At 56.7% G+C, this 222683-nt stretch carries 245 protein-coding genes, 4 tRNA genes and 1 other RNA gene (2 of these 250 only partly in view); 104 read left to right on the forward strand and 146 right to left on the reverse strand.

Features of this window, described 5'->3' with window-relative positions:
- Positions 1–728, forward strand: partial view of an aminotransferase class V-fold PLP-dependent enzyme gene (locus tag WG622_RS01405; protein WP_339401960.1) — the 3' portion only. Its footprint begins 448 nt before the window's first position; only the last 728 of its 1176 coding nucleotides appear in the window; the start codon falls outside the window, past its left edge; it ends in the stop codon at positions 726–728.
- Between the two features lie 92 nt (positions 729–820).
- Here the strand turns inward: WG622_RS01405 and grxD are convergent, their stop codons facing one another.
- The 6 genes from grxD to WG622_RS01435 all read right to left on the reverse strand — a co-directional run bounded on the left by grxD (position 821) and on the right by WG622_RS01435 (position 5647).
- Positions 821–1183, reverse strand: coding sequence for a Grx4 family monothiol glutaredoxin (grxD, locus tag WG622_RS01410; protein ID WP_209356139.1), 363 nt, complete (start codon positions 1181–1183; stop codon positions 821–823).
- A gap of 18 nt (positions 1184–1201) precedes the next feature.
- Entirely contained in the window at positions 1202–1489 is a 288-nt protein-coding gene (locus WG622_RS01415; RefSeq protein ID WP_339401961.1) for a hypothetical protein, read from the reverse strand.
- Between the two features lies 1 nt (position 1490).
- Entirely contained in the window at positions 1491–1721 is a 231-nt protein-coding gene (locus tag WG622_RS01420; RefSeq protein WP_339401962.1) for a BolA/IbaG family iron-sulfur metabolism protein, read from the reverse strand.
- A gap of 31 nt (positions 1722–1752) precedes the next feature.
- A complete protein-coding gene (locus WG622_RS01425; protein WP_339401963.1) occupies positions 1753–2289 on the reverse strand; it encodes a hypothetical protein in 537 nt (178 codons plus the stop codon).
- Positions 2290–2319: 30 nt separating this feature from the next.
- Positions 2320–4479: a phosphoribosylformylglycinamidine synthase subunit PurL gene (purL, locus tag WG622_RS01430; protein WP_339401964.1), complete on the reverse strand. Its 2160-nt coding sequence runs from the start codon at positions 4477–4479 to the stop codon at positions 2320–2322.
- Between the two features lie 262 nt (positions 4480–4741).
- Positions 4742–5647 carry a LysR family transcriptional regulator gene (locus tag WG622_RS01435; RefSeq protein ID WP_339401965.1) on the reverse strand — a complete coding sequence of 302 codons (906 nt, stop codon included), beginning with the start codon at positions 5645–5647 and terminating at the stop codon, positions 4742–4744.
- Between the two features lie 177 nt (positions 5648–5824).
- Here WG622_RS01435 and WG622_RS01440 point away from each other — a divergent pair, with 177 nt between their 5' ends.
- The 10 genes from WG622_RS01440 to WG622_RS01485 all read left to right on the forward strand — a co-directional run bounded on the left by WG622_RS01440 (position 5825) and on the right by WG622_RS01485 (position 17243).
- Positions 5825–9241 carry an indolepyruvate ferredoxin oxidoreductase family protein gene (locus WG622_RS01440; RefSeq protein WP_339401966.1) on the forward strand — a complete coding sequence of 1139 codons (3417 nt, stop codon included), beginning with the start codon at positions 5825–5827 and terminating at the stop codon, positions 9239–9241.
- A gap of 122 nt (positions 9242–9363) precedes the next feature.
- Positions 9364–10242 carry a lysophospholipid acyltransferase family protein gene (locus tag WG622_RS01445; protein ID WP_209356146.1) on the forward strand — a complete coding sequence of 293 codons (879 nt, stop codon included), beginning with the start codon at positions 9364–9366 and terminating at the stop codon, positions 10240–10242.
- A 27-nt stretch (positions 10243–10269) separates the two neighbouring features.
- On the forward strand, positions 10270–11082 hold the full coding sequence (locus WG622_RS01450; RefSeq protein ID WP_339401967.1) for a glutamate racemase: 813 nt from the start codon (positions 10270–10272) through the stop codon (positions 11080–11082).
- An 86-nt stretch (positions 11083–11168) separates the two neighbouring features.
- The gene (gene argC, locus WG622_RS01455; RefSeq protein WP_339401968.1) at positions 11169–12197 is read left to right on the forward strand and encodes an N-acetyl-gamma-glutamyl-phosphate reductase; all 1029 of its coding nucleotides are present in this window, start codon (positions 11169–11171) and stop codon (positions 12195–12197) included.
- A 19-nt stretch (positions 12198–12216) separates the two neighbouring features.
- A complete protein-coding gene (gene ccmE / locus WG622_RS01460; protein WP_339401969.1) occupies positions 12217–12660 on the forward strand; it encodes a cytochrome c maturation protein CcmE in 444 nt (147 codons plus the stop codon).
- Positions 12661–12747: 87 nt separating this feature from the next.
- On the forward strand, positions 12748–13356 hold the full coding sequence (locus tag WG622_RS01465; RefSeq protein ID WP_339401970.1) for a holin-associated N-acetylmuramidase: 609 nt from the start codon (positions 12748–12750) through the stop codon (positions 13354–13356).
- Positions 13347–13880 carry a holin family protein gene (locus tag WG622_RS01470; protein WP_339401971.1) on the forward strand — a complete coding sequence of 178 codons (534 nt, stop codon included), beginning with the start codon at positions 13347–13349 and terminating at the stop codon, positions 13878–13880. The genes WG622_RS01465 and WG622_RS01470 overlap by 10 nt, the downstream gene beginning before the upstream one ends.
- Before the next feature lie 82 nt (positions 13881–13962).
- Positions 13963–15930, forward strand: a complete 1968-nt coding sequence (locus tag WG622_RS01475; protein WP_339401972.1) for a heme lyase CcmF/NrfE family subunit — start codon at positions 13963–13965, stop codon at positions 15928–15930.
- A complete protein-coding gene (locus WG622_RS01480) occupies positions 15927–16379 on the forward strand; it encodes a cytochrome c-type biogenesis protein (RefSeq protein WP_339401973.1) in 453 nt (150 codons plus the stop codon). Before WG622_RS01475 ends, WG622_RS01480 begins: the two co-directional genes overlap by 4 nt.
- A gap of 72 nt (positions 16380–16451) precedes the next feature.
- On the forward strand, positions 16452–17243 hold the full coding sequence (locus WG622_RS01485; protein ID WP_339401974.1) for an enoyl-CoA hydratase-related protein: 792 nt from the start codon (positions 16452–16454) through the stop codon (positions 17241–17243).
- Between the two features lie 83 nt (positions 17244–17326).
- Here WG622_RS01485 and WG622_RS01490 read toward each other — a convergent pair whose 3' ends face one another.
- The 3 genes from WG622_RS01490 to gltX form a co-directional block, all read right to left on the reverse strand.
- Complete coding sequence (locus tag WG622_RS01490) at positions 17327–17827, reverse strand: DUF2087 domain-containing protein (RefSeq protein WP_339401975.1); 501 nt, start codon at positions 17825–17827, stop codon at positions 17327–17329.
- Between the two features lie 229 nt (positions 17828–18056).
- Positions 18057–19352: a citrate synthase gene (gltA, locus tag WG622_RS01495; RefSeq protein WP_209356156.1), complete on the reverse strand. Its 1296-nt coding sequence runs from the start codon at positions 19350–19352 to the stop codon at positions 18057–18059.
- Positions 19353–19432: 80 nt separating this feature from the next.
- Positions 19433–20833 carry a glutamate--tRNA ligase gene (gltX, locus tag WG622_RS01500; RefSeq protein WP_339401976.1) on the reverse strand — a complete coding sequence of 467 codons (1401 nt, stop codon included), beginning with the start codon at positions 20831–20833 and terminating at the stop codon, positions 19433–19435.
- A gap of 78 nt (positions 20834–20911) precedes the next feature.
- Here gltX and WG622_RS01505 point away from each other — a divergent pair, with 78 nt between their 5' ends.
- The gene (locus tag WG622_RS01505) at positions 20912–22954 is read left to right on the forward strand and encodes a ComEC/Rec2 family competence protein (protein ID WP_339401977.1); all 2043 of its coding nucleotides are present in this window, start codon (positions 20912–20914) and stop codon (positions 22952–22954) included.
- Here the strand turns inward: WG622_RS01505 and lexA are convergent.
- The 7 genes from lexA to WG622_RS01540 all read right to left on the reverse strand — a co-directional run bounded on the left by lexA (position 22948) and on the right by WG622_RS01540 (position 28464).
- A complete protein-coding gene (gene lexA / locus WG622_RS01510; protein WP_339401978.1) occupies positions 22948–23631 on the reverse strand; it encodes a transcriptional repressor LexA in 684 nt (227 codons plus the stop codon). The genes WG622_RS01505 and lexA overlap by 7 nt on opposite strands.
- A 94-nt stretch (positions 23632–23725) precedes the next feature.
- On the reverse strand, positions 23726–24901 hold the full coding sequence (locus WG622_RS01515) for a molybdopterin molybdotransferase MoeA (RefSeq protein ID WP_339401979.1): 1176 nt from the start codon (positions 24899–24901) through the stop codon (positions 23726–23728).
- Positions 24898–25380 (reverse strand): cyclic pyranopterin monophosphate synthase MoaC, encoded by a 483-nt coding sequence (gene moaC, locus WG622_RS01520; RefSeq protein ID WP_339401980.1) that lies wholly within the window; start codon positions 25378–25380, stop codon positions 24898–24900. The genes WG622_RS01515 and moaC overlap by 4 nt, the downstream gene beginning before the upstream one ends.
- A 3-nt stretch (positions 25381–25383) precedes the next feature.
- Positions 25384–26193 carry an indole-3-glycerol phosphate synthase TrpC gene (gene trpC / locus WG622_RS01525; protein WP_339401981.1) on the reverse strand — a complete coding sequence of 270 codons (810 nt, stop codon included), beginning with the start codon at positions 26191–26193 and terminating at the stop codon, positions 25384–25386.
- On the reverse strand, positions 26190–26864 hold the full coding sequence (locus WG622_RS01530) for a uracil-DNA glycosylase (RefSeq protein WP_339401982.1): 675 nt from the start codon (positions 26862–26864) through the stop codon (positions 26190–26192). The genes trpC and WG622_RS01530 overlap by 4 nt, the downstream gene beginning before the upstream one ends.
- Complete coding sequence (trpD, locus tag WG622_RS01535) at positions 26864–27886, reverse strand: anthranilate phosphoribosyltransferase (protein ID WP_339401983.1); 1023 nt, start codon at positions 27884–27886, stop codon at positions 26864–26866. Before trpD ends, WG622_RS01530 begins: the two co-directional genes overlap by 1 nt.
- Positions 27883–28464, reverse strand: coding sequence for an anthranilate synthase component II (locus WG622_RS01540; RefSeq protein ID WP_339401984.1), 582 nt, complete (start codon positions 28462–28464; stop codon positions 27883–27885). The genes trpD and WG622_RS01540 overlap by 4 nt, the downstream gene beginning before the upstream one ends.
- A 164-nt stretch (positions 28465–28628) precedes the next feature.
- Between WG622_RS01540 and WG622_RS01545 the strand changes: the two genes are divergently transcribed.
- The gene (locus tag WG622_RS01545) at positions 28629–30038 is read left to right on the forward strand and encodes a divergent polysaccharide deacetylase family protein (RefSeq protein WP_339401985.1); all 1410 of its coding nucleotides are present in this window, start codon (positions 28629–28631) and stop codon (positions 30036–30038) included.
- A gap of 51 nt (positions 30039–30089) precedes the next feature.
- Here WG622_RS01545 and trpE read toward each other — a convergent pair whose 3' ends face one another.
- The 6 genes from trpE to fabI all read right to left on the reverse strand — a co-directional run bounded on the left by trpE (position 30090) and on the right by fabI (position 36926).
- A complete protein-coding gene (gene trpE, locus WG622_RS01550) occupies positions 30090–31601 on the reverse strand; it encodes an anthranilate synthase component I (protein ID WP_339401987.1) in 1512 nt (503 codons plus the stop codon).
- A 15-nt stretch (positions 31602–31616) separates the two neighbouring features.
- Positions 31617–33461, reverse strand: coding sequence for a peptidylprolyl isomerase (locus tag WG622_RS01555; RefSeq protein ID WP_339401988.1), 1845 nt, complete (start codon positions 33459–33461; stop codon positions 31617–31619).
- Positions 33462–33563: 102 nt separating this feature from the next.
- On the reverse strand, positions 33564–34748 hold the full coding sequence (locus tag WG622_RS01560; protein ID WP_339401989.1) for an aminotransferase: 1185 nt from the start codon (positions 34746–34748) through the stop codon (positions 33564–33566).
- Positions 34749–34754: 6 nt separating this feature from the next.
- Positions 34755–35273, reverse strand: coding sequence for a xanthine phosphoribosyltransferase (gene gpt, locus WG622_RS01565; protein ID WP_209356168.1), 519 nt, complete (start codon positions 35271–35273; stop codon positions 34755–34757).
- 101 nt (positions 35274–35374) lie between these two features.
- Complete coding sequence (locus WG622_RS01570) at positions 35375–35983, reverse strand: LysE family translocator (RefSeq protein WP_339401990.1); 609 nt, start codon at positions 35981–35983, stop codon at positions 35375–35377.
- A 124-nt stretch (positions 35984–36107) separates the two neighbouring features.
- The gene (fabI, locus tag WG622_RS01575; protein ID WP_209356170.1) at positions 36108–36926 is read right to left on the reverse strand and encodes an enoyl-ACP reductase FabI; all 819 of its coding nucleotides are present in this window, start codon (positions 36924–36926) and stop codon (positions 36108–36110) included.
- A 122-nt stretch (positions 36927–37048) separates the two neighbouring features.
- Here fabI and pdxH point away from each other — a divergent pair, with 122 nt between their 5' ends.
- The 5 genes from pdxH (at position 37049) to WG622_RS01600 (ending at position 43193) form a co-directional block, all read left to right on the forward strand.
- A complete protein-coding gene (gene pdxH / locus WG622_RS01580; protein WP_339401991.1) occupies positions 37049–37654 on the forward strand; it encodes a pyridoxamine 5'-phosphate oxidase in 606 nt (201 codons plus the stop codon).
- 122 nt (positions 37655–37776) lie between these two features.
- Positions 37777–38295 carry a cold-shock protein gene (locus WG622_RS01585; protein ID WP_339401992.1) on the forward strand — a complete coding sequence of 173 codons (519 nt, stop codon included), beginning with the start codon at positions 37777–37779 and terminating at the stop codon, positions 38293–38295.
- Between the two features lie 3 nt (positions 38296–38298).
- The gene (locus WG622_RS01590; RefSeq protein ID WP_339401993.1) at positions 38299–38793 is read left to right on the forward strand and encodes a DUF192 domain-containing protein; all 495 of its coding nucleotides are present in this window, start codon (positions 38299–38301) and stop codon (positions 38791–38793) included.
- Positions 38794–38881: 88 nt separating this feature from the next.
- A tRNA-Pro gene (locus WG622_RS01595) sits at positions 38882–38958 on the forward strand.
- Between the two features lie 602 nt (positions 38959–39560).
- Positions 39561–43193 (forward strand): vitamin B12-dependent ribonucleotide reductase, encoded by a 3633-nt coding sequence (locus WG622_RS01600; RefSeq protein ID WP_339401994.1) that lies wholly within the window; start codon positions 39561–39563, stop codon positions 43191–43193.
- 192 nt (positions 43194–43385) lie between these two features.
- On the opposite strand, the gene WG622_RS01605 is transcribed toward WG622_RS01600, so the two are convergent.
- From WG622_RS01605 to soxR, 3 genes are all read right to left on the reverse strand, one after another.
- Entirely contained in the window at positions 43386–44927 is a 1542-nt protein-coding gene (locus WG622_RS01605) for a trimethylamine methyltransferase family protein (RefSeq protein WP_339401995.1), read from the reverse strand.
- A gap of 235 nt (positions 44928–45162) precedes the next feature.
- Positions 45163–46332 (reverse strand): pyridoxal phosphate-dependent aminotransferase, encoded by a 1170-nt coding sequence (locus tag WG622_RS01610; RefSeq protein WP_339401996.1) that lies wholly within the window; start codon positions 46330–46332, stop codon positions 45163–45165.
- Positions 46333–46408: 76 nt separating this feature from the next.
- Positions 46409–46858 (reverse strand): redox-sensitive transcriptional activator SoxR, encoded by a 450-nt coding sequence (gene soxR / locus WG622_RS01615; protein WP_339402676.1) that lies wholly within the window; start codon positions 46856–46858, stop codon positions 46409–46411.
- A gap of 95 nt (positions 46859–46953) precedes the next feature.
- Between soxR and WG622_RS01620 the strand changes: the two genes are divergently transcribed.
- The 4 genes from WG622_RS01620 to WG622_RS01635 all read left to right on the forward strand — a co-directional run bounded on the left by WG622_RS01620 (position 46954) and on the right by WG622_RS01635 (position 51352).
- Complete coding sequence (locus WG622_RS01620; RefSeq protein WP_339401997.1) at positions 46954–47328, forward strand: VOC family protein; 375 nt, start codon at positions 46954–46956, stop codon at positions 47326–47328.
- Positions 47329–47565: 237 nt separating this feature from the next.
- Positions 47566–48960, forward strand: coding sequence for a cysteine--tRNA ligase (gene cysS, locus WG622_RS01625; protein WP_339401998.1), 1395 nt, complete (start codon positions 47566–47568; stop codon positions 48958–48960).
- Complete coding sequence (gene cimA / locus WG622_RS01630) at positions 48960–50582, forward strand: citramalate synthase (protein WP_339401999.1); 1623 nt, start codon at positions 48960–48962, stop codon at positions 50580–50582. Before cysS ends, cimA begins: the two co-directional genes overlap by 1 nt.
- An 8-nt stretch (positions 50583–50590) precedes the next feature.
- On the forward strand, positions 50591–51352 hold the full coding sequence (locus WG622_RS01635) for a squalene/phytoene synthase family protein (protein ID WP_339402000.1): 762 nt from the start codon (positions 50591–50593) through the stop codon (positions 51350–51352).
- On the opposite strand, the gene WG622_RS01640 is transcribed toward WG622_RS01635, so the two are convergent.
- Positions 51347–52009, reverse strand: a complete 663-nt coding sequence (locus WG622_RS01640; protein WP_339402001.1) for a helix-turn-helix transcriptional regulator — start codon at positions 52007–52009, stop codon at positions 51347–51349. The genes WG622_RS01635 and WG622_RS01640 overlap by 6 nt on opposite strands.
- A gap of 200 nt (positions 52010–52209) precedes the next feature.
- Between WG622_RS01640 and tatA the strand changes: the two genes are divergently transcribed.
- From tatA to WG622_RS01665, 5 genes are read left to right on the forward strand one after another with little or no spacing between them, the layout of a single operon-like run.
- A complete protein-coding gene (gene tatA / locus WG622_RS01645; protein WP_209356181.1) occupies positions 52210–52422 on the forward strand; it encodes a twin-arginine translocase TatA/TatE family subunit in 213 nt (70 codons plus the stop codon).
- Positions 52423–52446: 24 nt separating this feature from the next.
- Positions 52447–52935: a Sec-independent protein translocase subunit TatA/TatB gene (locus WG622_RS01650; protein WP_209356182.1), complete on the forward strand. Its 489-nt coding sequence runs from the start codon at positions 52447–52449 to the stop codon at positions 52933–52935.
- The gene (gene tatC, locus WG622_RS01655; protein ID WP_339402002.1) at positions 52936–53832 is read left to right on the forward strand and encodes a twin-arginine translocase subunit TatC; all 897 of its coding nucleotides are present in this window, start codon (positions 52936–52938) and stop codon (positions 53830–53832) included.
- Positions 53822–54661 (forward strand): ATP-binding protein, encoded by an 840-nt coding sequence (locus WG622_RS01660; RefSeq protein ID WP_339402677.1) that lies wholly within the window; start codon positions 53822–53824, stop codon positions 54659–54661. The genes tatC and WG622_RS01660 overlap by 11 nt, the downstream gene beginning before the upstream one ends.
- 17 nt (positions 54662–54678) lie before the next feature.
- A complete protein-coding gene (locus tag WG622_RS01665) occupies positions 54679–55539 on the forward strand; it encodes an alpha/beta fold hydrolase (RefSeq protein ID WP_339402003.1) in 861 nt (286 codons plus the stop codon).
- Positions 55540–55572: 33 nt separating this feature from the next.
- Here WG622_RS01665 and WG622_RS01670 read toward each other — a convergent pair whose 3' ends face one another.
- The 5 genes from WG622_RS01670 to purF all read right to left on the reverse strand — a co-directional run bounded on the left by WG622_RS01670 (position 55573) and on the right by purF (position 60605).
- Positions 55573–56763 carry a LysM peptidoglycan-binding domain-containing protein gene (locus WG622_RS01670; RefSeq protein WP_339402004.1) on the reverse strand — a complete coding sequence of 397 codons (1191 nt, stop codon included), beginning with the start codon at positions 56761–56763 and terminating at the stop codon, positions 55573–55575.
- 130 nt (positions 56764–56893) lie between these two features.
- Positions 56894–57544 carry a protein-L-isoaspartate(D-aspartate) O-methyltransferase gene (locus WG622_RS01675; RefSeq protein ID WP_339402005.1) on the reverse strand — a complete coding sequence of 217 codons (651 nt, stop codon included), beginning with the start codon at positions 57542–57544 and terminating at the stop codon, positions 56894–56896.
- Positions 57541–58323, reverse strand: coding sequence for a 5'/3'-nucleotidase SurE (surE, locus tag WG622_RS01680; protein WP_339402006.1), 783 nt, complete (start codon positions 58321–58323; stop codon positions 57541–57543). The genes WG622_RS01675 and surE overlap by 4 nt, the downstream gene beginning before the upstream one ends.
- Positions 58324–58406: 83 nt before the next feature.
- Positions 58407–59054 (reverse strand): SDR family NAD(P)-dependent oxidoreductase, encoded by a 648-nt coding sequence (locus WG622_RS01685; protein WP_339402007.1) that lies wholly within the window; start codon positions 59052–59054, stop codon positions 58407–58409.
- 33 nt (positions 59055–59087) lie between these two features.
- Positions 59088–60605 carry an amidophosphoribosyltransferase gene (gene purF / locus WG622_RS01690; RefSeq protein WP_339402008.1) on the reverse strand — a complete coding sequence of 506 codons (1518 nt, stop codon included), beginning with the start codon at positions 60603–60605 and terminating at the stop codon, positions 59088–59090.
- A 264-nt stretch (positions 60606–60869) separates the two neighbouring features.
- Here purF and WG622_RS01695 point away from each other — a divergent pair, with 264 nt between their 5' ends.
- The gene (locus WG622_RS01695) at positions 60870–61349 is read left to right on the forward strand and encodes an AAC(3)-I family aminoglycoside N-acetyltransferase (RefSeq protein ID WP_339402009.1); all 480 of its coding nucleotides are present in this window, start codon (positions 60870–60872) and stop codon (positions 61347–61349) included.
- Positions 61350–61358: 9 nt separating this feature from the next.
- On the opposite strand, the gene WG622_RS01700 is transcribed toward WG622_RS01695, so the two are convergent.
- From WG622_RS01700 to WG622_RS01765, 14 genes are all read right to left on the reverse strand, one after another.
- Positions 61359–61910 (reverse strand): CvpA family protein, encoded by a 552-nt coding sequence (locus tag WG622_RS01700; protein WP_339402010.1) that lies wholly within the window; start codon positions 61908–61910, stop codon positions 61359–61361.
- Between the two features lie 33 nt (positions 61911–61943).
- Entirely contained in the window at positions 61944–63311 is a 1368-nt protein-coding gene (gene radA / locus WG622_RS01705; RefSeq protein WP_339402011.1) for a DNA repair protein RadA, read from the reverse strand.
- Positions 63312–63397: 86 nt separating this feature from the next.
- On the reverse strand, positions 63398–63709 hold the full coding sequence (locus WG622_RS01710; RefSeq protein ID WP_339402012.1) for a hypothetical protein: 312 nt from the start codon (positions 63707–63709) through the stop codon (positions 63398–63400).
- An 11-nt stretch (positions 63710–63720) separates the two neighbouring features.
- Entirely contained in the window at positions 63721–64152 is a 432-nt protein-coding gene (locus WG622_RS01715) for a paraquat-inducible protein A (RefSeq protein WP_339402013.1), read from the reverse strand.
- 3 nt (positions 64153–64155) lie between these two features.
- Positions 64156–64914, reverse strand: a complete 759-nt coding sequence (locus WG622_RS01720; RefSeq protein ID WP_339402014.1) for an ABC transporter ATP-binding protein — start codon at positions 64912–64914, stop codon at positions 64156–64158.
- Entirely contained in the window at positions 64911–65693 is a 783-nt protein-coding gene (locus tag WG622_RS01725) for an MlaE family ABC transporter permease (protein WP_339402015.1), read from the reverse strand. The genes WG622_RS01720 and WG622_RS01725 overlap by 4 nt, the downstream gene beginning before the upstream one ends.
- Positions 65690–66724 carry an alanine racemase gene (gene alr, locus WG622_RS01730; RefSeq protein ID WP_339402016.1) on the reverse strand — a complete coding sequence of 345 codons (1035 nt, stop codon included), beginning with the start codon at positions 66722–66724 and terminating at the stop codon, positions 65690–65692. Before alr ends, WG622_RS01725 begins: the two co-directional genes overlap by 4 nt.
- A gap of 95 nt (positions 66725–66819) precedes the next feature.
- Positions 66820–67779, reverse strand: coding sequence for a hypothetical protein (locus WG622_RS01735; RefSeq protein ID WP_339402017.1), 960 nt, complete (start codon positions 67777–67779; stop codon positions 66820–66822).
- A complete protein-coding gene (locus WG622_RS01740) occupies positions 67779–69260 on the reverse strand; it encodes a replicative DNA helicase (protein ID WP_209356199.1) in 1482 nt (493 codons plus the stop codon). Before WG622_RS01740 ends, WG622_RS01735 begins: the two co-directional genes overlap by 1 nt.
- Before the next feature lie 275 nt (positions 69261–69535).
- Positions 69536–70216: an orotate phosphoribosyltransferase gene (locus WG622_RS01745; protein ID WP_339402018.1), complete on the reverse strand. Its 681-nt coding sequence runs from the start codon at positions 70214–70216 to the stop codon at positions 69536–69538.
- 76 nt (positions 70217–70292) lie between these two features.
- Positions 70293–71333 carry a dihydroorotase gene (pyrC, locus tag WG622_RS01750; protein WP_339402019.1) on the reverse strand — a complete coding sequence of 347 codons (1041 nt, stop codon included), beginning with the start codon at positions 71331–71333 and terminating at the stop codon, positions 70293–70295.
- An 86-nt stretch (positions 71334–71419) separates the two neighbouring features.
- Positions 71420–71800, reverse strand: coding sequence for a DUF1761 domain-containing protein (locus WG622_RS01755; RefSeq protein ID WP_339402020.1), 381 nt, complete (start codon positions 71798–71800; stop codon positions 71420–71422).
- A gap of 9 nt (positions 71801–71809) precedes the next feature.
- Positions 71810–72250, reverse strand: a complete 441-nt coding sequence (locus tag WG622_RS01760) for an SRPBCC family protein (protein WP_339402021.1) — start codon at positions 72248–72250, stop codon at positions 71810–71812.
- Positions 72237–72587 (reverse strand): ArsR/SmtB family transcription factor, encoded by a 351-nt coding sequence (locus WG622_RS01765; RefSeq protein WP_209356204.1) that lies wholly within the window; start codon positions 72585–72587, stop codon positions 72237–72239. Before WG622_RS01765 ends, WG622_RS01760 begins: the two co-directional genes overlap by 14 nt.
- 95 nt (positions 72588–72682) lie before the next feature.
- Here WG622_RS01765 and WG622_RS01770 point away from each other — a divergent pair, with 95 nt between their 5' ends.
- On the forward strand, positions 72683–73081 hold the full coding sequence (locus WG622_RS01770; protein WP_339402022.1) for a hypothetical protein: 399 nt from the start codon (positions 72683–72685) through the stop codon (positions 73079–73081).
- A 47-nt stretch (positions 73082–73128) separates the two neighbouring features.
- On the opposite strand, the gene infC is transcribed toward WG622_RS01770, so the two are convergent.
- Complete coding sequence (gene infC / locus WG622_RS01775) at positions 73129–73683, reverse strand: translation initiation factor IF-3 (protein WP_339402678.1); 555 nt, start codon at positions 73681–73683, stop codon at positions 73129–73131.
- Between the two features lie 185 nt (positions 73684–73868).
- On the opposite strand from infC, the gene WG622_RS01780 reads away from it, so the two are divergent.
- On the forward strand, positions 73869–74207 hold the full coding sequence (locus WG622_RS01780) for a hypothetical protein (RefSeq protein WP_339402023.1): 339 nt from the start codon (positions 73869–73871) through the stop codon (positions 74205–74207).
- A gap of 68 nt (positions 74208–74275) precedes the next feature.
- Here the strand turns inward: WG622_RS01780 and WG622_RS01785 are convergent, their stop codons facing one another.
- The 5 genes from WG622_RS01785 to WG622_RS01805 all read right to left on the reverse strand — a co-directional run bounded on the left by WG622_RS01785 (position 74276) and on the right by WG622_RS01805 (position 78415).
- Positions 74276–75136, reverse strand: coding sequence for a ferredoxin--NADP reductase (locus WG622_RS01785; RefSeq protein ID WP_339402679.1), 861 nt, complete (start codon positions 75134–75136; stop codon positions 74276–74278).
- A gap of 107 nt (positions 75137–75243) precedes the next feature.
- Positions 75244–75660 (reverse strand): DUF934 domain-containing protein, encoded by a 417-nt coding sequence (locus tag WG622_RS01790; RefSeq protein ID WP_339402024.1) that lies wholly within the window; start codon positions 75658–75660, stop codon positions 75244–75246.
- Positions 75657–76439, reverse strand: coding sequence for a phosphoadenylyl-sulfate reductase (locus WG622_RS01795; RefSeq protein ID WP_339402025.1), 783 nt, complete (start codon positions 76437–76439; stop codon positions 75657–75659). The genes WG622_RS01790 and WG622_RS01795 overlap by 4 nt, the downstream gene beginning before the upstream one ends.
- 2 nt (positions 76440–76441) lie before the next feature.
- Positions 76442–78109, reverse strand: coding sequence for a nitrite/sulfite reductase (locus tag WG622_RS01800; protein ID WP_339402026.1), 1668 nt, complete (start codon positions 78107–78109; stop codon positions 76442–76444).
- Positions 78110–78112: 3 nt separating this feature from the next.
- Positions 78113–78415: a DUF2849 domain-containing protein gene (locus WG622_RS01805; RefSeq protein ID WP_339402027.1), complete on the reverse strand. Its 303-nt coding sequence runs from the start codon at positions 78413–78415 to the stop codon at positions 78113–78115.
- 222 nt (positions 78416–78637) lie between these two features.
- On the opposite strand from WG622_RS01805, the gene WG622_RS01810 reads away from it, so the two are divergent.
- Positions 78638–79099 carry an Lrp/AsnC family transcriptional regulator gene (locus WG622_RS01810; protein WP_339402028.1) on the forward strand — a complete coding sequence of 154 codons (462 nt, stop codon included), beginning with the start codon at positions 78638–78640 and terminating at the stop codon, positions 79097–79099.
- A 21-nt stretch (positions 79100–79120) separates the two neighbouring features.
- On the opposite strand, the gene WG622_RS01815 is transcribed toward WG622_RS01810, so the two are convergent.
- The 7 genes from WG622_RS01815 to WG622_RS01845 form a co-directional block, all read right to left on the reverse strand.
- Positions 79121–80302, reverse strand: a complete 1182-nt coding sequence (locus tag WG622_RS01815) for a cytochrome P450 (RefSeq protein WP_339402029.1) — start codon at positions 80300–80302, stop codon at positions 79121–79123.
- Between the two features lie 5 nt (positions 80303–80307).
- On the reverse strand, positions 80308–81045 hold the full coding sequence (gene tpiA / locus WG622_RS01820) for a triose-phosphate isomerase (protein ID WP_339402030.1): 738 nt from the start codon (positions 81043–81045) through the stop codon (positions 80308–80310).
- A 102-nt stretch (positions 81046–81147) separates the two neighbouring features.
- A complete protein-coding gene (locus WG622_RS01825; RefSeq protein ID WP_339402031.1) occupies positions 81148–81498 on the reverse strand; it encodes a HesB/IscA family protein in 351 nt (116 codons plus the stop codon).
- Positions 81499–81520: 22 nt separating this feature from the next.
- Positions 81521–82252: a DUF3307 domain-containing protein gene (locus WG622_RS01830; RefSeq protein ID WP_339402032.1), complete on the reverse strand. Its 732-nt coding sequence runs from the start codon at positions 82250–82252 to the stop codon at positions 81521–81523.
- Positions 82245–82883: a hypothetical protein gene (locus WG622_RS01835; protein WP_339402033.1), complete on the reverse strand. Its 639-nt coding sequence runs from the start codon at positions 82881–82883 to the stop codon at positions 82245–82247. Before WG622_RS01835 ends, WG622_RS01830 begins: the two co-directional genes overlap by 8 nt.
- Positions 82884–83019: 136 nt before the next feature.
- Positions 83020–84219, reverse strand: a complete 1200-nt coding sequence (locus tag WG622_RS01840; RefSeq protein ID WP_339402034.1) for a glycerophosphodiester phosphodiesterase family protein — start codon at positions 84217–84219, stop codon at positions 83020–83022.
- Positions 84220–84336: 117 nt separating this feature from the next.
- Complete coding sequence (locus tag WG622_RS01845) at positions 84337–84699, reverse strand: SUF system Fe-S cluster assembly protein (RefSeq protein WP_209356218.1); 363 nt, start codon at positions 84697–84699, stop codon at positions 84337–84339.
- A 175-nt stretch (positions 84700–84874) separates the two neighbouring features.
- On the opposite strand from WG622_RS01845, the gene tgt reads away from it, so the two are divergent.
- Together tgt and lon are read left to right on the forward strand one after the other, a co-directional pair.
- Positions 84875–86005 carry a tRNA guanosine(34) transglycosylase Tgt gene (tgt, locus tag WG622_RS01850; protein ID WP_339402035.1) on the forward strand — a complete coding sequence of 377 codons (1131 nt, stop codon included), beginning with the start codon at positions 84875–84877 and terminating at the stop codon, positions 86003–86005.
- 218 nt (positions 86006–86223) lie between these two features.
- Positions 86224–88629, forward strand: coding sequence for an endopeptidase La (gene lon, locus WG622_RS01855; RefSeq protein ID WP_339402036.1), 2406 nt, complete (start codon positions 86224–86226; stop codon positions 88627–88629).
- 64 nt (positions 88630–88693) lie between these two features.
- On the opposite strand, the gene WG622_RS01860 is transcribed toward lon, so the two are convergent.
- Positions 88694–88903, reverse strand: a complete 210-nt coding sequence (locus WG622_RS01860; RefSeq protein ID WP_339402037.1) for a hypothetical protein — start codon at positions 88901–88903, stop codon at positions 88694–88696.
- Between the two features lie 174 nt (positions 88904–89077).
- On the opposite strand from WG622_RS01860, the gene glnE reads away from it, so the two are divergent.
- Genes glnE through WG622_RS01880 form a run of 4 tightly spaced genes read left to right on the forward strand, consistent with a single transcriptional unit; the run spans position 89078 to position 93897 of the window.
- Positions 89078–91879, forward strand: a complete 2802-nt coding sequence (glnE, locus tag WG622_RS01865) for a bifunctional [glutamate--ammonia ligase]-adenylyl-L-tyrosine phosphorylase/[glutamate--ammonia-ligase] adenylyltransferase (protein WP_339402038.1) — start codon at positions 89078–89080, stop codon at positions 91877–91879.
- A complete protein-coding gene (locus WG622_RS01870; protein WP_339402039.1) occupies positions 91866–92129 on the forward strand; it encodes a hypothetical protein in 264 nt (87 codons plus the stop codon). Before glnE ends, WG622_RS01870 begins: the two co-directional genes overlap by 14 nt.
- A 41-nt stretch (positions 92130–92170) precedes the next feature.
- A complete protein-coding gene (locus tag WG622_RS01875; RefSeq protein WP_339402040.1) occupies positions 92171–93361 on the forward strand; it encodes an RSP_2647 family RNA methyltransferase in 1191 nt (396 codons plus the stop codon).
- On the forward strand, positions 93358–93897 hold the full coding sequence (locus tag WG622_RS01880; protein ID WP_339402041.1) for an RSP_2648 family PIN domain-containing protein: 540 nt from the start codon (positions 93358–93360) through the stop codon (positions 93895–93897). The genes WG622_RS01875 and WG622_RS01880 overlap by 4 nt, the downstream gene beginning before the upstream one ends.
- Here the strand turns inward: WG622_RS01880 and WG622_RS01885 are convergent.
- From WG622_RS01885 to WG622_RS01910, 6 genes are all read right to left on the reverse strand, one after another.
- Positions 93894–94580, reverse strand: coding sequence for a M48 family metallopeptidase (locus WG622_RS01885; protein WP_339402042.1), 687 nt, complete (start codon positions 94578–94580; stop codon positions 93894–93896). The two genes, WG622_RS01880 and WG622_RS01885, sit on opposite strands and share 4 nt — an antisense overlap.
- 26 nt (positions 94581–94606) lie before the next feature.
- Entirely contained in the window at positions 94607–95212 is a 606-nt protein-coding gene (locus WG622_RS01890) for a DedA family protein (protein ID WP_339402043.1), read from the reverse strand.
- Between the two features lie 138 nt (positions 95213–95350).
- Positions 95351–96538: a vWA domain-containing protein gene (locus tag WG622_RS01895; protein ID WP_339402044.1), complete on the reverse strand. Its 1188-nt coding sequence runs from the start codon at positions 96536–96538 to the stop codon at positions 95351–95353.
- A 3-nt stretch (positions 96539–96541) separates the two neighbouring features.
- Entirely contained in the window at positions 96542–96709 is a 168-nt protein-coding gene (locus WG622_RS01900; RefSeq protein ID WP_209356228.1) for an apolipoprotein acyltransferase, read from the reverse strand.
- A gap of 6 nt (positions 96710–96715) precedes the next feature.
- On the reverse strand, positions 96716–98080 hold the full coding sequence (locus tag WG622_RS01905; protein WP_339402045.1) for a DUF2927 domain-containing protein: 1365 nt from the start codon (positions 98078–98080) through the stop codon (positions 96716–96718).
- A gap of 6 nt (positions 98081–98086) precedes the next feature.
- On the reverse strand, positions 98087–98926 hold the full coding sequence (locus WG622_RS01910; protein WP_339402046.1) for an AAA family ATPase: 840 nt from the start codon (positions 98924–98926) through the stop codon (positions 98087–98089).
- Between the two features lie 180 nt (positions 98927–99106).
- On the opposite strand from WG622_RS01910, the gene dksA reads away from it, so the two are divergent.
- Positions 99107–99529, forward strand: coding sequence for an RNA polymerase-binding protein DksA (gene dksA, locus WG622_RS01915; RefSeq protein ID WP_209356231.1), 423 nt, complete (start codon positions 99107–99109; stop codon positions 99527–99529).
- A gap of 71 nt (positions 99530–99600) precedes the next feature.
- Complete coding sequence (locus tag WG622_RS01920) at positions 99601–100773, forward strand: FAD-dependent monooxygenase (RefSeq protein WP_339402047.1); 1173 nt, start codon at positions 99601–99603, stop codon at positions 100771–100773.
- Here WG622_RS01920 and xth read toward each other — a convergent pair.
- Both xth and WG622_RS01930 read right to left on the reverse strand, forming a co-directional pair.
- Positions 100770–101549, reverse strand: a complete 780-nt coding sequence (gene xth / locus WG622_RS01925) for an exodeoxyribonuclease III (RefSeq protein WP_339402048.1) — start codon at positions 101547–101549, stop codon at positions 100770–100772. The genes WG622_RS01920 and xth overlap by 4 nt on opposite strands.
- Positions 101550–101588: 39 nt before the next feature.
- A complete protein-coding gene (locus WG622_RS01930) occupies positions 101589–101912 on the reverse strand; it encodes a HesB/IscA family protein (RefSeq protein ID WP_339402049.1) in 324 nt (107 codons plus the stop codon).
- Between the two features lie 100 nt (positions 101913–102012).
- Between WG622_RS01930 and WG622_RS01935 the strand changes: the two genes are divergently transcribed.
- Entirely contained in the window at positions 102013–103167 is a 1155-nt protein-coding gene (locus tag WG622_RS01935) for a deoxyguanosinetriphosphate triphosphohydrolase (RefSeq protein ID WP_339402051.1), read from the forward strand.
- Here WG622_RS01935 and WG622_RS01940 read toward each other — a convergent pair.
- Positions 103151–103525, reverse strand: a complete 375-nt coding sequence (locus WG622_RS01940) for a VOC family protein (protein WP_339402052.1) — start codon at positions 103523–103525, stop codon at positions 103151–103153. The two genes, WG622_RS01935 and WG622_RS01940, sit on opposite strands and share 17 nt — an antisense overlap.
- A 153-nt stretch (positions 103526–103678) precedes the next feature.
- Here WG622_RS01940 and argS point away from each other — a divergent pair, with 153 nt between their 5' ends.
- The 6 genes from argS to WG622_RS01970 are packed head-to-tail and all read left to right on the forward strand — an operon-like array spanning position 103679 to position 109075.
- Positions 103679–105424 carry an arginine--tRNA ligase gene (gene argS / locus WG622_RS01945; protein ID WP_339402053.1) on the forward strand — a complete coding sequence of 582 codons (1746 nt, stop codon included), beginning with the start codon at positions 103679–103681 and terminating at the stop codon, positions 105422–105424.
- 48 nt (positions 105425–105472) lie between these two features.
- Entirely contained in the window at positions 105473–106396 is a 924-nt protein-coding gene (locus tag WG622_RS01950) for an SPOR domain-containing protein (protein WP_339402054.1), read from the forward strand.
- Positions 106393–107385, forward strand: a complete 993-nt coding sequence (gene nagZ, locus WG622_RS01955; protein WP_339402055.1) for a beta-N-acetylhexosaminidase — start codon at positions 106393–106395, stop codon at positions 107383–107385. The genes WG622_RS01950 and nagZ overlap by 4 nt, the downstream gene beginning before the upstream one ends.
- 3 nt (positions 107386–107388) lie before the next feature.
- Positions 107389–108177: a segregation and condensation protein A gene (locus tag WG622_RS01960; protein WP_339402056.1), complete on the forward strand. Its 789-nt coding sequence runs from the start codon at positions 107389–107391 to the stop codon at positions 108175–108177.
- Position 108178: 1 nt separating this feature from the next.
- Entirely contained in the window at positions 108179–108850 is a 672-nt protein-coding gene (gene scpB, locus WG622_RS01965) for an SMC-Scp complex subunit ScpB (RefSeq protein WP_339402057.1), read from the forward strand.
- Positions 108851–108910: 60 nt separating this feature from the next.
- Complete coding sequence (locus WG622_RS01970) at positions 108911–109075, forward strand: hypothetical protein (RefSeq protein ID WP_209356241.1); 165 nt, start codon at positions 108911–108913, stop codon at positions 109073–109075.
- Here WG622_RS01970 and WG622_RS01975 read toward each other — a convergent pair whose 3' ends face one another.
- The 8 genes from WG622_RS01975 to WG622_RS02010 all read right to left on the reverse strand — a co-directional run bounded on the left by WG622_RS01975 (position 109076) and on the right by WG622_RS02010 (position 114466).
- Positions 109076–110155 (reverse strand): 2'-deoxycytidine 5'-triphosphate deaminase, encoded by a 1080-nt coding sequence (locus tag WG622_RS01975; protein WP_339402058.1) that lies wholly within the window; start codon positions 110153–110155, stop codon positions 109076–109078.
- A gap of 56 nt (positions 110156–110211) precedes the next feature.
- Positions 110212–110288, reverse strand: a tRNA-Pro gene (locus WG622_RS01980).
- Between the two features lie 62 nt (positions 110289–110350).
- Positions 110351–111037 carry a MerR family transcriptional regulator gene (locus tag WG622_RS01985; RefSeq protein WP_339402059.1) on the reverse strand — a complete coding sequence of 229 codons (687 nt, stop codon included), beginning with the start codon at positions 111035–111037 and terminating at the stop codon, positions 110351–110353.
- 11 nt (positions 111038–111048) lie between these two features.
- Entirely contained in the window at positions 111049–111351 is a 303-nt protein-coding gene (gene ihfA / locus WG622_RS01990; protein WP_209356244.1) for an integration host factor subunit alpha, read from the reverse strand.
- 114 nt (positions 111352–111465) lie between these two features.
- Positions 111466–112437, reverse strand: a complete 972-nt coding sequence (locus tag WG622_RS01995; protein ID WP_339402060.1) for a beta-ketoacyl-ACP synthase III — start codon at positions 112435–112437, stop codon at positions 111466–111468.
- A gap of 3 nt (positions 112438–112440) precedes the next feature.
- On the reverse strand, positions 112441–113541 hold the full coding sequence (gene plsX, locus WG622_RS02000) for a phosphate acyltransferase PlsX (RefSeq protein WP_339402061.1): 1101 nt from the start codon (positions 113539–113541) through the stop codon (positions 112441–112443).
- 22 nt (positions 113542–113563) lie between these two features.
- On the reverse strand, positions 113564–113770 hold the full coding sequence (rpmF, locus tag WG622_RS02005) for a 50S ribosomal protein L32 (protein ID WP_209356247.1): 207 nt from the start codon (positions 113768–113770) through the stop codon (positions 113564–113566).
- 141 nt (positions 113771–113911) lie between these two features.
- Complete coding sequence (locus WG622_RS02010; RefSeq protein ID WP_339402062.1) at positions 113912–114466, reverse strand: YceD family protein; 555 nt, start codon at positions 114464–114466, stop codon at positions 113912–113914.
- An 86-nt stretch (positions 114467–114552) separates the two neighbouring features.
- Here WG622_RS02010 and WG622_RS02015 point away from each other — a divergent pair, with 86 nt between their 5' ends.
- The 3 genes from WG622_RS02015 (at position 114553) to WG622_RS02025 (ending at position 117651) form a co-directional block, all read left to right on the forward strand.
- The gene (locus WG622_RS02015; protein WP_209356249.1) at positions 114553–115002 is read left to right on the forward strand and encodes an outer membrane protein assembly factor BamE; all 450 of its coding nucleotides are present in this window, start codon (positions 114553–114555) and stop codon (positions 115000–115002) included.
- Between the two features lie 70 nt (positions 115003–115072).
- Positions 115073–115804, forward strand: a complete 732-nt coding sequence (locus WG622_RS02020) for a GNAT family N-acetyltransferase (protein WP_339402063.1) — start codon at positions 115073–115075, stop codon at positions 115802–115804.
- A gap of 41 nt (positions 115805–115845) precedes the next feature.
- Positions 115846–117651: an ABC-F family ATP-binding cassette domain-containing protein gene (locus WG622_RS02025; RefSeq protein ID WP_339402064.1), complete on the forward strand. Its 1806-nt coding sequence runs from the start codon at positions 115846–115848 to the stop codon at positions 117649–117651.
- Positions 117652–117702: 51 nt separating this feature from the next.
- Here WG622_RS02025 and WG622_RS02030 read toward each other — a convergent pair whose 3' ends face one another.
- Together WG622_RS02030 and tyrS are read right to left on the reverse strand one after the other, a co-directional pair.
- Positions 117703–118458 (reverse strand): SDR family NAD(P)-dependent oxidoreductase, encoded by a 756-nt coding sequence (locus WG622_RS02030; RefSeq protein ID WP_339402065.1) that lies wholly within the window; start codon positions 118456–118458, stop codon positions 117703–117705.
- 132 nt (positions 118459–118590) lie between these two features.
- Positions 118591–119841 carry a tyrosine--tRNA ligase gene (gene tyrS, locus WG622_RS02035; RefSeq protein ID WP_339402066.1) on the reverse strand — a complete coding sequence of 417 codons (1251 nt, stop codon included), beginning with the start codon at positions 119839–119841 and terminating at the stop codon, positions 118591–118593.
- 61 nt (positions 119842–119902) lie between these two features.
- On the opposite strand from tyrS, the gene WG622_RS02040 reads away from it, so the two are divergent.
- Complete coding sequence (locus WG622_RS02040; protein ID WP_339402067.1) at positions 119903–121009, forward strand: anhydro-N-acetylmuramic acid kinase; 1107 nt, start codon at positions 119903–119905, stop codon at positions 121007–121009.
- Between the two features lie 78 nt (positions 121010–121087).
- On the opposite strand, the gene WG622_RS02045 is transcribed toward WG622_RS02040, so the two are convergent.
- The 3 genes from WG622_RS02045 to eno all read right to left on the reverse strand — a co-directional run bounded on the left by WG622_RS02045 (position 121088) and on the right by eno (position 123486).
- Positions 121088–121510, reverse strand: coding sequence for a cupin domain-containing protein (locus WG622_RS02045; RefSeq protein ID WP_339402068.1), 423 nt, complete (start codon positions 121508–121510; stop codon positions 121088–121090).
- On the reverse strand, positions 121507–122097 hold the full coding sequence (locus WG622_RS02050; protein ID WP_339402069.1) for a GNAT family N-acetyltransferase: 591 nt from the start codon (positions 122095–122097) through the stop codon (positions 121507–121509). Before WG622_RS02050 ends, WG622_RS02045 begins: the two co-directional genes overlap by 4 nt.
- 111 nt (positions 122098–122208) lie before the next feature.
- Positions 122209–123486 (reverse strand): phosphopyruvate hydratase, encoded by a 1278-nt coding sequence (eno, locus tag WG622_RS02055; protein ID WP_339402070.1) that lies wholly within the window; start codon positions 123484–123486, stop codon positions 122209–122211.
- Between the two features lie 331 nt (positions 123487–123817).
- On the opposite strand from eno, the gene WG622_RS02060 reads away from it, so the two are divergent.
- Positions 123818–124885: a PAS domain-containing sensor histidine kinase gene (locus WG622_RS02060; RefSeq protein ID WP_209356258.1), complete on the forward strand. Its 1068-nt coding sequence runs from the start codon at positions 123818–123820 to the stop codon at positions 124883–124885.
- Between the two features lie 15 nt (positions 124886–124900).
- On the opposite strand, the gene WG622_RS02065 is transcribed toward WG622_RS02060, so the two are convergent.
- Both WG622_RS02065 and WG622_RS02070 read right to left on the reverse strand, forming a co-directional pair.
- Positions 124901–125767 (reverse strand): DMT family transporter, encoded by an 867-nt coding sequence (locus WG622_RS02065; protein ID WP_303965061.1) that lies wholly within the window; start codon positions 125765–125767, stop codon positions 124901–124903.
- Positions 125768–125770: 3 nt separating this feature from the next.
- The gene (locus WG622_RS02070) at positions 125771–126190 is read right to left on the reverse strand and encodes a Fur family transcriptional regulator (RefSeq protein WP_303965064.1); all 420 of its coding nucleotides are present in this window, start codon (positions 126188–126190) and stop codon (positions 125771–125773) included.
- A gap of 289 nt (positions 126191–126479) precedes the next feature.
- Here WG622_RS02070 and WG622_RS02075 point away from each other — a divergent pair, with 289 nt between their 5' ends.
- Positions 126480–128063 carry a DEAD/DEAH box helicase gene (locus WG622_RS02075; protein WP_438838799.1) on the forward strand — a complete coding sequence of 528 codons (1584 nt, stop codon included), beginning with the start codon at positions 126480–126482 and terminating at the stop codon, positions 128061–128063.
- Here WG622_RS02075 and WG622_RS02080 read toward each other — a convergent pair.
- The 5 genes from WG622_RS02080 to mazG all read right to left on the reverse strand — a co-directional run bounded on the left by WG622_RS02080 (position 128060) and on the right by mazG (position 133421).
- Positions 128060–128902 carry a PhzF family phenazine biosynthesis protein gene (locus tag WG622_RS02080; protein WP_339402071.1) on the reverse strand — a complete coding sequence of 281 codons (843 nt, stop codon included), beginning with the start codon at positions 128900–128902 and terminating at the stop codon, positions 128060–128062. The two genes, WG622_RS02075 and WG622_RS02080, sit on opposite strands and share 4 nt — an antisense overlap.
- A gap of 74 nt (positions 128903–128976) precedes the next feature.
- Positions 128977–130383, reverse strand: a complete 1407-nt coding sequence (locus tag WG622_RS02085; protein ID WP_339402680.1) for a protein adenylyltransferase SelO — start codon at positions 130381–130383, stop codon at positions 128977–128979.
- 37 nt (positions 130384–130420) lie between these two features.
- The gene (locus tag WG622_RS02090; RefSeq protein WP_339402072.1) at positions 130421–131365 is read right to left on the reverse strand and encodes a nucleoside hydrolase; all 945 of its coding nucleotides are present in this window, start codon (positions 131363–131365) and stop codon (positions 130421–130423) included.
- A 138-nt stretch (positions 131366–131503) separates the two neighbouring features.
- The gene (locus tag WG622_RS02095; protein ID WP_339402073.1) at positions 131504–132514 is read right to left on the reverse strand and encodes a Fe(3+) ABC transporter substrate-binding protein; all 1011 of its coding nucleotides are present in this window, start codon (positions 132512–132514) and stop codon (positions 131504–131506) included.
- An 85-nt stretch (positions 132515–132599) separates the two neighbouring features.
- Positions 132600–133421 carry a nucleoside triphosphate pyrophosphohydrolase gene (gene mazG, locus WG622_RS02100; protein WP_339402074.1) on the reverse strand — a complete coding sequence of 274 codons (822 nt, stop codon included), beginning with the start codon at positions 133419–133421 and terminating at the stop codon, positions 132600–132602.
- A gap of 62 nt (positions 133422–133483) precedes the next feature.
- On the opposite strand from mazG, the gene WG622_RS02105 reads away from it, so the two are divergent.
- Positions 133484–134647: a M20 aminoacylase family protein gene (locus WG622_RS02105; protein ID WP_339402075.1), complete on the forward strand. Its 1164-nt coding sequence runs from the start codon at positions 133484–133486 to the stop codon at positions 134645–134647.
- A 77-nt stretch (positions 134648–134724) separates the two neighbouring features.
- Positions 134725–135129 carry a DUF1499 domain-containing protein gene (locus tag WG622_RS02110; protein WP_339402076.1) on the forward strand — a complete coding sequence of 135 codons (405 nt, stop codon included), beginning with the start codon at positions 134725–134727 and terminating at the stop codon, positions 135127–135129.
- On the opposite strand, the gene WG622_RS19280 is transcribed toward WG622_RS02110, so the two are convergent.
- Positions 135067–135381, reverse strand: a complete 315-nt coding sequence (locus tag WG622_RS19280; RefSeq protein WP_438838803.1) for a hypothetical protein — start codon at positions 135379–135381, stop codon at positions 135067–135069. The genes WG622_RS02110 and WG622_RS19280 overlap by 63 nt on opposite strands.
- A 61-nt stretch (positions 135382–135442) precedes the next feature.
- Here WG622_RS19280 and prfA point away from each other — a divergent pair, with 61 nt between their 5' ends.
- From prfA to WG622_RS02125, 3 genes are all read left to right on the forward strand, one after another.
- Entirely contained in the window at positions 135443–136498 is a 1056-nt protein-coding gene (prfA, locus tag WG622_RS02115; protein ID WP_209356270.1) for a peptide chain release factor 1, read from the forward strand.
- Entirely contained in the window at positions 136495–137328 is an 834-nt protein-coding gene (gene prmC, locus WG622_RS02120; RefSeq protein ID WP_339402077.1) for a peptide chain release factor N(5)-glutamine methyltransferase, read from the forward strand. Before prfA ends, prmC begins: the two co-directional genes overlap by 4 nt.
- A gap of 215 nt (positions 137329–137543) precedes the next feature.
- Complete coding sequence (locus WG622_RS02125; RefSeq protein WP_339402078.1) at positions 137544–138095, forward strand: DUF4167 domain-containing protein; 552 nt, start codon at positions 137544–137546, stop codon at positions 138093–138095.
- Between the two features lie 24 nt (positions 138096–138119).
- Here WG622_RS02125 and rsmA read toward each other — a convergent pair whose 3' ends face one another.
- The 6 genes from rsmA to lptF are packed head-to-tail and all read right to left on the reverse strand — an operon-like array spanning position 138120 to position 145640.
- Complete coding sequence (rsmA, locus tag WG622_RS02130) at positions 138120–138962, reverse strand: 16S rRNA (adenine(1518)-N(6)/adenine(1519)-N(6))-dimethyltransferase RsmA (RefSeq protein ID WP_339402079.1); 843 nt, start codon at positions 138960–138962, stop codon at positions 138120–138122.
- Positions 138963–138983: 21 nt separating this feature from the next.
- Positions 138984–139979 carry a 4-hydroxythreonine-4-phosphate dehydrogenase PdxA gene (gene pdxA, locus WG622_RS02135; protein ID WP_339402080.1) on the reverse strand — a complete coding sequence of 332 codons (996 nt, stop codon included), beginning with the start codon at positions 139977–139979 and terminating at the stop codon, positions 138984–138986.
- Positions 139976–141187: a peptidylprolyl isomerase gene (locus WG622_RS02140; RefSeq protein WP_339402081.1), complete on the reverse strand. Its 1212-nt coding sequence runs from the start codon at positions 141185–141187 to the stop codon at positions 139976–139978. The genes pdxA and WG622_RS02140 overlap by 4 nt, the downstream gene beginning before the upstream one ends.
- A 25-nt stretch (positions 141188–141212) precedes the next feature.
- The gene (locus tag WG622_RS02145; RefSeq protein ID WP_339402082.1) at positions 141213–143369 is read right to left on the reverse strand and encodes an LPS-assembly protein LptD; all 2157 of its coding nucleotides are present in this window, start codon (positions 143367–143369) and stop codon (positions 141213–141215) included.
- Positions 143370–143397: 28 nt separating this feature from the next.
- Positions 143398–144495: an LPS export ABC transporter permease LptG gene (gene lptG / locus WG622_RS02150; RefSeq protein ID WP_339402083.1), complete on the reverse strand. Its 1098-nt coding sequence runs from the start codon at positions 144493–144495 to the stop codon at positions 143398–143400.
- The gene (gene lptF, locus WG622_RS02155) at positions 144492–145640 is read right to left on the reverse strand and encodes an LPS export ABC transporter permease LptF (RefSeq protein ID WP_339402084.1); all 1149 of its coding nucleotides are present in this window, start codon (positions 145638–145640) and stop codon (positions 144492–144494) included. The genes lptG and lptF overlap by 4 nt, the downstream gene beginning before the upstream one ends.
- A 128-nt stretch (positions 145641–145768) precedes the next feature.
- Here lptF and WG622_RS02160 point away from each other — a divergent pair, with 128 nt between their 5' ends.
- Both WG622_RS02160 and WG622_RS02165 read left to right on the forward strand, forming a co-directional pair.
- A complete protein-coding gene (locus tag WG622_RS02160; RefSeq protein WP_339402085.1) occupies positions 145769–147232 on the forward strand; it encodes a leucyl aminopeptidase in 1464 nt (487 codons plus the stop codon).
- A gap of 3 nt (positions 147233–147235) precedes the next feature.
- Positions 147236–147703, forward strand: coding sequence for a DNA polymerase III subunit chi (locus WG622_RS02165; RefSeq protein WP_339402086.1), 468 nt, complete (start codon positions 147236–147238; stop codon positions 147701–147703).
- Positions 147704–147712: 9 nt separating this feature from the next.
- On the opposite strand, the gene WG622_RS02170 is transcribed toward WG622_RS02165, so the two are convergent.
- The 4 genes from WG622_RS02170 to WG622_RS02185 are packed head-to-tail and all read right to left on the reverse strand — an operon-like array spanning position 147713 to position 151211.
- Complete coding sequence (locus WG622_RS02170; protein ID WP_209356280.1) at positions 147713–148294, reverse strand: retropepsin-like aspartic protease family protein; 582 nt, start codon at positions 148292–148294, stop codon at positions 147713–147715.
- A gap of 44 nt (positions 148295–148338) precedes the next feature.
- The gene (locus WG622_RS02175; protein ID WP_209356281.1) at positions 148339–148953 is read right to left on the reverse strand and encodes a MarC family protein; all 615 of its coding nucleotides are present in this window, start codon (positions 148951–148953) and stop codon (positions 148339–148341) included.
- An 11-nt stretch (positions 148954–148964) separates the two neighbouring features.
- Positions 148965–150812: an ABC-F family ATP-binding cassette domain-containing protein gene (locus tag WG622_RS02180; RefSeq protein ID WP_339402087.1), complete on the reverse strand. Its 1848-nt coding sequence runs from the start codon at positions 150810–150812 to the stop codon at positions 148965–148967.
- A gap of 42 nt (positions 150813–150854) precedes the next feature.
- Positions 150855–151211 (reverse strand): winged helix-turn-helix transcriptional regulator, encoded by a 357-nt coding sequence (locus tag WG622_RS02185; protein WP_209356283.1) that lies wholly within the window; start codon positions 151209–151211, stop codon positions 150855–150857.
- 189 nt (positions 151212–151400) lie between these two features.
- On the opposite strand from WG622_RS02185, the gene ndk reads away from it, so the two are divergent.
- A complete protein-coding gene (ndk, locus tag WG622_RS02190; RefSeq protein ID WP_209356284.1) occupies positions 151401–151823 on the forward strand; it encodes a nucleoside-diphosphate kinase in 423 nt (140 codons plus the stop codon).
- Between the two features lie 57 nt (positions 151824–151880).
- Here ndk and WG622_RS02195 read toward each other — a convergent pair whose 3' ends face one another.
- The 7 genes from WG622_RS02195 to WG622_RS02225 form a co-directional block, all read right to left on the reverse strand.
- Positions 151881–152582, reverse strand: coding sequence for a hypothetical protein (locus tag WG622_RS02195; protein WP_339402088.1), 702 nt, complete (start codon positions 152580–152582; stop codon positions 151881–151883).
- A gap of 75 nt (positions 152583–152657) precedes the next feature.
- On the reverse strand, positions 152658–152996 hold the full coding sequence (locus WG622_RS02200) for a TfoX/Sxy family DNA transformation protein (RefSeq protein WP_339402089.1): 339 nt from the start codon (positions 152994–152996) through the stop codon (positions 152658–152660).
- 409 nt (positions 152997–153405) lie between these two features.
- Positions 153406–154746 carry a branched-chain amino acid ABC transporter permease gene (locus WG622_RS02205; protein WP_339402090.1) on the reverse strand — a complete coding sequence of 447 codons (1341 nt, stop codon included), beginning with the start codon at positions 154744–154746 and terminating at the stop codon, positions 153406–153408.
- Complete coding sequence (locus WG622_RS02210; RefSeq protein ID WP_209356292.1) at positions 154743–155753, reverse strand: branched-chain amino acid ABC transporter permease; 1011 nt, start codon at positions 155751–155753, stop codon at positions 154743–154745. Before WG622_RS02210 ends, WG622_RS02205 begins: the two co-directional genes overlap by 4 nt.
- Before the next feature lie 3 nt (positions 155754–155756).
- The gene (locus WG622_RS02215) at positions 155757–156470 is read right to left on the reverse strand and encodes an ABC transporter ATP-binding protein (protein ID WP_339402091.1); all 714 of its coding nucleotides are present in this window, start codon (positions 156468–156470) and stop codon (positions 155757–155759) included.
- Complete coding sequence (locus tag WG622_RS02220) at positions 156467–157249, reverse strand: ABC transporter ATP-binding protein (RefSeq protein ID WP_339402092.1); 783 nt, start codon at positions 157247–157249, stop codon at positions 156467–156469. Before WG622_RS02220 ends, WG622_RS02215 begins: the two co-directional genes overlap by 4 nt.
- Positions 157250–157334: 85 nt before the next feature.
- Positions 157335–158537, reverse strand: coding sequence for an ABC transporter substrate-binding protein (locus WG622_RS02225; RefSeq protein ID WP_339402093.1), 1203 nt, complete (start codon positions 158535–158537; stop codon positions 157335–157337).
- Positions 158538–159084: 547 nt separating this feature from the next.
- Between WG622_RS02225 and WG622_RS02230 the strand changes: the two genes are divergently transcribed.
- The gene (locus WG622_RS02230) at positions 159085–160200 is read left to right on the forward strand and encodes a PQQ-dependent sugar dehydrogenase (RefSeq protein WP_339402094.1); all 1116 of its coding nucleotides are present in this window, start codon (positions 159085–159087) and stop codon (positions 160198–160200) included.
- On the opposite strand, the gene WG622_RS02235 is transcribed toward WG622_RS02230, so the two are convergent.
- The gene (locus WG622_RS02235; RefSeq protein WP_339402095.1) at positions 160197–161201 is read right to left on the reverse strand and encodes a GlxA family transcriptional regulator; all 1005 of its coding nucleotides are present in this window, start codon (positions 161199–161201) and stop codon (positions 160197–160199) included. The two genes, WG622_RS02230 and WG622_RS02235, sit on opposite strands and share 4 nt — an antisense overlap.
- Positions 161202–161356: 155 nt before the next feature.
- Between WG622_RS02235 and WG622_RS02240 the strand changes: the two genes are divergently transcribed.
- The 11 genes from WG622_RS02240 (at position 161357) to phoB (ending at position 172361) form a co-directional block, all read left to right on the forward strand.
- Positions 161357–162727: a class II 3-deoxy-7-phosphoheptulonate synthase gene (locus WG622_RS02240; RefSeq protein ID WP_339402096.1), complete on the forward strand. Its 1371-nt coding sequence runs from the start codon at positions 161357–161359 to the stop codon at positions 162725–162727.
- Positions 162728–162855: 128 nt separating this feature from the next.
- Positions 162856–163746, forward strand: a complete 891-nt coding sequence (locus WG622_RS02245) for a YicC/YloC family endoribonuclease (RefSeq protein WP_339402097.1) — start codon at positions 162856–162858, stop codon at positions 163744–163746.
- Positions 163747–163748: 2 nt separating this feature from the next.
- Positions 163749–164393 (forward strand): guanylate kinase, encoded by a 645-nt coding sequence (gene gmk / locus WG622_RS02250; protein WP_339402681.1) that lies wholly within the window; start codon positions 163749–163751, stop codon positions 164391–164393.
- On the forward strand, positions 164390–164911 hold the full coding sequence (locus tag WG622_RS02255) for a gamma carbonic anhydrase family protein (RefSeq protein ID WP_339402098.1): 522 nt from the start codon (positions 164390–164392) through the stop codon (positions 164909–164911). Before gmk ends, WG622_RS02255 begins: the two co-directional genes overlap by 4 nt.
- Before the next feature lie 85 nt (positions 164912–164996).
- Complete coding sequence (locus tag WG622_RS02260; RefSeq protein ID WP_339402099.1) at positions 164997–166025, forward strand: sensor histidine kinase; 1029 nt, start codon at positions 164997–164999, stop codon at positions 166023–166025.
- A 139-nt stretch (positions 166026–166164) separates the two neighbouring features.
- Complete coding sequence (locus WG622_RS02265; RefSeq protein ID WP_339402100.1) at positions 166165–167202, forward strand: substrate-binding domain-containing protein; 1038 nt, start codon at positions 166165–166167, stop codon at positions 167200–167202.
- 95 nt (positions 167203–167297) lie between these two features.
- Positions 167298–168770, forward strand: a complete 1473-nt coding sequence (pstC, locus tag WG622_RS02270; RefSeq protein WP_339402101.1) for a phosphate ABC transporter permease subunit PstC — start codon at positions 167298–167300, stop codon at positions 168768–168770.
- The gene (gene pstA / locus WG622_RS02275; protein WP_339402102.1) at positions 168767–170110 is read left to right on the forward strand and encodes a phosphate ABC transporter permease PstA; all 1344 of its coding nucleotides are present in this window, start codon (positions 168767–168769) and stop codon (positions 170108–170110) included. Before pstC ends, pstA begins: the two co-directional genes overlap by 4 nt.
- 23 nt (positions 170111–170133) lie before the next feature.
- The gene (gene pstB, locus WG622_RS02280; RefSeq protein ID WP_209356305.1) at positions 170134–170931 is read left to right on the forward strand and encodes a phosphate ABC transporter ATP-binding protein PstB; all 798 of its coding nucleotides are present in this window, start codon (positions 170134–170136) and stop codon (positions 170929–170931) included.
- A gap of 5 nt (positions 170932–170936) precedes the next feature.
- Positions 170937–171656: a phosphate signaling complex protein PhoU gene (gene phoU / locus WG622_RS02285; protein ID WP_209356306.1), complete on the forward strand. Its 720-nt coding sequence runs from the start codon at positions 170937–170939 to the stop codon at positions 171654–171656.
- A 15-nt stretch (positions 171657–171671) separates the two neighbouring features.
- Complete coding sequence (gene phoB / locus WG622_RS02290; protein WP_339402103.1) at positions 171672–172361, forward strand: phosphate regulon transcriptional regulator PhoB; 690 nt, start codon at positions 171672–171674, stop codon at positions 172359–172361.
- A 53-nt stretch (positions 172362–172414) separates the two neighbouring features.
- On the opposite strand, the gene WG622_RS02295 is transcribed toward phoB, so the two are convergent.
- Both WG622_RS02295 and WG622_RS02300 read right to left on the reverse strand, forming a co-directional pair.
- Positions 172415–172491: transfer RNA gene (locus WG622_RS02295), tRNA-Ile, on the reverse strand.
- A gap of 64 nt (positions 172492–172555) precedes the next feature.
- Positions 172556–173233, reverse strand: a complete 678-nt coding sequence (locus WG622_RS02300) for a phosphatase domain-containing putative toxin (RefSeq protein WP_339402104.1) — start codon at positions 173231–173233, stop codon at positions 172556–172558.
- A 153-nt stretch (positions 173234–173386) separates the two neighbouring features.
- Between WG622_RS02300 and purM the strand changes: the two genes are divergently transcribed.
- The 3 genes from purM to rnd all read left to right on the forward strand — a co-directional run bounded on the left by purM (position 173387) and on the right by rnd (position 176270).
- Positions 173387–174433, forward strand: a complete 1047-nt coding sequence (gene purM / locus WG622_RS02305; protein ID WP_339402105.1) for a phosphoribosylformylglycinamidine cyclo-ligase — start codon at positions 173387–173389, stop codon at positions 174431–174433.
- Positions 174430–175014: a phosphoribosylglycinamide formyltransferase gene (purN, locus tag WG622_RS02310; RefSeq protein ID WP_339402106.1), complete on the forward strand. Its 585-nt coding sequence runs from the start codon at positions 174430–174432 to the stop codon at positions 175012–175014. Before purM ends, purN begins: the two co-directional genes overlap by 4 nt.
- Positions 175015–175112: 98 nt before the next feature.
- Entirely contained in the window at positions 175113–176270 is a 1158-nt protein-coding gene (gene rnd / locus WG622_RS02315) for a ribonuclease D (protein WP_339402107.1), read from the forward strand.
- A 6-nt stretch (positions 176271–176276) separates the two neighbouring features.
- Here the strand turns inward: rnd and WG622_RS02320 are convergent, their stop codons facing one another.
- On the reverse strand, positions 176277–176783 hold the full coding sequence (locus WG622_RS02320; protein WP_339402108.1) for a hypothetical protein: 507 nt from the start codon (positions 176781–176783) through the stop codon (positions 176277–176279).
- A gap of 126 nt (positions 176784–176909) precedes the next feature.
- Between WG622_RS02320 and WG622_RS02325 the strand changes: the two genes are divergently transcribed.
- A complete protein-coding gene (locus WG622_RS02325; protein ID WP_339402109.1) occupies positions 176910–177317 on the forward strand; it encodes a SufE family protein in 408 nt (135 codons plus the stop codon).
- Between the two features lie 53 nt (positions 177318–177370).
- On the opposite strand, the gene WG622_RS02330 is transcribed toward WG622_RS02325, so the two are convergent.
- The 10 genes from WG622_RS02330 to WG622_RS02375 form a co-directional block, all read right to left on the reverse strand.
- Positions 177371–177589 (reverse strand): ribbon-helix-helix domain-containing protein, encoded by a 219-nt coding sequence (locus tag WG622_RS02330; RefSeq protein ID WP_339402110.1) that lies wholly within the window; start codon positions 177587–177589, stop codon positions 177371–177373.
- Positions 177586–177762: a DUF4169 family protein gene (locus tag WG622_RS02335; protein ID WP_339402111.1), complete on the reverse strand. Its 177-nt coding sequence runs from the start codon at positions 177760–177762 to the stop codon at positions 177586–177588. Before WG622_RS02335 ends, WG622_RS02330 begins: the two co-directional genes overlap by 4 nt.
- The gene (gene fumC / locus WG622_RS02340) at positions 177762–179156 is read right to left on the reverse strand and encodes a class II fumarate hydratase (protein WP_339402112.1); all 1395 of its coding nucleotides are present in this window, start codon (positions 179154–179156) and stop codon (positions 177762–177764) included. The genes WG622_RS02335 and fumC overlap by 1 nt, the downstream gene beginning before the upstream one ends.
- Positions 179157–179296: 140 nt before the next feature.
- The gene (locus tag WG622_RS02345) at positions 179297–179857 is read right to left on the reverse strand and encodes a class I SAM-dependent methyltransferase (RefSeq protein WP_339402113.1); all 561 of its coding nucleotides are present in this window, start codon (positions 179855–179857) and stop codon (positions 179297–179299) included.
- An 86-nt stretch (positions 179858–179943) separates the two neighbouring features.
- Complete coding sequence (locus WG622_RS02350) at positions 179944–180438, reverse strand: SspB family protein (RefSeq protein ID WP_339402114.1); 495 nt, start codon at positions 180436–180438, stop codon at positions 179944–179946.
- Between the two features lie 79 nt (positions 180439–180517).
- Complete coding sequence (gene chrA, locus WG622_RS02355) at positions 180518–181786, reverse strand: chromate efflux transporter (RefSeq protein ID WP_339402115.1); 1269 nt, start codon at positions 181784–181786, stop codon at positions 180518–180520.
- Positions 181758–182561, reverse strand: coding sequence for a chromate resistance protein ChrB domain-containing protein (locus WG622_RS02360; RefSeq protein ID WP_339402116.1), 804 nt, complete (start codon positions 182559–182561; stop codon positions 181758–181760). Before WG622_RS02360 ends, chrA begins: the two co-directional genes overlap by 29 nt.
- A 119-nt stretch (positions 182562–182680) precedes the next feature.
- Positions 182681–183035: a transfer-messenger RNA gene (gene ssrA / locus WG622_RS02365) on the reverse strand.
- A gap of 50 nt (positions 183036–183085) precedes the next feature.
- Positions 183086–183310, reverse strand: a complete 225-nt coding sequence (locus WG622_RS02370) for a hypothetical protein (protein ID WP_339402117.1) — start codon at positions 183308–183310, stop codon at positions 183086–183088.
- Positions 183311–183344: 34 nt separating this feature from the next.
- On the reverse strand, positions 183345–184082 hold the full coding sequence (locus WG622_RS02375) for a FadR/GntR family transcriptional regulator (RefSeq protein WP_339402118.1): 738 nt from the start codon (positions 184080–184082) through the stop codon (positions 183345–183347).
- A 104-nt stretch (positions 184083–184186) separates the two neighbouring features.
- Between WG622_RS02375 and WG622_RS02380 the strand changes: the two genes are divergently transcribed.
- The 10 genes from WG622_RS02380 to WG622_RS02425 all read left to right on the forward strand — a co-directional run bounded on the left by WG622_RS02380 (position 184187) and on the right by WG622_RS02425 (position 193128).
- A complete protein-coding gene (locus tag WG622_RS02380) occupies positions 184187–184969 on the forward strand; it encodes a DUF2182 domain-containing protein (protein ID WP_339402119.1) in 783 nt (260 codons plus the stop codon).
- A 3-nt stretch (positions 184970–184972) separates the two neighbouring features.
- On the forward strand, positions 184973–185677 hold the full coding sequence (locus tag WG622_RS02385; protein ID WP_209356323.1) for a DUF1326 domain-containing protein: 705 nt from the start codon (positions 184973–184975) through the stop codon (positions 185675–185677).
- A 40-nt stretch (positions 185678–185717) separates the two neighbouring features.
- On the forward strand, positions 185718–186821 hold the full coding sequence (locus tag WG622_RS02390) for a dimethylsulfoniopropionate demethylase (RefSeq protein WP_339402120.1): 1104 nt from the start codon (positions 185718–185720) through the stop codon (positions 186819–186821).
- Between the two features lie 12 nt (positions 186822–186833).
- Positions 186834–187826: an acryloyl-CoA reductase gene (gene acuI / locus WG622_RS02395; RefSeq protein WP_339402121.1), complete on the forward strand. Its 993-nt coding sequence runs from the start codon at positions 186834–186836 to the stop codon at positions 187824–187826.
- 73 nt (positions 187827–187899) lie between these two features.
- Positions 187900–188313, forward strand: coding sequence for an HIT family protein (locus WG622_RS02400; RefSeq protein ID WP_339402122.1), 414 nt, complete (start codon positions 187900–187902; stop codon positions 188311–188313).
- Positions 188314–188325: 12 nt separating this feature from the next.
- Positions 188326–189558: an aminotransferase class V-fold PLP-dependent enzyme gene (locus WG622_RS02405; RefSeq protein ID WP_339402123.1), complete on the forward strand. Its 1233-nt coding sequence runs from the start codon at positions 188326–188328 to the stop codon at positions 189556–189558.
- A gap of 64 nt (positions 189559–189622) precedes the next feature.
- Positions 189623–190063, forward strand: coding sequence for a TrgA family protein (locus WG622_RS02410; protein ID WP_339402124.1), 441 nt, complete (start codon positions 189623–189625; stop codon positions 190061–190063).
- Positions 190064–190066: 3 nt separating this feature from the next.
- Positions 190067–191182, forward strand: a complete 1116-nt coding sequence (locus WG622_RS02415; RefSeq protein WP_339402125.1) for an NUDIX domain-containing protein — start codon at positions 190067–190069, stop codon at positions 191180–191182.
- A gap of 73 nt (positions 191183–191255) precedes the next feature.
- Positions 191256–192290 carry a cysteine synthase A gene (locus tag WG622_RS02420; RefSeq protein ID WP_339402126.1) on the forward strand — a complete coding sequence of 345 codons (1035 nt, stop codon included), beginning with the start codon at positions 191256–191258 and terminating at the stop codon, positions 192288–192290.
- A gap of 118 nt (positions 192291–192408) precedes the next feature.
- Positions 192409–193128: an alanyl-tRNA editing protein gene (locus WG622_RS02425; protein ID WP_339402127.1), complete on the forward strand. Its 720-nt coding sequence runs from the start codon at positions 192409–192411 to the stop codon at positions 193126–193128.
- A gap of 13 nt (positions 193129–193141) precedes the next feature.
- On the opposite strand, the gene WG622_RS02430 is transcribed toward WG622_RS02425, so the two are convergent.
- Positions 193142–193231: transfer RNA gene (locus WG622_RS02430), tRNA-Ser, on the reverse strand.
- 125 nt (positions 193232–193356) lie between these two features.
- On the opposite strand from WG622_RS02430, the gene WG622_RS02435 reads away from it, so the two are divergent.
- Positions 193357–194193, forward strand: a complete 837-nt coding sequence (locus WG622_RS02435; protein WP_339402128.1) for a DUF2059 domain-containing protein — start codon at positions 193357–193359, stop codon at positions 194191–194193.
- Between the two features lie 84 nt (positions 194194–194277).
- Here WG622_RS02435 and WG622_RS02440 read toward each other — a convergent pair whose 3' ends face one another.
- The gene (locus tag WG622_RS02440) at positions 194278–195126 is read right to left on the reverse strand and encodes an alpha/beta fold hydrolase (protein WP_339402129.1); all 849 of its coding nucleotides are present in this window, start codon (positions 195124–195126) and stop codon (positions 194278–194280) included.
- A gap of 93 nt (positions 195127–195219) precedes the next feature.
- Between WG622_RS02440 and WG622_RS02445 the strand changes: the two genes are divergently transcribed.
- From WG622_RS02445 to WG622_RS02480, 8 genes are all read left to right on the forward strand, one after another.
- Entirely contained in the window at positions 195220–196095 is an 876-nt protein-coding gene (locus WG622_RS02445) for a LysR family transcriptional regulator (RefSeq protein ID WP_339402130.1), read from the forward strand.
- 289 nt (positions 196096–196384) lie between these two features.
- Positions 196385–197029, forward strand: coding sequence for a 50S ribosomal protein L21 (locus tag WG622_RS02450; protein WP_339402131.1), 645 nt, complete (start codon positions 196385–196387; stop codon positions 197027–197029).
- 23 nt (positions 197030–197052) lie between these two features.
- Positions 197053–197322, forward strand: coding sequence for a 50S ribosomal protein L27 (gene rpmA / locus WG622_RS02455; protein ID WP_209356334.1), 270 nt, complete (start codon positions 197053–197055; stop codon positions 197320–197322).
- A gap of 79 nt (positions 197323–197401) precedes the next feature.
- Positions 197402–198007: a LysE family translocator gene (locus tag WG622_RS02460; protein ID WP_209356335.1), complete on the forward strand. Its 606-nt coding sequence runs from the start codon at positions 197402–197404 to the stop codon at positions 198005–198007.
- On the forward strand, positions 198004–198543 hold the full coding sequence (locus WG622_RS02465) for a GNAT family N-acetyltransferase (RefSeq protein ID WP_339402132.1): 540 nt from the start codon (positions 198004–198006) through the stop codon (positions 198541–198543). The genes WG622_RS02460 and WG622_RS02465 overlap by 4 nt, the downstream gene beginning before the upstream one ends.
- A gap of 62 nt (positions 198544–198605) precedes the next feature.
- A complete protein-coding gene (gene obgE, locus WG622_RS02470; protein ID WP_339402133.1) occupies positions 198606–199643 on the forward strand; it encodes a GTPase ObgE in 1038 nt (345 codons plus the stop codon).
- Positions 199631–200737: a glutamate 5-kinase gene (gene proB, locus WG622_RS02475; protein WP_339402134.1), complete on the forward strand. Its 1107-nt coding sequence runs from the start codon at positions 199631–199633 to the stop codon at positions 200735–200737. Before obgE ends, proB begins: the two co-directional genes overlap by 13 nt.
- 70 nt (positions 200738–200807) lie before the next feature.
- Positions 200808–202073 (forward strand): glutamate-5-semialdehyde dehydrogenase, encoded by a 1266-nt coding sequence (locus tag WG622_RS02480; protein WP_339402135.1) that lies wholly within the window; start codon positions 200808–200810, stop codon positions 202071–202073.
- A 5-nt stretch (positions 202074–202078) separates the two neighbouring features.
- Here WG622_RS02480 and WG622_RS02485 read toward each other — a convergent pair whose 3' ends face one another.
- The gene (locus WG622_RS02485; protein WP_339402136.1) at positions 202079–202666 is read right to left on the reverse strand and encodes a histidine phosphotransferase family protein; all 588 of its coding nucleotides are present in this window, start codon (positions 202664–202666) and stop codon (positions 202079–202081) included.
- 27 nt (positions 202667–202693) lie between these two features.
- Between WG622_RS02485 and WG622_RS02490 the strand changes: the two genes are divergently transcribed.
- From WG622_RS02490 to tsf, 5 genes are all read left to right on the forward strand, one after another.
- Entirely contained in the window at positions 202694–202876 is a 183-nt protein-coding gene (locus WG622_RS02490) for a DUF3553 domain-containing protein (RefSeq protein WP_209356341.1), read from the forward strand.
- A gap of 133 nt (positions 202877–203009) precedes the next feature.
- The gene (gene olsB / locus WG622_RS02495; RefSeq protein WP_339402137.1) at positions 203010–203789 is read left to right on the forward strand and encodes an L-ornithine N(alpha)-acyltransferase; all 780 of its coding nucleotides are present in this window, start codon (positions 203010–203012) and stop codon (positions 203787–203789) included.
- Positions 203786–204634 (forward strand): lyso-ornithine lipid O-acyltransferase, encoded by an 849-nt coding sequence (gene olsA / locus WG622_RS02500; protein ID WP_438838828.1) that lies wholly within the window; start codon positions 203786–203788, stop codon positions 204632–204634. Before olsB ends, olsA begins: the two co-directional genes overlap by 4 nt.
- A 176-nt stretch (positions 204635–204810) precedes the next feature.
- A complete protein-coding gene (rpsB, locus tag WG622_RS02505) occupies positions 204811–205593 on the forward strand; it encodes a 30S ribosomal protein S2 (RefSeq protein ID WP_339402138.1) in 783 nt (260 codons plus the stop codon).
- A gap of 66 nt (positions 205594–205659) precedes the next feature.
- The gene (tsf, locus tag WG622_RS02510; RefSeq protein WP_339402139.1) at positions 205660–206535 is read left to right on the forward strand and encodes a translation elongation factor Ts; all 876 of its coding nucleotides are present in this window, start codon (positions 205660–205662) and stop codon (positions 206533–206535) included.
- Positions 206536–206872: 337 nt separating this feature from the next.
- On the opposite strand, the gene WG622_RS02515 is transcribed toward tsf, so the two are convergent.
- Both WG622_RS02515 and aroQ read right to left on the reverse strand, forming a co-directional pair.
- The gene (locus WG622_RS02515) at positions 206873–207634 is read right to left on the reverse strand and encodes a LuxR family transcriptional regulator (RefSeq protein WP_339402140.1); all 762 of its coding nucleotides are present in this window, start codon (positions 207632–207634) and stop codon (positions 206873–206875) included.
- A 4-nt stretch (positions 207635–207638) separates the two neighbouring features.
- Positions 207639–208076, reverse strand: a complete 438-nt coding sequence (aroQ, locus tag WG622_RS02520; RefSeq protein WP_339402141.1) for a type II 3-dehydroquinate dehydratase — start codon at positions 208074–208076, stop codon at positions 207639–207641.
- 361 nt (positions 208077–208437) lie between these two features.
- Here aroQ and WG622_RS19210 point away from each other — a divergent pair, with 361 nt between their 5' ends.
- Positions 208438–208764 carry a LuxR C-terminal-related transcriptional regulator gene (locus WG622_RS19210; protein ID WP_369077066.1) on the forward strand — a complete coding sequence of 109 codons (327 nt, stop codon included), beginning with the start codon at positions 208438–208440 and terminating at the stop codon, positions 208762–208764.
- Here the strand turns inward: WG622_RS19210 and WG622_RS02530 are convergent.
- From WG622_RS02530 to panD, 20 genes are all read right to left on the reverse strand, one after another.
- A complete protein-coding gene (locus WG622_RS02530) occupies positions 208751–208939 on the reverse strand; it encodes a Pam3-gp28 family putative phage holin (protein WP_339402143.1) in 189 nt (62 codons plus the stop codon). The two genes, WG622_RS19210 and WG622_RS02530, sit on opposite strands and share 14 nt — an antisense overlap.
- On the reverse strand, positions 208936–209073 hold the full coding sequence (locus WG622_RS02535; RefSeq protein WP_339402144.1) for a hypothetical protein: 138 nt from the start codon (positions 209071–209073) through the stop codon (positions 208936–208938). The genes WG622_RS02530 and WG622_RS02535 overlap by 4 nt, the downstream gene beginning before the upstream one ends.
- Positions 209070–209249 carry a hypothetical protein gene (locus tag WG622_RS02540; RefSeq protein ID WP_339402145.1) on the reverse strand — a complete coding sequence of 60 codons (180 nt, stop codon included), beginning with the start codon at positions 209247–209249 and terminating at the stop codon, positions 209070–209072. The genes WG622_RS02535 and WG622_RS02540 overlap by 4 nt, the downstream gene beginning before the upstream one ends.
- Positions 209249–210082, reverse strand: coding sequence for a transglycosylase SLT domain-containing protein (locus tag WG622_RS02545; protein ID WP_339402146.1), 834 nt, complete (start codon positions 210080–210082; stop codon positions 209249–209251). Before WG622_RS02545 ends, WG622_RS02540 begins: the two co-directional genes overlap by 1 nt.
- Positions 210075–212153 (reverse strand): hypothetical protein, encoded by a 2079-nt coding sequence (locus tag WG622_RS02550; protein ID WP_339402147.1) that lies wholly within the window; start codon positions 212151–212153, stop codon positions 210075–210077. The genes WG622_RS02545 and WG622_RS02550 overlap by 8 nt, the downstream gene beginning before the upstream one ends.
- Complete coding sequence (locus tag WG622_RS02555; RefSeq protein WP_339402148.1) at positions 212150–212731, reverse strand: hypothetical protein; 582 nt, start codon at positions 212729–212731, stop codon at positions 212150–212152. The genes WG622_RS02550 and WG622_RS02555 overlap by 4 nt, the downstream gene beginning before the upstream one ends.
- Positions 212728–213081 carry a hypothetical protein gene (locus WG622_RS02560; protein WP_339402149.1) on the reverse strand — a complete coding sequence of 118 codons (354 nt, stop codon included), beginning with the start codon at positions 213079–213081 and terminating at the stop codon, positions 212728–212730. Before WG622_RS02560 ends, WG622_RS02555 begins: the two co-directional genes overlap by 4 nt.
- Positions 213078–213488, reverse strand: a complete 411-nt coding sequence (locus tag WG622_RS02565; protein WP_339402150.1) for a hypothetical protein — start codon at positions 213486–213488, stop codon at positions 213078–213080. Before WG622_RS02565 ends, WG622_RS02560 begins: the two co-directional genes overlap by 4 nt.
- Before the next feature lie 159 nt (positions 213489–213647).
- Entirely contained in the window at positions 213648–214028 is a 381-nt protein-coding gene (locus WG622_RS02570) for a hypothetical protein (RefSeq protein ID WP_339402151.1), read from the reverse strand.
- Positions 214029–214085: 57 nt separating this feature from the next.
- Complete coding sequence (locus tag WG622_RS02575; protein WP_339402152.1) at positions 214086–214892, reverse strand: major capsid protein P2; 807 nt, start codon at positions 214890–214892, stop codon at positions 214086–214088.
- Between the two features lie 15 nt (positions 214893–214907).
- A complete protein-coding gene (locus WG622_RS02580) occupies positions 214908–215036 on the reverse strand; it encodes a hypothetical protein (RefSeq protein WP_339402153.1) in 129 nt (42 codons plus the stop codon).
- A gap of 240 nt (positions 215037–215276) precedes the next feature.
- Positions 215277–215915: a hypothetical protein gene (locus WG622_RS02585; protein ID WP_339402154.1), complete on the reverse strand. Its 639-nt coding sequence runs from the start codon at positions 215913–215915 to the stop codon at positions 215277–215279.
- The gene (locus WG622_RS02590; protein ID WP_339402155.1) at positions 215912–216493 is read right to left on the reverse strand and encodes a hypothetical protein; all 582 of its coding nucleotides are present in this window, start codon (positions 216491–216493) and stop codon (positions 215912–215914) included. The genes WG622_RS02585 and WG622_RS02590 overlap by 4 nt, the downstream gene beginning before the upstream one ends.
- Positions 216402–216731: a recombinase zinc ribbon domain-containing protein gene (locus WG622_RS02595; RefSeq protein ID WP_339402156.1), complete on the reverse strand. Its 330-nt coding sequence runs from the start codon at positions 216729–216731 to the stop codon at positions 216402–216404. Before WG622_RS02595 ends, WG622_RS02590 begins: the two co-directional genes overlap by 92 nt.
- The gene (locus WG622_RS02600) at positions 216724–216918 is read right to left on the reverse strand and encodes a hypothetical protein (protein WP_339402157.1); all 195 of its coding nucleotides are present in this window, start codon (positions 216916–216918) and stop codon (positions 216724–216726) included. Before WG622_RS02600 ends, WG622_RS02595 begins: the two co-directional genes overlap by 8 nt.
- Positions 216870–218060, reverse strand: coding sequence for a hypothetical protein (locus WG622_RS02605; protein ID WP_339402158.1), 1191 nt, complete (start codon positions 218058–218060; stop codon positions 216870–216872). Before WG622_RS02605 ends, WG622_RS02600 begins: the two co-directional genes overlap by 49 nt.
- Positions 218061–218139: 79 nt before the next feature.
- Positions 218140–218532 carry a hypothetical protein gene (locus WG622_RS02610; protein WP_339402159.1) on the reverse strand — a complete coding sequence of 131 codons (393 nt, stop codon included), beginning with the start codon at positions 218530–218532 and terminating at the stop codon, positions 218140–218142.
- Positions 218532–218915: a hypothetical protein gene (locus WG622_RS02615; RefSeq protein ID WP_339402160.1), complete on the reverse strand. Its 384-nt coding sequence runs from the start codon at positions 218913–218915 to the stop codon at positions 218532–218534. Before WG622_RS02615 ends, WG622_RS02610 begins: the two co-directional genes overlap by 1 nt.
- Positions 218912–219280, reverse strand: a complete 369-nt coding sequence (locus WG622_RS02620) for a hypothetical protein (protein WP_339402161.1) — start codon at positions 219278–219280, stop codon at positions 218912–218914. Before WG622_RS02620 ends, WG622_RS02615 begins: the two co-directional genes overlap by 4 nt.
- Before the next feature lie 490 nt (positions 219281–219770).
- Positions 219771–220214: an aspartate 1-decarboxylase gene (gene panD, locus WG622_RS02625; RefSeq protein WP_339402162.1), complete on the reverse strand. Its 444-nt coding sequence runs from the start codon at positions 220212–220214 to the stop codon at positions 219771–219773.
- Positions 220215–220542: 328 nt separating this feature from the next.
- On the opposite strand from panD, the gene WG622_RS02630 reads away from it, so the two are divergent.
- The 3 genes from WG622_RS02630 to WG622_RS02640 all read left to right on the forward strand — a co-directional run bounded on the left by WG622_RS02630 (position 220543) and on the right by WG622_RS02640 (position 222380).
- Entirely contained in the window at positions 220543–220962 is a 420-nt protein-coding gene (locus tag WG622_RS02630; protein ID WP_209356349.1) for a DUF2852 domain-containing protein, read from the forward strand.
- Between the two features lie 78 nt (positions 220963–221040).
- Positions 221041–221490: an RDD family protein gene (locus tag WG622_RS02635; protein ID WP_339402163.1), complete on the forward strand. Its 450-nt coding sequence runs from the start codon at positions 221041–221043 to the stop codon at positions 221488–221490.
- Positions 221491–221561: 71 nt separating this feature from the next.
- Positions 221562–222380, forward strand: a complete 819-nt coding sequence (locus tag WG622_RS02640; protein WP_339402164.1) for an arginyltransferase — start codon at positions 221562–221564, stop codon at positions 222378–222380.
- Positions 222381–222447: 67 nt separating this feature from the next.
- Here WG622_RS02640 and WG622_RS02645 read toward each other — a convergent pair whose 3' ends face one another.
- A protein-coding gene (locus tag WG622_RS02645) for a TRAP transporter large permease (protein ID WP_339402165.1) crosses the window boundary here: on the reverse strand, positions 222448–222683 show its 3' end. Its footprint extends 2119 nt past the window's final position; the window shows 236 of its 2355 coding nt (coding positions 2120–2355); the start codon falls outside the window, past its right edge; it ends in the stop codon at positions 222448–222450.

Consider the following 222683-nt stretch of genomic DNA (forward strand, 5'->3'; position numbering starts at 1 on the left):
ATGTCGGTGTCGTCGCGATTACTTGGATTCCTACGAACGGTGGCTTGGTGAACCCAGCCGCAGAAGTCGGACGGATCGCAAAAGCCCATGGCGTTCCTTATCTACTCGATGCGTGCCAAGCGGCGGGACAGATGCGGATAGACGTAGAAGAGCTTGGGTGCGATTTTCTGTCAGCTACGGGCCGGAAATACCTTCGTGGACCGCGCGGGACTGGGTTTCTCTACGTGAAAGACAAGTGGCTCGACACCTTGGAACCCGCGATGATCGACCACTTCGGAGCGCCTTGGGTGGCCCGAGACCGGTATGAACTGCGTGACGATGCACGGCGATTTGAAACTTGGGAAAACTCCTACGCACTACGGGCTGGGCTTGGAGCGGCAATAGACTACGCCGACCAGATTGGCATCGACCAAATCCAAGATCGCGTCACTCTGCTGGCTGATGAAGCGAGACGGGCTCTGTCGGAAGTGTCATCTGTGGAAGTCCAGGATTTGGGCCAGGCGCCATGCGGCATCGTGAGCTTTTCGATTGATGGTCACGACGCTGGGCTAATCGTCAAGAAAATGGCTGAGGCAGGTTATGCCATAGGGGCATCTTCGCCTTCCAGCACTCGCATCGACGCGGAGCGCCGCAATTTGCCAACGCTTCTGCGCATAGCGCCTCATTACTACAACACAGAATCCGAAGTGCGGGGCGCTATAGAGCGCCTTGCTTCGCTCATCCGCTAAAGCGGCCTTTGAAAAGAAAAAGCTCCCGACGCAGAGTCGAGAGCTCTTTGGTTTTTCGGCCGAATTGTACGCTGTACGCGCAATCTCCAAGCTTACGCGTTCGCCGCGCGGATCTTATCCGCCATCTCTTTGTCAAACCCAACGCCATTGGCTTCAAACATCGTGTCGAGCTCACCAGACAACGTCATCTCGGTGATGATGTCACAGCCGCCCACGAACTCGCCTTTGACGTAGAGTTGTGGGATGGTTGGCCAGTCAGAGTAATCCTTGATGCCCTGACGGATCTCGTCGTCTGCCAGCACGTTCACGTCGGTATAGTCCACGCCCATGTAGTTCAGAACGCCCGCCACACGGGAAGAAAATCCGCATTGGGGCATCTCTTTGGTGCCTTTCATGTACAGCACCACGTCGTTGGCTTTGACGGTCTCATCAATGCGGGTCTTTGCGTCAGTCATGTCTTTCTCCGATCGTTTTCACGATGTTTCGTCTTTGGGGCCGTAAAGGCGATGATAGTCACGCGCGTAATCTGCGTCGTCTTTAAAGGTCTTGACCGAGCGGTCGGTGGCCTCGGCAAAGCTGCCGTGCCAGGTGTTGCCCCGGTCGAGCGATTGGTTGCGGCGGTGGGCGGCGTCGACGACCTTCATGTCGGTGGCCTCCATGCCCAGTTCGACCTCGCGGTCTTTAAACTGCGGTTGGCGTGTGGCGAGTGGCCGGCGCGGGCCGGGAACAAACAGCGATATGATCCGCCGCCACAGGGCCATTTTAGTCAGGCGCCTTTGTGGTCAGGGCCAAAGCATGCAACGCGCCGCTGTCGATGGCGGATTTCACGGTGGCATTCACCGCGCGTTGTTGGGCCACGCGGGATTGGCCGCGAAAGCTCTCGTCGATCACTTCGGCCGCGAAATGCGCGCCATCGTCGCCTTGCACAGTGATCTGAGCGTTTGGAAATCCTTCGCGGATCAGGGCTTCGATGTCAAAGGCGAGAATGGCCATGCGGGCTCCTATTTGGTGTTTGAGATGTAACTTAGGTCGCGGCCCGTAGGGCTGCAAGAGCCTTTGGATCGTCAAACAGCGATTGAAAGGCGGGAAGGGCGGTGTAGTAGAGGTCAAAGGCCCCGTCGGTCTCAAGAGCTGTGAGGGTGGAAAGGGTCCAGCCGTCTTCGGGCTCGGTGAAGCCAGCCTTGAGCATGTTCACGAGGTGGAGCTGTTCGTCCCCCAGTGGCATGAGTTCGAGGTATTTCAGGATTTCCAGCGATTGATGCAGGCGGCGCAGAAGGCGGAAGACCTCCATCATTTCGGGCAAGAGTTCGGGATGCGTGCGCCAGTCGGTGCCGCCGAAAACCCCTTGTACCGTATGTTGTCCCGCGCCGAGGCAGTCAAATTTGATGCATCCGGTGAAACCCGCTTTGGCGAGGTCGTCGTGGATCGCGCAGGAAAATTTCTGGGGATCAAGGTTAGGGCAGGCGACGCCCGCCGGTTTGTCGAGCGCAAAGTCAGTGCCGCGATCAAAATGCAGCGCCACACAGCAAAGCGAGCTGCAGGCGCTGCAGTCTGTTTTCATGTCCGGGTAGGCGAAATCCCGGGGCATGGATCAGGCGACGGCGGCAGCAAAGCTGCTGCGGAAGGTCGCCGCCAGATCGGCCAGAGGCGCCTCGGAAGAGCCCATGCGGACCTTGTCGCCGGTGAATTTGCCGACCGATTGCAGGGTCACGCCGGCCTGGCCTGCGGCGACCATGAGGGCTTCGGCCTGATCGAAATTACAGGCGATCAGATAGCGGGCTTGGTCCTCGCCGAAATAGGTCGCGGTGTTTGCGTCATCCAGATGGACGCCGACGCCCGCGGTTTCCGCCATCTCAAAGGCCGCCAGCGCGAGGCCGCCGTCCGAGAGATCGGTGCAGGCTTTGATCATCTCGCGGTTGGCGCGGATGAAATCGCCGTTTTTCTTTTCCTCAGCCAGATCGACCGCAGGGGCGTCGCCTTCTTCGCGGTTAAAGACTTCGGCGAGCAGCGCTGATTGGCCCAGATGCCCGTTTGTCGCGCCAACAACCAAGGCCACGTGACCTTCGCGGGCTTCGCCGATGATTTCTTCTTCGCCCGCGTGAACAAGGCCAACTGCGCCGATGGTTGGCGTTGGCAGGATGCCTTTGCCGTCGGTCTCGTTGTATAGGCTCACGTTGCCCGAGACGATTGGCATGTCGAGTGCCGCAACCGCCTCGCCGATGCCTTTGATCGCGCCGACGAATTGTCCCATGATTTCAGGCTTTTCCGGGTTGCCGAAGTTCATGTTGTCGGTGGTCGCCAGAGGGGTTGCGCCGACGGCGGTCAGGTTGCGATAGGCTTCGGCGACGGCCTGTTTGCCGCCCTCTACAGGGTTGGCTTTGACATAACGCGGGGTCACGTCTGAGGTGAAAGCGAGCTTCTTGTCGGTGCCATGTACGCGCAAGAGACCAGACCCAACGCCCGGGCCACGGGCTGTGTCGGCCATGACCATAGAGTCATATTGATCATAGACCCACTGCTTGCCCGCGTAGTTCGGGCTGGAGATCAGTGCCTTGAGGCCATCAATTGGGTCAATCTCTGGCACGTCGGCCAGAGGCTCAGCCGCGGGTGTCTCGACCCATGGGCGGTCGTATTCCGGCGCGGTGGAGGAGAGTTTGGAGAGCGGCAGGTCGGCTTTGACTTCGCCGTTGTGCATGATCAGGAAGCGGTCTTCTTCGATGGTTTCGCCGACGATGGCGAAGTCGAGGTCCCATTTTTCAAAGACGGCGCGCGCCTCAGCCTCGAGCTCTGGTTTCAGAACCATCAGCATGCGTTCTTGGGATTCCGACAGCATCATTTCGTAGGCTGTCATGTTTTCCTCGCGCTGGGGCACGTCTTCGAGGTTGAGCTTCACGCCCAAGCCGCCCTTGTCGCCCATTTCCACGGCAGAGCAGGTCAGACCGGCTGCGCCCATGTCTTGGATTGAGATCACGGCGCCGGTGGCCATCAGCTCGAGCGTCGCTTCCATTAGGCGTTTTTCGGTGAAAGGGTCGCCGACCTGAACGGTGGGACGTTTTTCCTCGATGGTGTCGTCGAATTCAGCCGAGGCCATGGTCGCGCCACCCACGCCGTCACGGCCGGTTTTCGCGCCAAGGTAAACGACCGGCATGCCGACGCCGGATGCTGCGGAGTAGAAAATCTTGTCAGCATCCGCCAAGCCCGCCGCGAAGGCGTTCACAAGGCAGTTGCCGTTATAGGCTGGGTGGAAGCGCACTTCGCCGCCCACAGTCGGGACACCGAAACAGTTGCCATAGCCGCCGACGCCTTCAACCACGCCATTGACCAGCTGTTTTGTCTTTGGATGAGAGGTTTCACCAAAGGACAGGGAGTTCATCGCCGCGATCGGACGCGCGCCCATAGTAAAGACATCGCGCAGAATGCCACCAACACCGGTCGCAGCACCCTGATAGGGTTCGATGTAGGAGGGGTGGTTGTGGCTCTCCATCTTGAAGATCACGGCTTGGCCGTCGCCAATATCAATAACACCCGCGTTTTCGCCCGGGCCACAGATCACCTGAGGGCCTTCGGTCGGCAGTGTGCGCAGCCATTTCTTGGAGGATTTATAAGAGCAATGCTCGTTCCACATCGCCGAGAAAATGCCCATTTCGGTGAAGTTTGGTTCGCGGCCCAGAATGTTGATCACTTCGGCATATTCGTCCTTGGTGAAACCGTGGTTTGCGATGACCTCATCGGTGATGACTGGATCTTGCATTCTCTGTCCTTAGGGCTGGTGGCTGGCGTTGCGCGCTCTTTACGCCATGGGTGCCCAAAGGGGAAGGCCTAAGCGTCTCGCGCGTTATGCCAAAAAAAAGGGCCGAGCAAACAAGCTCGGCCTAAGTCCAACAGGGAGGTATGAAGATGATGAGCGAATAAGCAATCATCGCCTTCGAGAGATGAAATAAGCAGCAGCGTGTTAACTTTCAAGAAAAACCATGCTGCGCCTGCAGCAAAGCTGATATGCGCCTAGTGCATACCTAGAGGTTTCCTTGTTCTTTCATGTGTTTACGGCTGATCGCGATCTCTTCTTGTACAAAGTCACGGAAGGCTTGAATGCGCTTGGAATGCCGTAGTTCCTCTGGATAAGCCAGATAAACAGGGATTTCCTGACTCTGCACCTCGGGCAGGACCCGCACCAGATCAGGGGATTCCTCGACGATATAGTCGGGCAACGATCCGATGCCGAGGTCATGTAACACCGCTTGCAGAACGCCATAATAGTTGTTCACGTTCAGGCGGGACTGAATATTGTTGGTCAAAAGTGACTGGATCATCACCGCGCCGGCCGACACCTGATCGGATCCGGGGTTTTGGCAAATCAGCCGATGGTCCGCCATATCCTGCGGCGTTTCCGGCGTGCCATGGGCATCCAGATAGGCTTGCGTTGCATAAAGCCGCATGCTCACAAACATCAGACGCTTGCGGATCAGGTCGGCCTGGCTGGGTTCCTTCATTCGGATCGCGCAATCGGCCTCGCGCATCGGCAGGTCGAGCACCCGTTCCTCAAGCATCAGATCAATATTGAGATCAGGGTATTTCTCGTAGAGCTTATGCAGTCGTGGGGCGAGCCACATGGTGCCAAACCCAAGCGTCGTGGTGACGCGCAGTTCGCCAAAAACCTCTTCTTCACTGTCGCGAATTCGGGCGGATGCCGCATCCAGCCGTTTCGCCATAGCTTTGGTCGCGTCAAACAGCAATTCGCCCTGTTCGGTCAGAATCAGACCCCGTGCGTGGCGGTGAAAGAGAATCGTATTGAGGCTTTCTTCCAGAGCGCGCACCTGTCGGCTGACCGCCGATTGAGACAAATTAAGGGTATCACCCGCGTGTGTAAGGCTGCCTGCGTCTGCTACTGCGTGAAATATTCGAAGTTTGTCCCAGTCCATATCCGCAACTTTCTATTTGCTTGCCCCATACCTAGGGGAATTTCCCGAAAAACGAAACATTGTGACGCGAGGTTTCAAAAAAACCTCACAAATAACTGTTCCAAAGGTCAGTAATTGTGACCTAACCTTGGGGTATACTCGATGTAGCAGCCAGGTGTTGGGAGGCACATAGCACGCATGAGCATCCAGAAGGTTTCCCTCAAGGACAAGTTTGATCTGTCTAAAAAACAGGTCCTGTTGAACGGTACGCAGGCATTGGTGAGACTGATGTTGACGCAAAAGGCGCGTGATACCGCCGCCGGGCTGAATACGGCGGGCTATGTGACCGGGTATCGCGGGTCTCCGCTGGGGGCTGTGGATAGCGTGATGATGCGGGCCGAGCCTGAATTGTCGGCCGCCGATGTGTTGTTTCAATCCGGTTTGAACGAAGACCTTGCGGCGACGCAACTTTGGGGCGCGCAACAGGCGGAACTGCGGGGTGAAGGCAAATTCGATGGTGTCTTTGGCCTCTGGTACGGCAAGGGGCCGGGGGTCGACAGGACCGGCGACGCAATGCGGCACGCGAATATGGCGGGCACCTCGAAGCATGGCGGCGTGCTGATGGCGATGGGGGATGACCATACGGGCGAGAGCTCGACGGTGTTGCACCAGTCCGAATGGGCTTTGGTGGATGCCTATATGCCGGTGGTGTCTCCGGCGGGTGTGCAGGAGGTGATCGATTACGGTCTTTACGGCATTGCGCTGTCGCGGTTTGCGGGCGTTTGGGTTGGTCTGAAAACCATGAAAGACACGATCGAGGCGACGTCGGTTGTTGATGGATCGCTGGACCGCGTTCAGATTGTTGAGCCAGAGTTTGATATGCCGGAAGGCGGTCTGAATATCCGACTTGGCGACACGCCGCACGCGCAGGAAGCGCGGATGATTGACTACAAACGTTTCGCGGCTGAGGCGTTTTCCCATGCGAATAAAATGGACAAACGCATCTGGGGCAAACCCGGTGCCAAGATCGGGTTTGTTGCGGCGGGTAAGAACTGGCTCGATCTAACCCACGCGATGTCTTTGCTGGGGATTGATGAGGCCGAGGCCGAGCGTCTGGGGATCACCACCTATAAGGTCGGGCAGGTCTTTCCGTTGGATATGAAGGGCTTTCACGATTGGGCCGAGGGGCTTGATCTGATCGTTATCGTTGAAGAAAAGCGCAAGCTGATCGAAGTGCAGGTCAAAGAAGCGATCTTTGATGACCGTCGCGGCCGTCGGGTTTATGGCTGGTATAAGGGCGGTGCTGGCACGCTGCACCGCGAAGAGCTGTTCCCGACGCGGGATGCGCTTAATCCCATCATGATCGCGCAAAAGATTGGCGAGATCCTTGTGGAAGAGGGACGTGACACAGAAGCCGTGAAAAACGGTATCGCGCTGTTGGACGAAGCGCAACGCGCTGATAACGCCGAGGATATCACCGCGCGCATCCCGCATTTCTGCTCGGGCTGCCCGCATAATTCTTCGACCAAAGTGCCTGATGGCAGCCGCGCCTATGCGGGGATTGGCTGTCACTATATGGTGCAATGGATGGACCGCGAGACATCTGGGTTCACCCATATGGGGGCCGAGGGCGCGAATTGGATCGGCGAGGCTCCGTTTTCTAATCGAGACCATGTTTTCCAAAACTTGGGGGACGGCACCTATAACCACTCGGGCGTTCAGGCAATCCGGGCGGCTTTGGCGGCGGGTACGAATATCACCTACAAGATCCTCTACAATGACGCGGTCGCGATGACCGGTGGGCAGTCCAATGATGGTGGGCTGGATGCACCGAAAATCACGCGGGAATTGCTGGCGATGGGTGTCGAAGATGTGGTCGTCGTCTATGACGAAAAAGAGGATGTCGTGCAGAGCGCGTTTCCCTCCGGCGTCCCATTCCATGAGCGTGCAGAGTTGATGCAGGTTCAGGAAAGACTGAGCAAAACCAAGGGCGTATCGGCGATTGTTTATGTGCAGACCTGCGCGGCTGAAAAACGGCGTCGGCGCAAGCGCGGGACCTTTCCCGACATCGACAAACGGGTGTTTATCAACACCGATGTTTGCGAAGGCTGCGGCGATTGCGGGGTGCAGTCCAACTGTATCTCCATCGTGCCGGTCGAAACAGAACTAGGCCGCAAACGGGCGATTGATCAATCCAACTGCAACAAAGACTTTTCATGTGTGAATGGTTTCTGCCCGTCTTTCGTGACGCTTAAGGGTGCGAAAGTTCGGAAGGAAGCGGCCAAGGATGTGACCTTGCCGGATATGCCGGAACCAGAGATCGCCCCGATCAAATCCACCCATAATGTGGTCATCACAGGCGTCGGCGGCACGGGCGTCGTCACCATCGGCGCTGTGCTTGCCCAAGCCGCACAGATCGACGGAAAAGCAGCAGGCATGATGGAAATGGCGGGCCTCGCACAGAAAGGCGGCGCGGTGCATATTCATTGCCGTCTGGCCGAGACCCCCGAGGCGATCAGCGCGATCCGCGTGGCGACCGGGGAATGTGACGCTTTGATCGGCGGAGACCTCGTGGTCAGCGCTGGCGCTAAGACACTCGGATTGACGGCAGCAGGACGGACGGGCGCTGTGGTGAACAGCCACGAGATCATCACTGGCGAATTCACCCGCAATACCGAATTCTCCATCCCAACCGACCGACTGACCGTCGCCCTTGAGGCGCGGCTGCGCGAGGGGTTGGCGCTGTTTAACGCGTCGGAACTGGCGCGGGTGATCATGGGGGACTCGATTTATTCAAACATGATGATCTTTGGCGCGGCCTGGCAAAAGGGCCTCGTGCCGATCAGCCGCGATGCGATCCTTGCGGCGATTGAGCTGAACGGAGCGGCCGTCGAACGCAACAAACGTGCGTTCGAGCTGGGCCGTTGGGCGGTGCTCTATCCCGAAGATGCCCGCGCGATGATGACGCCGAATGTGGTGGAACTGCCCAAGACTTTGGACGAGAAAATCGCCATGCGGGCCGATCACCTGACGAAGTACCAGAACAAACGTCTGGCCAAGAAGTACCGCAAGATGGTGGACGGCATTGAGGACGCGCGTCTGAAAGAGGCCGTGGCAAAAGGCTATCATAAGCTCTTGTCTTATAAGGACGAATATGAAGTTGCGCGTCTGCATCTGAGCACGATGGAGAAGGCCGCAGCACAGTTCGAGGACGGCTTTGAGATGACGTTTCACCTCGCGCCACCGATGATTTCAAAGGAGGGCCCCAATGGCCGCCCCGAGAAACGTGAGTTCGGCCCAGGCATGATCCGCTGGTTCAAACTGCTCGCGCGTATGAAGGGCCTGCGCGGCACCGCACTCGATATCTTTGGCCACACCGAAGAGCGTAAAATGGAGCGTGCGCTGATTAAGCAATATGAGGCCGATATGGCGGAAATCCTGCCCGCCAATCGCGCCACAGCGAGCGATGAGGCCGTCGCCCTTGCCGAACTGCCGTTGCAAATCCGTGGTTTTGGACCGGCAAAAGCCGCCAATGAAGCCAAGGCAGCCAAGCGGCGCGAAGAGATTTTGGCGGCCATCCGCATGTCCAAAACGCACAAAGCGGCGGCAGAATAGGCAAATAGCTGCGGTCAATTGTCATGATTGCGTTACCAGCCTGTCATAAAGACTTTGAAACCTTGGTGCTTGCCCTTATGTAAGCGCCAACTTCGCCAAACAGCCTTTAGGACAGACCTCTCATGGCCAGCAATCGCGCCATCGTTCGGGATATCAGCTACGCCCATTCCGCCGCCACCAAAGGCGGGCGGGCCTTTATTCGTGTGTTGGAAAACACCACGGGTCGGCTGCGTCTGATCAAGCGGGCCAAGGGTTATGAGGATGAGGTCGCGAACGGCCGCGATTTCTGGCAGGTCATGGTGGAACGCTATGGTCTCAGCCTTGAGGTTTCAGGCGGGTCTTTGGATAATATCCCCAAAGAGGGGCCGCTTCTGCTCATCGCGAACCATCCCTACGGCATTCTGGATGGGTTAATGATGGGGCATATCCTGTCAGAGGTGCGCGGCGATTTCCGCATTCTGGCGCATCAGGTGTTCCGCAAGGCCGAGGATCTCAATCGCATTATCCTGCCGATCAGCTTTGATGAAACCAAAGAGGCCATGAAGCTGAACCTGCAGACCCGCAAAGAGGCGGTAAACTACCTGAGCCAAGGCGGCGCGATTGGTATTTTCCCGGGCGGCACGGTGAGCACAGCCGAAAAGCCATTTGGCGAACCGATGGATCCGGGCTGGCGCGGTTTTACCGCGCGGATGGTGGCTAAATCCGATGCCGCTGTGGTGCCCGTATTCTTTGACGGAACGACCTCGCGGCTGTTTCAGGTGGCGAGCCATCTGCATTACACCTTGCGCATGGGTTTCCTCATTCGCGAATTCAAAAAGCGCGTCGACAGGCCGGTGCAGGTGGTGATCGGCAAACCGATTGCGCGCGAAGAGCTCGATAAGCGGCGCCAAGACACCAAAGCGCTCATGGACTTCCTGCGGCAGGAAACCTATGCTCTGTCTCCAAAGCCTGTTGACGCTGACGCCTATGGCTTTGAGTTTGAAGAGAAATACAAGGCGTAAAGCCGGTTTCACGAGGATCGCGAGAGCATGGCGGTAGGAATTTTCGATAGTGGCCTAGGGGGTCTGACGGTCTTGGATGCTGTGTCCAAGGCGCTGCCGGATGTGCCGTTTGTGTATTATGGCGACAACGCGCATGCGCCTTACGGGGTGCGGGATGCGGATGATATCTATAACCTAACCACTGCCGCGTTGGAGCGCATGTGGGAAGAGGGCTGTGATCTGGTGATCCTTGCCTGCAATACTGCGAGTGCTGCGGCCTTGCGGCGGATGCAGGAAAGCTTTCTGCCGACTGATAAGCGCGCCTTGGGAGTCTTCGTTCCTTTGATCGAAGCCCTGACCGAGCGGCAATGGGGCGACAATTCCCCGCCGCGTGAGGTGGCTGTGAAACATGTGGCGCTCTTTGCGACGCCTGCGACGGTCTCTAGCCGGGCGTTTCAACGCGAGTTGGCGTTCCGCGCGATTGGCGTGGACGTAGAGGCGCAGGCCTGTGGCGGCGTTGTCGATGCCATCGAGGACGGCGATATGATCCTAGCGGATGCGCTGGTGCGCAGCCATGTGGACGCATTGATGCGCAAAATGCCCACACCAGAGGCCGCGATTTTGGGCTGTACCCATTATCCGCTGATGGAAGATATCTTTCAGGACGCTTTGGGGCCGGATGTTAAGGTCTATAGCCAGGCAAATCTCGTGGCAGCGAGCCTTGGAGACTATCTCAAGCGCCATCCAAACATGCGTGGCGCAGGGGAAGAGAGCAAATTCCTCACGACCGGCGATCCGGCCCGCGTGTCTGCCCGCGCAACACAGTTTTTGCGACGAAAGATCGAGTTTTCCGCTGCTTGATCCCGCGCGTCGCTGCGCTTAAAACCCCATGAAATTCACGCGTGCGCCCATATGGGCTGCCGCGACCTATGAGAAAGAGGTCTCACATGACCCATAAAATCGCAATTCTTGGTGCCTCTGGCTACACAGGTGCCGAACTCATTCGGATTATCGCCACCCATCCCAGCATGGAGATCGTGGCGCTGGCCGCCAATTCCAAGGCGGGCAAATCTATGGCCGAGGTCTTTCCACACCTGCGTCATCTGGAGCTGCCAGATTTGATCAAGATCGATGAGATTGATTTTGACAATGTGGATCTGGTGTTCTGCGGTCTGCCACATGCGACCAGCCAGAAGGTTATCAAGGCGCTGCCAAGCAACGTCAAAGTCGTTGATTTGTCAGCGGATTTCCGGCTGCGGGACCCCGAAGAATACGCCAAATGGTACGGCGGTCAACATGATGCGGTCGATCTGCAAGGCGAGGCGGTCTATGGTCTCACTGAGTTCTACCGCGAAGAGATCAAGAACGCTCGGCTGGTTGCGGGCACGGGCTGTAACGCGGCGACGGGTCAATTCCTGTTGCGGCCATTGATTGCGGCGGGTGTGATTGATCTGGACCAGATCATTCTCGACCTGAAGTGCGCGGTGTCCGGCGCCGGGCGGTCTTTGAAAGAAAACCTGCTGCATGCAGAACTCTCTGAGGGCTACAACGCCTATGCGGTCGGCGGCACGCACCGGCATCTGGGCGAATTTGATCAGGAATTCAGCGCCATCGCAGGTCGCGAGGTGAAAATCCAGTTCACGCCGCATCTGCTGCCGGTCAACCGGGGCATTCTCGCGACGGGCTATGTGCAGGGCGACGCGCAAGCGGTTTATGACACGATGGTCGCAGCCTACAAGGACGAGCCCTTCATCGAAGTGCTGCCCTTTGGCGAGACCCCATCGACGCATCATGTGCGCGGATCGAACTTTTGCCACATCGGCGTGACCAAGGATCGGATCGACGGGCGGGTGATACTTGTTGCCGCACTCGACAATTTGACCAAGGGCTCCTCTGGACAAGCGGTTCAGAACGCCAATCTTATGCTAGGAGAGGCGGAGACCGCCGGGCTGATGCTCGCGCCGTGCTTCCCGTAAACCAGCGCAGGAGGGCCGCATGAAGGGCCTCAAAAAACAGAGACGCATTCAGATCATCATCGCCGCTATGGTGGCTTTGGTGGTCTCGACGGGCTTGATTGGCTACGCGATGCGGGATGGGATTAACTTTTTCCGCTCGCCCAGTCAGGTGGTCGAAGAACCTCCTGCACCCAATGAGGTGTTCCGTATTGGCGGGCTGGTCGAAGAAGGCACGCTGGTGCGCGGTCAGGGTGATACGGTTACGTTTTCTGTAACCGATGGCGGGGCGTCAGTGCCTGTGAGTTTTGCGGGCGTGCTGCCGGATCTATTTGCGGAAAACCAAGGTATGGTCGGGCAGGGCCGCTACATTGACGGCGTCTTTCAAGCCTCTGAAATTCTTGCGAAACACGATGAGACCTATATGCCCAAAGAGGTCGTGGATGCTCTGAAAGAACAGGGCGTTTACAAAGGTGAAGACAGCTAAGCGCGTTGCGAATGCGACGCGCGGGTGGCTTATGCCGGATTAGGGTCTGAGGCGCAGGCTCCTTGCAAATTAAATTGCGAGGTGGCCATGGACGTCAGACAAATTGCCAAAGAGATCGTGGGTCGCGAAGGCGGCTATGTGAACGACCCCGATGACCCCGGCGGGGCCACGAAATACGGGGTGACCATCGGCACGATGCGACGTCTCGGGCTAGATCTGGACGGAGACGGGCAGGTCACGACCCGTGACGTCAAGGCTCTGACCCAAGCGCAGGCGGTCGAGATCTTTGTGCGCGACTATTTCGAGGCCCTTCGGATCAACGAACTCCCTCCGGTGCTGCAGGCCTCGGTTTTTGACATGTATGTTAACGCGGGTGGGAATGCCGTGCGTATTCTGCAGCGTCTGCTCAATGATATGGGACAGGCGGTGTCGGTGGACGGGGGCATTGGTCCGCAAACGCTTGAGGCCTGTGAGGCAGCCGCCGCCCTTGCGCCGGATCATCTGGCGGATGCTTATGGGATCGCACGGCGGAACTATTATTTTCGGATCGCGGATGAGACGCCAAAACTGCGCAAATTCGCGCGGACTAAGGCGGGCAAAAAGGGCGGCTGGATCAAACGGGCCGAGGAGTTCATCTCGCCGCGCTATCACCTGAGCCCGCGTGAATTTGACCGTCCGGTGGCGACATGGGCGTAGTGGGGCGGATCTTGGATCTTGTGTTTGGCGGAGGCCGCAATGTGGTGGCCGAGACCGCCGAGGTGTTTCGTCAGAACGCCGAGAAGGGCGCCGCCAGGGAGCATGATCTGCGGGGCGCAACCTTGGCGCAGTTTGGCGGAGAATTTCGGCAAACCAACCGCGGCGGGTTTGATCGTGTTATGGATGGGATCAACCGTTTGCCGCGGCCTTTGATGGCTTTGGGCTGCATCGGTCTCTTTGTCGCAACCATGGTGGATCCGCTTTGGTTTGCCGCGCGGATGCAGGGAATTGCCCTGGTGCCTGAGCCGCTGTGGTGGTTACTAGGCGTTGTCGTCAGCTTTTATTTCGGTGCGCGGCATCAGGCGAAAGGGCAGCAATTTCAACGTGATATAGCGCAGGGGTTGGCGCAATCCGCACAGGTTGTGGACGCGATTTCACAGATCGAAAGGCTTGCGGTTGAGAACCACACCCCAGACCACGAGATAAATCCAGCCCTTGCAGACTGGAAACGCTCCCAAAGCTAACGTGCCAATCGGTCGCGCGACATCTGCGCCCTTGTCGGGAATTTGAATTGGCGCGGGCTTCGGCGGGTTCTATATCTGGCCCATGATAGTAGAACTCGGCCACTTCGCTTTGATTCTCGCAGCCGTCACGGCTGTGGTGCAATCCATCGTCCCCCTTATCGGCGCGCACAAGCGTTGGAGCGGCTGGATGGCCATGGGCGACACCGCAGCGATGCTGCAATTCGTGCTGACGGCTGCGGCCTTTGCCGCGCTCACCTATGCCTTTGTGGTCAGCGATTTCTCGGTGCGATTGGTTTACGCGAACTCGCATACACTCAAGCCGATGATCTACAAGATTTCTGGCGTTTGGGGGAACCACGAGGGCTCGCTATTGCTGTGGGTTCTGATCCTGACTCTGTTTGGGGCCTGTCTGGCGTGGTTTGGGGGCAACCTGCCGCCGACGTTGAAAGCCCGCGCCTTGGCGGTTCAGGCCTCAATCGCCGTGGCTTTCTTTGCATTCATGCTGCTGACCTCAAACCCGTTTGTCCGCATGGAGATGGTTCCCTTTAATGGCCAAGACCTGAACCCGTTGTTGCAGGACGTGGGCCTCGCGCTGCACCCGCCGTTTTTGTATCTGGGCTATGTGGGGCTTTCGATGGCGTTTTCTTTTGCCGTTGCTGCCTTGATCGAAGGCCGCGTGGACGCGGCTTGGGCGCGGTGGGTTCGGCCTTGGACTTTGGCCGCTTGGATTTTCCTAACCATCGGTATCGCGCTTGGGTCCTGGTGGGCCTATTACGAGCTGGGTTGGGGCGGGTTCTGGTTCTGGGATCCGGTGGAAAACGCGTCTTTCATGCCTTGGCTTTTGGCGGCGGCGTTGTTGCATTCCGCCATTGTTGTTGAGAAGCGTGAAAGCTTGAAAGCCTGGACGATCCTCCTGGCAATCCTGGCTTTTGGATTCAGCCTGATTGGGACGTTTATCGTGCGGTCTGGCGTTTTGACCTCTGTGCATGCCTTCGCCAATGATCCCGAGCGGGGCGTCTTTATCCTTATCATTCTGGCGGTCTTCTTGGGAGGCGCTCTGACGCTCTTCGCGGCCCGCGCCGCCGTGCTTGAAGCCAAGGGCGTCTTTGGCATGGTCAGCCGGGAAGGCATGCTCGTGGTGAACAACATTCTCTTGGCTGTGGCCTGTTTCGTGGTATTTATCGGCACGATCTGGCCTTTGGTGGCTGAGCTGTTCTTTGATCGCAAACTCTCGGTTGGGCCTCCGTTCTTTAACATGGCTTTCACGCCCTTTATGGTGGCCCTTGGGGCGCTCTTGCCGATTGGGGCGATGACGCCTTGGAAGCGGGGTAAGCTCGGGCGCATTTCGCGGCCTCTGGTGCCTGCTTTGGTTCTCGCCATCGCATTGGCTGGTCTTGTCTGGGCCATGCAGACGGAGAGAACGCTGCTGGGGCCCATCGGGCTGTTGCTGGCAAGCTGGATGGTCTTTGGCGCGATCTTTGATCTTTGGACGCGTACAGGGCGAGGAGACCGCAACGCGCGGCTGCGTCGTTTACGCAATTTGCCCGGTGCAGATTGGGGCAAGGCGATTGCTCATGGCGGGCTTGGGATCACCATGTTTGGGATTGCGGGGCTGACTGCATGGGAAGTTGAAGACATTCGCGTTGTGCAACTGGGCGAGCAGTTCTCTGTCGGGGCTTATGAAATGGTGCTGGAAGAGGTCCATGACATCGAAGGCCCGAACTATCTCGCAACCACCGGCACCGTGCGCGTGACGCGCAACGGAAATGAGGTCACTGTGCTGCACCCTGAGAAACGCATCTACCCGGTGGCGCGTATGCCCACGACTGAGGCGGCGATTGATTACCGCTTCCTGCGCGACATCTATGTGGTGCTCGGAGACCCGCAGGACGACGGCGGCTATACGGTGCGCAGCTATATCAAGCCTTTGACCAATTGGATTTGGCTGGGCTGTATTCTGATGTCTTTAGGCGGTCTGGCGAGCCTCTTTGACCGCCGCTATCGCGTGGCCTCTGGCGCGCGCAAGACCAAGGCGGTGCCTGCGGAATGAAACGTCTGATTTTCCTGCTCTGGCTCTTTGCCACACCGCTCTATGCCGTGGAACCTGACGAAGTTCTGACCGATCCAGGCCTTGAGGCGCGCGCGCGGTCTTTGTCGCAGGAGTTGCGCTGTCTGGTCTGTCGCAATGAGAGCATTGATGAAAGTAATGCAGAGGTCGCCCGAGATCTGCGCCTTTTGGTGCGGGAACGTATCATGGAAGGCGACGCGGATGACGAAGTCCTCGCCTTTGTGGTTCATCGCTACGGGGAATATGTGCTGCTGAACCCGCGGGCCGATGGCGCGAATTTGGTTCTGTGGATGGCGGGACCTGTGATGCTTTTGATCGCTTTGGGGCTGGGCTTTGGCTATGTGCGTCGCCGCAGCCGCGCCAGCACACCGGGCTTTCGTGCCCTAAGTGCGGATGAAAAGCAGCGCTTGGATGAAATCTTGAAGGAATGACGCGCGGTTGCTCTTCACAACCGCCAAACTCTTCTTATTTTGAGGCCAAACGTTAAGCGGGAAGGCCTTTTTATGGAATATCAAGAGATCGAGTTCAGTGTCCAAGACGGCTATGCGCTGATAACGCTCAACCGGCCTGACAAGATGAACGCCCTGAATGGGCAGATGCGGGCCGAAATTACGCATGCTGTGCGCGACGTTTCACAAAACCATGAAAGCCTTGGGGCGCGGGCGCTGGTGATCACCGGAGCAGGCAAAGGGTTTTGCGCAGGCCAGGATCTGGGCGGTCAGGGATCTATCGCGACGATGGATCTTGAGCGCGTGCTACGCGATGAATACACTCCGATGCTGCGTGCGATTGTGGATTGCGAAGTTCCTACGATTGCGGCCGTACATGGCGCTGCGGCGGGGGCCGGGGCAAACCTTGCTTTGATCTGCGACGTGGTGATCGCCGCGGACAGCGCATATTTCCTGCAGGCTTTTTCGCGGATTGGTTTGATCCCCGATGCTGGTGGTACCTATATGATGCCGCGTCTGGCGGGCACGGCCAAGGCCATGGGGGCTGCTCTCTTTGCGGATAAGATCTCTGCCAAACAGGCGGATGACTGGGGGCTGATTTGGGAGGCCGTGGCTGACGACGCCTTTGAGGCCCATTGGAAAGCACGGGCCGCGCATCTGGGGGCAGGGCCAAGTGGCGCGTATCGCGCACTCAAGCAGGCGTTTCGCGCGACTTGGGGAAATACATTGGAAGAACAATTGGCTCTTGAAGCGAAACTGCAGGGTAAATGCGGAAAATCTCGTGATTTCCAAGAAGGCTCTGTCGCGTTCTTTGAAAAACGCCCGGCGGTTTTTGAGGGGCGATGACGCGATTTCTTTGAAAGAAATCGACGTCGGAAACTTTCAAAGTTTCCGTTTGAAAAGGCCGTCGCTGGAGCGGCCTTTTTTGTTTAGCGTTGCATGAGGGCACGGAGAAAGAGCTGAGCTTCCTCTGTTGGTTTGCGTTCAATACGCCGATAGACTGCACCGTCGATCGTTCGTTTCATCAAACCGTTCTCGATCAAAGAGCGCCGGATCTGAACGTGATCGCCAAAGGTGGCGCGGGCTTTTAGAACCTCATTCACGTCTTTCTCTGTCAGATCCTGTTTGGCAGGCAGAAACCGCCAGATAGCCCACAAACATAGTGCCTGAACCTGAGTGCGACGTGGCCAGCCTGACATACGGCCCTCGGCGTCCATAAAGCGCAAAGCACGTTGCGTGTCTTTGCTAAGGCCACGCGGTTCAGGTTGCTGGGCCTTAAGGTGTTGGGTGTTCTTAAAGCCCGCGGCCCGCGCCACAAGGCTCATGAATTGCGCATGTCCGGGCACGGGCGCACCGTCCAAAGATTTTCGCAAGGTTTTGGTAAATGTAGATAAATCCGCAATGTAAAGCGGCGTGAGGTCTTGAGCCATAACAGCATCCTTCAGACACGTGCGTCTCGGAACCGAGGTGGTGGTCGCCCTTGCCAACTGCACGAAAGTGAAAGTGCCGTTGTGTAGCTCACAGGTTTAGCTTGGCCGAAAAGGCTGGCGACGCCTGGGTGAACTGCGGACCCAAGGCCAAACAATCAGACTTACGCCAACGCCTCAACAAAAAAGGCCGCGCGGACTGCACGGCCTTTCAGAGTGTTGTGATTTGGACTTACCGGTCTTCGATATCGGTGTAGTCGCGCTCGGTTTCGCCGAGATACAATTGGCGAGGGCGACCGATCTTGTTCTGTGGATCCGCGATCATTTCTTTCCACTGGCTGACCCAGCCCACAGTGCGGCTCAGCGCGAAAATCGGCGTGAACATCGAGGTCGGGAAGCCCATCGCCTCCAGGATAATGCCGGAATAGAAGTCCACATTCGGGAAGAGTTTCTTCTCTGCGAAATATGGATCGGCAAGGGCTGCTTGTTCCAGCTCTTTCGCAGTTGCGAGGATCGGGTTGTTTTCGACGCCCAGCAGGTCCAGCACTTCGTCTGCGGACTGTTTCATCACGGTCGCACGTGGGTCGAAGTTTTTGTAAACGCGGTGGCCAAAGCCCATCAGACGGAACGGATCGTTCTTGTCTTTCGCGCGCGCAATGAACTCAGGGATACGATCCGGAGTGCCGATCTCTTTCAGCATTTCCAGACACGCCTGGTTCGCACCACCATGGGCAGGGCCCCAGAGGCATGCGATACCTGCCGCAATACAGGCAAACGGGTTCGCGCCAGAAGAGGACGCCAGACGCACGGTCGAGGTCGATGCGTTCTGTTCGTGGTCCGCGTGCAGTGTAAAGATACGGTCCATCGCGCGGCTCAGGATCGGATCGACGTTATATTCCTCGGCAGGAACGGCAAAGCACATGTGCAGGAAGTTGGACGCGTAATCCAGATCGTTGCGTGGATAGATGAACGGCTGGCCGATCGAATATTTATAAGCCCATGCCGCAATAGTTGGCATCTTTGCGATCAGACGGTGGGACGCGATCTCGCGCTGGCGCGGGTCGGTGATGTCGGTGGAGTCATGATAGAAGGCAGACATTGCACCAGCGACACCGGTCATAATCGCCATTGGGTGCGCGTCACGACGGAAACCGCGGAAGAAGTTCACCATCTGCTCGTGCAGCATGGTGTGGCGGGTGATGGTGCTTTCGAATTTCTCAAGCTCTGCGGCAGACGGCAGCTCACCGTAGAGCAGCAGATAGCAGACCTCTAGGTAATGGGATTTACCCGCCAGTTGGTCGATCGGGTAGCCACGGTGCAACAGCTCGCCTTTGCCGCCATCAATATAGGTGATGGTGGAATCACAGGATGCTGTCGAGGTGAAACCTGGGTCATAGGTGAAGACGCCCGCTTGGCCATAAAGCTTACGGATATCAAGAACATCGGGTCCCGCAGTTGGCGAGAAGATCGGCAGGTCGTAAGACGCATCTCCAATAGTCAGCGTCGCGGATTTTGTGCTGTCGGTCATAATTTTCCCTTCCTCGGTGGGCTCCTGGGCGAAGACGCCCGGGGCTCTTTTACGTCAAAGCAAGGGTCGTTGACCTTGCCCTAGTCTGCTGCCGCGTCTTGCAACCGAGCGATGGATTCGTCCGGCCCCAACACGAGCATCATATCAAAAACACTTGGGGTCACCGCGCGTCCGGCCAAAGCCGCCCTTAGTGGGCCCGCCATCTTGCCGAATTTGATTTCCTTCGCCTCAGCAAAAGAACTGGTGACTGCCTCAAGTCCGTCTCGCGTCCAGCTAGCATTTTGCAGCTGCGGCGTCAATTCTTTCAGTATACCACGGGATACATCATCAAGATTTTTTGATGCCTTCTCATCTGGCTGAAGCGGGCGCTGTGCCGTAATAAAGTGAGCTTTTTCAAGGAGTTCCGGGAAGGTTTTGGCGCGTTCTTTCAAACAGTACATGCCCACCTGTAGTAATTCGGTTGTCGCTGCGTCAAAGGGTTGCACACCCATAACGTGTTGAAAATCAACCAATTCATGCAGCAGTGCGGCATCGTCGCTCGCGGCAATATGTTGACCGCAGATGTTTTCCAGCTTTTTGAAGTCAAACCGCGCTGGCGATTTGCCAATCCCACCCAGATCAAACCACTCTTTGGCCTGTGCATCGGTAAAGAATTCGTCATCGCCGTGGCTCCAGCCCAGTCGCGCCAGATAGTTTCGCATGCCGGCCGCCGGATAGCCCATCTTTTGGTACTCTTCCGCACCAGTCGCGCCGTGGCGTTTGGACAGTTTCTTACCATCCGGGCCAAAGATCAGCGGGATATGCGCATAGGTCGGCAGATCCCAGCCCATGGCTTCATAGATCATCATTTGACGCGCGGCGTTATTGAGGTGATCGTCACCCCGGATTACATGAGTCACGCCCATGTCGTGGTCATCCACAACGACGGCCAGCATATAAACCGGCGTGCCATCAGAGCGCAGCAGGATCATGTCATCCAACTGTTCATTGGCGATTTTCACATCACCCTGAACTTCGTCACGGATCACCGTCGTGCCGTCCTGAGGAGCTTTGATCCGCACCACATATGGCGCATCCGGATGGCTGGCTGCATCCGCATCACGCCAAGGGCTGCGATAAAGCGTGGATTTGCCTTCTTCTTTGGCTTTGTCACGGAAGGCCTGAATCTCGTCCTGTGTCGCAAAACATTTATAGGCCTTGCCCTCGGCCAAAAGCTGTAGTGCCACTTCGGCATGACGATCCGCACGTTCAAACTGGCTGATCACATCGCCATCGTGATCCAGCCCCAGCCACGCCATGCCCTGCAGGATCGCATCCGTCGCCTCAGGGGTCGAGCGCGCGCGGTCCGTGTCCTCAATCCGCAACAGGAACTTGCCGCCACGCCCGCGCGCATAAAGCCAGTTAAACAGCGCAGTGCGCGCGCCGCCGATATGCAGAAAGCCGGTCGGAGAGGGGGCGAAGCGGGTGACGACGGTGGACATAGGCGGTTTACCCTTCAGTAACCAAGAGTGGCATAGATTTTTCGAGGCCTGTCTATCGCTCAGAGGAGGGCAGAACAAGTGCTCCGGATTGCCCTGTTTTTGGAAAGAACGCTTAGGGGGCAAAGCGGGCATCTGTTTCATTGGTGTCCGGTGTTTTTGGCACTGGGGATCGGGCTCTATTTTTCGATCCGGTTTGAACCGGATCAGGCTTTGGTTTTTGGCCTCTTGGCGCTTGCGATACCGCTGTTGATCTGGGCGGCACTCGACCGAAGTGGATTTATGGCGATCCCGATAGCGCTGACGCTTGTTATCGCTGGTTTCACCCTCGCCACATGGCGCGCCCATGAGGCCGCCGCGCCGCGCTTGGATCTGCCTTACAATGGGCTTGTTGCCGGGCGGGTGATCGACATTGATCGCTCGTCATCTGATGCGCTGCGTGTGACATTGGATCAGGTTGCAATGTGGGATCTGGGCGCGCGGGCGCCTCCTGAACGGGTGCGGGTGTCCTTGCATGGCAAGGCAGAGGGGTTTCGGCCACTACCGTTGCAGCGTATCAAGATGAAGGCACGCCTTGCGCCGCCGGCTGGGCCGGTGGAACCCGGAGGCTTTGACTTTCAAAGACATGCCTGGTTTCAAAGCCTTGGGGCGCTTGGCTATACACGCGCGCTGCCTCGTGAGATCACGCCTCCTCCAGATGGCCTGTCCACTTCGTCTGTGCGATTTGCGCTGTCCGAGGGGATACGAAAACATCTGAGCGGCGACGTCGGCGCGGTTGCGGCAGCCATCACAACTGGGGATCGCAGCCATTTGCGCCAAAGCACAACCGAGCATCTGCGCACAACGAATCTCGCGCATCTCTTGGCAATATCAGGCCTGCATATGGGCTTGTTGGTCGGCGTCGTTTTCGCGGGTTTGCGGTCGGTCATGGCTTTGTGGCCCTATGTCGCCCTGCATGTTCAGGTCAAAAAATACGCGGCAGGCGGCGCATTATTGGCCGCGGCAGCCTATTTGGCTTTGTCCGGCGCAAGCATTGCGACAGAACGGGCCTTCGTGATGGCTGCGGTCGCTTTGGTTGCTGTGATGCTCGACCGTCGCGCGATTTCGATGCGGTCGGTCGCGATTGCCGCTCTGATTGTGTTGGCTTTACGCCCCGAAAGCCTCTTGTCGCCAGGGTTTCACATGTCTTTTGCTGCAACCACGGCTCTGGTCTGGGTCTTTGGGGTACTCAGGTCTCCGTCGGGTTGGCCAGTGCCGGGATGGCTTAAGCCTATCCTGGCGCTGTGTTTGACATCCTTTGTGGCAGGGGCAGCGACCGCGCCTTTCGCGGGGGCGCATTTCCATGGCTATGCAGCCTATGGTTTGCCTGCGAACCTGCTTGCGGTGCCGATCATGGGGGCTGTGGTGATGCCTGCGGCTGTGGTGGCGTTTTGTTTGGCACCTTTGGGGCTTGAGGGGGTCGCCCTCGCGGTCATGGGCTGGGGGTTGCAATGGATCCTTTGGGTGGCCGCGTTTTTCGCAGACTTAGACGGCGCGCGAAGGGCCGTTGTCGCGCCGCCGGGAGTAGTCTTGCCGCTGATCACGCTGGGTGCGCTGTTTGTGATGCTGTGGGTCGGGCGATTGAGGTCGTTTGGATTGGTCCCATTGGCTCTTGGAGGCTGGCTTTGGGTTGCGGTTGAGCGGCCCGATGTCTTGATCGATGAAAGCAGTGCTGTGGTTGGGGTGATGACGGAGGCGGGCCGGACCGTCAATAAATCTCGCGGGCAGGGGTTCGCTGTGCGTGTCTGGCTGGAGAATGACGGGGATGTCGTGGATCAACAGGGGGCGTTTGAGCGTCGTGAGGATGGACACAAAGACGCTGCCTTCGCGTATCTGGATGGCCATGCGATCTGGGTGAAGCCCGGGAAAGTGAAATCAGATCAGAGGGTTGCGTGTCGCTCTTCGGATATCCTCATCGCTTCCGAAGAGCTGCGGCATTCACTCCCGTGTCGCGTTATCACCCCAAAAACAATGGCCAAAACCGGAGCTTTGGCCATCTATGTCCGTGGGGACAGTTTGAAATTCGTGTCAGTGGCAGAGACCCGCGGCACACGCCTGTGGTCACCGCCCGGGCAGGCTCAGTAGCTGCGGATCAATCCGACCAACTTGCCCTGAACGCGCACCTTATGATCCGGCAAAACACGGGTTTCATAAGCGGGGTTCGCGGCCTCAAGCGCAATATTGCTGCCTTGGCGTTTATAGGTTTTCAGCGTGGCCTCTTCCTCTTCGATCAGAGCCACCACGATGTCGCCATCCTGAGCCACAGCCGAATCTTTGATGATCACCACATCGCCATCATTGATGCCCGCATCGATCATCGAGTCGCCTTTGACCTCAAGGGCGAAATGCTTGCCGTTAGACGAGAGCATCGAGCCCGGTACCGCCACGTGATCATGCACATGGCTGATCGCTTCAATCGGCACACCGGCGGCGATCTTGCCCATGATCGGCAGTTCCATCGCCGCAAGCCCCTTGGGCATTTCAGGCATCTTGGGTTCCGGCTTGCCGCCGTCAATCACCTGAGGCGTAAAGCCAGCGGGGGCCATGTCGTCAGGAAATTTCACAATCTCAATCGCGCGGGCGCGGTGGGCGAGGCGGCGGATAAAACCGCGTTCTTCCAAGGCTGTAATCAGACGGTGAATGCCCGATTTTGACCGCAGATCAAGCGCGTCTTTCATTTCGTCAAAACTGGGCGGCACGCCATCGCGTTGCAGCCGTTTGTGGATGAACTCCAGCAAGTCTCGTTGTTTCTTGGTCAGCATCTGCTCGCCTCCGAAAACCCTAAAGATTTGCGTTTGTTCTATATGTGTTCACGTTTTGTGTCAACCGTTTTGGATTTGTTCCGGTTTTAGGCGGTCAAATCGGGATATAGTGCAGGATGTCCCCGGCCTTTCGCGCCGGATCTTTGACAGGACGGATCGCCAAGGCGTTGGCGTCAGAAAGCACTGTCAAAAGCGCGCTGTCTTGACGGTCAAATACGGTTAGTTCGCCATTTTCAATACGTGCGCGCATGTAGTGCTCACGGATCCCGTTGGCCGCGATGTCATGCGCCAGAGGGGCCGTCAGCGCGGGCTGAGCGGCCGCGCCAAGCCCAAGCATCGCGCGGATCACAGGGGCGGCAAAGACCGTGCCACAAACCATGGCCGACACGGGGTTGCCGGGCAGGCCGATCATCATGGCACCCGAGGCAAGCCGACCCGCCATCAGGGGTTTTCCAGGGCGCATGGCGATCTTGTAGAAACTGCGTTCCATGCCCAGATCACCTGCGACTTTGCCCACAAGGTCGTGGTCTCCGACCGAGGCCCCGCCGATGGTGATGACCAGATCCACGTCGTCACAATGTGAAAAGGCCGCGCGCAGACTCGCCTCCGTGTCGCGCGCGATTGGCAAAAGACGCGCCTCGCAGCCCATATCGCGCAGCATCGCCTGCAGGCCGAAGGAGTTGGACGCGATGATTTGATCTGAGCCGGGGTTGTCTCCGGGCATGACCAGCTCGTCTCCGGTGGACATGATGGCGACGCGCGGGCGGCGAGTGACTGGGACCTCGGCGATGTTAATCGCGGCCATCAGAGCGATATCGGTGGGGCGCAAAAGGCGTGGGGCGTCAATGGTTTGACCGTCTTTGAAATCACTGCCCTTGGCACGTACGTATTTCGCTTGGTCTAAGTCCTCACCCAGAGTGATGACGTCCCCGTCAGGTGTCACGTCCTCTTGGATGACAATGCGATCCGCACCTTCAGGCACAGGCGCGCCGGTAAAGATCCGAACGGCTTGGCCGGTTTCGACGGTACCCTCAAACCCATGGCCCGCCGCAGATTCCCCGATCACCTGAAACGTCGCGCCTTCGGTGACCTCGGCGTTCTTCACCGCATAGCCATCCATAGCCGAGGACGAAAACGGTGGCTGATCGCGGCGCGCGGCCACAGGGGCGGCCAGCACGCGGCCATTGGCCTGCGCCAAAGGCACGGACTCCGCCTCAAGCGGCTTGGCCAGTGCGAAAAGATGCGCGAGCGCCTCGGGGACGGTGATCATTCGGCCTGATAGCGGCCGGATTTGCCGCCGTCCTTGAGGATCACGCGAATGCCGCCGATCTCCATCGCCTTGTCGACCGCTTTGACCATGTCATAGACGGTGAGCGCTGCGACATTGACGGCGGTCAGCGCCTCCATCTCGACACCGGTCTGGCCGGTGGTTTTCACGGTCGCCTCGATGCGGACCCCGGGCAGGGTCTCATCCAATGTGAGATCAACCGAGACTTTGGTGATCGGCAGCGGGTGACACAGCGGTATCAGCGTGGCGCATTGTTTGGCGCCCATGATGCCCGCAAGCTGCGCGACGGCCAAAACGTCGCCCTTCTTGGCGCGACCTTCTGAAACGATATCAAAGCTTTGGCGGGCCATTTTGACATAGCCCTCAGCCGTCGCGACACGCGAGGTCACCGGTTTTTCGCTGACGTCGACCATATGGGCCTCGCCCTTGGCGTCGAAATGGCTGAGCTTTGGATCAGACATGGGTCACGCTCCGGCGGGGGCTGGGTTCGCGAGCAGCTTTTGGGTCGCGGCCGTCACATCGTCCTGACGCATGAGGCTCTCGCCGATCAGGAATGTGCGGGCGTTGACCTTGGACATCTCGGCCAGGTCTTCGGGCGTGAAGAGCCCGCTTTCACAGACCACAAGCCGATCCTTTGGCACGCGAGGGGCTAGGGTGCGCGTGGTGTCGAGCGTGGTTTCAAAAGTTTTGAGATTGCGGTTGTTGATGCCCAGCAGCGGGGATTTCAGCGACATCGCGCGGTCGAGTTCCTCGCCGTCGTGGACTTCGATCAGAACATCCATCTTCCATTCAAAAGCGGCAGCTTCGAGTTCCGCGGCCTGCGCATCGCTGACCGAGGCCATGATGATCAGGATACAGTCGGCCCCCAAAGCGCGCGCCTCAGCCACCTGATAGGTGTCATACATGAAGTCCTTGCGCAGTGCGGGCAGGTCGGTTGCGTCGCGCGCCATGGTCAGGAACTCTTTTGCACCCTGGAACGACGGCGTGTCGGTCAGGACAGACAGACAGGTCGCGCCGCCCGCTTCATAGGCTTCGGCGATGTCTTCGGGATCAAAATCCGCGCGGATCAAGCCCTTGGAAGGGCTGGCCTTTTTGACTTCGGCAATCAGGCCATAGCCTTGGCGGGATGCTTTGAACAGCGCGCGCTCAAATCCGCGCACGGGGCTTGCGGCGCGCGCAGCTTCCTCGACATCGGCCAGAGATTTCGCCTTTTTGTCGGCGGCGACCTCTTCGAGCTTATAGGCCTTGATTTTATCCAGAACAGTGTCGGTCATGCGTGCGTCCAATTGATCTCTTGTTCACCTTGGTTCCTAAGCCAGTCGTTGATCCGTGAAAAGGGCTTTGATCCAAAGAACCCACGGCGGGCGGACAAAGGAGAGGGGTGGGCGGTCTCTATCATCAGATGATCGCCCGGGTGAATGTGTTTTGAGAGGGCCTGCGCCTGTTTGCCCCAGAGGACAAAGGCGGTTGGTTTTTGTGAGACTTCCGAGAGGACCTCATGGGCGAGTTGCTGCCAGCCGAGGTCTTTGTGGCCGTTGGCCTCGCCTGCGGGGACCGAGAGCACGGTGTTCAGCAAAAGCACGCCTTGGGCGGCCCAGGGGCGGAGGTCTCCGGTTCGAGGGGCTTGGCCGAGGTCGTCGACCATCTCTTTGTAGATATTGTTGAGGCTGCGGGGCAGGGGGCCCACGTCAGGTTCGACGGAAAACGACAGACCATGCGCGTGGCCGGGCGTCGGGTATGGGTCTTGGCCGAGGATCACCACGCGCACCGCATCCGGCGCGCAAGCCGCGAGGGCCGCAAAACGCTGGGGTGCGGGCGGCAAGATATCTCGCGGATCTGCGGCGATTGTCGCTTCAATTGATTGATATCGTTCCGAAAAGAACGGTAGATGCGCCCATGCCTTAGGGATCGAAGAGGAACCGGAGGGCCCGACCGAGACGCCCATCAGGCAGCCTCGGATGTGATCCGCGCTAGGGCTTCAACCTTGGATTTCGCAGCGCCGCTGTCAATGCTTTCGGCGGCCTTGGCAACGCCTTCTTTCAGATCACTGACCGCATCGGCCACCAGCAAAGCAGAGGCGGCATTCAACAATACCGCGTCTCGATAGGCGCTCGCTTCACCCGCCAAAAGCGTTCGGAAAGCGGTGGCGTTCTCTTCGGGCGTGCCGCCGACGATGGCCTCAAAGGGATGCACCGGTAGGCCTGCCTCTTCGGGGTGGAGTTCGAAATCCTTCACTGAGCCATCTGTCTCTAGCGCCGAAACCCAGCTGACGCCCGTGATGGTCAGTTCATCCGTGCCGTCCGAGCCATGCACAAGCCAGGCTTTCTCACTGCCCAAACGCCCCAGGGTCTCCGCCATCGGGCGGATCAGATCCTTGGTGAAAGCTCCGGTCAATTGGCGTTTCGCGCCCGCGGGATTGGTTAGAGGGCCGAGAATATTAAAGATTGTCCGTGTGCCGAGTTCTGTCCGCGTTGGCATCACATGCGCAATCGCCGGATGGTGCATCGGGGCCATCATAAAGCCGATACCGGCCTCATTCAGCGCCTTCTCAACAACCTCTGGGCCGACCATCACATTGATGCCCATCTGGCCCTGCAAATCAGACGTCCCTGATTTTGAGGTCAAATTCCGGTTGCCATGTTTCGCAACCGGCACGCCAGCACCGGCAACAACAAAGGCCGTAGCCGTGGAGATATTCAACGTATGTTTGCCGTCTCCGCCGGTGCCAACGATGTCCATCGCGCCCTTAGGAGCTTTCACAGCTTTGCATTTCGCGCGCATCACAGCAGCCGCGGCAGCATATTCGTCCACAGTTTCTCCACGCGTGCGCAGCGCCATCAGAAGGCCGCCGATCTGGCTGGGCGTGGCTTCACCGTTGAACAGTACTTCAAACGCGGCTTCCGCCTGCTCTTGGCTCAAAGGGCCATTGGCGGCGGCATTGATCAGAGGTTTTAGCGCGTCGCTCATGCCGGCACCTTCATCATGTCGAGGAAATTCTTCAACAGCGCGTGGCCGTGTTCCGAGGCAATTGATTCAGGGTGGAATTGCACGCCTTGAATTGGTAACTCTCGGTGCTGAAGCCCCATGATGGTGCCGTCCTCAAGCTCTGCTGTGATTTCAAGGCTGTATGGCAGGGTTTCCCGGTCAACGACCAGCGAGTGATAGCGTGTCGCGTCAAACGGCGTCGGCAGCCCCGCAAACACCCCTTTGCCTGTGTGATGCATCTTACCCATCTTGCCATGCACGATCTCATGGCAGCGCACGACATTGCCGCCAAAGGCCTGACCGATGGACTGGTGCCCCAAGCAAACGCCCATCAATGGCGTTCCGGTCTCTGCCGCAGCCTCAACCAAAGACAGGCAGATGCCCGCTTCATTCGGCGTGCAAGGCCCAGGGGACAAGAGAATCCCTGCAGGATTCATCGCCATCGCTTCTTGTGTATTGATCGCGTCGTTCCGCCAAACTTGTACGTCGGCGCCAAGTTCGCCCAAATAGTGCACAAGATTGTAGGTAAAACTGTCGTAGTTATCGATCAAAAGCAGCATGATACGGCCCGGTTACAAAGTTTCTTAAGATCGGGGTAGGAAGATCCCGCCCGGTCGCGGTATACATGGTCAGGCTTGACCCCAAGGGTCAAGGGGCGGGGCAGCTGCTTATCCAAAAAAACGGCCGAAGGGCCAAAAAACAGAGGCACGAAGGACGTAAGCGCATGATACGCGGGATTTTGGTCGGATTTCTGGGTGGCGGGGCCATTGGTCTTGTCTTTGCGGGCGTGGTGTCTCTCGTGTCGCCTTTGCCTGCGCGGATTGAACTGGAAAGTGAAGCCACGCAGGCTGTGGCGGAACCGCGTGCCAGCGTGCAGCCCGGTCTTGCCACGCCCTCAGAGGCCGATGCGCCTCTTGCAACCGATACAGTTGCGGCCGCGCCTGCTCAGTCCGATGGGGAAGGTGTGCCGGACGCAGATCGCGCCTCAGCGCCCCGACCAACGCCGTCGGACGTCGTTGTCGTGGATGGCGATCCGATCGTGGACGAGGCCTCTGCCGTTGCTGTGACAGCCCTGGAACCCGTCTTCCCGACACCTCAGGCGAATGCCATTCAAACGCCCGAAGCCGAGAGCGATACACCAGAAATCACGTTGAGGCCGGTGCAGCGCCCTCAGGTCGCAACCACGGAAACGGCAACCTTGGCCGCCCCCTCAGTTTCTGAATCGCCGAGTGCGCCGACCACGATCAACGTCCCCATCGAGACCACTCGTGCAAATCCCACGCCTACAGATCTGGGCGTTCCTGCGTCAGGACGCTCTGAAGAAGAAGACGTTCAGACGTCCCTTTTGCAACCTGCCACTGATCTCGACGAAGCCTTTCCGCAGTTGACGTCGACCCGTTTGCCCACTGTTGGGTCATCGCAGGTTGCGGCGGATGCGGCGGGGGTAGGCGACTCTAGCCCGCTGGTGCAGTTCGCTGCAAAGTTTGAACGCATCAACTCGCGGCCAATCCTGTCGGTCGTTCTGATTGACGAGGGCAAAAGCGATCTGGATCTGAGCATCCTGCGCGAGTTTCCGTTTCCTCTGAGCATTGCAGTAAACCCGGCGGCCTCTAATGCGGTGGAGCGTGCGCGCATGTTCCGCTCTATGGGGCTTGAGGTGCTTGCGGTTTTGGATCTGCCAGAGGGTGCCAAGCCCGAAGATGTCGAGGTCAATCTTGCCACGGGTCTGGCGAATCTGCCGGAAAGTGTTGCCATTCTTGAAGGCGCAGCGACTGGTCTGCAGGAAAGCCGCGAAGTTTCAGATCAGGTGATTTCTTTTGTCAGAGCTTCTGGCCATGGCTTGGTGATGCGGCCCAAGGGGCTGAATACGGCGCAGAAAATGGCGGCGCGCGACGGCGTACCGTCAGTGACTGTCTTTCGCGATATCGACAGCAAGGGCCAGACCGAGGTCGTGATGCGCCGGTTCTTGGATCAGGCGGCGTTTAAGGCGCGCCAAGAGGATGGTGTTTTGATGTTGGGCCACTTGCGCCAAGATACGCTGGCGGCTCTGGCGGTCTGGACCTTGGCGGATCGCGCCTCGACGGTCGCGTTGGCACCGGCCTCGACCTTGTTGCGCGCGCAGACCGAAGGATGAGACGGAAACTTTGAAAGTTTCCGTCGTCGATTTCTTTTAAAGAAATCGATTCTATGAGTTGCCCGATCCTTCAAAGCGCCCAGCATCCGCCGCAGCCCGCCGGATCGCGTTGGATTTATGGACGGTTTCCATAAACTCGGCTTCTGGATCGCTGTCATAGACCACGCCGCCACCTGCTTGAATATAGAGCTTCTGGTCTTTCACAATCGCGGTCCTGAGCGCGATACACATGTCCATATCGCCGCCTGCACTGAAATAGCCAACGCCACCGCCGTAGATGCCACGTTTCTCAGGTTCCAGCTCGTCGATGATCTCCATCGCGCGCACCTTGGGGGCGCCTGACACGGTGCCCGCTGGCATACCCGCGAAGAACGCGCTTAGCGCATCTTGGTCTTCATGCAGCTCTCCGACCACGTTCGAGACAATATGCATCACGTGGCTATAGCGTTCGATGATGAACTCTTCGGTCGGTTTCACAGTACCGATTTTGGCCACGCGTCCGACGTCGTTGCGGCCCAGATCGAGCAGCATCAGATGTTCTGCTAGCTCTTTTTTGTCCGCCAAAAGATCCGCCTCATTGGCACGATCTTCCTCGGGTGTTGCACCACGTGGGCGCGTGCCTGCGATGGGGCGAATGGTCACCTCATTGCCAAAGACCCGCACGAGGATCTCGGGGCTTGCTCCGACGACCTGATAGGGGCCGAAGTTGAAATAGAACATGAAGGGGCTGGGGTTCGTGCGGCGCAGGCTGCGATACAGGGAAAACGGCGCCTGCGGGAAATCATGTGTCCAGCGTTGCGCGGGCACGACCTGAAAGATGTCGCCCGCTTTGATATAGTCTTTGGCCTTCTCCACCGCGGCCATATAGCCCTCTTTGCTGAAGTTGCTGACCGGCTCGCCGACCGTCGCCTCAGAGCCCAGATCTCGGCTCGCTTGCGGCATGGCGCGTTCCAGATCGCGCATGGCATCCATCACGCGCTCAGCGGCCTGCGCATAGGCGGCCTTAGCGCTCACGCCCTCGGATACCCAAGCCGGAGACACCACGGTGACCTCGCCTTTGACGCCGTCTAGAACAGCCACCACAGAGGGGCGCATCATGCAGGCGTCAGGCAATCCCAAGGGATCAGGGTTGATATTGGGCAGATGCTCGACCAGACGGATCATGTCATAGCCCAGATAGCCAAAGAGCCCTGCTGAGGCCTGTGGCAGATCATCGGGCAAATTGATTTTGCTCTCGGCAATCAGGTCGCGAAGATTGGCCAGAGGGTCGCCCGCCTGATCCTCAAAGGCCTCGCCATCAAAGCGTGCCTGACGGTTCAGGCGGCTTGTTGTGCCGTGACATTTCCAGATCAGATCCGGCTTCATGCCGATGATGGAATAGCGCCCGCGGACTTCTCCGCCGGTGACAGATTCCAGCATAAACGCATCTTTCTGCGCGCCCGTCAGTTTCAGCATCAGGGACACAGGTGTGTCCAGATCTGCCGCCAGTCGCGCATAGACGATCTGGTTTTGACCCGCCTCATAGCCTTTGGCGAAGTCGTCGAAAGTCGTGATCAGTGCCAAGAGGTGGCCCTTACCTTATTGCAAATGGCTGTGAACAGCGTTCACGGCGTTTTGGTCGATTTGAACATCCGCATTCAGGCGGATTTGCGTGCTGTAGGCGTTCAGGATTTCTTGCGCGAAAGTCTGATTGACCTGCGTCGTCAGAATGCCGCGCAGGCTGTCTGCCTCGCCCTCCGCCAGATCGGCAGCGTTGATGGCGTCAAGTTCCACCACAGCGACGCTCTGGCCACCCGCGACGGTCGCAACGCCGCCGAGATCCATGCCAAAGACGGTTTCAACCAGCGTTGCAGGCACGTCTGGAATGAAATCACCACGGGCGATGTCGGTTTCCTGCAGCACAGTCACGCCAAGAGAGATGATGTCAGCACCCGCGGCCATCTGAGACACATAATCGGTTGCCAAGGACTGCAGTGCATCGCCAACGGCCTGCGCGCGCCATGCGGCTTCGACGTCGGCTTTCGCGTCGACAAACGGGGCCGGAGAGGCCTCGGTTTCACCATCCAAACGGATCGCAAAGATACCACCGTCTGCAAGGTTTTCGATCGCCGGAAAGTCGCTTTCGGTGACTTGGACCGCCTGTGCGCGGAATTCTTCGTAACCGGCGATGCCTTCGGACAATCCTGCGTGCCAGTTGATTGTGGCAACTTGCATTTCGGTTTCTGTCGCGAGTTCTTCGATAGTCGCGCCACCAGCGAGAAGGTCGTCGATGTCGTTGATCTGCGCATCAATCACACGGCGGGCGCGGTCGCCTGCCAGCTCCGCGCGCAGCTCGGCTTGCGCGTCCTCAAAAGAAGTGGATTGCGCGTTCAGGATGCCGTTGATGCGGTAAATGGCTGGACCAAGATCCGTATCTACAGGACCAACGGTTTGGCCGGAGGCCGCGCCGAAGACTACATCGCCCGCTGCGCCAAGGCTCTCTTTGGTGACATCACCCAGATCTACATCCGCAAGGCTCAGGCCGCGGGCCTCAACGGTTGCCTCAAAGCTCTCGGTGCCTGCTGCGATGGCGTCGATGGCCGCTTGGGCCGCCTCGGTGGATCCCATGACCAGACGTTCGACCAAGCGGCGTTCGGGTTGGTTATACTGCGCGGAGCGATCATCATAGAGCGCGCGCACGGCAGTTTCATCGACTTCGACCGTGTCGAGGATCATATCAGGCGTCAGCCAAGCGTAGGTGATGTCGCGGGTGGCGGGACGCAGGAATTGATCTGTGTTGGCGTCGTAATAGGCCTGCAGGGCGGCCTCATCCGGTGCGGCCACGGGCTCTGGCAGATTGGCCTCGGTCAGAACTGCCATCGTGAAATCACGGGTTTCACCGAGATAGCTGAGGATGGTGTCGGCATAGGTTGCCGGCATCTGAACGCCCGCCGTCACAGCGGTTTGCAGGAGGGTGGTTGCGGCCCCTTCGCGCAGGCTCTGTTCAAACTCACCTTCGTTAAGACCGGCACTGTCGAGCGTGAAGGCATAGGCTTCACGGTCAAAGTTTCCGTCCAGACCCTGGAAGGCCGGGATGCTAAGCAATTCGTCACGCACATTTTCGTCACCAATCGACAGACCCAAACGTTCTGCCTCGGCATCCAGAGCACGTTGCGTGACAAGGCGGCCCAAAACCTGCTGATTCAGACCAAAAAGCTGTGCCTGCTGAAAGGTGATTTGCTGGCCGGTTTGCTGGGACAGGTTGGTGAGCTCCTGCTGCACAGCGCGCGAGTAGGTGGTTACGGCAATGGGTTTACCGTCCACAGTGCCGACGTTGTTGATCGTGCCGCCGAGGTTGGTGATGCCAAAGCCGCCAAGGCTGAGGATCAAAAGCCCCATCAGAACCCAGACAAGCTTGTTTGAGATCGAAGATTTCTGAGACATGCGGCCCCCTTATTGGCGCGGTTTTTCTATGCTTCGCAGATGTCTACGACGCCCGTCGGGCAGGGGCAAGGGGGCAGGGCGGTTTCGGTGTTAAACCCTGTGTTATCCGGCGGAAAGCGTGCTCATGCGGGCGAACAAGACTTTGATATCGGGACGCGCCACATTGGCGAAGGCGATGCGCATTTGCTGCCCACCCGAAGGATCGCTGTCGGGCATGAACATCGTGCCGGGCAGGGCGAGGACGTGGATGTCTTTGACCATCTTCTGCGCAAGCTGGTCTGAGCGCATGTCAAACGGGTGCTTCACATAGGCGAAATAGGCGCCCACACCCATGAGCTCCCAGCCTGTGTCAGCGATCTTGTGGAAATAGTCTTCGATAGCGGCGCGGCGATCGAGGATCTCAAGCCGTTCGCCTGCGACCCAGTCGCCAAGATTTTGCATGCCCCAAAGCGCTGCGTGCTGGCCGAGTTGGTTGGGGCAAATCGCGACCGTGTCGAGGAATTTCTCAGCCTCTGCCAAGAGCGCCTCGGAGCTGAGCATCGCGCCAACGCGGTGGCCGGTCAGGCGGTAGGCTTTGGAAAAGGAATAGAGCTGGATCAGCGTTTGATCCCAGTCGGGATCTTGGAACAGATCATGCGGGGCTCCGGTGCGGGAATCAAAGTCGCGGTAGGTTTCATCCACGATGAGTTTCAGCCCATGGGCTTTCGCGAGCTCAAAGAAGGCGCGGACCAGCTCTGGCGGGTATTCCACACCGCCGGGATTGTTTGGTGTGACCAAGGCAATGGCGCTGGTTTTGTCGGTGATCAGCGCTTTCGCGTGCTCTGGATCAGGCAAAAGCGCGCCATCGGTGGCGAGCGGAATGCTGTTGATGCCCAACATGTCCAGCCACATTTTATGGTTGAAATACCAAGGGGTTGGCAGGATCACCTCATCTGCTTCAGAGCAGATTGCCGTGATCGCCGCAGCAAAGGCTTGGTTGCAGCCTGAGGTGATGGCGACTTGCGTGTCGCGGATCTCGCCTTGATAGGCGGCGCTCCATTGCGAGGCGACCTCGTGGCGCAGCTCAGGCAGGCCCAGAACTGGGCCATATAGATGTGCGTCGGGCACATTCAGCGCAGTTTCGGCGAGGAATTCGCGGAGCGGGAGCGGAGGTGGATCGACCGGGGCGGCTTGGCTGACGTTAAGGAGCGGGTGCTCTTCGCTAAAGCTAACGCCTTCCAGCCAACGGCGCGCCTCCATAACGGGCGGGGCGAAGGTGGCTTTGGTGCGTGTTATGAGCCCGCTCATCGCTGATCAGTCCGCGCCGCGGTAGGGCTGGACGTATTGCAGCGCCATATCCCATGGGAAGAAGATCCAAGTGTCTTGCGAGACGCCGGTGATGAAGGTGTCCACCTGCGGTTCACCCTGTGGTTTCGCATAGACGGTCGCGAAATGCGCCTTTGGATAGGTCTCGCGCACCAGTTCCAGTGTTTTGCCGGAATCCACCAGATCGTCGATGATCAAAATGCCTTCGCCATCGCCCATGAGGTCCGCGTCTGGCGCTTTCAGCACCTCTGCCTCACGACGTTGATCGGCTTTGCCGCCGCCAGAGTGGTAGGATTTCACAGAGATCGTATCGACCACTCGTACGTCGAGTTCGCGCGCTACGATCATCGCCGGGGCCATGCCGCCACGGGTGATCGCCACAATCGCGCGCCAGGCGCCGTCATCCGGGCCTTTGCCGTCCAAACGCCAGGCCAAAGCGCGAGAATCGCGGTGGATCTGGTCCCAGCTGATGTGAAAGCCTTTTTCGTGTGGCAGACGATCGTTCATGTGAAGCCTCTTAGATATCCCCTTGGGCCAAATGGCCGTTTGATCTGTGTTAGCGGCTTGTCTCGGAAATTACAATTTGCCCGTTTGGTTAATTTTAGCGGCTACCTGTCCAGCAAGAGCCTGACGCCCAAAGCGCCCATGACGCCCGCCGCGATCCGGTCCATGACTGTCTTGGCACGCAAGTAGCTGTCGCGCGCGGCGGGGGTTGAGAGGAGAAGGGCGAAGCCCGCGTAGCAGATGATTTCAACGATCAGGTGGTTCAGGACCACAAAGGCTTTGTCAACCAGCGTGATGTCTTGAGGAAAGATCACGAGAAGGACGGCCGAGGCAAAAAGCACGGATTTGGGGTTTGCGAGGTTCACGGATAGGCCAGAGAGAAAAGATTTCCCTTGCGTGGCCGTCGTGCCCTCGGGGTTCAGCGGGGTGCGCGCATTGCGCCAGGTTTGCACCGCGATCCAGATCAAATAGAGCGCACCCGCGATTTTTAGGGTCAGGTAGGCCCATGGAAAGAGGGTGAAGATCCCATCAAGCCCCAAAAGCGCCAGTGCTGTCCATGTGGCCGCCATGACGGCTAGGCCAAGCCCGACAGTGAAACCCTGACGAAACCCGCCAGAGAGGCTCGCCCGGATCGACATGAGCATGGCAGGGCCGGGGCTGAGGATGGCCGCCAAAAGCGTGGCGTTAAAGGCGATGATATGGGTGAATTCCATGGGCGCTCCGAAATATCGCGATTTCTTTAAAAGAAATCGATGTCGGAAACTTTAAAAGTTTCCGACTAAAAGAAAAGGCCCGAGAGGGGTCTCTCGGGCCTGAAAATTTCGGACGTGGTGGCGCTTACTTACGGCCAGTCACCGCGTCGATATCTGGGGCATCTACGGCCTTCATACCAACCACGTGATAGCCTGCATCCACATGCAGGTTCTCGCCTGTGACGCCCGAGCCCAGATCGCTCAGCAGATAAAGCGCGGAATTGCCCACATCCTCGATCGTCACATTGCGACGCAGTGGCGAGTTCAGCTCGTTCCATTTCAGAATATAGCGGAAGTCACCAATCCCTGAAGCGGCCAGTGTTTTGATTGGACCTGCAGAGATCGCATTGACGCGAATTCCGTCTTTGCCCAAATCCTCGGCCAGATATTTCACAGAAGCTTCCAGAGCCGCTTTCGCAACACCCATTACGTTATAATGCGGCATCACCTGCTCGGCACCGTAATAAGTCAAGGTCAGAGCAGAGCCACCATCCGTCATCAGCTTCTCTGCACGCTGCATGACTGAGGTAAAGCTGTAGCAGCTGATGTCCATTGTCATAAGGAAGTTGTCGCGGCTGGTGTCTACATAACGCCCGCGCAGCTCGTTCTTGTCGGAAAAGCCAATGGCGTGAACCAGAAAGTCGATCTTACCCCATTTCGCTTCGATCTCGGAGAAAGCCGCATCCACAGAAGCGGGGTCGGACACGTCACAATCAATCAGCGTGTCGACGTTCAACTGCTCGGCCAGTGGTGCAACGCGTTTCTTGAACGCTTCGCCCATATAAGAGAACGCCATCTCGGCGCCTGCATCTGCCAGAGCCTTGGCAATACCCCAGGCAATGGATTTGTCATTGGCCAAGCCCATGATCAAACCGCGCTTGCCCGCCATCAGATTATTTGACATTCGGACTACTCCGTCCCTAATTCGCTTTTATATGATCCTTTAGGCGATCAGCCAGCCTGCTTCAAGGGCAGGGAGTTGCACATGCGCCGTAAAACCCGACGCTAGGTCAAGGAGCCACCGAAATGAGTGACCGCACAGGTATTTTTGCCGGAGACAACCCGTTTGAACTGGCGCGCCAATGGCTGTCTGAGGCCGAAACAAGTGAGGTGAATGATCCCAACGCCATCGCCCTGTCGACGGTTGATGCAAGCGGTATGCCCAATGCGCGTATGGTTTTGCTGAAAGACATCGAAGATGCGGCCTTTGTGTTTTACACCAACTACGGGTCAGCAAAGGCCCAAGAGCTCGACAGCGCCGAGAAGGCTGCTTTTGTGATGCATTGGAAATCCCTGCGTCGGCAAATCCGCGTACGTGGACATGTCAGCAGGGAATCCGGACCTCAGGCGGATGACTATTTCGCGTCCCGTTCTCTCAAAAGCCGGATCGGAGCCTGGGCCAGCAAACAATCTCAGCCGCTGGGATCGCGGGCCGAGTTGCTCGCGGAGTCCGCGAAATTGTCTTTGAAATTAGGGACAAACCCCAAGCGCCCCGAATTCTGGGGCGGTTATCGCATCACGCCGATTGAAGTTGAATTCTGGGCGGATGGCGCGTTTCGATTGCATGATCGCTTCCGTTGGACGCGGAAAGATCAAGACTCTCCGTGGAGCGTTGCCCGGTTGAACCCGTAATTTATGCGCTTGTGGAAATTCTTTCCACGATTGCTTAAATCATACTTGATAGGTCTGACATTTAGCGTCATTGTATCACCGGCTCATGGGGGTGAGCTTGGAAAAACTATAGGGCTGATGTCATGCAAGATTCTGCCGCCCGTCGCGTTACGGGGCAGGTAAAATGGTTCGATCCGGTGAAAGGATTCGGGTTCGTCGTCGCTGATGAGGGCGGGCCGGATATTCTCTTGCACGCAAACGTTCTACGAAATTTCGGACAGAGTTCGATCGCTGAATCCGCCAACGTAGAGTTGGTTTTGCAGGAAACCGCGCGCGGTGTGCAGGCGACAGAGATCCTATCGATCACACCCCCAGCAGGTGCGCCTGCCAATACTTTGGCGGATTTCGAAGAGCTTTCTGATGAAGACATCGAAAAACACCCTTTGACTCCTGCGCGCGTCAAATGGTTCGACAAAAGCAAGGGCTTTGGTTTTGCCAATATCTTTGGCAATTCCGACGACGTCTTTGTGCATGTCGAAGTGCTGCGCCGCTCCGGTCTAAGCGAATTGCAACCGGGCGAAGCGCTTGCCATCCGTGTGATGGATGGTCAGCGCGGCAAAATGGCCATGCAGATCTGCGCATGGGAAGCGGTTCTGAAGTAGGCCATGCCTGTTCGCCGGACCTCTCTTTTTGGCGGCTTTGTTCTCTCAATGGGGCTTTTTAGCGCGGTTTCGGCCGCAACCGACTGTCGTGTCGACACGGCCCAATTGCGTGGCGATTGGGGCGAGGTTCGCTTTAACGTCGAAGTGGCGGACGATGCGATCGAGCGCCAGAGGGGATTGATGCATCGCCTCGAGATGCCCATGAGTGCGGGCATGCTCTTTGTGTATCACCAGACGCGGGTTGTGTCGTTCTGGATGAAGAACACGTTGATCCCTCTGGATATGATCTTTCTGGACGAGACAGGCCGCGTGGTCAAAATCCACGAACGGGCGATTCCGCGCGATCTGACCTCGATCTCAAGCGATGTGCCTGCGCGCTATGTTTTGGAAATCAATGGGGGCCTGGCGCGCGCAATCGGTATTACGGTGGGCTCAGAGCTGCGCCACCCATCTGTTCTTCAGCATCTTGCGGTTTGGCCCTGTCGCGATAGCGAATGAAAATCAAAGCCGCGCAAAAAAATCGCACTGAAATGCAGTTTTTCGCTTTTCATTCCCGAGAGCTACATTTAAAGACCACTCCACGGTCCGGGGCGTAGCGCAGTCTGGTAGCGCACCTGTTTTGGGTACAGGGGGTCGTGAGTTCGAATCTCGCCGCCCCGACCACTTCTCTCTCAGAGACAACGTTAAAAGCGCGGTTAATTTAGCCGCGATTTTGACCTGTTCTGGGGGCTGCTTTTTGGGCAGGGGCTCCTGAACGTATGAGATTTCCGTTCGCGCAAAGGTTGAATTTCGCGGCCTCGAAAAAATATCGCACATCTTGTGTTAATCGCCCGTTAACCCCTAGATATTGTGTTTTTTGTGCGTTGCTTTGGGGATATCTACAATTTTTGTTATTTTATAAGGGCTTCGGCGATGCGCTTGAATTGTGAGTTATCCACAGCCTGTCTTTGCCCCGCTACAGAATCTAGCACACCGCCCAGAATCGGAATTTGGTCAACACAATTTTTGGCGTTTTTAATCAAATAAAAGCGTTGACCCCATAGGGCTCCATACGCCAGATTGTGTGGGCGGATAAGGCGGACACTAGATATTGTGCACTCGGGGCCGCGGTAGACATAACATGATCAAGACTGGGCAGAAGCCCGGCATCGCTCGGCTAAGGCTTTGAGCGGACAGGGACGTTGTGACTTCGAGAAGACCCCGACACATGTAGGTTTGCATCCGCTTTTGAGATTGGGCAGCAGGATCGGGACTAAGGGGCGACGATGCAAATTCAAAGACGGTTCACCACAGCAGGACAAGACGCATATGCGGATCTGGAGTTTTTAACCACCACATCCGAGATCCGAAATCCGGACGGATCCATCGTCTTCAAACTGGATGATGTCGAAGTACCAACCAGCTGGAGCCAAGTGGGCTCCGACGTGATTGCGCAGAAATACTTCCGTAAAGCGGGTGTTCCGTCGAAGCTTAAAAAGGTCAAAGAAAAGGGCGTTCCAGAGTTTCTGTGGCGCTCTGTTCCCGCTGAAGGCGCGGAAATGGGGGGCGAGACCTCGTCCAAGCAGGTTTTTGACCGTCTGGCTGGCGCCTGGGCCTATTGGGGCTGGAAGGGTGGCTATTTCACCACCGAAGAAGACGCACGCGCCTATTTTGACGAGATGCGCCATATGCTGGCGACACAGCGCGCCGCACCGAACTCTCCGCAGTGGTTTAACACCGGACTGCATTGGGCCTATGGCATCGACGGTCCTGCGCAGGGGCACCATTATGTGGACTACAAGACGGGCAAGCTGACAAAGTCAAAGTCGTCCTATGAGCATCCACAGCCGCATGCCTGCTTTATCCAGTCTGTGTCTGACGATCTGGTAAATGACGGCGGCATCATGGATCTCTGGGTGCGTGAAGCGCGTCTGTTCAAATATGGCTCCGGCACCGGCACCAACTTCTCTGGCCTGCGTGGCGAGGGCGAGGCACTGTCTGGCGGTGGTAAGTCATCGGGCCTGATGGGCTTCTTGAAAATCGGCGACCGTGCAGCGGGCGCGATTAAGTCTGGCGGGACCACCCGTCGGGCGGCCAAGATGGTGATCTGTGATGCGGACCACCCGGACGTTGAGGAATTCATCAACTGGAAAGTCAAAGAGGAACAGAAAGTCGCGTCCATCGTGGCCGGTTCCAAAATGCACGAAGCCAAGCTGAACGACATCTTCGCGGCGATCCGGGGCTGGGACGGCAGCAGCGAGGACGCGGTTGATCCAAAGAAAAACGATCAGCTGAAGAGCGCGATCCGTGGCGCGAAAAAAGTCGCGATCCCAGAGACTTATGTCAAGCGCGTGCTGGATTACGCGCGTCAGGGCTACGAGAGCATCGAGTTCCCGACCTATAACACTGATTGGGATTCCGAGGCCTATGCCTCTGTCTCGGGCCAGAACTCTAACAACTCGATCCGCGTCACCGACAGCTTCCTGAAAGCTGTGCGCGAGGACAAAGATTGGGAGCTGATCCGCCGCACCGACGGCACGGTCGCGAAGACCATCAAAGCGCGCGATCTGTGGGAACAAGTCGGCCACGCCGCATGGGCCTGTGCTGACCCGGGCATCCAGTTCCACGACACGGTCAACGCATGGCACACCTGCCCAGAAGACGGTGAGATCCGGGGCTCAAACCCTTGTTCTGAATATATGTTCCTGGATGACACGGCCTGTAACCTGGCGTCTATGAACCTGCTGACGTTCTTGAAAGACGGCGAATTCCAGTCCGACGATTACGTCCACGCAACCCGCCTGTGGACCGTGACGCTGGAAATCTCTGTGATGATGGCGCAGTTCCCATCCAAAGAGATCGCGCAGCGCTCTTACGACTTCCGCACTTTGGGTCTGGGCTATGCGAACATCGGCGGCCTCTTGATGAACATGGGCTATGGTTATGACAGCGACGAAGGCCGCGCCCTTGGCGCTGCGCTGACCGCGGTGATGACTGGTGTGTCCTATGCGACTTCGGCGGAAATGGCGAAAGAGCTGGGGCCATTCCCGGGCCACGCCAAAAACGCAGACCACATGCTGCGCGTCATCCGCAACCACCGCAACGCGGCCTATGGGGCGACCGACGGCTATGAGGCACTGGAAGTGAAACCAGTCGCTCTGGATCTGGCGAATATCCCTGATGACACGCTGGGCCAACTGGCGATGGACAGCTGGGACGAGGCGCTGGCGCTGGGTGAGAAACACGGCTACCGCAACGCGCAGGTCTCTGTGATCGCGCCGACCGGCACCATCGGTCTGGTCATGGATTGTGACACGACCGGCATCGAGCCTGACTTTGCGCTGGTGAAGTTTAAGAAGCTCGCAGGCGGCGGTTATTTCAAGATCATCAACCGCTCTGTGCCGAATGCGCTGGCGAAGCTGGGCTACAAATCCTCTGAGATCGAAGAAATCATCGCCTATGCAGTCGGTCACGGATCCCTTGGCAACGCGCCAGCGATCAACCCGACCACGCTGGCTGGTCATGGGTTTGGCGCGGAGGAACTGGCGAAAATCGAAGGGTCGCTTGCGACTGCCTTTGATATCCGCTTTGTTTTCAACCACTTCACCCTTGGCGAAGAGTTTGTCACCAAGACGCTCGGCGTCCCTGCTGAAAAACTGATGGACCCAGAGTTCAACCTTCTGCGGCACCTTGGTTTCAGCAAAGCCGATATCGACGCGGTCAATGATCACGTGTGCGGCACCATGACTTTGGAAGGCGCGCCGTTCCTCAAAGAAGAGCATCTGCACATCTTTGATTGCGCCAACCCATGCGGCAAGAAGGGCAAACGCTATTTGTCTGTGGACAGCCACATCACTATGATGGCAGCAGCACAGTCGTTCATCTCCGGCGCGATTTCTAAAACGATCAACATGCCGAATGACGCCACCATCGAGGATTGCCAGAAGGCTTATGAGCTGTCCTGGTCCTTGGGTGTCAAAGCAAACGCGCTTTATCGCGATGGCTCCAAACTCTCGCAACCTCTCGCAGCGGCGCTGATTGAGGATGATGAAGAGGCCGAAGAGATCCTCGAATCCGGTACGCCACAGCAAAAAGCCGCTGTGATCGCCGAGAAGATCGTCGAGAAAGTCGTCATCAAAGAAGTCATGGCGAAAAGCCGCGAGAAGATGCCGGAACGCCGCAAGGGCTATACCCAAAAGGCAGTCGTTGGTGGGCACAAGGTCTATCTGCGGACCGGCGAATACTCCGATGGCTCTTTGGGCGAGATCTTTATCGACATGCACAAAGAGGGCGCGGGCTTCCGGGCGATGATGAACAACTTCGCCATCGCGGTGTCGGTTGGCCTGCAATACGGTGTGCCTCTGGAAGAGTTCGTCGATGCCTTCACCTTCACCAAATTCGAGCCAGCGGGCATGGTGCAGGGCAATGACAGCATCAAGAACGCGACCTCTATTCTGGACTATATCTTCCGCGAATTGGCCGTGTCTTATCTGGACCGCACCGATCTGGCGCATGTGAAACCGCAGGGTCCGGCCTTTGACGATCTGGGTCGTGGCGAAGAGGAAGGTGTCAGCAATATCAAAGAGATGAGCGGCGAAGCTGCGAACCGCTCTTTGGAAGTGCTGAAGCAGATTTCTTCAACCGGTTACCTACGCAAGCGTATGCCGCAAGAGTTGTTGGTTCTGAATGGCGGCACGGAAGCGTTGGATGCCAGTGCCGCGCTGGAAACCCTCGTGCCAGAGGTTGGCGAAGCAACCACTACGGTTGCAGCGGCCACCCCAACGATGAGTGCGCGGGACAAGGCCAAGATGCAAGGCTACGAGGGTGATCCTTGTGGCGACTGCGGCAACTACACGCTGGTGCGCAACGGCACCTGCATGAAATGCAACACCTGCGGCGCGACGTCTGGGTGCAGCTAAGACTACCTCGGGGGACGGGCGCTCTAGCCCATCCGACACCCTCGGCGGGGGGTATATCCCGCCACGATTTCTGGAGTGGATGCGTTCATTCCGAAGCGACGCTCAGGCCGCAGGCAGAAAATCAGAGCGGTACAAAGAGTGAGTCTGAGTGGCGAAACTTTTAAGGGGGGCTAAGGCCCCCCATTTTCTTTTCTACTGCGGCGGTAGATGGATTTTGAACGCTTCGCGCAGCGCGGCATCGAGCTCCGGCGGGAACGCGGCCTTAGACGGCTTTGCAAGGATCTCTTCCTTCCGCTCAATCGCCTTATTGTTCAGATCAGGCTTCCCGATCTCCGCCCATTCTTTGGGTGAAGTGCGGTCTCCAAGCGATGGATAAACATAGTCTTTTTCCATCCGACTAAGCGTTTCATCCGTGCCCAGATAGTGCCCCGGACCGCCCAAACAGACCTCTGCCATCTGATCGAGGCCGAGCGTCGCGTCATCCACCTCGATCCCACGCAAGACGCGCTGCGCGTGGCCGATCATGTCGTCCCCGAGGATGAGGCTTTCGTGGCAGAAGCCCAGCAAAGACGCGTGCATGCCAACCGATTCATAGACCATGTTCAGACCCGCGATGCCCGCAAGGACGTTGGAGCACATCTGCTCCCATCCCGCCTGCATGTCTGGCAGTTTTGCGTCGGTCATACCCGCCGCAGCGCCTCCGGGCAGGCCGTAGAAATTATGCATCTGCGCACAGCCTGCGGTCAAAAGCGCCTGTTCACCAGACCCACCCGTCATTGCGCCCGTGCGCAGGTCCAGACCGAAGGGCCAGGTGCCGAAAATCGCTGGATAGCCGGGCTTGATCGCGTTCACATAGACGAGACCGGCAAGGCATTCTGCGACAGCCTGAACGATGGCACCTGCAACAGTAGACGGCGCTGTTGCACCCGCCATGCCCGCGGACAAAAGCAGCACGGGCATTCCACCTTCGATGCATTTTTCCATAACCTGACAGGCTTCGGTGGCGAATTTCATCGGCGGCACGACAAAGCAATTCGAGTTGCTCATGAAGGGCTTGGCGCGCCAGGCCTCTTCGCTGCCCGCGATCATGTGCAGCATCTTGAGCGCGTCATCGACAAAGTCGGGTTCGGTAAAGGACGTGCCGATGTGTTTGGTCGTGCCAGAACAAGACGCGTAGATCGTATTCAGATCCATCTCGCGGTTGTCGGGAATATCGCGACAGACCATAGGGCGTTGAAGGAAATGGATATTTTCCAGTGTATCGACGATTTTCGCCGCATCATGCAGGTCTTGGACGGTGGAGTCGCGATAGTTGCGGCCCTCGACATCCACCATATTCACCGCAGCGCCTGCGGTGCCGAAATGCACGCGATTGCCCGAGAGTTTCAGGTCGTTCTCGCCATCACGGCTATAAAGTGTGATTTCGCGGCAGGCGGTTTCCAGCGCCTTTTCGACCACGTGACGCGGAAAGCGCACGCGGCCGTCGTCCCCCGCGATACAGCCGACTGACGTCAGATAGGCGACGCCGCTTTCGGGCGCATCGCACAGACCGATTTCCTCCAAAGCGCGCAGGGCGGCTTCGTGGATGCGGTCGACGTCCTGATCAGAGAGCGGTTTATAAAATCCGCCTTCCATACCAGGACGTACGGGGCGCAAGGATTTGTCCAAAGGTGCGGCCCGGCTAGCGCGGCGCGCAGCGCGTCCACCAGAGCGGCGAGGTGAGATATCGTTCATGAGTTTTCCCTGTATTTGAATGGCTTAAGTCTGGCTCATTCAAAGGGTAGGGCGACCCCGCGCAGCACGACCGCGGCGCCCACCAATGGTGCGCACGACGATATTGATTTTCCACTGACGGTTTTTCATGTGCTCCTCCTCAGGCATGAAAAACGCCAAAATCGGACCCGATCTTGGCCAAAAGCGACATGGGCTCATCTTGGGCGTCGTTTCCCGACAAATCAAGGAAAACTCTTTAAACGCGGGCCTTTGCATAGGCCAAAAGCCGCACGATGGCATCCTCGAGACGGTCATCATCGACCGTCAAGGCAATGCGCAGATGGCCCGCAGCCGCTTGGCCAAAGCTTTCGCCCGGCATCACGGCGATGAGTTCTTCGTCGAGCAACCCGTTTGCAAAGTCCTTGCCCGAGAGTCCGGTCGCTCGAACATCCAGCATCACGTACATCGCGCCCTGTGCAGGCACCAATTGCGCAACATTCTGGTTTTCAACAAGGTTTTGCACGATCCCGCGACGGCGCAGGAACGGGGCAGCCACAGCTTTTTCGAGGCTATCGCCTTGGTTCAACGCAAACTGCGCGGCGTCCTGAACAAAGCCAGTCACACCGTAGTTTGTATTGGTCACCAATTCCGTCAGCTCAGAGATCACCGCCTCAGGCGCCACGATCCAACCGATGCGGCTGCCGGTCATCGCATGGGATTTGGACAGAGAATTCACCACAATCGTGCGTTCTTCCATGCCGGGCAGGCTGCGTGGGCTGATGTGCTCTCCGTCCCAGACCTGTGTTTCGTAGACTTCATCAGAAATCAGCCAGAGGTCGAAATCCTGACAAGCTTTGGAGATGGCTGCGAGGGTTTCTGGGCTGTAAACCGCGCCGGTTGGGTTGTTGGGCGAGTTGATCAACAAAGACGTCGCGCCCTGTGCCTTGGCCGCGATATCCTCGTAGGTGGGCTGAAACCCGTTCTCGGCGCGCGCTGGAACGGCCACAGGCTCAGCCCCCACAGCGCGCAAGGTGCCGGGGTAGGTGGCGTAGTAAGGGTCAATATGCAGGGCGCGGTCTCCGGGGTTCACAGCTGCAAAATGGGACGCGAACAGGCCCGATTGCCCGCCAGGCACGATCAAGACGTTCTTTGACGTTGTCGGTACGCCAGTGCGCGCCTCAACACGTTTCGCCACGGTTTCGCGCAACGCAGGTGTGCCGGGGATGGCAGCATAGCCCGTATGACCGCCCAAAGCCGCCTGATGCATCGCCTCAAGGATCTCGCGCGACGTCCCGATGTCATGCTCGCCAATCGTCAGCATGGTCACAGGCTCTCCGGCCGCAATCATGTCGCGCGCCTTCTCAAAGATCTCCCAGCCGTTGGAGCCACCGCCATTCAGCGTCGTAATGCGATTGGAAAGTTTCATCTGAGCCCAGCCTTCCTCGGAATCAAACCTCTCGCCATGGGATCGAAATTTAACGAAAGGTCAACACATGGCGTGCTCAGTCCGGAGAATCTCCCATCAGATAACGTGGACCTGTGCCTTTGCGGCGAATACCGTCGGCGGGGTTATAAAGCGCGCAGGCCTTCATCGACAGGCAGCCACACCCAATGCAGCCGTCCAGCTTGTCGCGCAGGGCCTCCATCTGGGTGATGCGTTGATCCAGATCGCGCCGAAAGCGTTTCGAAATCCGCGCCCAATCGGCCTTGGACGGCGTGCGTCCCTCGGGCAAGCCGCGCAAGACCTCTCGGATCTGCGCAATCGTAAACCCGAGGTTCTGGGCAATCATGACAAAGGACAGGCGGCGAATGTCTGACCGATCAAACCTGCGCTGGCCCGCGTCTGTGCGAAAGGGATGCACCAGCCCTTCCTCCTCGTAGTAGCGGATAGCAGAGGTCGCGAGCCCCGTGCGCTCGCCAATCTGCCCAATTGTAAGTCCACGGTTTTTCATCTTGCTGTAAATACTCAAAAAATTGTCTATTGCCTTAAAGTATACTTGAAGAATTAATGTGGTTTCAACGTTGATTTAGGCGGAAAGGACATTTGATGAAACTCGAACACGTCAACATCACGGTCAGCGATGCGAAGGCCTCGGCTGAGGCCCTGATGGATATCTTTGACTGGCACATCCGTTGGGAAGGTGCCTCGATGGACGAAGGATACACAGTTCATGTTGGTGATCGCGAAAGTTATCTGGCTTTGTACAGCCCGGCAAAAGCGCTTGGACAGGCAAGCGAAAAATACACGGAGCAAGGCGCTCTCAACCACGTTGGGGTGGTGGTGAATGATTTGAAGGCGGTTGAGGCCAAAGTGCTGGCCGCCGGGTTCAAGCCACATTCCCACTATGACTATGAACCGGGCGAGCGGTTCTATTTCGACGGACCCGACGGTGTTGAATATGAGGTCGTAAGCTACGCCTGACCCAGAAACGCGGGCGCGCACAACCGGTCTCTTGCGCGCCCAAGTTGGTCACGCCCCGAATTACCCCTCAAGGCTTGACCCATTACGCGCGGCTGCTATGGTCGCGCGTATGAAGACCCAAAGCATCATCATTATTTGCTGCATTACCTGCTAACAGTGTTGGCGGGCCGTTCTTCTATTTCAAACCATTGATAAAGTTGCTAAGCCCGCCACGCGAAAGACGTGTGTGAGGACACTATGACCGAGATCAAGCTCTATAACTCTAAGACCCGCAAGAAAGAGGTCTTTGAGCCGATTATTCCGGATCGGGTGAGCATCTATGTCTGTGGGCCCACCGTCTATGACCGCGCCCATCTGGGCAATGCGCGCCCCGTGGTGGTGTTTGATATCCTCAACCGCCTGATGAGCCACGTCTATGGGGCCGAGAACGTCACCTATGTGCGCAATTTCACCGACGTGGATGACAAGATCAACGCGACGGCCTTGTCCCGCAAAGAGGCGGGTGCTGAGGGCACGCTCGAAGAGCTGATCGCCGAGCGCACCGAGGAAACCATTGGCTGGTATCTGGGCGATATGGCAGCCCTTGGGGCGCTAGAGCCCGATCACATGCCGCGCGCCACGCAATATATCGCGCAGATGATCGAGATGATCGAGAAACTGATCGCGGATGGCTATGCCTATGCCAAGGACAGTCATGCTCTGTTTCGAGTGCGGGAGTTTGAAAATTACGGCAAGCTCTCGGGTCGTTCGGTGGATGACATGATCGCAGGCGCGCGCGTCGAGGTTGCACCATACAAAGAAGACCCTATGGATTTCGTGCTGTGGAAGCCTTCCAGCGACGATCTTCCGGGCTGGGACAGCCCTTGGGGTCGCGGACGTCCGGGCTGGCATATCGAATGCTCGGCGATGTCCTATGAAATTCTGGGCGACAGTTTCGACATCCATGGCGGCGGCAATGACCTGCAGTTCCCCCATCATGAGAACGAGGTCGCCCAAAGCTGCTGCGCCCATCCCGAAGGCGAATTCGCGCGGGTCTGGATGCACAACGAGATGCTGCAGGTTGAGGGCAAGAAGATGTCCAAGTCCTTGGGCAACTTCTTTACCGTGCGCGATTTGCTGGAACAGGGCGTGCCGGGGGAGGTGATCCGGTTTGTGTTCCTGAGCACGCATTATCGCAAGCCGATGGATTGGACCGCGAAGAAGGCCGAAGAGGCGGCGAATACTCTGCGCAAGTGGCGTGGGCTGACCGCAGGCATCGAGCCTGCCGCCAGCCCGTCCCCAGCGGTCTTGGCGGCTGTTGCGGATGATTTGAACACGGCAGGCGCTTTGGCTGAGATGCACAAGCTAGCCAGTGCTGGGGACGCGGCAGGACTGCTTGCCTCGGGGCTGTTGTTGGGTCTGTTGGGGGATGATCTGGGTGATTGGGCGCAGGGGCCTGACGTAGATCTATCGGCTTTTGAAACACAGCTGTTTGAGGCGCGGACGGCCGCAATGGAGAGCAAAGACTTCTCGGAAGTCGACCGCTTGAAATCTGCATTCATGGAGGCGGGCCTAGAGGTGCGCATGAGCAAAACCGGTGTTAAACTGGTCCCGGGCCCGAATTTCGATGCTTCAAAACTGGAGGCGCTCTGATGACCAAAGAACGCCTCTACCTCTACGACACAACGCTCAGGGATGGTCAGCAAACCCAGGGCGTGCAGTTCTCGACCGACGAGAAAAAGCAGATCGCTCTGGCACTTGATGACCTAGGTGTAGACTTTATCGAAGGCGGCTGGCCCGGCGCCAACCCGACCGACAGCGCCTTTTTTGACGAACGCCCCGAAACCCGCGCGACCTTTACAGCCTTTGGCATGACCAAACGGGCAGGGATCTCGGCCGAAAACGACGACGTTCTGGCCGCCGTTTTGAATGCAGGCACGCCGTCGGTGTGTCTGGTCGGCAAAAGCCATGACTTCCACGTGGAAAAGGCGCTTGGGATCTCATTGGCGGAAAACACCGAAAACATCGCGAAATCCATGGCGCATATTGTGGCGCAGGGGCGCGAAGCGATGTTTGACGCCGAGCATTTCTTTGACGGCTATAAATCCAATCCGGGTTACGCCATCGAAGCCGTAAAAGCCGCCTATGACTCTGGCGCGCGTTGGGTTGTGCTCTGCGACACAAATGGCGGCGCGATGCCTGCCGAGGTGCATGCGGCGACCAAGGCGGTGATTGAAGCAGGCATCCCGGGAACCCATCTGGGCATCCATACGCATAATGACTGCGAACTGGCGATCGCGAATTCTCTGGCGGCCATCGACGCAGGCGCACGGCAGGTGCAAGGCACGCTGAATGGTCTTGGTGAACGCTGTGGTAACGCCAATCTGACCACGCTGATCCCTGTCCTGATGCTCAAAGAGCCCTATGCCTCGCTTTATGACACACAGGTCACCAAGGAAGGCCTGAAAGGACTGACGCGGGTCAGCCGGATGCTGGATGATATTCTGAACCGCATTCCCGAAAAACAAGCGGCTTTTGTGGGGGCTTCGGCCTTTGCCCATAAAGCAGGCCTGCACGCCTCAGCCATCCTCAAAGACCCCACGACCTATGAACATGTCGACCCGCAATCGGTCGGCAACGAACGCATCATCCCGATGTCAAATCAGGCCGGTCAGTCCAATCTGATCAAACGCTTGGCAGACGCGGGGATCTCGGTTGAAAAAGGCGATCCCGCCTTGGCGCGGATCCTCAACCGGATCAAAGACAAAGAAGCACAGGGTTATAGCTTTGATACTGCGCAGGCGAGCTTTGAGCTGTTGGCGCGCGAGGAACTGGGCAGCCTGCCGACCTTCTTTGAGGTCAAACGCTATAAGGTCACGGTCGAGCGGCGCAAAAACAAATATAATCAGATGGTCAGCCTGTCTGAGGCAGTTGTCGTCGTGAAAATCGGCGGCGAAAAGAAGCTCTCGGTCAGTGAATCTATGGACGAGGGCGGCTCGGACCGTGGTCCGGTGAACGCGCTGTCTAAGGCCTTGGGCAAAGACCTCGGCCCTTATCAGGCCGTGATTGATGATCTGAAACTCGTGGACTTTAAGGTACGCATCACGCAGGGCGGCACCGAGGCCGTCACGCGCGTCATCATTGACAGCGAAGACAGCAACGGGCGGCGTTGGTCGACGGTTGGCGTGTCCCCGAACATAGTCGACGCCTCCTTTGAGGCGCTCTTGGATGCGATCAACTGGAAGCTGGTCCACGACGGCGCGACTGCGGTGTGAGCAATCTGATGGCGGATATTAACGCCTGCGCCGGTCTGGTGCAGCGGGGCGATGCGGATCGTTTCGTGGCGATCATGGCCGCGCCTGTGGCCGCGCGGGCCAAGCTGTTTCCACTCTTTGCATTCAACATCGAAGTCAGCCGCGCGCCTTGGGTGACGCAGGAAAGCATGATTGCCGAGATGCGTCTGCAATGGTGGCGTGACGCGTTGGAAGAAATCCGAGACGGCGTGCAGGTGCGGCGGCATGAGGTGGTGACGCCCTTGGCGGCGGTTTTGACGCCTGAGACGGCGGAAAGCTTGGACGCACTGGTCGAGGCGCGACGGTGGGATATCTATAAAGATCCCTTTGAGGACGAGGCCGCGTTTCGCACCTATCTGGACAAGACCACTGGCAACCTGTTGGTGGCAGGGTGTCAGATGCTTGGTGCGGCGGATGAAGCCGCCGTGCGTGATGTTGCGTTTGCTCATGCTTTGGTGCGGTGGTTCCAAGCCATTCCCGAACTGGAGAACCAAGGACGGCGCCCCTTGGTGGATGGGCGTGTTGAAGCAGTGCAGGCGCTGGCGCAAGAGGCTTTGGCGCGGCGTCAGGCCGTTCGGTCGTCTCAGATCAGCAAATCGGCGCGGGCCGCGCTCTATTGCACGTGGCAAGACGTGGCACTGCTGAAGCAAGTGATCGCGGATCCGATGCTCGTGGCCGATGGTGCGCTTGGCCTTAGTGAATTTCGCAGGAAATCCAGCCTCCTGGCAGTGTCCACTTTCAACCGCCTATGACGCGCGGCGATCCAGATCCGCGAGGGTCTTGCCCGGTTCATCCACAAAAAGCCCTGGCAAAATACGCACGGTCTCGATCTGATCGACCCGAAAGGTACCAAAGTCGCTGAGGTCTTCGACCCAAGCAGTGAGGCTCCAGACGCGGCCCCAGTAATCGAGCTTAAGCGGCCTGAGATCATGCGCTGCGCCGGACACCGTGGTGATGGCGATGCGCTGTTTCGCCCGGATCGCGCCGCGCAGGTTGGTAAGGTGCTGAAAGGCATAGGCCGATTCAGCAAAGGGGTAAGCCGCGAAATTCATCGCTTTGGGCGCGGCACGATGATCCTCTGGCAGAACCGCATCGATCTTTTCGGCCAAAGAGACTGCCGCCGTCCGCAAAGCCTCATCTGACGACTGACCCGCAGCGGCCAATGTGACCAAGAGCACATCCAACTCTTCTTCCGTGAGGTTCAACGGGGGCAGGGTGATAGCAGCCCGCGCGGAATAGCCCCGACCGCGCTCGCCCTCGACCGGAATGCCGCTTGCTGCAAGCATGTCCATGTCACGATACATTGTGCGCAAAGAGACCCCGAACCGCTCTGCCAAATCCTCGGCGCGATGCAACTCTCCGTCCTTGAGAATCTCTATCAGCGCATAGAGCCGTTCGGTCCGTTTCATAGGTGATTCCTGCTACGTCTTTCGGACACATACTGACAAAAACCTGTCAATTGACAACCTATTGACAAAACCCATCGCGATTTTCCGCCAAAACCCATGAAAATTGGTGTTTTCGGGCTTTTAACCGGCGGAAACACTGCCTAACTATTGGCCCAGAAAGTTGAAACGAGGCACCAAGGCCTCTTCACAGGAGAAATACAATGTCCCTAGGTCCATGGCAGGTTCTGCTCATCGCCGTCGTCGTTCTGGTTCTTTTTGGCCGCGGCAAAATCTCGTCTCTGATGGGCGAAGTCGGCAAAGGCATCACCTCCTTCCGTCGCGGTGTCAAAGAGGGCACCGAAGAGTTGAACGCGGAACTCGAAGACGCCAAAGACGTGACCCCAGAGTCTGAAAAGACCAAAGACGACGCCTAACTTTGGCGCGAAAAGGAGCGCCGGATGTTTGACTTCGGAATGGGCGAACTGCTGATTATCGGCCTTGTTGCGCTGATTGTGGTTGGCCCAAAGGATCTTCCAGTTCTGTTTCGCCGGGTGGGGAATTTCGTCGGCAAGGCCCGCGCTATGGGGCGCGAGTTTAGCTCGGCGATGAACCAGGCAGCCGATAACAGCGGCATGGGAGACATCACCAACACGCTGAAAGCAGCCGCAAACCCTGTGAAGGGCGCTGCGGATGCTTTGGCGGAACATGCCAAGGCGGCGGCGAATTTCGATCCCGAAAGCGAGACCGGCAAACTGGCCGCGAAACGCGCCGAGGATGCGAAAAAGATCCACGACGCGACGGCCAAACGTCAGGCGGAAAACCGCGCGAAAGCCGCAGCCGAAGCCGCCGAGAAAGCACAGGCCGAGGCCAAAGCCGCTCAAGAGGCGCTTGAAGCGGTGCAGGCCAAGCAGGCCCAAGAGGCCGCAAAGACCGATAAGGACGCATAGATGACTGCGACAGACGACATGGAGGACAGCTCCGCCCCGTTGATCGAGCATCTGGCCGAACTTCGGACGCGTCTGATCCGCTCGGTGATTGCCTTTGTTGTGGGCTTCATCATTTGCTTTATCTTTGGCAAATACCTGCTGGATTTCCTGCTAATACCGATTGAGCAGACCATGCGCAATCTGGGCGATCCAAACCCGGTGATGCAGTATACAGCACCTCAGGAATACTTCTTCACCCTTGTCCGCGTGGCGATGGTTGCGGGGCTTGGTCTGTCTTTCCCTGTGATCGCGCATCAGCTCTGGCGCTTTGTGGCGCCGGGCCTCTATCGCAATGAAAAATCAGCGTTTTTGCCGTTTTTGATTGCCTCGCCTGTGTTGTTCATTTCTGGCGCAGCCTTTGCCCATTTCATCGTAACGCCCTTGGCGATGCAGTTCTTCTTGGGCTTTGCGGATGCGTCTTCTCTGGTCTCTGCCTTCTTCGTCGAAGGCGCGCCGATTGATGCGCCCATCAAAGACGACGGCATCGCGATTGTCTTCCAGGGTAAAGTCAATGAGACGCTGGATATCACGCTGAAACTGATCGTGGCCTTCGGCCTCTGCTTCCAGCTGCCGGTATTGCTGACCCTTATGGGGCAGGCAGGTCTGGTGTCGGCAGAAGGCCTTGGTAACGTGCGGAAATACGCGGTTGTCGGCATTCTGGCGCTTGCAGCTGTGGTGACACCTCCGGATGTGATCTCTCAGGTGATCCTCTTTGTGGTGGTCTATGGCCTCTATGAAGTGTCGATCATCCTCGTCAGCCGCGTTGAAAAGCGCCGCGAAGCCAAGCTGCGCGAAGAGGGCTATTATGACGACGAAGAAGAAGCCGACATCGAGCTCGACGCAGACAATGACAAATGATCCTTTAGAACGGATTGCAGCGGCGCTGGAGAGGATCTCTCCGGCGCCGCTTGCGTCTCCGGATTTTGACGCAGCCGACGCCTTTGTCTGGCATGTGGATCCAGAACGGCTGGAGCCTGTGGCCGATGTGTCTCGGGTAGATCTCTCGCTGTTGGTGGGGATCAATCGCTCGCGTGATACCTTGCTGGAAAATACCCTGCGGTTCGCCAAAGGTTTCCCTGCCAACAACGCGCTTTTGTGGGGCGCGCGGGGAATGGGGAAATCCTCACTGGTGAAGGCGGTGCATGCCGAGGTGAACGCGCAAGGCCATGCGTTGAAAATCGTGGAACTCCAACGCGAAGACCTACCCAGCGTGGCGCGTTTGTTGCAGCACCTGCGCGGTTCAAAGGCTCGGTTCCTGCTGTTTTGCGATGACCTGTCGTTTTCCCACGATGACCAGCACTATAAAAGCCTTAAGGCGGTTCTGGACGGCGGCATCGAGGGACGGCCGGACAATGTGGTGTTCTATGCCACGTCGAACCGGCGTCACCTTATGCCCCGCGATATGATCGAGAATGAGCGTGGGTCTGCGATCAACCCATCGGAGGCGGTTGAGGAAAAGGTGTCGCTGTCAGATCGCTTTGGTCTGTGGCTCGGTTTCCACCCTTGCGATCAGGATGAGTTCCTTGCGATGATCAAAGGCTATGTGGACGCCTATGGTGTCGAGATCGATGACGAGACCTTAAGGGCTGAAGCTATTGAGTGGCAGGCCACACGCGGCGGACGCTCTGGCCGTGTCGCTTGGCAGTATTTTACGGATCTGGCGGGCCGAAAGGGTGTTCAGATCTAGGACGCTTGGGGATTGCGATGTTCGAAGGGTTTCGTGAAATCAAAGCCGACGTGGGCAACGCCATCATTCATGCCCGAGTAGGAGGCGATGGTGCTCCGGTGCTGTTGCTGCACGGCTATCCGCAAACCCATGTGATGTGGCATCCCATCGCTGAGACTTTGGCCGAGACCTACCACGTCGTTGCCGCGGATCTGCGCGGCTATGGGGACTCCGTTGCTAAGGACGGTGACTTCACATTCCGAGCGATGGCTCTGGACATGGTCAAACTGATGGCCAGTCTTGGGCATTCCAGCTTCCACGTCGTCTCCCATGACCGTGGCGCGCGCACCGCACATCGGATGGCTTTTGATCACCCCGTGGCCGTCAAATCCATAGTACTGATGGATATCATCCCGACACTCGACGTCTGGCGCACGATGGATGATTGGCTTGCAAAGCGCTATTATCATTGGACATTTCTTGCGCAACCCGGAGGCATGCCCGAGCGCCTTATCAACAGTGATCCGGTCATGTTTATGAGGTCTGCGCTGATTGGGCTCTCAGGGTCTGATGTGTTCAGCCCAGAAGCAAAGGCGGAATACGAGCGGGCCGCGCGTAATCCCAGCGTGATCGCGGCTTGGTGCGGCGACTACGCGGCCGGGGCAAGTGTTGATCTGGAACATGATCGCGCAAGCCTTGGTGAGACCCGAGACATGCCCTGTCTTGTCCTCTGGGGCAGCAAAGGCGCAGTCGACCATCATTTAAACCCGGTTGAGGCTTGGACATCATGGTTCCCGAACGCAACAGGACAGGTGATAGACGCGGGCCACTTTCTTGTCGAAGAGCGCCCCAATGAAGTTTTAAAGGCCGTTCAAGACCATCTGAGAACTTTGGCGTGATCGGGCCCATGGCTAGGTCCGATTTCAACTGAGCTATTCCAGGAACGGCATCGGGTCGACGATGTCGAACCCTTTGCGCACTTCGAAATGCACGAAGTTCTTCTCGCTCGGAACCTTCGCAATGCTTTGATTACGCGACACTTTTGCGCCTTTAGATACCGAAACATCAGCGACGTTGTAGTAGACCGTCATTACGTTGTCCGCGTGGCGAATAACCACGATTGTCACGTCATCTGCATCGGTCGTGATTGCAGCAACGCTGCCGCTGGCGGCGGCTTTCACCGGGCTGCCTGCGTCCGCCGAAATGTCGATCCCGTTGTTCTTGCCCTTTTTAAAGGTGCGAATGATGCGCCCGTCGACCGGATAGCTCATCTGTGCCGAGCTGGTCGTGGTTTGTTGCAGTTTAGGTGCGACAGGTTTGCTCACTTGCTGGGACGTGGTGTCCTTTGGCAGCGGCTTGGACGCGCTAGGAGGCGTCGGCGTGCTCGAACCTTGACCGGGTTGAGACACCGTCTCATCGCGCGGCTGAGGCCTTGTGCTGGTTGCCGGTGCGCCTGGCTGCGCAGGCGGGATCAAAAGGATCTGACGCTCGCGGATGGTGAAATCATTGCTGAGGCCGTTCCATTCGGCCAGCGCACGCACCGAGACGTTATAGAGCCGCGCAATCGAAAACGCGGTCTCGCCGCGTTTCACCGTGTGGCGGATTGGTTCATAGCCGATTTGCACGTCCGATGGTCGTGTCGGGGTCGGTGCGGCCTCTAGCTCTTCGGTCTGGATATCGGCGTTGTTGATCGCATTGCCCGCAAGCGAAGAGATATCGACGTTCGAGGGTGGAAGCACCTGACCAGTGCCTCCGGTTTGCGAAGACGGTTCCGCGACACGATCTGGCAGCAAGAGAACCTCGCCGGGGCGCAAGCGGTCGTGTGTGGCCAGCGAATTGTGATCGGCCAGTTCCTCTGCTGGGATGCCCACACGGTTTGCCACATCGCGCACTGTGTCGCCGCGGCGGGCCACAGCCACCTGATAATTCGGGTAGGAGATGATGCCGCGGTTGTCTGCATCGGGGCGATCTGCCGTGACACCAAGCGCCGCCGAGGTTGTATCAAGACCAGATCCCAAGCTGCCCCGCAGGTCGAAATCCAGACCGTCCTCACAGCCCGCCAAAAGCGCCGTCACAGAGACTGCCATCAAAATCGAAGAAACTCGCCGTCTTGCCACAGCCATCTCGAAATCCTCATGAAAGTTCCGATTGCCGTTTGGGCACCGGATTATGTTTTGCCACCTTGTACCACGTCTACCTTGGATAGAGCAGGGTCATAGGGGGAAAAATCAGGGGATTTCGGCGATTTTATGCTTAATTGTCACGCGCCACGCCTTCCAAGAGCGGCACAAAGCGCACGGGGCGTAGCTCTTGGTAGTCAAATCCCGTCTCAGAGCGGGTGACTTTGATCATGCTTTGCACGGTATCTGACTGGCCAACGGGTAGCACCATGATGCCACCGACCTTGAGTTGCCCCAGAAGCGGGCCGGGGGTGTCCTCGGCAGCGGCTGTGACGATGATGCGGTCAAACGGGGCCTGATCTGGCAGGCCAAAGCTGCCGTCCGCCGTGAAAGCGGTGATATTGCCCAGATCCATTGCTTCAAAGATCGACTTGGCCTCGGCCACAAGGCGGCGGTGACGATCCACCGTATAGACGCGTCGCGCAAGCTGGCTGAGGATCGCAGCTTGATAGCCAGAACCCGTGCCGACCTCCAGAACCTTATCGCGCGGGCTTACGTCAAGCGCTTGCGTCATGAGGCCCACGACTGAGGGTTGGCTGATGGTTTGACCACAGGCAATCGGTAGGGGCATGTCCTCATAGGCGCGGTCGGTGAAGATGCCTTTGACAAAAGGGCCCCGGTCGATGGATTCCATCGCCGTTAGCACGCGCGCGTCGGTGACGCCCTTGCTGCGCAGGGCGAACATGAACCGCATCTTTTGTTCTGCGAGGTCGTCCTGGCTCATTCGATCCCCCGGAAGGTGTCGAGCATATCATGCGCGGTGTAGTCCGCGCGCATTGGGGTGACGGAAATGTAACCTTCTAGGTTCACCGCCACATCCGTTTCCGGATGCGAGGGCGCGCGTTGATCGCCGCCGGTGACCCAGAGGTATTTGCGCCGGTTGGGGCGTTCTTGCAGTTCGACACCGAAGTTCGTGCCCGCGCGACGACCTTGAGGCACGACTTTGGTTCCCTTGACCGCACCGGCTGGAACAGGCGGAAAGTTCACGTTGAAGAACAGCTTGTAAGGGTTTGAAGACTCAGCCTTTGTTGCAAGAATTTTGCGGATGATGTCCGCCCCATGCTGCGCGCTGGCCTCAAAGGGATTGTCCAGAAACGCATTGTCAGGCCCGTAGAACTGAGACAAGCCAATCGCGGGGATACCCTGCAACGCGCCTTCCAGTGCCGCGCCCAAAGTGCCTGAATAGGCTGCGTTCTCACCCGAGTTATTGCCCTTGTTCACACCCGACAGAATAAGATCCGGCGCGCCGCCTTTCATGACTTCATAGATCCCCGCAAGTACGCAATCAGCTGGGCTGCCTTCAACTGCAAAGCGGCGTTCGCCAAACTGAGTGATCATGGTGGGATGAGCGTAGCTGATGCAATGGGCGACGCCGGATTGCTCAAAAGCTGGCGCGACGGTCCAGACCTCTCCGTCGGGACCTGCGAGCTCTTTGGCGATGTCTTCCATCACAGACAGGCCTTCAGCCTGAATCCCGTCGTCATTGGTGATGAGAATACGCATGCTCCGCCCCATGTATTCGGTGTTAACCCTGTCTAGAACGCAGGGCGCATGCGGGCAACCACCCTTGACGGTGACGCGGCGATTTAGAGCAAACCTGCCGCAGTCAAAAGGCGCGCTGCCTCATCCCTCGGCGCAGTCAGCGCGCCGCGATTTTCGCCTGGGTAGAACCGCGCCCGAGTGCTGGTTGGCATGGGGTTCGGCTTCAGGATCGAGACCGTCGTGTCCGTGCTCGTGCATTCCGCCTGCCAGCTTTTCACAAGCGCGATCTGAGCAGCCTTGGTCGCGCCATATGCGCCAAAGAACTTTTCGCCCGCGCTTGCGTCATCAAAAAACACGGCCTGTGACCCCGCGCCCAACAGCGGCGAGATAAAGGGGATCAAGGTGCCCATTGCGGTCACATTGGTTGCAACGGATTTCGCCCAATCTTTCTGGTCCATATGGCTGGCCGGCGCCAGCGGGGCCGCGTGGACCGCCGTATGGATCCACAGATCCAGCTTGCCCCAACGGTCATGGATAGACCGACACAACTGCGCCATAGCGTCAGCTTCGTTCACATCCATAGGCGCGAGCGTCGCCGCACCCCCTTTGGCTTTGATCGCGTCGTCCAGATCCTCAAGACCGCCCACGGTGCGTCCGACCGCAACCACGTGATATGCTGGCGACAAAGCCTCGGCACAAGCGAAACCAAGGCCGCGGGATGCGCCGGTGATGAGGGCAATTTTATCGGTCATCGGGTCTGTATCTTTTCTAATGATATAAAGGCCTTAAGAGGCCATTGTTGCCGCGTTCCAAGACGCACCTTGCGCTGGCATATCCTTGATCTTGGCACTCACACGACCGCTTTGTTCCAACTGGTTCAGATAGTCTTCGCCAACGCCGGTGACATAGTTGCCGTCAAAGCAGGAGCAATCGAATGTCTCGATCTCTTTGTTGCCCTCATGGGCCGCCCAGATCAGGTCTTCGAGCTTTTGATAGATCAAACCATCCGCGCCAATCTCTGCACAGATTTCCTCAGTGGTTTTGTCATGGGCGATCAACTCGTGGCGTGTCGGCATGTCGATGCCATAGACATTCGGGAATTTCACCGGAGGAGAGGCAGAGGCCACATAGACCTTCTTCGCGCCGGCCTCGCGGCACATTTCCACGATCTTGTGCAAGGTGTTCCCACGCACGATGGAGTCATCGATTAACAGCACGTTGTGGCCCTCAAATTCCAGAGGCACTGCGTTCAGCTTGCGGCGCACGGATTTCTTACGCTCTGCCTGACCGGGCATAATGAAGGTCCGGCCCACATAGCGGTTTTTCACCAGACCTTCGCGATAGGGGATGCCCATGGATTTCGCGACCTCAAGCGCCACCGGACGGGCGCTGTCTGGCACTGGAATGATGCGGTCGATGTCGAAACCGGCTTCTTTGATCTGTTCTGCCAGCGTTTGCCCCATCCGCATCTGGGTTTTGTAAACGGAAATGCCGTCCAACAAAGAATCTGGCCGCGCGAGATAGACATATTCAAAGATGCAGGGCGTCAGATTGCCCTCGGCGCATTGTGACGTGTGCATCTTGCCGTCCAGATCGACAAGAATGGCCTCGCCAGCCGCCACATCCCGGATCTTTTCAAAGCCGTTGATGCCAAAAGCCACATCCTCAGACGCAAAGCAGAATTCTTCGACGCCATTGGCGTTCACACGCTTGCCGACCGACAGAGGCCGAATACCGCGCGGATCGCGGAAGGCCATGAGGCCAACGCCCGCAATCATGGTGATCACGGAATAGGCGCCCTGAACACGCTCCATTGTCATGCGTACGCCGGCAAAGATATTGCGCACGGGATCGGAATTGCCGTTCACTTTGATGCAGTCAAATATCTTATCCGCCAGAACGTTCAGCAGAATTTCAGAATCCGATGTCGTCCGCAGATGGCGGCTGTACTTCGCGGTGACTTTCTCACCTTGCTCCGCCGTATTGGTTATATTGCCATTGTGAACCAGATAGATGCCGTAAGGCGCGTTCACAAAGAAGGGCTGGGCCTCAGACGCGCTCAAAGAGCCCGCTGTCGGATAGCGCACATGGCCAATCCCAACGCGACCAGTCAGGATCTCGGCATCGCCTGCGCCAAAGACGTCTTTCACAAGACCATTGGCTTTGCGTTCGCGAAAGAATTCTCCGTTATAGGTCACCATGCCCGAGGCATCTTGACCGCGATGCTGCAACATCAGCAGCCCGTCATAAATCTCGGCGAAGACGTCATCGCTTTGGTTGGAAATGCCAAGAATGCCGCACATGAGCAGTCTCCGTTCAGAGTCGGGACGCGAGGTATGAGACCAAGCGCGCGTGTTTGGGGAGCAGATAGACGGAGTCTGTCAGGGGCCGAATGCGCGCGTCTTTAAAAGGGCGGGGCAGGTGGCAGGACAAGCTGGGCTCCGAATCCAAGGGGTTCTTGCGCATCCTATAGTTGCTTCGGTCGAGTATGTCACGAAAGTAACAATGGACAAATTGTCTATGGGTGTAAAAACTTTGGCCACAGATCAGAATGCGAGAGGCGTGACATGACGCAAGCCAAGATCCGGCAGCTAACGGCAGAGGAGCTGCCCGAGATGCGCGCGCTGAATGCGCTCTTTGCGCGCTGCTTTGATGATCCTGCGAGTTATGCGGAAAAGAAGCCCGATGATGCCTATCTGCGCGCGCTTTTGGCAAAGCCGCATGTTCTGGTGATGACTGCACATGTGAATGGGGTGCTCTGCGGTGGGTTGGTGGCCTATGAACTTGAGAAATTCGAGCAGGCGCGCAGTGAAATCTATATCTACGATCTGGCGGTGGATGCAGAGTTTCGCCGCCGGGGCGTTGCCTCGGCTTTGATCGCAAAGATCAGTGACGTTGCCGTGGCGCGCGGGGCATGGGTGAGCTTTGTGCAGGCCGACTATGAGGACGCCCCAGCGGTCGCGCTTTATGAAAAACTCGGCATACGCGAAGAGGTTCTGCACTTTGATATCCCGCCGATGGGCAAACCGGCGGGACAGAGGTCTTAGACCGAAGGTTTAGTTACAAGATCCAACCAGCTGCTCGTATTGGGTGGTGATCCAGCCCAGAGCCTGCTGAGGGTCACGGTCCTCGATCTGCTGTGTCATGCGGCTAAAGACCTGCGCCGAGCGGCTTTGATCCACCATGTCGATGCTTTGGTTGACCATGACGGTCTCATAAACAAAAAACGCGATCGCGACCAAAAGTATGCCGCGCAGGACACCAAAAATGAACCCAAGCGCCTGATCGATGCCGCCAAGGGCCGATTGCTGAACCATCGAGGCAAAAAGCGGCGTGAAGAGCGACACAATCACAAGCGCCACTGCGAAGACGGCGGCGAAGGCTGCGATCACAGCCAGTTCGCAACTATCTGCGAGATAATCTCCCAGAACCGGGATCTCTTTGACCAGCGGCTCCACTTGCGGTGCAAAGACAAAGGCGAGCACTGCGGCGAGAACCCAGCCCAAAATCGCCATGCCTTCGCGCACGAACCCGCGCGAATAGGCCAAAAGGGCCGAGAGGATGATGACGCCTGCGACAACGCCGTCGATAATTGTAAAGCCGTCCATTCTGCTTCCTGGTCTACCTGCTTCTTGAGGCGGTTACCCGGCCCCGAATATATCCCCAACGAATTGCGCCAGATCACTGAATTGATTTTGGGCCATGCCCTCAACCTTTGCAGCTTTCCCACCAACTGGCGCTATTGCAGATGTGAAACCAAGTTTTGACGCTTCTTTCAACCTATTTTCGGTCTGGGATACCGGACGCAGGGCTCCGGACAGTGAAATTTCGCCGAAAATCGCGGTTTTGGCCGGAATCGCGCTGTCTTCGCGGGCTGAAATCAGAGCCGCGGCCACCGCGAGGTCAGCGGCAGGTTCGCTGATTTTCATGCCGCCGGCGACGTTGAGGTAAACATCAAGCCCCGTGAAAGGGATGCCGCAGCGCGCTTCGAGCACGGCGAGGATCATCGCAAGACGGCTGCTGTCCCAGCCAACAACGGCGCGTCTGGGCTGGGCGTGGGGGCTGGGGGCAACGAGCGCTTGCAGCTCGACGAGAACAGGGCGGGTGCCTTCGATGCCCGCGAAGACGACGGATCCCGGCGCGGGTTCTCCGCGTTCGGCTAGAAAGAGCGCTGAGGGGTTGGTAACTTGGGAAAGGCCACGGCCTGTCATTTCAAAGACGCCGATTTCGTCGGCGGCCCCGAAACGATTTTTGACAGCGCGCAACACGCGGAACTGATGACCGCGCTCGCCTTCGAAATAAAGCACGGTGTCGACCATATGCTCGACGACTCTAGGGCCTGCGATCTGGCCTTCTTTGGTCACATGGCCCACGATCACAATCGCCATGTTTTTGCGTTTTGCAAAGGACGTGAGCTCATGGGCTGCGGCGCGGACCTGACTGACGGAACCGGGGGCGGAGCCGACGGTGTCGCTCCACATGGTTTGGATTGAGTCGATGATCGCGAGTTGCGGCTTTTCCTGATCGAGCGTCGTCAGGATATCGCGCAGGTTCGTTTCGGCGGCGAGCTGCACAGGTGCGTCCGTCAATTGGAGACGTTGCGCGCGCATGCGGACTTGGGCCGAGGCTTCTTCGCCGGAAACATATATGGTTTTCAATCCCTTGCGGGCGAATTCTGCAGCGGCTTGAAGGAGAAGTGTAGACTTGCCAATCCCGGGGTCTCCGCCCACGAGGATTGCGGAGGCAGGCACAAGGCCGCCGCCCAGAACTCGGTCGAGTTCATTGACGCCTGAAAGCGTGCGTGGTGGTGGGGTTTCCTCATGCCGCAGATCGGTCAGGGTGATCGACTTGCCTTTGGAACTGCCCAGCGTTGCGCTTGAGGGACCGGATGAGATCGGCGTGTCCTCGACGATGGTGTTCCATTCGCCGCAGCCATCGCATTTGCCGGACCATTTGGTGAAAACTGACCCGCAGGCGGTGCAGGAGAAGGTGGTTTTGCTCTTTGCCATGTTCTCGTTTTACCCCAATTTCGGATTTGGTCAATTGGGGAAACGTCGGGATGCCTCCGGCAGGGATATTTTGGGCAAGAGAAAGGTTAGGCCGTCAGCACAGCAGCGGCTGCGGCATAAAGCAGGACGAGGGCGTCGTACCAGCGTAGGCCTGTAAGGCGCACGACGCGGGCTGCAAAGAAAAGCGTGAGGATCACGCAAGCGGCGTTTGTGAGTAGGAGGAGCGGGCTGGCGGCGTCTCCGCCACGGGTGACGAAGATATGTGCGCTGACGGCGCAGCAGGCGAAGATCAGCGAGAGGGTCGAGAGACGCCCGGCTTGCTCGCTTTGCCTTCCGCGCGGGTAAGCGGCGAGGGCGACGATCAGAGGGAAGAAGGTGATGAGCAGGTCTGTGGACATGGGCGCTTTGTTCAGGGTTTTGTGAGCGCTGTCAAATGGCCGATGGCGAGGGACGCGAGGACGCAGGCGGTGAAGAGGTAGAGGCCCCAGGCGGTTTCGACGGTGGCGAGGCCGACGCCTTTGACGACTGTGATGTAGAGCGCGATCAGGAAGATGTCGGCCATGGCGAGTTTGCCGAGGAAAGTGAGGGCGGGCAGGGTCTTGGCGCTGAGAAGGTCGAAATGGATCAGGGCAAGGCCGAGGGTTTTGGCGATGGGAGCGAAGAGTGCGAAGAGGAGCACGATGAGCGCCAGCACGACGTCGGTTTGAAAGAGGCTCGCGAGGCCCGAGATGATGGAAATTTCCGAGAGGCCGAAGATCGGGAGGAGGCCTGCGCGCATCAGTGGGGCGAACCAACTGATGGGGAAGAAGATGAGGAGGGAGAGGTTGAGGGCGCGGAGCATGCGTTAACGCACCGCCTCAATCGGCCCCTCCGCGGACCCTGTGATGAACTGTTCCAAATAGGGATCGCCGCTGGCGTCCATCTCGGCCACCGGGCCGGTCCATTGGATAACCCCGTCGTGCAGCATCGCGACCTTGTCGGCAATCGCGCGCACCGACGTCATGTCGTGTGTGATCGTCATGGCGGTTGCGCCCATTTCGACAACGATCTCTCTGATCAGATCGTTGATGACGCCGGACATGATTGGGTCAAGGCCTGTGGTTGGCTCGTCAAAGAAAATGATCTCGGGTTCCGCGGCAATGGCGCGGGCAAGGCCGACGCGTTTTTGCATGCCGCCGGAGAGCTCTGACGGAAAGAGATCAGCCACATCGGGTGTCAGGCCTACGCGGCGGAGTTTTTCGATCGCAATCTCGCGCGCCTCTGCTTTGGGGCGTTTGAGCGCGCCGCGCAAAAGGCGGAAGGCGACGTTTTGCCAGACGGTGAGGCTGTCAAACAGCGCGCCGCCCTGAAAGAGCATCCCAAAGCGCGCCAGAAAGGCGTCGCGGTCAGCGCCGATGCCAGCGTGGGTGACGTCTTCGCCGTCGACGATCACCTTGCCCTGATCAGGGGTCACAAGGCCCAGAATGCTTTTGATGGTGATGGATTTCCCGGTGCCGGAGCCTCCGATGATCACCATGCTTTCGCCTTTGGGGACATGCAGATTGACGCCGCGCAGGACCTGTTTGGGACCGAAGGATTTATGGACGTTATCAAGCGTGATCATTGGCTGAAGAAGACCGATGTGAGAATGAAATTTGCGGCGAGGATTAGAACGGCGGCGGCCTGGACCGAGGACTTGGTGGCTTCGCCCACGCCCTGCGCGCCGCGGCCCGAGTTCATGCCGAAGTAACAGCCCATCGTGGCCGCGATACCTCCGAAGGCGCAGCCCTTGATAAGAGAGCTGATTATGTCAGACATTTCAAGGAAGTTGACGGTGTTCTTAATGTAACTTGCGGGGTTGAATCCAAGCTGTCCGGTGCCGACGACGAAACCGCCATAGATGCCGATGATGTCTCCGATGCCCACAAGGATCGGCACGACGATGAGAGCGGCCAGAACCCGTGGTGCCGTCAGGTATTTCATCGGATGGGTCGAGAGCGTCACCAAAGCGTCGATTTGTTCCGTGACCTTCATGGTCGCGATTTCGGCGGCGATTGAGCTGGTCACGCGCGCGGCGATCATGAGGCCCACTAGCACGGGGCCTAGTTCACGTACCATGCCGATGGCGACAATCTGCGGCACCACCGCTTCGGCCGAGAAGCGCGCGCCACCGGCGTAGATCTGAAGCGCCAAAGCGCCGCCTGTAAAGAAGGCGGTGAGGCCGACGACAGGCAAGGACAGCCAGCCGATTTGCAAGAGCGCGGTCAGGAACTCGCGGAAGTAAAACGGCGGGCGGAAGATATGGCTGATGCCTTGGGCGGCAAAGATGGCGACCTGACCGATGGTGGCCAAAACCGCCATCGTCAATTGCCCCAGATAGCGCAGCGGCGCGAGGAGGATCATGAAGAATACCGCCGTTGATAGCGTGCGCCGAGGGACGTCAGAATCTCGTAGCCGATGGTGCCTGCAGCATCGGCAAGGTGGTCAACGGTTTGGTCCTCGGTCAGGATATCCAGCTCGCGCGGGTCTTCGCCCAGATGGGTGATGTCGACGCCGATCATGTCCATCGAAATGCGTCCCACGATCGGGCAGGCGGTAGAGCCGTGAAAGAGGTTCATGTTAGGCCCCATCGCGCGGATCAGACCGTCAGCATAGCCTGCAGCGACCGTGGCAATGCGGCTGTCGCGTTCGGCAATCCACGTGTTGCCATAGCCGACGCTCTCGTTCTGGGCCACATCGCGCACCTGAATGACGGGGATCGAGACATGGGCGACCGGTTCCGCCTTTTCAAACGGCAAGCCTCCGTAAAGACCCACACCCGGGCGCGTCATGTCGAAGTGATAGTCTTTGCCCAAAAGGATGCCGCCAGTGGCAGAGAGGCTTTTCGGCGTGCTCATGCCTTCCGTCATGGCCAGAAAGCTTTCCAACTGATGGGCGTTCATCGGGTGATCCGGCTCATCGGCGCAGGCCAGATGAGACATGACCAACGTCGGGTTCTGAGGTTCCGCCAGCTCTCGCAGCGCGGCCCATTCGCCGGGTTCCATGCCAAGGCGGTTCATGCCGGTGTCGAGCTGAATGCCGAACGGATGGTCAGGCAGGGCTTCGACATGGCGCAGCATCTGGTCGATGGAATTGAGCATCGGCGTCAGATGCAGGTCGCTGATCATATCGGTGTCACCCGACATATGGCCCGAAAAGATATTGATCACAGGCCCCGGGCCAAGCGCTTGGCGCAAGGATGCGGCTTCCTCGGTCGCAGCCACAAAGAACGTGCGCGCGCCCGCGTTCGCAAGGCTGCGCGCCACGCGATCCGCGCCCAGGCCATAGCCGTCTGCCTTCACAACGGCGGCAGTTTCGCACTCTGTCATGGCGTCCAATGCGCGCCAGTTGTTGGTCAGCGCCGTGAGGTCGATGGTAAGCGTTGCTGTGGCCATATCGTGGGTCTACTCGGGCTTTGTGTCATTCTTGTCGAGGACCATAGGGCCCCTCAGGACTTCCTGCCAGAGCCCATGGCCTCAGACAACAGATTTTAGGCGGAAAGCTGATCAATCGCGAGGTCAATCGCGTGTTTGGCCTGTTCCGTGCGGATTGCGGTTTCCAGGGACGTGGGCAGTTCATAGGCCGCGTCGTCTTCTAGGTCTTTTTCGTCAAAAAGCTGTTCCATATCAGGGCAATAGGTGGCGCGGATGCTTTCGTTGTATTTCGCATGATGCGCCATGATCTCGCGCCGCAGTGCTAGCGACAGGCAGTCACCTGACCGGATCGCGCCCTGAGGTTTGATGGCGATGATTTTGCGGATGATATCGCGGGTATTGATATCAGTACCTGCGCGGCGCATGTCGCCCAGCTGCTCCGAGACCTCTCGGCTGAGCGTGGCATTGCTGGAGGGCAGGTCATAGCCCTCGGCCAATTCGCGCGACAGGCCGAGAATATGGGCGAAATCCTGTTGCACGTCGCCATTTGGGAAGTTCCGCCGCTCAAAGGGCCGAACGATGATGTTTTCTTGCCCAAAGACCTGAGAGAACTGGCGCAGCACGCGGCCATAGTAGAGGTCGATCTGTTCGCGGGCGAAATCCTCGGGGTCGCCTTGATAGCGGCCGTTTTTCACGCGCTGTTTGTACATCGCCTCGGCATATTTGTCCTGGCGTCGGATATAGGCGATGACCTTGGTCTGGCGTTTGATCCGGCGCGGGAAATGGGTGTCGAACCAAGGCGCGAGCCCACGGCGAAAGAACATTTCGGACGAGATCACATGAGTGACATCCGGCGCAGCTTTGATTTCGGCCACCATCGCCTTGGCAACCTTCTTGCCGCCGTTCTGATTGATCGCCTGCAAGACCGAATTATGCGCGATATTGGTGCGGCCTGCCGAGACATAATTCACACCCTCGACCGCGAGAGCCTCGGCTTTGTTCTTCAGAAAGCCCTGAATAGAGGTCGTCCCGGTCTTTTGCGAACCAATATGCAGGATCAGCCGGGGTTTCTCCATTAGAACTGCTGGTCCTGTTGCCACTGTTTGACGAGGTTGCCGAAGCGGGTGAATTTGGATTCAAAGCTCAGATCCACCGTGCCAATCGGGCCGTGACGCTGCTTGCCGATGATGACTTCGGCGCGACCGTGTAGGCGTTCCATTTCCTCTTGCCACATGGACATTTTCTCAAGGTCATGCTCGCCCGGACGTTCCCGTTCCTTGTAGTATTCCTCGCGGAACACGAACATCACGACGTCGGCGTCCTGTTCGATTGAACCGGATTCCCGCAAGTCTGAAAGCTGCGGGCGTTTGTCGTCGCGGCTTTCTACAGTACGAGACAACTGGGAGAGGGCGATCACCGGGATATTCAGTTCCTTGGCAATCGCTTTCATCCCCATCGAGATCTCGCCGATCTCTTGCACCCGGTTTTCGGCGGTACCGCGGCAGAGCTGCAGATAGTCGATGATCAAGAGATCCAAACCATGGGTCCGCTTCAAGCGTCGCGCGCGGGCGGCAAGCTGGGCAATCGGCAGGGCGGGCGTGTCGTCGATGAACAGGGGGCAGGCCTCGAGAGCCTTTGCGGCATCCACAAAACGACGGAATTCCTGTTCGGTCATGTCGCCTTTACGGATTTGCTCGGACGGCACTTCTGCAGCCTCAGAGAGGATCCGGGCGGCCAGCTGTTCCGAGCTCATCTCCAGCGAGTAAAACCCAACGACGCCACCTTCGATGGTCCCTTCGGTGCCATCTGGACGGATGCCCTTCTTATAGGCCTTGGCGACGTTAAAGGCGATGTTGGTCGCCAGTGAGGTTTTCCCCATCGAGGGACGACCCGCGAGGATCAAAAGGTCCGAGGGGTGCAGCCCCCCGAGCTTCTTGTCCAGATCGATCAACCCGGTGCTGACGCCGGCAAGGCCGCCATCGCGCTGATAAGCGGCGTTGGCGGTGTTGACGGCCTCGGTGACCGCTTTCAGGAAAGAGACAAAGCCGCTGTCGGTTTTGCCTTGTTCGGACAGTTTATAGAGTGCCTGTTCTGCTTGAACGATCTGCTCCTTGGGCTCTTCAGTCACGTCCATCTTGGTCGCGCGGGTCGAAATCGACTGACCCAGACCAATCAGCTCACGCCGGATCGCCATGTCATAGATCATCTGCGCATAGTCTTTGGCCGCATAGGCCGAGATCGCAGCCCCCGCGAGGCGAGCGAGGTAGGCTGGGCCGCCGAGCTCTTTGAGGCCTTCGTCATCCTCAAGAAACGCCTTGAGCGTCACCGGAGAGGCAAGGTTGTTTTTGGCAATGCGGGCGGCGGCGACCTCATAGATGCGGGAATGGACCGGATCGTAAAAGTGGCTCGCGTCAATCACCGAGGCCACGCGGTCGAAAATATCGTTGTTCGTCAGGATCGCACCGAGAAGCTGTTGTTCAGCCTCGATCGAATGCGGCATAGGATCGCCGTCTTGAGCCTCAGGGACACCCGGATTTATCGTCGTTAGCTCGTTCATGCTGCTCCCCCGGTCATTCGCGGGTCTTGTTTTTATCCGCGTGCCCCTGAGCAGAGGTGATAGCGGTTTTGAGTTGCTCATCCTATCAGGAAATCTCTGTTGATAAGAGGCCCTGAAGGATGTGGGTAAATTTCAGCGATTGCGCTGCCGGTTAGGGTTGCGCCTAGATATAGTGGCACAGCCAGCGGGATCTGCCAAATATATCTTTGTTCGGGCGCATCGAATCGGCGATTCCCTGTGAGTCGTCCACAGGCCATCCACAGGCGTTGCTGAAATTAGTCGCGCTTATTGGCCTCTTGCCAGGCGCGTGGATCGTTGAGGAATTTCTCGACCTCGGCCAGCGTTTCCTCTGGGAAAGCGCCTTGCGCGCGGGCCTCGGCTAGCACGTCCCACCATGTGCACAGATAGTGCAGTTCCACCCCATGATCGCCGAGGGTTTTCACGGTCTCGGGGAAGATGTCGTAGTAGAAAATCACGGCTGTGTGGCCACAAGAGGCCCCCGTTTCGCGGATCGCGTCCACAAAAGACAGTTTAGAGCCGCCGTCGGTGGTGAGGTCTTCGACCAAAAGGACTTTATCCTCCTCAGTCATCACGCCTTCGATGCGGGCATTGCGGCCATAGCCTTTGGGCTTTTTGCGCACATAGGTCATGGGCAGGGCGAGGCGTTCGGCCACAAAGGCAGAAAACGGGATGCCCGCGGTTTCACCTCCTGCGATATTGGTGAAGGTCTCAAAGCCTGCGTTGCGCATCACGGTGACGGACATGAAATCCATCAGAGTGCTGCGGATGCGGGGGTATGAGATCAGCTTGCGGCAGTCGATATAGCTTGGGGACGGCAGGCCGGATGCGAGGATATAGGGCTCGTCGGTGTTGAAATTCACCGCCTTGATCTCAAGCAGCATGCGCGCGGTGAGGCGGGCGATTTCCTTTTGATCGGGGAAGCTGGTTGGGATCATGGTGTTCTGTCCTTTAGCGAAGCGTTTGTGGCAGGTGCCGGGAGCCTCCGGCGGGGATATTTAGGGCAAGAGAAAGTCAGGTGACGTCCCAGTAAACTGGGAATCCTGGGTCAAAGACGGTGACGGGGCCGTCGCCGCCGTGGATCTTGTCGGGGAACTGGGTCGCGGTGTCTGATTTGGTCAGGGTGAGGGTGTCACTGTTGACGGGCAGGCCGTAGAAGGCGGGGCCATTCAGCGAGGCAAAGCCTTCGAGTTTGTCGAGCGCGCCGTCTTCCTCAAAGACATGGGCGAGGAGCGCCATGGTGTTGGTCGCGGTGAAGCAACCCGCGCAGCCGCAGCCGGTTTCTTTGGCGGCATCCACGTGGGGCGCGGAATCTGTACCGAGGAAAAAACGTGTGTCGCTCGAGGTGGCGGCCGCGCGCAAGGCGATGCGGTGCTCTTCGCGTTTGGCGACGGGCAGGCAGTAGTAATGCGGCTTGATCCCGCCCACGAGGATGTGGTTGCGGTTGATGATCAGATGGTGCGTGGTGATCGTCGCGCCAAGGTTTTTGTCGTTGGATTTAACGTAATCCGCCGCCGTCGAGGTGGTGATATGCTCCATCACAACCTTTAGATCCGGGTTTTCGCGACGAATTGGGTCAAGGACTTCGTCGATGAACACCGCCTCGCGGTCAAAGATATCGACGTGATTGTGCGTGACTTCGCCGTGCGTGCAGAGGGGAAGGCCGATCTCTGCCATCTTCGCGAGCACGGGTTTGACTTTGTTGAAGTTCGTGACGCCTGAAGCCGAGTTGGTGGTCGCGCCAGCGGGATAAAGTTTCACCGCTTTGACGAGGCCGGATGCATGGGCGGCGGCGACGTCCTCGGGATCTGTGTCCTCGGTCAGGTAGAGCGTCATCAAAGGCTCAAAGGACATATCCTCGGGCAGGGCGGCCAGAATGCGGTCGCGGTAGGCGGCGGCTTGGTCACCGCGCACGACGGGTGGCACGAGGTTGGGCATGATGATCGCGCGGGCGAAATGGCGGGCGGTTTCAGGGAGAACAGCTTCCAGCATTGCGCCATCGCGCAGGTGCAGGTGCCAGTCGTCTGGGCGGGCAATCGTCAGGCTTTGGGTCATGCCTTGGCAATTACACAAAGAGCGCCCGAGCGGGAAGAGGGTTTGGCGAGAAAAGCGCGCCTAAATTGGCGGCGCGCTTTCTTGGGTCAGAAAATGCCCTGACAGAGGATCATGATTGCGCCGGAAATCACCACATAGCCCCCGTCAATCAGGATCGCAGCGTTCGATTTCTGCGAAAACGCGTCTTGTGCCATGACCATGCCTGCAGCGGCGAGGATTGCGACGATGGCAGTCGTGAGCGCCTCGATCTGGGCGGTCATGCCGATCACGAGCGCCAAGAGGAAGAGGCCGATGACTTGCAATCCCATCGCCATCCAGGGCATCTGCTCGGGCGGCTCTGGTGAGATGCGCGAGCCGATGGCCCAGGTCTTGCCGAACATGAAAGGGCTAAAGATCGCCCAGCCTGCGAGAAAGGATGCGATGGTGCCGACGAGGATGGCAGTCCAGTTGAGAGCTTCGGTTTCCATACCCAGCCCCTATGCCGCCATGTTGTCCAGAGCAGCGAGGATCGCGCCCCAGCCCGCTTGGTGATTGTCGCGCTTTTCTTCGTCATAGAAGGTCTGGTGCGTCAGAGTCACCCGAGTGCCCTCGGCGACGGGCTCAAAATCCAGCGTGACTTCGCTTTCGGCAGGCGACCAGGCGCTTTCCCATGAAAAGATGATCTGAGAATGCGGGTCGATCTTTTTGTAAACGCCGCCGTGAGGCATATCGTCAGTCGCATCGCGCATGATCAGGTCAAAGCGGCCCCCTTCGCGGGCATCAACCTTGGCAGAGGGCAGGGACATATCTGGCCCTGGCAGCATGAATTTCTTGAGCATTTCCGGGTCAAGCCAGGCGTTGAACAGTTTCTCAGCAGGGGCTTTGATCACGCGATCAATGGACAGGCTTAGGTCCGTGCGTATCTCAGTCGTCGTCATTGGCAGTCTCCTCGTTAAAAATATCCTCAAGCGCCTCTAACCTGAGGGCCCAGATGGATCGCAACTCGGCAAACCAAAGGTCGATCTGGCGCAGGGGCGCCATATTCAGCTCGATAATATGTTCCCGCCATTCGGTGCGGCGCGTCACAAGGCCTGCGCGTTCCAGCACTTTGATGTGCTTGGACACAGCATTCAGGCTCATGTCGAAGTGCTTGGCCAAGGCGGTCACGCGTCCGGCCCCATTCTGAGCGAGCAGCGTCAGGATGGCGCGACGGGTGGGGTCGCTTGCGGCTTTCAGAACCTCTGAGAGCTGGGGATCGTCCTTTCGTTCAACCATATGGGTGAATAACATTGCGTGAGATATCAGTCAACCATTAGGTGGAATGACTGATGGTGCGTATATGGGGAGGGGGAAATGTGAGGGATTACAGGATGATCGGAGAGATTTGGGCGAGCTTTATGCGACTGCCGATGTGGGTAAAACTCTGGATGGTGCTTTGGCTCGTTCCGGTGAACTTGGTGTCTTTAGGGTTCTGGGGGCAGGTGGATCCGGTGTCTGGCATCACTGTCGCGCTTTTGGCCAATCTAGGCATGGCGTTTAACCTGCCCATCATGATGCGCGACAGGGGGATGGGCAAAGCGATGGCCTTGCCGCATCTGGTGTTCTGGACGCCTTTAGTGATTTTGATCGCTGTGGGGCTTGCCTCAGACGGCGGTGCTTCGGGCTATCGAAGCTATCTTGCTATTCTCTTAGTGACCAACCTTGTGTCGCTGGCCTTTGACTACAAAGACGCATGGGCCTGGTGGCGCGGAGATCGCGGCATCGCATAAAAAACCCGGCTCGGTGGCCGGGTTCTTCGCATTCTATTTAAAGCCGTTTACTTCGGCAGAGGTCCAACCATCATGGTCATCTGACGGCCTTCCATCTTGGGCATGTTTTCGACTTTGCCCAATTCTTTGATGTCCTCGGCCACGCGTTCCAGCAGTTCACGACCCAGGTTCTGGTGCGCCATTTCACGGCCACGGAACCGAAGCGTCACTTTGACCTTGTCGCCTTTTTCCAGGAACTTCACCACGTTGCGCATTTTGACGTCATAGTCATGCGTGTCGGTGTTCGGGCGGAACTTCACTTCTTTGACCTGAATGACGGTCTGCTTCTTCCGCGCCTCGGATTCACGCTTTTGCTGTTCGTATTTGAACTTACCATAGTCCATGATCTTGCAGACCGGCGGATTGGCGTTGGGCGAGATTTCAACGAGGTCGAGCTCGGCGTCAGCGGCCATTTGCATGGCTTTTGCAGGGTGCACCACCCCAACATTGTCACCATCTGCGCCAATCAGGCGGATTTCAGGGGCTCGGATTGCGTCGTTGACTCTTGGGCCAGTGTCGCGCTGTGGAGGCGCATTGTGTGGTCTGCGGGCTATGGTTTTGATCCTTCAATGGTTAACCGATTTGAGGCCGTAAGCTATATGCGCAGGCAGGGTGTTTCAAGCGCCTAAATCGCAGTTGATGCGGTAAATTTCCAGAGTTTCCCCCTATTTCTTTGGCCCCAATGCGCGTCTTTTGAGAGCAATCCAAGCGCTGCTTGCGCGCGGTGCAAGATAGGAAAGGATGTCTTATGAAATATATTGTTGGAATTGGGGTCGCGGCTTTGGTCGTTGTTGCGGGCTATCTTGCTCTTTCTACGCAGGAAGAGTCAGAGGAAACCATGACCATGCCAGTGACCACAACGGTGCAAGAAGCCGAGCCGGTGGTGACCGAAGAGGTTGAAGAGGTCGTAGAGACTGTAACCGAGCAAGCGCAAAGCGCTGTTGAAACCGTTCAAGAGCAAGCAGAAACCGTGGTTGAACAAGCCACGCAGGCTGCCAATGAAGCGGCGGACTCTGCTGAAGCCGCTGTAGAAGACGCCGTCGAAAATGCTGTCGGCAATGTGGTGAATAGCCTGTCTGGCAACTGACCCGAGGTGCCTCAAACGAAAAAGGCCGCCCAGATTGAGGCGGCCTTTTTTGTAACGATCCTAACTGCTTAGTCGAGGAAGGCTTTTTCCACAACGTAATGCGCGGGCTTAGAATTCGCACCTTCTTCAAGGCCGTAGGTGTTTTCAAACAGATCCTTGAGTTCCAGGTTGAACGCGAGGTTGCCGCAGATCATGGCGCGGTCGGTTTCGGGGTTCAGAGGCTCCACACCCAGATCCGCGAATGCCTCGCCCGATTTCATCAGGTCGGTGATGCGGCCCATTTTGGCGCTCTCTTCGCGGGTCGTGGTTGGGTAGTATTTGATCTTCTTCCAGAAACCCTCGCCGATCACTTCGTTCAGCAGCTCGTCGTCTTTGAGGCTTTCGATCAGCTCGCGGCCATAGGTCAACTCGCCTGCTTCGCGGCAGGTGTGCGTGATGATGACTTCGTCGAATTTCTCATAGGTTTCAGGCTCGCGCAGCAGGGATGCGAAAGGCGCGAAACCGGTGCCGGTGGCAAAGAACCAGATGCGTTTGCCCGGGATCAGCGCGTCATGCACGAGGGTGCCCACAGGTTTTGGACGCAGGATGATGTCGTCGCCCGGCTGAATATGCTGCAGCTTGGAGGTCAGAGGACCGTCCTGAACCTTGATCGAATAGAACTCCATCTCTTCGCCCCAGCTTGGGGAGGCGATGGAATAGGCGCGCAGCAGAGGTTTCTGCTTGCCGGTTTCAGGATGCGGGTCGCCCATCAGACCGATCATCACGAACTCACCAGAGCGGAAACGCAGGCTGGCCGGGCGCTCGACCTTGAAGGAAAACAGACGGTCGGTCCAATGTTTCACCTCAAGCACTTTTTGTGCGTCAGGCAGAACAGGTTTCTTTGGGGCCTCGGTGGCGGTCTCTTGGGTCACTGCGGTTTGCTCGTTCATCATAAAATAAGGGCGGTCTCGTCGCCCTTCCTCTATCAGGTCTGTGCGGTATGTGCAGCGGGAAAAGCGTCATAGCTGCTATGCAGAACGCAACTCCCGCTACGTTATCAGTCAGCGGCTTTGGCGCGCAGACGGTTTTGGTAGCCGTGCTGTTCCCAATTGGCGCGGAAGAGCCACTGGTCTTCGGGTTGGCGTTGGGCGAGTTCGTCGGAAATTTCGACTTCGTCAAAGCCTGAGCGGCGCGCCATGGCATATTGATCAGCGATGACATGGCCTCGGGCGCGCAAACGGCCCTGAAAGCCCTTCAGCCGCAGCTGACGCGCGATGGTAAAGCCACGGCCATCAGCAGCGGATGGGAAATCCACGCGGATCACATCGGCCTTTAGGTGCGCGTCCAGATCGGACAGTTCAGCGTCCGAAGGCACGTCCAGTGCTGCCACGGAATTGGCCGCTTCGCCCAAGGCCACGAAAGCCACGTTCAGGTCATCGGCCCCAAAGCCTTTGTCAGTAATTACAACACTCATGCGTCTACTCCTGTGCGCACCATGAAGCCGTCTTGGCCAACATGGATGCCGCATTCGGTTTTTGCTTGCCCGCGCCAACGGCCCGAACGGGGATCTTCGCCTTCTTTGACTGGGCTTGTGCAAGGCGCACAGCCAATCGAAGGATATCCCCGCGCAATCATCGGGTGTTTGGGCAGGCGGTTTTCTTCCATATAGGCGCGCACGTCCTCAGGCGCCCAGTGAGCCAGCGGATTGACTTTGATCCGACCGGTGAAGTCTTCGACCTCAAAGAACTCAAGCGCAGCGCGGGTGCCGGCCTGAAAACGTTTGCGGCCTGTGATCCAGCCATCATAATCACGCAACGCCTTTTGCAGCGGGCGCGTTTTGCGCAGGGCACAGCAGGCGTCTGTGTCGCGTTGATGCAGCGTGCGATAGGGATCTTCGGCCGCCAGCGTCTTTTCGCTTGCGGTGATGATCTTGAGGTTCGTCAGATGCAGACGCTCGGCCAGTTCCTGTTGATAGACCAGCGTCTCGGTGAACAGAAACTGCGTGTCCACAAAGAGCACCGGCACATTGCGATCCACCATGGCCACAAGGTGCAAAAGCGCGACGCTTTCCGCCCCAAACGAGCTGACCATCGCTACATCGCCAGCGACCTTATCGCGTAAAGCCGCCTCAAGCACCGCCGTTGCGGAATGGTGCTTGTAGCGCGCATTCAGCGCGTAGACCGTTTCCTGCAGCGGATCAGGTCCAGCCGCCGCGCCGAAACGCAGCGGGGTGATGTCGGAAGTCTGGTCCATTCTTATGCCGCAGCTTGCGCCTCTGGATAGATATAGGGTTTGAACACCGCCAGACCGAGGCGACGATAGGTTTCCAGGAAGGTCTCTTCCGGACCTTCGCGCAGCTCAAGATAGGCCATCACGATGCGCTCGACCGCAGGCACGATCTCGTCATAGGCAAAGCCCGGGCCTACACGACCGCCGACTTCGGCAGTATTTGTCGCGTCGCCGCCCAGCGTGATCTGGTAGTTTTCAACGCCTGCGCGATCCAGACCAAGGATGCCGATGTGGCCCACGTGGTGGTGACCACAGGCGTTGATGCAGCCCGAGATCTTGATTTGCAGGTGACCGATGTCGTGCTCGAGCTTCAGCTCTTCAAAGCGCGAGGAAATACCCTGCGCCACAGGAATCGAGCGCGCGGTTGCCAGCGCACAATAGTCCATGCCGGGGCAGGCGATGATATCCGAGATCAGGCCAATGTTTGCGGTTTGCAGATCATGCGCCTTCAGTTCTTCGTAAACCGCTGGCAGATCGGCCTTATGCACGTTTGGCAGGATCACGTTCTGCTCATGGGAAATGCGCAGCTCGTCATGGCCATACTTGCGTGCAATATCCGCCATTGCGCGCATTTGCGCGGCAGTCGCGTCACCCGGGGTCTCGCCGTGTTTCTTCAGCGAGATCGTCACGATCGCGTAATCCGCCTGCTTATGCGCGGTCAGGTTGGTGTCGGCCCAGCTGCGGAACATCGCGTCGTCACCATAGGCCGCGTCATAAGCGTCCGTTGGCACGTTGCGATAAGCAGGGGCCGCGAAATGGGTTTTGATTTCGTTGAAGAGTTCAACGTCAAAGCCCTGGAACGTCGGGCGGATCGCTTTGTAGCGTTCTTCCACGCGCTCGCGGATCTCTTCGATGCCATGCTCATGCACAGTGATCTTGATCCGCGCTTTGTATTTGTTGTCGCGGCGGCCCAAGAGGTTCCACACAGAGACAGTCGCCTCCAGATAGGACAGCAGATCGTCCTGGCTGACCCAGTCTTTCAGAACTTTGCCGATCATCGGCGTCCGGCCAAGGCCGCCACCGACGATAATCTGATAGCCCAGCTCGCCCGCGTCGTTGTTCACGAGGTAAACACCGATGTCATGCGCCTTCACGACCGCGCGGTCGTTTTCACGCGCGCCAGAGACGGCGATTTTGAACTTGCGGGGCAGGGCCTGGAATTCAGGGTGATCGGTGGACCACTGACGGATCAGTTCGGCCACGGGACGCGGATCGGCGATCTCATCGGCCGCAGAGCCTGCGAAATGGTCGGCCGTCACGTTGCGGATCGTATTGCCCGATGTCTGGATCGCATGCATGCTGACTTCGCCCAGAGCGTCCAGCATATCAGGAACGTCTTTCAGCTTTGGCCAGTTATACTGGATGTTCTGACGGGTAGTGAAGTGGCCGTAACCCTTGTCCCACTTTTCCGCCAGCAGCGCCAAAGTGTCCATCTGCGCGCCGTTCAGCGTGCCATAAGGGATCGCAACGCGCAGCATATAGGCGTGCAGCTGCAGATAGAGGCCGTTCATCAGACGCAGCGGACGGAATTCCTCTTCGGTCAGAGAGCCATCGATGCGGCGTTCCACCTGCGCGCGGAATTGTTTGTTACGCTCGGCCAGGAAAGCTTTGTCAAAGTCGTTATACTGATACATCTCTTACGCCTCTGCCTGCTTGCCGTGGAAATAGTTCGACGGGCCTGTGCGGCGGAACTCTTCACGGAAATGGGTGGGTTCTGGACGACCGTCATCGCCCGCTTTGGCATCTGCCAGATAGGCTCCAACGGTAACGTCTTTTTGCTGTTGCGCTTCGATCAGGCGCAGATCGGCATCTGCTTCGTCCGTCAACAAAGCGGCCTCGGCCAGATTGCGCGTCCAAGCGCCGGCGTCTGTCATATAGATGACATCGCCTTCGAGCAGATGGTTGGCCGTGATGACCTTTGGGGTAAAGGCGCGTGGCATAGTGAGCGAGCTCCTGAATACTTTTGATCGAGGCGGCGCGGTATTCCGATTTATTTCCCCTCACAAGAGGGCATTTGGAACGGTCGTCTCTTTTCGTGTTTACTTTGGCGCTAATATAGGAAATATTCCCGTCCGATCGCTAGATGGCGATGCAAATAGAAATGTTCGTTCCGTTTGGCGAGGGGTTGGCGAACAGCGTTCCGGTTTGAAGGGGAAAATAGAATGGCGTCTCGTATAGACGATATGGATCGGAAAATCCTTGATACCTTGCAAGAGGATGCCTCGCAGTCTTTGGACGAAATTGCCCGGCGTGTGGGGTCCTCTAAGACCCCGGTCTGGAACCGAATTCGCAAGCTGCGTGAGTCGGGGATCATCAAGCAAAACACGGTGATTCTGGATGCCGAGGCGCTTGGGTTTGAGGCCTGTTTCTTTGTTCTGATCCGCACGTCCGAGCATGAAGCAGCCTGGCAGGCGAAATTCCTGCAAGCCCTGCAGGATCGCCCCGAAGTTCAGGAAGCGCACCGTCTGGCAGGCGATATCGACTATATCCTGAAAGTGCGCGTCGCGAATGCGCGGGCCTATGACACTTTCTATCAGGCGCTGATTTCCGAGGTGCGTGTGCACAACGTAACCGCGCTTTTGTCGATGGAAGAGATCAAGTCGACCGCGCGTCTGCCGCTGTAACTCTTTAGTCCCTACGGTCTGTCATCGTGTCACCACGAGCTGTTGCAGCCCATGGAAGTGATAGACGTTGGCGTATTCTGGTTGTTGCGTGAGCGCGAGGTTTGGGCAGCGTTCAAAGAGGATCGGCAGGGCTATCCTTAGTTCCAGCCGCGCCAAAGGGGCTCCGACGCAAAAATGCAGCCCCGCGCCAAAGGCGGTATTGGTTTTGATCGGGCGGGACGGGTCGAATGTTTCGGGATTCTCCCAGACGGCAGGGTCTCTGTTGGCGGCACCCAGCAAGAGCGCGATCTGGTCGCCACGTTTGAAGGTCTGCCCTGCGACGTCGATGTCCTCATAGGCATAGCGCGTGAACATATGCAGGGGTGGATCAAAGCGGATGAGTTCTTCGACGGTGGCGTCTATTTTGTCCTCGGCAAGGAAGCCATGATCTGTGCCATGCTCCAGCAAGCATTTGATCGCATTTCCAAAAGTATGAACCGTCGCCTCGTGTCCTGCGTTCAATAGCAGGATGCAGGTTGTGATGAGTTCGTCGGTCGACAGCTTCTCACCGTCCTCTTCGGCGGCGATCAATTCCGTCAGCAAATCATCCCCGGGCGTTGCGCGTTTTTCGTCCACATAGGAGCGGATGAATTCAGCAAACTCGGTTGAGGCTTGTGCGGCGGCCAATTCGGTTTCATGCGTGCGGCTGGCCATATACATCGACACCATCGCATTGGACCATTTCAGCAACTGATCCGCCATGGATTCAGGCACGCCCAGCAGGCGGCAAATGATCACCACGGGAATATGGGTTGCTAAAGCGGGCAAGAGATCAAACTCACCCTCAGGAAACTGATCGATCAGCTGATGCGTCAGCTCCGTGATATCAGGTGCCAACGTCTTGATACGCCGAGAGGTAAAGGCGCGCATCACCAGACCTCGAAGGCGGGTATGGCGCGGAGGCTCCAGTTCCAGCATCGAATGGGCTTCGATTTTGTAAAACGGGACCGTGTGGGCCGCGGGTTCTGTCGCCAGTTCCGTAGGGACTTCGCGTCCGAACCTGCGATCCTTAAGAACCGCACTCACCTCTGCATGAGAAAACGCCGCCATCATGTTGTATTCATTCCAGAAATGCAGAGCCGCTTGAGCGCGTTTCTCTGCATAAAACCCGTATGGGTTCTGGACGAAATCCGGCTCTGTCGGAGACTGGCTGTCGGCGGTCATAGGGATCAGGCTGCGTCCAAAGCCGCAATGATCGCGGTGAAATCGCTGGCCTTGAGGCTTGCGCCGCCGACGAGCGCGCCGTCGACATTGGAGGTCGCAAAGATCTCGGTTGCATTGCTGGGTTTGACCGAGCCGCCATAGAGGACGCGCATGCCGGTGCCTTCAGTGCCAAAGCGGGTTTCCAGTTCTGCACGGATGAAATCATGCACTTCGGCGATTTGCTCGAGCGTTGGGATCTTGCCCGTGCCAATCGCCCAGATCGGCTCATAAGCGATGACGGTGTTCGCCGCCGTCGCCCCATCGGGCAAAGAGCCTGCGAGTTGAGTTTTGATCACGTCCAACGTCGTGCCGCCTTCGCGTTCCTCAAGGCTTTCACCAAGGCAGACCACCGCAACCAGGTCCGCACCCCAAGCCGCTTGGGTCTTGGCCGCCACGTCCGCGTCGCTTTCTCCATGATCGGCGCGGCGTTCGGAGTGGCCGAGGATCACATGGCTCGCACCCGCATCCTTGAGCATTTCGGCCGAGACATCGCCTGTGTGAGCACCGGAACTATTAGCATGGCAATCCTGCCCACCAATCGCAACCGAGCCAGCCTCAGCAACCGCGCGGGTGATCAAGGTTGCGGGAGGGCAGATCAAAACGTCAGTCTGCGTGGTCGCCACGGCGGCAATCCCGCCCAATTCACTCAGGCTCGCGCCCAGACCATTCATTTTCCAATTCCCGGCGGCCAGTTTGCGACGCATCTGCAGATCTCCTCAAAAGTCGTTGCGCGTGTTTTCAACCCTAGACCGGTGAGGGTCAAGGGTTGGCGCTAACGTATTTTGCCAGAGCAGGAGAGAAGGGGGCTACATGCCCTCAAACTTGATCGATTCACCACAGCCGCAGGCCTCAGTGACATTCGGGTTGTTGAATTTGAAGCTCGCCTCCAAAAGCGAGACCTCATAGTCGATCTGCGTGCCAAAGAGGAACATCTGCGCCATCGGCGCAATCATCACGCGGGCGCCATCCTGTTCGACGACCTCATCCATTGGGTCCTGCGTGTCGACATAATCCATCGTATATTCCATCCCCGCACAGCCGCCTTTCTTGACGCCAATGCGCAGCCCCTGATGCCCCTCGCGGTCCATCAGTTTCACGATCTGCTTTGCAGCGGCCGGGGTGAGAGTCACCGCCTGTTTGCCTGGAATGCCGAACATGATGTTCTCCTTTGCCCCTTATTTAGGGTGCCCCGGGCAGGAAGCCAAGGGGTGGAAGTTGTAATAGAATAACATGAATTGCGAGGGTCACAAGAATAGCCCAGCCGAAGGATGCAAGCGTGCCGATGATGACATATTCCGAGCGTCGGCGGTTGGTGATCTCATCGCCATCGCGCGTGGCTTCAAAGCGCAAGACAGACTTCGCCGCCACCAGAAAACCGATGCCGATGGGGTTGCCTGAAAGGATCAGGATATAGATCAAGCCGCGCTCAAGGAGGCCTATCATTTGACCACCACCGGGCAGGGAATCCTTTGAAAATTCAGAGCCATAGGGCGCCATGAGGATCCCAATCGCAAAGCCTCCAGCCCTCGTAACGTAGATCGCGCCGCTGAGGAGCAGAAGAAAATGAGAGACCCAGACGGGGGCCGCGCTCCAAAGGCCATCTGCCCAGAGGGTGGGAGCGAGGCCTGCGACGGCTGTGAGGGTGACGAGATGGGCGAGTTGGTCTGTTAGGTGGCTAGTGATTGTGGTTTTTGTGCGCGCTTTGATCGCGTCCGTTGTGATGTGGAGCGCCGCAAGAATGAAGATCGGTGCGGAGATGGATCCGGTGAAAAGGACCGCGAGGGCTAGGACAACTGCGCCGTGGTAGGCGAGTTGGGCGAACTCGTGTTTGTTCTCGGCGGTGCGTTTGGATTGAAATACGTAGTCGGCAAAAACATGGGCCGTGAGGAGGGCGGTGAGGGTTTCAATCATTCTGGTATTCCTGAAAATGAAGTGCTGAGAATAAATACGGATAACCCGCGCCATCAGAAGACTTTGTTACCGCTTGTCTACTTTTGCCCAGCTTCTTGGCGACTTTTGTAAATTTTGCGCCATTCGAGGTTACGAGCATTTGATACATTGTTGCGGATTGGGTCGCAGTCCAAGAGGCGGACATATAGTCGGCAAATGAAAGCATCGAGCAAAACTCGCGGTTACCCCAAGAGGCCAATTTCATTTCCATTACCGTGTTTTTGGCCGTTTCCAATGCAGCTCCCGAAAGCTCGAACGCTTTATCAGTGTATTCGTTGAGATTTGTGCTCTCGAGGATCGAGGTAGGACCAGTCCCTACACCTATGTACGTATCAAACTCTGGGCCATAACTTCTCAACCCCGCGCGAAACGCCAAGACGCTCCGCAAGGCATACTTCGGCTCTCGCAGAACAACTTGCCAACCATCCCCACGGTGCCGCGTGAACAGCAAGCTTCCGCCGTGCCAAGCCTCCAGATCCTTCGCGACCTCTTGCAGGCGCTCAAAGGCCATCTCCACCTTTTCAGCGCCCAGCGCGGTGGAGTTGACCAGATCCCCGGTTAGAACGGTGACGATTTGTGTGTTTTCACTCATTGCGCACCCAAAATAGGTTGCGAAATAAAAAATGCAACCAAAAAAGGTTGCTATATACAGTTCGCAACCCAAAAGGGTTGCATGCAAAACGGCCCAGCGTTTCCACTGGGCCGCGTTACGTTGTACTTTGTGAAAATTACTTACCCATGCAATTCGCGTAGTAGGTCACAGTCGCTGGCCAGTCAGAGAAGATGCCTTCGATACCAACTTCTTGCGCCAAAACATCCAGCAGCTCCATGTACATCGCGTCGTTGTTGGTGACTTCTTTGATGGTCTGGAAATACCAACCGCCACCGTTTGCCAGAGGGCCAGAGCGCTCTAGTGTCCAGGTGATCAGCTTAAGACCGGCTGCCTTGGCTTCTATAGTGTAGGCGGAAGGCACGATCTTGCCGTCTTCAACCGCGACCAGCATCCACATTGGAGGCGCAATGTAGTTCACGCCTTTTGCGTGCAGCTCAGCGAAATCATAAGGGAAGGTAGACGCGTCGTTCGGATTGAAACCTTCGATGTTGTAGGAAGCGTCCAGGAAGACGGCCTGTTTGCCGAACTCTGGCTCTGCTTTGATCCAGTAGAGCACGTCATCGAGGTTAAAGGACTGCGCCCAGACGTCGGATGCAGGGATGCCGGCTGCTTTGTATTCGTCGATCAGCGCTTGGGCGTAGTCTTCTTGGCTGTAGCCGTCAAAGGGCATCTCAACGGATGGGGACTTCAGTTCTGGGGTAAATTTCGCGCCAAGGTCTTTGAAGAGCTGGATGGACTCAGCGTGGGTCATCAGGGTGCCGGTGGTGGCGTAAAGATCGGTGCGCCAGTTCGCGGTGCCGTCCATATATTCGGCAACCGTTTCACCCATTTTGTTGGCCGCATCCATCTTGCCGTTCAGAGTTTGATACTCGGCCAGCGTGATATCAGAGGTGCGGCATTCCGCTTTGGCCGCTTCGCCATTCTTCGCGCCTTCAAATGGCGTGATGCATTTGGAGGCCAGATCGGTCGCAAGGATATTGGTGGTCGTGTGCAGGTCGTTTTGTGCGTGACGGCAGACCAGTTTCTTGTCCTTGGTAAAGGTCACGTCGCATTCCAGAATGCCTGCACCCATACGCGCCGCGGCGACGTTGGATTCAACGGTATGTTCTGGGAACAGCAAAGGCGCGCCGCGGTGGCCGATTGAGAAGTCGGATTTCGTAAATTCCATTGACGCGCAGCTTTGTAGCTTTGTTTTCAATGGGCTATCGGCCATGCGGTCGATCAGAAAATAGGGGCGCGGGCCAAGCTCGACGTCAGCAGCTGTCGCAATAACGGGCAGGGCAAGGCCTGCCGCAAGGATAAGAGAACGCAGCATCAATTCACTCCATAGTTGTGCTGCGATCAGGATCTCAGCGGCGTGTGACCGCCGCGTGAGGATTTTGTTAAATCTTCATTTAAGATTTATGGCAGTGAGGCGTCACCGAGGTAACACCTACATGAAGCCGAGCTCTAGCCGCGCTTCATCGCTCATCATATCCATGCCCCAAGGTGGCTCCCAAACAAGGTCCACGTCGACTGTGCGGATGCCGTTGACGCCCATGATGGCCTCTTGCACCCAGCCGGGCATTTCACCCGCGACTGGGCAGCCCGGAGCGGTCAGGGTCATGACGACTTTCGCGTCGTTCTCGGCGTTCAGGTCGATCGTATAGATCAGGCCAAGGTCGTAGATATTGACCGGGATTTCCGGGTCAAACACGCTGCGGCAGGCCTCGACACAGAGGTCGTGCAGCGGGTGATCGACGCTGGAGGGCTGGATCAGGGGAACGCCTTCCATAGGATGAGACGGATCGCTCATGGGATGTCCTTCATAATTCTTGACTGTTGATATAGGGAAAGAGGATCGAGGCGTCCAGAGGGGTCGATGCTTTGTCGCAGCCCGTGGGATTTGAGTATTTTTGGCAAGATGAAGCGGGCTTTGGTTGCAAAGCGCGCAGTTTCGAGCCTATGAGGCGCAAAAAAGGGTAAATGAGATGACCGCGCGTTTTGAATTTGAACTGAAGGCGACAGATGGCAAGGCTCGGACCGGGGTGATTTCGACGCCGCGGGGCGAGATCCGCACGCCGGCCTTTATGCCGGTTGGAACGGCGGCGACGGTTAAGGCGATGATGCCAGAGTCGGTGCGGGCCACGGGCGCGGATATCTTGCTTGGCAATACCTATCACCTGATGCTGCGCCCGACGGCGGAGCGGATTGATCGTCTGGGTGGCTTACACAAGTTCATGAATTGGGAGCGGCCGATCCTGACGGATTCCGGTGGGTTTCAGGTGATGAGCCTTGCTGGCTTGCGCAAGCTCACTGAGGAGGGCGTGACCTTTAAGAGCCATATTGATGGCTCTAAACACGAGTTGACGCCAGAGCGGTCGATGGAGATCCAGCGGTTGTTGGGCTCTGACATTGTCATGTGTTTTGACGAATGCCCTGCGCTGCCTGCGGATCGGGACCGGATTGCTGAGTCCATGCGCCTGTCCATGCGGTGGGCCGAGCGCAGCAAGGCGGCCTTTGGGGATCGTCCGGGCCATGCGCTCTTTGGGATTATGCAGGGTGGTTTGGAGCAAGATTTTCGTGAAGAAAGCGCCAAAGCGCTGCGCGAGATCGGCTTTGATGGCTATGCGATTGGCGGTCTGGCCGTGGGCGAAGGACAGGAAGCGATGTTTGACTGTCTGGACTATGCACCAGACATGCTGCCCGTGGACAAACCGCGCTATTTGATGGGTGTGGGCAAGCCTGACGATATCGTGGGCGCTGTGAAGCGTGGCGTGGATATGATGGATTGCGTCTTGCCAAGCCGCTCGGGACGCACTGGGCAAGCGTTTACGCGCCGGGGTGTCGTGAATATCAAAAACGCGCGTCATGCAGATGACCCGCGTCCGCTCGATGAGAACTGCAGCTGTCCCGCCTGCAGCAATTATTCCCGCGCCTATCTGCGTCATGTGTTCCGCAGCAATGAAATGATATCTGGCATGCTGCTGACATGGCACAATCTGCAGTATTTTCAGGACATCATGGGCGAAATGCGGGTTGCGATTGCCGCGGGTCGATTTGATGCCTGGGAAGAAGAGTTTCACGCGATGCGGGCGATGGGGGATATTGATCCGCTTTAACCACCCCTTAAGCAAAAACGCACACAAGCTTAAATCTGGGTAAAATAGCGCGGATCTGCTCTTGTGGTCCCCGAGCCATGACGGCATTCTGATGCAAATCGCGGCATATGTGGGTTGAAACCCCGTCCCAGCCGCACCACGTTGTTAATCCGTTGAGGAGATGACAAGTGCTGCCGCCAAGCGGGGCCAGGTCATCTTGCCAAGAACAAGGAACGATTATGCAAGAGCCACTCAATTCCTCCTATCCGGTCCTGCCGCTGCGCGACATCGTTGTGTTTCCACATATGATCGTGCCGCTGTTTGTGGGCCGTGATAAGTCGGTCCGCGCGCTTGAAGAAGTGATGCAGGACGACAAGCAAATTCTGCTCTCAAGCCAGATTGATCCAGCTGATGATGATCCAAACACCGATGGCATCTATCGCACCGGCGTGCTGGCCAATGTGCTGCAACTGCTGAAGCTGCCCGATGGCACGGTGAAAGTGCTGGTCGAGGGCCAAGCCCGCGTCACCATCACCGATTTCATTGAAAACGATGTGTTTTTTGAGGCCTCTGCCGAGTATCTGCACGAAGAAGACGGCGATCTGGCCACGATTGAGGCGCTGCTGCGCTCTGTCGGCGACGAGTTTGAGCGTTATGCCAAGGTCAAGAAAAACATCCCCGAAGAAGCGCTGAGCGCGGTTGCTGAGGCGCATGAGCCTGCGCGTCTGGCGGATCTTGTGTCTGGTCATTTGGGTGTTGAAGTCGACCAAAAGCAGGACCTTTTGGAAACGCTATCTGTGTCTGAGCGGCTGGAAAAGGTCTTTGGCCTGATGCAGGGCGAAATGTCCGTTCTGCAGGTTGAGAAAAAGATCAAAACCCGCGTCAAATCACAGATGGAGAAGACCCAGCGCGAGTATTATCTGAATGAGCAGATGAAAGCTATTCAGAAAGAACTCGGTGACGGCGAAGAGGGCGCGTCCGAGATCCAGGAACTCGAAGAAAAGATCTCAGGCGTTAAGCTTTCTAAAGAGGCCAAAGAGAAGGCCGATGCCGAGCTGAAGAAGCTCAAAAATATGTCGCCCATGTCTGCCGAGGCCACTGTCGTGCGCAACTATCTGGATTGGATGCTGTCCATTCCTTGGGGCACCAAGTCGCGCGTGAAGAAAGATCTGAACCGCGCGCAGGACGTGCTGGATGACGATCACTTTGGCCTGGAAAAGGTCAAAGAGCGGATCGTGGAATATCTGGCGGTTCAGCAGCGCTCGAAGAAACTGAAGGGCCCGATCCTGTGTTTGGTTGGCCCTCCGGGCGTTGGTAAAACCTCGCTGGGTAAGTCTGTTGCCAAGGCGACGGGCCGAGAGTTCATCCGGATTTCTCTGGGTGGCGTGCGGGATGAAAGCGAAATTCGCGGGCACCGTCGGACCTATATTGGCTCGATGCCCGGCAAGATCATTCAAGCGCTGAAAAAGGCGAAAACCACGAACCCGCTGATCCTCTTGGACGAGATCGACAAGATGGGTCAGGACTTCCGTGGCGATCCTGCGTCGGCGATGCTTGAGGTGCTGGATCCGGAACAGAACTCCACCTTTGTGGATCACTATCTGGAGGTCGAATATGACCTCTCGAATGTGATGTTCCTGACCACATCCAACAGTTACAATATGCCTGGTCCGCTGCTGGATCGGATGGAAATCATCCCCCTGGCAGGCTACACCGAGGACGAAAAGGCCGAGATCGCGCATCGTCACCTGATCCCGAAACAGGTTAAAAATCATGGGCTTAAAGAGGGTGAGTTCACTCTGGAGCCCGAGGCGCTGCAAGAGATCATCCGCACCTATACCCGCGAGGCGGGCGTGCGGAGCCTTGAGCGTGAGATCGGTAAACTGGCGCGGAAAGCTGTGACCAAGATCGTGCGCAAGGCCGAGGATGCTGTCACTGTGACGGCGGACAATTTGGACGACTTCTTGGGCGTCAAAAAGTTCCGCTATGGGCTGGCTGAACAGCACGATCAGGTGGGTGTTGTCACCGGTCTGGCCTGGACCTCGGTGGGCGGCGATCTGCTGCACATCGAAGCGCTGAAACTGCCGGGCAAGGGTCGGATGAAGACCACAGGTAAGCTTGGCGACGTGATGAAAGAATCCATCGACGCGGCGTCGTCGTATGTGCGCTCGATTGCGCCTGAGATCGGTGTGAAACCGCCTCAGTTCGAAAAATGGGACATCCACGTGCACGTGCCCGATGGTGCGACACCAAAAGATGGCCCATCAGCGGGCCTGGCGATGGTGACGTCGATTGTGTCAGTGCTGACCGGTATTCCAGTACGCAAGGACATTGCGATGACGGGCGAGGTTTCCTTGCGTGGCAATGCGATGCCGATTGGTGGTCTGAAAGAGAAACTTCTCGCGGCGCTTCGGGGCGGTATCAAAACCGTGCTGATCCCGCAGGAGAACGAAAAGGACCTCGCGGATATTCCGGACAACGTTAAGGAAGGTCTTAACATCATTCCGGTGACCCATGTGTCCGAAGTGCTGAAGCAAGCGCTCGTTGAGGTGCCTGAGCCCATCGAATGGGATGAGGCCGCCGAAGAAGCCGCTGCTACGGCGCTTAAGGCTGCGGAACCTGGGTCTGGCGCAGTCGCGCACTAATCGGATCTAAGAAATGAAAAAGGCGCGTCCGGTTGGGCGCGCCTTTTTCTTTGAAGTACAAAACTTAAAGCGGAAGCGGTGCGGTTGTCCCATTTCCACCTAGTGCAGCGCCGATCACCGACAGTATGAAGATCAGGACAAGGATGCCTTCGCCAGCAGAGCTTGCAGCGGCAGCATTGGCGATTTCAGAAGAGCTGACACCACCATTTTGAGCCCACGCAGGCAGCGCCGAAAACGCGGCGATCATTACAGTCGCTATTGTTATTTTTTTCATGGTTCCTCCCCAGGTTAACCGGCCATTAACCTCGCAATGGAGCATGCCCCCTGTCAAGTTATAGCAAAAATTGAATATTTTAATGTGACATTGGTCTATTTTTGCCACGCAGTTTCAACAAGAGGTTAGGGCTTTCGCATTGACCCCACCTCGTTAAAGCCGCAGGTTTGTCTCATGAGTTTTTCTAGTAAGATTACGCGCCTCCCGCGCGCTTTCTCTCCGGACATAGCGCAAGAGATCGAAACTCTGGCACCTTTCGCCAAAGGAGAGACCCGCGAGCTTTTGCAAGGTGCCATTGGCAGCAGCCCGTATTTGCATGCTTTGGTGGTGAAAGAGGCCGAATGGTTAGAGGGAGCGCTTGAGACCCCCGAGTCCTCGTTGGATGCGCTCTATTCGGCCTTACCAACCCAAGACACAAAAGCGCTACCTGATGCGTTGCGCCAAGCCAAACGCCGCGTGGCTCTGTTGACGGCACTTGCGGATCTTGGCGGGGTCTGGCCCTTGTTGACTGTCACGCAGGCGCTTAGTGATTTTGCGGACCTTGCATCTGATGTGGCCGTTAAGGCCATGATTTCGCAGGAAATACAGCGCGGCAAGCTGCCAGGTGCAACATTGGATGACGTCCCCAGCGCCGGGGGGCTTGTCTGTCTGGCCATGGGCAAAGTGGGAGCCGGAGAGCTGAACTACAGCTCAGACATCGACCTGATCTGCCTATTTGACGAAACCCGATACGACCGTGACGACTATCTGACCGCGCGAAGCGCCCTGGTGCGGGCGACCCGCAAAGCGATGGCCCTGCTCAGCGATCTGACCGGTGAGGGCTATGTGTTTCGCACGGATCTTAGGCTCAGGCCTGATCCGGCAGTCACGCCTGTGTGCCTCTCTATGGAGGCTGCAGAGCGCTATTACGAAAGCCTCGGACGGACGTGGGAACGGGCGGCCTATATCAAGGCCCGACCGGCCGCCGGAGATATCGCGGCAGGGCAAAAGTTTCTCGATACCTTAACGCCCTTTGTCTGGCGCAAGCATCTCGACTTTGCCGCCATTCAGGACGCCCATGATATGCGTCTGAGGATCCGCGAGCACAAAGGGTTCGGCCGCCATTGGGAGCCCGAGGGTCACAACATCAAATTGGGGCGCGGGGGGATCCGCGAGATCGAGTTCTTCACCCAAACCCGTCAATTGATTGCTGGCGGTCGGGATCCAAGTTTACGTTTGCGCGGTACATTGCCAGCTTTGGCAGCTTTGGCCGACCGCGACTGGATCCCCAAGGATGTCGCTGAACGCCTGAGCGACCACTATGTCGCGCACCGCGATCTCGAACACCGTATTCAGATGGTGCATGACGCGCAAACTCATGACATCCCGCGTACCGAAGAGGGGCTGGCTCGGGTGGCCTGTCTTTTGGGGACATCTGTGGATGCGTTGAAAGCCGATGTGAAGCAGCGCGTGGAAGAGGTTCACACGCTTACCGAAGGCTTCTTTGCACCGGATGCGTCCTCGGTGCTGCCAGATGCGCAGAAGGACCGTTTTGATCCGGCAATTATAGCCCGTTGGCGCAGCTATCCAGCCTTTCGAACCGAACGAGCTGCGGCTATTTTTGAACGTTTGAAACCAGAGCTTTTAAGCCGCTTGGATCGTGCCGCAAAACCTGACGAAGCGCTCGTGTCTTTGGACGGGTTTCTCGAAGGCCTTCCAGCCGGTGTGCAGCTCTTTTCCCTGTTTGACAGCAATCCACAACTCCTTGATCTTTTGTCAGATATTGTTGGAACAGCGCCTGCACTCGCTCGGTATTTATCACGTAACGCGTCGGTCTTTGATGCAGTGATTGGTGGTGCGTTTTTCGCAGATTGGCCAGGAGCGACCGCTTTGACCAAAGAGCTGTCAGACCAGCTTGCGCGCGAAGATGACTACGAACGCAAACTGGATACGGCGCGGCGTTGGACGAAGGAATGGCATTTTCGGATTGGGGTGCACCACCTGAGAGGGCTGATCTCGGCCGAAACGGCGGGGCGGCAATATGCGGATTTGGCCAGTGCCGTGTTGCGCGGGATCTGGCCAGAGGTCACGGCTAAATTTGCGGAAAAACACGGGCCCCAGCCCGGGCGAGGCGCAATGATCCTGGGCATGGGCTCGCTTGGGGCGGGGCGTTTGCATGCGACGTCGGATCTGGATCTGATCGCGATTTATGACGCAAACGGTGTGGACTATTCCGAGGGCCGCAAGCCCTTGGCCGCACGTACATACTATGCACGTCTGACGCAGGCTCTTGTGACCGCTTTGACTGCGCCAATGTCTGAAGGGCGTCTTTATGAGGTGGATATGCGCCTCAGGCCCTCGGGCACGCAGGGGCCAGTTGCCACGTCTGTGCAATCCTTCAAATCCTATCAGCAAGAGCAGGCCTGGACGTGGGAGCATCTGGCTTTGACACGGGCAAGGCCGGTTGCAGGCAATCCGGATTTACAACAAGAGATCGAGGATTTCCGCATAGACCTGTTGGCGCGACGGTCTGACGCCGACGCAGTCAAATCAGATGTGGCCGATATGCGTGCGCGGATTGCAGAGGCGAAATCACCAGCAGGGCTTTATGACGCCAAAATCGGGGCCGGGCGGTTGCAGGATATCGAGCTGACGGCTCAGACGGCGGCGCTTCTTGCGGGCAGCCCCGATCGCACCGTGGGGACAGCTTTGAACGCAGGTGTCGCGATTGGCTGGCTGGATGCCGCTGAATGTGCAGCGCTGACAGAGGCTTATGATGTCTGTTGGCGAATACAAACCGCTGGCAAGCTTCTGAGTGAAAAGCCGCTAGATCCAGAGGCAATTGGGGCTGGCGGTCGCAGTTTTCTGGCTCGGGAGATGGGATGCGATGACATCACCTCGGTGGAAAACCTCCTTTCGCGCAGCACATCTGGCGCGGCTGAGGTCATCGAAACGCTCCTTGGGGCGCATGAAAGGAAGGCAAATGATGGTGGATGATCCGCGCGGGCTGATCCTTGAGTCCTATCGTATTGAGGGCATCACAGAGGGCCAATGCCGCTCGATCTTTCTGGATTGGGCGCTTGGGATCCAATTGGGCGAGGATATGGTCGCCAAGATCCAGTCTTTGCTGGATCACTATGGGCCGGACAATCCTGACCATCCGATGACCGGGGTGCTGCGCGAAGGGCTGGCCAAGGGCCAAGAGCCCAAACGCCGAGGCGGACGTTCGGCGCGCGTGCCAAGCTAAAGCGGCTTTTCACGGGCCATGGGCTGGGGTAGGAGGGCGACATGACTGATCTGCCTATCCTCCGCCTGAAACCTAAAGCCAATGCACGTGCTCTGAGGCACGGCTTTCCCTGGGTCTATGCCAACGAAGCCGTCACAGACCGGCGCACCAAGAACCTTACGCCGGGGTCTTTGGCGGTTTTGGAGGATGGAGAGCGGCGTCCCTTGGGGCTGGCGACGGTTAATCCCAACAGCAAGATCATAGGACGCGTGCTGGATCGTGATTCTGAGGCGGTAATCGATAAGGCGTGGTTCTTGGCGCGGATCTCCAAGGCTTTGGATATGCGAGACCGGCTTTATGATACGCCGTTTTATCGGTTGGTCCATGCTGAGGCGGACGGGTTTCCCGGGCTGGTGATTGACCGTTTTGGCGACACATGCGTTGTGCAACCTAATGCGGCTTGGCTTGAAAGCCGTCTGGATATCTTGGCGGAGGTTCTGGCTGAGGTCGTTGGAGTTTCCAACGTTTTGAAGAACGCCTCTGGACGCGCTCGGTCCTTGGAAGGGTTGGATGACGTCAACGAGGTTTTGCTAGGCACGGCCCCAGATGCGCCCGTGCCGGTTCTTATGAACGGCGCGACCTATATGGCAGATCTGACGGGCGGGCAGAAAACCGGCCTGTTCTTTGATCAACGACCCAACCACGCCTTTGCCGCGTCCTTGTCCAAGGGCGCGCGGGTTTTGGATGTGTTTTCCCATGTCGGAGGCTTTGCGCTTGCGGCTCTGGCCGGCGGAGCAGCGCATGCGACGTCGGTGGATGGCTCTGCCGCCGCTCTTGCGCTGGCCTCAGAAGGGGCCGTCCAGACAGGGGTTGCGGATCGGTTTACAACCCGTCAGGGCGATGCCTTTGATCAACTCGAGGTTTTGGCATCCGAGGGCGCGCAATTTGATGTGGTGATCTGCGATCCGCCGGCCTTTGCTCCTTCTAAACCGGCGCTAGAAAAAGGGCTGCGTGCATATGAACGTGTTGCGCGGCTGGCAGCACCTCTGGTTGCCGAGGGCGGCTATTTGGGGCTGTGCTCCTGTTCGCATGCGGCGGAGCTGTCACTCTTCCGAAATGCCTCTGCACGTGGCATCGGACGGGCAGGGCGTCGTGGCCAGATCATTCACACAGGCTTTGCTGGCCCTGATCATCCGCTCATGCCGCAATTGGCGGAAAGTGGCTATCTCAAGTCCGTGTTCTTCCGCCTATGAAGCTGTTGCTAGACACCTGCGTGATCTACCCGACCGTGATGCGAGAGATGCTGTTGGGGGTCGCGAAAACAGGTGCCTTCACGCCGCTTTGGTCGGCGCGCATCCTAGAGGAATGGGCGCGGGCAGCCCGTAAGATCGGGCCGGACGGAGAAGCGCAGGCGCGTGCGGAAATCGCCTTGGCGAGGGCCGCCTGGCCGAGGGCCGAGGTCACCTGGCGGCCTTCGCTTGAGGCGCGTTTGTATCTACCCGATACGGCGGATATTCACGTTCTGGCCGCCGCCATTGATGGATCAGCTGACGCCATTATCACACTGAATGCAAAAGATTTTCCGAGGAATATTCTTGCTGAGGAAGGGCTTGAACGGCGCGACCCGGACAGCCTGTTGCATGAGATCTGGACGCAATCGCCAGAGGCGGTTTCCGACGTCGCTGATCGTGTCCTGACTGAGGCCAACCGCTTGTCCGGGGAAAGCTGGACCATCCGTCCGCTGTTGAAAAAAGCACGCCTGCCAAGGCTCGCCAAAGCGCTCGCCTAGGCAACGCCCCACTTCTGCTCAAGCTTCTCGATCGCAGCAATCCGCTCGACCGTTTTCGGGTGGCTCAACAGCCATGCCGGTGCAGCCCCTGCGCGCGCTCCAGTGATCTTTTCCAGTTTGTGGAAGAGGGATTTCTGCGGCTCGGTTCCGATGCCCGCTTTGGTCAGCAAGGCCGCCGCATATTCGTCGGCTTCGTATTCGTCATTGCGCGACAGGCGCGCCGCTAGAACGGTGGTTAGCATATTCGCAATCCAGGCGCCGACCCAGGGGATAAAGCGGCTTAACACCATCGCCAGCGCCGTGCGCAGAGCATTCTGACCCGAGAAATCAATCATCCGCCGCCGCGAGTGGCCCAGCGCCACATGGCCCAGCTCATGCGCAATCACAGAGGCGAGCTCTTCGCGTGTCACGTCACCGTCTAGATAGCGTTTGTAAAACCCGCGCGTGATGAAGATACGCCCATCAGGCGCGGCCAAGCCGTTAATCGGCTCGATCTCATAGATATGCACTTTGATGCGCGGCAGATCCAAGGCCGAGGCCATCTTGTCGATCAACTGTTTAAGTTGCGGATCGACAAGCTCGGTGGATTTCTCGTCCAACTCACGCGAGGTGCGCCAGGCCGAGAAGCGAAACATCGCAAAGCCATAGACCAGCGCCAGTAGGATCGGGGCAAATTTCAACATGCCTCAGATATGGGCGCGGAAAGGCTTTATGACAAGACAGCGCGGCGGCGTTTTGCGATGTTCAGGATCACGACTGTTACGGCGATCATCACCATGAAGGCACCCAAGGTCCGCAGGCTTTCCTGCGCATAGGCTGTGGCTAGCGGCAGGTTGTCGGCAAAGACAAAGCCAAGGCCCACATAGAAGGTCACCCAGATGATTTCGCCCATCACGCCCGAGGCCGTAAAAAAAACCCAGCGCATCGAGGCCGCGCCTGCTGCGAAATTCACGTAGGGGCCGAGCGGGGACACGAGCCAGCGGCTAAAGAACACGCCGGTGACCCCCCATTTATCCAGATGGTTCTGTGCCTTGCGCCATAGCTGATAGCGTTTGTAAGTGGCGTTGGCATAAGCTTCGAGGCGTCCCTTGCCGCGACGGCCCAGAAAATAGCCCGCCTGATCGCCCAATAGCGCACCAAGCAGGGTCAGAGCCCAGACTAAGGTGAAAGACAGATCGCCGGTGGCCGCCAGCGCACCTCCGGTCAACATCACCAAAGACATCGGGATTGGGATCGCAAGGCAGCTCAGGAAGGCCGTGATAAACATCAACGCCGCGCCATAGGTCACGAGAGCTTGAAGCAACGTATCAGTCATAAAACACCTCTTAACACAAAGCCCCAAGGGACCATTCCGAGGCATCAATATGGCGCATGTCCTTAAAATATCATAATTTCGCCCCAATTTTGTTGGGCGAACGGGAACAGTCGAGCGATTGCGCAAGGATTGTTGGGGCTAGCCCCGCGTGAGCTCTTTCATTCCCTTTTCCAAACCTGCGAGGGTCATCGGGACCATTTGATCTTCAAAGATCTCTTGGATCATTTTGATCGAATGGGTGTAGGGCCAATAGTTTTCCGGCACAGGGTTGATCCAGAGGTTGGACGACCACTGATCACGCGCGCGCTCTAGCCAAACCTGACCGGCCTCTTTGTTCCAATGCTCATTGGCCCCGCCGGGGTAGGCGATCTCATAGGGGCTCATGGATGCATCGCCCACGAAAATGCACTTATAGTCCGGCCCATAGGTGCGCAGCACCTCGTGAGTCGGAGTCTGATCGTTCCAGCGGCGTTTGTTGTCGCGCCAGACGCCCTCATAGAGGCAGTTGTGGAAGTAGAAATATTCCAGATGTTTGAACTCGGCGCGGGCGGCGGAAAACAGTTCTTCGACCACTTTGATATGCGGGTCCATCGAGCCGCCGACATCCAGAAACAAAAGAACTTTAACGGCATTGCGCCGCTCGGGGCGGGTTTTCACATCCAGATAGCCGTTTTCAGCCGTCGCGCGGATTGTGCCGTTCAAATCGAGCTCTTCTGTGGCCCCATCGCGGGCCCAGCGCCGCAGGCGTTTTAGCGCGACTTTGATATTGCGCGTGCCCAGTTCGACCGAGTCATCAAGGTTCTTAAACTCGCGCTTGTCCCAGACCTTAACCGCCCGCTGATGGCGGCTTTCTTTCTGGCCGATGCGGACGCCTTCGGGGTTATATCCATAGGCGCCAAAAGGGCTGGTGCCAGCCGTTCCGATCCATTTGTTGCCGCCCTGATGACGGCCTTCCTGATCCTTCAGACGCTCTTTCAGCGTCTCCATCAGTTTTTCAAAGCCACCCAAGGCCTCGATCTCTGCCTTTTCCTCTGGGCTGAGGTGCTTTTCAGCCATCTTGCGCAGCCATTCTTCGGGAATGTCGACGGCGTCTAGCACGTCCTCGGCAGAGATCTCGGACAGGCCTTCAAACGTGGCTGCAAAGGCGCGGTCGAATTTATCGAGGTTGCGCTCGTCTTTCACCATGGCCGTGCGGGCAAGGTAGTAGAACGCCTCTGTGTCGTAGGTCGCGATCCCCGTGCGCAGAGCCGCTAGAAAACTAATGTATTCGCGCAGAGACACCGGAATGCCTGCGGACCGTAGGTTTTCAAACAGCGGCTGGAACATGGCTTAGGTGATCGAGCGTTCGATGACGATGGTGATGATCACACCAAGGATGGTGAAGGCGATGCCATAGCCTGCGGTATATTGCAGCTTGTCCAGACGGTTTCCGCCACGTTTGGAGGCAGTGCGAAAACCAAGCAAGAGGCCGATGACGGCAAGAACGATGACGATCATAGGGCTTTAAAGCCTTTCATTCTGAGGGTTTAGGGCGGCAATCTCACGCAAGCGCGCCTGCACAGCCCAATCCGGGCCAAAGCCGTAGCGTGCCCAACCAAGACTGTCCAGCCGCGTGCGGCGGGCGTCTTGGGTGCGGCCGGTCATGGCAAGCGCCTCGGATTGCAGCATTAGGACCGAGGCCAGTTGCGCTGCGTTCTGGGCACGGTTTGCAGCCGCTTTTGCAGCGTTGAGACGCACGAGCGCTTTGTCGGGATTGCCGTCGGAAATATCATAGGCGGCCAGTTGGATCAGCATATGGCTTTCCTGTGGGCCACCCTTGGCCACGCCTGCATATAGCCTCGCGGCTTGTTCAAAGTGCAGTTTGGCCTGATCCAGATCATCAGCGCGCAATTGACGGGCTAGCGCATAGTGGCTGAAGGCCAAGCGATGATCACGCCAGCCCTGAGATTGGGCAAAGGCGACGGCGCGATTGGCGGCATTAAGGCGCTGATTGCTTCCAGGGGCACCCAAGGCCGTCGTGATAAGGCTTTTCCAGGTGTTGGGGGTCGTGGGTAAGGGATTGCTGGCCCGACGTTCACCTGATGGATTCAGCCGCGCAAGAACACCGCGAATGCGCGCAGAGGCCTCGGCGCGTGTCATGCCGTTCTTGATCACGGGATCATAATAGGCCCGCAGCATCAGCATATCAAAGCCGGTCAGCACCGAATGGAAATTATCGTCGTTAAAGACGCTGTCATGCAGACGGAAAAGATCGTTCAGAGGACCAAGCGCTTGGGCCAGTTCTTCGTGCAGACAATCTCGGATGTCCTGCGGGCTGGTGTCATAGGATAGAAAGATCGCGATCCGTTCGCGGTTTTGCAGGGCCGACCAATCGGTGCGATTGCTGGACCGCGCGCTGCGATAATCCACAAGGTCTGTGACATTGGGCACCACAAAGCAGGCCGCATTGGGCAGAGCGCGCCGAATGTTCCGTCGCGTCACGGCGTGGATCGTGATGTTCGCATCGCCCGAAGTGACCTGCGAAATGTCCAATCTTGCCTCTCGACGCAGGCGCGACAATAGGGCGGTGAGGTCCTGTTGCATCGTCTGAGTCGCGCGTCCTTCGATGCGCACGGTGATCGGCCCTTCGAACTTTGTCAGTCGGGGCAGGGCCCGGCCGCTCTCGAGTTGGAAACTCAGATCCAGAAAGTCGCGCGCCATGTCGGCATTGGACCGCGTGGGCGCAAAACCCGCGGTCGAGGTGAAACGCTTGATCGGCGGCAGCGTGGTTTCGGCCACAACCGCGCGCGTGGGCAGCGGCGTGTCCGTTGGCACGCTACAGGCGGTCAAAGCGAGACCGGCCAAAAGGATTAAAGAGCGCAGCACCATCCGAGCCTATCGACCCGCGCGCGCCATGAAGGCGAGGCGTTCAAACAGATGCACGTCTTGCTCGTTCTTCAAGAGCGCTCCGTGCAGTTTTGGCAGGGCATTTACGCCGTCACGTTTCAGGTCTTCGGGGCTGAGGTCTTCGGCCAAGAGCAGCTTGAGCCAGTCGATGACCTCAGACGTCGAAGGTTTCTTTTTCAAACCCTGCGTGTCGCGGATTTCATAGAATTGCGTCAGTGCCTCGGTCAGAAGAATATCTTTGATATCAGGATGATGTACCTTGATGATCTCACGCATCGTTTCTGCATCCGGGAAGCGGATATAGTGGAAAAAGCAGCGGCGCAGAAAGGCGTCAGGCAGCTCTTTTTCATTGTTCGAGGTGATGATGATGATAGGGCGATGCTTGGCTTTGATCGTCTCGCCGGTCTCATAGACATGGAACTCCATCTTATCGAGTTCCTGCAGCAGGTCGTTCGGAAACTCGATGTCGGCCTTGTCGATCTCATCAATCAAAAGCACGACTTTTTCGTCCGCCTCAAAGGCTTCCCAGAGCTTGCCTTGCTTGATGTAATTCTTCACATCATGCACGCGTTCTTCACCCAATTGGCTGTCACGCAACCGGCTCACAGCATCATATTCATAGAGGCCTTGCTGCGCCTTTGTGGTGGATTTGATGTTCCACTCAATCATCCGCGCGCCCAGGGATTGGGCCACCTGTAGCGCCAATTCAGTCTTGCCAGTGCCGGGTTCCCCCTTGACCAAAAGCGGGCGTTCCAGCGTCACAGACGCGTTGACAGCGACCTTCAGATCTTCGGTCGCGATGTAAGAGCTTGTGCCTTCAAATTTCATCTAACTGCCTGTTTGCAATGCGGTCTTGGCGGGCACACTACTGTGAACAGGTTTTACCTGCAATCGGGGTTCAAGAGGTAGTGACAATCTGAGTGCCATGAGTTACACGCCAAGCCAGAGAGGGGTCGGGCGCAGTTTGTTAATCAGTTATTTGGCGTCCGCCACGTTATGGGAGCTAAAATGAAAGCAGAAGTTTTCCTGCCGGAAGATTACTATCCAGCAGAAGATGAGCCCTTCATGAATGATCGGCAGATCGAATATTTCCGTCGCAAGCTAAATGCCTGGAAACAAGAGCTTTTGGCTGAAAGCCGCGACACCATCGAAGGTCTTCAGGACAACACACGCAACATTCCTGATATTGCGGACCGTGCCAGCGAAGAAACCGACCGCGCACTCGAGCTGCGCACGCGGGATCGCCAGCGCAAATTGGTCGCAAAGATCGACTCAGCGCTTCGCCGGATCGACGAAGGTGAATACGGATACTGCGAAAAGACCGGTGATCCGATTTCCCTGAAACGTCTGGATGCGCGTCCGATTGCGACCATGACGCTTGAGGCTCAGGAACGTCACGAGCGCCGCGAAAAGGTTCACCGCGACGATTGATCCCAAGGGATAGTGACAACAACAAAGCGCCGGGGGTTTTACCCCGGCGTTTTTCGTTTCAGAAAGGGGACATGAGTCTTTTGGGTCTGAATATTTGCGTCATTGGGGGTGGCATCGGAGGTTTGACCGCGGCCATCGCCCTGGCGCAGCGTGGCGCGCAGGTCGAGGTGCTGGAACAGGCACTCGAGATGACCGAGGTTGGGGCAGGTATTCAGATATCTCCGAATGGGATGTGCGTGCTGCGGGCCTTGGGGCTGGGCGATGAAATCCAAAACATCGGACGGTGCGCGCAGGCGGTGGAGTTGCGCGACTATCGCGCGTCGCGTTTGGTCACGCGGTTGAATCTTGATCGGTTGGGCGAAGATCAACAGTACCTCTTTTTGCATCGTGCTGATTTGATTGAGGAATTGGGGTCTGCGGCCCGCGCTGCCGGTGTTCAAATATCCTTGGACCAGAAGGTCGCAACCGTCACCGATGCTCGACCGGCCGTTGTCAGCACGGCCACTGGTTCGCAACGAAAAGCCGACCTAATCGTTGCGGCAGACGGTCTCCATTCTGTCGCGCGCAAAACCTTGAACGGCACCCTGGCTCCGTTCTTCACGCGGCAGGTGGCCTGGCGCACGATTGTAGCGAATACTATCGGTCATCCCGACGTGGCCCGTGTTCATATGGGGCCCAAGCAACATGTGGTCAGCTATCCCCTAAGGGGCGGCGATATGGTCAATCTCGTGGCCGTCGAAGAACGCGGCGAGTGGAGCGAAGAAAGCTGGGTGGCGCAGGATGACCCTGAGAATTTACTCTCGGTGTTTGGGGGCTTTTCCAAGGACGTGAAAAGCTTGATGCGCGGCGCGCAAGCCGTTGGGAAATGGGGGCTTTTCAGACATCCGGTTGCAACAAAGTGGCATAGTGATCGGCTTGCTTTGCTAGGTGACGCCGCCCATCCAACGCTCCCATTCATGGCACAAGGCGCGGTGATGGCGATCGAGGATGCCTGGGTGTTGGCTTCCTCTCTGGGCGAAACGGATAGCATAGAAGCAGGTCTCGCGGTCTATCAGGCTAAACGGCACGCGCGGGTGTCAAAAATCGTCGAGACCGCCAGCAAGAACGCCTGGCGCTATCACCTCAGTTTCCCGCCTTTGCGCTTTGCGGCCCATAGCGTCATGCGGCTTGGCGGGGCATTGGCTCCGGGGAAGATGATGTCGCAGTTTGATTGGATCTATCGTCACGATGTGACGCAATATTAGGCCGCCAGTTCGACCCAGACTGGCACGTGATCTGAGGGCTTTTCCCGCCCGCGCACCTCTTTGTCGATTTGACAATCGAGCAATAGATCCGCGCATTGCGGGCTAAGCAGAAAGTGGTCAATGCGAATGCCGTCATCGCGGTTCCAGGCACCTGCCTGATAGTCCCAGAAGGAATAATGCTCGGGCCCCAAAGTGCGCGCGCGGAAGGCTTCGGTGAACCCAAGGTTCAACAGACGGCGATAGGCCGCACGGCTTTCGGGCAGGGCGGCGGCGTCCTCGTGCCAGGCCTCGGGACGGCGGGCATCTTCGTCCTGTGGAATGATGTTGTAGTCGCCGGCCATGAGGAACGGTTCCTCAGACGCCAGCAGTTCTTCAGCGCGGGTCTGAAGCCGCGCCATCCAGCGCAGTTTGTAATCGTATTTCGGACCCGGCACAGGATTGCCATTGGGCAGATAGAGGTTGCATACGCGGATCGGCGTGTCTGCCATCACAGTTGCTTCGATCCAGCGGGCCTGCTCGTCTTCAGGCTCGCCGGGGAGGCCGCGCACAACATCCTCAAGCGGGAACTTGGACAGGATTGCGACGCCGTTGAAGCTCTTTTGTCCAAAGGTTTCAACGTTATAGCCGCGATCCTCAAACATCTCGCGTGGGAAGTTCTCGTCTATAGATTTGATTTCCTGCAAAAGCGCGACGTCGGGCTGAGACTCATCCAGCCATGCGGGCAAAGCTTCGATGCGGGCTTTGATGCCGTTGATATTAAATGTCGCGACTTTCATGGGCCCCTCATCGCTCTCAGACGAGCGCTCTTTGGTGTCTTACATAGAGAAGCTGGTGCCGCATCCGCAAGAGCTTGATGCATTCGGGTTTTCGATCACAAACCGCGCGCCGATGAGTTCCTCGGTGAAATCGATGGTCGCATTTGACAGAAAGGGCAGGGACACAGAGTCCACGACGACTTTCTCGCCATTGCCTTCAAGCACCAGATCATCCTCTGCCGGTTGATCCAGCTTGATCTCATACTGAAAGCCGGAACAGCCGCCACCTTCGACAGCCACACGCAGGGCCTGACCCTGATCGGCCGCGCCGATTTCGGCGAGTTGTTCAAATGCTCGGGGCGTTACACGCGGTGGCAGTTGCATTTTCTTACTCCTGACAGGCATTTGGGCGCTTGAGTCGCCTATGAACCTGATGCGATCTACAATATATGTCGGGCAAGAGTAGTCCACAAGGAGGCGCAACATGATCGCGCCATTTGCATCTGATCCCACTTTGGCTCGGGGTCGCGCATTTTTAGAAGAAGAAAGCGCCTTTCGGTCCTGTTTTCAGAGGGATCGTGACCGGATCATCCATTCCAGCGCCTTTCGTCGTCTGAAACATAAAACGCAGGTCTTTGTGGAGCATGAAGGCGACTACTACCGCACACGACTGACCCATTCGATCGAAGTTGCTCAGGTCGCAAGGACGATTGCGGGCGCTTTGGGGTTGAACCAAGAGCTCACCGAGGCCGTCGCCTTGGCCCATGATCTGGGTCACACGCCATTTGGGCATACCGGAGAGGATGCGCTGCATGAGTTGATGGCCCCTTATGGCGGCTTTGATCACAACGCGCAGGCGATCAAGATCGTGACGTCCCTTGAAAGGCACTATGCGGATTTTGATGGGTTGAACCTGACGTGGGAAACGCTTGAGGGCATCGCCAAGCACAATGGTCCTGTGACCGGAGACAACATCCCTTACGCGTTGGCCGATTATAATCAGACCTTTGATTTGGAACTTCACACCCACGCAAGTGCCGAAGCACAGGTTGCGGCTTTGGCGGATGACGTGGCCTATAACAACCACGATTTGCAGGATGGCCTGCGCGCGGGGCTCTTTACCGAGGCCGAGATCTGTCATTTGCCCATCATCGGAGACTGTTTTGCCGAGGTAGATCGGCTCTATCCAAAGCTCGACCGCAACCGGCGTAAACACGAGGCTCTGCGCCGTGTGTTTGGTGTCATGGTGGGGGATGTGATCGACACGTCTCGGGGGCTTTTGGCCGAAGCAGATGCCAAATCAGCGCAAGAGATCCGCGAATATGGTGCGCCGGTCATTGCGTTTTCAGAGGATGTCTGGGCGCAGATCGTCGAAATTAAATCATTTCTTTTTAAGCGCATGTATCGCGCGCCGTCGGTGGTAGAAAAGCGCATTCAGGTGACCAAAGTCGTTGAAACGCTTTTCCCGCTGTTCTTAGAGGACAAAAACCTTCTGCCCGCTCGCTGGCATTCCGACATAGAGCGCCTCAACGATGAGGTCTCGATTGCGCGCATGGTTTCCGATTACATCGCAGGGATGACGGACCGTTTCGCGCTGACGGAATATGAACGGCTAACAGGTACTAAGCTGCCTCTGTAGCCACGGCTCCGAAACAGAGTTTGTTGCCGTCGAGATCGCGCACATAGGCAGAGAAATACGGTCCACGTTGCATGACCTCGCCTTCGCAGGTGCCACCAAGTTCCAGCGCGCGGTTATAGAGCCGCGTGACCTCTTCGTTGCTGTCCAGCGTAAAGCCCAACATAGAGCCATTGCCCTTGGTCGCGGGCTCTTTGTCAAAGGGTTCCGCGACGGCAAAGGTGAAATCAGGACCTTGCCAATAGGTCATACGATCCGTCGTCATCAACTGTGTGACATCGCTTTGATCAAACAGAGCTTCGTAAAATTTGACCGAACCCGCCATATCGTTCGTGCCCAATACCAAATAGTTCAACTTCATAACGCTTGTGTCTTTCTGTGAGGAGTGAATGCGGTGACCCGCGGTGTCCGGCTCGTATAGACAAAGCGGCTGACAGAAGGCGGCAGCAGCTTGTTTCCATTGACGCGCGCCATAAGGGTGGTAAACCCGCTCGAGAGCAAAAAGGATACACCGATGAACCTCTTTTCCCAGATCCGCGAGCTGGTGATCGACAACCTGCATGCCATGCTGTCCGAGGGCTCTTTGCCCCGCGGGCTGAGCTTTGACAATGTGGCGGTTGAGCCTCCGCGTGATGCGGCCCATGGGGATATGGCGACCAATGCGGCGATGGTGCTGGCGAAACCCGCACAGATGAAGCCGCGCGATATTGCAGAGCTCTTGGTTCAGAACCTTGCGATGGACCCTCGGATTGAGTCCGCTGAGGTCGCGGGCCCAGGATTTATCAACCTTCGTCTGTCCGAAACCCTGTGGCGGGATCTGGTGAAGAACGTGCTGGAGACTGGTGCGGACTTTGGTCGGTCCGGCATGGGGCAGGGCAAGAAGGTCAACGTGGAGTATGTTTCGGCGAACCCGACCGGTCCTTTGCATGTGGGTCACACGCGGGGTGCGGTCTTTGGCGATGCCTTGGCGTCCCTGCTCGATTTCGCGGGATACGACGTTACGCGCGAATACTACATCAACGACGGCGGCGCGCAGGTCGACGTTTTGGCGCGCTCTGTCTACCTGCGGTATCTGGAGGCGCATGGTCAGGACGTGGCCTTTGAGGATGGCACCTATCCGGGGGACTATCTGGTGCCTGTCGGTCAGGCGTTGAAGGACAAGGTGGGCGACGCCTACGTCGGTCAGGACGAGAGCGTCTGGCTGGTTGAAATCCGCGAATTCGCAACAGCTGCGATGATGGATTTGATCCGCGATGACCTGAAGGCCTTGAATGTCACGATGGACAAGTTCTTCTCTGAAAAATCCTTGTATGGCACAGGGTTGATCGAAGATGCTCTTGCGTCGCTTGAGGCGAAGGGCCTGATCTATGAAGGCGTTCTTGAGCCTCCGAAAGGCAAAACGCCAGAGGATTGGGAACCTCGCGAGCAGACGCTCTTTAAATCCACAGAGCATGGCGACGACGTCGACCGTCCGGTCAAGAAATCCGATGGCGCCTGGACCTATTTCGCGCCGGATATTGCCTACCATTACGACAAGGTGCAGCGCGGCTATGACGAGCTGATCGACATCTTTGGGGCCGACCACGGAGGCTATGTCAAACGGATGAAAGCGGCTGTGTCTGCGCTGTCAGACGGGCAAACGCCGCTCGATATCAAACTGACCCAGCTCGTGAAACTCTGGAAAAACGGCGAGCCGTTCAAGATGTCCAAACGGGCCGGGAACTTTGTGACCCTACGCGACGTGGTCGAGCAGGTGGGCGCAGATGTGACCCGCTTTGTGATGCTGACCCGCAAAAACGACGCGCCGCTCGATTTCGATTTCGACAAGGTTCTCGAGCAATCCAAGGACAACCCGGTGTTTTACGTGCAATACGCCCACGCGCGGGTGTGTTCTGCGTTGAAGAAAGCGGGTGAAACCGGAGCGGCTGTCACAGATGCCGATCTGGCGTGCGCTGACCTGTCTCTGCTGTCTGATCCGGCTGAAATCGCCGTGGCCAAAAAGGTTGCCGAATGGCCGCGTCTCGTGGAAATCGCGGGGCGTACAAACGAGCCGCACCGTGTGGCCTTCTACCTCTATGAACTCGCCTCAGAGCTGCACAGCCTCTACCACATGGGCAAGGACAAGCCGGAGCTGCGCTTTGTCCAAGAGGACAACGCCCAAGCCACACAGGCGAAAATCGCGCTGGCACGGGCCGTAGCCATTGTTATTTCTGCAGGTCTTGGTATTCTGGGGGTAACTCCGGCACAAGAGATGCGTTGAATGCACAAGATGTCGGGGTGAGGCAAAGGCAAGCGAACCCCGGCGAGAATGGGCAACGACCCGCAGATCGCCGACAGAGCAGAGGCGATCATGGCGCAGATTCCGATGGATGGACCGCACTCCGACAGTGATCCCGGTGCTGTTTTGGGCACCGTGACCAACTGGGCTGGGGCTGCGATTTCTTTGGCATTGATTGTGGGCGCGGTGATGTGGGGGCATTCGCTCTTGTCGCGCGATGTATCCGGCGTGCCGGTGGTGCGCGCTTTGGATGGACCGATGCGCGAGCAGCCGGTGGATCCGGGTGGATCGCAAGCGGCGCATCAGGGGTTGTCTGTCAATCAAGTGGCCGCCGAAGGGACCGCGCAAGCGCCCGGTGATCGTTTGGTTTTGGCCCCGAATTCTGTGGATCTAACGTCCGAGGACGCGACGCTGTCGAGCGAAGCCATCGATTTGGCGGCACGCACCGCAACGCGGCAATCGTCGGGTGCTGAGATCACGGCACCAAAGCCGATTGATCTGACCGGGTTTGCGACGACCTCACCTTCTGGGAAAATCCAAAAAGATCCGATTGTGGGCGCGGGTGAGACCTATGGCCCTGTCCGAGCCGTTGCCGGTGGGCTTGGTAAATCTCTGCGTCCTCGATTGCGTCCTAGCGCGAGCGAAACCGTATCTGCGGCTCTGCCAGCAGTCCCTGCGATCAACGACGGCTCAAGCCTGCCAGCAGGCACGCGACTGGTTCAACTCGGCGCCTTTGCCAGCCCTGAAATCGCGCAGGATCAGTGGCAGAAACTGCAATCCAAATTCAGCGCCTATCTCGGTGACAAAGATCTGATTATCCAAAAGGCCGAAAGCGGTGGGAAGACCTTCTACCGTCTGCGGGCCGTAGGATTTGCCGATCTCAGCGACGCGCGCCGCCTATGTTCCGCGCTTAAGGCGCAGAACGCCGATTGCATTCCGGTCGTAACACGATGAGCCCATTTGGGACCGCGATCTTTGGCTGCTCGGGTTTCGAGCTTACTTCAGATGAGCGTGATTTCTTCAAGGAATACAATCCTTTCGGTTTTATCCTTTTCGCGCGCAATATCGACAGCGGCGATCAACTTCGCGCGCTCTGCGCTGAATTGCGCGAGACCGTTGGGCATAATGCCCCCGTCCTGATTGACCAAGAAGGTGGCCGAGTTCAGCGTCTACGCCCACCGCTCGCGCGAGACTGGCTACCACCGTTGGATCACGCCGCCGCACTCGGCGAACACGCTGAACGCGGGTTCTATCTCCGCCACCGGATCATCGCGCAGGAACTACTGTCTTATGGTATCGACACGAGCTGTGCGCCTATGCTGGATGTCGCGCAGCCGGACACGCATGAGTTCCTAAGAAACCGCTGCTACGGGACGTCGCCAGAAGTCGTGTCCGAGCTCGGTCTTGCCGCCGCGCGGGGCTTGCTGGACGCCGGTGTCCTGCCCATTGCGAAACATATTCCCGGGCACGGGCGGGCGGTACTGGACAGCCACTTTGAGCTCCCGAGAACCGGTGCAGATCGCGCAGACCTAGACATAGATTTCGCACCGTTCAAAGCGCTCAACTCCGTCCCAATGGCGATGACGGCCCATGTGGTTTACGAGGCCTATGACGATGCGCCCGCCACAACGTCAAAGCTCATGGTCGACCTCATTCGCAATGACATCGGCTTTGACGGCCTGCTCATGTGTGATGACCTGTCGATGCAGGCGTTAAGCGGTACGATGCAGGAGCGCACCATGGCCAGCCTTGATGCCGGTTGCGACGTCATACTTCACTGCAACGGAGACCTCGCCGAGATGCAAATGGTCGCCAAGGAAGCAGGCATTATGGGCGATCAGGCCACCGAACGCGCCATGCGCGCCTTGGCCGCCCGCAGACCTCGCGCAAAGGTTGACATGGCGGCCTTAACAGCCGAGCTTGACGGCCTAACGGGCAGGTAGGGCATGAGCGACGATTTCGTAACCCAACTCCAGAACGACCGCGTGGCCGAACGCGTAGCGGCGGAAACGCTTGTCGTGGATGTGGACGGGTTCGAAGGGCCTTTGGACGTCCTACTGACGCTCTCACGCACGCAAAAGGTCGACCTGCGCACGATTTCGATTCTCGAACTGGCGCGGCAATATCTGGCATTCGTCGAAAAGGCCAAACAGATGCGGATCGAGCTGGCCGCGGATTATCTGGTCATGGCCGCGTGGCTGGCATTCTTGAAATCCCGCCTCTTGTTGCCGCCAGATCCCGAAGAAGAAGGCCCCAGCGGCGAAGAATTGGCCGCGCATCTGGCCTTTCAGCTCGAGCGCCTGCAAGCCATGCGCGATTGCGCCGCGAAATTGATGGCGCGGGACCGTCTAGGCCGCGATTTCTTTGCCCGCGGCCTCACCGAGCGGGTCGAGACCAAGAAAACCATCACCTATACGGCGACGCTCTTGGATCTGATGCAGGGCTATGCGCGCATTCGCACGAAGGATGAGTTCCGCCCATTTGTGATGGATCGCGAGGCGGTGTTCACTATGGAGCAGGCGCTGGAACGCATGCGGGGAATGATAGGCTTTGCGGGCACATGGACAGATATCCTGAGCTATCTGCCTGATGGCTGGGAAAACGACCCCCAGAAACGCAGATCGGCCACGGCGGCAACTTTTGCGGCCTCGCTGGAGCTGGCCAAAGAGGGCAAAGTCGAAATTCGCCAATCCGAAACATTCGCGCCGATTGAGCTGCGCCGCCGAGAGATGTGAAATGACTGAAGACACCGACGTTCAAGAGACAGCGCCTGATATCGAAGAAAGTCTGTTCGAAGCGCCTCCGATGGGCGAACAGGAGCGTATGGTCGAGGCGATCCTTTTTGCTACCTCTGATCCCATGACCGTCGCGCAATTGAACGCACGCATGCCCCACGGCAGCGACGCGGCCGAGGCGCTTGGTCATGTAGCGAAACGCTATGAGGGCAGGGGTGTGCAGCTAAGTAAGATCGGAGATGCCTGGGCCTTTCGCACGGCCCCTGATCTTGGTTTTCTCATGCAAAATGAACAGGTTGAGACGCGTAAACTCTCGCGCGCGGCCATCGAGACCTTGGCGATCATCGCCTATCATCAGCCCGTCACACGCGCAGAAATCGAAGAGATCCGCGGCGTGTCGGTCAGCCGTGGCACGGTCGATCAACTCTTGGAAATGGAGTGGATCCGCTTTGGACGCCGCAAGATGACACCGGGACGGCCTGTTACTTTTGTGGTGACGCCGACCTTTCTGGATCACTTCGCCTTGGAAAGCGCGCGCGATTTGCCGGGGCTCAAGGAACTGCGGGCTGCAGGGCTTTTGGACAACCGTCCGCCGCCGGGTGCTGTGCCGTCTCCGGTGGAACCTGAGGACGACGACCCGGATGTGAACCAATCTGAAATGTTTGAGGAATAGCGCCCTAATCTCGTCCCATTTACCTGCTAGCTCTGGATGAAACGGCAAGGAGCTTTAGCGATGGATCGCGTTCTTCACATGATTGTCCGCATGGTCATGCGCCGCCTGATGCGTCAGGGCGTCAACAAAGGCATCGACATGATGGCGCAACGTGGGGGGCCAAAGTTCGACAAACGCCGCACCAATGATGCGGTCCGTGTCGTGCGTCGCGCCAGCCGGATGTGATCACACCGACTTGAAATGCTTGGACAATTTCAGGCCTTGCCCCTGATAGTTTGACGCGATTTCGCGGCCGTAAAGCTGTTCTGGCAGCTCAGCCATTTTCTCATAGACCAGACGTCCGACGACCTGCCCGTGCTCCAGCACAAAGGGCGCTTCGTGGCAGCGGACTTCGAGCACACCCCGAGACCCAGCACCGCCTGCTGAGGCATGTCCGAATCCGGGGTCGAAGAAGCCTGCGTAATGGACGCGGAACTCTCCGACCATCGCGAGGAAAGGCGCCATCTCTGCCGCATATTCCGGCGGAATTTGAACGGCTTCGCGGCTGACGAGGATATAGAAAGCGCCGGGATCAAGGATGATCTGGCCATTGTCACTGCGCACTTCTTCCCAATATTCCTGAGGGTCGTAGTGGCCGATGTTTTCCAGATCAATGACGCCGGTATGCGGTTTCGCGCGATAGCCGACGAGGGTGCCCTCAGCGGGCTTAAGATCGACAGAGAAGCCAAGACCTTCGTCAATCACCGCATCCACGTCCACAAGCGGGCTGTCTGCATGCAACGCGCGCAGAGCGTCGTCAGACAGAACCGATTGCCCATCACGGAACCGAATCTGATTGAGCCGCATTCCAGGGCGCACCAGAACCGAGAAAGAGCGCGGGCAGATTTCTGCGTAAAGCGGGCCACGGTAGCCCGCCGGAATTCGGTCGAATTCCGTGCCACCATCCGTGATCGTACGGGTCAACAAATCCAGACGCCCGGTTGAGGACTTCGCATTCGCAACCGCCGTGATGCCGTGGGGCAGGGCGAGGCTTTCCATCAAAGGAACCAGATAGACACAGCCCTTTTCCAGAACCGCGCCTTCCTCGGTCAGTGTGATGCGATGCATTTCGAAATCAGAGAGACGTTCTGAGACGGTGCGACCCTCACCAGCCAGAAAAGACGCGCGGACGCGATAGGCCACTGTGCCCAAACGCAGATCCAGACTGGCGGGTTGCACCTGACCTTCTGTCAAAGGACGATCAAGCGTGATCTCGCCATTTTCGATCATGGTTTCAATGGCTTGGCTCGGCAGAACTCCGGGCATGTCATCCTCCAGATACACAAAACGCCCGAGGCGAGCAGCACTCGAGCGATTTGTTTTGGTCGGGCTAGCAGGACTTGAACCTGCGACCTTCCGTCCCCCAGACGGACGCGCTACCAGGCTGCGCTATAGCCCGACGATGGTGTCGTTCATAACGGTTTTGCCCGGAGGGGCAAGACCCAAATTCCAGCTTTTCTTTCACGCAGAGGCCGCCGCTTGATCAGGAGAAATCACCGCCTGAAGCGCCTTGAGCGATTGGGCCATTTTGGCGTGATGTGCCGGGTCGATATCCTGGGTTGTCATCAGCTCGGCGATCAGCGCTTCGCGCATAGACCAGCTTTCGGCCACATCCGCCAATGGATTGCGTGGAACGGCGCTTTTGACTTCTGGCGCGGGCTCAAGAGTGATGTCCTCGAAGTCATCGTCCTCGGTCGCTGCAGCTGGCGCCTCATCAGGCGCTCCGCTCTCTTCTTCGGCCTCTTGCGGCGTCTCGCGCGCAACGATGTCAGAGATCTGCGCCTCAAGCGGATCTACCTCTGGCTTTTCAATCGCCTCAGGAAGCTCACGTGCGATTGTGGCTTCGATGGCCGCGGCTTCGGCCTCGTCGCTGTCCACTGCTTTGGACAGGGCAGAGATCTCTTTGATGCCTTTTTCGCGCAGCAGTTTCTGCACGCCTTTGATGGTCATCCCATCATCATGCAGAAGCTTCTTGATGCCGCCCAAAAGCTGCATGTCGGCCGGACGGTAATACCGCCGACCGCCAGCCCGTTTCACAGGGCGGACCTGAGAAAATTTGGATTCCCAAAACCTTAGGACGTGTGGCTGGACATCCAACCACTCGGCAACTTCGCTAATGGTGCGAAAAGCGTCTCTGGATTTGGGCATTTAAGGTCGGCTTATTTCTTGTTGCCTGCCGCGACGCGATCTTTCATCAGATGCGACGGACGGAAGGTCAGAACACGGCGCGGATTGATCGGAACTTCCTGACCGGTTTTCGGGTTGCGACCCACACGCGCAGCCTTGTCGCGCACGCTGAAGGTACCAAAAGACGAGATCTTGACCTGCTCGCCTTTGACAAGCGCGTCAGACATATAGGTCAGCACGCTTTCAACCAGCTGCGCTGAGTCATTTCGAGACAGACCGACCTCGCGGAAAACCGCTTCGCTTAGATCCATCCGTGTCAGTGTATTCTCACTCATCTTCAACCCCCGTTGTCACTTTCGGTCACATTACGTGAAGGGTTTTTTCCAAGTCAAGAACAATGACTTGGAAACAAGGGTTTAAGCAATAATCATGCGTGACGGGCAGGGATGTTACCAGCGAATGACCGCAGACCCCCAGGCCAGACCGCCTCCGATGGCCTCAGTGACGACGATATCGCCGGGTTTCATCTTGCCTTCGGCTTGCGCGACAGACATGGCCAGCGGGATCGACGCGGCGGAGGTGTTGCCGTGGTCTTGCACGGTTACAACCACACGCTCCATCGGCATATCCATCTTTTTGGCGATGCCTTTGATGATGCGGATATTGGCTTGGTGCGGGACAACCCAGTCGACGTCATCAGTCGTGATACCAACCGCATCCAGCGTCGTTTGTGTTGTTTTCGCGAGCTTTTCCACCGCGTGGCGGAAGACTTCTTTGCCCTGCATACGCAGGAAACCCGTGGTGCGCTGGGAAATCCCGCCGTCCACGTAAAGGATATCGCGATAGCGGCCGTCAGAATTCAGATCGGTCGCCAGAACCCCGCGATCCTCGGATGTGCCCGTGCCGTCTTGTGCTTCAAGGATCAGCGCACCGGCACCGTCGCCAAACAACACGCAGGTGCTGCGGTCGTTCCAATCCATGATGCGAGAGAAGGTTTCAGAGCCGATCACCAGAACGCGCTTGGCTTGACCCGAGACCACCAAAGCATTGGCGTTGGTCAGCGCAAAAACGAAGCCCGCGCAAACGGCTTGGACGTCAAAAGCGAAGCCTTTGGTCATGCCGAGGTTGTTTTGCACCATGGTGGCGGCAGACGGGAAGGTAAGGTCTGCAGTCGAGGTCGCAAGAACGATTGCGTCGATGTCGTCAGCCGTAAGCCCTGCGTTTTCCAAAGCGGCCTGCGCGGCCTTAGTGGCCAAATCTGATGTGGTTTCATCCTCGGCGGCGAAATGGCGGCGTTCAATGCCGGAGCGGCTTTTGATCCATTCGTCGGAGGTATCCAGAGTCTTTTCGAACTCTGCATTGGGTACGATACGCTCGGGCAGGTAGTGACCAACCCCTCTCACGACAGCGCGTAATGTCATGTTTTATTTTCCGTTCTTCTCGCCTGTCCCCACGTCATCTTGGGGGAGTTGCACCGTAGATGCAACCCGCGCAGCAAGCTTTTTGCTGAAACCGGATTGCGCCAGGACAAAGGCGAGTTTGATGGCGGCGGAGACGCCTGTGGCATCTGAGCTGCCATGGGATTTCACAACGGTTCCGTTGAGGCCCAAAAAGACGCCGCCGTTCACACGGCGCGGGTCGATGCGCTTGGTCAGACGGCGCAGGCTGGTGTAGGCCAGCAAAGCCGCAAAGCGGGACATTGGTGAGAATTTAAAGGCTTCGCGCAGCAGGTTGCCGATCAGGCTCGCGGTGCCTTCGCCGGTTTTCAAAGCGACATTGCCGGTGAAACCGTCGGTTACAATGATATCGGCTTTATTGCCCGGGATGTCTCCGCCTTCGACAAAGCCTACGAAGTCGAAATTGGCCTCATCGGCCTTTTCAGAAATCAGTTCATGCGCGGCTTTCAGTTCCGCGCGGCCCTTGTGCTCTTCGGTGCCCACGTTCAGCAGGCCAACACGCGGGCGATCCAGCTCCATACCGTTGCGGGCATAGGAGACACCCATCAGCGCATATTGCATCAGGTCCCGCTCGTCCGCGCGAATATCCGCGCCCACGTCGAGCATAATGTTGAACCCCTGAGGGTTGCTGGAGGGCCAAAGGATCGCAATCGCGGGGCGGTTCACACCCGGCAGTTTGCGCAGACGCACGACCGACAACATCATCAAAGCGCCGGTGTTGCCACAGGACACGCAGACATCTGCTTCGCCATTGCGTACAGAATCGACGGCAGACCACATGGATGTGTTCTTGCCCGAGCGCATCACCTGGCTGGGCTTGTCGTCCATTGTGACGACATCCGCGGCATCGCGAATCTCAACGCGGCCCGCCAAAAGCTTGCGCCGCGCCACGAGCTTTTCCAGCTCATCCTTAGGGCCGTGCAGGATAAACCCGATATCAGGGTTCTTTTTCGCAGAACGAGAAATACCGGCAACAACAGTTGCCGGCCCTCGGTCGCCACCCATGGCGTCTACGGAAATAATGGTGCGCTTTTCACCCGCGTTCTGTTCTTCACTTAACACGGACATAGCGGCCCCAAGTTCCGTTTATTTATGCCGCTTCGTCGTCCAGATCGATTTCGTCAGCCATAGCGACGACTTCGCGGTCGTCATAGTGACCGCAGGACGCACAGACGTGGTGAGGACGTTTCAGTTCACCACAGTTTGGGCATTCGTTTGGATTTGCAGCAACCAATGCGTCATGCGCGCGACGGTTGTTGCGGCGTGATTTGGATACTTTATTCTGCTGGACAGCCATGTCGCAACCTATTCAATGCTTGGGGGCCAAAGTGGCCCGATTTCTGAGCGTTCCGAGGCTTTACGATGATCGCTTGGCCAAGTCCAACGCTAAATTCCGATGAGCGCGCGAAAATAGTCAGAAATTGCCGCAACGCAAGTGTTATTTCTCGTCTTTCTGTGCAAGTTGATCCCGCAGACCGGCAAGCCCTGCAAATGGGCGGGCGTCTTCGTCTCGCATGGGGGCGATTCCCGGTTCGGAAAAGACGGATTCGGAGAGATTAGCGCCGTCCGCGCGCGGGTAAAGCGGCAGATTGAGGCCGAGTTCTTCGATGAGGACCTCAGACAAATCGATGGTGTCGCCCAGAGGATCGGCCGAATCCTCATCGGTCACTTCGTATTCCTCTTCGGTCGGCGCGGCGTAGTTGGCAAGAAACAGCCGTTCCACCGGCGCGTCGATCCGTGTCGTCACAGGATCAAGCGTCACCACACAGGCCTGCACCACAGTCACGCCCAATTGGCCCTTCACAACCCAATCACGTTTGCCGCGCGCTTTGATCTCGCCTTCAAAGCGCAGTTTGCGCAGATCAAGGATGCCAAGCTCGTCAGCCAGCGTCTTTAACGCGTCACCCTCGGGCACGATCTTAAAGGAAACGGCCTTATTCTGGGGCAACTCCGCAACAGCATATATGGTTTTTGCGGGCTCTGATGCAGGCATCGGAATTTTCCTTTTCGCAATTGAACCTTGATCCTTCATTCTCTTAGCCGATAAGTATCTCGGAAAGCCAAGACAAGAGGGCAGGGATGGCCAATATGAAAAAACCAGTGAAAGCGGCTATTTTCGCTCTGTGTATTCTTGGGGCGGGATGTTCCGCGCAATATCGCAACCACGGCTATGTGCCCAGCGAAGAAGAACTGGCCGAAGTCGTGATCGGTGTGGACACTAAAGACAGTGTCGCAGAAACGCTGGGTGCACCTACAGCGGGTGGTGTGCTAGAAGACGGCGGGTTCTATTACGTCCGCAGCCGCGTGCGCACTATTGGCCCAAGCCGCCCAACTGAAATCAGCCGAGAACTGGTGGCGGTGACATTTGACAACAATGGGATTGTGTCCAACGTCGAACGCTTTGGCCTTGAGGACGGACAAGTCGTCGTGCTGTCGCGTCGCGTGACAGACAATGGTCTGAACAACATCTCCTTCATCCGCCAGCTTTTGGGCAACCTTGGCAGTTTTGATCCGAACGCGCTGCTTTAAGTCACGCTGTCATTATCTTGTCATGGCAGAGCACCTATATCGGGGTCGAACGAAAGAGTGAGGCCCTGGTATGGTTGGCTTGATGAAATCCCGCTACGAAGCTTTTGAAGCGACGACGCGCGCAGAGATCGAGGCCGCGCAACGTCTCAGGCATCTGGCGTTCAAAGGGGTAGACGGATTGGATGCCGACGCCTTTGACGAGATCTGCACACATATTCTGGTGAAAGACCGCAAATCAGGGGATCTGGTCTGCTGTTTCCGGTTCTTGCCGCTAAATTCCGGTAATGAGATCGCGCAGAGCTATTCGGCGCAATATTACGAATTAAGCGCCTTGCAAAACTTTCAGGGCACAATGGTCGAGATGGGACGTTTCTGCATCCATCCCGACGTCCAAGACCCAGATATCTTACGCGTCGCCTGGGCGGCCATGACAGCCTATGTCGATAACAACAATGTGGAGCTACTGTTTGGCTGTTCCTCCTTCAAAGGCACGGATGCCAAAGAGTATTTCGACGCCTTCGCCATGCTGCGCGACCGTCATATTGCGCCCAAACGCTGGTTGCCGCGGGTCAAAGCGCCCAAAGTGTTTCAATTCGCGGCACGCCAGCGCCGGAAACCTGACCTAAAGCAAGCGCAACTGCGCATGCCCCCCTTGCTGCGCACCTATCTGATGATGGGCGGCTGGGTCAGCGACCATGCTGTAGTCGATGAGCAGATGAACACGCTGCATGTCTTCACCGGCCTTGAGATCAAAGCGATTCCCCCCGCGCGCAAACGCCTCTTACGGGCCATGTCCGCCTGATGCTGGTTGACCTCTGCTAAGGGCGGCTTTAGCTGGTCGCCATGGCTCGTATACCTCTTTTGCAATTAAGTGAGATCTCGCTGACCTTCGGCGGAGATCCGGTGTTTGATAACCTTGATCTGGTCGTGCAACCGGGCGACCGTGTGGCTTTGGTTGGGCGCAATGGGTCTGGCAAGTCGACCTTGATGAAGGTGATGGCCGGATTGGTTGAGGCCGACAAAGGAGCGATCACCGTGCCACCGGGCGTGTCGGTTGGCTATATGGAGCAAGACCCCACGATGGAGGGTTTCGCGACGCTCGGCGATTTCGCTTCCTCTGGTTTGGATGCCGGCGAACTCTATAAAGTGGAACGGGCCGGTGAGGGGCTGAAGTTTGACCCTGCGCGATCCGTGGAGACCGCCTCAGGCGGGGAACGTCGCCGCGCGGCATTGGCGAAACTCATGGCCGAAGCGCCAGAGTTGATGCTGTTGGACGAGCCGACAAACCACCTCGATATCGAAGCGATTGCCTGGCTTGAAGGCGAACTGAAAGCCACCCGCGCGGGTTTCGTTTTGATCAGCCACGACCGCGCATTCTTACGTGAACTCACCCGCGCAACCCTCTGGATTGACAGGGGAATGGTGCGTCGCCAAGACAAGGGTTTTGCCGATTTCGAGGCCTGGCGCGACAAGACCTGGGAAGACGAAGACATGCAGCGCCACAAGCTGGATCGCAAGATCAAGGCCGAGGCGCGTTGGGCGGTTGAAGGCATCAGCGCGCGGCGCAAGCGCAACCAGGGGCGCGTACGTGCTTTGCAAGGCCTGCGCGCGGAAAGGGCGGCGCAGATCAAACGTCAGGGCTCTGCCGCGATGGAGTTTCAGGCGGGGCCGAAATCCGGCCGAAAGGTCATCGAGGTCAAAGAACTCGCGAAGGCCTTCGACGACAAACCTATCGTGCGCAAGCTGGATCTCTTGGTGCAACGCGGCGACCGGATCGCCTTTGTCGGGCCCAACGGAGTGGGTAAAACGACGCTGATCAAAATGCTCATGGGCCAAGAGGCGCCTGATAGGGGCACCGTCACTCTTGGCACAAATCTGATCCCCGCGGTGTTTGACCAGACAAGGTCCCAGCTTGACCCAGACATGACCCTCTGGGACAGCCTGACCGGAGACCCCGAGATGCGCGTTTCCGGCAAAGCCGACCAAGTCATGGTGCGTGGCAATCCCAAACATGTGGTTGGCTATCTCAAGGAATTCCTCTTTGACGAACGTCAGGCCCGCGCACCTGTGCGGTCTCTGTCTGGCGGCGAGAAAGCGCGGCTCTTGCTGGCAAAACTCATGGCCAAGGAAAGCAACCTGCTGGTTCTCGACGAACCCACCAACGATCTGGATGTTGAAACGCTCGACCTCTTGCAAGAGCTGCTGGATGACTACGACGGCACCGTGCTTCTCGTCAGCCACGACCGTGACTTCCTCGATCGCGTGGCGACCACGACCATCGCGATGGAGGGCAACGGTGAGGCGATTGTCTATGCCGGCGGCTGGTCTGACTATCGCGCGCAACGCAAAGCCGATGCGCCGGAAAAGGTCGAAAAATCAAAGCCCAAAAAGGAAAAGGTAAAGCAAGAGAAAGCCCCACAAGAGGGTCTTACTTTTGCCGAACAAAAGCGCCTCGATGCGTTGCCTGCCGAAATCGATCGCCTGATGGCCGAAATCGCCAAGCTCGAAGAATTCATGTCAGACCCCGAACTCTTCACCAAAGAGCCCCTGAAATTCCAGAAAGCGACAGAAGCCCTGGTCGAACGCCAAGAGGCTGTCTCCAAGGCCGAAGAAGAATGGATGGAGTTAGAGGAGAAAGCCGAGGGCTAGGCTTTCTCTTGCGATAAATATCCCGGGGAGCTCGAGGGGCTGGCCCCTCGACTATTTCATCCGCAAAGCCCCATCGATGCGGATCACCTCACCATTCAAATAACCGCATTCCACAATAAACCCTGCCAAACGAGCATATTCAGATGGATCACCAAGACGCGGAGGGCATGTGACATCCGCTGCCAATCCATCCATGATCTCTTGCCCCAGCCCGATCAACATGGGCGTCTTAAAGATCCCTGGCGCAATGGCCATCACACGGATGCCTTGCTTCGCCAGATCCCGCGCCATGGGTAAGGACAGGCCAACAATGCCACCTTTTGAGGCTGCATAGGCTGCTTGGCCCTTTTGACCCTCCATGGCGGCCACAGAGGCCGTGTTGATGATCACACCCCGCGCACCGTCTGGTTCCGGCGCGTTCTCGGCCATGACCGCACTGGCTAAGCGCGCGACGTTAAAGCTGCCGACCAGATTAATGTCGATGACTTTCTGAAACATTGCCAGATCATGAGGCCCATCGCGCCCCAGAGTCTTCGCCGCCGGCGCAATCCCTGCACAATTCACCGCTGCCGTGATTTTTCCCATCTTTTCAACGGCAAAACCCATGGCTGCTTTGACAGAGGCCTCATCCGTCACATCGGTTTCAACAAAATACCCGCCCATCTCACTGGCGACCGCCTGACCGCGTTCGACATCGCGATCTAGAATCGTAACTCGCCCGCCTTGCTCTGCAAAATGCCGTGCAGTGGCCTCACCCAGACCCGAAGCGGCCCCAGAGATAACGGCGGCGGTAGTAGCGAGTTTCATGAGGATCTCCGAAGTCTAATTGAACGTGCGTTCACTTACCTCTGCTCTACGCATCAAGTCCAATGTGACCGAACGTCGAAACAAAAAGAGCGCCACAAAGGGCGCTCTCCTTACTCTCTTGGACGTTCAGCCCTATGCCAATTGCACCAAAGCATGGCGTTTCTTGCCCGCGCTCAGTTTGATCGGAGAGGTGAGGTCGGCCGCAGTAAACACCCGTCCAGCTTCTGTCAGTGGCTGGTCATCCAGTTTCGCGCCGTTCTCTGCAATCAAGCGCTTGGCCTCTTTGCCGGATTTCGCGAGGCCGGATTTCACGATCAACTGCACGACGGAAATACCGTCACCAATATCATCAGCACTCAACGAAAGCGTCGGAAGATCTGCACCAACGCCGCCTTTTTCAAAGACCTCACGCGCCGTCGACTCTGCCGCTGCGGCAGCATCTGCGCCGTGACAGAGAGTCGTTACCTCATTTGCCAGGATGATCTTTGCGTCGTTGATCTCAGACCCCGCCAAAGCGCCCAGACGATCACATTCCTCCACCGGCAGCTCTGTATAGAGCTTTAGGAAGCGGCCCACATCTGCATCCGTTGTATTGCGCCAGAACTGCCAGAACTCGTAAGGGCTGCGCATTTCAGCATTGAGCCAGACCGCACCATCCGCCGACTTGCCCATCTTTTTACCATCAGAGGTCGTCAGCAGGGGGGATGTCAGGCCAAAAATCTGCTCGTCAATGACGCGACGGGTCAGGTCGATCCCGTTGACGATATTGCCCCATTGATCGCTGCCGCCGAACTGCACCAAACAGCCATACCGGCGGTTCAGCTCAAGGAAGTCATAGGCCTGCAGGATCATATAGTTGAACTCAAGAAAACTCAGGCTCTGTTCCCGATCCAGTCGCGATTTGACCGATTCAAACGACAGCATCCGGTTCACAGAGAAATGCCGGCCAATGTCGCGCAGGAATTCCAGATAGTTCAACCCATCCAGCCATTCCGCGTTGTTCAGCATCAAGGCATCGGTTTCGCCGTCACCATAGTCGATATACTTCGCAAAAACCTTCTGAATGCCGCTGATATTGTCATTGATCTGATCTTCGGTCAGCAAAGGCCGCTCATCCGCACGGAACGAAGGATCGCCGACCTTGGTCGTACCTCCTCCCATCAGGGTGATCGGCTTGTGACCGGTCTTTTGCAACCAACGCAGCATCATGATTTGAATCAAGGATCCCACATGCAACGACTTCGCCGTCGCATCAAAGCCGATATAGCCCGGCACCACGCCTTTGATCAGAGCTTCGTCGAGGCCTTGATAATCGGTGCAATCAGCCAGAAAGCCGCGCTCCATCATCACTGCAATGAAATCCGATTTGGGGTGGTAGGTCATGGTATCCGTCTCATATGATATGAGCGCATCTATAAGCAGGCGGGCCGCAAAGGAAAAGACCATGTTGAAGGCCAAATTGAGCAAGGGTCCAATTCGTGTCGCAGGTGCCATGTCGGGTACGTCGCTGGATGGCGTCGATGTGGCGGTGATCGAGACCGATGGTGTGACGTTTGAAGCCACAGATCGCCACGCATTTCGGCCTTACTCATCACGCGAACAAGAAGTGCTGCGCGCGGCTTTAGGCAAATGGACCGGAGACGAGGTCGACGCAGCGGCCAAAGTCATTCAAGAGGCGCATCTTGAGGCCTTTAGCGCGTTCACAGATTGCGACCTCTTCGGCTTTCACGGTCAAACACTGTCGCATGAACCGCGTGGTCGCGGAACCTTGCAAGTCGGAGATGGCCTCGCGCTAGCCGAAGCGCTATCTGTGCCAACCGTGTGGGACTTTCGCTCCGCAGACATCAAGCTGGGCGGAGAAGGCGCGCCGCTGGCACCGTTTTTTCATTTTGCCTGTGCCAGGAAAATTGAATGCGACCACCCAGTGGTGTTCCTGAACCTAGGCGGCGTGGGCAATATCACTTGGGTCAATCCGCAATGCGAGTTCGCGGAAGAAGAGGGCGCTTTGCTGGCGTTTGACACAGGCCCTGCGAATGCGCCGATCAATGACTTCATGCTGGCGCAGACCGGCCAGCCCTTTGACAAAGACGGAGCCAAGGCGCGCAAAGGCACGGTAGAAACCGGTGCGCTGGAACTCTTTTTGCAAGAGGTCTATTTCACAAGAGTTCCGCCTAAATCTCTGGACCGAAACGATTTTTCCGAAATGATCGGGTTGGTTTCTGAACTCTCGACCCCAGACGCGGTTGCGACCCTAACGGCGATGAGCGCCGCTGCCGTGGTGCAAGGCATGGATCACTGTCCAGAGCCTCCGTCACAAGTATTTGTCACCGGCGGTGGACGTCACAATCCCGTTTTGATGGAAATGCTGACGGTCTCTCTGGATTGTCCCGTCGCGCCAATAGAAGCCTGTGGCCTCAACGGCGACATGCTCGAAGCGCAAGCCTTTGCCTATCTCGCAACGCGTGTAGTACGAGGCCTGCCGACCTCAAGTCCTGCCACGACTGGTGTTATGGCCCTCGTAGGCGGAGGCACCCTCAGCGAGCCAACTTAAGGCTCGGATTTGAGTATTTTTAGCAAGATGAAACCGGTCTTTCTCTTGCCAGAAATATCCCCGCCGGAGGCATAAAAGTTAATCGCGCGGGATATCAAAATCCGGAGCGGCGAGGGTGAAGCCCTCAAACTGAAACGCTGGCGATACCGTGCATCCTACCAAAGTATACTCCCCAGTGGTCTCCGCCGCCTGCCAGTGATCCTTTGGTACGATCAGTTGAGGAGCATGCCCTTTGGCAAAGTCGGGGCTGAGTGTATGCGTGGTCGCCGGACCTGCATCGGTTGCTGACAGGTGCAACAGCAGAGGCGCGCCGGCGTAGTAGTGCCAGATCTCGGTGGCATCGACGGCGTGCCAATGTGATTTTTCACCCGCTTGCAACAAAAAATAGATCGACGTGCCAGAGGGCCGACCGTCCTCATCCGCGATCCAGGTTTGGCGGTAATGTCCACCCTCTGGATGTGGTGTGAGGTCGAGGTGTTTGATAATTTCTGCTGGAGTCATGGGAATACCGGAATCTGTGGGGCTGCGGTCATCGGGAGGTCTCCGGACAAGCGGGGATCTTCTGCGATTTCAATCTCTTGCTTGTAGGGCTTAAAGCCACTGCGCATATAGAAAGCCAAGGCCTGAGGGCTATCTAACGTGCATGTATGGACGTGAAACCGTGTGATAGCGCGTTGAAACGCCAGAGTGATCGCTTGGGTCATAAGATATCGTCCGGCTCCGGTTCCGATCAGGGCATCGTCCAATCCAAAGAACGCAAGCTCGCACGCCCCAGTCTCGCGAAAATCCAACTCTAACAAGCCAAGGTCCTCACCAGCGCGTTGCAATGTGTAGAGGTCGTAATCCGGGTTTCCAAAGATCTCGAGCAGTTCTTCATCGCTCAGATGGAGGCGCGAGAACCAGAGGTAGTTTTCTCCAATCCGACGAAAGAGTTTCCGATAGTCCGATGGTGCAACAGTGTCGTGCTTTTTGAAACTCACACCTTCAATTTCAGGCGTCGGGCGCGTCTGAGGCGCATGCATCTCCAGATGTGTCACCACAGTGGTCACATGGCCCTTTGGAACTTGATGGAAACCGGCACTCAGCATTCAATACCTCTTTTTCTTGGACAGAGATCATGGCGGGCGATCAAAGGCAATCACTCGAACGAAAAAAGCCCCACCATTTGGCGGGGCTTTTGAAACTGTTGCTAAGGTCGCTTAGCTTTTCAGAATGCCCGCGCCTGCATATTCCGCAGTTTCGCCGAGCATTTCTTCGATGCGGATCAACTGGTTGTATTTCGCCAGACGGTCAGAGCGGCTGAGAGAGCCGGTTTTGATTTGACCACAGTTGGTGGCGACCGCGAGATCCGCGATGGTCGCGTCTTCGGTTTCGCCAGAACGGTGGGACATCACGTTGGTATAGCGCGCGCGGTGCGCCATATCTACGGCCTTCAGCGTTTCGGTCAGCGAGCCGATCTGGTTCACTTTGACCAGCATAGAATTCGCGACCCCTTGCTTGATACCGTCCGCCAGACGGGCAGGGTTGGTCACAAAGAGGTCGTCGCCCACAAGCTGCACCTTGTCACCGATCAGGTCCGTCAGCATTTTCCAGCCGGCCCAGTCGTCCTCGTCCATACCGTCTTCGATGGAGATGATTGGGTAGTCGGCGCAGAGGTCTGCGAGGTATTGCGCGTTTTCCTCGGACGTCAAGGATTTACCTTCGCCCTTCAGCTCGTATTTGCCGTCCTTAAAGTACTCAGAGGACGCGCAGTCCAGCGCCAGATAGATGTCTTTGCCCAACTCATAGCCGGCTTTCTCAACAGCAACCTTGATGAAATCCAAAGCAGCGCGCGTGCTTTCGATGTTTGGTGCAAAACCGCCTTCATCACCGATACCGGTGTTGTGACCTGCAGCCGTCAGTTCTTTCTTGAGCGCGTGAAAGACTTCGGCGCCCATGCGGATCGCTTCTTTCACGTTGCTGGCGGACACCGGCATGATCATGAACTCTTGAATGTCGATTGGGTTATCTGCGTGCTCGCCACCGTTGATGATGTTCATCATTGGAACGGGCAGGACACGGGCCGAGGTGCCGCCGACGTAGCGGAACAGAGGTTGCGCGGTGAAATCTGCCGCTGCCTTTGCGCAAGCCAGAGACACGCCAAGAATAGCGTTTGCGCCCAGACGTGCTTTGTTTGGGGTGCCGTCCAGCTCGATCATCGCGGAATCGATGGCCACCTGTTCGGTGACATCCATGCCCACCAGGTTTTCCGCGATCTCGCCGTTTACAGCGGCGCAGGCTTCGAGAACACCTTTGCCAAGATAACGCGCTTTGTCGCCGTCACGCTTTTCCACCGCTTCGTAAGCGCCAGTTGAAGCGCCAGAAGGCACAGCTGCGCGGCCCACGGTGCCGTCTTCGAGGGTAACGTCAACCTCGACGGTCGGGTTGCCCCGGCTGTCCAGAATCTCGCGTGCGTGGATGTCAATGATGGTGCTCATGATAGGATGTCCCGGCAGTAAATTCAGTTGGCGCTGTAATAGCAGGCTATTTTGAAATGTAAACGACAGCCGATAGCGCTAACAAAATACTACTTAAAATTGTTACAGTTTCTAGGTAGTACCTTTATGAGGGAGAGTCGCCTCTGGCTCACCTATTTAAATTCGTAAAAAGTGCAAGTTTGGGTCAAATTCTGGGCTAATTTCCTCGTTATTGACGCTTTCGCTGGTATTCGAAGAGGTTTTTGAATAACCACAAGAGCAGGGTAGCGTTGTGTTAAGAGCAGTTGTAAGCAATCTCATGGTCGAAGCGAAAAGCGCGACTGGGACAGGTATGGAAAAGCTAAATACGTTCGACATACTTGAAGATGCCGGCATTGGTGTATTCGAGTTAGATCTTGTGACCGGTATTTCGGTTGCCTCTCCGGCGTGGAAACGGATGATCGGCCTGGATGTCGACGAAGAAATCCTTGCTCAGGAAGAATGGCTGTCCCGCGTACATCCTGACGATCTGGAAACCGTTCAAGCAGAAGACGCAAAAATGTTCGCGCGCGAAATCAAGCGCAGCAAAGTGACATTTCGGTTTCGTCACGAAGATGGCGAATGGATTTGGATTCAGTCCGACGTCGGCATCACCGAATGGGGCGAGAACAATAAACCTCTGAAAATGGTTGGCTTGCACACGGATGTGACCGATTTTGTCATGCGCGAGAAGTCCAAGGATGACTATCTGGCGATGATCAGCCATGAATTGCGTACGCCTTTGACGTCTATTCTTGGTGCTCTGAAAATGGCCAATAGCGGTCAACTCGGTGAATTGCCCGGACCCATCGGAAACCTCATGCAACTGGCTCAGCGCAACAGCAACCGCTTGCTGCACATGGTTAATGAGATCCTGGACTTTAAGTCCATTGAATCCGGCGAAATGCATTACGACCTGGAAAAGGTGAACGTACGCGATGCAGCCGCAGATGCAGTTCTGTCTATGCAGGGCTATATCCAAGACGGTCAGAAGATTTCTGTCGCTGGCGAGCCTGGCGATGATCCGATTTACATCAATGCAGACGTAAACCGCCTGCAACAGATCCTTGCGAACTTAATGTCCAATGCGATTAAATTTTCGCCTGCTGAATCTGAAATCGAGTTGGGTCTGAATATCAAAGAAGGACAGGTGGAGTTTGCCGTGCGCGACCACGGTCCTGGCGTGCCAGATGAGCTCGAAGGTAAGATGTTCCAACGCTTTACCCAAGCGCACACTACCGGCAAGAAAAAGTTCAAAAGCACCGGTCTTGGTCTGTCGATCTGTAAACAGATGACCGAAGGCATGGATGGTGAAATTGGCTATTTCAACAATGAAGACGGTGGCGCGACCTTCTGGGCGCGTTTTCCTTTAGTAAGCTAAGGCTTTTCCGGTTTCTCATTTTGGACTTGAAAGCTGTGCCTCTCGCAACATGACGAATAGGCCGGATCCGACGACGAGTGTGGCTCCGAGGATCGTTTGCCAATCAGGCACTTCTGAAAATAGGAAATACGCCAGAATGGCCGCGCAGGGCAGGCGGAAGTATCTAAGGGGCGAAACCGCGGATACATCTCCGATCCGCATGGCGGTGGTTACACAATAGTATCCGGTGACGGACAGCACGACCATCAGACTCAACGGCCCCCAAGACCCAGGCGCAATGTGCCACGCGCCACCTTGGGTAAAATTCAGCATCGCCCCCGTGGGGACAAGCAACATAAAGGCATAAACCGACAACAAAGGCGTGCTCGCCTCAGGAGGGGCAAGGCGTGATGCCAGGTCGCGAAGCGCAAGGAAAAGCGTTCCCAAGACGGCCAAGAGATCCGTCCACCCAATGCCTGCGCCAGTCGGTCGAATGATGATCAAAACCCCGAGCAATCCAATCGCCACAGCGGTCCATCGTCGCGGCCCGACCTGTTCGTTTAAAAAAACAGCGGCAAGAATGGTCAGGATAAGCGGGATCGCCTGCAAAATGGCAGCAACCGTCGAGAGCTCATTTAGCGCAAATGCTTGGAACAGGAAAAACGCCGCTGCGACCTCAAAGAGATTGCGCAGCAAGATCACGGGATTAAAGAACAGTCGTGACAAAACCGCGGTGCCTGAAGCAACACAGAGTGCAAGAAAGATTGATCCTCCCGCGAGCCCCATGGTTATCATGATCAATCCGGTCGTGGTGTCGCTGGATGACAGCTTGATCATCGCATCTGCACCAGCGAATGTCGCCATACCCATGATCATAAAGACCATAGAGCGCAGATTGCTCATGCCCTAGGCTCCGTGTGTCTTGATCGGAACACCATAGAGTTCGAGCTTATGCCCCTTAAGGCGATAGCCGAGTTTCTCGGCGATCTTTTCCTGCAACTGCTCGATCTCGGGGTCCATAAACTCGATGACTTCGCCAGAGTTTATGTCGATCAGGTGATCATGGTGATCGCGTTCCGCATCCTCATAGCGCGCGCGTCCGTCTCCGAATTCCAGCTTGTCCAGAATGCCCGCTTCTTCAAAGAGCTTCACCGTTCGATAGACCGTCGCCAAAGAAATCCCCGCATCGCGCGCAGAGGCACGCGCATAGAGTTCCTCGACATCCGGATGATCCGCGCTTTCTTCTAAGACGCCTGCAATCACACGACGTTGTTCGGTCATACGCAGGCCTTTGGCTTCGCAGCGGGCTAGAATCGTGTCGCTCATAGGGGCTCCGGGGTCTTTCTGATCTTTTCAATACAGGGGCAAAAGGCGGCTGGCTACAGCATTTGCTGAGTTATCCCCGACTAATGCGCCTTGACGCACGCGCCAAAAAGGCGCAAAGCCGCTTCCTCTGATGTCTGTTGCGTGAGCTAGCAGGGCCTTGTCCCGACATCAGATGTTCTGTTCCCAAAATCACGCGTGGGGCAATCCGGATCAGACAGGCGCGTATACGGCGTGGCTTGTGGCTGGGACGGAGCACTCACATAGGCGTCCCTTGGGACGAACAAAGACAATGGCACATTTTGATGAGCTTGGCTTGCCCAAGCGCTTGGTCGACCGTTTGGCTGAGAAAGGTCTGACCGAACCAACCCCAATCCAGAACCGCGCAATCCCGCATGCTTTGAACGGGCAGGATGTGATGGGGCTGGCGCAAACCGGTACCGGTAAGACGCTGGCCTTTGGCCTGCCGCTGATTGCGAAACTGTCGGATTACGGCACCAAGCCTGCGCCCAAAACCCTGCGGGCTTTGGTTCTGGCCCCGACGCGCGAATTGGCCAACCAGATCGCAGCGTCCTTGAAAGAGATGGTTGATGGCACGCCCTTCAAGGTTGGCCTCGTCGTTGGCGGCGTCGCCATCAACCCTCAGATCAAACGGGTCGAGCGCGGCACCGATGTTATCATCGCAACCCCGGGCCGACTGATCGACCTGATGGAACGCAACGCGCTGGATTTTGAAGACACCGATTTCCTTGTTTTGGACGAAGCGGATCAGATGCTTGATCTGGGCTTTATCCACGCGCTGCGCCGCATTGCTGACGTGCTGCCGTCCGAGCGTCAGACCATGCTGTTCTCGGCCACCATGCCCAAACAGATGAACGAGATCGCGCAGACCTATCTGAAGAACCCCATCCGCATTCAGGTTTCACCTCCGGGCAAGGCGGCTGACAAGATCGACCAGAGCATTCACTTCATTGCTAAGGCCGAAAAGACCAACCTTCTGAAAGAACTTCTGGCCGATCACATGGGCGAGGCCTCAATTGTGTTCTCGCGCACGAAACATGGGGCTGAGCGCCTGAAGAAGTCTCTCGAAGCCTCTGGCTTCACAGCAACTTCGGTGCATGGCAACAAAAGCCAAGGTCAACGGGAACGCGCGATCAAAGAGTTCCGCGAAGGTCACGCGATGGTGCTTGTCGCCACCGATGTGGCCGCTCGGGGATTGGATATTCCGCATGTGCGTCACGTCTATAATTACGACCTGCCCAATGTGCCTGACAACTACGTCCACCGCATCGGCCGCACCGCGCGTGCAGGTATGGACGGCAAGGCCGTCGCCTTCTGCGCGCCGGACGAGATCGATCAGTTGAAAGACATCCAAAAGACCATGAAGTTCACGATCCCCGTGGCCTCCGGTCGTCCCTGGATGGGGCTCGAAGAGCAAGGCGGTAAGAGCAAGTCCAAAGGCGGACCGCGTCGTGGCAAGCCGGGTGGACGTGGTCGCGGCCAGGGTCGGTCTGCGCCTGTTAGCGATTTTGGGCCAGATCTGGACGTGGCGGTGTTTGACAAACCTGCCGGCGGCAAGCCGCGGCGTGGCAAAGGGCAGGGCGGGAAGCCGAACCGTTCAGGCGACAGCAAGCCGCAAGGGCGTTTTTCGGACGACGCTCGGGTGGAGACTTCTGACAAGCCTAAAAGCAAACGGGTTTGGAAAAGTGACGGAAAGCCTTCGGGCAAACCCAAAGGGCATTCCGGTGGCGGACGTGACGATAAGCCTCGCGGCAGCAAACCTCAGGGTAAACCCGGCGGTAAGTTCCGTGGCAAGCCTTCTGGCAAACGCAGCGGGCAGGGCGGGTCCGAGCCTCCGCGCCGTCGCTCGCGTTAATAGACCAAACGCCCCTGCATCACACGTTTTGCGGCACCGGAAATGGTGACCGCGCCGCCCGTGGTGCTCAGTTGGATCACGCTAAGGCGCCCCATATCCTCGCCCTGTCGGATCGTCAGCGCCTGATCCTCGCCTGTGAGATCTGCGAGCAAGGCCCCTAGGGCTGCACAAGCGGATCCGGTCGCGGGGTCTTCTGGGATATTGTCCAGCGGCGCGAACATGCGGGCGTGGATTGTGTCGCCCTCGGTAACATAGACGAATTGCGCAAAATCCAGCGAACCGGGATAAGTCGCGGCCCCTTGACGGAAGGCTGCGACATTGGAGACGATATTGGCCAGCGCCTCGCGGGTTTTGAGTTCCGTTATTGTGAACGGCAGGCCGACAGAGGCCATGATCGGCGCGTGCGTGGTGGTTTCAATGTCCGCTTCCGAAAGGCCCAGAGCGTCAGACACATGCGCAAGCGAGGGCTCTGCGAGTTTTTCCAAAGGCACTTCGGTGGTGAACCGGGCCTGCCCGTTCACTGCGTGACACTTGATCGGCCCAACCCCGAGCTCGAGCACCATGTCTGGCGGAGTACCTTGATCTGAAAGCGCGACTGCTGTTCCGATTGTGGGATGGCCCGCGAATGGAATTTCCATGGTTGGCGTGAAAATTCTGACCCGCGCGGTATGGGCAGGGTTTTCTGGCGGGAAGACAAAGGTCGATTCCGAGAAGTTAAACTCCCGCGCGATCCGCTGCAGGTCTTCTTCGGGCAGTGCCGTTGCATCCGGGAAGACAGCAAGTTGGTTGCCCCCGAAGGCTTCGGAGGAGAAGACATCATAGACGTAAAATTCGGCCATAGCGCTCACATGATAACTGGTTCAAGTTCCAGTCTTTTTGCCAAAGGCGCAGGCGTCAAGGTTTGATCCGCAAGTTAAGTACCACAGAAGGTTGCAGTCACACGCTCTTCGTCTTTGGGCGGATGGGTGAGATCGGGAAAAACTGTGGGCGTGTCATAGGGCGACGTGAGCGCGTCTTGCAGAGTGTGAAACAGCGCATAGTCCCCTTGAACAGCAGAGGTGATCATGGCCTCAATCCTGTGATTGCGCGGGATGACCGACGGGTTGACAGACCGCATGAGGTCCAGCGGGTTATCCTCTGTCTCTAAACGTTTTTCCCATGTTTCTGACCAATCATCAAAAGCCTCACGATCCACGAATTGATCTCTCGCATTGCCCTCGGAAAGGCCACGGAACGTGTTGGTGAAATCAGCCTCTTGTTTGCCCATCAGGCCCATAAGGTCCGTGACCAGTTTCTCATCCTCAGGACGCGGGTTCGCGATCCCGATCTTCTTGGCAAACGCCTCACGCCACAGGCGTTGGATCATCGCAGGCATGGCGTGAACGGCGGCCGTGAATTCGGCCACGGCCTGATCTCGGTCCTCAACCAAAGGCACTAAAGCCGTCGCGAGCTGCGCCATGTTCCAGACGATGATGTCAGGCTGGTTGCCATAGGCATAGCGCCCACGTCGGTCGATCGAAGAGAACACCTGCATCGGGTGAAAGGCATCCATGAAAGCGCAAGGGCCATAGTCGATGGTTTCTCCGGAAATCGCACAGTTGTCGGTGTTCATGACACCATGAATGAAGCCGACCGAAAGCCACTTCACCACCAAAGTCGCCTGCGCCGAAATCACCGCGTTCAAGAACTCCAACGGAGACCCCGCGTCCGGGTAATGGCGACCCACCGCATGTTCAAACAGCGCGTGCAGGCCCTCTTGGTCGCCGCGCGCCGCCAGCACCTGAAACGTGCCGACGCGAATGTGGCTTGAGGCCACGCGGGTAATGACCGCGCCGGGCAGGGCGGTTTCGCGATAGATATCCTCTCCGGTTTCCACCGCTGCCAAGGCGCGCGTGGTCGGAATGCCAAGGGCGTGCATGGCTTCGGACACGACGTATTCGCGCAGGACTGGGCCCAGCCAGGCCCGTCCGTCTCCGTTTCGAGAGTAAGGCGTGGGGCCTGCGCCCTTGAGTTGGATGTCGCGCCCTTTGGCCTCGCCTAGCAAGATGGCGCGTCCGTCCCCAAGTTGCGGGTTCCATTGGCCGAATTGATGACCTGCATAGAGCTGCGCGAGGGGTTGGGCGCCCGTTGGTACGTCATTGCCTGCGAAAATGCGGGCCAGATCCTCTTCGTTGCCCTCATCGGTGATCCCAAGCTCCGCCGCGAGCGCCGCATTATAGGCGATCAGCTTGGGCTCGCTGACGGGTGTTGGTTCAAGATGCGTGAACAGCTGTGCAGGCAGGCGTGCGTAGCTGTTGTCAAAGGGGATCGAGATGCTCATGCGGTCTATATAGAGGCCCTGACCAGCAGCGACCAGATCAGAGGCGGCCAATCCGTTCAGTCAGCAGGGCAAAAAATCCATCCGCATCCACATCGCCCATAAAGGTTGCGTTGGGCATACGATCTGAGACGCCCCACCAATCGGCAACGGTCATGCCGAGGGTCAGGTCTGAGGTGGTTTCGATTTCGACGTTGATGTGGCGGCCTTGGAATAGTTCGGGTTTCAGCAGATAGGCGATCACACAAGGATCATGCAGCGGAGCCCCCGCGGAGCCGTATTTCTCGACATCGAATCGTTCGAAGAAATCCACCATTTCGGCCATTGCGGTGCCTGCGGTGGTACCAAGATCGCGCAAGGCTTGAATGCGAGGCCCTGTCGTCAGTACTTTGTGGGTCACATCCAACGGCATGACGATGATCGGCAGGCCGGAGCGGAACACGATTTGCGCGGCCTCTGGATCTACGTAGATATTGAATTCGGCAGCCGGAGTGATGTTGCCAACCTCAAAATACGCCCCACCCATCAGAACGATTTCCTGAACACGATCAATGATATCCGGTGCGATCTTAAACGCTTTTCCGATGTTTGTGAGCGGTCCGAGCGTGCACAGAGTCACCGTTCCGGCTGGCTCCGACCGCAGGGTTTCAACGATGAAATCCACGCCGTGTTGCTCTTGCAGAGGCATCGTGGGTTCATGTAGGTCTGGGCCATCCAGACCGGTCTTACCGTGCACATGTTCCGCCGTCACCAAAGGGCGCGACAAGGGGGCATCACAGCCTGCAAAAACCTTTGTGCCCGGTTTGCCCGCCCATTCACAAACGATCCGAGCATTCTTGGAGGTCAGCGCGAGGGGCACATTGCCAGCGACAGTCGTGATGCCGAGAAGGTCGATCTCTTCAGGGCTTCCGAGCGCGAGGAATATCGCAGCCGCGTCGTCCTGTCCGGGGTCTGTGTCGATGATGATTTTGCGGGGCTGGGTCATGGGCTTTGTTTGTGTTCGCGAGCTTGAAAAGACCATCATTTGAATTTTGACCGCTAAGTAAAGAAATACTTACGCGGCAGCGATACAAAAACGAAAAAGGGCGCCGAAGCGCCCCTTTGAAACTTTGTGACGATGGCCTTAGCCGTCGAAATCAACGCTTTCGATCAGTTTGATCGCATCTGCGCGGTTGCCCGCCAATGTCATCAGGTTCACCGTATCCGCGTCAAAGCTGCCCCAACCCTGGACCAGAGGATCCGCAGATGTGCCTGCTGCGATGGGATATTCAAAGTTTGCGGTCGCATAGATTTCCTGCGCCTTAGGAGAGGTCAGGAATTCCATCAGTTTCAGCGCGTTTTCTGGGTTCGGTGACGCTTTGGTCATTGCAACGCCAGAGATATTCACGTGGGTGCCCGCGTCTTCAAAGGTCGGGAAGACGATATTGACGCTGTCGGCCCATGCTTTTTGCTCGTCATCGCTCAGCATTTTGCCCATGTAGTATGTGTTGCCGATGGAAATGTCGCATTCACCGGCCCAGATTGCTTTCACCTGCGCGCGGTCATTGCCCTGTGGTTTACGCGCGAGGTTGGATTTCACGCCTTCCAGCCAGGTCTTGGTGGCTTCTTCGCCATGGTGATGCAGAACTGCGGAAACCAGCGCGACGTTATAGGCATGTGTGCCGGAACGGGAGCAGATGCGGCCTTCCCATTTCGGGTCCGCGAGGTCTTCGTAGGTGGTGACTTCACCGTCCGCGACACGGTCTTTGGAGGCATAGACGATCCGCGCGCGGGTGGTCAGGCCGTACCAGTGATCGTCTGGGTCGCGGTAGGAGGCTGGCACGTTTGCATCCAGAACGTCGCTTTCAACTGGCTGGGTTAGGCCCGCGTTTACAACGGCGGCCAGGCGGGAAATATCGACGGTCAGGACAACATCTGCCGGAGAGCGGTCGCCCTCGGCCTGAAGACGCTCCACCATGCCTTTTGCAAGAAATGCAACGTTGACTTTGATGCCAGTTTCTTCGGTAAAGGCATCGGTCAGCGGTTTGATCAGTTCTGGCTGACGGTAAGAGTAAATGTTTACTTCGTCAGCAAGGGCAGGGAGAGCAGTTGCCGCGGCTGCTGCAGCAAAAACTGTGGATTTGAAGATAGTCATGGCTGTGCCATCCTTTGTTATCGGTATGGCCGTTATTAATCCTAGTTTTTTAGTAGGGTCAATGCCTGAATCTTTTTATCGGGCATTATTTCCGATTTTTTTCATCGGATTTTACTTCATCCCACAAAGCATCCATTTCTTCGAGGGTGGATTGTGACGGTATTTTGCCTCGATCTGCCAGTTTTTCTTCGACTTTTTCAAAGCGGCGGGTGAATTTCGCATTGGTCGCCCGCAATGCGCTTTCCGGGTCCAGACCAAGGTGGCGGCCCAAATTAACCATGACAAACAGAAGGTCTCCGAATTCTTCGGCGATTTCCGTTTCCGTCAGCGTATCGCGCGCTTCTTCAAGCTCTTTGGCTTCTTCGACAATCTTGTCGATCACATGAGACGTGTCCGGCCAGTCAAACCCAACACGCGCCGCACGTTTTTGCAGTTTCAAAGCTCGCAACAGGGCAGGCAGGCCAATCGCAACCCCATCCAACGTGCCTTTTTGCGCCTTTCCAGCGCGCTCAGCGGCTTTGATGGTTTCCCAGTCGCGTGTTTGCTGATCCGCGGATTTATCGCGGCTTTCGTCACCAAAGACATGCGGGTGACGCGCGACCATTTTGTCCGACATCGTGTCGGCCACATCGTTGAAATCAAACAGACCTTTTTCGGACGCCATTTGCGCATGAAAAACGGATTGAAACAGCAAGTCGCCCAGCTCGCCCTTGAGCTCATCCCAAGCCTCCCGATCAATCGCATCGGCGACCTCATAGGCTTCTTCTATGGTGTAGGGTGCAATGGTGGAGAAATCCTGCTCGATATCCCAGGGACAACCGGTATCAGGATCGCGCAGCCGACGCATGATCTCCAAAAGCCGTGGCATGCCGCCCTTGGGATTATGGATCAGCGCATCATCAGCCATTGCAGGTTTCTCCGGTTCGGTGTTTGCTACGCGCAAGCTATCCAGCGCGAGGGAGAATAGCCATGCCTGTCGTCAATCGAATTGCAGATTATGCCGAGGATATGAAAACCTGGCGGCGCTATTTGCATCAGCACCCAGAGCTGCAGTTTGACTGTCATAAGACGGCGGCATTTGTAGTGGACCGCTTGAAGGAATTCGGTGTGGACGAAATCCACGAGGGCATTGCGACCTCGGGCGTTGTGGCGATCATCAACGGGCAGGGAGACGGTCCGACGATTGGTCTGCGCGCGGATATGGATGCCTTGCCGATGCAGGAAACCACGGGGCTCGAGCACGCCTCGACCGTGAAAGGTGCGATGCATGCCTGTGGGCATGACGGCCATACGACGATGCTTTTGGGGGCGGCGCGCTATTTGGCGGAAACGCGCAAGTTCAATGGCCGTGTTGCGCTGATCTTTCAGCCGGCTGAGGAAGGCGGCGGCGGGGCCGGTGTCATGGTCGATGAAGGGATCATGGACACCTTTGGCATCGGCGAAGTTTTTGGCATCCACAATGTGCCTGGGCTGGATGTGGGCCATTTCTATTCCAAACCCGGTCCGATCATGGCGGCGGTTGATACCTTTCATATCAATATTCAGGGGCGTGGAGGTCATGGCGCCTATCCTCAGGAAACCGCCGATCCGATTGTGGCTGCGGTAGGGATCGTGAATGCAATCCAGACCATCATCAGCCGCAACCACGATACGCGTGACGAGGCTGTGTGCTCAGTAACCATGATCAACTCGGGCTCGGCGGACAATGTCATCCCCGATACGGCCTATGTCGGCGGCACGATCCGGACCTTTGTTCCTGAGGTGCAAGACCTAATCCACAGCCGCATCCGAGAGATCGCGGCGGGGCAGGCAGCGTCCTATAGTGTCGACGCGAAGGTCGAGATCGAAGTCGGCTATCCGGCGACCGTCAATAACGCAGAAAAGGTGGATTTCGCCGCCGAAGTCGCCCGCGAAGTTTCCGGTGAAGCGGCTGTTGACCCAAACACAGGCATGGAAATGGGCGCGGAGGATTTCTCTTACATGCTCAATGCTCGCCCCGGTGCGTATTTCTTCCTAGGCCAAGGCGAGGGCGCAGGACTGCACAACCCGAATTACGACTTCAACGACGAGGTTTCTCCGGTCGGCGCCTCCTTCTTCGCGCGATTGGTCGAGAAATCGCAGCCGTTGACGTAATGGTCACGTCTTCTGCTCTTTAAATGGTCCCGAGCAGGCCTATCTGGGGTCAAATGAATGCGAAAAGGAAAAAGACGATGACCATCGTGTATCTTATTCTGGCGATTGTTGTCGCTTTTGCGGCCTATGTTCGGGTCGCGCCGACGAATGTCGAGAAATTCCACAGGCTGACCGAGTTCACCGCAGATGCAGACGAGGAAAGCGGTGTGAAACGCGTGATTTCTGGTGATGCGGCAACGATGGCAAAGCTGGATCAGATCGCACAGGCCACTCCGCGCACGAAGGTGCTCGCTGGCTCGGCATCAGAGGGTTTTGTCACCTATGTCACGCGGTCAGCAGGTTTTGGATTTCCTGACTACGCGACGGTCAAACTCGATGGCGGCACCATCAAGATCCATAGTCGGCTGCGGTTTGGTCGCTCAGACCTCGGGGTAAACGGCAAGCGGATCAAAGCCTGGATTGACGCTTTGGGGGCCATGTAACCCCTCTCGAACAGACGAACTCAGACAGCCAGGCGCGATTTCTCGCCACATGGGGTTGTTCAGAGACATCTGACATTGCGCCATAAACATGCGTCCATCGACCTGCATGCAGATAAATTCGCCCAGTTCCACACGGCTGCCGGTGCGATCCGTGCAATAGCAGTCCACCGTACGTCCGCTGGGGCTTGTGACATCCGCAACGGCGGGCAGAGCGCTTGTGACCAAAAGACTGATAACAAAAGAACGTAGCATAAGCCCAATCTAGCATAGTTTCGCCTCTTGACCAAACCCGCGCGATACGCAACGTAGCCCCATGGTACCTTTCGAGCGTTTAGAACAAATCACGCAGCGGTTCGAGTTTCTCGAGGCGCAGATGGCTGACGGAGCCGCCGGCGCAGATATCGCCGCGCTGGCCAAGGAATATTCCGATCTGAAACCTGTGGTCGAACAAATTCAGGCCTATCGTCAGTTGCTTGCGGACCTCGAGGAAGCCGAGGCCATGATGGACGATCCCGACATGCGGGAATTGGCCGAAGAAGAATTGCCTGCGCTGAAGGAGCAACTGCCCGAGGCCGAAAAGGCGCTGCAAATTGCGCTGTTGCCCAAAGATGCGGCTGATGCGCGTCCTGCGATGATCGAAATCCGTCCAGGCACGGGGGGCGACGAAGCCGCGCTTTTCGCCGGAGACCTTCTGCGCATGTATCAGCGCTATTCCGAAGCGCGCGGCTGGAAGTTCGAGATCATCGAGGAAAACGCCACCGAGCTTGGCGGCATAAAAGAAGTCGTCGGCCATATCAAAGGCGAGAACGTCTTCGCGCGGCTGAAATACGAAAGCGGCGTGCATCGCGTGCAACGTGTGCCATCGACCGAAAGCGGCGGGCGCATTCATACCTCTGCGGCCACTGTCGCGGTGCTGCCCGAGGCTGAGGACGTGGACATCCAGATCGACGCCAATGACCTGCGCATCGACACCATGCGCTCATCTGGGGCGGGTGGTCAGCACGTCAACACCACAGACTCTGCCGTACGTATTACGCACCTACCGACCGGTCTTGTCGTTACCAGCTCCGAAAAATCCCAGCACCGCAACCGCGAGATCGCGATGCAGGTTCTGAAAACGCGGCTTTATGATCTGGAGCGTCAGCGGATTGACAGTGAACGCTCGGCCGACCGGAAATCACAGGTGGGCTCGGGTGATCGCTCTGAGCGCATCCGCACCTATAATTTCCCGCAAGGGCGTATGACGGATCATCGCATCAACCTCACGCTCTATAAGCTCGACCAAGTCATGCAGGGCGATATTGACGAGATCGTTGATGCGCTTACGGCCGACGATCAGGCGGCACAGCTCGCCGATATGCAGGGATGATTCTCCGCCAAGTCCTGATGGAAGGCGCGAAAGCGCTGCGAGAGGCGGGAATCGAAGGGCCAGAACGCGACGCGCGCCTTTTGCTGGCCGAAGTCATCGGCATGCCCGCCGCCCGAATGTCGCTGGAACCTGACCTAAAGGTCACCGAGGCCCAGACCAAGGAGTTTCATGGATTTCTCGCCCGTCGCGCGGCGCGTGAGCCGGTGTCAAAGATCCTAGGGCGGCGGAACTTCTGGGGGCGCGATTTCGAAATCACGCCTGATGTTCTGGACCCTCGTCCCGAAACAGAAACTCTGATCGATCTGGCGCTCAAGGGCGCGAAGCCGGACACCATTCTTGATCTGGGATGCGGCAGCGGTATCATTGCTTTGACCCTTCTCTCAGAGCTTCTTGAGGCCAAAGCGCAGGCCAGCGACGTCAGTCAGGCTTGTCTGGACGTAACCCTTCGCAACGCAAAAACGCTTTCTGTGTTAGGTCGCCTCACTACAATAAAGTCAAATTGGTTCAGAGAGATAGAGGGCGAATTTGATCTTATTGTTTCAAACCCACCCTACATCTCTGACGCAGAAATGGCAGAGCTGTCCCTTGATGTCTTAAACCACGACCCCCATCTGGCACTGACTCCCGGTGGCGACGGTCTCGCCCCCTATGAAGTCCTCGCTAAAGGTGCACGTAAGCATCTCTCAGCTAACGGCCGCATTCTCGTTGAAATTGGCTACCGCCAAGGACCTGACGTCGTCCGCATTTTTCAGGACGCAGGCCTCGCGCAAGTCGCCTGCCACAAGGACCTGAACGGCCACGATCGTGTGGTATCTGCACATCAGTCCTGACAAAGCGGTGAAACCAACCGCCCAAATCGAAAAAATTCAACACTTACCCTTGTCAGCCCCGCACTGGAGAGGTAACGGTAATATATCTTAGCGCAGGATGGCGTTTCGCAGGTCCCGCAAGATGAAAACCCCAGAAAACATGGACCGAAGATGCAAAAGGGCATCTCAAGCGTCCGGGTCAAAAAGCAGTCATTCCAGAGTTTGGACAGCAAACAATGAGATCTTCGAAATCCCGTTCGCGGAATAAGAACAACCGCAATCGTCCTTCGGGCAATATCGTCAACCGTGTGTTTGACAGCAACGGCCCAGAAGGCAAGGTACGCGGCACCCCGCAACAGATTATCGACAAATACAACCAACTCGCGCGCGACAGCCAACTGAGCGGCGACCGGGTTGCGACGGAAAACTTCCAACAGCACGCGGAACACTATCTGCGCATGCTGGCCGAAGCACAGCGCGAAATGGAAGCGCGTCGCGAGGAACAGGAACGTCAGAACCGAGACCGTCAGGCCGAACGCGACCGCGAACGTGCGGCGCGTATGGAACGTCAAGAACGCGAGGCACAGGGCGGTCAATCCGACGCGCCTGCCGCAGATCCTGCAGATGCCCCGCAACCGGATGTCATGGAAGTTGCCGAAAGCGGCGAGTCCGGTCTGGTGGAAACACCAGAAGCTGAGGCGCCAGCCGAAAAACCTAAGCGCAAGCCGCGCCGGCGCAAACCTCAGCCAGAGGCCGCGCCCAGCGAAGAGCCCAAAGCAGCTGAATAAAGAAAACCCCGGTTCAGGCCGGGGTTATTTTTTGGCAACCTCACGCGCCAAAGCGCAAAACGCTTCAAGCGAGACATTCTCCGCGCGTTCTGTCGGAGCAATGCCAGCGGCTTGAAGGCGATCCTCAATATCTGGCGTCACGCCTTTCAAGGCCGCCCGAAGCATCTTGCGCCGCTGATTGAACGCCTTGGCGACGACGTGGCTCAAGACCTCAGCATCTGCTTCAAACTTTGGCGTCTCCAGCGCGGTCAAATGTACTACAGCACTGCTCACCTTTGGCGGAGGCGTAAAGGCGCCGGGCGGCAAATGCATCGCGATCTTGGCCTCAGAGCGCCACTGGGCAAGGATTGCCAGACGCCCATAGGCCTTGGAACCAGGCTGCGCCACGATCCGTTCGGCCACTTCTTTCTGAAACATCAAAGTCAAGCTCTGCCAAAATGGCGGCCAGACTTTAGGCGTTAACCAACGCACCAAAAGTTCAGTGCCGACATTATAGGGCAGGTTGGCCGCAACTCGGATCGGAGCAGTAAGATGCTGCAGAGGAACCACCTCCAAAGCATCCCCATTGATCACCTGCAAACGCTCGGGATAGGCCGCCGCGATCTCTTCTAAGGCTGGCAAACAGCGCGCATCCTTTTCAATCGCCAGAACCTTACGCGCACCTTCTGCCAGCAGCCCGCGTGTCAGACCACCGGGGCCAGGGCCGATCTCGAGCACATCACAGTCAGACAAATCGCCCGCTTGCCGCGCAATCTTGGCCGTCAGGTTCAGATCGAGCAGAAAGTTTTGCCCCAAAGACTTCTTGGCAGACAATCCATATGTGCCAATCACTTCACGCAAAGGGGGAAGTTGATCAATTCCGGCCATATTTCATCTTGCCCCAAATACTCAAAGCGCAGCCTTCGCCGCAGTCTGCGCCATAGCCATGTCGCGCGCCATACGCAAGGCAGCGATCAAACTGTCGGGCTTGGCAATGCCCTTACCGGCGATATCGAACGCCGTGCCATGATCGGGCGACGTTCTGATAAATGGCAGGCCCAAGGTCACATTCACACCACGGTCAAAGTCCAAAGTCTTGATCGGGATTAAAGCCTGATCGTGATACATGCAGACAGCCACATCATAGGCAGCGCGGGCGCGGGCATGAAACATCGTGTCGGCGGGCAGGGGGCCTGCGATGTTCATCCCTTCCTGGGCCAGTTTTTCAACAACGGGCGCGATGATCTTAGCATCCTCATGCCCCATAGCACCGCCTTCACCGGCATGCGGGTTGAGGCCCGAAACAGCCACACGCGGCGACGCAACGCCAAACTTATTTCTAAGGTCGGAGACAGTGATCCTGATTGTCTCTTCTAAAAGCTCAGAAGTCAGGGTCTTCGCGACATCCTGAAGGGGAATGTGGATCGTTGTCGGCACCACACGCAGCTGATCGCAGGCCAGCATCATGACCACTCGGTCCACGCCCGCCAGATGCGCCAGAAATTCCGTATGGCCAGGAAAGGCAAACCCCGCGCCGTCCTTCAGTGCTTTCTTATGGATTGGAGCCGTGCAGACCGCGCTTGCCGCGCCTGAGCGCGTTAGCGACACTGCGCGTTCTATAGCCTCGATCACGCCCATTGCATTCTTGGGATCCGCACTCCCCAGGCGCGCATCGCCTGCGAAGGATTGGCTGAGCACAGGTAAATGCGTCTCGATCACTCGGTCGACGTCAGACGGGTCCGCGATCTCTTTGAATGGCACGCGTCCGGAAAGATGCCGGGGATCGGCGATCAGAAAGAAAGGCAGCTCGGTGCGCAAGACCTCCCAGGCTCGTTCAGCCAATTCCAACCCAACCCCGCCGGGTTCTCCGCAGGTTAGGGTAATTGGCGCGATGCTTTGGGTCATTGCTCGACGATCACCGCTTCAGAGCGCAACTGATCAAGATAGCCTTCCGCGTAAGAGTTCAAACGACGGTTACGCAGTGCATTCAACACGTCTTCGCGGCTGAGGTCTTCGTTCAACGCAGCCGTACGGCCACAGAGCATCAGGAAATAGAGCTGAGACCCATCAGGACTGGTCAGAGCTGTCGAGACCTCGTGGCGGTCAAGCTTCGCCAACTCCAGCGAAATAGACCGCGGGATCGCACTTGGCTGTTCGGCGGTGATGGTCAAAGCTTCGTCAGGTCCGCCCTTGTTGATGGCATAGAGGTCATCGCAGGTGTCCACACGATTGCGAATGTCCTGTGCTTGCGCCAAAGCGGCGTCACTGCGACCTCCGGGAATGCGTAGGATACCATATTCGATCGCCGCCAAACGCGGGGTAGGCGATGGCAATTCGTCAATACCGCGCATCATGAAAACCGCAATGGCATTGCCCAGTGGGATTGGGTCCGAGATCTCGCCGGGGCGCATCTCGACCACAACCGGTTGCAAGGCTGGGGGAAGACGATTGATCGGCAACCACTGCATACGCCCGCCATTGGTGCGTGTTCCAGCAGCCGAGAAACGCCGTGCTGCGTCCGCAAAGGCCGATTCAGTGGTAAGGTTTGAAATACGTGAGGCAAGATCCTGAACCTGCGCCTGGTTCTGCGCGTTGATCGGAATTACGATCTCGGACAAAAGAACCTGAAGACCCGCTTGCCCACCAGAGCCAAGAGCGGCGTCAATTTCTTCGTCAGAAATCTGAACGCGACCACGGAAGCGCAGTTGAACGACTTCTCGCCACAACAGACCGTTGCGGACGAAATCCTCAAATGTTTGCCGGTCAATCTGCGCCTCGGCCATGAGCGCAATAACCTCGTCAGCTTTCAGGTTCGCGCGGCCTGCGAATTCTTCGAGCCCGGCTGCCAATTGCTCCGCGCTAATAGAGATTCCGAGCTCCGCAGCTGCCTGTGCCTTAAGGCGGTCTTCGACCAGATCCTTGCGGGCCAAAGTTTCCAGATCACCCAAACGGTTGATAAACTGCATGAACTTGATGCGCTGATCCAATTCATAATAGGTGACAGCTCCGTCATTCACCTTGATTGCCGGTGAAAACAGGCCCTGTGCTGATGCCAGAGTACCCATCACGCCCAGCGTTAGGCTCAGGAAAGCGGCAAAAATCTTATGTGTCATGCGTTCAGTCACCTAGGTCTTTGTCTTAGTAGGCTGCATCGTTGCAGCTTCGGCTATAGCTCTTGTCGCGTGTCTTGGCGGAAAAACCAAGCAATTCCACAGTAAAACTCAAATCTGTGACCGGTTGCACGCTGGTCGAGGATGTAAAGCGGCGTGAAACAGCCAATTGTGCTTTCACGCATTCATTGCGGTATTCCAGCCCAACGCCTGCTTCCGTGGTTCGGTTGTCCGCCACATCAAAACGCCAGTTCGCGAGGCCTGTCCAATGGCGGGTCATGCGATAGCTGCTGTCGAGGTTCCATTCCGCCAGAATGTCCGGACGGTTCTCTTCAGCATCCTGTCCCAACCAAACATAAGAGGCATTCACCCCGAGACGGTCGTTGTGCCAACCTCCACTTGCTTCAGCTTTGGTTAGAGAGATCTGTTCATCCAGCAACATGCGACCTGTGATGCTAAGTCCATTGTCATGCGTCATCTGACCCGCGACCAACAGGTCTGACGCGCGACCGGTTAGGCCGGAAGACACAGAGAAGCTGTCCTGATCTGCTTCCCGAATGATATGTCCAAAAGACAGGCCCGCATTCCAAGTTTCGCCAAAATGAGACATTTTCAGGCCATAGGCGAGGCTCACCCCGCGTTCTCGACGGTCATCAGATGCAAATCTGGACAGAGACAAAAGATTTCCTTCGTCAAATTCGGTTCTTGAGCTCTCGTCGTTCGCGATTGCGTCACTTGTCGCCCCATCGCGCGTCGCGCCACCGGACCAAGCGAGTTGCGCGACGGGTTCAATCACTTGTTGCGCACCAGAGGCCGTCATGCGTTGCAATGGATAGCGCATATTGGCAGCGACGGACGGGGTAACCTCAGTGTAATTGGTTGTTGTTATGGTGGCATCCTGCGCCGTGTTGACAACATCAAAAGCCAAATGAGATTCGACGCCAAAATTAAATCCGCCTTGTGTCCACCAGGAATCCCGCCATCCAACTTCAGCGTTCAGACGATGCACATCGCGCCCATCGATGATGCCATCGGCATTGGCATCGGTCGTGATCTGAGACTCTCGTGTATGGGAATGAAACTCAAGCTCCCAAAGCACTTCACCGCCAAAGGCTGGTTGAATACGGTTCTGAGTTTGAGCAGACAAGACCAAGGTCGGGATGGTCTCGTTGTCTTCAGTCGTACGAAGACTTCGGAAATGGTTAAAGGCAAACCGCGTGTTCTCATCCCGTGATGCGCGGGTCAAAGCCAGTTCACTATTGAGGCGGTCAAACGCGCCATAGTCATAATCCAGCAGATAGGCCTGATCGCTGGTGAACTTCGCATCAAACGACAGCGTATAGTCGCGCTTCAGGGCAAATTCGCCTTCGGCAAACAAATATCCACGAGAGTTGAACCCGCTAAAGTTATCATCGGTCACCGCTCCGTTCAGAGTGATTTCACCCGTTCGGAACGCCTGACGATAACGCGCCTCTAGCGTGGTCATACTTCGCGACAGATAAGGCGTCAATGTGAGGTCACGGTGATCTCCGAAGGCAATGAAATAGGGGATCTTCGCCGCCAGACCGATGCGCGAACGTTGCTTAATCGAGGGGATCAGAAAGCCCGTCGCACGGTCCTGTGTTGGATCTGGCAGCCGCATGCGCGGTAGGTAAAATACCGGCACATCCAGAATGCGCAACTGAGCCTCTTCCAGCAAAAGCTCTTTGTCTTCAGAGTAATGCGTGACTTTCTTCGCGCGGATGTACCAAAGAGGAGACTCGCCTTCAGCGCAGGTATTACAGGATGTGACTTGAACGGAATTGAGTTCAGAGACGGTCCCATCAATGCGCTGAATGCTATCGGCTTGCAATTCGACCTGTTGGTCCAGAACTAATCGGGCGCTGGTTAGAAGACCGTTTTGCAGGGCTGAATCAAGCTCGGCAAAGTCGGCGAAGATTTCGACAACTCCGCCGTCAGTGACTGTGATTGGTCCGGTGATGGTGATCTGATCGGTGACCGAGTTATAGACGATCTTGCTGGCCGTCAGCACGGTTTCGCCCGAGATCGCCTCAACATTTCCGGTGGCTGTCAGAATACTATTGCCACGCAAGAAAACGGAATCCGCAAGCAGCACCACTTGCTCCGCCGGCGCCGCGGACACAGGAGCGGTCAGCGCGAAGCTGCTGCATGTCGCAGCGAGCATCAATATGCGTTTTAGTGCGCGCAAATCGTCACCCGTCTTCCATATGTAAAACCAACCCAAGGGCCAAAAGCACAGACGCCAGAGGCGGGGCCCATGCTGCGAGTTCTATCGGAATTTGTCCATTTTCGCCAAGGATCCGTGCAAAGTTCCGGATATAATACAGACCAAACCCCGAAAGTGTTGCCGCCAGACTCATCAATCCCGTGCGTCCCATGCGCGTATGCCCCATGGTGAAGGCCGCGGCCACAAGCACCATGGCGACGAGGAACACTGGCTGACTCAGCTCGAGTTGCAGCCACATCTGGTGACGTCGCGCCGAGAAGCCTGCGTCCTCAAGTTGGCCGATCAACTGCGGCAATTCCCAGACAGATACCGTGCGTGGTTTGCCAAAACTATCGCGGATTTGGTCGCTGGTCAGCGTCGTCGAGATCGTCATTTCCGCGCGTGTTTCAGATTGCGCCTCTGAATTTATTCCCCGATCCAGCGGCCAGATCTTTGCGTCGGTCAAATGCCATTCACCGGGGCGCAGCTCTGCTTGAGCGGCACGGATACGCTGGCTAGGGCTGCTACCTTCGCGATAGGTGACAAAGTCCACGTCCACCAAGACAGAGGCGTCATGGTTGGAACCATGCGCGTATATCACCGTTTGCCCATCATCTCCACCTTGACGCAGCCAGAGGCCGGTTGACCCGATCGAAATCGCGCGGCTTGCGCCTTTGCGATAGAAGTAGGCGAGTTGATCATATTGTTTGGTGGTGGCAGCAACGATCGGGTTCATCGTCGTGACGCCAAAAAGTCCAATCCCAAGGGCCACGCCTACAGGTGCCAGAAGGATCAAGAGACCAGAACGACCACTTGCCCGTGCCACGACCAGCTCACTGCTGCGGGCGAGGTTCAGAAACAGAACCAGAGAGCTTAGGATCATTATTAACGGAAAGATCTGATAGAGTTCTTTTGGGACGTTCAACACGAGCATTTGCAAAATGCGGACAATCCCCAACTCCTGAACGCTGAAACGTCGGAGTTGCTCCATCAGGTCAAACAGCACTAAAAGAACAAAGAAGACTGCTGTGAGCCCAAGGAAGTACACGAAAAAGCGGCGCGCGAAATAGAGGTGCATTGTCATGACGCAACCCTCCGCAAACTAGGCAGCGGATAAGCGCGGCTTGCGAGCATCAAGGCCACCAGCAGCCCACCCAGAATCGTTGGCGCATAGAGCGTGGGCCACATGTTTGGATCCAAGCGGACTGTGTTGACCAAAGCATTCTTCATGGCTTCCAGAATAACCAAAAGCGCGAAGGCTCCGACGGTTTGAGGCCACACACCAAAGCGGCTAAATCCGCCCAACAGCAAGGTGGCAAACCCCACGAGGGCTGAAACGATACACATCGTGATCGCCGCGATCCGCCCGTGACGTTCGGCTTGAACCCAGCCCATTCCATTGAGATCCGGCTCGGTCTCACGCACTTGCCAGGCCAAAACCGCGGCCAAACGACGAGGCTCTTGCCACAGTTCCAGCGTCGGCGTGCGCTCCAGCGCTTTCAACCGGTTGCTGTTGTAGTTGAGAAACTCGCTGATGTCGTAGGTGAAATCACCGAAGTTTGTCGTGTAGAGTCGCAAACCGTCATCCGTCAGAATCTGCGCCAAGCCGTCCACCATAATCAGTTTGGGGCCGTTCTCGTCGCGTAAGAGATAGGCTTCGTCCGCTGAATAGATAAGCGTCTGATCCTCAGAAGTTTGATCATACATGAAGAGGTTCTTAAGGACGCCTTCGGGTGAGATCTCGGAAATGTAAAAGGTCACATGCTCGTTTGGGTGCATGAACACGCCTTCGGTCAGCAATCGCGCCGTCGCATTCTCTGCGATCTCGCGCTCGCGGGTGTCCAGACGATCCAGGCTCAGTGGCACGAGGTAATTCGCCAAAACAGCCATCATGACCGCAATGAACAGACCAAAGGTGAATACAGGCCGCGCCAATCGCCACGGACTGAACCCAGTCGCCTGCATAACCGTCAATTCACTGTCCGCCATCTGGCGGCTGGTGCCGTAGCAGGCCGCCGCAAAAACCGCAATGGGCAGCACGAGTTTGACCACATTGGGCAGCGTCATAGCGGTGAATTCGAAAAACACGAAAACCGACTGGCCGTCGCCGATCAACCGGTCAAACAGAACCACCGCGCGATTGACCCAATAGACCGACACCAGAACCAGCGCGAAAAAGCCGAACAGCGTCATGAATTGCGACAGCATATAGCGGTCGAATCTGTTCACACCTGCGCTCCTCAGTTTTCTTTTTGTTGACCTTTTATAAAGCATTTAGCGTCTGTGGAAAACTGCTATCTGGTCAAGTGGGCACGGGCGGGCTAACTCTTGGGGCGACAGAAAACAGGAGCATCCCCGTGGTATCACCGCTGAGTTTTGAGTTTCAGGACGTCGAGATCGACGAAATCGCAGGATTTGAAGGCCGTGTGGCCATTCTGGTCGGCGCGGAAGGGCGGATGGATACCGCCGCGCGCAGGGTCAATCGCCTGACCAAAGGCGCGGTGAAACGCATGATCGAAGCCGGCATCAAACCCGGCGATGCGCGGGTGCTTGCTTATCCGGTCGGCATGGCGGCCAAAGCGGTGGATGTGATCTGCCTCGAGCCACGCGCGACAATCGAAGAAGCGCGCGCCGCAGGTGTGGCGTTGGCGAAGGCACGCGGAGATGCGGAAGTGCTGGCTTGCCTGGGCAACCACAAACAATCCGCGCAGATCGTTATGGGCATGGCGCTTCGAGACTATGGGTTTGTCGCACATAAGACAGCCGACCCTGCTGATGACGCGCGCAAAGTGACTGTCACGTCGACAACACCAGCGGCCTTGAAAGAAGCCAGCGCGCCGCTTTTGGCAATCGCTGAGGGCGTGTTCTTCACCCGAGATCTGGTCAATGAACCGGCCAACCACCTCACAACAACAGAATTCGCCAACCGTTTGGAAGATATGCAGAATATCGGCCTGATCGTTGAGGTTCTAGAAGAAGAAAAACTCCAAGAACTCGGCATGGGCAGCCTTTTGTCCGTCGGCCAAGGCAGCGACAGCCCCTCTAAGGTCGTCGTGATGAAATGGATGGGCGGCGAGGAAGACGACGCGCCGCTGGCTCTGGTAGGCAAAGGCGTTGTCTTTGACACGGGCGGCATCTCGCTTAAGCCCGCGGGCGGCATGGAGGATATGACCATGGACATGGGCGGCGCGGGCGTTGTGGCAGGCGCCATGCGGGCGCTTGCCCTGCGCAAAGCCAAGGCGAATGTGGTCGGGCTTGTCGGCCTTGTTGAAAACATGCCCTCGGGCAATGCGACACGTCCGGGCGACGTTGTGACCTCAATGAAGGGCGACACGATCGAAGTCATCAATACCGATGCCGAAGGGCGTTTGGTTCTGTGCGACGTCATGCACTACGCCCAAGAAACCTTTAAACCTGCGGGCATGATCGACTTAGCGACGCTTACGGGTGCGATCATCATTGGTTTGGGCCACGAAAACGCCGGTGTCTTTTCCAACGACGACAAACTCTGCAACGCATTCCTCAAGGCCGCCGCCGCTGAAGGCGAGGGCGCGTGGCGCATGCCTCTGGGCAAAGCCTATGCCGATCAGCTGAAATCCCGCATCGCCGATGTGAAAAACGTCGGAGGCCGTCCAGCGGGCTCGATCACCGCAGCCGAGTTCCTACATCGCTTTGTGCAGGACGAAACCCCTTGGATTCACTTGGATATCGCAGGCGTGGCTTCTGTCAAAGCAGACACAGCCTATGCCCCCAAAGGCGCGACGGGTTGGGGCGTCATGGCGCTTAACCGTTTGGTCGAAGACATGTTTGAGGCCAAATAATCCATGGGAGCGGCCTTTTTCTATCACCTGACGCAACGCCCGCTTGAGGTCACGCTGCCGATCCTTTTGGAGAAGGCACGGAGCGCGGGGTGGACCGTCTTGGTCAGGGGAACAGAGGCCGCGCGGATGGATTGGTTGGACCAAAAACTCTGGCTTGGCCGCGAAGAGGATTTCCTGCCGCATGGCCAGGCCGGAGGGCCACATGATGCGCTCCAGCCGATCCTTCTAACGGCGTCCGCCGACAACGGGAATAACGCCGGATGCATCATGGGCGTCGATGGTGCAGAGATCACGGCTGAGGAAGTGAATGCCTCGGACCGTGTTTGCATCCTCTTTGACGGCCATGACCCCGAGGCGATGGATCGCGCGCGACAGCAATGGAAAGCGCTGACCGATGCCGGATGCGCGGCGCAGTACTGGTCAGAAGAGACAGGGAATTGGGTTAAAAAGCGTGATACAGCAGACGCTTAAGCGCCAAACCTAACGCGACAGAACAAGTTGATTGCGTGTCATCGTGATCGTTGGGAACCGGTTCAGATAGCTCATGCCCAACAGCGAGATATCCAAGTCCCCGCCGTTCACCCGCGCCCGAACATTCTTGTCGTCAAACTTACCCAAAGCAACCGAGTCCAACCGGACCGGCGCAGTCCGCACTTCGCCATTGGCCGTCATGGCGCGACCGTGGAATTCCAAAGTCTCCAGATCAAAGCCCGCTGAAACCGCATCTTTCTGCGACAGCACCAGATCGGAAGCACCGGTATCCACGACAAAATCAATCTCGGCACCATTGACCAAAGCGGTCACATAAAAATGCCCATCATAGGACTTCGGGATCTCAATCGTGCCATCCTCGGAATAGGCAACCTGCGGGGGCAGGGCGGCCGAGCGGATATTATCCCAGGACCCGATCACCACGACCACGCCGATAAAGATCAGCCCCCAGATCATTAGCTGCTGAATGGTACGCCAAAAATTCGCACGAAACATCGGGCTCAGCGAGAAGGCCACAAAGACCAAAAGCGCCACCAGATACACCAGATGCATGATTTCAAATTCTGACATTCAGACCTCCGTCTGCCCGATATAAGGGTCAACGGACTGAAATGTTAGACAAAACCAAAATCTTTGAGGCCATCAAGGATGAACTGTATCGACAATGCCGCAAGTAGCATGCCCAGAAGGCGAGTGACCACGTTGATCCCTATATCTCCGAGTGCACGTTCCAAAAGGTTGCCGGCCATGAATAGCGCGACGGCGACCAGCATGACGGCAAGGGCGACGCCAAGGATCAGGATCGGGCCTTGGATGCCGTCGATCTGACCGGAAAGCAGGATCACAGTGGCGATAGAGCCGGGGCCTGCGATCATCGGAATGGCGAGGGGAAAGACGGAAGGGTCGGGAACTTCGGTAACACGGCCTTCACGGCGTTCTTGCCGCCGTTCAAACAACATATCAAGCGCGGTCAGAAACAAGAGCACGCCGCCCGCGATTTTGAAGGCGGCCATTGAGATGCCGACGAAACCCAGAACCGCTTCGCCAAAAAACGCGAAAAGCGCGAGGATGAAGAAGGCGATGATGCAAGACCGAAACGCCACTGCGCGCCGTTGCTGCGCAGACATGCCGGGCGTGAAGGCGATGAAGATCGGCATCAGGCCGATGGGGTCGATAATCACGAAAAGCGTCACAAAGGACGTGATGAGGAATGCTGTATCCACTGCCATAATTACCTCCTCTAAGCCTCTGCGGTTTCTAGCTTTTCCAGCGCGTCCATCCAAAGCCCTTCAGCGCGATCCAGCGCGTCAACGACTTCGGCATGTTTCTTTTGCCAGACTGCGATGTCATTCGTTTTGCTGCCATCATAAAGCGTGGGATCGGCGAGTTTCTCGTCGAGCTTTTCACGCATCTCGGTCAGCTTGGTCACCCGATCCTCGCATTTGCGCACCTCAGAGCGCAACGCAAGAATAGCATCACGAGAGGGGCGCTTGGGCGCTTTGGCTTTCTCTTTTGGCGTTTCCGTCCTCTCGCGCGCCAAAAGCATGTCGCGATAGGCCTCGAGGTCTCCGTCAAAGGGCGCGACGCCGCCATCGTTCACAAGCCAAAGCCGATCCGCGGTCATGGACAAGAGGTGCATGTCGTGGCTCACAAGGATCACTGCGCCGGAATAATTGGTCAGAGCCTCGACCAAGGCCTCGCGGCTTTCGATGTCGAGGTGGTTGGTCGGTTCATCAAGGATCAATAGATGGGGCGCATCCAAAGTCGCCAAAAGGAGAGACAACCGCGCCTTTTGCCCCCCTGACAGTTGGCCAACGGCGGTATCCGCTTGATCCGCGGTTAGCCCAAAGCCCGCGAGGCGTGCGCGCAGCTTGGCCGGCAGCTCTTCCTTAAGCTCTCGTCGCAGGTGATCTAGCGGCGTTTCGTCGATAAACAGTTCATCCACCTGATGCTGCGCGAAATAACCGATGCGCAGCTTGGAGGATTTGACCATTCGACCGTCCATCAGGCCCAACCGATCAGACAAGAGTTTCGACAGGGTCGACTTGCCCTGACCGTTCTTGCCAAGCAGAGCGATCCGGTCATCCTGATCGATCCGCAGGTTCATGCGTTTCAGGACTGGCACCTCGCCATAGCCCACGCTGCCACTTTCGATACGGATAATGGGCGGCGATAATTCCTCGGGTGAGGGGAAAGCAAACGCCCGAAGCGCCGCTTCTTGAGGGCTGGCGATCGGTTGCATCTTAGACAGCGCTTTCAGGCGGCTCTGCGCCTGTTTCGCTTTGTCGGCCTTATAGCGGAACCGATCCACATAGCTCTGCAAGTGCGCGCGGCGCGCCTCTTGTTTCTTGGCCATCGCTTCGGCCTGCGCCAGTTTTTCAGCGCGCTGGCGGGCAAATTGATCGTAAGGGCCCTGGTAGAACGTCAGCTGCTTGTCTTCGAGATGCAAGATCGAGCCGACAGCGCGATTGAGCAGGCCTCGGTCGTGGGAAATGATAATGACCGTATGCGGATATTTCGCGAGATAGCTTTCCAGCCAAAGCGCACCTTCAAGGTCGAGGTAGTTGGTCGGTTCATCCAGCAACAGAAGGTCTGGCTGTGCGAACAATACGGCGGCCAAAGCGACACGCATCCGCCAACCGCCTGAAAAGTCAGAACAAGGTTGCTGTTGTTCAGCGTCGTCAAACCCAAGCCCTTTGAGGATCGAGGACGCCCGCGCCTCGGCGCTCCAGGCGTCAATGTCAGCCAGTCGGGTCTGAATTTCGGCGATGCGGGTTGGGTCTGTGGCGCTTTCGGCTTCGGCCAAGAGATCCGCGCGTTCTGTGTCGGCGGCCAAAACCGTGTTCAGCAAGGTGACATCAGAGGAGGGCACTTCCTGCGCAACCCCGCCAATACGCGCGCGTTTGGGTAGGGCGATGTCGCCGCTTTCCAAAGCCAGTTCTCCGCGGATCAAGCGAAACAGAGTTGTTTTGCCGGTGCCATTCCGCCCGACAAGGCCGACCTTGTGGCCATCAGGAATAACAGCGGATGCGCCCTCAAACAAAGGACGTCCGGCAACGGCATAATTGATATCAGAGATGCGCAACATGTCCCCGACTTCTCGCAGCCAAAGGGCAAAGTCAATGCGCGCTTAGAGGTCCATCGCCAGTTGCGACTTTTCTTCGGGTTTTTCCGAGGCCGCGAGATCCTGTTCACCCCAGGTTTTCATCGCATTCACGACTTTCAACAGAGCGCGTCCACGCTTGGTGAGAGAATACTCCACACGAGGCGGGATCTCGGCGAAAATCTTGCGTTTCAACAGCCCATCAGCCTCAAGCAGGCGCAATTGCTGGGACAGCATCTGTTTCGTGATCTTCGGGATCTCACGCTGCATGGCGCCAAAACGGTTGGAGCCATTGTCGATCACATAAAGGATCATCAGCTTCCACTTGCCGCCCACATGGGCCATGGCATGGATCATCGGATCGGGTGTAGAGTCTCTTTCCATAGTTAATATGAAAATCATACCTATTATGGTTTAGCAAGATAGTGTGCTAAAATCCCTATAGGTTGCACCAAATTTCCTGTGGATAAATTTCTGGAGAAAACCCGCTAGGATCGCGCGCCTTTAGGCTTCCCAAGGGGCGCTGCCCATGGTACTGCGCGCGCAATTCAATCTTTAATCCGAGGGATCATCATGGCTCTGGAACGCACGTTCTCTATCATCAAACCTGACGCCACCCGCCGTAACCTGACCGGCGCGATCAACGCGAAATTCGAAGAAGCTGGCCTGCGCGTCGTCGCACAAAAGCGTATTCACCTGACCAAAGCGCAAGCGGGCGTATTCTATGCCGTGCACGCTGAGCGTCCTTTCTACGACGAACTCTGCGAATTCATGGCGTCTGCGCCAATCGTTGCACAGGTTCTGGAAGGCGAGAACGCCATCGCGAAAAACCGCGAAGTCATGGGCGCAACCAACCCAGCAGACGCAGCACCTGGCACCATCCGCGCAGAATTCGCTGAATCCGTTGGCGAAAACTCTGTTCACGGTTCCGACGCGCCTGAAACCGCAGCGGTTGAAATCGCGTATTTCTTCTCCGGTCTGGAGCTGGTTGGTTAAGGCCATCCTTAGAGACAAAAAAGTTAAAACCCGGTCGGTTACACTGATCGGGTTTTTTCATTTATCACCGACGAAATACCTTTCAGCCTCGAGTTTTCTTTGAAGTTCTCGAGTGTTTTTCACCTCGGCCTTGTAAAGAAATAATTCGAATGCTTCACATTGAGATATTTCCAGCAAAGTGATCTCAACGCCCGACATCCCTCCGCCCCTTAGAAAGGGCGAAACTTGGGGATAGCTTGCGTATTTTCGATCGCTAATCGCTAGGGTTTTCAATTGGTCCTCAGTAAGCGCTGCTTTTCTAAGTGAGCCAAAGCTAGCCATTTCTGACGCGGCAACAGCAAAGTAATGTCCAGTCTTTCCTCTTAGCGGAATGTTCACAACCGGGTAGCAATTGGACGGAACGGTGCTACCCCAATCTATGTCCTCCATCGTGGCCGAGGAAAAAAAATCATTACACGTTGGAAATTCATCGGCCGGCCAATTGGCCCAAGTTAAGCTTTCGCTGTTCCCTGTTCTCTGAACGCTATTGGTTGTGAAAATACAGGCGGTTTGTTTTCGAGACCAAAATAACCGGCCGCCTACCTTAGATCTTTCTGCCGGTACAGAAAGCGAAGCAGTGAGCGCCAATGCGTTCACGGCTTCTCGAGTGTAGGCCGCATCCAACTGAACGTTTTTCTTATTTTCGATGTATAGCCAGAGGCAACTGATTAGAAATACCCAGCAAGCTACCCAGCCTAAGAACTTCCGGACAATGTTCAAATTTATTCCAGTCTAAGCTTTGGTAAAAAAGATCGCATTTAGAAATCTAAGTCTGGATAATCATAGATACATCTATCAAGACTTTGCAATTCGTTTTACCACACCGATCTGATCCAGAACCCGCTCAAATTCACCGAGTCCCTTGTCAAAAGACCGCGCTTTCATCGTGTCAAACTTGACCCGCAACGCGTCCTTCTCTTTGCCCTTGCAATCGTTCCAAGGGCGTCCCTGAAGGGCCATCACCAAAACATAGTAGCCAATGAAATGCGGCCGCTGACCGTCTTTCAAAAGCATCTCATAGGCGGTATCAGCCCCCAAGGCTCGCAGTTCCTCGGCCGAATTTATGCCCACGCGGGCAAGAGCCTCCTCGTAGGCCGGGCCGAGATTGCGGATCGCTGAAACAGGTGTAGTCATGGCGCCAATCTAACACGCCTGAACGGGCTGTCATGGTCATATCATCGCCCAATCTGAATAAAGTGGTCCGGTTTTCGTTGTGCGATCTTCTGCCTTTTTTGCGTCTTTGCTGGGCGCAGTCTGGTTTGCGGTTTGCTCTGGCTTGCTTTGCATTTTGGGGTTCCTTTCGGTGTCAATAAAACAGGGGTCTTTACCTGATGTGGGTAAATCTCTCTGTGTTTTCAGCCTCTTCGTCATCACTGCCTCTGACAATCGCGTGCACGTATGGTGTGCTATTCGAGGGGATAGTATGACGTATCAATGCGGCGAGAGTTTGCCGCAAAGGGGCGCAGGATCTTGGTATTTTCCTGCCGAAACGAAAAACGGCCCCCAAGGTGGGAGCCGTTTAAACTGTCAGATTTTGACAGGATTATTTTTCGGGGATGAGGCCCCTTGGGCTGAACCTGAGCACCAGCAAGAGGATCAGACCCATCGTCAAAAGACGCATATGCGCAGCAGAGTCGATCAGGTGTGATTTCAACGCTGACCCTTCGGCCATTCCCGAGGTGATCAACTGCATCAGCCACAGGCCGATCGGTTCCACCTGAACCCAGAAGAACCAGATCACAAAGCCGCCCAGAACCGCGCCCAGGTTGTTGCCAGAGCCGCCGACGATCACCATGACCCAGATCAAGAAGGTGAACCGGAGAGGCTGATAAGAGCCCGGTGTCAACTGGCTGTCGAGCGTAGTCATCATCGCGCCTGCAATGCCACAAACCGCGGAACCCAGAATAAAGATCTGGAGGTGGCGGTTGGTGACGTCTTTGCCCATGGCCTCTGCAGCAACTTCATTGTCGCGGATCGCTCGCATCATGCGGCCCCAAGGTGATTTCAGCGCAGCTTGTGCCATGAGGAAGATCACGACCAACACGATCGTGAACAGAACCGAATAGCCGAGCTTCACCCACAGCGTGGACGCCGTCACCGGATCGATCCCGATGGCGTTTGCATTGGCCACAAAACTCTCAGAGTTCTGCAGGTCGATCTCGTAGGGCACAGGACGTGGCATACCGATGATGTTCTTCACACCACGCGCCAGCCAGTCTTCGTTCTTCATCACAGCGATGATGATCTCGGCAATCCCAAGCGTCGCAATCGCCAGATAATCTGACCGCAACCCAAGCGCCGTTTTACCGATCACCCAGGCCGCGCCTGCTGCCAAAAGGCCACCAAAGCCCCAACCGAGGATGGTCATATAGCCATGCGCCTTGAAATTATCGACGCCACCGGGGTTCAGACCACCGATGTTGCCGGCATTCGCCGGGTTGATCGCCTCAACGAAGCCCACCGCCGGATCAAAGATCGCGCGATAGATAAAGAAGCCGACCACAAGGATCCCGACAGTCGCGAAGATCTTGGCACGCCCCGCGGCCATCTTCTTTTGCACATAAACTGCCAAAGCCACAGTGGCTGCGCCAAAGGCCAGGGCCAACACGATCATCGGCCCGCCAGAGGATGCCCAAGCTCCCGGAGCAGGGGGCATAGAGGTCAGGGCGACCGCAAGGCCTCCCAAAGCCACAAAGCCCATGACACCGACGTTAAACAGCCCGGCAAAGCCCCATTGCAGGTTAACCCCCAAAGCCATGATCGCAGAGATCAGGCCCATATTAAGGATGAACAGCGCGGTGTTGGCACTTTGGAAAATTGCCGTGCCAATCAACAGGATAGCGACAAGGGCGAAGTAAAGGGTGTTTCTTGTTGTCTCGCTCATACCGATTTCCCCTTAAATAGGCCGGTTGGACGGAACAGCAGCACAATGATCAGGATCACAAAGCTGACTGCGAATTTATAGTCGGTGGACAGGAGTTGCACCAATCCGTCGGGTTCCAGGTTCTCGGGCAAAAGATACCTCAGGACCTTTTTCCAAGCGTAGGTGATCGTGACCTCAGAGAAGGCGATCACAAAGCCACCTGCGATGGCGCCGAGCGGGTTGCCCAGGCCTCCGACAATGGCCGCCGCAAAGATCGGCAGCAAAAGCTGGAAGAAGACAAACGGTTTGAAGGTCTTATCGAGACCATAAAGCACGCCTGCAACCGTCGCCAAGGCCGCAACGATCATCCACGTATACAGCACCACGCGCTCTGGGTTGATTCCTGACAGAAGCGCCAGATCTTCGTTATCGGAATAGGCGCGCATGGACTTACCCGTGCGCGTCCGGTTGAGGAACCAGAACAGCAAGACCACAGCAATCACAGCCACAACAACGGTGATACCTTGGGTCGTCTTGATCGCCAGACCTTCACGCAGGCCGGTCAATTGTTTGAATTCGCGCACCGAGATGATGAAACGCTCACCATCGGCGAATTTCTGGTCATCCGGCCCGATGATAAACCGTACGAGGCCGTTCATGATGAACATGACACCCATGGAGACGATCACGAGGATCACGGGCTTGGCCTTTTGTTCTCGGTAAAACCGATAGACCAGTCGGTCCGTGATCAGCACCAAAGCGATACAGCCAAGGATCGCGAAGGGCAGGGCCAAGAGCGCCGTGGGCAGCGGCCCAAAGCTGATCCCGATCGACTGGAACCAGAAGGTCAGAAGCACAGCAATCATCGCCCCAAAGGCCATTGTATCGCCATGCGCAAAATTCGAGAACCGCAGGATCCCGTAAATCAGCGTCACCCCAAGCGCCCCAAGCGCGAGCTGACTGCCATAGGCGGTCGCTGGGATCACAACAAAGTTCAAAAGTGCCACGAGGGCGTTCAGAAAATCCATCTCTTACCCTCCGAGGAATGACTTGCGAACTTCGGGATCGGCCAACAGCTCTTTGCCGGTGCCCGTGTAGGCGTTGCGACCTTGCACCATGACATAGCCTTTGTCCGCAATCTCGAGCGCCTGACGGGCGTTCTGTTCGACCATCAGGATCGGCAGACCTGTGCGGCTGACTTCGATGATCCGGTCAAACAACTCGTCCATCACAATCGGAGATACGCCCGCGGTCGGTTCATCCAGCATCAGAACTTTGGGCTGGGTCATCAGTGCCCGTCCCACGGCCACCTGCTGACGCTGACCGCCAGACAGCTCACCCGCCGCCTGATCGCGTTTGTCGCGCAGAATGGGGAAGAGCTCATAGACCTGTTCCATTGTCTCAGAGATGTCATCGGTGCGAATGAACGCGCCCATCTCGAGGTTTTCCTCAACGGTCATCGACGTAAAGATATTGCTTGTCTGAGGCACGAACCCCATGCCCTTAACAACCCGTGCCTGCGGGCTGAGCGAGGTGATGTCTTCGCCATCCAGCTTCACAGAGCCCGAGCGCACGTTCAGCATTCCAAACAGCGCCTTCATGCCCGTCGACTTGCCGGCGCCATTGGGGCCAACGATGACGGCAATCTCGCCGGGGTTCACAGAGATCGTACACTCATGCAGGATATCCGGCCCGTTGCCGTACCCGCCGGTGATCGTGTCACCAATCAAAAACGGTTCGCTCATCCGCCGACCGCCTCCTTGTTCTTGAGACCGGTGCCCAGATAGGCCTCGATCACCTGCTCATTGGCTTTGATTTCATCCAATGTGCCTTCGGCCAGCACTTTGCCCTCAGCCATACAAATGACCGGGTCGCAAAGTCGACCGATGAATTCCATGTCGTGCTCGATCACGACGAATGTATATCCGCGTTCCTCGTTCAGACGTTTGATCGCATCCGCGATCGTATAAAGCAGCGTGCGGTTCACACCCGCGCCGACCTCATCCAAGAATACGATCTTGGCGTCGACCATCATGGTGCGGCCTAGCTCCAGAAGCTTTTTCTGACCGCCGGAAACCTGACCGGCCTTAAGATCTGCAATATGGCTGATCGTCAGGAACTCCAGCACCTCATCGGCCTTAGCCCGCAGCGCGCGTTCCTCATCCGCAATCCGCTTGCGTCCAAACCATGTGTTCCAGAGCGTTTCACCTGATTGACCGCCGGGCACCATCATCAGGTTCTCGCGGCAAGTCATCGAAGAAAACTCATGCGCAATCTGGAAGGTGCGCAGCAGCCCTTTGTGAAACAGCACATGTGGCGGCAGACCGGTGATGTCTTCGCCATCCATCGTCACGCGCCCAGAGGTTGGCTCAAGAACCCCCGCAATCACGTTGAAAAGAGTGGTTTTTCCGGCGCCATTGGGTCCGATCAGTCCGGTGATCGAGCCGCGCTCAATGGTCATTGTGGCCCCGTCAACGGCGTGAAACCCGCCGAAATGTTTATGTACGTCCTCGACGACGATCATAGAGTAGCCCCCTCGCGATTTGTCGAGTTTATAAAAGAACAGCCCGGAATTTCCGGGCTGTTCCTATTTACAAGATCAAACGATCTTAGCGATATTTTGCAGTGGTGATTTCGCCGTTCTGGATGACGATCTGGCGGTAGTTACCCGCAGATTCACCTGGGCCGATCAGCTCAACCGCAGATGCGCCGACATAGTCCACGTCGCCACCGTTTGCGATGATCTCAAGGGCTTTGCCCAGCTCACCTGGGTAGATCAGCTCACCTGGAGCGTTTGCCACCATCATGACTTTCTCTTTGTAAGCCGCTGGATCAGAAGAACCTGCCGCCTGCATCGCCAACATGATCAGCGCCGCAGCGTCATAGGATTCTGGAGAGAAAGGAGAGGTTGGGTCAAAGTCTCCGCCTGCTGCCAGCTCGGTGTACTTCGCAGCACCTGGGCTGTCAGTACCTGGGTGCTGACCGGTGGAGCCTTCGATTTCGTCACCGAAGTTGTCCTGAAGAGCCTGGCCGATCATACCGTCTGGGAAGTGGAACGTGTCAAACGCGCCGGTGTCCAGAGCTGCACGGATGATGCCAGCGCCACCTTGGTCAACGTAGCCTGCAACAACCAGACGGTCGCCGCCTGCAGATGCCAGTGCGCCAACTTCAGCAGAGTAGTCTGCTTTGCCGTCTTCGTGTGCGGCAGAGATGGTTACGGAACCGCCCGCTGCTTCGAATGCTGCAACGAAGCTGTCTGCCAGACCTTTACCATAGTCGTTGTTGGTATAGGTGACCGCGACTTCTTTGATGCCTTCTTCCATCAGAACTTCGGTCATCACAACACCCTGACGCGCGTCGGAAGGCGCGGTGCGGAAGAACAGGCCGTTGTCTTCATTGTCGTTGTGGGACAGGCCTGGGGATGTCGCGGATGGAGAGATCATGACAACGCCGTTTGCAAGCGCAACGTTGTTCAGGATCGCGCCGGTCACACCGGAACAGTCAGCGCCCATGATGCCTTTTACGCCGTCAGATGTGATCAGACGTTCTGCTGCAGCAGTCGCTGCGCCTGCGTCGATACATGTGGAGTCAGCACGTACGGACTCAACAGTCGCACCGCCCAGCAGAGCGCCGCTTTCGTTGACTTCGGACATCGCAAGCTCTGCGCCTGCCGCCATATGCGGGGTCAGCGATTCAATCGGGCCAGTAAAGCCCAGGATAACGCCGATCTTGATGTTCTCAGAATGGCTGCCTGCGAATGCGCCGCTGGCAAGCAGTGCGGTTGCAGCCGTAGCTGTGAGTAGTTTTTTCATTTTTACACTCCCATGATCGGACCATTTGTTGGCCCGTTTAAGAATTTTGCGCCGCTTACCTACGGGTTTATCGCATTATGTCTACACTAAATGTGCAAACTCCTGCGACGACCTTCAGGGCGACATGGGCAGCAGTGACGCAAAAAATTCGCTAATCCGCAACCAGATTTTCCTTTTTGCCCGCTATTTTAGTAGATTTCTCAGGAAACCCATTTGCATGGCATCTATTGTTCTAAATTTTTCCATAGAGTCAGAAAGTTTCGAACAAAATTCTACATCACACTTTGCGACCACTCCATATACCAAGAATCATTGAAGGGTTTGGCGCTCAGAATCGCACTTAGAACTCAAAATATTTGATCAGGCACGAACAGAACCCAGTTCACGCTGATCAAACTCTGACGGTCACGTGTTCGAGCGTCATTTGGTTGTGACTGTCGATTTAGCCAATAGATACTATCTCTTTAGGAAGTCGAAAATTTCGATTAACCAAAGGTGAAGTCTGAAGCATGTTGCTCTACATTAAGTTGATTAAGGAAATTTGAGAATGAACGTAACCGGCCGTTTCACGTATTCTTTAAGCGCAGCGATATTCAGTCTTTTAATCCTGCTTAGTTCACCGCTTGCTGCACGCGTCCACGAGGTCTCGATCGGTACCGTAGACATAACACGCGAAGTACGCGGCCTTAATGGGGCTTGGGGCTTTGGGTTTCTACCTGATGGATCGATGATCATCACCGAAAAACGCGGACGCTTGTTTCTGTACAAAGAAGGCGAGCGCATTCGTCGCATTTCCGGGCTGCCCGATATTAAGGTCCAGGGGCAGGGAGGTTTGCTTGACGTCGCCCCTGCGCGGGACTTTGAAACGAGTTCAGAAATTTTTCTAACCTTCGCCGGTGCGCTCGAGGAAGGCATCGGAACCAGCGTTGCGGTTGCAAGACTCAATACGGATAGCCTCATGCTAGAAGACCTGCGTGTGATTTACAGAATGACCAAAGGAGCCAGAGGCGGAACCCATTTCGGCAGCCGGGTCGTTGAAGGCCTCGATGGGACGCTGTTTGTTTCGATTGGAGATCGCGGCGACCGGCCTTCCGCTCAGGATTTGTCGCGCAGCAACGGAAGCATTGTCCGGATCAACCGCGACGGCTCGATCCCGGAAGACAATCCATTTCTGGATCAAGACGCACCTGAAATCTGGAGCTACGGTCACCGCAACCCGCAAGGCATGGACATAAGCAATTCAGGTGACCTTTGGGCTGTTGAGCATGGCCCAAAGGGTGGTGATGAATTGAACTTGATCGTTCAAGGCCAGAACTATGGTTGGCCTGTTATTTCCTATGGCACACATTATTCAGGGGCCACAGTCGGAGAAGGCACGCGTAAATTGGGTATGGTTCAGCCCGAGCATTTCTGGGACCCATCCATGGCTCCGTCAGGTCTGATGATCTATGAGGGAGATATGTTTCCCGAATGGCGTGGAGACATATTCATCGGGTCGCTTAAGTTCGACTATATCTCGCGTCTCTCAGGAGATCAGAAGACCGAAGTCGAACAAATCAAAACCATGGATACTCTGCGGGTCCGAGACGTGCGGGAAGGGCCAGACGGCAGCATCTGGTTCATCTCAGAGGACCGCAGCGCGATCTACAAAATCTCGCGTTAGATCGACAGACGCCCTGACAAAGACCCACGCTCGCGATAGGGCGTGGTGTTGTAGTGGCTGCGATAGCATTTCGAGAAATGGCTTGGAGAGGCAAACCCGCAGGCCAGGGCCACGTTGATCACGCTCATATCGGTCTGCATCAGCAGGTTGCGGGCCTTCTGCAGGCGCAGCTCCATGTAATAGCGCTTGGGCGAGCGGTTCAGATAGCGGCGGAACAGCCGTTCCAACTGGCGCGTCGACATGCCCACATCTTTGGCGAGGATCGATGGGCTGATGGGATCTTCGATGTTGTTTTCCATCATCTGGATCACGATCGACAGCTTGGGGTGACGCACACCGATCCGAGACGGAACAGACAGACGCTGTGTGTCCTGATCCGTGCGAATGGATGAATAGATCAACTGGTCCGCGACCGCATTCGCGAGGTCTTCGTCATAGTCCTCGGCAATAAGTTTCAGCATCAGGTCAATCGAGGCCGTTCCACCTGCGGTTGTGATGCGATTGCGGTCGATGACAAAGACAGATTTGGTCAGCTCGATGTTTTCGAACTCTTCGGTAAAGCCGTCCTGGTTTTCCCAATGGATGGTCGCCTGGCGATCCTCAAGCAGGCCTGCTCGGGCCAACGCATAGCCCGCAGTACAAAGCCCACCGACAGTTGGCCCCTTGCGAGACTCACGCCGCAACCAGTTCAGAATCTTTGGGGTGGTCGAATTCTGGATATTGACCCCGCCGCACAAAAAGATCGTGTCGTCACGCTGAACGCTGTCCAGAGCCATATCGACGGCAAAGGTCGCACCCGCTGAACAGGTCACAGGCTCTCCGTCCTCAGAGGCCAGAACCCACTCATAGATTTCTTGGCCTGCCATACGGTTCGCGATCCGCAGGCTTTCCACCGCAGCACAAAAGCACAACATGGTGAATTCATTCATCAAAACAAAGATGAACCGGCGCGGTTTTGACCCGTTACGGGTGACATTCATCGTTGGGACAAGAGACGACATATAAAGGACTCACCATCTCGCGAATTGCTGGAAGATTAACACACATGATGCAGGAGGGCCGCGCCCGTCAAGAGAGATAATTGACCTATGGTGCTTATTGCACCGACGCAGTATAGATGCAGCGCTAACATTTTGAAAATCCCGGAGTAAGGACAATGGCGAATTGGCAAAAATCTGACTGGCGTAACAAACCACGCGTTCAGATGCCTGAGTATACGGATGCATCTGCGCTGACTTCTGTAGAAGAACAGCTTGCAAGCTATCCGCCGCTGGTCTTTGCCGGAGAGGCGCGTAGCCTGAAAGCCAAACTGGCAGCCGCGTCTCGCGGCGAGGCCTTTTTGTTGCAAGGCGGCGACTGTGCTGAGAGCTTTGCGCAGTTCTCTGCAGATCACATCCGCGACACGTTTAAGGTGATGTTGCAGATGGCGATGGTGCTGACTTTTGGCGCCAAAGTTCCTGTGATCAAAGTCGGTCGTATGGCGGGCCAGTTCGCGAAGCCGCGTTCTGCCCCAACCGAGACCGTGAATGGTGTGGAACTGCCAAGCTACCGCGGTGACATCATCAACGAGCTGGACTTCACGTCCGAGGCGCGGATCCCTGATCCTAAGAAAATGCTGCAGGCCTACACGCAAGCTGCTGCAACGCTGAACCTGTTGCGCGCGTTTTCTCAGGGTGGCTATGCCGACATGCATCAGGTTCACGCTTGGACCCTGGGTTTTACCGCCTCTGAAGAAGCGCAGAAATACCGCAATCTAGCGAACCGTATTTCTGATGCGCTGGACTTCATGAACGCGGCCGGTGTGGACAGCAGCACAGCGCATACATTGCATTCCGTGGATTTCTACACCAGCCACGAAGGTCTGTTGTTGGAGTACGAAGAAGCGCTGACACGTCTGGATTCCACGTCCGGCGATTGGCTGGCTGGCTCTGGTCACATGCTGTGGATCGGCGACCGCACCCGTCAGCCAGACGGCGCCCATGTTGAATTCCTGCGCGGCGTTCAGAACCCGATCGGTCTGAAATGCGGCCCAACGACCACGGCCGAAGACCTCAAGGTTCTGATGGAAAAGCTGAACCCAGAGAATGAAGCGGGCCGTCTGACCCTCATCGCGCGCTTTGGCGCTGGCTCTGTCGGGGATCACCTGCCACGCCTGATCAAAGCCGTGAAAGAAGAGGGCGCGAATGTCGTCTGGTCTTGTGACCCGATGCACGGCAACACCATCAAATCGGCAACCGGCTATAAGACCCGTCCATTTGAGAGCGTGCTGCGCGAAGTGCGCGAGTTCTTTGGCGTTCATGGCGCAGAAGGCACCATTCCAGGCGGCGTCCATTTCGAGATGACCGGTCAAGATGTGACCGAATGCACCGGTGGCCTGCGTGACGTATCCGAAGAAGACCTCGGCTCGCGCTATCACACCGCATGTGACCCACGTCTGAACGCAAGCCAGTCCTTGGAGTTGGCGTTCCTTGTGGCCGAAGAACTCTCCAACATGCGCGAAGGCGCAGCGGCCAAACAGGCTGTTTGAACCAAGCATTTAGAATAGAGAAGGGCGGTTCATATGAGCCGCCCTTTTTGACTCTGGACTGATATACAGATTGAAGCAGCCGCGCGCATCGCGCTAAATGCTGCAAACGAACTTCGAAAGGCCTCTTTATGCTGAACTCAATGACCGGATACGCCAGTGCAAGCGGATCTGGACAAGGTTTCGAATGGACTTGGGACATGCGCGGCGTGAACGCCAAGGGGCTCGACATCCGTATTCGCGTGCCGGATTGGATCGAAGGACTAGAGGCCGGCATCCGCGCGGTTTTGACGAAATCGCTGAGCCGCGGGTCGATTTCAGTGGGGTTGCGGGTGCAGGCGGTTGAAGAGTCCTCGGGCTTTGCGTTGAACGAAGCGCATCTGACGGACGTGCTCGCAGCACTTGAAAAGATCGAAGATAAGGCGATGCAGCAGGGGATTTCGCTAGCGCCTTCAAAAGCAAGCGAAATCATAGGGTTGCGTGGAGTATTTGAAGCGTCTTCTCAGGAAAAAGACGTCAAACTTCTGACGCAAGAGATATTGAAAACGCTGCCCGATTTGGTCACGGACTTTAAATCTATGCGTGAGGCGGAGGGCGCAAGCCTCTCAGAAATATTGGAAAATCAAATTTCAGAAATCGCTGATCTGACGGAGAAATCCGCAACCATCGCGGAAGCGCGCAAAGATGAGATGAAATCCACGCTGCAGGCAAATCTGGCGCGCGTTTTGGAAAATACAGATGGGGCGGATGAAAACCGCGTCGCGCAGGAACTGGCGACGATGGTTGTGAAAAGCGATGTGACCGAAGAAATCGACCGTCTGAAAGCCCACGTCGGAGCCGCACGTGACCTGATCGCCAAAGGCAGCCCGATTGGCCGCAAGCTCGACTTCCTGATGCAGGAATTTAACCGAGAGGCGAATACGCTTTGCTCAAAGGCTCAGAACGTCGAACTAACCAACCTCGGCCTCGACCTAAAAACCGTCATCGACCAGATGCGTGAACAAGTGCAGAATGTAGAATGACCATGCAAAACCGTCGCGGCCTTCTTATTATCCTCTCCTCGCCCTCTGGCGCGGGAAAGTCTACGCTTTCCAAACGGTTGCGCGAATGGGACACGACCATTGAGTTCTCTGTTTCGGCGACCACACGCGCGCCGAGGGACGGCGAACAGGATGGCATCGACTATCATTTCCTGACGGAAGAAGCCTTTAAGAAAACGGTCGCCGAGGATGGGATGCTTGAGCACGCCCATGTCTTTGGCAATTTCTACGGCTCTCCAAAGGCGCCTGTTCAGGCCGCGATTGATCAGGGCTCGGACGTTTTGTTTGACGTTGACTGGCAAGGCGCTCAACAGATCAGCCGCTCGTCTTTGCAGGATCATGTGCTGTCTGTTTTCGTATTGCCACCGTCGATCAAAGAACTGCGCCGTCGGCTGGAAAGCCGGGGGCAGGACAGCTCTGAAGTCATTCAAAAACGCATGGCCAAGAGCTGGGACGAGATCAGCCATTGGGATGGCTATGATTACGTTTTGATCAATGACGATTTGGATGCGACTTTTGAGCGGCTCAAGGCGATCATTTCAGCCGAGCGTTTAAAACTCTCGCAACAACCCGGAATGATGGATTTCATCCGGGGCCTGCATGACGAATTTATTGAGGTAGAAGAATGACGCTCTATAGTCTGGATGGCGTGTCGCCTCAGGTCGCTGAGGACAGCTGGATCGCGCCGGATGCAAATGTCATCGGCAAGATTGTGATCCAACAGGGCGCCTCTATCTGGTTTGGCGCGACCCTGCGGGGCGACAACGAAGCGATCGTGATCGGCAGGGGCTCGAACGTGCAGGAAAACACAATCATGCACACGGATATGGGCTATCCGCTGACCGTGGGCGAGGGCTGTACCATCGGACACAAAGCGCTTTTGCATGGCTGCACGATTGGTGACAACACATTGATCGGCATGGGCGCTGTGATCCTGAACGGTGCCAAGATCGGCAAGAATTGCCTGATCGGCGCCAATGCACTGATCACGGAAAACAAAGTCATTCCAGATGGGTCTTTGGTCATGGGATCTCCGGGGAAAGTTGTGCGCGAATTGGACGAGCAGGGCATTCAGGGCCTGCGTGCCTCGGCGCTAAATTACCAACAAAATATGCGCAGATTCCGGGCGGGGCTTGCGCAAATCTAGCGCCAAAAGCCCCCCTTTACATTTGCAGAACAATCCTGAACGTTTGCGCCAAGTTACATTCGCTGCCGTTCAGACCCGTTCCATCATGATTGACTCTCTGCTTGAAGCCATTCCTTTGCCAGCCGTTTTGATTGGCACGGACGCGCGTCTTTTAGGGGGCAATGAACGTGCCATTCGCCTGCAACCCAACGCCGGAGATCGTCGCGCGTTCATTCTAGTGTTTCGCCAACCGGGCTTTAGCACGGCGTTCGAGCAATGCATTCGCACCAGACAGCCACAGACCACCGTGTATCTGCACACCGACGAAGGGCATGAGATCCGGTATGACGTGACCTGTTCCTATGTGGAGTTCGGGGAAACCAAAGGCGTCCTTGCCTGTTTTCGCGATGTAACCGAAGTCGAACAGGCGGGCGAAATCCGTCGAGACTTTGTCGCCAACGTCAGCCATGAATTGAAAACACCGCTTACCGCTTTGCTTGGCTTTATCGAAACCCTGCAAGGGCCCGCACGCAATGACGATGCCGCGCGGGATCGGTTCCTTGGCATCATGGGGGCCGAAGCCAGCCGAATGAACCGCCTTGTCGGGGATTTGTTGTCCCTAAGCCGTGTCGAAGAAGAAGCGCGGATGCGACCGACCGATTCCATAGATGTTGCAGACATCGTGAACACAGTCGTGCGGAACCTCTGCGAAGTTGCCAAGGCTCAAGAGGTCGAGATCTCGGTTCAGGGGCTGGAGGCGGAGACCAAGGTCTTGGGCGATTCAGATCAGCTTTTGCAGGTTTTTACCAACCTGATCGAAAATGCGGTTAAATATGGCGGCAGCGGTGGGGCGGTTTCTGTTACCTTCAAATCTGTCGACCGCGATCCGTTTCTGCGCCGACCTGCAGTTCGGATCGAAGTGAAAGATAATGGGCCCGGCATTGATCCCCTGCATATCCCACGCCTGACCGAACGGTTTTACCGCATCGACTCGCATCGCTCGCGTGAAATGGGCGGAACGGGGCTGGGTCTGGCCATCGTCAAGCACATCGTGAATCGCCACCGTGGCCGCATGAAAATCGAGAGCGCTTTGGGGCAGGGCAGCACTTTTGCGGTGATCCTCCCGAAAAATTAAAGGGCAAATTGGATTTGTAGAGCAAATCCAGACCAGCTTCATAAAACTGTTACACAACCGTCACAAAAGCGTAAGCAACCAAGCCTACTTCCGCGCTCAGGTTGCTCATAGACGAGCTTCCCTAATCAGGAGTTAAAAAATGTCCGTTAAACTGACCGTGTCCGCTGTAGCGATTGCTGCCATCGCTGCCACTTCCGCCGCAGCACGTGATCAAGTTCAAGTCGCCGGTTCTTCCACCGTTCTTCCATATGCTTCCATCGTTGCTGAAGCGTTCGGTGAAAACTTCGACTTCCCGACCCCAGTTGTTGAATCCGGTGGGTCTTCTGCTGGTCTGAAGCGTTTCTGTGAAGGTGTTGGCGAAAACACCATCGACATCGCAAACGCATCCCGCAAAATCAAAGATAAAGAAGTTAAAGCGTGCGCAGAAGCAGGCGTAACTGACATCATCGAAGTTCGCATCGGTTATGACGGCATCGTTTTCGCATCCGACATCAACGGCGAATCCTTTGAATTCACCCCAAGCGATTGGTTCCTGGCTCTGTCCGACACCGTTCTGGTTGACGGCGAAATGGTTCCAAACACCAACGCAACCTGGGCTGACGTAAACCCAGCGTTCCCAGCACAGCCTCTGGCAGCTTACGTTCCAGGCACCAAGCACGGCACACGCGAAGTTTTCGAAGACAAAGTGATCCTGGCCGGCTGTGAAGCGACTGGCGCGTTCGACGTGATCAAAGCGTCCATGGGCGGCGACAAGAAAAAAGCTGAAAAAGCATGTATCGCTCTGCGGACTGATGGCGTTTCTGTCGACATCGACGGCGACTACACCGAGACCCTGGCGTCCATCGAATCCAACAAAGACGGCATCGGCGTCTTTGGTCTGGCATTCTACGAGAACAACACCGACAAGCTGCAAGTTGCGACTATGTCCGGCATCGTTCCTTCCACCGAGTCCATCGCGACCGGTGAATACCCTGTGTCCCGCCCACTGTACTTCTACATCAAGAAGGCACACATCGGCGTTATCCCAGGCGTAAAAGAATATGCTGAGTTCTTCATCGCTGACGAAATCGCAGGCCCAGACGGCCCACTGGCAGCATACGGTCTGGTTGCAGACCCAGAGCTGGCAGACACCCAAGAAGCAGTTTCTGACGAAGCAGTGCTTGGCGCAAACATGTAATTGCCTTAAGGCAATCACGAGGACGGCGGTCTCGCCGTCCTCATTCACGAAAAGCCGTTGGTTATCACCTGCGCATCCAAACAAACGGAGTATCCATGCCTGTACTTTGGCTCGTGCTGATCGTCTTTGCTCTTGCGACGGTCGGCTTTTTTGTTGGACGGATGCGTGCGTTGCAGTCAGCGGGTGGCGATAGCCGCAACCTACATTCTCTTCCTTACTTTTATGGCACCAATGTTGCTTTGAAAGTTCTGGTTCCAGCGCTTTTGGTGCTTGGCATTTGGACTTTGTTGCAGGGTGTAATCATCAACAATGTGGTCTCCTCTGGCTTGCCTGCCAGCGCAATTCCCGAGGGCTCGACAATTGGTCTGGTGATGTCCGAAGTGCGCCGGGTCGCCGAGGGGCTTGATCTCTTGGTTGCTGAAGGGCTGATGAGCCAATCGCAGTCCGAGAACCTACGCGCCGAGTTTACAGACGTGCGGGCCCGCCTTGCCGAAGTCGGCATCGCACTTGGGGCAAATGTGGAAAACAGCGTTCTTAAGGCCGCGCAATCCTATCGCTCGATGACGGCAACCGGGTCTGTCATCATGACGCTTTTGGTACTGTGCCTCGCCATCGCAGGGGCTGGGTTTTCGATTGCTCAGACCCACAAGAATTTCCGCGCCCGCAACACGGTGGAACGCGGTGTCTTGGTTCTGTTGATCGCGGCAGCGTCTCTCGCGATTTTGACAACCGTCGGCATCGTTTTGTCGATGGTTTTTGAGACCCGCAACTTTTTTGGCCTGCACAGCTGGACCGATTTTTTCTTCGGCTCCACCTGGGCGCCAAACTTCCGCGGAGACTCCGAACTTTCGATCCTGCCGCTCTTGTGGGGCACGCTCTACATTTCCTTTGTCGCACTGTTGGTGGCTGTGCCGGTTGGCCTTTTTGCTGCGATATACCTGTCTGAATATGCGTCCCGCCCCGTGCGCAGCTTTGCCAAGCCTCTGCTTGAGATTCTTGCCGGCATCCCGACCATCGTCTACGGCCTGTTCGCGCTGGTGACCTTTGGCCCATTCCTTCTTCGTATCTTCGGAGACGGTGGTTACTTGGGCATCGACTGGATGACTGATGCGCGCTCAGTTGCAACTGCGGGCATTGTGATGGGCATTATGCTGATCCCATTCGTGAGCTCACTTTCGGACGACATCATCAACGCGGTGCCGCAGTCGATGCGCGATGGCTCTTATGGTTTGGGGGCCACTAAGTCTGAGACCATCAAACAGGTGGTCCTGCCTGCCGCATTGCCCGGTATCGTCGGCGCTATACTCTTGGCCACGTCACGCGCCATCGGCGAGACCATGATCGTGGTGATGGGGGCAGGGGCCATCGCGCGCTTTGCCGGTAACCCTCTGGAAGCACTCACGACCATCACCACACGGATCGTCAGCCAGTTGACTGGTGATGGCGACTTTGCCAGCCCAGAAACACTGGTCGCGTTCGCCCTTGGCCTGACGCTCTTCGTGCTCACTCTGGGGCTTAACGTTCTGGCCCTCTACATCGTCCGCAAATATCGGGAACAATACGAATGACCGACGCAAGCATGCCCGAAAACGCGGTGAAAACCTCGATCCACACGCTGGATGCGCGCACCAAAAAGCGCAATGCAGCCGAAGCCCGCTTCAAAGCCTATGGAATTGCAGCTATTGCGGCCGGCCTGATGATGCTGGTGGTTCTTGTGACCACTATCGTTGGCAATGGCTTCGGTGCGTTTCAACAGACCTTCATTACCCTGGACGTCGAGCTCGTTGAAAAGAAGCTCGACAAAAAGGGAAACCGAGACATTGCCGACATCAAGAAAGTTTCGACTTTCGGTTATGCCCCGCTTTTGAAAACGGCCTTTGAGACCAAAGTCGAAGAGCTGGGCATTGAAACTGATCTCAAGTCTAAATCTATGAGTGCGCTTTTGTCCAAATCAGCGCCAGCGCAGATGCGCGACTTTGTGCTGGAAGACGTCTCTCGCATTGGTCAGACCGTTGAATTCACCTTCCTCGCCAACTCCCGGATTGATGGCTATCTAAAAGGCCGCGTGACGCGTGAGAGTATTGCGAATGACAAAAACGTGTCGGTCGAACAGCTTGATTTCGTGGATCAAATGGTCGAGGCAGGCGTGATTGAGAAGCGCTTCAACATCGATTTCATAATCGGCGCAGATGCATCTGACCAACGACCAGAGGCCGCCGGGATCGGTGTCGCGATGGCGGGATCATTCTTTATGATGCTGGTGGTTCTTTGTCTGGCTCTGCCAATAGGCGTCGCAGCTTCGATCTATCTGGAAGAATTCGCGCCTAAGAACTGGCTGACTGACGTTATCGAGGTGAACATTTCAAACCTCGCAGCCGTGCCGTCGATTGTCTTCGGTATCCTCGGCCTTGCGGTCTTCATCAACTATATACACCTGCCACAGTCTGCCCCATTGGTGGGTGGCCTCGTGCTGACCCTGATGACCCTGCCAACCATCATCATCTCGACCCGCGCGTCGCTCAAAGCCGTGCCTCCGTCGATCCGAGATGCGGCTCTCGGCCTTGGCGCCTCCAAGATGCAATCGGTCTTTCACCATGTTTTGCCATTAGCAGCCCCCGGCATCCTGACCGGCACAATCATTGGCCTCGCGCAGGCCCTGGGTGAAACCGCACCGCTCTTGTTGATCGGCATGATCGGCTTTATCGCGTCAAACCCACCGGACAGCCTGGCCTCGGGCCTTCTGGACCCCAATTCGGCCATGCCAGCCCAGATCTATGAATGGGCGAAACGCGCAGACCCTGCGTTCTACGAACGCGCGTGGGGAGGCATCATTATCCTCCTCGTCTTCCTTGTGACAATGAATACCGTTGCGGTCATCCTGCGCCGTCGGTTCGAGCGCCGTTGGTAATACGGCAGAAGGACGATAAACTCATGTATGACGCACCAAATCTGGAGACCGCTGTGGAGCAGAAAAACATCAAATTCTCAGCCTCTGGGGTTCAGGTCTATTACGGCGACACCCATGCGATCAAAGACGTTTCCGTCGAGATTGAAGACAAGAAGGTCACGGCCTTTATTGGCCCGTCAGGTTGTGGCAAGTCCACTTTCCTGCGCACGCTGAACCGTATGAACGACACGATTGATATCTGTCGTGTGACTGGCGACATCCGTCTGGACGGCGAAGACATTTACGACCCAAAGGTCGATCCCGTGCAGTTGCGCGCCAAGGTCGGCATGGTGTTTCAGAAACCAAACCCGTTCCCCAAGTCGATCTACGACAATATCGCCTATGGCCCACGTATCCACGGACTTGCAAATTCCAAAGCGGAACTCGATGAGATTGTCGAAAAATCCCTGCGCCGTGGCGCGATCTGGGATGAGGTCAAAGACCGCCTCGATGCGCCGGGCACTGGCCTGTCTGGCGGTCAGCAGCAACGCCTGTGTATCGCGCGTGCTGTTGCCACCGAACCTGAAGTTCTGTTGATGGATGAGCCATGCTCGGCGCTTGACCCAATCGCAACCGCGCAAGTCGAAGAGCTGATCGACGAGCTGCGCACCAGCTATTCCGTCGTGATCGTCACCCACTCAATGCAGCAGGCGGCGCGCGTGTCGCAGAAGACCGCCTTCTTCCACCTCGGCAATCTGGTCGAGTTCGACGACACCTCCAAAATCTTCACCAACCCCACAGATGAGCGCACCGAAAGCTACATCACAGGCCGGATCGGGTAAGAGCTATGACCGAAGATCTCCATATCGTATCCTCTTTTGACCGCGACCTCGAAGGCATTCAGGCGCATATCATGAAAATGGGCGGGCTGGTCGAAGAGGCGATCCTTGATGCCAGCCAAGCTCTGATCAAACGCGACGAAGAGCTGTCCGAGAAGGTGCGCGAACGCGATGCCGCGATTGATGCGCTCGAAGAGCTGATCAATGACGAAGCCGCCCGTGTGATTGCTCTGCGCTCACCAACTGCGATCGACCTGCGTCTGATCCTGTCGGTCATCAAGATTTCCGGCAACCTGGAGCGTATCGGCGACTATGCCAAGAACCTCGCGAAACGGAACGCAGTGCTCGTGCATATGTCTCCGGTTGAAGGCTCTCGTCGTGCGCTTGGTCGCATGGCCAAAGAAGTGCAGCTGATGCTGAAAGACGCGCTGGATGCCTATATCCAACGCGACGTCGAACTGGCCCAGGAGATCCTTGAGCGCGACAACGACATCGACCAGATGTACAACGCGCTTTTCCGCGAATTCCTGACCTTCATGATGGAAGATCCACGCCACATCACCCCCTGTATGCACCTGCATTTCATCGCAAAAAACACCGAGCGCATGGGAGACCATGTAACAGCCATTGCCGAGCAAGTGATCTATCTGGTCACCGGCAAAATGCCAGAAGACAACCGTCCTAAGACTGGCTTCCTAGAGGCCGATGACGAGTCCGCGGACGCCTAAGGAAAGGACTCACTTATGTCCAACGATCACCCAAAGGTTCTTCTGGTCGAAGACGAGCCGGCACAACGCGAAGTTCTAAAATATAACCTGCAATCTGAAGGGTTTGACGTGGTTGCCGCTGCGGACGGCGACGAAGCAATCCTTTTGGTCGAAGAAGAAACGCCAGATATCATCGTTCTGGATTGGATGTTGCCTGGCATCTCCGGTATCGAGATTTGCCGTCGCATCAAAAGCAAGTCGCATACACGCTCGATCCCGGTCATCATGCTGTCGGCCCGCGCCGAAGAGGTGGACCGCGTGCGTGGTTTGGAAACCGGCGCGGATGATTATGTGGTAAAACCTTATTCCGTGCTGGAGCTGATGGCGCGGGTGCGCAGCCAATTGCGGCGAGTGCGTCCGGCGTCTGTCGGCCAGCGTCTGGAATATGAAGACATTATACTGGACAGCGAAACCCATCGCGTCACACGCAGCGACAATCCCCTAAAGCTCGGTCCGACCGAATTCCGCCTGTTGTCGACCTTCATGGAAAAGCCCGGTCGTGTCTGGAGCCGCGAACAGCTTTTGGATCGCGTTTGGGGCAGGGACATCTATGTCGATAGCCGAACTGTTGACGTGCACGTCGGCCGTCTGCGCAAGGCTTTGTGTCTGCATGGCGGAGAAGATCCTGTGCGCACGGTGCGGGGCGCAGGCTACGCGCTGGGATGAAGTTTGCGCGTCACTTTTAAAGTGATGCGTAATTGCTTGATTTTATTTGAAATTGGTAGGCCCGGCAGGACTTGAACCCGCAACCAAAGCGTTATGAGCGCTCTGCTCTAACCAATTGAGCTACAGGCCCTACCTTGTGCTTCTGTGGCTATCATATTGGCTTTCCGCGTCAAGAGAGCAGATGCCGCTTTGCGCTAGTTTCTGCGCTCGGCATCAAAGGCGGCTTGTTCGGCCTCTTGGTCATACTCGCGCAAAAACCAGTCTCGCAAAGAAACACCCGTTAGCGCTTGCGCCCTCCCATAGGCGCGTAGGGTATGGCCCATGATGCCCGTCTTGCGGTCATTCACATGCAGATACTTAAACGAAAGCATCGTTTGTGCCTCGGCAACGGACTTTCCCTCGCTGTGAATCAGATACAGCGCACTAGCGAGCCCCGCGCGGTCTGCGCCTGACTTGCAATGCATCAGCAAGGGCTTCTCGACCGTGTCAAAAAGATCCAAGAGGGCTAAAAGCTCTTTTGGATCAGGTGCGTAGTGGGCATTCAGATTGAGCGTATGCATCGTGATGCCGTAATCTCGGCAATAGTGTTCCTCAAGCAAATAGGGCACCGAACCAGCGCCACCACGTAGATTGAGGATGGTCTTAATGCCAAGCTCTGCGAGTTTCGGAAACCGTCGACCATTGGGATAGTTCGAGCGAAATACGTCCGGCGCGATCTGGTGCAAATTTGACCAATACCGGCGGAAAAACCCGTGATCATGCCAAGTCACATAGCGCTCGGCGGCGTCGACCGAAAAATCCGCCACCAAAGCCTTATTCGCCTCGGTCCGTTTACGGCTGTCCCAAGCCTGAATGCGTTTGATCAGTGACACGCGCGCGCCTTTGCCTAACTTCTTGCGCCTATCGATACCTGATCCACCCTCTGAGGCAACCTCAATGTCGCAATTCGTCCCCTTTGCCTTGCGAGGCCGCGCGGTTTGATTTACTGGACCCCCAAAGCAGTTGATCCACCTGAGGGGCCTCCTATGAGCACTGGCAAAAACGGCATCACATATGCGGATGCGGGCGTTGATATTGACGCGGGCAACGACCTTGTAGAACGCATCAAACCGGCTGCGAAACGCACCAAACGCTCTGGTGTTATGGCAGGTCTGGGTGGCTTTGGCGCGCTGTTTGACCTTAAGGATGCGGGTTATACGGATCCGATCCTCGTAGCTGCGACGGATGGCGTTGGCACCAAGCTGCGCATCGCCATCGATACGGGCTATATGGACACGGTTGGCATCGATCTGGTGGCAATGTGCGTCAACGATCTGGTCTGTCAGGGCGCGGAGCCTCTGTTTTTCTTGGATTATTTCGCGACCGGCAAGCTGGACACCGACTCTGCGGCCCGCGTCATCGAAGGCATCGCGCAGGGCTGTGTCGACAGCGGCTGCGCGCTGATCGGTGGCGAAACCGCAGAAATGCCGGGCATGTATGAGGACGGCGATTTCGACCTCGCAGGCTTCTCTGTCGGCGCTATGGAGCGTGGGACGGATCTGCCAACAGACGTGTCCGAGGGCGACATCCTTCTGGGGCTGGCGTCAAACGGCGTGCATTCCAATGGCTACTCTTTGGTGCGCAAACTCGTTGAGGTCTCGGGCCTCAGCTGGGACGCAGATTGCCCTTGGGAAGAAGGCACTTTGGGAGCCTCCTTACTCAAGCCAACCAAACTCTACGTCAAACCCGCGCTGTCGGCGATCCGCAGCGGCGGCGTGCATGCTTTGGCCCATATCACCGGCGGCGGCTTGACCGAAAACCTGCCACGCGTGTTGCCAGAAGGTCTGGGCGCAGAGATCGACCTGTCCACATGGACATTGCCCGGCGTCTTCAAATGGCTCGCGCAAACCGGTGGCATGTCCGAGGCTGAGATGCTCAAGACCTTTAACTGCGGCATCGGCATGATCCTTGCTGTAGCGCCAGACCAGTTGACCTCTGTTCAAGAAGCGCTGGCGGAATGCGGTGAGATCCCTGTGACCATCGGCAAGGTCACCTCTGAGGGCGCAATGCGCTATCAAGGCAGCCTTCTTTGACGCTCCGCGTTGCTATTCTGATTTCCGGCGGCGGCTCCAATATGGTCCGCCTGCTTGAAGACATGGCCGAGCCTGGCCATGCAGCCGAACCTGTTCTGGTGCTGGCCAATGATCCAACAGCCGGTGGCCTCGCGAAGGCTGCTGCACAGGGTATCGCGACGTCAGTTGTGGATCATCGCGATTTCAAAGGCGACCGTGCTGGGTTCGAGGCGGCCATCGACAAAGTGCTGCGAAAGGCCGACGTTGATATCGTCTGTCTAGCCGGTTTCATGCGCATTCTGGGCGCAGATTTTGTTGGCGGTTGGGAAGGGCGGATGCTTAATATTCACCCATCTTTATTGCCGAAATACAAAGGCTTGCACACGCATCAGCGGGCACTGGATGCAGGCGACACAGAGCATGGATGCTCGGTGCACCTGGTGACGCCCGCCTTGGATGACGGCCCGATCCTTGGGCAAGCCACTGTGCCTGTGCAAGAGGGCGACACAGCGGATACACTGGCCGCGCGGGTTCTAAAAGAAGAGCATCAACTCTACCCAAAAGTGCTACGTGAGTTCGCAACTTCCCTCAAAGCTGAGTGATAAACGCATAAGCGAATAGGTTGTTTGCAATTTCGTCATAGACCACGTAGGTCTGTGGATAAGGCGACGAGCAAGACAATCTAGAAGATCACCTCTTTATGAAAACACTCACCACGACCGAAGAGCTTGCGCAGTTCTGCGACATGGCGCGCACCCAACCCTATGTCACCATCGACACGGAATTTCTGCGCGAACGGACCTATTATTCCAAGCTGTGCCTCATTCAATTGGCCGTGCCGGATTTTGGTGGGGACGACGCTGTTCTGGTTGATCCGCTGGTGGGAGATATGTCGCTTGAACCTCTTTACGAGCTGTTTCGCGATACCTCGGTGGTCAAAGTCTTTCACGCCGCGCGTCAGGATCTCGAAATCTTTTTCGTTGAGGCGGGGGTCTTTCCTGAGCCGCTGTTTGATACGCAGGTTGCGGCGATGGTTTGCGGCTTTGGTGAACAGGTCGGCTATGAAACACTCGTGCGCCGGATTGCAAAGCAGAGCCTGGATAAATCCAGCCGCTTTACAGATTGGTCTCGACGTCCGTTGACAGATGCGCAAAAGAAATATGCGCTGGCGGATGTTACGCACCTGCGCAAAATCTATGAATTCCTCGCGGGCAAGCTTGAGGAAAACAACCGTACGCATTGGGTAACCGAGGAAATCACGACGCTGACGTCGGCGGATACCTATACGCTTTTGCCTGAGGACGCTTGGCAGCGGGTCAAAACGCGCACGACAGCGCCCAAGTTTCTGGCAATCGTGCGCGAGCTGGCCAAATTCCGCGAGGCCTACGCGCAAGAACGTAATGTGCCGCGCAATCGCGTGTTCAAGGACGATGCGCTGATCGAACTGGCCTCGACAAAGCCCGGGTCTCTGGCGGACTTGGGGCGCTCGCGCCTTTTGTTGCGCGAGGCACGCAAGGGCGAGATTGCAGATGGCATCCTAAAGGGTGTGAAGGCCGGGATTGAGTGCCCGCAATCAGACATGCCGAAGGTGGCGAACCCCAAAGACAAGGCGCAGGTGAACCCCGCCTTGGCGGATCTTTTGCGGGTTTTGCTGAAGGCTAAGACGGAAAAATCCGGCGTTGCATCTAAACTGATCGCACCTACTTCGGATTTGGACCGCTTGGCCTCGGGCGAGCGGGATGTTCCGGCCTTGTCAGGCTGGCGGCGCGAGGTCTTTGGCGAGGATGCTTTGCGGCTCTGCGACGGTCAGATCGCCCTGACAGCCAAAGGCTCCAGCATCAAAATCATCAAACTTTAGAGCGATTTAGCGGCGGGACTGAAGCGTCTTATTCGCGCCAACGACGCGGATTGTACGCACGTTCGCCAGCTCTTGATCTGTGCGGAACACCGCTGCGGTGATTTCGCGGGATTGCGCAGGTCCTTGACGGAATCCCGGAGGCTGAACCGCAAGAAGCGTATAGGTCAGAACGCCTTTCACGGGCTCTTGATCTTCGTTTTCAGGCTCCATGCGCACATCAAATGCACCCTGCGTGGACGCGATGCCTTTGACACGGATGATAGCCCCACCTGCGACACGCTCGATTTTGAGGGTCGTGAGATCAGCCACCAAGGTGCCTGCATATGCAGCTTCGGGGCGACGCAGAAGGGATTCACGTTCCCGAGGGATCAGCGGGTTAATTTCTTCTGCGGGGGCTTCAACCGTTTCAGAGCCTCCGAACCAGTTGAATGGATTAATCGCGGAGTCCCGCACGCGCCCGCAGGCACTGAGTGTGAGCGTCGCAATAAGCAGAAGTCCGATTGTCTTTTTCATTGGCCTGCCGTCTCCCTTAGTCCTTTACCGAGTTAACGCATTGCCGCCGCGTTGAAAAGCCGCTTGCTGGGGGCTGGACGTTTTCCGTTCCGCGACATAGGTGAAGGGCAACAGAGGAATGTGACCATGGCCGCAGAAGCATTTGAAAAGATTGTCGAGGATTTCGAGTTCATCGAGGACTGGGAAGAGCGCTATCGCTATGTGATCGAGCAGGGGAAATCGATGGATCCTCTGGATGACGCGCTGAAAGTGCCTGCGACCAAAGTGGATGGCTGCGCAAGTCAGGTTTGGTTGCATCCAAAGATCGACGGCAATGTCATGTTTTTTGACGGCGACAGCGATGCGATGATTGTGCGCGGACTGATTGCTGTGCTGCGTAAGCTTTATAATGGTCTTACTTTGGATGAGGTCATGGCCGTCGATGCCAGAGCCGAATTCGCACGTTTGGGTCTGAACGACCATCTGTCCTCGCAACGGTCTAACGGCCTGAAAGCCATGATCGAGCGGGTGCGTCTGGTGGCGTCTCAGGCTTGATTTGCCCTGCGGGCAAAGCCTGCGGCGCGAGTATTTAATGCAAGATGAATGGGTTACGTTTCGCTTTTATAGTGCTGTAAGACATATAGGCGAATGGCACTAGCAAGGCCTGCATCAAGGTCACGCGATGCATCAATTTCAGCGGCCAGTGCATTGATTGGCATATCTTTTTCATCTGCAATTTCTCGAAAAGCGGACCAAAATTCATCTTCGAGAGAGACGCTGGTGCGGTGACCTTTGAGGGTAAGGGATCGTTTGACGGGACGGCTCATGTGTCTCGTTTATTACCATCCAGATCTCGGATGGATTTCTCTGACTGTTGGATATCGCGCTGTTTCTCAGCTTTGGTGCGACCGTATTTCACGCTGTTTTCGTCAGCGCGGGCCTTTTTGTCAGCCCGCGCTTTTTCTTTTCGAAACCGGTTCAGGTTGACCGGTTCAGACATCAGTCTTTGGGACCGATCATCTGTTCTGGACGCACGACCGCGTCAAAGGTCGCCTCATCCACAAAGCCAAGCGCGATGGCTTCTTCTTTGAGGGTGGTTCCGTTTTTGTGGGCTGTCTTAGCGACGGTGGTCGCGTTGTCATAACCGATGGTTGGCGCCAGAGCTGTCACCAGCATCAGCGATTCTTTCATCAGCTTGTCGATGCGCGCCTCATTGGCTTGGATGCCGTTCAGCATACGCTCGGTGAAGCTGTCGGCCACGTCTCCGAGCAGTTGGATCGACTGCAGCAGGTTGTAGGACATCATCGGATTATAGACGTTCAGTTCAAAGTGACCCTGGCTGCCCGCAAAGGTCATCGCTGCGTTGTTGCCCATGACGTGGGCCGCGACCTGGGTCATGGCTTCGGCCTGGGTTGGATTGACTTTGCCTGGCATGATCGAGGAGCCCGGCTCGTTTTCTGGCAGGATCAACTCGCCAAGGCCGGACCGCGGGCCAGAGCCCAAGAAACGGATATCATTGGCGATTTTATACATGGCGCCAGCCACAGTCGCCAATGCGCCGGACATAAAGACCATTGCGTCGTGTGCCGCGAGGCTTTCAAATTTATTCGGCGCGGTCACAAAAGGCAGGCCGGTGATCTCGGCCATATTGGCCGCAACGGTTTCGCCCCAGCCTTTTTGCGTGTTGAGGCCGGTGCCGACTGCGGTACCACCTTGCGCCAGCTCGTAGATGCCGGGCAGGGCGGCTTCGACGCGTGCGATGCCCTGGCGGATCTGGTGGGCATAGCCGCCAAATTCCTGACCGAGGGTCAGAGGCGTTGCGTCTTGGGTATGGGTCCGGCCGATCTTGATGATGTCTTTGAATTCTTCGGACTTCGCTTCCAGACCTTCGGCCAGTTTCGTGAGGCCCGGCATCAGCACGTCACGCACGGACATGGCAGTCGCGATATGCATCGCGGTCGGGAAAGTGTCGTTTGAGGACTGACCCATGTTGCAGTGGTCATTCGGGTGTACCGGATCTTTGGAGCCAATCACGCCGCCGAGGATTTCGATCGCCCGGTTGGCGATGACCTCATTGGAGTTCATGTTGGATTGGGTGCCAGAGCCCGTCTGCCAGACCACCAGCGGGAAGTTGTCGTCAAACTTGCCTTCGAAAACTTCGCCCGCGGCCTGAATGATAGCATCGGCAATCTTGGCGTCCAGCTTGCCTGACGCTTTGTTGGCCTGCGCACAGGCTTTTTTGATCACACCCAAAGCGCGTACGATGGCGACAGGCTGTTTTTCCCAACCGATTGGGAAGTTCATGATGGAGCGCTGCGTCTGTGCACCCCAGTATTTGTCGGCGGGAACCTCAAGAGGGCCAAAGCTGTCGGTTTCGGTACGGGTTTGAGACATTGTCTTCTCCGGCAAAAATAGATCAGACCTGTCATAGCCGACCGCACGGAAATTACAATCGATATACCCCACGCAAGCGCGGCAAAATGATGCGTTTGGCGTTATTTTATTGGTTTAGCGCAAACAGACGGCAGCGGGTTTCAGTTGCCTTGGCGCGTGAAGGTATAGACGCGGGCAGGGGGAAGGTTACCCCAAATTTTACGTGACTTGCTCCATGTCAGGCCAAGCTCTCCGCGCAAACGCTCGTTAACCGGAGGTTTGGGGCCATAGGTGAACTGAATATAGCGTCCGTCGGACCCCATCAGGTCGAATGCTCCACCGACGATGGCCTGTTGAACCTCATATGGCATCGACAATAGTGGCAAACCCGAGACCACGGCCTTTACAGGCCCATTAACATAGGTGCTTGCGTTCTCGGCGCGATCTTCGTGGACAGCGACTCCGGGAAATTCAGCCTGAAGATGGCTCACAAAGACCGGATTCAATTCAAACAGATGCAGATCTTTTGCCGGCACGCCTGTATTGAGCAAAGCCGTGGTGATTTTGCCCGTACCGGGCCCCAATTCCACAACCGCGCCGTCTCCTTGGGGCACTTGCGCGGCCATTTCCTCGGAAAGGGCAACAGAGGAGGGGGCGAGTGCGACGACCTGGGTCGGTCTGCGGATCAATTCACCTAGAAAGATCGCGAGTTGGTTGGCCATCTATTTGCCCTCTTAAACACGTTGCGCGCTCCCTAACACGGCTTGGAAACCCTGTGTGTGAAGAATTTGCAAAACGCTTTGCGCGGTTATTTTTTGCGGAAGCTATCGAGGCTGACAACATCAGCATCCGTTGCCGCAGGCTCAGCCTCCACCTCAGTCTCGGGAATTTCGAGCTCTTCGACCGTGGGATCATCAATCTCTTCGTCCAAATCTTCGCCGTCCTCGTCACTTTGACTTTCAAAGCGCAGTCCGAATTCGACTGAGGGGTCCACGAAGGTTTTGATTGATTCAAACGGGATATAGAGCGGCTCTGGTGCGTCGCCGAAGTTTAACGTGACAGAGAAGCCATCATTGGTGATTTCCAGATTGTCATACCAATGCTGCATCACAACGGTCATATCGCTGGGATAACGCTCCATCAGCCAGTCCGCGATGTTCACCTCTGGGTGACGCGTATCAAAGGTAATAAAGAAATGATGGTCTCCGGGCAGCCCGTTGTCACGTACGTCTTCGAGCACCTCTTGGATGAGGCGCCGCAGTGCGCGATGCATGAGATTGCCGTATTCAATCGACTGAGACATGAAGCGTCCTAAAATTTCCGTCTTTCCCCAAACATAAATAGTTTTTCGGGAAACGGAAGATCGGCTTTGCGCTGTATCGCTAAAGAATTGCCAGGGCGCTGGCCAATGCCGTCGAGATGAGCAGAACCCAGCCGAGAGGCCAGCGAAGCCCCAAAAGAAGCGCAGATGACAAGAGCATCAAAACGAAGGCGGGCAGGTTGAAACTGGACAATACGGGCCACAGGCCAAAGGTGCCGAGCGAAACCTCATCAAACAGCACATGGAGCGCAAAGATCAAAGACAAGTTGAGAATAACGCCCACAATCGCCGCTGAAACCCCAGACAATGCGGCCTTGAGGGTTGGCTGGTTCAAAAGGTTTTCCAGATAGGGTGCCGCAGTGAAAATCCATAAAAAACACGGAACAAAGGTACACCAAAGTGCAAGCGCCCCCGCAGCCAGCATCAACGAAAAGCCGCCTTCTTGATACCCAGCGAGCAGGGCCACAAACTCTGTGACCAATATCAGCGGACCCGGCGTGGTTTCAGCCAGGCCAAGCGCGTCGATCATCTGAGGCGTCGTGATCCAGCCGAAATCAGTGCTGACGGTTTGGGTCATATAGGCCAGTACCGCGTAGGCCCCGCCGAAAGTGACCACGGCGAGTTTGGAAAAGAAAAGGGCGATCTCAAGCAGGAAGGCCTGATTGAAGATATAGACCAGAGCAATGGGCGCGCCCCAGAGCAAGCCCCAGATCGCGGCTTGTCCCAGACCGTTGCCTGTGGCTTTTGGTGGCTTTTGGGGCGCGTCCTGAGGGGATTTAAAGACTAGGGCGCCAAGCGCGGCCGCACAGATCAGGATCAATACAAAGCTGATGTTCCCAACATAGATCGCCAGAAAGGCCAAGGCTGCGATAAGCCATGCGAGTGGGCCTTGAAGCGCCTTTTTAGAGACCTTCCAAAGAGCCTGAAGAACGATCGCGATGACGGCGGCTTTGATGCCTAGGAATGCGGCTTGAACCCAAGAAAGCTCTGCAAAAAAGATATAGAGCGTCGCAAGCACCAGAATGACGCAGGCGCCCGGCAACACAAACAAGAGCCCCGCGAGAAAACCGCCAAATGTCCCTCGGAGTTTCCACCCCGTATAGGTCGCAAGCTGCATAGCCTCGGGGCCCGGCAGCAACATGCAGAAACTAAGCGCGCCGAGAAAATCTCGCTCACTCAGCCAGTTACGTGTTTCGACCAATTCTTTGTGCATCAGGGCGATCTGGGCGGCGGGGCCTCCGAATGACAACAGGCCAATGCGCCCAAAGACGCGGAAGAGCTCGGAAATATTCGGTGTCATGTTACAGCTTTGCCCCTGTTGGCGACTCATGGGTCTCTTCAAAGGCGTCGCGCGCCCATCGATAGAGCGCGTCATAAAGGGGAAACAATGCAGTCATTTGACGGTTGTCATCTTTGTAAAGCCGAGAGAAGCCGGCAGAAATCGCCAACAGCCCGGCAGCTTGCGGAGCCAACTCATGGGAGTTTGTGTCCGCCGCACGTACGACTTCGGCCACGCGCAGAAGTGGCTCATTGCGCAGACCGAAGCGGTCAATCATCGTGTCAAACGTGCAGAAAGCGCCAGTATGGGACCAGTCTCCGTCAGCCATATCAAATGCGATAGCGTTAAAGCGCTCTGCCACTGCGTCGACCTCGCTTGGGGGCACGAAGAGGATTTGCGCCTCAGGATCAACAAACCGTCGGATCAGCCAGGGGCAGGCGATGCGATCTATCTTTGGGCGGTGACGCGTAACCCAGGTCTGCGTGAATGATTGCAGTGTCGTTATTGGAACTGACGGCAGATCTGCAGCCAGCCAAGCTTTTATACCGCCCTCCAAGACTTCGGCGTTCACGCTTGAGGCATGCAAAATGGCCGCAGCGCCGTGGCTTAGTTTTTTGCCGCGCTGACAAATGACCACAACGCGGGTTTTCATCCTTGCGCGGTCCATTCCCGCCACATCCGTATGTGATACGCAAATCGAGGTGGGCACGACGATGGGGTCTTCGGCCAAATCTTCGGGAATTCGTACGTCCAAAATGGTTGGACAGTCGGGCGTGCCGATCAATCGCATCAAAGAAGAGGGGGATATTTCGTTAAATCCAGGCATGGGGCATCCTTTGCGAAAGCAAGTCAGAGGATGCGATTGTCTGGCCTAAACCTCACGGGGAAATCGCGTGCCCCATGGATCTTGGGTGCCATAGCGCGTGAAACCGGTCAAGAGGTGGAAGTGTAGGTTTCTGTTGCCAGGTACCCACGAACCCCGCCTGACGCAGCTAGGCGCCAGGGCTTAAGATTTCAGTATCTCCGGTCGCTTACGCGGCCATTGCTACTGGAGCACGATTGTCATTTGCAATTGTACAAGTTTCGCCGATAACGGTGGCAGACAGCCGAAACAAAGCTAACCCCTTTAGACGTTCGTCGATCCTATTTCGGCCCCAACAACAACCTTTCCGCAGAAAGGCTCTTGGTGGAGCCGCCGGGTACCGCCCCCGGGTCCGATCCGCTTATTACGAGCGCGTTTATGTCCATAGTCCCGAAGGACAATTCTTATATAATTGCGCGGCTTGCCTAATGGAAGGGGCGAAATCTTTAAAAGATTTCGATGTCGCTTTCTTTTTAAGAAAACGTGGGTTATGTGAGCCGTTTGATTGGCGCGGAATTACAGATGACCACAATCTGACCCGAGTTTTCGTAGGCACGATATCCACGGCGTTCAACTTCAGCCAAAAACAACTCCATCCCACAGAACCTTTCAATGTCGCGCAGCTTGCGACGCACCACATACCCATCCCGCGCCGTTTTCGACGTGAAAAACGTGTGGATCCATTGATGCGGCTCAAGAGGTTTCGCGGACATGCCTTGAGCAAACCCGCTTTTGGTTAACAAAACCCTAGGATTGTTTGCGCTTTGAGCGCTCCTTGGCAACGTTCTCGCTGAGCTGCAGCGTATAGGCGCTGAGCTCCGCCAGTTTCTCATCAACCAATTCCGCGTCGTGGTTTTCGACGCCATCGGCTATCGCCGTGTGCAGCTCAATGATCTTTTCTCGCGACCGCGCCGAAAAGGTGATCATATTCATCAAAGGCTGAGTGGCCTCAACCGCCCCGGCCAGCTGATAGGACAGAACATGATTGCCCGCGCTGTCCACCAAAGCACGGTGAAAGGCCACATCAGAGTCACAGAAACTCTCGTCAGACAGCCCTGGCTGCCCCTGACGAAAGATCTCGACCCGCATGGTCGCCAGATGATCCGCCGTGCGTCGCTCGACCGCCAAAGGCGCGCAGGCCCGTTCGAGTGCATAACGCGCCTCGCAAGCGGTTTTGAAATCCACCTCATTCATCGACATCAAAAGCGTCGAAGTCGTCACATGATGCCCACGCGCTTGATCATAGCTCAGCCGATTGACAAAAGCCCCACCAGACGCCCCGCGTTGCGTTCGGATCAGGTTTTGGGCCGCCAGCCGCTTCAACGCTTCGCGCACGGTAGAGCGTGACACTTCGAAATGATCACAAAGCTCTGTTTCCGAGGGCAAACGATCATCGACCCGCAGGGTGCCCGCCATGATCTCTTCGCGAATGGCTTTCGCGATTTGGATCGAGAGATCTGCTTTTGACGTAGGGTCGATTTTCATTTGTCTGACATTTAACTATTGGCGTGTTTCTATTTGTCTGACATTAATAGCACAGGGATTCAATCTATTTGGGAAATCATCTCGTGCTGTCCACACTAAGTCACATGAGCCGCAGCGCCCTTTGGGTCGGGTTTTTTGCCCTGATCCTGTTGGCGTGGTGGATGATGTACGTCATGGCGATGGACATGGATTTGGATATCCTGGGCCGTCCGGGTCCGATGGGCCAAAACATGGCCGCCATGGACCCGCGCATGCCAATGTATATGCCCATGGCGAATTTCGGCCCTCTCTTTGGCATGTGGGCCGCAATGATGGCGGCGATGATGCTGCCGACGCTGATCCCGACGATGCGCGCCTATAGCGACCTTACGCGCACCGCGAATGGCACAACCGCGGGGCTGCTTGGCGTTGTTCTGGCATATTTTCTGATTTGGGTAGGGTTTGCAGCGCTCATCACTGGCGTTCAGCTTGCGCTTCTGTTTGGCGGTGTGATTGACATGCTGGGCGTGGCGAAATCACCTTATGTTGCAGCAGGGCTTCTGATCGCAGTTGGAGTCTTTCAATTCACCCGCGCGAAAGAAATATGCCACGGCGTCTGCCACAGCCCGACTCTCTATTTCATGACCCGCTGGGATCCAAGTTTCATCGGAGGCCTCAAGATGGGCGCAGGCCTTGGGGCTTTCTGTGTCGGCTGCTGCTGGGGATTTATGTCTTTGGGGTTTGTCGGCGGTGTGATGAACTTGGCGTGGATGGGGCTCGCGACCCTCTTCATGATTTTGGAAAAACTGCCTCAGGTGGGTCATGTCGTGACCAAACCGATGGGCGTACTACTTATACTTGCAGGGCTGTTGCTGATCGCAATGCCTGAACTGGCGTATGGAGGATAACTCATGGCTGTGAAGAAAAGACCAGAGGCAGATCGCCTGCCGATCTCGCAACGGATCGACAACCGGATGGACAATCCAAAACGTCGCCGTCTTGCGCCGACGGATTGGGCCATCAAAGGAGAGCTCTTTCTGAACTGTTCCTGTGAGCTGTTTTGTCCCTGCGTTGTCTCGCTAGGCAAGCACCCGCCAACCGAAGGCCACTGCCACGCTTGGATGGCGATCGCCATCGATGAAGGCCACTATGAAGGCGAAGACCTCTCGGGTTTGAACATCGGCCTTCTGGTCGACATTCCGGGGCGTATGGCCGAGGGCAACTGGAAGGTCGCGGCCTATGTGGACGAGCGCGCCAGCGGCAAGGCCTATAACGGCATCCTGCAGATCTTCTCGGGGCAAGCCGGCGGCACCACGGGTCTTTTCACCATGCTGGTGTCTGAGATCATCGGCGCGGAACGCGAAAAGGTAGAGATCGTCCGAGAAGGCAAACGCCGCGCGATCTATATCGGGCGCAAAATCCAAGGTGAGATCGAACTGATGGAAGGCGCGGATCCTGACCATCCGGTGATGATCTCGAATTCCAAATATTGGATGGGCCCCGACATTATCGCCGCCAAAGGTCTCAAGTCCCGCGTGCGCGACTTTGGGCGCGTCTGGGATTTCGGTGGCAAATCCGCCGAGGTCTGCCCAATCGACTGGTCCGGCCCGAAATAAAGGCTTTCCCTGACACCGCCTGCGCATTTGGGAGTTTGCAATGGCATTGATTTCACCATCCCGGCGTCTGCGCCGTACCCCGTTTTCCGAAGGCGTCGAGGCGCAAGGCGTCAAGGCCTATACGGTCTATAACCGCATGCTCCTGCCAACGGTCTTTGAGAGCCCCGAGGCGGATTACCGTCACTTGAAGGAACATGTTCAGGTCTGGGACGTGGCCTGCGAGCGCCAGGTCGAACTGCGCGGCCCTGATGCAGGCAAGCTCATGCAGATGCTCACACCGCGTGACCTGCGGGGCATGATGCACGGCCAGTGTTTCTATGTGCCGATCGTGGATGAAACTGGCGGTATGCTCAATGATCCGGTTGCGGTGAAACTCTCGGAAGATCGTTGGTGGATTTCGATTGCCGACAGTGACTTGCTGTATTGGGTCAAAGGCATCGCGAATGGCTGGCGGTTGGATGTTTTGGTAGATGAGCCAGACGTGTCTCCGCTGGGTATTCAGGGTCCAAAATCCGACGACCTGCTGGCGCGCGTCTTCGAAGACTCTGTGCGCGACATCAAGTTCTTTCGCTTTGGCTGGTTTCAATTTGAAGGCCGCGATCTGGCGATTGCGCGCTCTGGCTATTCGAAACAAGGCGGGTTTGAGATCTATGTCGATGGCACGGACATCGGCATGCCTTTGTGGAATGCTCTGTTTGACGCGGGCGAGGACCTGAACGTCCGCGCCGGCTGCCCGAACCTGATCGAGCGCATCGAGGGTGGCTTGCTGAGCTACGGCAACGACATGACCGACGACAACACGCCTCATGAATGTGGGTTGGGCAAGTTCTGCAACACGCACACTGCGATTGGCTGCATCGGGCGCGATGCTTTGCTGCGGGTGGCTGCCGAAGGGCCTGTGCAGCAGATCCGTCCTATCGCGATTGGCGGCGACAAGGTGCCGGGCTGTGATCGCCCTTGGCCGGTTTACGCGAATGGCACCAAGGTGGGGCAGGTGACCTCTGCCGCCTGGTCGCCTGATTTTGAGACAAATGTGGCCATCGGCATGATGCGGATGACCCATTGGGATGCGGGTACGACAGTAGAAGTTGAGACCACCGACGGGATGCGTCCTGCCGTCGTGCAAGAGAAATTCTGGATTTAGGGGAGGGGTGTCATGTTCAACGCACTCGTAGTGAATAAAGATGCCGAGAGCGGCAAAACAAACGCCAGCGTACAGTCGATCAATGTGAGTGATCTTCCAGACGGGGACGTATTGATTGATGTCGAGTTCTCGACGGTCAACTACAAAGACGGTCTGTGTATTGGCCCGGGTGGCGGCTTGGTACGCAACTATCCGCATGTGCCGGGGATCGACTTTGCGGGCACAGTCGCGGAAAGCTCGGATGACCGCTACAAAGCGGGTGACCGCGTGGTTCTGACCGGCTGGCGCGTGGGCGAAGTCCATTGGGGCGGCTATGCGCAAAAGGCACGTGTGAAGGCTGATTGGCTGGTGCCGCTGCCCGATGGACTGACAACACGTCAGGCAATGGCGGTTGGCACGGCGGGTTTCACCGCGATGCTAGCGGTGATGGCGCTGGAGAACCAAGGCATGGTCAAAGGCGAGAAGCCTGTTTTGGTGACCGGTGCGGCGGGCGGCGTTGGCTCTGTGGCAACTGCGATCCTGGCAAACCTCGGCTATAACGTCGCCGCTGTCACAGGCCGCGCCGAGGCCAGCGAATACCTCACCTCTCTGGGCGCAACCCAGATCGTTCCGCGCGAAGAGCTCAACGAGACCACAAAACGCCCGCTAGAAAGCGAAAACTGGGCGGGCTGTGTGGATGCCGTAGGCGGCGACATGCTGGCGCGTGTCCTTGGCCAGATGTGCTATGGTGCTTCTGTCGCAGCGGTAGGGCTTGCCGGCGGCGCGGGTCTTCCGGCGACCGTCATCCCCTTCCTGCTGCGCGGCGTGAACCTCTTGGGCATAGACTCTGTGATGCAGCCATATGACAACCGTTTGGCCGCTTGGCAGCGCATCGCCAGCGATCTTCCAATGGACAAGCTTGAAGCGATGATCAATCCAGCCACACTCAGCGACTTGCCGTCCCTTGGGTCTGACATTCTGAAAGGTCAGGTCCGTGGACGCGTCGTGGTTGATGTAAACGCATAAACCTTGTTCTATGAAAGCGAGGCATGGCAACCGCTGTGCCTCGCTTTTTGATTCCACCAAGACGGCCAGACCCATGAGCTACGATCCCGACAATATTTTCGCCAAAATCCTGCGCGGGGAAATCCCGTCTGAGAAACTCTATGAGGATGAGCACACCTATGTTTTCATGGACATCATGCCGCGCACTGAAGGCCATTGTCTGATCATCCCGAAAACACCGTGCCGCAATATGCTGGATGCGACGCCAGAACAGCTCGCGGCCTGCATTGCGACTGTGCAAAAGATGGGTCATGCGGTGATGAAGGCCTTTGATGCCAAGGGCGTGACTGTTCAGCAGTTCAATGAGGCCGCAGGCGGGCAGGAGGTCTTTCACCTGCATTACCACGTTCATCCGCGTCATGCGGGCGTGCCCATGGGCCCTGCAGGTCAGATGGGCGATTTCGAACAAATCAAAGCCAACGCCGAGAAAATCCGCGCGGCCCTGTAAAGAGGTTTCCCCATGTCTCTGGATCTCGCCTTTGTGCGCAGCCAATTCCCTGCGTTTTCTGAAAGCAGCCTTGAAGGCATGCGGTTCTTTGAAAACGCAGGCGGCTCCTATGCCTGCGCGCCTGTGATCGACCGGCTCACGCGGTTTTACCGTGAGCGCAAAGTGCAGCCATATGCATCCTATGATGCCAGCCGTCTGGGTGGCGAAGAGATGGATGAGGCGCAGACCCGTTTGGCGGCTTGGATGGGGGTGGAGACCGAAGAGGTCACCTTCGGGCCGTCCACCACGCAAAACACCTATGTTCTGTCCCAAGCCGTGCGCGAGTGGCTGAATGAAGGCGATGCGATCATCGTGACGAACCAAGACCACGAGGCCAATAGCGGTGCGTGGCGACGTTTGGCGGACGCAGGCATCACCGTCAAGGAATGGCAGATCGATCCCGAGACCGGCCACCTGAACCCTGATGATCTCTCAGACATGCTCGATGAAAGCGTGCGACTGGTCTGTTTCCCGCATTGCTCGAACGTGGTTGCCGAGATCAATCCAGTGGCCGAGATCACGGCTCTGGCCCATGCGGCAGGGGCTTTTGTTTGCGTGGATGGCGTGAGCTATGCGCCGCATGGCATTCCAGATGTCGGTGGCATGGGCCCCGATATCTATATGTTCTCGTCCTATAAAACCTATGGGCCGCATCAGGGCATCATGGTTGTGCGAAAGTCCATAGGGGACATCCTGCCAAACCAAGCGCATTATTTTAATGGCGGCTCGCTTTATAAGCGGTTTTCTCCGGCGGGGCCCGATCACGCACAAGTCGCGGCCTGTGCGGGGATCGTGGACTATTTCGAGGCTTTGGCGGCGCATCACGGCATCGATACGGCCAAGACCGGATCACAATCGGCAACGACACATGCGCTGCATGATCTGTTGCGCGACCATGAAATCACGTTGTCTAAGCCTCTGATCGAGTACCTCAGCAGCAAGAATACCATTCAGATGCTGGGCCCACGGACCGCTGAAAACCGCGCGCCGACTTTTGCGTTGAAAACTCAGGACAACCCAGCGGATCTGGCGAAAGAACTGTTCAAACATGGCATTATGGCCGACGCGAGCGACTTTTACGCGGTCAGACCTTTGGGCGCGATGAACGTGCCTCTGGATCCCGGCGTGCTGCGACTAAGTTTCGTGCATTACACCGCGCCTGAGGACATCGACGCGCTGATTTCGGCCCTTGATCAGGTGCTTTAGGATTAGGCTTGAGCTTTAAGAGAACGCGGGCAATGATCAGCCAAACCCAAAAAGGCCCGAGCACATGCCCACCGCAGCCAAACTGATTGCAGCCATCTTCTTTGCTGTGACCACTATGATCGCATCAGAGCTGTTCAAACCTTACATGCCCGAAGGCACGCAGTTCGGCTATTTCACCTATATGAACGGCGCGATTGCGGCGTCGGTAGGCTGGAAACTGATTGGAGGTCGGGCAGGGCACGGCGTGACATCGGCAATCAACAACGGGGTGACGACGCTTGTTGCCTTGATCTTGTTTTTGCTCTTTAGCCATTCGTTTCGCCTGATGATCATCGAGTCCACCGGGATCGGCTATGGCAGCCTCAGCGAAGCGCTGCAGGACGTGGCGCAAAAGATGGTTGATCACGGGCTGCTTGTGCTGAACATCGATGTTCTTGTGGCCTTTGGCCTTGGCACCTTTGTGACCTCAATTCTGGCCGAGGCCGCCTCGCGCCGTTGGAGATAGTTTATGGATTTGTTTTTCTACGGCACGCTGCGGCATATGCCGCTGCTCAAGATCGTGCTTGGGGATCGGTTTGAGGCGATTAGTTTGCACGAAGCCACGCTGAGTGGGCATCAAGCCCGCGCGATTGCGGGCGAAGATTTTCCGATGATCGTTGAGATGGACGGGCGCGCTGAGGGTCTTTTATGCGCTGGTCTCTCGAGTGAGGATGTTGCACGCCTGAATTACTACGAAGGCGGCTTCAATTACGAACTTCGCGATGTGACCGTCGATACCGCAACAGGCCCGCTGCCCGCGCAAGTCTATTTCCCCATCGAGCACAATTGGCAGGACAACGGCCCTTGGTCTCTTGAAACGTGGGAGACAAAACACGCCGACGTCACCGATATCGCCGCCGTCGAAGTCATGTCTTATTTCGGGATCATCGACGCCAATCAGCTCGAGTTTATGTTCCCCATGATTCGAGCCCGCGCCCATGCGCAACTCACCGCAGCCACCGAAGACCGCGTCATCGGGCCCAGCGGGTTTGGGCGCGACGACACGCATCATGTCGGCGATGAAGTGACCCACAAAGGCTTCTTCATCATGAAAACCTCCGAGGTGGCCTTTCGCCAATATGACGGTGAGATGAGTCGGCCTGTAAAACGCGAGGTCTTTGTCGGTGGTGAAGCCTCGATTGTTCTTCCCTACGATCCCAAACGCGACCGCGTGCTGTTGGTGGAACAATTCCGTGCAGGACCCTATTCGCGTGGTGACAAAGCACCCTGGATGCTAGAGCCCATCGCGGGCCGCGTCGATCCAGGCGAAACGCCAGAAGAAACAGCGCATCGAGAAGGGCGAGAAGAAGCCAATCTGTCCTTTGAGGCGCTTCACCCAGTTGCCAAATGCTATGCCTCACCCGGGTGTAACACTGAGTATTTCAACATCTTTCTCGGGATCGCGGACCTGCCAGATGACATCACCGGCGTGAACGGCCTTGATAGCGAGGCCGAGGATATCAAGTCCTATCTCTATTCCTTCAATGAGCTCATGGAGATGACCGAAAGCTTTCAGGCCGCCAACGCACCGCTGGTTCTGGCAGCCCTTTGGTTGGCGCGCCACCGTAAGCGCTTACATCGTTGACGCATTGGTGTCTTGAGTTCCCGTAAAACTCCTCCTACACAGGGTTTGTGGGCAACATAGAAAGGCGCGCCAAATGCGTATTGCATCAGATCTCGCAACTGCGATTGGGAACACTCCTCTGATCCGTCTGAACAAGGCGAGCGAAGAGACCGGCTGTGAGATCCTTGGCAAGGCCGAATTTATGAACCCGGGCCAGTCCGTGAAGGACCGCGCGGCGCTCTACATCATCAAAGACGCGCTGGAAAAAGGCACGCTGAAGCCGGGCGGCACGATCGTCGAAGGTACCGCGGGCAACACCGGTATTGGCCTCGCGCTGGTTGGCGCCTCCATGGGTTTCAAAACCGTGATCGTGATCCCCGAGACCCAGTCTCAGGAAAAGAAAGACATGCTGCGTCTGGCCGGTGCGGAATTGGTGCAGGTTCCGGCGGCCCCCTATAAGAACCCCAACAACTATGTGCGCTATTCCGGTCGCCTCGCAGAGGAACAGGCCAAGACCGAACCAAACGGCGCGATCTGGGCGAACCAATTTGACAACGTCGCCAACCGCCGCGCGCATATTGAAACCACCGGCCCCGAAATCTGGGAACAGACCGGCGGCAAAGTAGATGGTTTCATCTGCGCCGTAGGCTCTGGCGGCACGCTCGCGGGCGTTGCGGAAGTTCTGCAGCCCAAAGGCGTCAAGATCGGCCTCGCAGACCCAATGGGCGCGGCGCTGCACAGCTTCTATACCACCGGAGAGCTGGCCTCTTCAGGGTCTTCTATCTCTGAAGGCATCGGGCAGGGGCGTATCACCGCCAACCTCGAAGGCTTTACCCCAGATCACTCTTTCCAGATCCCTGACGAAGAGGCGCTACCGATTGTCTTTGACCTGCTGGAAAACGAAGGCCTCTGTCTTGGCGGCTCCTCTGGCGTGAACATCGCTGGTGCCAAACGTCTGGCCAAGGAAATGGGTCCAGGCCACACCATCGTGACGATCCTTTGCGACTATGGAACGCGCTATCAGTCGAAACTCTTCAACCCGGAATTCCTGCGCGAAAAAGGCCTGCCGACCCCGTCCTGGCTGACCGACGCACCAAGTAGCATTCCGGGTGTTTTCGAAGACGTTTAAACGCCGCGCCATCTAAGTTTCGAAAAACCCGCGTCTCTTAACCAGAGCGCGGGTTTTTCTATTGAATTTCGCCGTGGTTGGGCCAGTATTTGAACGACACCAGACGCAGGACCGCCCTATGACTGACCTTCTCTTCCGAGACGACGCCTATATGACCACGGCCCAAGGCAAAGTGGTCGCCCATACGCCCGAAGGCGGTATTGTCGTGGATGCCTCTCTGTTTTATGCAACCGGCGGAGGGCAACCCGGCGACAGCGGCGCGATTTCTTGGGGCGAGACCACAATGAAGATCGCTACTGCGGTCAAAACACTCGACGGAGAGATCGCGTTAGTGCCCGCAGAACCCGCGCGCCTACCTGAAATCGGGACAGAGATCACCCAGACGCTCGACTGGGACCGCCGCTACAAACACATGCAGATCCACACGGCGCTGCATCTGCTGTCCGTTGTAATCCCTTTGCCCGTGACCGGAGGATCCATATCCGCCGAGAAAGGCCGTTTGGATTTTGACATGCCCGACGCGCCTGCGGACAAAGAAACGCTTCAAGCGCAGCTCAACGAATTGGTCGACCGCGATCTGGAAGTGCATGAAAGCTGGATCACCGACGAGGAACTGGCCGCAAAGCCCGACTTGGTGAAAACCATGTCCGTGAAACCGCCAATGGGATCAGGCCGCGTGCGTTTGGTTGGTATAGGGCGGGACGCGGATCAGATCGATCTGCAACCCTGTGGCGGCACCCACGTGGCGCGCACCGGCGAAATCGGCCGCCTGCGGATCGGCAAGATCGAGAAGAAGGGCAAGCAGAACCGTCGGGTGAATATTCACTTTGACGATTAACCGATTGGGATAATGGCGGAGAGACAGGGATTCGAACCCTGGGTCCCCGTGAAGGGACAACGGTTTTCGAGACCGCCCCGTTCGACCACTCCGGCACCTCTCCGCGGGGGTCTTGGTAGAGCAGTCGTCTATCTCGGTTTTTTGATCGCTGCAAGGGCCGTTGGTGATTGTTTGTTATCGGAATTGCCCTAAGTTCAACCCTAGACGTTAACGCCTCAGGAGAGCCCCATGTTTCACAAGCTGCGCAGAATGTTTTCAACGGCCGTCGTGGCGGGGTCTGTGGCTTTTTCTCCTCTGATCGTCCAAGCAGCCGACCGCGCGGACGTGCAGGAGTTCCTTGAAGTCACCGGGTTTGATGTGGCGCTAGATTCCATCGCCGTTGGTGCGGAATCTGCGCCCTCGATGCTGGGACTAGAGGACAACGCCTTTGGTCAGACCTGGAGCAACCTCGTGAAAGAGGTCTTCATTGTCGAAGACATGCAGACACAGGCGCTCGATATCCTTGAGGAGACGCTTGATCAGAGGCTGCTCGACCATGCGGTGGCGTTTTATGGCAGCGATCTGGGCAAACGTCTGGTTCAGGCCGAAAACCTCTCGCATATGGACGATGACGAGTTGAAGCAGATCGCGGGCGAACAGCTTTTGGCCTTCTATGAGGCCAAAGAGGATCCGCGTCCCGAGTATTTCGTCCGCATGGGCGCGGCGATTGATCCGGAAAACATAGGCCTGCGGGCGCTGCAAACCATTCAGGTGCGTTTCATTCTGGCGGCCTCACGCGCGGGCGTGATTGCACAGGACATCGACGAAGAGGCGCTCTGGGCCAATATCCGCGCCAATGAGGCCGAGGTGCTCGCGGCGATCGAAGAGGGGGCCAAGGCCTCGGCGGCCTATACCTATCAGGATTTCACATCTGAAGAGGTTCTGGCCTATGCCGAGGCGCTGGAACACCCCGATATGCAGCTTGTCTATGAACTGATGAACGCGGTCCATTATCAGGTGATGGGCAACCGGTTTGAGGCTTTGGCACTAAGGCTTGGCGAATTGCAGCCCAGTCAGGATCTTTGAGTCTAAATAAGTGACGTCTACCTTCTATGCGGGCGAAGCTGCCGCCCAGATTGTTTTCGTGAGCGGCGGCTTTCCGTAGTTGCGTTATCGGTTTCTGCCGAGGAAGTCGACGAGCAATCCAGAGATTTTCTCCGGCTGATCTTCCATTGAGAAGTGACCACAGTTTTCCAACACGTGCAGTTCTGATCCCGGAATTGCAGCGTTTAACTTGTGCGCCCAGTCCACGACCTGCCATGCGTCGTCTGCACCCCAGATCAGTTGCACTGGCTTTTGACCAAGTTCGCTGTATCGCGGAACCATTTCGTCTGTGTGTTTCGGATCATAGTGCATCAGCTGATGCTGAAAGAAGCTACCCTGACCGACCGGACCACAGATGAAATCGAGGTAAGTTTCCATCGACGTCTCGGCTAAACGCTCCTTGTTTTGAACCGTCGAGTTGAGCCAGTCGCGGAAGTGTTCTCGGTGGTCTGAATCGGGTGCTTTGATCAGCTTTTCCAACCCGGCCTGCATCTGCTCGCGTGTGCGCTTGGATGGCCAACTGTCATAACTTACCACGTCAATCATGGTCAGGCTGCGCAGCCGTTCCGGGGACTGAATGCCAAACCTCTGCGCAACACCACCACCGATGTCATGTGCGATGAAGTGGAAATCCTTGAGACCCCAAACATCCAGCAGCCCCTCAAGGATCGGCACTTGGCCCGTGACAGAGGTATCAATTGCTGGGTTTTGCGGGCGCTCCGACAAGCCATAACCGAGCAGGTCGTAGACGTGAACTTTGTAGCCAGCCTCAACAAGCGTTGGCAGGATGTTCCGCCAAATATACGAGGAAGACGGTGTGCCGTGCAGGAGAACCACGGGCTCTCCCTTTCCGTGCACGCCATGAGTAATACGGCGGCCATTGATGAGAACATGTTGGTCGACGAGGTGGGCCATGAAGGAAACTCCAATTTCTTCTTTCCTCAGCCATAACGCTTTGATAGAGAATTAATCAAATGAATGATTTTGATTCTGTAATCGAAATATAGAATGGTTGAGCGCCTAGACATCGAAGCCCTGCGGGCCTTAGTCGTAATTTCGACTCATGGGGGCGTTACGCGCGCTGCCGAGCATATGGCGCTGTCTCAACCTGCAGTGAGTCACAAGATCAAACGGCTAGAGACTGTCTTGGATTGCGAATTGTTGGCGCGCCGCGCGGGTGGACCGTTGTTTACTGAGGCGGGGACGCGCCTGTTGGAGTATGCGGGCCGGATGATGGATTTACATGACGAAGCACTCGCTGCGCTTGGAAAGAAACCGCTGGCAGGCACCATCCGATTGGGCATGACCGAAGACACAACAGGCGGTGATGTGGCACGCATCCTTGGTCGGTTTACACGCCTGCATCCAGAGACCAAGGTTAACACGCGAGTTGAGCAGAGCCTGACTTTGTCTGATTGGTTGTCATCAGGCGAGATCGATATCGCGGTCATCCAAGTATTGAGAGACGAGGTTCGTAGCGATGACCTTATTTTGTATGAGGACCGACTGCACTGGATCAAGTCTTATGACCTGTCTCTGAATTCTAGCGGACCCGTTCCATTCCTCGCCTTCGATCAAAACTGCTTCTACAAGCACTGGGCACAATCACAGCACTCAAGAACGGGTCATCAATTTGAAGCTGTTTTAGAATGCCCAAGCGTATCAGGCATCCTTTCGGCGACGCGTGCGGGGCTCGGAATAGCACTAATGAATGGCTTGCACGTGCCCCAAGACTTGGAAGTTATTGAAGGTGTGTTCCCGGAGCCGCCTACGATTGCGTATGTCGCGCGTTCTAATCCTAAGAGACGAAGTGACGCCGCCCGCGCACTGCTCAGCGAAATCGCAGCCGAGGTGGGACGCCCGTCGACCCTGCGCGTAGCGTAATTAACAAAGCGGAAATTGGCGCGAAACGCAGCATCTGGGAAATAAGTGCTCAAACCAGACACACTTGATACAGCCTATTTCGACAACATGACTCCCACTTTGTAAGAATTCCCGCAACTCCTGCTTGACTTACTCACAGGATAGGCACATAAGCCCGCATCGGCGTAAGGATCTCCTTGCGCCTTTATCTATTGAAATCTCGTCCCAAGGGGACGCGCTGTTTGAGGTGGCTTAGGCCGAAAACGCCCGAAAGGGGACCAAATAACGCGGTAAATCGAAGGAATAGGACATGTTCGCAGTCCTGAAAACCGGCGGTAAACAGTATAAAGTACAGGCAGGCGATGTTCTGCGTGTCGAAAAACTGGCAGCCGACGCGGGTGAAAAAATTCAATTCAACGAAGTTCTGATGCTGGGCGGCGACAAAACCGTCGTAGGCGCACCTCTCGTTGAAGGCGCTGCCGTACAGGCAGACGTGATCGACCAGATCAAAGGCGAAAAGCTGATCAAATTTGTGAAGCGTCGTCGTAAGCACAGCTCTAAGCGGACTGTTGGCCACCGTCAGAAACTGACTCTGGTGCGCGTGACTGACATTCTGTCCTCTGGCGCAGACAAGTCCGGCGTGAAAGCAGCAATCGGTGCAGGTTCCATTTCCGGCGCAGCTGTTGAAGCAGCCGCTCCTGCGAAAAAGGCGCCTGCTAAGAAAGCAGCGAAAGCCGAAGCGCCAGCCGCAGAGGCCGGTGCGGACGATCTGAAAAAGCTGTCTGGCGTAGGTCCAGCGCTTGAGAAGAAACTGCACGCCGCAGGTGTTACCTCTTTCGCGCAAATCGCGGCATGGGGTGAAGCAGAGATCGCAGACTTTGACGAGAAGCTGTCCTTCAAGGGCCGCATCGAGCGCGAAGGCTGGGTTGAGCAAGCCAAAGAACTGGCGAAGTAAGCGAGAAATAGGAGACACACGATATGGCACATAAAAAAGCTGGTGGTAGTTCCCGTAACGGTCGCGATTCCGCGGGTCGTCGCTTGGGCGTCAAGAAATACGGTGGTGAGTCTGTGATCGCAGGCAACATCATCATGCGTCAGCGCGGCACCAAGATGTGGCCGGGCGAAGGCGTTGGCATGGGCAAAGATCACACCATCTTTGCAACCACCGACGGCAACGTAAAGTTCCACAAAGGCCTCAAAGGCCGCACCTTTATTTCGGTTCTCCCAGTGGCGGAGGCCGCTGAGTAAGCCGACCTTAAGGTTTTAAGTTTTTAGGGGATCGGCGGAAACGCCGGTCCCTTTTCTTTTGTTCAGTTGGATGCAAGCGATGAGCGTTGCAACACTCCCGTTTCTCGCCTTTGGCGCCAGCCAGGTGGCAACACCCGGACCAGCCAATATGGCGTTGATGGCCACCGGAGCCCGCTTTGGGTTTCGCGCGTCCTTGCCCTTTGTGGCGGGCGTGGCTTTGGGCAAACAACTGATCATCTGGCCGATTGGCTTTGGTCTCATGTCTTTGGCCGCAAGCGCGCCCTGGGCATTTGAGATCCTGAAGTATGCCTCGATGGCCTATATTTTTTGGCTCGCTTGGAAGGTCGCGAACCTGCGTCTGAGCGCGGCGGATGCAGGCACCAAAGCGCCCGGGTTTTTCGCCGGGCTCTGGGTGCATCCGCTTAATCCCAAGGCTTGGGCCATGATCACGCAAGGCTTCACGAATTTCGTGAGCGAGGGCACCCCCACCTTGCAAGCCACCGCGACAATCGCCATCTGTCTTTTGGCCTGTCAGCTGGTGTTTCACCCGATGTGGGCTTTGGGAGGAGACCGCATCGCAAAAACCGTCGCAGGGACTGCTGCAGAACGGTATCTGATGTGGATTTTAGCAGGTCTCACAGTGGCGTCCGTCCTGTTTGCCCTGCTTGGAGGAGAGAGCACATGATGCATGATACGATCATCAATCAGGCAACGATTGAAACAGACCGCATGGATCTGCGCCCATTGCGCGTGTCTGATCAGGGTCTGATCGACGTCTATGCAGGCGACAAGCAGGTCGCGAAGATGACGACCACGATCCCCCATCCTCTGCCGCCCGGCGCGACCGATGCTTTTATCAAAAGCGCACAAGCGGTTGAGCGCACGGAACATGTCTGGGCCTTGGACGGTCTGAAAAGCAATGGCGCCGAGGTTATGGGACTGATTTCTTTGAAAGAGATCGCTGACCATAAGGTCGAAGTCGGCTATTGGGTTGCGCCTCCGTTCTGGAACACCGGCATAGCCTCCGAGGCCGTGCGCACCCTGATCGACGCAAATCCGCTGAACAGCCAAGTCATGTTCGCGAGCGTTTTTCAGGACAACCCGGCCTCGGCCCGCGTACTGACAAACTGCGGCTTTCAGTATCTGGGCGACGCCGAAACCTTCTCGGTGGCCCGCGATGCGGCGGTCCCTACATGGACCTACAGCCTAAAACTTAATTGAGCTTCCCCCTGTCTTAGCGTTATGAGGCAGGGGACTTCGCAAAACCCCAAAGGACGCCTCTTATGAAATTCCTCGATCTGACCAAGGTCTATATCCGCTCGGGCGGGGGTGGCAGCGGTTGCGTGTCCTTTCGGCGCGAGAAATTCATCGAATACGGTGGCCCTGATGGCGGCGACGGTGGAAATGGCGGTTCGGTTTGGGCCGAAGCGGTCGAGAGCCTGAACACGCTGATCGATTTCCGCTATCAGCAGCACTTTTTTGCGAAAACCGGTCAGTCCGGCATGGGCAACCAGCGCACGGGTGCCTCGGGCGATGACATCATCTTGCGCGTGCCCGTGGGCACCGAAATCCTTGATGAGGATCAAGAGACCCTGATCGCGGACCTCACAGAGGTTGGTGAACGCGTATTGCTCGCCAAAGGCGGCAATGGCGGCTGGGGCAACCTGCGATTTAAGACCTCAACCAACCAAGCGCCAAGCCGTGCGAACCCCGGCCAAGAAGGCATCGAACGCACGATCTGGCTGCGTTTGAAACTCATTGCGGATGCGGGTCTGTTGGGTCTGCCGAATGCGGGCAAGTCGACGTTCTTGGCGGCAACCTCGAATGCGCGGCCTAAGATTGCGGATTATCCGTTTACCACGCTGTATCCGAACCTCGGCGTTGTCGGCGTGGATAACGTAGAATTCGTCGTCGCAGATATTCCGGGCCTGATCGAAGGAGCCTCCGAGGGCAGGGGCCTTGGTGACCTCTTCCTTGGGCACGTAGAACGCTGCGCCGTGCTGTTGCATCTGGTCGATGGGACCTCTGGCGACCCAGTTGGCGACTACAAAACCATCATTGGAGAACTCGAAGCATACGGCGGCGTATTGGCTGAAAAGCCGCGCATCACCGTGTTGAACAAGATCGACACAATGGATGCTGAGGAACGCGAGTTCCTGAAAGAGGAACTCGAGGCGGCCGTCGGCGGCCCTGTCATGCTGATGTCTGGCGCAAGCCAGGAAGGCGTGACCGATGTGCTGCGCGCCTTACGCAGCCAAATCGACGACACGCGCCTACGCGAAAAGAAACGGGATGAGGAACCCGCACCTTGGCAGCCTTAAGCGACGCAAAACGACTGGTGATCAAGATCGGGTCTGCACTTCTCGTGGACCGGACCACTGGCGCTTTGCGTGAGGACTGGCTGAAGAGCCTCGCTGAGGATGTGGCCTGGCTCAAGGGCATGGGCAAAGACATCGTGATCGTCTCGTCAGGTTCGATCGCCTTGGGTCGCGGCGTGCTGTCCCTTGGCAACAAAGACTTGCCACTCGATCAATCCCAAGCGGCTGCCGCGGTCGGGCAGATCCGCCTCGCCGGTGCCTATGAAGACGCGCTGAAACCCCACGGCATCACCACCGCGCAGGTTCTCGTCACCCTTGAAGACAGCGCCAACCGTCGTCGCTACCTCAATTCGCGCGCGACATTGGCGCAGCTTTTGACCCTTGGCGTGCTGCCTATCGTCAATGAAAACGATACCGTAGCGACGGACGAAATACGTTACGGCGACAACGACCGCTTGGCCGCGCAAATCGCGCTGACCACCGGCGCAGACCAACTAATCCTGCTCTCGGATGTGGACGGGTTCTACTCTGGCAACCCGCAAAAAGACCCATCCGCCAAGCGTTTCGACACAGTCACGGATATCACCCCCGAGATCGAAGCCATGGCGGGCGAGGGCACCTCTGGCCTGTCCAAAGGCGGCATGATCACCAAACTCTGGGCGGCCAAAACCGCAACCAGTGGCGGCTGCGCTATGGCAATTACCGAAGGCTCCACGCTGAACCCGCTGAAGGCGCTCGAAAACGGTGCCAACACCACATGGTTCACAGCCAAAGGCACGCCTCAACTGGCGCGCAAAAGCTGGATCTCCTCGATGAAACCCCAGGGCCAGATCACCGTCGACCAGGGCGCCGAAACCGCTCTGCAAAAAGGCAAAAGCCTTTTGCCCGCTGGTATCTCCGGTGTCACAGGCGATTTTGAACGCGGCGACCCGGTCGAAATCCTTGCTCAGGACGGGCGCAAACTCGGCCAGGGGCTCACAGCCTACACAAGCCTTGAGGCACAAGCCATCAAAGGCAAACACAGCTCGGACTTCGAAGCCATCCTTGGCTACCCGGCCCGCTCTGTTATCATCCACCGCGACGACATGGCGCTTTAGGTTTCATCTTGCCGCAAATACTCCCGCCGGAGGCTCCCTTCGGCACCACACAGACCAAAGGACAGATCTGATGAAGGACATCGCAGATATTCCCGCCCTCATGGCAGAGATTGGCCAGCGCGCCAAAGCCGCCAGTGCAGAGCTGGCCTTTGCCCCGGCCGAGGCGAAAGCCAAAGCGCTCAATTCCGCTGCCGATGCCGTTTGGGAGGCGCGTGCCGAGATTATCGAGGCCAATGCTCTGGATATGGACTATGGCCGCAACAAGGGCCTCAGCGATGCCATGATGGATCGCCTGATGCTAGATGAAGCGCGCATTCAAAGCATTTGCGACGGGCTACGCGCTGTCGCCGCGCAGGACGATCCTGTGGGCGAGGTTCTGGCCGATTGGGACCGCCCTAGCGGGCTGAATATCCGACGCGTGCGCACGCCTTTGGGCGTCGTGGGTGTGATCTATGAAAGCCGTCCGAATGTGACCGCGGATGCAGGCGCGCTATGTCTGAAATCAGGCAATGCGGTTATATTGCGTGGCGGTTCTGAGGGCTTTAACAGCTCGCGCGCGATCCAGTCTTGCTTGGTCAAAGGCCTCAAGGATGCGGGTCTGCCAGAGGATTCCATACAGCTGATCCCAACCCGAGATCGCGCGGCCGTTCAGGAATTGCTAACCATGGTCGACACGGTCGACGTCATCGTGCCTCGCGGCGGCAAAGGCCTTGTCGGCCTTGTTCAACGCGAAGCCCGCGTGCCTGTTTTTGCCCATCTGGAAGGCATCGTGCACATCTATCTGGATAAAGACGCCGACCCTGTGAAGGCGCTAGAGGTGGTGATGAACGCCAAGACCCGTCGCACCGGGATCTGTGGTGCCGCAGAGTGTCTGCTGATCCACAAAGACATCGCCGGCACCATCGGCACTGGCGTTCTAAAGGCGCTGATCGATGCAGGCGTGCGTGTTCATGCCGACGAGGCTTTGCAATCCATTGCAGGCACGATGCCAGCAACGGCAGAGGACTGGGGTCGCGAGTATCTGGACATGGATATCGCAGCAAAAGTTGTCGACGACGTTGATGGTGCGATTGCGCATATCAACACGTTTAGCTCCAGCCACACCGATTGCGTGATCACCGAAGATCAAGCCGTCGCAGACCGCTTTTTCACCCGTCTAGATTCCGCAATTCTGATGCACAATGCCTCAACGCAATTCGCCGATGGCGCGGAATTTGGCATGGGCGCGGAAATCGGCATCGCGACAGGAAAAATGCACGCACGCGGCCCGGTGGGCGCGGCCCAGTTGACCAGCTTTAAATATCTGGTCACCGGAGACGGCACCACCCGCGCCTAAGCGGATCAATCAAAATAGAGCGACAGTCTTGTGTTTGAAATCAGGACTGTCGGCAAAAATTGCAGCTCTTTCAGTGTTTGCGGCAAGAGTGCGAAGGGCACGGTTGTCGGCGAGACATGCGTTGGGGCTTCGTTTTCTGCCAATGGCTCCCATAGCAATGGATCCGCATCAATCGCATCGGCATTGGCGATGATCTGCCAGCCATTGTCATGGGAAATGACGATGTCGCCACCACGAGGCAAGGCCTGTTCAACGCATAGAATAGCCAGAAAAGCCGCCCGCAGTTCGCGCCTTGGCATAGGTTGATCCACGCGCCACTGAATGATCACTCGTTCATTGCTACAATCGTCAAAAATACTCTTAACTTCGGTCGTTGAGATCGTCTGTTCTGCGTCGCTCACCCCAAATGCGATCCGAAAGAAACGCACCCGTGCGCTGGTATGGAAGATGCCCTCGGAAATCAGCTCCATCTCCGCTTCGGCCCCGCCCGTCATTTCAAACAGTTCAACACCGTTTGCGATGGCACCGACCGGATTTATCAAGTCATGGCAGATCCGAGAGGCTACCAAGTCCGCGTAGTTTGAATTAGACATTTGAAAAACCTTAAACGAGTTAAAAACATGGAAAATCACAACGAGTTTCTGGAGCCCGGCATGTTGGTGAAACACCCGGGTCAACCCGCTTGGGGCGTCGGTCAGGTGCAGTCCAATATGGGTGGGAAAATCACAGTGAACTTCAGGGAAGCGGGGAAAGTTGTCATAGATGCTGCTCGCGTTGCGCTTGTGATTACAGATGACACCTAGAAGGTTAATCAACACTTAACGTAGGGCGAACTCTCGTTAACCGATACTTGGGGCTACCCCGTATTCCGCGTTGCCAACTCAGAAGCCGGCGCGTATCACTCCGAAAACGCAATGAATGGATGTCTGACCTAAAATGAGCGCCTCGCACCCTGATTTTCTGCTGCGTTTGGCCGAAACAGACGAAGACATCCGCGCGGCTCAGCATTTGCGCTATCAGGCGTTTGTGCAGGAAATGGGCGGCGATGGGCCGATGGTCGATCACGATGATCAGCTTGAGCGGGACAAGTTCGACCCTTTCTTTGACCACCTTATGCTTTTGGACAAAGCGCGCGGTGAAACTGTTTCTGAGCAGATCGTGGGCGTTTACCGTTTGCTGCGCGATGATCAGATGCCTCAGGTCGGGCAGTTCTATACCGAAGACGAATATGATCTCTCGGTACTCAAGGAAAGCGGGCGTAAGCTGTTGGAATTAGGTCGTTCCTGCCTTGCTGCAGACTATCGCGGCGGCACGGCGATGTATGTTCTTTGGAACGGGCTGGCGGATTATGTGCGCGCCCATGACATCGACATCCTGTTCGGGACGGCCAGTTTTCATGGCACGGATTTGGACAGCCTCGCGCCGTCTCTGTCGCTCTTGCATCACCGCCATCTGGCCCCCGAAGAGCTGCGCGTGCGTGCGCTGCCGCAACATTTCACAGACATGAACCGCATTGCCTATGACGATCTGGATCGTCGCGCTGCGATGTTGGCGGTGCCTGCGCTGATCAAAGGCTATTTGCGTCTTGGCGGGTTCGTGGGCGAGGGGGCCTATGTTGATAAGGTCTTCAATACGACTGATGTCTGCCTCGTGATGGACACAGAACGGCTGAGCGCCACGCAGAAAAAGATCTACGGCAGCGGAGGCAAATCTTGACCCCGACCTGGACCGGCGATGAGAACTATATCGCGCAGCGCGCGCCCAAAGGGTGGGACTGGCTCCGCGTGATCCGTCGTGGTGTTCCGGGTGTTTTGGTCATCGCGATCTGTCTGGTGATTTTGCTGCTGGTGCGCCTAATCGAGCGCCCCTTGTTTGGCCAACGCCGCCCCATCACGCCCTATATCACCTGTTTCGTTTGCCGCTCGGTGATCTGGCTGATCGGCTTTCCCTACGAGATCAAAGGCCGTCCTATGCGCCACCCTGGTGCGGTTGTGGCCAATCACGCGAGCTGGCTGGACATCTTCACGCTTAACGCGCCGCAGCGGATTTATTTCGTGTCAAAATCCGAAGTCGCGGGCTGGCCCGGTATTGGAACGCTCGCCAAGGCAACGGGCACCGTGTTCATCGCTCGGGAACGGCGAGAGGCGAAGCTGCAACAGGATCTGTTTGAACAGAGGCTCGGGGCAGGGCACAAGTTGCTCTTCTTTCCAGAGGGAACGTCGACAGATGCCAATCGCGTTTTGCCTTTTAAAACCACCTTGTTTCAGGCGTTTTTCAGCGAGGCCTTGCGCGATCAATCCTATGTGCAGCCGATCACTGTGAACTACCACGCCCCTGAAGGAGAAGATCCGCGCTATTACGGCTGGTGGGGCGATATGGACCTGATCCCAAATGTGCTCCACATTCTGTCGACCCCGAAACAAGGACGGATCGAACTGGTGTTTCACGACCCAAAACCCGTGAACAGCTTTGAAAATCGCAAGGTTTTAGCGCTGGATCTCGAAGAAACCACCCGCGCGGCGCATTTCAGCGAAATATCAACGTCAAAACCCGCAAAATAAGGCGTATTTGACGCTTTACCCCCTTGCGTGCCCCCGAAATCCACAGTATCAGCCGCCCATTCAATCTCGCAGGTGAGGTTTGGGTGCTTTGAGGGAGAAATCCTCAAACGTCCGCCGGTTGTCCCAAATGGGATCTCCCTCCTCACCAAGGCGTAAACCGGAAAAGGAAAATAAGCATGGCTCTTCCTGAGTTCACCATGCGCCAGCTGCTGGAAGCAGGCGTACACTTTGGTCACCAAACACAACGCTGGAATCCCCGTATGGGCGAGTTCATTTATGGCTCGCGCAATGGCATCCACATCATGGACCTCACCCAGACCGTTCCAATGCTGGACGCGGCTCTGAACGCTGTTCGTGAAACCGTTGCTAAAGGCGGCCGCGTTCTCTTCGTTGGCACCAAGCGTCAGGCGTCCGGCCCGATCGCAGATGCTGCTGAGAAATCCGCACAATACTACATGAATCACCGCTGGCTCGGTGGCACGCTGACCAACTGGAAAACCGTTTCCCAGTCCATCAAGCGTCTGAACGAGATCGACGAGAAACTGGCATCCGGCGCAGAAGGCCTCACCAAGAAAGAGCGTCTGGGCATGGAACGTGACCAGGGCAAGCTGCAAGCGTCCCTCGGCGGTATCCGCGAAATGGGCGGCACACCTGACCTGCTCTTCGTCATCGACGTGAAAAAAGAAGCACTGGCGATTGCCGAAGCCAACAAACTGGGTATCCCAGTTGTGGCTGTTGTCGACACCAACTGTTCCCCAGATGGCGTTGACTACATCATCCCAGGCAACGACGACGCATCCCGTGCGATCGCTCTGTACTGTGATCTGGCGTCCCGCGCAGCTCTGGACGGCATGACCGCCATGATGGGCGCAGCCGGCGTCGATCTGGGCGAGTTCGAAGAAGCGCCAGCAGAAGAAGCTGTTGCTGAAGCGTCCGAAGAAGCTGCCGCAGACGCGTAATAAATCTTTCATGGGGGCAGGGTAGATCCGCCCCCATTACCCACCTTAATTCTAGGAGAGACCAAGATGGCGATTACAGCCGCAATGGTGAAAGAACTGCGCGAGATGACCGGCGCAGGCATGATGGACGCGAAAAAAGCGCTGACCGAAACCGATGGTGATCAAGAAGCCGCAATCGACTGGCTGCGCACCAAAGGCCTCGCGAAAGCCGCTAAGAAATCCGGCCGTACCGCAGCAGAGGGCCTTGTTGCCGTGACTGTTGAGGGTGGCAAGGGTGTTGCTGTTGAAGTGAACTCTGAAACCGACTTCGTTGGTAAAAACGCTGACTTCCAAGCGATGGTTGCGAAGATCGCAGGCGCAGCCATCAACGTTGCCGACGTTGACGCGCTGAAAGCAGCGGATCTGGGCGGTAAGACCGTTGAAGAAACCGTCACCGACGCGGTTGCGACCATCGGTGAAAACATGTCCGTGCGCCGCATGGCGTCCGTTGAAGGCGACGTTGTGACTTCTTACGTCCACAACCCAGCAACCGACGGCATGGGCAAAATCGGTGTTCTGGTTGCGCTGAAAGGCGGCGACGAAGCATTCGGCAAGCAGGTTGCAATGCACATCGCAGCAGCAGCGCCTCAGTCCCTGTCTGAAGCAGACCTGGACCCAGCGGTTGTTGAAAAAGAGCGCAACGTTCAAATCGAGATCGCACGTGAATCTGGCAAGCCAGAGCAAGTGATCGAGAAAATGATCGTCGGCCGCATGAAGAAATTCCTGTCTGAAGTCACTCTTCTGGGCCAGGATTTCGTCATCAACCCAGACCTGACCGTCGAAGCAGCTGCGAAAGAAGCAGGCGCTGAAATCGTTGGTTACGTCCGCATGGAAGTTGGCGAAGGCATCGAGAAAAAAGAAGAAGACTTTGCCGCAGAAGTTGCAAAAGCAGCGCAAGGCTAAGTTTTTTACATAATATTTAAACGCCGCGCGGGTTAAAAAACTCGGGCGGTGTTTTTGTATGCACCTGTAGATTTCTATCTAACCGTGACCCGAATGATTCTGCAGGCGTAGATAAATTTTCGCTTTGTTTTAAAGACTTTAGGCGCAGAGCCCAGAAATTGCTGGGATTGCGCCTAAAAGTTCCTAGGCTAAAGCCACACTCACGGAACACCTCTAAAATATTAACCTAGCGGAAAGAGGCGTAGTCCGGAAATCCGTACTTTATAACAAAGCGCCTATTGCCTTGTTTTTACAACATTAATTCACGCATAGGTTGTGGTTTCTCGAAGGTAATCCTTTATAGTTCATACCGGAAAATCTGGTTCTGGAATGTGGCCTTGGAAACAGCTTGCGCCGTAGTCTGCACGCCCAGAGACTCACGGGCAAGGCGTAAATGTTTCTCAACCGTTGCAGATGTTCTGTCGATCAATAAAGCGATGTCCTGAGTGGTTTTCCCATCGCTGACCCACTCCAAAACTTCACGCTGACGACTGGTTAAGGCGCGGTTTGGATAGCTGTATGGAAGCTGCAAAACCTTAAGGTGAAAGATGTTATTGAGGAGGGTGATCTCTTGGCCGTGCGCGGCCCAGATTGCATCAACATCAGCCTGGCTGGCTCCGGGTTTTCCAACCAAACCGATACCGGCCTTAGAGCGCGGCGACAACGATTTGAAGCTTACGGAATAGCCGGCAGTGATCCCCCAAACGCGATTGAACTCGACAACGTCAAGCTCTTCACGGCTATAGTCGCCACGACGGTAGGCGTCTTCCATGATGGACCAGCTGACGCTGCCGTCGTGCTCAAGCGACCATTTCACCATCGGCGCATGGGTAAACATGCGTTTGGCAAAAAACTCGTCCAGATATGCGCGATCATGATTGGACAGGATCACGAAATCTTCGGGATCGCCAAGGTTATCTCCAGCACGAAACATCGTGTACCCATAAAGTGCGCGATCAAACCCAAAGGTTTGCATTTTCCCGAGATGCTTGGCCCAAAGCTCTTCAAGAGATGTCGTATTTACCAGATCTTCAATAAATGCGAGCTGGGTGAGGGGCATAAGTTCAAAGTCCTAAGTGATTAAAAAGCGCGTCCAACCCCAAGACATATCCATGGGCACCAAACCCACAGATCATTCCGACCGCAACTTTTGAAATATAAGAATGATGCCGGAACTCTTCACGTGCGTGAATGTTCGAGAGATGTAATTCGCAGACTGGTAATTCTACAGAAGCAATCGCGTCATGAATTGCGATTGATGTGTGCGTGTAGGCGCCAGCGTTTATCAAAATCCCGTTGTGCACGGTTTTCGCCGCGTGGATCGCATCTACAAGCGCACCTTCGTGGTTGGATTGTAAAAAAGAAACCTCAAAGCCACGCGCTTTGGCGTGGTCCTGACACATGGCTTCAATGTCAGACAGAGTGGTTCGGCCATAAACTTCTGGTTGGCGGGTGCCGAGCAGGTTCAGGTTCGGGCCGTTAAGGACAAGAATTGATGTCATAATTTCTCCATTCAACACGAGTCGTTTATCGCGAAGGTGTCCTGACGTCCAGATGGGGCGTTCCGGTTAAACCTGTTATAAGGTTACCAAGTCACAATTTTGATCTGTAGGATGGCGTATATTCATATATCCGTATTGTGTTTTTATTTACATAATCATCATTATCCGCTATCAACAACCACAGAATTTCCTCACTTTCGTCAGGATTGCAAGGACTTTTTTGGTTTCCACCTAGACAAAAAAGTTAACGAACGAGAAATTTCCCATGTCTACCCCCTTGCGTCACTTAAAGTCTGTTGAGCAATCCCTTGAAAAACAACTCAAATCCATCCGCCATGACATAGAGCGCCTAGAAAAGGATATGGGCCGAGAAAAGGCTGTGAAAGACCACTTTAAGCGCCTCAGATCAGCCGGAAGGAAGCTCGCTAAGGCCGCTCAGTACGACAAGGCCAGACTATCCGATTGCGTAAATGCGGTAACCCTACCCCGAGACATCCCAACGGCGACGATCATTCACCACGCTAAAGAGGCCTGCGACACCCAAGCGGCCCACAATCGGGCTCTCAGAAATCGCGAAGTTATCCGGCTTGCAAAGCGCGGTCATTCCAACACAGAAATCGCCGATCAGCTTAAGATTTCGACCCGGACGATAAGCCGCGTGATCACAGCCGCCTTTAGGACGCCTTGAGGTACTTTTCACCGACCGACAGCCCGAATGAACCAAGCGTCATAGCACAGCCGATTGCGGTTTCCACCGTTGCCGCATCGGCAAGCCCATTGCCGACGACAAACGCGCCGCCGGCGCCCAGAATATGACGGAACGCAGAACCGAGGATTTTTGAGATCAGAATTGATTTAATCATAGCTTACTCTCCAGCTTATCAATCCGCCCATCATGGGCAGAAATTTCCGCGCCAAAGCGCCCCATACGGTAGAAAATCCCGGTCAGAACCCCGAGTTCAATCACCTGAATGACGGCCTCTGGCGTTATCGTCATTTCAGCGCCCCCGACGATTTCAGGGCGCGATAGCTCACGTAGAGCCCGCCTGCGACGATCCCGTATTTCGTGAGCCTGGACATGCTTTCAGCCGCCTCGCCCGTCTCTTTCGCGGCCCAGCCGAAGCCGTAGAGGCCAGCGACAAACAAGCCGCCCCAGATCAAAGGCGCAGGCATCAGACGTACCCCGCATTGAACTTGTCCAGCCACTTATCGGCAAACTGGCCGCTGGTCATATTTGCGTTGCCGCCGTTGAGACGCACCGCGTCAGCGCCGACGACCTCAGAGGCGCGACGGTTCGGATCGGCCAGCAGCCGAGCGGCTCCACCTGCTCCTTGCTGGTGCGCAAGGTAAAGCTCAGCCGCGGTTGGCTCTCGGCCCAATTTGCGGCGCAGATAGTTCGCATTGTCGCGCGCCAGACGAGACGCGGCATCCGTCGATTCCACAGGGTCATAGCGATCCACAAGGCCATATTCGCGCGCAGTCGAGTTGATGAACTGGAACAGGCCACCAGCGCTTGAACGTGGGTTCTTGGCGTTGGGGTTCATAGCGCTTTCGATCTGCGCCGTGCGCTCGAGGTAGCCGCCCGGAAGCCCGTAGCGGCGTTCATGCGCGCCAAAGTCAACGCCACCCGGTCCCATGCCTGAGAACTCAGCCCCAGCGCTGCCACCAGCCTGCGCACCGTTACGGGACGCCCCTGCCCCTGACGTGGCCTTGTTTCGGCCAAAGAGGCCATCAAGGAAGCCGCCTAGGCCATTTCCGGTTGTGGTGTTGTTTGTGTTGCCTCGGTTCATGATTTCCCCCAATCCCCATTGAATGACAGGTGCCCACGGATTTTGTTGCGGTTGCTGTTCTGCAAGGCGGCGCTGCTCAGCCTGCCATTGCGCCTCGTAATAGAGCGCCTCGCGTTCCATATCGAAGCCAGCCTTCTGGCGCTCATTTTCGCGCCAGAGGTAGTACAGGCCACCAACCGCGCCAACAAAAGCGATAGCCCCCAGCGCTTTACTCATCGCCCACCACCAGCCAATTGCTATTGGCAATATCCAGCATGATCTTGAAATGACCTGGCTTGGTGAATGTGCTGAACACTGCTGTAGCATCGGCTGCGCCACCGTTCACAGAATGACCCGCGGGCGGGTCAAAAGTGATCTCGGTAGGCGCTGACCCTACCCCGGTTCCAATCACCGTCAAAAGGCCGCTATCAACGCCCGTGACCTCATTGATGTGATCCAAAAGCGCGAGATTGACCGTTACCGTATCGATTTTGATCACATCATGCTTGTTGGCGCGGTCGATGGTAAAATCATGGGTTGACCCCACCGCGTTATTCGATTGCTTTGCGTTTTCCAGCACGATCCCCGCGGCTGATACGCGGCCCTTCTGGATAGGCGGATAAAGCTTGGTGTCATTACCTGCTGCATCGGAGGGATTAACCGTGGTTTTGATCTTTCCGATGTCCAAAGCAAAGGTGTTGCCGATTTCGAAATCGCAATCAATGGAACTGGTCACGATGTGGTGGTCAGCCCCCTCGATATAGTGACTGTCAACCCGCGTTCCGAAACAGGAATTTCCCGTATTACCCCCGATATGGGCCGCAATACCAACGGCATCAGTAAGCAACATGCCGACCTTTGGCCCATAGAGCATGCCGAAGGACACCCCGATCCCGCAGCTTGCGGCCTCAATAATCCCAATTTCGGCCACGTTGCTGTCACCGCCAAAGAAACCAACGCCACCACCAAAAATCCAACGGAATGCGGTCCCATCGGGAACAGAGGCTGGGACGCGGGGATAGACCCAGAAGTTAAACCCCGCCCGATCCTCAAAGATCACATGGTAGAGCCGCCCAGCAATCTCAACAAATTTCGGATTGCTGTCATTGGCCGCGAAACCTGCGACAAACGGATCGGTAGCACCCTCAATGCCATAATTCGCCAAAGCAGCCGGTGAGTTCTCGCCAACATTGGCAACAGAAATCCGCGTGGCCTGAGAGGTGGAACCCGCCGTTCCGTAGTCGATTTTAGAGCCAATTGTGCCCGTGTGTGAGCGCCCAGCCAGACTATAGCCAGAGCCACAGGACCAGCCCATAAGCTTGTCCGCTTTGATTAGATTTGAGTTTTTCACCCCGGGCTCAGTTGTGCACCAAACACCCCAGATTTGAGCATAGCGACCGCGCCAAGTTCCAAGCTTAGCGCGAGAAATATTGCCTAATTCGATTGCAACGGGCGTCTGCCGGATCGCGTAATCCGCACCGCCCAGGCAATCAACATTCAGATCCCCCCAGATGCTATCCGCGCGGAGACGATCAACGCGGAACACAGACCCCGGAAGGTTCACCATGGCCCGCAGAAACAGACGGCCACGGCAATACATGGTTTTGACCTCAGATGTCGCCCCAAGCGTCACCGGATTTGCAATCGAGAATGCCCCGGTCCAATTTACATCGGTCAGCGCATTGGCGTTGATGTAGTCAAAGAAGGCTTGCACTTTGGCCGATTGATCCGTGCCGCCATAAGTCCCCTCTGGTTCCTCAACACAGCCGAAGTGAAACGGCGTCACAGTTCCAGAAGGCACAAAGCCCTGCCCGCCCGCATTGCTGGCCGCAGCGCCCGCAGAAACCGCCTCAAAATCACCTACACCCGCAACGGTCAAAATCCGGCCATTGGCAAATGGACGACCATCAGCCGTAAAATCGGCGAAACTGTTGAATTTCACACGAGAGGATACCGCTTGGCCGCTGATCCCTGTTAATGCCACAACGCCTTTACCATCAGCCGTCGCGTGAGTGCCGTCAGCAACAATACTGAAGGTTTCCGACTCCCCATTGTAGCCAGACGCAACCACAACAACGTCACCTGTCACATTGGCCGCCGACGCAACCATTTCAGCGACATCACTGAACCAACGCGCAACACTTCCAAGTTTGGTTTTCTCACCAGCAGTAAAAACCGACGACTGACCAAGTTTTGTTTTCTCGGCGTCTGTGAATTCGTTCGTATCAGGCTGGCTTTCATAGGCCACCTTGATAGCCGCGCCCGTCATTGGGGCAGATCCTGCCGGGTTTGTCAGAAAGCCACTCATGCGGATTTCTCCAATTCAATAACGGCAATGTCGATTGCAACCCCCGAAGGATTGTAGACATGCACCGCCGCCTGAGTAGACAGGATAAGCCCCTCGCCGCCGTCCAAGTTCATGCCACGGGCCGTTGCCGACGCCGCGCCCTGCACCCAAACCCGTTCAGTTGACGACAGATTGCGCACAAGAACCTCGGAGCGGGCCGTATTCGCCCCGATCAACTGAGCCGTGGCCCCTGCCCCCACATTGACCGGAACGACATCGGTCAGCGTATCAGGTGGCGTTAGAGCCACATCAAGACTGTTTTCCAGCACAAGACTGTTGTCGGAAATCCCGCCTTCACCAAAAGCCAACTCCACCGAAATCGCAGCCGCAGAGGGGTTAATGATCCGAACTTTGCTAAACATGCGCTCAGGCTCAAAGGTCAGCCCCTTGCGGAAGTCCGTTTCTGGTCCATCATCAAAGGAAATTTTAAACCGCGCAGTCGCGTCCAGGCATTTGATGAACTGGCCTCGGCGGTAGATTTCCAGCACATCACCGGAATCAATCGCCCACGTGTCAGCGGCATATTTAGGTGCGTTCATTTCAACAGCTTTCCGGCGACAAAAGCCAGCGCAGCCGCCGGGATCGCCATTTTGATGAAGGTTTCAGACAATTGCGCCGCCTCAGTTTTGGCAGAGCGTTGGGTTTCAAAAAGCGCCTCTGACAAAGTGTCAGCAACAACCTCAGAATGCGCCAAACCGATATTCATGGAGCCATGTGCCAGATCAGCCATTTCCATCAATGCCGCCTCGCCCATCTCAAAGGCCTCGTCCGGCACAATGTGCACACTTACGTCGCCGCCAGCGCTGACAGCCGTAGAGCCACCATCGGCAGCAACGCGATGATCGGCGTTCGTGGTGCTTGTTGCGCTTGAACTGCTGGAACTACTCACAGGGTCAACTCCATAACGTAGCGCGATGTCGCGCCGAAATTCTCAAGTTTGCGGCGTAGCCCGTCGCGGCTGGTCCAGCATCGAATTGCCCTTGCGCCGCTCGTGGTCGCGATGCTCTGGAACGCCGCCAGCATCGCCTTTGTGAGGTCAACGCCGCTGACAGACCGAGCCGCAGCGGCGTTGATGATCAGCGAATGCGCATCACCTTCATGCTCAACCGACCAGATCAGACAGCCGAGACGATCCCCCAAATAGGTTACGTCCCATAGCTGCCATTCCCCTGATCGCACCTGACGCTCAAAAACAGCCAAGTCATGCGGTGACGCATCGCCAATCAGTTTTAAGTCTCTGGCAGCGGCGGACGACCAACACGCCGCCAGAAACTTTACTTGCGGCTCACAAGCCATGCGACTGCCACAAGTGCTACAAGCGGTAGGGCTTGCTGAATAAGACCGCCCCTCGGCTTGAAATTAAATTCCCCCGTCCCTGTGGCGCCGCCACCAGATCCAGCCTCAGAAAGGGCCGGACCCGTTGACAGGCCGAGGGAGGGCATACCGTCCATAGGCCTACGCCTTGGTTGCGAAGTAGAGACCCGCAGCGACAAGGCCGACGATAATCAGCGTGTTGTCACTCAGGCCAGCATCGCGACGGCCAAAGGCCGCAGGATGAACGTTGCTCATGGTTTGCTCAGGCTGAACGCCCATGCTGTTGAGAGCCTGATTTGCGAAGCCCGAAAGCATGTTCACAAAACCAGCCGTCCCATCCACCTGAACCGTGTTCGTCTCGCCCGCCGCTTTAGCAACGCGGTATTGATGATCCAGAAACGTTGTCGCCATGTCGGTGTTCAAGCTTGGATCCCATTCACCAGCCAGACGGTTCGTCTTATTGCCAGCGTTCCGCCATGTCGGGCTTTGAAGCTCATATGGAATGCCATCCCAAATGCTCATGATTTTCCCCTTGATTATGGAGTGGCGCGGGCCGAGCCGCGCCGCCCCTTCTGCGGTTTAAGCTGGTTCAATCGCCTCGGCGTAGACCGCGCTATTGCCCGTGGCAGTGAAGTCCAGGCCGAGCCGGAAATCTTGCACCATCATCGGTAGCGCTTCGCCAATGCGGTCCATTGCAAAGTCAATGTGAGTGAAGCCAGTTTGCGGCACGCGCTCATACACCTCATGATGTGCCGCGCGGATCGCAGGGCTCATTTTGAGGAATTCGCGCGTGTTCACGATGACTTCCACATCGTCGATATCGCCAGAGGCCACATGCAGAGCGAACAGGCTGTAGGCAGCTTTGCGGATATCAGAGATTTCCAGCTTGCCGACAACGCCATGGTTGACCACATATTTGCGAACCGCCAAGTGCGGACCCCAAGGCGTGCCCGGCGATTGCTGCGCAGACAGTTCCAGCGTGTTCACGGTGACGCCTGCCTTCACATCAATTTCGATGGTGAAGTTAGACAGACCTGCAGCAGTGCCGTAGGACGTTTGGTCCTGACCTTGCGGCGTGGTCATCCAAGGACGTGCCAAGAAGATCGGCAAGACGCCAGCCTTCAGAGTTTGGCCGTAGAACTTGTTCATGGAAGCAATGTCAGCCGCGTCCATCGTGAACTTGGCATCACCATCTACCATAAGGCGGATTTCGCCCAGATAGGTGCCCCAATCGCCATGCGCAACGGCAGTCGCCACAGACGCCACATCTACGTTCAGGTAGATGTAAATGCGCTCATAGGTCAGACCCAGCGGACAGTTCACGGTTGCGGTTTGACCCGCGCCGATACCTTGAGGCGTCGGAAGCTTTCGCACAATTCGTGCCATGCTCAGACCCCCCTCTTAGCGACCGAAGCCGTCACGCGCATCCGCGATCACGCCAACGTCGCGAAATTGAGACATCACGTAACCAGCGGCAATAACGCCTGCGGTCACGGTCAGCAGCATTTTCAGCTGTGCTTTGTTAGGCATGGTTTCCCCTTTCGATTAAGCCAAAAAACCCGATTTGTTCGAGTTCGCGCGGGGGCCAGACAGTCGCGCCGTAATGTACCAGACAATCAGTCCAGAAATCACAGCAGTGGCGATTGTCTTTGTCATGTTTCCACCCATTCAAAAGGCCCCTGCGCTCATCACACAGGGGCCAATTAATGGGGCGAGTTCACACTTGGCAAATCTACCTAGGGTTATCCTACCCTACGTAGGAAAATTGCCCTATTTGAAAGAAAGTTTACCTTTCGTGTGTTTCCCCTGTTTTTCGTGGATGTAATCAAGGTTTTGCAGCAGCGCGATGTGGCTTTCAGGCAAGCCGACCTCATGAGACGCCGCCTTAAGATCGCGCGGCCCCTTTTGGCGCAGCACAACGGTTTCGTCAGTGTTCCCTCTGAATCTGGTGGACACCTCGGCAATCCTTTGGCTCAGGCCGTAGATTTCAATCCCATAGTGACGGCCACGGCTGCACGCATTGGCAAAGCCCGGACATTTCACGTCACCACCATGGACCGGAAACGACAGATTCATTTCCTCAACCACCAGCGTGACAGGCATACCACCGCCCTGATCCTTGAATGGTTGCTGCGCCGCAAACAGAAGGCGACAGAGCGCAGATAGCTCACGCGGCTCATTGCCCGCGCGCGGCACATAACGCACCGTGAACCCCTGCCAGTTATCCCGCATGGCAATGCGCACCTGTTCGGGTGACGTGGCCCTTACCTTACATAGGGGGCCGTATTCGTCCAAAGGATCAAACACCACGAGGCGCTTTTGCCCCTTGATCCGCTTCTTTACGTATGAGGATTTCCCTGACCCGGACGCACCCCAGACACCTATGCGGCCAACGTTTGACTTACTCATGCCGCCACCTGTTCATTGTCCAAGAACGCCGATGGATCACCAGACGGCCTTTGCTCAGGCGGAGCCTCGGCGGCTGGCGCGACAGGACGCGGCGGCGGGGCGCGGCGCGCCATCATAATTTGACGCACGACCATCACCTTGCCTGCGATGAACGGCCCCGCCACGAACAAATGCGCCAAGGTTTCACTCTGGGGCATCAGCGCAGCCGGGTAGTAGATTTCCAGCAAGGCATAGACGCTATCAGACGCAGCGCGCGCACCAGCTTCCTCATCAGGCGCAATGCCGAGCGGCTTAAAGTCGCGCATCATCTGACCCGGCAAATCAAAGGCCGTCTTAAACACCAGCCAAAAAGCATCACGTGTGATCTGTTCAGGCTCGGGGTTTAATCTAGGATCGTCCAGGTCATCCAGATTAATCGGCGCATCCGGGTCCACATAGTCCGAATCCAAATCCGGCATCTGGATTGCGTCAAGGTGCGAGCCATCATCAGGCGAAGGCGCTGAATGGGTCGTCTCGATCCGGGTGCTTTGAAACTCCGGTGTCTGTTCCGATTGGTTCGGCGGCGTCGGCAGGCTCATGGCTCTTTACCTCATCAATGTTTTCTTGGGATTTGCGGGACGCGATGAAATTACGCTGCATCTTTTGAGACGAGGCCTTGCCCCATCGCTGACTATGATTGCAGCGCTCTAGATTTTCATCGACGTGCGGGCAGTTGTAATAGGCGTTGCCGTTCTTATTCAGCTTCACCTTTACAGGCTTCCCGCAGTCGCCGCATTTTGTCTCGGCCACAATCGTGCCGGGGGACAAGTTAGGCATCGCCACCCCCTAACCCATCCAAGCGCACCGCGATCTCTTCCATAAGATCCACAGCCTGCAAAACCGCAAACGTGATCGCCGCAGGCTTTGCCATCATCGGCGCATCAGCCGCCTCTTTGACCAATGTCCTCACTTGCTTCACGCGCTCAGCCAATCCGGGCGAGGCCTGTTTCGTTTCTTCTGCCATGCTTCCACCTCTAGCAGTCGATACCGATCCTGCGCCCGCTTTACGGCTTTCTCGCAGTCCTCGGCATCGGTTTCGATTGATCGCAGGACATCACCCACGACCGCTTCAATTTGGCGCTGTATCTCGGCCAAATTTCGGGAACCGCTCTTTACGGCGGCATATGTGATTGCGACCCCGCGCAGCATTTGGGTCATGGTCAGGTCAAAGCGCTCACGCACGGTCTCTTTGACCGCATCGGGGCATAGGCCTGCGAAGTGATCCCAAAGGCCATGACGCACCACATCACAGGCGCGTTGCCATAACGTAGCGTCAGGGCATCGGGTCACATTGCTATCAGTTAGGTCTACGTACCGTACCTTACGTAGGGTATCGGCCATCAGATCGCCGATAGCGTCCTCTATATCCTCTAAGGTATGGAGCTTCCAAGCCTCAGATAGAAACCGCTTCCCGGCACGCAGTTCAATGCGCCAAACCTTCGGGCGAGCTTCATGATCGGCGGGATCAATGCCCCAAACCTTCCACCAATAGTCCTTGCGGGTCACCTGAATTTCGCGGGACTTGTCATAGACGTTCACTTGCCGATTAGGCATTTTTCCCATGGTCACGCCCGTGCATGTGCGACCCGCCCAATGCGCCGAAACGCCCTCAAAATGGCTCTTAGTTCCGGCCTTGGTCGAGAACCGTTCAGGCTCCAAAATGAACTCATCCATATGGAAATCCATCGCGAAATCCACACGGGAAACACTCTCAAAGCGGCTTGATTTCGGGCAGCGCGTCGATTCAAAGCCAAACGCTTTCAGGCGCTCACTCAGGCGCTCTTTGATGGCTTCAAGACCGCCATATTGGACAAACGCGGCAGAGCGCACCGAGCAATGCAGCATCCAGCGGCCACCGGGCTCATTTGCCCCCATCATGGCCCAGATTTCACCGTCCTCGCCCGTGTCAAAGACAAACTTATAGCCACCGCGACGGCCAGTTTCGCGCACCATCACAGGCACGCCGCCAAGATCAGCAGAAACAGGTTCCCGGGCCTCTACAGCCGCACCTTTGGCTTGCTCTAGAGTGTCAATCAAACCCTCGGGAACCGACCCATGGAAAGACAGGTCCAAACCGTCAAAATTCGCGTATACGTTTTTCATCATTCTGCCCATTCTCATCATTTTTGTAATTCTATGGGGGCGTGTTACAGGGACGCCCCCATGAGGCGCGCTACGCGCGCGATCACTTCGACAGCTCGCGAAGCAACCACGTATCAAACAGAGCCCTTGACCGCCCGTTCAGCCGAAACCTAAAGAAGCGCAACCGCGCAATGACGTCCGTTAGTTCACCGCTAGGGTCCAAGTTTCTTTGCTTGTTTTCCTCGACCGACAAACGGTCCTCAAGTTCCCATTCCAGCTTACGGCGCCCATCAACCATGCCCAATTGGCACTTGCCCCAAATTGTCGGAATTCTATCATCCTCAAATTTATAGGTTGCGCCGATTATCGCGCCCGCAAATCGGCTCGCCTTCACCTTGGGGTAAAAGGTCAACTTGTCCTCTTCATGCCCTTCTATGAAGCAATGCTTCAATCCCGCCTTGACGATCCTTCGACCAACGTAAGTCATCTCTCCCATCACACGTACTCCGGGTAGCGATCACCGTAGGAAACACCCGCGCCGTCTTCCCAAAGCGTCCAATCGTCATGCGTGTCGACAGGCACGATCTCATGAGCCCGCGAAACAATCACATGGTGCTGGGTCAGCGCGACGTGGCGCGCGGCTTCCTTTTCGGTCGAAAACCGGGCGTCACAGTGCTTGCAGTAGATTTCGCAGCGGCCACGGCCCTCAACGGCATTCTGGCGCGGCGTGTATGTCCTGCCAAAGCGATCATAGGGACCATCGGGCAAGGATTTCTCAAGAACCAGCGGCGCAGGTTCCTCACGCATCGGCCAGCTGTTCCCGGAAGTGAAATCGGGGCCGCGCTTTTGCGCAGCCCCGCCGTGAGTGTTCCCCGTCATGCCGCTTCTCCAGCGACCTTTCGGGGGGCCGTGTAATTCAGTTCAAATTGACCGCTCAGCGGTTTCTCATCCTCGCCGAGCTTCTGGAACCCGCGAACATACCATGCACGCTCAAGCGGATAGCCGTCCAGCTTGATTTCGTAATAGGTGTTCCCGCGCACATCAGGCCCACGCAGCCACATACAGCCGATTTCGCGACCCTTAACCATGATCAGGTGCGTCGGAGCCAGATCACCCGTTTGACGCGGGTTTGGCTCAGCCTTAAAGCGCCCTACCCCTTTGATTTCGCAGTGCCCCGCGAACATGTCCAGAACCTCACCGGTTTTCTGGTCTACAACTTGCTCCATTGTTCCAATTTTCGGCATTCCATTTCCCTTTCAATACCAATCATTGCGCCTGCCCGGCGCGGGGGAAGTATTGATATTTTAGAGGGAAGGCAGGCCTTCCCTGAGAGAGGTTGAGGCGCGACCCGAAGGCCGCGCCTTCCCCCTAAACCCGTGGCGGGACTTCCACCCCCCGGTCACGGGAAAATCTAATGTTGATAGGGATTGAAAATCGCATAGCGACGTGCCATTTTGAGCGCGAATGGTTTTCCGGGGTGCAACCCGAACTTCCACCCATTCAGATCCGATGCAGACGGAACCTGAACAGTCTCACCGCTATCAACACATCGAGACCTAGTAAGGTCCGTCTGCGTCGGGTGCAGTCAGAACAAAACGCGCACTACGCGTCACCGATTTTTTGCGGATTCATCATTATGCGTAATGCGGGTGTTGAATTTGGCGATGCTTTAAGTTGCGCTTAAGTTATAAAATTCAGCGACTTACCGCACACAACCAACCTACCCGCCTCGTCCTATGACGCTTTCAAAGGTATCGGTTGTTTCTGTCCATCTTTGGTTATCGCGAAACTCAACGCGCCCGAGGCATCTCGCGTGGTTTCATAAATCAAAACCTCTGCCACTTCGTTGTTCTCGCAGAACGTCAGAACTTTCGGTGCGATCTCTGTGACCTGGTCTGCTGGAAGAAAATCACTGGAACAGATGATCAGCTCGTCTCCGACTTGGCACGTCCGTGCAGCAGCGCCATTTAGAATGCACTGACGCGCGCCGCGGTCACCATAGATCACATAGGTCGATATCCGCGCCCCGCTCTGCTTGTTCCAGATATCGACGAACTCCATTGGCAAAATGCCGGCGGATTCACAGTGATCCGGATCCAATGTAATGGATCCATGATAATTCAGATCGGATTCAGTGACGCGGATACCGTGCAGTTTTGCTGCGACGAATTTCTTCATTCTATCGGGTCCAGCTTTATGATTGAAACGCTGGCCTTGTCATAAGGTTCAGTGTTTCTCGCGTCCACAGTCCCGCACGCTTTAAAGAAGAACGCATGAAATCAGGCTAAAAATGCGAAACTTTTCCCCGCATCCGGGACTTTGGCATAAAGATATCCTCGCGAAAACCACATCAAATCAAGATTTTCGACAATCTATCACTCTGATAATAAACACATTTCATAAATAATGTAAATTCTTTTCACATAAACTCTTGTAAGCCACTAGCGAATACCCATCTCTTGTAATGTGAAAGACATTCACATCACCTTTTAACACGGAGACCGAAATGACACCTGTAGCCACCGCAACCACTCAGACTTCCCAGCTTGGTTGGTTTTCTCGCGCCGAGGCATGGCTCGACAACAAAGGCAAAGGCGCCTGGATTGCCGCGATGGTTCTGGGCTTCATCTTTGTCTGGCCAGTGGGCCTCGCCCTTCTTCTCTATATGATCTGGAGCAAACGCATGTTCAGCAAATCCCGTTCCATGACCTGCGGCCGCCGTCGCATGCATACAATGACCTCGACCGGCAACTCTGCCTTCGACTCTTACCGCGACGAAATGATCCGTCGTCTGGAAGACGAGCAGAAGAGCTTTGAAGAGTTCCTGCAGCGTCTGCGTGAAGCGAAAGACAAATCCGAGTTCGACCAGTTCATGGACGAGCGCGAGAAGAAAGCGCAAGACGAAGCCGTCAAAGAAGACGCGTAAGCTACCCAGTACCCTCCCTCACCTCGGCCCCTGTACCCCAGGGGCCGCATTTTAGTGATTAAGCAAGACACGAGAGACATGACCGCCCGTTCCTATATCCTTCCCGACCCCGAGACCCAGCCAGCGTTCTATGCTGACGTTCCGCCCAAGCGGTTCTTGGCCTGGGTCATTGATGGCGTTCTGATCGGTATTCTCTGCATCCTGATCCTGCCTTTCACGGCCTTCACCGGGATCTTCTTCTTTCCATTTCTGTTTCTGGTCGTCGGATTTATCTATCGTGTTCTGACACTTGCAGGCGGGTCGGCCACATGGGGCATGCGTTTGGTGGGAATCGAATTCCGCGCTCAGACCGGAGACCGCTTTGATCTGGGCGCTGCGATTTTACACACTTTGGGCTACAGTATTTCGATCGCGATGCCTTTGTTGCAGGTCATCTCAATCATACTGATGCTGACAAGTCGCAGAAAGCAGGGTTTGACCGATCATTTCATGGGATCCGTCGCAATTAATCGCTCTGCGCGCTTCTAAATCGCATTTGGCTTGTTGGGTTCGGGCACAGTTGCTAGTCTTTGGTTTAGTTTAACTGCTGCTCGACCCAAATGCGCCATTCTCTGCCTCTTGCACCGCAATTTTATGTGACCGCTCCGCAACCCTGCCCTTATCTCGAGGGTCGGATGGAACGGAAACTGTTCACCGCTTTGCAAGGTGACAATGCGCAAGAGTTGAATGACGCTCTATCTCAGCAAGGGTTCCGTCGTTCGCAGAATGTGCTCTATCGGCCATCCTGTACCGATTGTAATCTTTGTTTTTCTGCCCGCATCGATGTGTCCAAGTTCACGGCCTCTCGTGGTCAGAAACGCATCATGAAGAAAAACCAGCATCTGGGTCGCCGCCCGACGTCACCTTGGGCGACCGAAGAGCAATTTGATCTGTTCCGAACATATCTGGACGCGCGCCATTCGGATGGCGGCATGGCCGATATGGATGTGTTCGAATTCGCCGCCATGGTCGAAGAAACACCGATCCGCTCGCGTGTGATTGAATACCGCGACGAGGAAAGCGACGATCTGACGGCGGTCTGTTTGACGGATGTGCTCGAAGATGGCGTCAGCATGGTCTACAGCTTCTTTGCGCCAGAATTGCAGAAACAGAGCCTTGGCACCTTCCTGATCCTCGATCACATCTATATCGCGCGCGACGTTGGCCTACCTTATGTCTATCTCGGCTACTGGGTGCCGGGCAGCAATAAGATGGACTATAAGGCGCGGTTCTCTGGCCTTGAGATCTTCACCGACGGCAAATGGCAATCGTATGATACGCTAAAAGATGACGAGAGCTTGCACCGTCGCGGCGCGTCTGAATCCATTGCTCAGCAAGTGTCTAACATCTCTCTACCAGATCCAAGTATTCGAAAGTAATACAACAGCTTACATAGAAAAGGCCCCCGAAATTGGGGGCCTTTCTTTTTGTGATTGTCGCTTTGTCTTAGCGCCCGATCAGATCCGGCAGGATCGTCACGATCGATGGGAAGAACCACAAGAGTGCCAGCCCCGCGACCTGGATCAACACAAACGGTATGATCCCGCGATAGATGTGACCCGTTGTCACCGAGCTTGGCGCAACCCCACGCAGGTAGAAGAGCGCAAAGCCAAACGGTGGCGTCAGGAACGACGTCTGCAGGTTCACAGCCACCATGATCGTGACCCATTTTGGATCAAACG

The organism is Cognatishimia coralii, assembly GCF_037478305.1.
GTDB lineage: Bacteria > Pseudomonadota > Alphaproteobacteria > Rhodobacterales > Rhodobacteraceae > Cognatishimia > Cognatishimia coralii.

Bases quoted from the DNA above. Each gene is read 5' to 3' on its own strand.
- grxD (WP_209356139.1), bottom strand. From the start codon at position 1,183: ATGACTGACGCAAAGACCCGCATTGATGAGACCGTCAAAGCCAACGAC.
- WG622_RS01415 (WP_339401961.1), bottom strand. From the start codon at position 1,489: ATGGCCCTGTGGCGGCGGATCATATCGCTGTTTGTTCCCGGCCCGCGC.
- WG622_RS01420 (WP_339401962.1), bottom strand. From the start codon at position 1,721: ATGGCCATTCTCGCCTTTGACATCGAAGCCCTGATCCGCGAAGGATTT.
- WG622_RS01425 (WP_339401963.1), bottom strand. From the start codon at position 2,289: ATGAAAACAGACTGCAGCGCCTGCAGCTCGCTTTGCTGTGTGGCGCTG.
- purL (WP_339401964.1), bottom strand. From the start codon at position 4,479: ATGCAAGATCCAGTCATCACCGATGAGGTCATCGCAAACCACGGTTTC.
- WG622_RS01435 (WP_339401965.1), bottom strand. From the start codon at position 5,647: ATGGACTGGGACAAACTTCGAATATTTCACGCAGTAGCAGACGCAGGC.
- WG622_RS01440 (WP_339401966.1), top strand. From the start codon at position 5,825: ATGAGCATCCAGAAGGTTTCCCTCAAGGACAAGTTTGATCTGTCTAAA.
- WG622_RS01445 (WP_209356146.1), top strand. From the start codon at position 9,364: ATGGCCAGCAATCGCGCCATCGTTCGGGATATCAGCTACGCCCATTCC.
- WG622_RS01450 (WP_339401967.1), top strand. From the start codon at position 10,270: ATGGCGGTAGGAATTTTCGATAGTGGCCTAGGGGGTCTGACGGTCTTG.
- argC (WP_339401968.1), top strand. From the start codon at position 11,169: ATGACCCATAAAATCGCAATTCTTGGTGCCTCTGGCTACACAGGTGCC.
- ccmE (WP_339401969.1), top strand. From the start codon at position 12,217: ATGAAGGGCCTCAAAAAACAGAGACGCATTCAGATCATCATCGCCGCT.
- WG622_RS01465 (WP_339401970.1), top strand. From the start codon at position 12,748: ATGGACGTCAGACAAATTGCCAAAGAGATCGTGGGTCGCGAAGGCGGC.
- WG622_RS01470 (WP_339401971.1), top strand. From the start codon at position 13,347: ATGGGCGTAGTGGGGCGGATCTTGGATCTTGTGTTTGGCGGAGGCCGC.
- WG622_RS01475 (WP_339401972.1), top strand. From the start codon at position 13,963: ATGATAGTAGAACTCGGCCACTTCGCTTTGATTCTCGCAGCCGTCACG.
- WG622_RS01480 (WP_339401973.1), top strand. From the start codon at position 15,927: ATGAAACGTCTGATTTTCCTGCTCTGGCTCTTTGCCACACCGCTCTAT.
- WG622_RS01485 (WP_339401974.1), top strand. From the start codon at position 16,452: ATGGAATATCAAGAGATCGAGTTCAGTGTCCAAGACGGCTATGCGCTG.
- WG622_RS01490 (WP_339401975.1), bottom strand. From the start codon at position 17,827: ATGGCTCAAGACCTCACGCCGCTTTACATTGCGGATTTATCTACATTT.
- gltA (WP_209356156.1), bottom strand. From the start codon at position 19,352: ATGACCGACAGCACAAAATCCGCGACGCTGACTATTGGAGATGCGTCT.
- gltX (WP_339401976.1), bottom strand. From the start codon at position 20,833: ATGTCCACCGTCGTCACCCGCTTCGCCCCCTCTCCGACCGGCTTTCTG.
- lexA (WP_339401978.1), bottom strand. From the start codon at position 23,631: ATGCTGACCAAGAAACAACGAGACTTGCTGGAGTTCATCCACAAACGG.
- WG622_RS01515 (WP_339401979.1), bottom strand. From the start codon at position 24,901: ATGATCACCGTCCCCGAGGCGCTCGCGCATCTTTTCGCACTGGCCAAG.
- moaC (WP_339401980.1), bottom strand. From the start codon at position 25,380: ATGTCTGATCCAAAGCTCAGCCATTTCGACGCCAAGGGCGAGGCCCAT.
- trpC (WP_339401981.1), bottom strand. From the start codon at position 26,193: ATGACCGACACTGTTCTGGATAAAATCAAGGCCTATAAGCTCGAAGAG.
- WG622_RS01530 (WP_339401982.1), bottom strand. From the start codon at position 26,864: ATGGGCGTCTCGGTCGGGCCCTCCGGTTCCTCTTCGATCCCTAAGGCA.
- trpD (WP_339401983.1), bottom strand. From the start codon at position 27,886: ATGAGCGACGCGCTAAAACCTCTGATCAATGCCGCCGCCAATGGCCCT.
- WG622_RS01540 (WP_339401984.1), bottom strand. From the start codon at position 28,464: ATGCTGCTTTTGATCGATAACTACGACAGTTTTACCTACAATCTTGTG.
- WG622_RS01545 (WP_339401985.1), top strand. From the start codon at position 28,629: ATGATACGCGGGATTTTGGTCGGATTTCTGGGTGGCGGGGCCATTGGT.
- WG622_RS01555 (WP_339401988.1), bottom strand. From the start codon at position 33,461: ATGTCTCAGAAATCTTCGATCTCAAACAAGCTTGTCTGGGTTCTGATG.
- WG622_RS01560 (WP_339401989.1), bottom strand. From the start codon at position 34,748: ATGAGCGGGCTCATAACACGCACCAAAGCCACCTTCGCCCCGCCCGTT.
- gpt (WP_209356168.1), bottom strand. From the start codon at position 35,273: ATGAACGATCGTCTGCCACACGAAAAAGGCTTTCACATCAGCTGGGAC.
- WG622_RS01570 (WP_339401990.1), bottom strand. From the start codon at position 35,983: ATGGAATTCACCCATATCATCGCCTTTAACGCCACGCTTTTGGCGGCC.
- fabI (WP_209356170.1), bottom strand. From the start codon at position 36,926: ATGTCAAATAATCTGATGGCGGGCAAGCGCGGTTTGATCATGGGCTTG.
- pdxH (WP_339401991.1), top strand. From the start codon at position 37,049: ATGAGTGACCGCACAGGTATTTTTGCCGGAGACAACCCGTTTGAACTG.
- WG622_RS01585 (WP_339401992.1), top strand. From the start codon at position 37,777: ATGCAAGATTCTGCCGCCCGTCGCGTTACGGGGCAGGTAAAATGGTTC.
- WG622_RS01590 (WP_339401993.1), top strand. From the start codon at position 38,299: ATGCCTGTTCGCCGGACCTCTCTTTTTGGCGGCTTTGTTCTCTCAATG.
- WG622_RS01600 (WP_339401994.1), top strand. From the start codon at position 39,561: ATGCAAATTCAAAGACGGTTCACCACAGCAGGACAAGACGCATATGCG.
- WG622_RS01605 (WP_339401995.1), bottom strand. From the start codon at position 44,927: ATGAACGATATCTCACCTCGCCGCTCTGGTGGACGCGCTGCGCGCCGC.
- WG622_RS01610 (WP_339401996.1), bottom strand. From the start codon at position 46,332: ATGAAACTTTCCAATCGCATTACGACGCTGAATGGCGGTGGCTCCAAC.
- soxR (WP_339402676.1), bottom strand. From the start codon at position 46,858: ATGAAAAACCGTGGACTTACAATTGGGCAGATTGGCGAGCGCACGGGG.
- WG622_RS01620 (WP_339401997.1), top strand. From the start codon at position 46,954: ATGAAACTCGAACACGTCAACATCACGGTCAGCGATGCGAAGGCCTCG.
- cysS (WP_339401998.1), top strand. From the start codon at position 47,566: ATGACCGAGATCAAGCTCTATAACTCTAAGACCCGCAAGAAAGAGGTC.
- cimA (WP_339401999.1), top strand. From the start codon at position 48,960: ATGACCAAAGAACGCCTCTACCTCTACGACACAACGCTCAGGGATGGT.
- WG622_RS01635 (WP_339402000.1), top strand. From the start codon at position 50,591: ATGGCGGATATTAACGCCTGCGCCGGTCTGGTGCAGCGGGGCGATGCG.
- WG622_RS01640 (WP_339402001.1), bottom strand. From the start codon at position 52,009: ATGAAACGGACCGAACGGCTCTATGCGCTGATAGAGATTCTCAAGGAC.
- tatA (WP_209356181.1), top strand. From the start codon at position 52,210: ATGTCCCTAGGTCCATGGCAGGTTCTGCTCATCGCCGTCGTCGTTCTG.
- WG622_RS01650 (WP_209356182.1), top strand. From the start codon at position 52,447: ATGTTTGACTTCGGAATGGGCGAACTGCTGATTATCGGCCTTGTTGCG.
- tatC (WP_339402002.1), top strand. From the start codon at position 52,936: ATGACTGCGACAGACGACATGGAGGACAGCTCCGCCCCGTTGATCGAG.
- WG622_RS01660 (WP_339402677.1), top strand. From the start codon at position 53,822: ATGACAAATGATCCTTTAGAACGGATTGCAGCGGCGCTGGAGAGGATC.
- WG622_RS01665 (WP_339402003.1), top strand. From the start codon at position 54,679: ATGTTCGAAGGGTTTCGTGAAATCAAAGCCGACGTGGGCAACGCCATC.
- WG622_RS01670 (WP_339402004.1), bottom strand. From the start codon at position 56,763: ATGGCTGTGGCAAGACGGCGAGTTTCTTCGATTTTGATGGCAGTCTCT.
- WG622_RS01675 (WP_339402005.1), bottom strand. From the start codon at position 57,544: ATGAGCCAGGACGACCTCGCAGAACAAAAGATGCGGTTCATGTTCGCC.
- surE (WP_339402006.1), bottom strand. From the start codon at position 58,323: ATGCGTATTCTCATCACCAATGACGACGGGATTCAGGCTGAAGGCCTG.
- WG622_RS01685 (WP_339402007.1), bottom strand. From the start codon at position 59,054: ATGACCGATAAAATTGCCCTCATCACCGGCGCATCCCGCGGCCTTGGT.
- purF (WP_339402008.1), bottom strand. From the start codon at position 60,605: ATGTGCGGCATTCTTGGCATTTCCAACCAAAGCGATGACGTCTTCGCC.
- WG622_RS01695 (WP_339402009.1), top strand. From the start codon at position 60,870: ATGACGCAAGCCAAGATCCGGCAGCTAACGGCAGAGGAGCTGCCCGAG.
- WG622_RS01700 (WP_339402010.1), bottom strand. From the start codon at position 61,910: ATGGACGGCTTTACAATTATCGACGGCGTTGTCGCAGGCGTCATCATC.
- radA (WP_339402011.1), bottom strand. From the start codon at position 63,311: ATGGCAAAGAGCAAAACCACCTTCTCCTGCACCGCCTGCGGGTCAGTT.
- WG622_RS01710 (WP_339402012.1), bottom strand. From the start codon at position 63,709: ATGTCCACAGACCTGCTCATCACCTTCTTCCCTCTGATCGTCGCCCTC.
- WG622_RS01715 (WP_339402013.1), bottom strand. From the start codon at position 64,152: ATGCTCCGCGCCCTCAACCTCTCCCTCCTCATCTTCTTCCCCATCAGT.
- WG622_RS01720 (WP_339402014.1), bottom strand. From the start codon at position 64,914: ATGATCACGCTTGATAACGTCCATAAATCCTTCGGTCCCAAACAGGTC.
- WG622_RS01725 (WP_339402015.1), bottom strand. From the start codon at position 65,693: ATGATCCTCCTCGCGCCGCTGCGCTATCTGGGGCAATTGACGATGGCG.
- alr (WP_339402016.1), bottom strand. From the start codon at position 66,724: ATGGCCACAGCAACGCTTACCATCGACCTCACGGCGCTGACCAACAAC.
- WG622_RS01735 (WP_339402017.1), bottom strand. From the start codon at position 67,779: ATGGAGAAACCCCGGCTGATCCTGCATATTGGTTCGCAAAAGACCGGG.
- WG622_RS01740 (WP_209356199.1), bottom strand. From the start codon at position 69,260: ATGAACGAGCTAACGACGATAAATCCGGGTGTCCCTGAGGCTCAAGAC.
- WG622_RS01745 (WP_339402018.1), bottom strand. From the start codon at position 70,216: ATGATCCCAACCAGCTTCCCCGATCAAAAGGAAATCGCCCGCCTCACC.
- pyrC (WP_339402019.1), bottom strand. From the start codon at position 71,333: ATGACCCAAAGCCTGACGATTGCCCGCCCAGACGACTGGCACCTGCAC.
- WG622_RS01755 (WP_339402020.1), bottom strand. From the start codon at position 71,800: ATGGAAACCGAAGCTCTCAACTGGACTGCCATCCTCGTCGGCACCATC.
- WG622_RS01760 (WP_339402021.1), bottom strand. From the start codon at position 72,250: ATGACGACGACTGAGATACGCACGGACCTAAGCCTGTCCATTGATCGC.
- WG622_RS01765 (WP_209356204.1), bottom strand. From the start codon at position 72,587: ATGGTTGAACGAAAGGACGATCCCCAGCTCTCAGAGGTTCTGAAAGCC.
- WG622_RS01770 (WP_339402022.1), top strand. From the start codon at position 72,683: ATGATCGGAGAGATTTGGGCGAGCTTTATGCGACTGCCGATGTGGGTA.
- WG622_RS01780 (WP_339402023.1), top strand. From the start codon at position 73,869: ATGAAATATATTGTTGGAATTGGGGTCGCGGCTTTGGTCGTTGTTGCG.
- WG622_RS01785 (WP_339402679.1), bottom strand. From the start codon at position 75,136: ATGAACGAGCAAACCGCAGTGACCCAAGAGACCGCCACCGAGGCCCCA.
- WG622_RS01790 (WP_339402024.1), bottom strand. From the start codon at position 75,660: ATGAGTGTTGTAATTACTGACAAAGGCTTTGGGGCCGATGACCTGAAC.
- WG622_RS01795 (WP_339402025.1), bottom strand. From the start codon at position 76,439: ATGGACCAGACTTCCGACATCACCCCGCTGCGTTTCGGCGCGGCGGCT.
- WG622_RS01800 (WP_339402026.1), bottom strand. From the start codon at position 78,109: ATGTATCAGTATAACGACTTTGACAAAGCTTTCCTGGCCGAGCGTAAC.
- WG622_RS01805 (WP_339402027.1), bottom strand. From the start codon at position 78,415: ATGCCACGCGCCTTTACCCCAAAGGTCATCACGGCCAACCATCTGCTC.
- WG622_RS01810 (WP_339402028.1), top strand. From the start codon at position 78,638: ATGGCGTCTCGTATAGACGATATGGATCGGAAAATCCTTGATACCTTG.
- WG622_RS01815 (WP_339402029.1), bottom strand. From the start codon at position 80,302: ATGACCGCCGACAGCCAGTCTCCGACAGAGCCGGATTTCGTCCAGAAC.
- tpiA (WP_339402030.1), bottom strand. From the start codon at position 81,045: ATGCGTCGCAAACTGGCCGCCGGGAATTGGAAAATGAATGGTCTGGGC.
- WG622_RS01825 (WP_339402031.1), bottom strand. From the start codon at position 81,498: ATGTTCGGCATTCCAGGCAAACAGGCGGTGACTCTCACCCCGGCCGCT.
- WG622_RS01830 (WP_339402032.1), bottom strand. From the start codon at position 82,252: ATGATTGAAACCCTCACCGCCCTCCTCACGGCCCATGTTTTTGCCGAC.
- WG622_RS01835 (WP_339402033.1), bottom strand. From the start codon at position 82,883: ATGAGTGAAAACACACAAATCGTCACCGTTCTAACCGGGGATCTGGTC.
- WG622_RS01840 (WP_339402034.1), bottom strand. From the start codon at position 84,219: ATGCTGCGTTCTCTTATCCTTGCGGCAGGCCTTGCCCTGCCCGTTATT.
- WG622_RS01845 (WP_209356218.1), bottom strand. From the start codon at position 84,699: ATGAGCGATCCGTCTCATCCTATGGAAGGCGTTCCCCTGATCCAGCCC.
- tgt (WP_339402035.1), top strand. From the start codon at position 84,875: ATGACCGCGCGTTTTGAATTTGAACTGAAGGCGACAGATGGCAAGGCT.
- lon (WP_339402036.1), top strand. From the start codon at position 86,224: ATGCAAGAGCCACTCAATTCCTCCTATCCGGTCCTGCCGCTGCGCGAC.
- WG622_RS01860 (WP_339402037.1), bottom strand. From the start codon at position 88,903: ATGAAAAAAATAACAATAGCGACTGTAATGATCGCCGCGTTTTCGGCG.
- glnE (WP_339402038.1), top strand. From the start codon at position 89,078: ATGAGTTTTTCTAGTAAGATTACGCGCCTCCCGCGCGCTTTCTCTCCG.
- WG622_RS01870 (WP_339402039.1), top strand. From the start codon at position 91,866: ATGATGGTGGATGATCCGCGCGGGCTGATCCTTGAGTCCTATCGTATT.
- WG622_RS01875 (WP_339402040.1), top strand. From the start codon at position 92,171: ATGACTGATCTGCCTATCCTCCGCCTGAAACCTAAAGCCAATGCACGT.
- WG622_RS01880 (WP_339402041.1), top strand. From the start codon at position 93,358: ATGAAGCTGTTGCTAGACACCTGCGTGATCTACCCGACCGTGATGCGA.
- WG622_RS01885 (WP_339402042.1), bottom strand. From the start codon at position 94,580: ATGTTGAAATTTGCCCCGATCCTACTGGCGCTGGTCTATGGCTTTGCG.
- WG622_RS01890 (WP_339402043.1), bottom strand. From the start codon at position 95,212: ATGACTGATACGTTGCTTCAAGCTCTCGTGACCTATGGCGCGGCGTTG.
- WG622_RS01895 (WP_339402044.1), bottom strand. From the start codon at position 96,538: ATGTTCCAGCCGCTGTTTGAAAACCTACGGTCCGCAGGCATTCCGGTG.
- WG622_RS01900 (WP_209356228.1), bottom strand. From the start codon at position 96,709: ATGATCGTCATCGTTCTTGCCGTCATCGGCCTCTTGCTTGGTTTTCGC.
- WG622_RS01905 (WP_339402045.1), bottom strand. From the start codon at position 98,080: ATGGTGCTGCGCTCTTTAATCCTTTTGGCCGGTCTCGCTTTGACCGCC.
- WG622_RS01910 (WP_339402046.1), bottom strand. From the start codon at position 98,926: ATGAAATTTGAAGGCACAAGCTCTTACATCGCGACCGAAGATCTGAAG.
- dksA (WP_209356231.1), top strand. From the start codon at position 99,107: ATGAAAGCAGAAGTTTTCCTGCCGGAAGATTACTATCCAGCAGAAGAT.
- WG622_RS01920 (WP_339402047.1), top strand. From the start codon at position 99,601: ATGAGTCTTTTGGGTCTGAATATTTGCGTCATTGGGGGTGGCATCGGA.
- xth (WP_339402048.1), bottom strand. From the start codon at position 101,549: ATGAAAGTCGCGACATTTAATATCAACGGCATCAAAGCCCGCATCGAA.
- WG622_RS01930 (WP_339402049.1), bottom strand. From the start codon at position 101,912: ATGCAACTGCCACCGCGTGTAACGCCCCGAGCATTTGAACAACTCGCC.
- WG622_RS01935 (WP_339402051.1), top strand. From the start codon at position 102,013: ATGATCGCGCCATTTGCATCTGATCCCACTTTGGCTCGGGGTCGCGCA.
- WG622_RS01940 (WP_339402052.1), bottom strand. From the start codon at position 103,525: ATGAAGTTGAACTATTTGGTATTGGGCACGAACGATATGGCGGGTTCG.
- argS (WP_339402053.1), top strand. From the start codon at position 103,679: ATGAACCTCTTTTCCCAGATCCGCGAGCTGGTGATCGACAACCTGCAT.
- WG622_RS01950 (WP_339402054.1), top strand. From the start codon at position 105,473: ATGGGCAACGACCCGCAGATCGCCGACAGAGCAGAGGCGATCATGGCG.
- nagZ (WP_339402055.1), top strand. From the start codon at position 106,393: ATGAGCCCATTTGGGACCGCGATCTTTGGCTGCTCGGGTTTCGAGCTT.
- WG622_RS01960 (WP_339402056.1), top strand. From the start codon at position 107,389: ATGAGCGACGATTTCGTAACCCAACTCCAGAACGACCGCGTGGCCGAA.
- scpB (WP_339402057.1), top strand. From the start codon at position 108,179: ATGACTGAAGACACCGACGTTCAAGAGACAGCGCCTGATATCGAAGAA.
- WG622_RS01970 (WP_209356241.1), top strand. From the start codon at position 108,911: ATGGATCGCGTTCTTCACATGATTGTCCGCATGGTCATGCGCCGCCTG.
- WG622_RS01975 (WP_339402058.1), bottom strand. From the start codon at position 110,155: ATGCCCGGAGTTCTGCCGAGCCAAGCCATTGAAACCATGATCGAAAAT.
- WG622_RS01985 (WP_339402059.1), bottom strand. From the start codon at position 111,037: ATGCCCAAATCCAGAGACGCTTTTCGCACCATTAGCGAAGTTGCCGAG.
- ihfA (WP_209356244.1), bottom strand. From the start codon at position 111,351: ATGAGTGAGAATACACTGACACGGATGGATCTAAGCGAAGCGGTTTTC.
- WG622_RS01995 (WP_339402060.1), bottom strand. From the start codon at position 112,437: ATGACATTACGCGCTGTCGTGAGAGGGGTTGGTCACTACCTGCCCGAG.
- plsX (WP_339402061.1), bottom strand. From the start codon at position 113,541: ATGTCCGTGTTAAGTGAAGAACAGAACGCGGGTGAAAAGCGCACCATT.
- rpmF (WP_209356247.1), bottom strand. From the start codon at position 113,770: ATGGCTGTCCAGCAGAATAAAGTATCCAAATCACGCCGCAACAACCGT.
- WG622_RS02010 (WP_339402062.1), bottom strand. From the start codon at position 114,466: ATGCCTGCATCAGAGCCCGCAAAAACCATATATGCTGTTGCGGAGTTG.
- WG622_RS02015 (WP_209356249.1), top strand. From the start codon at position 114,553: ATGGCCAATATGAAAAAACCAGTGAAAGCGGCTATTTTCGCTCTGTGT.
- WG622_RS02020 (WP_339402063.1), top strand. From the start codon at position 115,073: ATGGTTGGCTTGATGAAATCCCGCTACGAAGCTTTTGAAGCGACGACG.
- WG622_RS02025 (WP_339402064.1), top strand. From the start codon at position 115,846: ATGGCTCGTATACCTCTTTTGCAATTAAGTGAGATCTCGCTGACCTTC.
- WG622_RS02030 (WP_339402065.1), bottom strand. From the start codon at position 118,458: ATGAAACTCGCTACTACCGCCGCCGTTATCTCTGGGGCCGCTTCGGGT.
- tyrS (WP_339402066.1), bottom strand. From the start codon at position 119,841: ATGACCTACCACCCCAAATCGGATTTCATTGCAGTGATGATGGAGCGC.
- WG622_RS02040 (WP_339402067.1), top strand. From the start codon at position 119,903: ATGTTGAAGGCCAAATTGAGCAAGGGTCCAATTCGTGTCGCAGGTGCC.
- WG622_RS02045 (WP_339402068.1), bottom strand. From the start codon at position 121,510: ATGACTCCAGCAGAAATTATCAAACACCTCGACCTCACACCACATCCA.
- WG622_RS02050 (WP_339402069.1), bottom strand. From the start codon at position 122,097: ATGCTGAGTGCCGGTTTCCATCAAGTTCCAAAGGGCCATGTGACCACT.
- eno (WP_339402070.1), bottom strand. From the start codon at position 123,486: ATGAGCACCATCATTGACATCCACGCACGCGAGATTCTGGACAGCCGG.
- WG622_RS02060 (WP_209356258.1), top strand. From the start codon at position 123,818: ATGGAAAAGCTAAATACGTTCGACATACTTGAAGATGCCGGCATTGGT.
- WG622_RS02065 (WP_303965061.1), bottom strand. From the start codon at position 125,767: ATGAGCAATCTGCGCTCTATGGTCTTTATGATCATGGGTATGGCGACA.
- WG622_RS02070 (WP_303965064.1), bottom strand. From the start codon at position 126,190: ATGAGCGACACGATTCTAGCCCGCTGCGAAGCCAAAGGCCTGCGTATG.
- WG622_RS02075 (WP_438838799.1), top strand. From the start codon at position 126,480: ATGGCACATTTTGATGAGCTTGGCTTGCCCAAGCGCTTGGTCGACCGT.
- WG622_RS02080 (WP_339402071.1), bottom strand. From the start codon at position 128,902: ATGGCCGAATTTTACGTCTATGATGTCTTCTCCTCCGAAGCCTTCGGG.
- WG622_RS02085 (WP_339402680.1), bottom strand. From the start codon at position 130,383: ATGAGCATCTCGATCCCCTTTGACAACAGCTACGCACGCCTGCCTGCA.
- WG622_RS02090 (WP_339402072.1), bottom strand. From the start codon at position 131,365: ATGACCCAGCCCCGCAAAATCATCATCGACACAGACCCCGGACAGGAC.
- WG622_RS02095 (WP_339402073.1), bottom strand. From the start codon at position 132,514: ATGACTATCTTCAAATCCACAGTTTTTGCTGCAGCAGCCGCGGCAACT.
- mazG (WP_339402074.1), bottom strand. From the start codon at position 133,421: ATGGCTGATGATGCGCTGATCCATAATCCCAAGGGCGGCATGCCACGG.
- WG622_RS02105 (WP_339402075.1), top strand. From the start codon at position 133,484: ATGCCTGTCGTCAATCGAATTGCAGATTATGCCGAGGATATGAAAACC.
- WG622_RS02110 (WP_339402076.1), top strand. From the start codon at position 134,725: ATGACCATCGTGTATCTTATTCTGGCGATTGTTGTCGCTTTTGCGGCC.
- WG622_RS19280 (WP_438838803.1), bottom strand. From the start codon at position 135,381: ATGCTACGTTCTTTTGTTATCAGTCTTTTGGTCACAAGCGCTCTGCCC.
- prfA (WP_209356270.1), top strand. From the start codon at position 135,443: ATGGTACCTTTCGAGCGTTTAGAACAAATCACGCAGCGGTTCGAGTTT.
- prmC (WP_339402077.1), top strand. From the start codon at position 136,495: ATGATTCTCCGCCAAGTCCTGATGGAAGGCGCGAAAGCGCTGCGAGAG.
- WG622_RS02125 (WP_339402078.1), top strand. From the start codon at position 137,544: ATGAGATCTTCGAAATCCCGTTCGCGGAATAAGAACAACCGCAATCGT.
- rsmA (WP_339402079.1), bottom strand. From the start codon at position 138,962: ATGGCCGGAATTGATCAACTTCCCCCTTTGCGTGAAGTGATTGGCACA.
- pdxA (WP_339402080.1), bottom strand. From the start codon at position 139,979: ATGACCCAAAGCATCGCGCCAATTACCCTAACCTGCGGAGAACCCGGC.
- WG622_RS02140 (WP_339402081.1), bottom strand. From the start codon at position 141,187: ATGACACATAAGATTTTTGCCGCTTTCCTGAGCCTAACGCTGGGCGTG.
- WG622_RS02145 (WP_339402082.1), bottom strand. From the start codon at position 143,369: ATGCTCGCTGCGACATGCAGCAGCTTCGCGCTGACCGCTCCTGTGTCC.
- lptG (WP_339402083.1), bottom strand. From the start codon at position 144,495: ATGACAATGCACCTCTATTTCGCGCGCCGCTTTTTCGTGTACTTCCTT.
- WG622_RS02165 (WP_339402086.1), top strand. From the start codon at position 147,236: ATGGGAGCGGCCTTTTTCTATCACCTGACGCAACGCCCGCTTGAGGTC.
- WG622_RS02170 (WP_209356280.1), bottom strand. From the start codon at position 148,294: ATGTCAGAATTTGAAATCATGCATCTGGTGTATCTGGTGGCGCTTTTG.
- WG622_RS02175 (WP_209356281.1), bottom strand. From the start codon at position 148,953: ATGGCAGTGGATACAGCATTCCTCATCACGTCCTTTGTGACGCTTTTC.
- WG622_RS02180 (WP_339402087.1), bottom strand. From the start codon at position 150,812: ATGTTGCGCATCTCTGATATCAATTATGCCGTTGCCGGACGTCCTTTG.
- WG622_RS02185 (WP_209356283.1), bottom strand. From the start codon at position 151,211: ATGGAAAGAGACTCTACACCCGATCCGATGATCCATGCCATGGCCCAT.
- ndk (WP_209356284.1), top strand. From the start codon at position 151,401: ATGGCTCTGGAACGCACGTTCTCTATCATCAAACCTGACGCCACCCGC.
- WG622_RS02200 (WP_339402089.1), bottom strand. From the start codon at position 152,996: ATGACTACACCTGTTTCAGCGATCCGCAATCTCGGCCCGGCCTACGAG.
- WG622_RS02205 (WP_339402090.1), bottom strand. From the start codon at position 154,746: ATGAGCGAGACAACAAGAAACACCCTTTACTTCGCCCTTGTCGCTATC.
- WG622_RS02210 (WP_209356292.1), bottom strand. From the start codon at position 155,753: ATGGATTTTCTGAACGCCCTCGTGGCACTTTTGAACTTTGTTGTGATC.
- WG622_RS02215 (WP_339402091.1), bottom strand. From the start codon at position 156,470: ATGAGCGAACCGTTTTTGATTGGTGACACGATCACCGGCGGGTACGGC.
- WG622_RS02220 (WP_339402092.1), bottom strand. From the start codon at position 157,249: ATGATCGTCGTCGAGGACGTACATAAACATTTCGGCGGGTTTCACGCC.
- WG622_RS02225 (WP_339402093.1), bottom strand. From the start codon at position 158,537: ATGAAAAAACTACTCACAGCTACGGCTGCAACCGCACTGCTTGCCAGC.
- WG622_RS02230 (WP_339402094.1), top strand. From the start codon at position 159,085: ATGAACGTAACCGGCCGTTTCACGTATTCTTTAAGCGCAGCGATATTC.
- WG622_RS02235 (WP_339402095.1), bottom strand. From the start codon at position 161,201: ATGTCGTCTCTTGTCCCAACGATGAATGTCACCCGTAACGGGTCAAAA.
- WG622_RS02240 (WP_339402096.1), top strand. From the start codon at position 161,357: ATGGCGAATTGGCAAAAATCTGACTGGCGTAACAAACCACGCGTTCAG.
- WG622_RS02245 (WP_339402097.1), top strand. From the start codon at position 162,856: ATGCTGAACTCAATGACCGGATACGCCAGTGCAAGCGGATCTGGACAA.
- gmk (WP_339402681.1), top strand. From the start codon at position 163,749: ATGCAAAACCGTCGCGGCCTTCTTATTATCCTCTCCTCGCCCTCTGGC.
- WG622_RS02255 (WP_339402098.1), top strand. From the start codon at position 164,390: ATGACGCTCTATAGTCTGGATGGCGTGTCGCCTCAGGTCGCTGAGGAC.
- WG622_RS02260 (WP_339402099.1), top strand. From the start codon at position 164,997: ATGATTGACTCTCTGCTTGAAGCCATTCCTTTGCCAGCCGTTTTGATT.
- WG622_RS02265 (WP_339402100.1), top strand. From the start codon at position 166,165: ATGTCCGTTAAACTGACCGTGTCCGCTGTAGCGATTGCTGCCATCGCT.
- pstC (WP_339402101.1), top strand. From the start codon at position 167,298: ATGCCTGTACTTTGGCTCGTGCTGATCGTCTTTGCTCTTGCGACGGTC.
- pstA (WP_339402102.1), top strand. From the start codon at position 168,767: ATGACCGACGCAAGCATGCCCGAAAACGCGGTGAAAACCTCGATCCAC.
- pstB (WP_209356305.1), top strand. From the start codon at position 170,134: ATGTATGACGCACCAAATCTGGAGACCGCTGTGGAGCAGAAAAACATC.
- phoU (WP_209356306.1), top strand. From the start codon at position 170,937: ATGACCGAAGATCTCCATATCGTATCCTCTTTTGACCGCGACCTCGAA.
- phoB (WP_339402103.1), top strand. From the start codon at position 171,672: ATGTCCAACGATCACCCAAAGGTTCTTCTGGTCGAAGACGAGCCGGCA.
- purM (WP_339402105.1), top strand. From the start codon at position 173,387: ATGAGCACTGGCAAAAACGGCATCACATATGCGGATGCGGGCGTTGAT.
- rnd (WP_339402107.1), top strand. From the start codon at position 175,113: ATGAAAACACTCACCACGACCGAAGAGCTTGCGCAGTTCTGCGACATG.
- WG622_RS02320 (WP_339402108.1), bottom strand. From the start codon at position 176,783: ATGAAAAAGACAATCGGACTTCTGCTTATTGCGACGCTCACACTCAGT.
- WG622_RS02325 (WP_339402109.1), top strand. From the start codon at position 176,910: ATGGCCGCAGAAGCATTTGAAAAGATTGTCGAGGATTTCGAGTTCATC.
- WG622_RS02330 (WP_339402110.1), bottom strand. From the start codon at position 177,589: ATGAGCCGTCCCGTCAAACGATCCCTTACCCTCAAAGGTCACCGCACC.
- WG622_RS02335 (WP_339402111.1), bottom strand. From the start codon at position 177,762: ATGTCTGAACCGGTCAACCTGAACCGGTTTCGAAAAGAAAAAGCGCGG.
- fumC (WP_339402112.1), bottom strand. From the start codon at position 179,156: ATGTCTCAAACCCGTACCGAAACCGACAGCTTTGGCCCTCTTGAGGTT.
- WG622_RS02345 (WP_339402113.1), bottom strand. From the start codon at position 179,857: ATGGCCAACCAACTCGCGATCTTTCTAGGTGAATTGATCCGCAGACCG.
- WG622_RS02350 (WP_339402114.1), bottom strand. From the start codon at position 180,438: ATGTCTCAGTCGATTGAATACGGCAATCTCATGCATCGCGCACTGCGG.
- chrA (WP_339402115.1), bottom strand. From the start codon at position 181,786: ATGAGTCGCCAACAGGGGCAAAGCTGTAACATGACACCGAATATTTCC.
- WG622_RS02360 (WP_339402116.1), bottom strand. From the start codon at position 182,561: ATGCCTGGATTTAACGAAATATCCCCCTCTTCTTTGATGCGATTGATC.
- WG622_RS02370 (WP_339402117.1), bottom strand. From the start codon at position 183,310: ATGTCCGCGAAACCTCTTGAGCCGCATCAATGGATCCACACGTTTTTC.
- WG622_RS02375 (WP_339402118.1), bottom strand. From the start codon at position 184,082: ATGAAAATCGACCCTACGTCAAAAGCAGATCTCTCGATCCAAATCGCG.
- WG622_RS02380 (WP_339402119.1), top strand. From the start codon at position 184,187: ATGAGCCGCAGCGCCCTTTGGGTCGGGTTTTTTGCCCTGATCCTGTTG.
- WG622_RS02385 (WP_209356323.1), top strand. From the start codon at position 184,973: ATGGCTGTGAAGAAAAGACCAGAGGCAGATCGCCTGCCGATCTCGCAA.
- WG622_RS02390 (WP_339402120.1), top strand. From the start codon at position 185,718: ATGGCATTGATTTCACCATCCCGGCGTCTGCGCCGTACCCCGTTTTCC.
- acuI (WP_339402121.1), top strand. From the start codon at position 186,834: ATGTTCAACGCACTCGTAGTGAATAAAGATGCCGAGAGCGGCAAAACA.
- WG622_RS02400 (WP_339402122.1), top strand. From the start codon at position 187,900: ATGAGCTACGATCCCGACAATATTTTCGCCAAAATCCTGCGCGGGGAA.
- WG622_RS02405 (WP_339402123.1), top strand. From the start codon at position 188,326: ATGTCTCTGGATCTCGCCTTTGTGCGCAGCCAATTCCCTGCGTTTTCT.
- WG622_RS02410 (WP_339402124.1), top strand. From the start codon at position 189,623: ATGCCCACCGCAGCCAAACTGATTGCAGCCATCTTCTTTGCTGTGACC.
- WG622_RS02415 (WP_339402125.1), top strand. From the start codon at position 190,067: ATGGATTTGTTTTTCTACGGCACGCTGCGGCATATGCCGCTGCTCAAG.
- WG622_RS02420 (WP_339402126.1), top strand. From the start codon at position 191,256: ATGCGTATTGCATCAGATCTCGCAACTGCGATTGGGAACACTCCTCTG.
- WG622_RS02425 (WP_339402127.1), top strand. From the start codon at position 192,409: ATGACTGACCTTCTCTTCCGAGACGACGCCTATATGACCACGGCCCAA.
- WG622_RS02435 (WP_339402128.1), top strand. From the start codon at position 193,357: ATGTTTCACAAGCTGCGCAGAATGTTTTCAACGGCCGTCGTGGCGGGG.
- WG622_RS02440 (WP_339402129.1), bottom strand. From the start codon at position 195,126: ATGGCCCACCTCGTCGACCAACATGTTCTCATCAATGGCCGCCGTATT.
- WG622_RS02445 (WP_339402130.1), top strand. From the start codon at position 195,220: ATGGTTGAGCGCCTAGACATCGAAGCCCTGCGGGCCTTAGTCGTAATT.
- WG622_RS02450 (WP_339402131.1), top strand. From the start codon at position 196,385: ATGTTCGCAGTCCTGAAAACCGGCGGTAAACAGTATAAAGTACAGGCA.
- rpmA (WP_209356334.1), top strand. From the start codon at position 197,053: ATGGCACATAAAAAAGCTGGTGGTAGTTCCCGTAACGGTCGCGATTCC.
- WG622_RS02460 (WP_209356335.1), top strand. From the start codon at position 197,402: ATGAGCGTTGCAACACTCCCGTTTCTCGCCTTTGGCGCCAGCCAGGTG.
- WG622_RS02465 (WP_339402132.1), top strand. From the start codon at position 198,004: ATGATGCATGATACGATCATCAATCAGGCAACGATTGAAACAGACCGC.
- obgE (WP_339402133.1), top strand. From the start codon at position 198,606: ATGAAATTCCTCGATCTGACCAAGGTCTATATCCGCTCGGGCGGGGGT.
- WG622_RS02480 (WP_339402135.1), top strand. From the start codon at position 200,808: ATGAAGGACATCGCAGATATTCCCGCCCTCATGGCAGAGATTGGCCAG.
- WG622_RS02485 (WP_339402136.1), bottom strand. From the start codon at position 202,666: ATGTCTAATTCAAACTACGCGGACTTGGTAGCCTCTCGGATCTGCCAT.
- WG622_RS02490 (WP_209356341.1), top strand. From the start codon at position 202,694: ATGGAAAATCACAACGAGTTTCTGGAGCCCGGCATGTTGGTGAAACAC.
- olsB (WP_339402137.1), top strand. From the start codon at position 203,010: ATGAGCGCCTCGCACCCTGATTTTCTGCTGCGTTTGGCCGAAACAGAC.
- rpsB (WP_339402138.1), top strand. From the start codon at position 204,811: ATGGCTCTTCCTGAGTTCACCATGCGCCAGCTGCTGGAAGCAGGCGTA.
- tsf (WP_339402139.1), top strand. From the start codon at position 205,660: ATGGCGATTACAGCCGCAATGGTGAAAGAACTGCGCGAGATGACCGGC.
- WG622_RS02515 (WP_339402140.1), bottom strand. From the start codon at position 207,634: ATGCCCCTCACCCAGCTCGCATTTATTGAAGATCTGGTAAATACGACA.
- aroQ (WP_339402141.1), bottom strand. From the start codon at position 208,076: ATGACATCAATTCTTGTCCTTAACGGCCCGAACCTGAACCTGCTCGGC.
- WG622_RS19210 (WP_369077066.1), top strand. From the start codon at position 208,438: ATGGGCCGAGAAAAGGCTGTGAAAGACCACTTTAAGCGCCTCAGATCA.
- WG622_RS02530 (WP_339402143.1), bottom strand. From the start codon at position 208,939: ATGATTAAATCAATTCTGATCTCAAAAATCCTCGGTTCTGCGTTCCGT.
- WG622_RS02535 (WP_339402144.1), bottom strand. From the start codon at position 209,073: ATGACGATAACGCCAGAGGCCGTCATTCAGGTGATTGAACTCGGGGTT.
- WG622_RS02540 (WP_339402145.1), bottom strand. From the start codon at position 209,249: ATGCCTGCGCCTTTGATCTGGGGCGGCTTGTTTGTCGCTGGCCTCTAC.
- WG622_RS02545 (WP_339402146.1), bottom strand. From the start codon at position 210,082: ATGAGTAAAGCGCTGGGGGCTATCGCTTTTGTTGGCGCGGTTGGTGGC.
- WG622_RS02550 (WP_339402147.1), bottom strand. From the start codon at position 212,153: ATGAGTGGCTTTCTGACAAACCCGGCAGGATCTGCCCCAATGACGGGC.
- WG622_RS02555 (WP_339402148.1), bottom strand. From the start codon at position 212,731: ATGAACGCACCTAAATATGCCGCTGACACGTGGGCGATTGATTCCGGT.
- WG622_RS02565 (WP_339402150.1), bottom strand. From the start codon at position 213,488: ATGGCTTGTGAGCCGCAAGTAAAGTTTCTGGCGGCGTGTTGGTCGTCC.
- WG622_RS02570 (WP_339402151.1), bottom strand. From the start codon at position 214,028: ATGAGCATTTGGGATGGCATTCCATATGAGCTTCAAAGCCCGACATGG.
- WG622_RS02575 (WP_339402152.1), bottom strand. From the start codon at position 214,892: ATGGCACGAATTGTGCGAAAGCTTCCGACGCCTCAAGGTATCGGCGCG.
- WG622_RS02580 (WP_339402153.1), bottom strand. From the start codon at position 215,036: ATGCCTAACAAAGCACAGCTGAAAATGCTGCTGACCGTGACCGCAGGC.
- WG622_RS02585 (WP_339402154.1), bottom strand. From the start codon at position 215,915: ATGAGTAAGTCAAACGTTGGCCGCATAGGTGTCTGGGGTGCGTCCGGG.
- WG622_RS02590 (WP_339402155.1), bottom strand. From the start codon at position 216,493: ATGAGCCTGCCGACGCCGCCGAACCAATCGGAACAGACACCGGAGTTT.
- WG622_RS02595 (WP_339402156.1), bottom strand. From the start codon at position 216,731: ATGCCTAACTTGTCCCCCGGCACGATTGTGGCCGAGACAAAATGCGGC.
- WG622_RS02600 (WP_339402157.1), bottom strand. From the start codon at position 216,918: ATGGCAGAAGAAACGAAACAGGCCTCGCCCGGATTGGCTGAGCGCGTG.
- WG622_RS02605 (WP_339402158.1), bottom strand. From the start codon at position 218,060: ATGATGAAAAACGTATACGCGAATTTTGACGGTTTGGACCTGTCTTTC.
- WG622_RS02610 (WP_339402159.1), bottom strand. From the start codon at position 218,532: ATGGGAGAGATGACTTACGTTGGTCGAAGGATCGTCAAGGCGGGATTG.
- WG622_RS02615 (WP_339402160.1), bottom strand. From the start codon at position 218,915: ATGACGGGGAACACTCACGGCGGGGCTGCGCAAAAGCGCGGCCCCGAT.
- WG622_RS02620 (WP_339402161.1), bottom strand. From the start codon at position 219,280: ATGCCGAAAATTGGAACAATGGAGCAAGTTGTAGACCAGAAAACCGGT.
- panD (WP_339402162.1), bottom strand. From the start codon at position 220,214: ATGAAGAAATTCGTCGCAGCAAAACTGCACGGTATCCGCGTCACTGAA.
- WG622_RS02630 (WP_209356349.1), top strand. From the start codon at position 220,543: ATGACACCTGTAGCCACCGCAACCACTCAGACTTCCCAGCTTGGTTGG.
- WG622_RS02635 (WP_339402163.1), top strand. From the start codon at position 221,041: ATGACCGCCCGTTCCTATATCCTTCCCGACCCCGAGACCCAGCCAGCG.
- WG622_RS02640 (WP_339402164.1), top strand. From the start codon at position 221,562: ATGCGCCATTCTCTGCCTCTTGCACCGCAATTTTATGTGACCGCTCCG.